182 protein-coding genes, 2 tRNA genes and 1 riboswitch are annotated in these 195,883 nt (G+C 61.8%); of the genes, 108 read left to right on the top strand and 76 right to left on the bottom strand.

Going from position 1 to position 195,883, the window contains the following annotated elements; genetic code table 11:
- The first annotated feature begins 528 nt into the window (after positions 1-528).
- Positions 529-1,092 (top strand): YceI family protein, encoded by a 564-nt coding sequence (locus RA19_RS13455; RefSeq protein WP_241479067.1) that lies wholly within the window; start codon positions 529-531, stop codon positions 1,090-1,092.
- Positions 1,093-1,207: 115 nt separating this feature from the next.
- Complete coding sequence (locus RA19_RS13460; protein WP_039163445.1) at positions 1,208-2,431, top strand: MFS transporter; 1,224 nt, start codon at positions 1,208-1,210, stop codon at positions 2,429-2,431.
- 26 nt (positions 2,432-2,457) lie between these two features.
- On the opposite strand, the gene RA19_RS13465 is transcribed toward RA19_RS13460, so the two are convergent.
- On the bottom strand, positions 2,458-2,898 hold the full coding sequence (locus RA19_RS13465; protein ID WP_039163446.1) for a MarR family winged helix-turn-helix transcriptional regulator: 441 nt from the start codon (positions 2,896-2,898) through the stop codon (positions 2,458-2,460).
- Between the two features lie 104 nt (positions 2,899-3,002).
- Between RA19_RS13465 and RA19_RS13470 the strand changes: the two genes are divergently transcribed.
- Positions 3,003-3,224, top strand: a complete 222-nt coding sequence (locus RA19_RS13470; RefSeq protein ID WP_039163447.1) for a hexameric tyrosine-coordinated heme protein — start codon at positions 3,003-3,005, stop codon at positions 3,222-3,224.
- A 79-nt stretch (positions 3,225-3,303) separates the two neighbouring features.
- Here the strand turns inward: RA19_RS13470 and RA19_RS13475 are convergent, their stop codons facing one another.
- Both RA19_RS13475 and RA19_RS13480 read right to left on the bottom strand, forming a co-directional pair.
- Positions 3,304-5,055, bottom strand: a complete 1,752-nt coding sequence (locus RA19_RS13475; RefSeq protein ID WP_039163449.1) for a flotillin family protein — start codon at positions 5,053-5,055, stop codon at positions 3,304-3,306.
- A gap of 84 nt (positions 5,056-5,139) precedes the next feature.
- Positions 5,140-5,901, bottom strand: coding sequence for an OB-fold-containig protein (locus RA19_RS13480; protein WP_039163451.1), 762 nt, complete (start codon positions 5,899-5,901; stop codon positions 5,140-5,142).
- Between the two features lie 234 nt (positions 5,902-6,135).
- On the opposite strand from RA19_RS13480, the gene metG reads away from it, so the two are divergent.
- Positions 6,136-7,854 (top strand): methionine--tRNA ligase, encoded by a 1,719-nt coding sequence (gene metG / locus RA19_RS13485; RefSeq protein WP_193748273.1) that lies wholly within the window; start codon positions 6,136-6,138, stop codon positions 7,852-7,854.
- Between the two features lie 134 nt (positions 7,855-7,988).
- Here metG and RA19_RS27445 read toward each other — a convergent pair whose 3' ends face one another.
- Positions 7,989-8,300, bottom strand: coding sequence for a VOC family protein (locus RA19_RS27445; RefSeq protein WP_342586086.1), 312 nt, complete (start codon positions 8,298-8,300; stop codon positions 7,989-7,991).
- A 607-nt stretch (positions 8,301-8,907) separates the two neighbouring features.
- Between RA19_RS27445 and hemP the strand changes: the two genes are divergently transcribed.
- The 11 genes from hemP to glpD all read left to right on the top strand — a co-directional run bounded on the left by hemP (position 8,908) and on the right by glpD (position 19,017).
- The gene (hemP, locus tag RA19_RS26165; protein ID WP_008554566.1) at positions 8,908-9,078 is read left to right on the top strand and encodes a hemin uptake protein HemP; all 171 of its coding nucleotides are present in this window, start codon (positions 8,908-8,910) and stop codon (positions 9,076-9,078) included.
- A 10-nt stretch (positions 9,079-9,088) separates the two neighbouring features.
- Entirely contained in the window at positions 9,089-9,568 is a 480-nt protein-coding gene (locus RA19_RS13490) for a hypothetical protein (protein WP_039163456.1), read from the top strand.
- Between the two features lie 30 nt (positions 9,569-9,598).
- On the top strand, positions 9,599-10,867 hold the full coding sequence (locus RA19_RS13495) for an imelysin family protein (protein ID WP_039163460.1): 1,269 nt from the start codon (positions 9,599-9,601) through the stop codon (positions 10,865-10,867).
- Between the two features lie 85 nt (positions 10,868-10,952).
- The gene (locus tag RA19_RS13500) at positions 10,953-11,966 is read left to right on the top strand and encodes a porin (protein ID WP_039163461.1); all 1,014 of its coding nucleotides are present in this window, start codon (positions 10,953-10,955) and stop codon (positions 11,964-11,966) included.
- A 213-nt stretch (positions 11,967-12,179) separates the two neighbouring features.
- A complete protein-coding gene (locus RA19_RS26170) occupies positions 12,180-12,473 on the top strand; it encodes a (2Fe-2S)-binding protein (protein WP_082020538.1) in 294 nt (97 codons plus the stop codon).
- Positions 12,421-12,909, top strand: coding sequence for a bacterioferritin (gene bfr / locus RA19_RS13505; RefSeq protein WP_039163463.1), 489 nt, complete (start codon positions 12,421-12,423; stop codon positions 12,907-12,909). Before RA19_RS26170 ends, bfr begins: the two co-directional genes overlap by 53 nt.
- The gene (locus RA19_RS13510) at positions 12,866-14,428 is read left to right on the top strand and encodes a di-heme oxidoreductase family protein (protein WP_052261787.1); all 1,563 of its coding nucleotides are present in this window, start codon (positions 12,866-12,868) and stop codon (positions 14,426-14,428) included. Before bfr ends, RA19_RS13510 begins: the two co-directional genes overlap by 44 nt.
- A 4-nt stretch (positions 14,429-14,432) precedes the next feature.
- A complete protein-coding gene (locus RA19_RS13515; protein ID WP_039163466.1) occupies positions 14,433-15,428 on the top strand; it encodes an imelysin family protein in 996 nt (331 codons plus the stop codon).
- 15 nt (positions 15,429-15,443) lie between these two features.
- Positions 15,444-16,523, top strand: a complete 1,080-nt coding sequence (locus RA19_RS13520; protein WP_039163468.1) for a DUF1513 domain-containing protein — start codon at positions 15,444-15,446, stop codon at positions 16,521-16,523.
- Positions 16,524-16,661: 138 nt separating this feature from the next.
- Positions 16,662-17,447, top strand: coding sequence for a DeoR/GlpR family DNA-binding transcription regulator (locus RA19_RS13525; protein WP_039163470.1), 786 nt, complete (start codon positions 16,662-16,664; stop codon positions 17,445-17,447).
- Positions 17,440-19,017 (top strand): glycerol-3-phosphate dehydrogenase, encoded by a 1,578-nt coding sequence (gene glpD, locus RA19_RS13530; RefSeq protein ID WP_039163472.1) that lies wholly within the window; start codon positions 17,440-17,442, stop codon positions 19,015-19,017. Before RA19_RS13525 ends, glpD begins: the two co-directional genes overlap by 8 nt.
- 189 nt (positions 19,018-19,206) lie before the next feature.
- Here the strand turns inward: glpD and cobO are convergent, their stop codons facing one another.
- A complete protein-coding gene (cobO, locus tag RA19_RS13535) occupies positions 19,207-19,842 on the bottom strand; it encodes a cob(I)yrinic acid a,c-diamide adenosyltransferase (protein WP_039163474.1) in 636 nt (211 codons plus the stop codon).
- Positions 19,843-19,892: 50 nt separating this feature from the next.
- Positions 19,893-20,099, top strand: a riboswitch (cobalamin riboswitch).
- Between the two features lie 98 nt (positions 20,100-20,197).
- On the opposite strand from cobO, the gene RA19_RS13540 reads away from it, so the two are divergent.
- The 7 genes from RA19_RS13540 (at position 20,198) to cobJ (ending at position 28,314) form a co-directional block, all read left to right on the top strand.
- Positions 20,198-20,608, top strand: a complete 411-nt coding sequence (locus RA19_RS13540) for a DUF1636 family protein (protein ID WP_039163476.1) — start codon at positions 20,198-20,200, stop codon at positions 20,606-20,608.
- Between the two features lie 2 nt (positions 20,609-20,610).
- On the top strand, positions 20,611-21,645 hold the full coding sequence (gene cobW, locus RA19_RS13545; RefSeq protein ID WP_039163478.1) for a cobalamin biosynthesis protein CobW: 1,035 nt from the start codon (positions 20,611-20,613) through the stop codon (positions 21,643-21,645).
- 142 nt (positions 21,646-21,787) lie between these two features.
- Positions 21,788-25,033 carry a cobaltochelatase subunit CobN gene (gene cobN, locus RA19_RS13550; protein ID WP_039163480.1) on the top strand — a complete coding sequence of 1,082 codons (3,246 nt, stop codon included), beginning with the start codon at positions 21,788-21,790 and terminating at the stop codon, positions 25,031-25,033.
- Positions 25,030-26,202 carry a precorrin-3B synthase gene (gene cobG / locus RA19_RS13555; RefSeq protein WP_039163482.1) on the top strand — a complete coding sequence of 391 codons (1,173 nt, stop codon included), beginning with the start codon at positions 25,030-25,032 and terminating at the stop codon, positions 26,200-26,202. The genes cobN and cobG overlap by 4 nt, the downstream gene beginning before the upstream one ends.
- 1 nt (position 26,203) lies before the next feature.
- The gene (locus RA19_RS13560) at positions 26,204-26,833 is read left to right on the top strand and encodes a precorrin-8X methylmutase (RefSeq protein WP_039163484.1); all 630 of its coding nucleotides are present in this window, start codon (positions 26,204-26,206) and stop codon (positions 26,831-26,833) included.
- 3 nt (positions 26,834-26,836) lie between these two features.
- On the top strand, positions 26,837-27,553 hold the full coding sequence (locus RA19_RS13565; RefSeq protein WP_039163485.1) for a precorrin-2 C(20)-methyltransferase: 717 nt from the start codon (positions 26,837-26,839) through the stop codon (positions 27,551-27,553).
- Positions 27,550-28,314, top strand: a complete 765-nt coding sequence (cobJ, locus tag RA19_RS13570; RefSeq protein WP_039163486.1) for a precorrin-3B C(17)-methyltransferase — start codon at positions 27,550-27,552, stop codon at positions 28,312-28,314. Before RA19_RS13565 ends, cobJ begins: the two co-directional genes overlap by 4 nt.
- A 3-nt stretch (positions 28,315-28,317) precedes the next feature.
- Here the strand turns inward: cobJ and RA19_RS13575 are convergent, their stop codons facing one another.
- The gene (locus RA19_RS13575) at positions 28,318-29,058 is read right to left on the bottom strand and encodes a cobalt-precorrin-6A reductase (RefSeq protein WP_039163488.1); all 741 of its coding nucleotides are present in this window, start codon (positions 29,056-29,058) and stop codon (positions 28,318-28,320) included.
- Between RA19_RS13575 and RA19_RS13580 the strand changes: the two genes are divergently transcribed.
- The 6 genes from RA19_RS13580 to cobF are packed head-to-tail and all read left to right on the top strand — an operon-like array spanning position 29,057 to position 34,249.
- Positions 29,057-30,253, top strand: coding sequence for a bifunctional cobalt-precorrin-7 (C(5))-methyltransferase/cobalt-precorrin-6B (C(15))-methyltransferase (locus RA19_RS13580; RefSeq protein WP_039163490.1), 1,197 nt, complete (start codon positions 29,057-29,059; stop codon positions 30,251-30,253). The genes RA19_RS13575 and RA19_RS13580 overlap by 2 nt on opposite strands.
- Positions 30,250-30,627 (top strand): cobalamin biosynthesis protein, encoded by a 378-nt coding sequence (locus RA19_RS13585; protein ID WP_039163492.1) that lies wholly within the window; start codon positions 30,250-30,252, stop codon positions 30,625-30,627. Before RA19_RS13580 ends, RA19_RS13585 begins: the two co-directional genes overlap by 4 nt.
- Positions 30,624-31,418, top strand: a complete 795-nt coding sequence (gene cobM, locus RA19_RS13590; protein WP_039128700.1) for a precorrin-4 C(11)-methyltransferase — start codon at positions 30,624-30,626, stop codon at positions 31,416-31,418. The genes RA19_RS13585 and cobM overlap by 4 nt, the downstream gene beginning before the upstream one ends.
- A 13-nt stretch (positions 31,419-31,431) precedes the next feature.
- On the top strand, positions 31,432-32,751 hold the full coding sequence (locus RA19_RS13595; RefSeq protein ID WP_039163494.1) for a cobyrinate a,c-diamide synthase: 1,320 nt from the start codon (positions 31,432-31,434) through the stop codon (positions 32,749-32,751).
- Positions 32,748-33,470: a uroporphyrinogen-III C-methyltransferase gene (gene cobA / locus RA19_RS13600; RefSeq protein ID WP_039163495.1), complete on the top strand. Its 723-nt coding sequence runs from the start codon at positions 32,748-32,750 to the stop codon at positions 33,468-33,470. The genes RA19_RS13595 and cobA overlap by 4 nt, the downstream gene beginning before the upstream one ends.
- A gap of 26 nt (positions 33,471-33,496) precedes the next feature.
- Entirely contained in the window at positions 33,497-34,249 is a 753-nt protein-coding gene (gene cobF / locus RA19_RS13605; RefSeq protein ID WP_039163731.1) for a precorrin-6A synthase (deacetylating), read from the top strand.
- Positions 34,250-34,592: 343 nt separating this feature from the next.
- Here cobF and RA19_RS13610 read toward each other — a convergent pair whose 3' ends face one another.
- Positions 34,593-35,300 (bottom strand): IS6 family transposase, encoded by a 708-nt coding sequence (locus tag RA19_RS13610; RefSeq protein ID WP_039163497.1) that lies wholly within the window; start codon positions 35,298-35,300, stop codon positions 34,593-34,595.
- Between the two features lie 258 nt (positions 35,301-35,558).
- On the opposite strand from RA19_RS13610, the gene RA19_RS13615 reads away from it, so the two are divergent.
- Genes RA19_RS13615 through RA19_RS13635 form a run of 5 tightly spaced genes read left to right on the top strand, consistent with a single transcriptional unit; the run spans position 35,559 to position 46,858 of the window.
- Positions 35,559-38,195 carry a hypothetical protein gene (locus RA19_RS13615; RefSeq protein WP_152615765.1) on the top strand — a complete coding sequence of 879 codons (2,637 nt, stop codon included), beginning with the start codon at positions 35,559-35,561 and terminating at the stop codon, positions 38,193-38,195.
- 3 nt (positions 38,196-38,198) lie between these two features.
- Positions 38,199-38,828 (top strand): hypothetical protein, encoded by a 630-nt coding sequence (locus RA19_RS13620; RefSeq protein ID WP_152615766.1) that lies wholly within the window; start codon positions 38,199-38,201, stop codon positions 38,826-38,828.
- The gene (locus tag RA19_RS13625; RefSeq protein ID WP_039163503.1) at positions 38,825-40,660 is read left to right on the top strand and encodes a hypothetical protein; all 1,836 of its coding nucleotides are present in this window, start codon (positions 38,825-38,827) and stop codon (positions 40,658-40,660) included. The genes RA19_RS13620 and RA19_RS13625 overlap by 4 nt, the downstream gene beginning before the upstream one ends.
- Entirely contained in the window at positions 40,651-42,090 is a 1,440-nt protein-coding gene (locus RA19_RS13630; RefSeq protein WP_152615767.1) for a hypothetical protein, read from the top strand. The genes RA19_RS13625 and RA19_RS13630 overlap by 10 nt, the downstream gene beginning before the upstream one ends.
- Positions 42,074-46,858, top strand: coding sequence for a hypothetical protein (locus RA19_RS13635; protein WP_039163507.1), 4,785 nt, complete (start codon positions 42,074-42,076; stop codon positions 46,856-46,858). The genes RA19_RS13630 and RA19_RS13635 overlap by 17 nt, the downstream gene beginning before the upstream one ends.
- A 1-nt stretch (position 46,859) precedes the next feature.
- Here the strand turns inward: RA19_RS13635 and RA19_RS13640 are convergent, their stop codons facing one another.
- Positions 46,860-47,978: a hypothetical protein gene (locus RA19_RS13640; RefSeq protein ID WP_039163509.1), complete on the bottom strand. Its 1,119-nt coding sequence runs from the start codon at positions 47,976-47,978 to the stop codon at positions 46,860-46,862.
- 142 nt (positions 47,979-48,120) lie between these two features.
- Positions 48,121-48,885, bottom strand: coding sequence for a hypothetical protein (locus RA19_RS13645; RefSeq protein ID WP_152615768.1), 765 nt, complete (start codon positions 48,883-48,885; stop codon positions 48,121-48,123).
- A gap of 293 nt (positions 48,886-49,178) precedes the next feature.
- On the opposite strand from RA19_RS13645, the gene RA19_RS13650 reads away from it, so the two are divergent.
- From RA19_RS13650 to RA19_RS13670, 6 genes are all read left to right on the top strand, one after another.
- On the top strand, positions 49,179-49,808 hold the full coding sequence (locus tag RA19_RS13650) for a hypothetical protein (protein ID WP_039163513.1): 630 nt from the start codon (positions 49,179-49,181) through the stop codon (positions 49,806-49,808).
- Positions 49,809-50,030: 222 nt separating this feature from the next.
- Positions 50,031-50,522: a hypothetical protein gene (locus RA19_RS13655; RefSeq protein WP_039163515.1), complete on the top strand. Its 492-nt coding sequence runs from the start codon at positions 50,031-50,033 to the stop codon at positions 50,520-50,522.
- A 3-nt stretch (positions 50,523-50,525) separates the two neighbouring features.
- Positions 50,526-51,080, top strand: coding sequence for a hypothetical protein (locus tag RA19_RS26175; RefSeq protein WP_082020532.1), 555 nt, complete (start codon positions 50,526-50,528; stop codon positions 51,078-51,080).
- Positions 51,077-51,589 carry an H-type lectin domain-containing protein gene (locus RA19_RS13660; RefSeq protein ID WP_039163517.1) on the top strand — a complete coding sequence of 171 codons (513 nt, stop codon included), beginning with the start codon at positions 51,077-51,079 and terminating at the stop codon, positions 51,587-51,589. The genes RA19_RS26175 and RA19_RS13660 overlap by 4 nt, the downstream gene beginning before the upstream one ends.
- Entirely contained in the window at positions 51,586-52,233 is a 648-nt protein-coding gene (locus RA19_RS26600; protein ID WP_152615769.1) for a DUF5675 family protein, read from the top strand. The genes RA19_RS13660 and RA19_RS26600 overlap by 4 nt, the downstream gene beginning before the upstream one ends.
- A 33-nt stretch (positions 52,234-52,266) precedes the next feature.
- Complete coding sequence (locus tag RA19_RS13670; protein ID WP_152615770.1) at positions 52,267-52,683, top strand: hypothetical protein; 417 nt, start codon at positions 52,267-52,269, stop codon at positions 52,681-52,683.
- 265 nt (positions 52,684-52,948) lie between these two features.
- Here RA19_RS13670 and terL read toward each other — a convergent pair whose 3' ends face one another.
- From terL to RA19_RS13695, 3 genes are read right to left on the bottom strand one after another with little or no spacing between them, the layout of a single operon-like run.
- Entirely contained in the window at positions 52,949-54,427 is a 1,479-nt protein-coding gene (terL, locus tag RA19_RS26180; protein WP_082020533.1) for a phage terminase large subunit, read from the bottom strand.
- Positions 54,424-54,873 (bottom strand): DUF5681 domain-containing protein, encoded by a 450-nt coding sequence (locus RA19_RS25815; protein WP_052261788.1) that lies wholly within the window; start codon positions 54,871-54,873, stop codon positions 54,424-54,426. Before RA19_RS25815 ends, terL begins: the two co-directional genes overlap by 4 nt.
- On the bottom strand, positions 54,866-56,299 hold the full coding sequence (locus RA19_RS13695) for a site-specific DNA-methyltransferase (protein WP_241479068.1): 1,434 nt from the start codon (positions 56,297-56,299) through the stop codon (positions 54,866-54,868). The genes RA19_RS25815 and RA19_RS13695 overlap by 8 nt, the downstream gene beginning before the upstream one ends.
- Positions 56,300-56,709: 410 nt before the next feature.
- Between RA19_RS13695 and RA19_RS13700 the strand changes: the two genes are divergently transcribed.
- From RA19_RS13700 to RA19_RS13710, 3 genes are read left to right on the top strand one after another with little or no spacing between them, the layout of a single operon-like run.
- A complete protein-coding gene (locus RA19_RS13700; protein ID WP_052261789.1) occupies positions 56,710-56,940 on the top strand; it encodes a DUF3489 domain-containing protein in 231 nt (76 codons plus the stop codon).
- Positions 56,937-57,344 (top strand): DUF2924 domain-containing protein, encoded by a 408-nt coding sequence (locus tag RA19_RS13705; protein ID WP_039163528.1) that lies wholly within the window; start codon positions 56,937-56,939, stop codon positions 57,342-57,344. The genes RA19_RS13700 and RA19_RS13705 overlap by 4 nt, the downstream gene beginning before the upstream one ends.
- The gene (locus RA19_RS13710) at positions 57,341-59,011 is read left to right on the top strand and encodes a recombinase family protein (RefSeq protein ID WP_039163530.1); all 1,671 of its coding nucleotides are present in this window, start codon (positions 57,341-57,343) and stop codon (positions 59,009-59,011) included. Before RA19_RS13705 ends, RA19_RS13710 begins: the two co-directional genes overlap by 4 nt.
- 734 nt (positions 59,012-59,745) lie before the next feature.
- Here the strand turns inward: RA19_RS13710 and RA19_RS26605 are convergent.
- Positions 59,746-59,973, bottom strand: a complete 228-nt coding sequence (locus RA19_RS26605; RefSeq protein ID WP_152615771.1) for a hypothetical protein — start codon at positions 59,971-59,973, stop codon at positions 59,746-59,748.
- Positions 59,974-60,391: 418 nt separating this feature from the next.
- On the opposite strand from RA19_RS26605, the gene RA19_RS26610 reads away from it, so the two are divergent.
- Positions 60,392-62,596, top strand: coding sequence for a hypothetical protein (locus RA19_RS26610; protein WP_193748275.1), 2,205 nt, complete (start codon positions 60,392-60,394; stop codon positions 62,594-62,596).
- Between the two features lie 1,305 nt (positions 62,597-63,901).
- Here the strand turns inward: RA19_RS26610 and RA19_RS13720 are convergent.
- The 4 genes from RA19_RS13720 to RA19_RS26190 form a co-directional block, all read right to left on the bottom strand.
- A complete protein-coding gene (locus tag RA19_RS13720; RefSeq protein ID WP_039163533.1) occupies positions 63,902-64,909 on the bottom strand; it encodes a phage late control D family protein in 1,008 nt (335 codons plus the stop codon).
- On the bottom strand, positions 64,900-65,121 hold the full coding sequence (locus tag RA19_RS13725; protein WP_039163534.1) for a tail protein X: 222 nt from the start codon (positions 65,119-65,121) through the stop codon (positions 64,900-64,902). The genes RA19_RS13720 and RA19_RS13725 overlap by 10 nt, the downstream gene beginning before the upstream one ends.
- Positions 65,090-65,284 carry a phage tail protein gene (locus RA19_RS26185; protein ID WP_342586085.1) on the bottom strand — a complete coding sequence of 65 codons (195 nt, stop codon included), beginning with the start codon at positions 65,282-65,284 and terminating at the stop codon, positions 65,090-65,092. Before RA19_RS26185 ends, RA19_RS13725 begins: the two co-directional genes overlap by 32 nt.
- A gap of 27 nt (positions 65,285-65,311) precedes the next feature.
- Positions 65,312-66,069 (bottom strand): IS5 family transposase gene (locus tag RA19_RS26190; RefSeq protein ID WP_152615773.1). Its coding sequence is split into 2 segments (ribosomal slippage): positions 65,312-65,751 and positions 65,751-66,069, totalling 759 coding nucleotides; the frame shifts between segments, so codons are not numbered across the junction.
- A 329-nt stretch (positions 66,070-66,398) separates the two neighbouring features.
- Here RA19_RS26190 and RA19_RS13745 point away from each other — a divergent pair.
- From RA19_RS13745 to RA19_RS13755, 3 genes are all read left to right on the top strand, one after another.
- Positions 66,399-68,429, top strand: a complete 2,031-nt coding sequence (locus RA19_RS13745) for a PHP domain-containing protein (protein WP_039163539.1) — start codon at positions 66,399-66,401, stop codon at positions 68,427-68,429.
- Complete coding sequence (locus tag RA19_RS13750) at positions 68,410-68,706, top strand: hypothetical protein (protein ID WP_039163541.1); 297 nt, start codon at positions 68,410-68,412, stop codon at positions 68,704-68,706. The genes RA19_RS13745 and RA19_RS13750 overlap by 20 nt, the downstream gene beginning before the upstream one ends.
- A gap of 280 nt (positions 68,707-68,986) precedes the next feature.
- Positions 68,987-70,180, top strand: coding sequence for a hypothetical protein (locus tag RA19_RS13755; RefSeq protein ID WP_152615774.1), 1,194 nt, complete (start codon positions 68,987-68,989; stop codon positions 70,178-70,180).
- Positions 70,181-70,492: 312 nt separating this feature from the next.
- On the opposite strand, the gene RA19_RS13760 is transcribed toward RA19_RS13755, so the two are convergent.
- The 10 genes from RA19_RS13760 to RA19_RS13810 form a co-directional block, all read right to left on the bottom strand.
- The gene (locus tag RA19_RS13760) at positions 70,493-71,200 is read right to left on the bottom strand and encodes a hypothetical protein (protein ID WP_039163545.1); all 708 of its coding nucleotides are present in this window, start codon (positions 71,198-71,200) and stop codon (positions 70,493-70,495) included.
- Positions 71,201-71,761: 561 nt separating this feature from the next.
- Positions 71,762-72,424 (bottom strand): hypothetical protein, encoded by a 663-nt coding sequence (locus RA19_RS13765; protein WP_039163547.1) that lies wholly within the window; start codon positions 72,422-72,424, stop codon positions 71,762-71,764.
- A 46-nt stretch (positions 72,425-72,470) separates the two neighbouring features.
- On the bottom strand, positions 72,471-74,837 hold the full coding sequence (locus RA19_RS13770; protein WP_152615775.1) for a helix-turn-helix domain-containing protein: 2,367 nt from the start codon (positions 74,835-74,837) through the stop codon (positions 72,471-72,473).
- Positions 74,838-75,193: 356 nt separating this feature from the next.
- A complete protein-coding gene (locus tag RA19_RS13775) occupies positions 75,194-75,763 on the bottom strand; it encodes a hypothetical protein (RefSeq protein ID WP_241479069.1) in 570 nt (189 codons plus the stop codon).
- Between the two features lie 9 nt (positions 75,764-75,772).
- Entirely contained in the window at positions 75,773-76,186 is a 414-nt protein-coding gene (locus RA19_RS13780) for a DUF1064 domain-containing protein (protein WP_039163553.1), read from the bottom strand.
- A 7-nt stretch (positions 76,187-76,193) separates the two neighbouring features.
- Positions 76,194-76,463: a DUF2312 domain-containing protein gene (locus RA19_RS13785; RefSeq protein WP_446720282.1), complete on the bottom strand. Its 270-nt coding sequence runs from the start codon at positions 76,461-76,463 to the stop codon at positions 76,194-76,196.
- Positions 76,463-76,753 (bottom strand): hypothetical protein, encoded by a 291-nt coding sequence (locus RA19_RS13790; RefSeq protein ID WP_039163555.1) that lies wholly within the window; start codon positions 76,751-76,753, stop codon positions 76,463-76,465. The genes RA19_RS13785 and RA19_RS13790 overlap by 1 nt, the downstream gene beginning before the upstream one ends.
- Entirely contained in the window at positions 76,750-77,646 is an 897-nt protein-coding gene (locus tag RA19_RS25820) for a helix-turn-helix domain-containing protein (RefSeq protein WP_052261790.1), read from the bottom strand. Before RA19_RS25820 ends, RA19_RS13790 begins: the two co-directional genes overlap by 4 nt.
- A gap of 72 nt (positions 77,647-77,718) precedes the next feature.
- Positions 77,719-77,850 (bottom strand): hypothetical protein, encoded by a 132-nt coding sequence (locus tag RA19_RS27675; RefSeq protein WP_275041734.1) that lies wholly within the window; start codon positions 77,848-77,850, stop codon positions 77,719-77,721.
- Between the two features lie 188 nt (positions 77,851-78,038).
- On the bottom strand, positions 78,039-78,272 hold the full coding sequence (locus RA19_RS13810; protein WP_039163559.1) for a hypothetical protein: 234 nt from the start codon (positions 78,270-78,272) through the stop codon (positions 78,039-78,041).
- 87 nt (positions 78,273-78,359) lie between these two features.
- Here RA19_RS13810 and RA19_RS13815 point away from each other — a divergent pair, with 87 nt between their 5' ends.
- The 5 genes from RA19_RS13815 (at position 78,360) to RA19_RS13835 (ending at position 80,848) form a co-directional block, all read left to right on the top strand.
- Positions 78,360-78,662: a hypothetical protein gene (locus RA19_RS13815; RefSeq protein WP_082018068.1), complete on the top strand. Its 303-nt coding sequence runs from the start codon at positions 78,360-78,362 to the stop codon at positions 78,660-78,662.
- Between the two features lie 227 nt (positions 78,663-78,889).
- On the top strand, positions 78,890-79,153 hold the full coding sequence (locus tag RA19_RS13820) for a hypothetical protein (protein ID WP_039163561.1): 264 nt from the start codon (positions 78,890-78,892) through the stop codon (positions 79,151-79,153).
- Between the two features lie 137 nt (positions 79,154-79,290).
- Positions 79,291-79,623, top strand: a complete 333-nt coding sequence (locus RA19_RS13825) for a hypothetical protein (RefSeq protein ID WP_039163563.1) — start codon at positions 79,291-79,293, stop codon at positions 79,621-79,623.
- A gap of 26 nt (positions 79,624-79,649) precedes the next feature.
- Positions 79,650-79,856: a hypothetical protein gene (locus RA19_RS13830; RefSeq protein WP_039163565.1), complete on the top strand. Its 207-nt coding sequence runs from the start codon at positions 79,650-79,652 to the stop codon at positions 79,854-79,856.
- Positions 79,850-80,848 (top strand): tyrosine-type recombinase/integrase, encoded by a 999-nt coding sequence (locus RA19_RS13835; protein ID WP_039163566.1) that lies wholly within the window; start codon positions 79,850-79,852, stop codon positions 80,846-80,848. Before RA19_RS13830 ends, RA19_RS13835 begins: the two co-directional genes overlap by 7 nt.
- Positions 80,849-80,927: 79 nt before the next feature.
- Here the strand turns inward: RA19_RS13835 and RA19_RS13840 are convergent.
- Positions 80,928-81,017 (bottom strand) — tRNA-Ser (locus RA19_RS13840).
- Positions 81,018-81,258: 241 nt separating this feature from the next.
- Here RA19_RS13840 and RA19_RS13845 point away from each other — a divergent pair.
- The 7 genes from RA19_RS13845 to RA19_RS13875 are packed head-to-tail and all read left to right on the top strand — an operon-like array spanning position 81,259 to position 87,758.
- Positions 81,259-82,188 carry an SPOR domain-containing protein gene (locus RA19_RS13845; protein ID WP_039163567.1) on the top strand — a complete coding sequence of 310 codons (930 nt, stop codon included), beginning with the start codon at positions 81,259-81,261 and terminating at the stop codon, positions 82,186-82,188.
- A complete protein-coding gene (locus RA19_RS13850) occupies positions 82,172-83,368 on the top strand; it encodes a D-alanyl-D-alanine carboxypeptidase family protein (protein ID WP_039163568.1) in 1,197 nt (398 codons plus the stop codon). Before RA19_RS13845 ends, RA19_RS13850 begins: the two co-directional genes overlap by 17 nt.
- On the top strand, positions 83,365-84,012 hold the full coding sequence (gene tmk, locus RA19_RS13855) for a dTMP kinase (RefSeq protein WP_039163570.1): 648 nt from the start codon (positions 83,365-83,367) through the stop codon (positions 84,010-84,012). Before RA19_RS13850 ends, tmk begins: the two co-directional genes overlap by 4 nt.
- Entirely contained in the window at positions 84,009-85,127 is a 1,119-nt protein-coding gene (locus RA19_RS13860; RefSeq protein ID WP_039163571.1) for a DNA polymerase III subunit delta', read from the top strand. The genes tmk and RA19_RS13860 overlap by 4 nt, the downstream gene beginning before the upstream one ends.
- Positions 85,128-85,168: 41 nt before the next feature.
- A complete protein-coding gene (locus RA19_RS13865) occupies positions 85,169-85,978 on the top strand; it encodes a TatD family hydrolase (RefSeq protein ID WP_039163572.1) in 810 nt (269 codons plus the stop codon).
- A complete protein-coding gene (locus tag RA19_RS13870; RefSeq protein ID WP_039163573.1) occupies positions 85,978-86,775 on the top strand; it encodes an MBL fold metallo-hydrolase in 798 nt (265 codons plus the stop codon). The genes RA19_RS13865 and RA19_RS13870 overlap by 1 nt, the downstream gene beginning before the upstream one ends.
- Positions 86,776-86,825: 50 nt before the next feature.
- Positions 86,826-87,758, top strand: a complete 933-nt coding sequence (locus RA19_RS13875) for an AEC family transporter (RefSeq protein ID WP_039163575.1) — start codon at positions 86,826-86,828, stop codon at positions 87,756-87,758.
- 81 nt (positions 87,759-87,839) lie between these two features.
- On the opposite strand, the gene RA19_RS13880 is transcribed toward RA19_RS13875, so the two are convergent.
- The 3 genes from RA19_RS13880 to RA19_RS13890 form a co-directional block, all read right to left on the bottom strand.
- Complete coding sequence (locus RA19_RS13880) at positions 87,840-88,574, bottom strand: aspartate/glutamate racemase family protein (RefSeq protein ID WP_039163577.1); 735 nt, start codon at positions 88,572-88,574, stop codon at positions 87,840-87,842.
- Between the two features lie 24 nt (positions 88,575-88,598).
- The gene (locus RA19_RS13885) at positions 88,599-89,291 is read right to left on the bottom strand and encodes a GntR family transcriptional regulator (RefSeq protein WP_039163579.1); all 693 of its coding nucleotides are present in this window, start codon (positions 89,289-89,291) and stop codon (positions 88,599-88,601) included.
- A gap of 194 nt (positions 89,292-89,485) precedes the next feature.
- Positions 89,486-90,388, bottom strand: a complete 903-nt coding sequence (locus tag RA19_RS13890) for a LysR family transcriptional regulator (protein WP_039163581.1) — start codon at positions 90,386-90,388, stop codon at positions 89,486-89,488.
- Positions 90,389-90,490: 102 nt separating this feature from the next.
- Here RA19_RS13890 and RA19_RS13895 point away from each other — a divergent pair, with 102 nt between their 5' ends.
- The 6 genes from RA19_RS13895 to RA19_RS13920 all read left to right on the top strand — a co-directional run bounded on the left by RA19_RS13895 (position 90,491) and on the right by RA19_RS13920 (position 96,768).
- The gene (locus tag RA19_RS13895) at positions 90,491-91,618 is read left to right on the top strand and encodes an enolase C-terminal domain-like protein (RefSeq protein ID WP_446720283.1); all 1,128 of its coding nucleotides are present in this window, start codon (positions 90,491-90,493) and stop codon (positions 91,616-91,618) included.
- The gene (locus RA19_RS13900; protein WP_039163582.1) at positions 91,615-92,868 is read left to right on the top strand and encodes an NAD(P)/FAD-dependent oxidoreductase; all 1,254 of its coding nucleotides are present in this window, start codon (positions 91,615-91,617) and stop codon (positions 92,866-92,868) included. Before RA19_RS13895 ends, RA19_RS13900 begins: the two co-directional genes overlap by 4 nt.
- A gap of 50 nt (positions 92,869-92,918) precedes the next feature.
- Positions 92,919-93,893: a TRAP transporter substrate-binding protein gene (locus RA19_RS13905; protein WP_039163583.1), complete on the top strand. Its 975-nt coding sequence runs from the start codon at positions 92,919-92,921 to the stop codon at positions 93,891-93,893.
- 73 nt (positions 93,894-93,966) lie between these two features.
- A complete protein-coding gene (locus RA19_RS13910; protein ID WP_039163585.1) occupies positions 93,967-94,500 on the top strand; it encodes a TRAP transporter small permease in 534 nt (177 codons plus the stop codon).
- A 5-nt stretch (positions 94,501-94,505) separates the two neighbouring features.
- Positions 94,506-95,816, top strand: coding sequence for a TRAP transporter large permease (locus tag RA19_RS13915; RefSeq protein WP_039163587.1), 1,311 nt, complete (start codon positions 94,506-94,508; stop codon positions 95,814-95,816).
- Positions 95,817-95,820: 4 nt separating this feature from the next.
- The gene (locus tag RA19_RS13920; RefSeq protein ID WP_039163589.1) at positions 95,821-96,768 is read left to right on the top strand and encodes a hypothetical protein; all 948 of its coding nucleotides are present in this window, start codon (positions 95,821-95,823) and stop codon (positions 96,766-96,768) included.
- Here RA19_RS13920 and RA19_RS13925 read toward each other — a convergent pair.
- The 7 genes from RA19_RS13925 to RA19_RS13955 all read right to left on the bottom strand — a co-directional run bounded on the left by RA19_RS13925 (position 96,765) and on the right by RA19_RS13955 (position 108,149).
- Complete coding sequence (locus RA19_RS13925) at positions 96,765-97,667, bottom strand: hypothetical protein (protein WP_039163590.1); 903 nt, start codon at positions 97,665-97,667, stop codon at positions 96,765-96,767. The genes RA19_RS13920 and RA19_RS13925 overlap by 4 nt on opposite strands.
- A 64-nt stretch (positions 97,668-97,731) precedes the next feature.
- Positions 97,732-99,105, bottom strand: a complete 1,374-nt coding sequence (locus tag RA19_RS13930) for a hypothetical protein (RefSeq protein ID WP_039163592.1) — start codon at positions 99,103-99,105, stop codon at positions 97,732-97,734.
- Between the two features lie 136 nt (positions 99,106-99,241).
- The gene (locus tag RA19_RS13935) at positions 99,242-100,807 is read right to left on the bottom strand and encodes a class I SAM-dependent methyltransferase (RefSeq protein WP_039163594.1); all 1,566 of its coding nucleotides are present in this window, start codon (positions 100,805-100,807) and stop codon (positions 99,242-99,244) included.
- Between the two features lie 107 nt (positions 100,808-100,914).
- Entirely contained in the window at positions 100,915-103,179 is a 2,265-nt protein-coding gene (locus tag RA19_RS13940; protein ID WP_039163595.1) for a glycosyltransferase family 2 protein, read from the bottom strand.
- A gap of 291 nt (positions 103,180-103,470) precedes the next feature.
- Positions 103,471-104,922, bottom strand: coding sequence for a TIGR02594 family protein (locus RA19_RS25825; protein WP_052261791.1), 1,452 nt, complete (start codon positions 104,920-104,922; stop codon positions 103,471-103,473).
- Positions 104,923-105,146: 224 nt separating this feature from the next.
- Entirely contained in the window at positions 105,147-106,148 is a 1,002-nt protein-coding gene (locus RA19_RS13950) for a hypothetical protein (RefSeq protein WP_039163597.1), read from the bottom strand.
- A 15-nt stretch (positions 106,149-106,163) separates the two neighbouring features.
- Complete coding sequence (locus tag RA19_RS13955; protein WP_152615776.1) at positions 106,164-108,149, bottom strand: acetyltransferase; 1,986 nt, start codon at positions 108,147-108,149, stop codon at positions 106,164-106,166.
- Between the two features lie 169 nt (positions 108,150-108,318).
- On the opposite strand from RA19_RS13955, the gene RA19_RS13960 reads away from it, so the two are divergent.
- The gene (locus RA19_RS13960; RefSeq protein ID WP_039163598.1) at positions 108,319-110,049 is read left to right on the top strand and encodes a hypothetical protein; all 1,731 of its coding nucleotides are present in this window, start codon (positions 108,319-108,321) and stop codon (positions 110,047-110,049) included.
- Between the two features lie 266 nt (positions 110,050-110,315).
- Here the strand turns inward: RA19_RS13960 and RA19_RS13965 are convergent.
- The 3 genes from RA19_RS13965 to RA19_RS13975 form a co-directional block, all read right to left on the bottom strand.
- Positions 110,316-110,402: transfer RNA gene (locus RA19_RS13965), tRNA-Leu, on the bottom strand.
- 173 nt (positions 110,403-110,575) lie between these two features.
- Positions 110,576-112,195 carry a caspase family protein gene (locus RA19_RS25830; protein WP_052261793.1) on the bottom strand — a complete coding sequence of 540 codons (1,620 nt, stop codon included), beginning with the start codon at positions 112,193-112,195 and terminating at the stop codon, positions 110,576-110,578.
- A gap of 219 nt (positions 112,196-112,414) precedes the next feature.
- Entirely contained in the window at positions 112,415-114,025 is a 1,611-nt protein-coding gene (locus RA19_RS13975) for a peptidoglycan-binding domain-containing protein (protein ID WP_039163600.1), read from the bottom strand.
- Positions 114,026-114,148: 123 nt separating this feature from the next.
- On the opposite strand from RA19_RS13975, the gene lipB reads away from it, so the two are divergent.
- Positions 114,149-114,805 carry a lipoyl(octanoyl) transferase LipB gene (gene lipB, locus RA19_RS13980; protein ID WP_082020534.1) on the top strand — a complete coding sequence of 219 codons (657 nt, stop codon included), beginning with the start codon at positions 114,149-114,151 and terminating at the stop codon, positions 114,803-114,805.
- Position 114,806: 1 nt separating this feature from the next.
- Here the strand turns inward: lipB and RA19_RS13985 are convergent, their stop codons facing one another.
- Both RA19_RS13985 and RA19_RS13990 read right to left on the bottom strand, forming a co-directional pair.
- Positions 114,807-116,495 carry an alpha/beta fold hydrolase gene (locus RA19_RS13985; RefSeq protein WP_039163602.1) on the bottom strand — a complete coding sequence of 563 codons (1,689 nt, stop codon included), beginning with the start codon at positions 116,493-116,495 and terminating at the stop codon, positions 114,807-114,809.
- A 372-nt stretch (positions 116,496-116,867) separates the two neighbouring features.
- Positions 116,868-117,293: an HIT family protein gene (locus tag RA19_RS13990; RefSeq protein WP_039163604.1), complete on the bottom strand. Its 426-nt coding sequence runs from the start codon at positions 117,291-117,293 to the stop codon at positions 116,868-116,870.
- Between the two features lie 234 nt (positions 117,294-117,527).
- Between RA19_RS13990 and ctaD the strand changes: the two genes are divergently transcribed.
- Complete coding sequence (gene ctaD, locus RA19_RS13995; protein WP_039163606.1) at positions 117,528-119,201, top strand: cytochrome c oxidase subunit I; 1,674 nt, start codon at positions 117,528-117,530, stop codon at positions 119,199-119,201.
- Positions 119,202-119,347: 146 nt separating this feature from the next.
- Positions 119,348-119,830: a DUF2244 domain-containing protein gene (locus RA19_RS14000; RefSeq protein WP_039163754.1), complete on the top strand. Its 483-nt coding sequence runs from the start codon at positions 119,348-119,350 to the stop codon at positions 119,828-119,830.
- A gap of 110 nt (positions 119,831-119,940) precedes the next feature.
- Here the strand turns inward: RA19_RS14000 and RA19_RS14005 are convergent, their stop codons facing one another.
- Entirely contained in the window at positions 119,941-120,414 is a 474-nt protein-coding gene (locus RA19_RS14005; RefSeq protein WP_039163756.1) for a GatB/YqeY domain-containing protein, read from the bottom strand.
- Positions 120,415-120,596: 182 nt separating this feature from the next.
- Between RA19_RS14005 and carA the strand changes: the two genes are divergently transcribed.
- On the top strand, positions 120,597-121,757 hold the full coding sequence (gene carA, locus RA19_RS14010; protein ID WP_039163607.1) for a glutamine-hydrolyzing carbamoyl-phosphate synthase small subunit: 1,161 nt from the start codon (positions 120,597-120,599) through the stop codon (positions 121,755-121,757).
- 205 nt (positions 121,758-121,962) lie between these two features.
- Positions 121,963-123,789, top strand: coding sequence for a glycosyltransferase (locus RA19_RS14015; RefSeq protein WP_152615777.1), 1,827 nt, complete (start codon positions 121,963-121,965; stop codon positions 123,787-123,789).
- On the opposite strand, the gene RA19_RS14020 is transcribed toward RA19_RS14015, so the two are convergent.
- Complete coding sequence (locus tag RA19_RS14020; protein ID WP_039163609.1) at positions 123,749-124,387, bottom strand: GntR family transcriptional regulator; 639 nt, start codon at positions 124,385-124,387, stop codon at positions 123,749-123,751. The two genes, RA19_RS14015 and RA19_RS14020, sit on opposite strands and share 41 nt — an antisense overlap.
- A gap of 142 nt (positions 124,388-124,529) precedes the next feature.
- Between RA19_RS14020 and RA19_RS14025 the strand changes: the two genes are divergently transcribed.
- From RA19_RS14025 to RA19_RS14040, 4 genes are all read left to right on the top strand, one after another.
- Positions 124,530-125,174 carry a pyrimidine 5'-nucleotidase gene (locus tag RA19_RS14025; RefSeq protein WP_039131962.1) on the top strand — a complete coding sequence of 215 codons (645 nt, stop codon included), beginning with the start codon at positions 124,530-124,532 and terminating at the stop codon, positions 125,172-125,174.
- Positions 125,175-125,336: 162 nt separating this feature from the next.
- The gene (locus tag RA19_RS14030; protein ID WP_039163610.1) at positions 125,337-125,585 is read left to right on the top strand and encodes a hypothetical protein; all 249 of its coding nucleotides are present in this window, start codon (positions 125,337-125,339) and stop codon (positions 125,583-125,585) included.
- A gap of 79 nt (positions 125,586-125,664) precedes the next feature.
- Positions 125,665-126,861, top strand: a complete 1,197-nt coding sequence (locus tag RA19_RS14035; RefSeq protein ID WP_039163611.1) for a UbiH/UbiF family hydroxylase — start codon at positions 125,665-125,667, stop codon at positions 126,859-126,861.
- A gap of 1 nt (position 126,862) precedes the next feature.
- The gene (locus tag RA19_RS14040; RefSeq protein WP_039163612.1) at positions 126,863-127,567 is read left to right on the top strand and encodes a M50 family metallopeptidase; all 705 of its coding nucleotides are present in this window, start codon (positions 126,863-126,865) and stop codon (positions 127,565-127,567) included.
- Here the strand turns inward: RA19_RS14040 and RA19_RS14045 are convergent.
- From RA19_RS14045 to RA19_RS14060, 4 genes are all read right to left on the bottom strand, one after another.
- Positions 127,564-128,688 carry an aminotransferase class V-fold PLP-dependent enzyme gene (locus tag RA19_RS14045; protein ID WP_039163614.1) on the bottom strand — a complete coding sequence of 375 codons (1,125 nt, stop codon included), beginning with the start codon at positions 128,686-128,688 and terminating at the stop codon, positions 127,564-127,566. The genes RA19_RS14040 and RA19_RS14045 overlap by 4 nt on opposite strands.
- A 190-nt stretch (positions 128,689-128,878) precedes the next feature.
- Positions 128,879-129,337 carry an Lrp/AsnC family transcriptional regulator gene (locus tag RA19_RS14050; RefSeq protein WP_039163616.1) on the bottom strand — a complete coding sequence of 153 codons (459 nt, stop codon included), beginning with the start codon at positions 129,335-129,337 and terminating at the stop codon, positions 128,879-128,881.
- A complete protein-coding gene (locus RA19_RS14055) occupies positions 129,334-129,909 on the bottom strand; it encodes a DUF3885 domain-containing protein (protein ID WP_039163618.1) in 576 nt (191 codons plus the stop codon). Before RA19_RS14055 ends, RA19_RS14050 begins: the two co-directional genes overlap by 4 nt.
- A complete protein-coding gene (locus RA19_RS14060) occupies positions 129,906-130,361 on the bottom strand; it encodes an Lrp/AsnC family transcriptional regulator (protein ID WP_039163620.1) in 456 nt (151 codons plus the stop codon). Before RA19_RS14060 ends, RA19_RS14055 begins: the two co-directional genes overlap by 4 nt.
- 132 nt (positions 130,362-130,493) lie before the next feature.
- Between RA19_RS14060 and ilvC the strand changes: the two genes are divergently transcribed.
- From ilvC to RA19_RS14075, 3 genes are all read left to right on the top strand, one after another.
- The gene (ilvC, locus tag RA19_RS14065) at positions 130,494-131,516 is read left to right on the top strand and encodes a ketol-acid reductoisomerase (RefSeq protein ID WP_019298383.1); all 1,023 of its coding nucleotides are present in this window, start codon (positions 130,494-130,496) and stop codon (positions 131,514-131,516) included.
- A 243-nt stretch (positions 131,517-131,759) separates the two neighbouring features.
- Positions 131,760-132,668: a DMT family transporter gene (locus RA19_RS14070; RefSeq protein WP_039163622.1), complete on the top strand. Its 909-nt coding sequence runs from the start codon at positions 131,760-131,762 to the stop codon at positions 132,666-132,668.
- A gap of 92 nt (positions 132,669-132,760) precedes the next feature.
- On the top strand, positions 132,761-133,666 hold the full coding sequence (locus tag RA19_RS14075; protein ID WP_039163625.1) for a DMT family transporter: 906 nt from the start codon (positions 132,761-132,763) through the stop codon (positions 133,664-133,666).
- An 11-nt stretch (positions 133,667-133,677) separates the two neighbouring features.
- Here RA19_RS14075 and glmM read toward each other — a convergent pair whose 3' ends face one another.
- The 8 genes from glmM to RA19_RS14115 form a co-directional block, all read right to left on the bottom strand.
- Complete coding sequence (gene glmM, locus RA19_RS14080) at positions 133,678-135,024, bottom strand: phosphoglucosamine mutase (RefSeq protein ID WP_039163627.1); 1,347 nt, start codon at positions 135,022-135,024, stop codon at positions 133,678-133,680.
- Between the two features lie 22 nt (positions 135,025-135,046).
- Entirely contained in the window at positions 135,047-136,042 is a 996-nt protein-coding gene (gene folP / locus RA19_RS14085) for a dihydropteroate synthase (protein WP_039163629.1), read from the bottom strand.
- Positions 136,039-136,959, bottom strand: a complete 921-nt coding sequence (locus tag RA19_RS14090) for a dihydroneopterin aldolase (protein WP_039163632.1) — start codon at positions 136,957-136,959, stop codon at positions 136,039-136,041. The genes folP and RA19_RS14090 overlap by 4 nt, the downstream gene beginning before the upstream one ends.
- A 129-nt stretch (positions 136,960-137,088) precedes the next feature.
- Positions 137,089-137,742 carry a cell wall hydrolase gene (locus RA19_RS14095; RefSeq protein WP_039163634.1) on the bottom strand — a complete coding sequence of 218 codons (654 nt, stop codon included), beginning with the start codon at positions 137,740-137,742 and terminating at the stop codon, positions 137,089-137,091.
- A gap of 171 nt (positions 137,743-137,913) precedes the next feature.
- Positions 137,914-140,490 carry a putative PEP-binding protein gene (locus RA19_RS14100; RefSeq protein ID WP_039163636.1) on the bottom strand — a complete coding sequence of 859 codons (2,577 nt, stop codon included), beginning with the start codon at positions 140,488-140,490 and terminating at the stop codon, positions 137,914-137,916.
- 178 nt (positions 140,491-140,668) lie between these two features.
- On the bottom strand, positions 140,669-142,873 hold the full coding sequence (glyS, locus tag RA19_RS14105) for a glycine--tRNA ligase subunit beta (protein ID WP_039163638.1): 2,205 nt from the start codon (positions 142,871-142,873) through the stop codon (positions 140,669-140,671).
- Between the two features lie 76 nt (positions 142,874-142,949).
- Complete coding sequence (locus RA19_RS14110; RefSeq protein WP_039163640.1) at positions 142,950-143,483, bottom strand: DUF6446 family protein; 534 nt, start codon at positions 143,481-143,483, stop codon at positions 142,950-142,952.
- 17 nt (positions 143,484-143,500) lie between these two features.
- Entirely contained in the window at positions 143,501-144,442 is a 942-nt protein-coding gene (locus RA19_RS14115; protein WP_039163642.1) for a glycine--tRNA ligase subunit alpha, read from the bottom strand.
- Between the two features lie 272 nt (positions 144,443-144,714).
- Between RA19_RS14115 and RA19_RS14120 the strand changes: the two genes are divergently transcribed.
- The gene (locus tag RA19_RS14120; protein ID WP_039163643.1) at positions 144,715-146,475 is read left to right on the top strand and encodes a trypsin-like peptidase domain-containing protein; all 1,761 of its coding nucleotides are present in this window, start codon (positions 144,715-144,717) and stop codon (positions 146,473-146,475) included.
- Between the two features lie 282 nt (positions 146,476-146,757).
- On the opposite strand, the gene RA19_RS14130 is transcribed toward RA19_RS14120, so the two are convergent.
- The 4 genes from RA19_RS14130 to RA19_RS14145 form a co-directional block, all read right to left on the bottom strand.
- Positions 146,758-147,399, bottom strand: coding sequence for an SDR family NAD(P)-dependent oxidoreductase (locus RA19_RS14130; protein WP_039163646.1), 642 nt, complete (start codon positions 147,397-147,399; stop codon positions 146,758-146,760).
- Positions 147,400-147,426: 27 nt separating this feature from the next.
- Positions 147,427-147,945 (bottom strand): DUF1178 family protein, encoded by a 519-nt coding sequence (locus tag RA19_RS14135; RefSeq protein WP_039163648.1) that lies wholly within the window; start codon positions 147,943-147,945, stop codon positions 147,427-147,429.
- A gap of 67 nt (positions 147,946-148,012) precedes the next feature.
- Positions 148,013-148,786 (bottom strand): EcsC family protein, encoded by a 774-nt coding sequence (locus RA19_RS14140; RefSeq protein ID WP_039163760.1) that lies wholly within the window; start codon positions 148,784-148,786, stop codon positions 148,013-148,015.
- Between the two features lie 47 nt (positions 148,787-148,833).
- Complete coding sequence (locus tag RA19_RS14145) at positions 148,834-149,322, bottom strand: GNAT family N-acetyltransferase (protein WP_039163650.1); 489 nt, start codon at positions 149,320-149,322, stop codon at positions 148,834-148,836.
- 110 nt (positions 149,323-149,432) lie between these two features.
- On the opposite strand from RA19_RS14145, the gene RA19_RS14150 reads away from it, so the two are divergent.
- A complete protein-coding gene (locus RA19_RS14150) occupies positions 149,433-150,038 on the top strand; it encodes a flavin reductase family protein (RefSeq protein WP_039163652.1) in 606 nt (201 codons plus the stop codon).
- A 9-nt stretch (positions 150,039-150,047) separates the two neighbouring features.
- Positions 150,048-150,689, top strand: a complete 642-nt coding sequence (locus RA19_RS14155) for a CatB-related O-acetyltransferase (RefSeq protein ID WP_039163654.1) — start codon at positions 150,048-150,050, stop codon at positions 150,687-150,689.
- Positions 150,690-150,970: 281 nt separating this feature from the next.
- Here RA19_RS14155 and RA19_RS14160 read toward each other — a convergent pair whose 3' ends face one another.
- On the bottom strand, positions 150,971-152,614 hold the full coding sequence (locus RA19_RS14160; protein WP_039163656.1) for a SulP family inorganic anion transporter: 1,644 nt from the start codon (positions 152,612-152,614) through the stop codon (positions 150,971-150,973).
- A 271-nt stretch (positions 152,615-152,885) separates the two neighbouring features.
- On the opposite strand from RA19_RS14160, the gene RA19_RS14165 reads away from it, so the two are divergent.
- The 6 genes from RA19_RS14165 to RA19_RS14185 all read left to right on the top strand — a co-directional run bounded on the left by RA19_RS14165 (position 152,886) and on the right by RA19_RS14185 (position 158,152).
- Positions 152,886-154,358 (top strand): hypothetical protein, encoded by a 1,473-nt coding sequence (locus RA19_RS14165; RefSeq protein WP_039163658.1) that lies wholly within the window; start codon positions 152,886-152,888, stop codon positions 154,356-154,358.
- Positions 154,359-154,558: 200 nt separating this feature from the next.
- Positions 154,559-155,422 (top strand): S-methyl-5'-thioadenosine phosphorylase, encoded by an 864-nt coding sequence (locus RA19_RS14170; RefSeq protein WP_039163762.1) that lies wholly within the window; start codon positions 154,559-154,561, stop codon positions 155,420-155,422.
- 122 nt (positions 155,423-155,544) lie between these two features.
- Positions 155,545-156,555, top strand: coding sequence for a DUF418 domain-containing protein (locus tag RA19_RS14175; protein WP_039163660.1), 1,011 nt, complete (start codon positions 155,545-155,547; stop codon positions 156,553-156,555).
- A 54-nt stretch (positions 156,556-156,609) separates the two neighbouring features.
- On the top strand, positions 156,610-157,239 hold the full coding sequence (locus tag RA19_RS14180) for a LysE family translocator (RefSeq protein ID WP_039163662.1): 630 nt from the start codon (positions 156,610-156,612) through the stop codon (positions 157,237-157,239).
- Between the two features lie 117 nt (positions 157,240-157,356).
- Positions 157,357-157,494: a hypothetical protein gene (locus RA19_RS27015; protein WP_193748277.1), complete on the top strand. Its 138-nt coding sequence runs from the start codon at positions 157,357-157,359 to the stop codon at positions 157,492-157,494.
- 118 nt (positions 157,495-157,612) lie between these two features.
- Entirely contained in the window at positions 157,613-158,152 is a 540-nt protein-coding gene (locus RA19_RS14185; protein ID WP_039163664.1) for an adenine phosphoribosyltransferase, read from the top strand.
- 212 nt (positions 158,153-158,364) lie between these two features.
- Here RA19_RS14185 and RA19_RS14190 read toward each other — a convergent pair whose 3' ends face one another.
- From RA19_RS14190 to coxB, 11 genes are all read right to left on the bottom strand, one after another.
- The gene (locus tag RA19_RS14190) at positions 158,365-159,783 is read right to left on the bottom strand and encodes an FAD-binding oxidoreductase (RefSeq protein WP_039163666.1); all 1,419 of its coding nucleotides are present in this window, start codon (positions 159,781-159,783) and stop codon (positions 158,365-158,367) included.
- A 41-nt stretch (positions 159,784-159,824) separates the two neighbouring features.
- Complete coding sequence (locus RA19_RS14195; RefSeq protein ID WP_039163668.1) at positions 159,825-160,649, bottom strand: MBL fold metallo-hydrolase; 825 nt, start codon at positions 160,647-160,649, stop codon at positions 159,825-159,827.
- A 291-nt stretch (positions 160,650-160,940) separates the two neighbouring features.
- Positions 160,941-161,531 carry a GNAT family N-acetyltransferase gene (locus RA19_RS14200; protein WP_039163669.1) on the bottom strand — a complete coding sequence of 197 codons (591 nt, stop codon included), beginning with the start codon at positions 161,529-161,531 and terminating at the stop codon, positions 160,941-160,943.
- Complete coding sequence (locus tag RA19_RS14205) at positions 161,531-162,793, bottom strand: M16 family metallopeptidase (protein WP_039163671.1); 1,263 nt, start codon at positions 162,791-162,793, stop codon at positions 161,531-161,533. Before RA19_RS14205 ends, RA19_RS14200 begins: the two co-directional genes overlap by 1 nt.
- Positions 162,790-164,178 (bottom strand): threonine synthase, encoded by a 1,389-nt coding sequence (thrC, locus tag RA19_RS14210; RefSeq protein WP_039163673.1) that lies wholly within the window; start codon positions 164,176-164,178, stop codon positions 162,790-162,792. Before thrC ends, RA19_RS14205 begins: the two co-directional genes overlap by 4 nt.
- A gap of 20 nt (positions 164,179-164,198) precedes the next feature.
- Complete coding sequence (locus RA19_RS14215) at positions 164,199-164,861, bottom strand: SURF1 family protein (protein ID WP_039163675.1); 663 nt, start codon at positions 164,859-164,861, stop codon at positions 164,199-164,201.
- Between the two features lie 116 nt (positions 164,862-164,977).
- Positions 164,978-165,787, bottom strand: coding sequence for a cytochrome c oxidase subunit 3 (locus RA19_RS14220; RefSeq protein WP_039163677.1), 810 nt, complete (start codon positions 165,785-165,787; stop codon positions 164,978-164,980).
- A gap of 23 nt (positions 165,788-165,810) precedes the next feature.
- Complete coding sequence (locus RA19_RS14225; RefSeq protein WP_039163679.1) at positions 165,811-166,398, bottom strand: cytochrome c oxidase assembly protein; 588 nt, start codon at positions 166,396-166,398, stop codon at positions 165,811-165,813.
- Complete coding sequence (locus RA19_RS14230) at positions 166,398-166,562, bottom strand: hypothetical protein (RefSeq protein ID WP_039163681.1); 165 nt, start codon at positions 166,560-166,562, stop codon at positions 166,398-166,400. The genes RA19_RS14225 and RA19_RS14230 overlap by 1 nt, the downstream gene beginning before the upstream one ends.
- Before the next feature lies 1 nt (position 166,563).
- Positions 166,564-167,505, bottom strand: coding sequence for a heme o synthase (cyoE, locus tag RA19_RS14235; RefSeq protein ID WP_039163764.1), 942 nt, complete (start codon positions 167,503-167,505; stop codon positions 166,564-166,566).
- A 96-nt stretch (positions 167,506-167,601) separates the two neighbouring features.
- On the bottom strand, positions 167,602-168,447 hold the full coding sequence (gene coxB / locus RA19_RS14240) for a cytochrome c oxidase subunit II (protein ID WP_039163683.1): 846 nt from the start codon (positions 168,445-168,447) through the stop codon (positions 167,602-167,604).
- Positions 168,448-168,640: 193 nt separating this feature from the next.
- Between coxB and tldD the strand changes: the two genes are divergently transcribed.
- The 5 genes from tldD to RA19_RS14265 all read left to right on the top strand — a co-directional run bounded on the left by tldD (position 168,641) and on the right by RA19_RS14265 (position 176,098).
- Positions 168,641-170,062 carry a metalloprotease TldD gene (gene tldD / locus RA19_RS14245; protein ID WP_039163685.1) on the top strand — a complete coding sequence of 474 codons (1,422 nt, stop codon included), beginning with the start codon at positions 168,641-168,643 and terminating at the stop codon, positions 170,060-170,062.
- A gap of 240 nt (positions 170,063-170,302) precedes the next feature.
- Positions 170,303-171,487, top strand: coding sequence for a DNA-processing protein DprA (gene dprA, locus RA19_RS14250; protein WP_039163687.1), 1,185 nt, complete (start codon positions 170,303-170,305; stop codon positions 171,485-171,487).
- 201 nt (positions 171,488-171,688) lie between these two features.
- A complete protein-coding gene (gene topA / locus RA19_RS14255; protein ID WP_039163689.1) occupies positions 171,689-174,310 on the top strand; it encodes a type I DNA topoisomerase in 2,622 nt (873 codons plus the stop codon).
- A gap of 436 nt (positions 174,311-174,746) precedes the next feature.
- On the top strand, positions 174,747-175,469 hold the full coding sequence (locus RA19_RS14260; protein WP_039163691.1) for a CoA transferase subunit A: 723 nt from the start codon (positions 174,747-174,749) through the stop codon (positions 175,467-175,469).
- Positions 175,469-176,098, top strand: coding sequence for a 3-oxoacid CoA-transferase subunit B (locus RA19_RS14265; protein WP_039163693.1), 630 nt, complete (start codon positions 175,469-175,471; stop codon positions 176,096-176,098). The genes RA19_RS14260 and RA19_RS14265 overlap by 1 nt, the downstream gene beginning before the upstream one ends.
- A 198-nt stretch (positions 176,099-176,296) precedes the next feature.
- Here RA19_RS14265 and RA19_RS14270 read toward each other — a convergent pair whose 3' ends face one another.
- Positions 176,297-176,725, bottom strand: a complete 429-nt coding sequence (locus RA19_RS14270) for a hypothetical protein (RefSeq protein WP_241479071.1) — start codon at positions 176,723-176,725, stop codon at positions 176,297-176,299.
- 186 nt (positions 176,726-176,911) lie between these two features.
- Positions 176,912-177,730, bottom strand: coding sequence for a lytic transglycosylase domain-containing protein (locus tag RA19_RS14275; protein WP_082020536.1), 819 nt, complete (start codon positions 177,728-177,730; stop codon positions 176,912-176,914).
- Positions 177,731-178,087: 357 nt separating this feature from the next.
- On the opposite strand from RA19_RS14275, the gene RA19_RS14280 reads away from it, so the two are divergent.
- The 17 genes from RA19_RS14280 (at position 178,088) to RA19_RS14360 (ending at position 194,745) form a co-directional block, all read left to right on the top strand.
- The gene (locus RA19_RS14280) at positions 178,088-178,282 is read left to right on the top strand and encodes a Flp family type IVb pilin (protein ID WP_039163697.1); all 195 of its coding nucleotides are present in this window, start codon (positions 178,088-178,090) and stop codon (positions 178,280-178,282) included.
- A 306-nt stretch (positions 178,283-178,588) separates the two neighbouring features.
- Positions 178,589-178,783: a Flp family type IVb pilin gene (locus RA19_RS14285; RefSeq protein WP_039163697.1), complete on the top strand. Its 195-nt coding sequence runs from the start codon at positions 178,589-178,591 to the stop codon at positions 178,781-178,783.
- A gap of 82 nt (positions 178,784-178,865) precedes the next feature.
- Positions 178,866-179,042, top strand: coding sequence for a hypothetical protein (locus RA19_RS27020; protein ID WP_193748278.1), 177 nt, complete (start codon positions 178,866-178,868; stop codon positions 179,040-179,042).
- 141 nt (positions 179,043-179,183) lie between these two features.
- The gene (gene cpaB, locus RA19_RS14290) at positions 179,184-180,041 is read left to right on the top strand and encodes a Flp pilus assembly protein CpaB (protein ID WP_039163699.1); all 858 of its coding nucleotides are present in this window, start codon (positions 179,184-179,186) and stop codon (positions 180,039-180,041) included.
- Between the two features lie 214 nt (positions 180,042-180,255).
- Positions 180,256-181,662, top strand: coding sequence for a type II and III secretion system protein family protein (locus RA19_RS14295; RefSeq protein WP_039163701.1), 1,407 nt, complete (start codon positions 180,256-180,258; stop codon positions 181,660-181,662).
- 16 nt (positions 181,663-181,678) lie between these two features.
- The gene (locus tag RA19_RS14300; protein WP_039163703.1) at positions 181,679-182,308 is read left to right on the top strand and encodes an OmpA family protein; all 630 of its coding nucleotides are present in this window, start codon (positions 181,679-181,681) and stop codon (positions 182,306-182,308) included.
- A gap of 154 nt (positions 182,309-182,462) precedes the next feature.
- Complete coding sequence (locus RA19_RS14305) at positions 182,463-183,692, top strand: AAA family ATPase (protein WP_039163768.1); 1,230 nt, start codon at positions 182,463-182,465, stop codon at positions 183,690-183,692.
- 24 nt (positions 183,693-183,716) lie between these two features.
- Positions 183,717-185,153, top strand: a complete 1,437-nt coding sequence (locus RA19_RS14310; RefSeq protein ID WP_039163705.1) for a CpaF family protein — start codon at positions 183,717-183,719, stop codon at positions 185,151-185,153.
- Entirely contained in the window at positions 185,153-186,121 is a 969-nt protein-coding gene (locus tag RA19_RS14315) for a type II secretion system F family protein (RefSeq protein ID WP_039163707.1), read from the top strand. The genes RA19_RS14310 and RA19_RS14315 overlap by 1 nt, the downstream gene beginning before the upstream one ends.
- Positions 186,122-186,131: 10 nt before the next feature.
- Entirely contained in the window at positions 186,132-187,115 is a 984-nt protein-coding gene (locus tag RA19_RS14320) for a type II secretion system F family protein (protein WP_039163709.1), read from the top strand.
- Positions 187,115-187,705: a tetratricopeptide repeat protein gene (locus RA19_RS14325; protein ID WP_039163711.1), complete on the top strand. Its 591-nt coding sequence runs from the start codon at positions 187,115-187,117 to the stop codon at positions 187,703-187,705. Before RA19_RS14320 ends, RA19_RS14325 begins: the two co-directional genes overlap by 1 nt.
- Before the next feature lie 30 nt (positions 187,706-187,735).
- On the top strand, positions 187,736-188,584 hold the full coding sequence (locus RA19_RS14330; protein ID WP_039163713.1) for a tetratricopeptide repeat protein: 849 nt from the start codon (positions 187,736-187,738) through the stop codon (positions 188,582-188,584).
- 3 nt (positions 188,585-188,587) lie between these two features.
- Positions 188,588-189,085 carry a prepilin peptidase gene (locus RA19_RS14335; RefSeq protein ID WP_039163715.1) on the top strand — a complete coding sequence of 166 codons (498 nt, stop codon included), beginning with the start codon at positions 188,588-188,590 and terminating at the stop codon, positions 189,083-189,085.
- A gap of 168 nt (positions 189,086-189,253) precedes the next feature.
- On the top strand, positions 189,254-190,561 hold the full coding sequence (locus tag RA19_RS14340; RefSeq protein ID WP_039163717.1) for an ATPase: 1,308 nt from the start codon (positions 189,254-189,256) through the stop codon (positions 190,559-190,561).
- A gap of 253 nt (positions 190,562-190,814) precedes the next feature.
- A complete protein-coding gene (locus RA19_RS14345; protein ID WP_039163719.1) occupies positions 190,815-193,229 on the top strand; it encodes a ligase-associated DNA damage response DEXH box helicase in 2,415 nt (804 codons plus the stop codon).
- 371 nt (positions 193,230-193,600) lie between these two features.
- Complete coding sequence (gene pdeM / locus RA19_RS14355) at positions 193,601-194,251, top strand: ligase-associated DNA damage response endonuclease PdeM (RefSeq protein WP_039163723.1); 651 nt, start codon at positions 193,601-193,603, stop codon at positions 194,249-194,251.
- A 71-nt stretch (positions 194,252-194,322) separates the two neighbouring features.
- Positions 194,323-194,745 carry a PaaI family thioesterase gene (locus RA19_RS14360; RefSeq protein ID WP_039163725.1) on the top strand — a complete coding sequence of 141 codons (423 nt, stop codon included), beginning with the start codon at positions 194,323-194,325 and terminating at the stop codon, positions 194,743-194,745.
- 342 nt (positions 194,746-195,087) lie between these two features.
- Here the strand turns inward: RA19_RS14360 and RA19_RS14365 are convergent.
- A partial coding sequence (locus RA19_RS14365; protein ID WP_039163727.1) for a bifunctional methylenetetrahydrofolate dehydrogenase/methenyltetrahydrofolate cyclohydrolase occupies positions 195,088-195,883 on the bottom strand: 796 nt, incomplete at its 5' end.

The following is a 195,883-nucleotide window of genomic DNA, read 5'->3' on the forward strand; positions in this document are numbered from 1 at the left end:
ACTCCCGGGAACGGCGGCGCCCAGGGCATCGAGAGCCGCTGGCACCTGGCCCCCGCCCCTTACGCTCCGGCGCAAGAACGCAGCACCGCAAGCACAGGGCCGTCCTGGACCCTGCAACGCCTGCGCGCCCGCACCCTGCCGCCGTGCACCTGGCAGGTCGCCCGGACCGCAGGCGGCACGGTGCTGGCCGCCCAGCCTGCCCGGTCCGCAGCATCCGGCACGCCCCCTCCCCCCGGGCCGCCCAGTCCGCCCAGGCCCCTCCCGCGCCCGCAGACCGCCCTGGCTGCGCCAGCGCTGCCTTAGCGGCCTTGGGCCCGGCACCGGGCTTGGCCCGGTGCCGGGCCCAACAAGCGGAGGCTTTCCAAAAAGCCGGCGCTTGGCGGGAGCCCGCGGCTTCACAAACCCACGCAGAATTGTGAACCGGCCATCCCGGAAAATGCGGCTAAACTCTGGATAGGTCAGGAAAAACAAACAGAAAGGCGCCGAATGCGCGCATCCCGGATACACCGGCGGGCATTGCTCGCCAGCTTGGCTGCAGCACTGCTGGCCCCGCAGCAGCCGGCAGCAGCGCCAACCCCCTACCGGCTCGATCCGGAGGCCACCCAGGTGCGTTTCACCTTCCTCCTCAGCGGCCAGCCGCAGCACGGCCGGATCCCGGTGCGGGACGCCCGCATCCGGATCGACCCCGGCAACCTCATCCGCAGCGAGGCCAACATCATCCTCAGCGCCAGCCGCGCCAGAACCGGGCTGATCTTTGCCACCGAAGCGCTGAAAAGCCCCAGCGTGCTCAACACCGCCCGCTTCCCTGAAATCCGCTTCCGTTCCACCCGGGTGCACCTTGGGCCGGACGGCAGGCTCTCCGGCGGCGCCCGGATAGACGGGGACCTCACCCTGCGCGGCATCACCCGGCCGCTCACCCTGCAGGCCGCGCTCTACCGCCGCCCCGGCACCGCCCCCGATGACCTTCGCGAGCTGGAGGTGCATCTCTCCGGCCGCCTCAGCCGCGCAGCATTCGGCGCCGCAGGTTATCCGGATCTGGTGGCCGACCAGGTCACCCTCGCCATCAAGGCGCGGCTGCATCAATCCGGCTGACTAAAACCCGCCGACACAGGGCAGTGAGACAAAAATACCGCCCCGCAGAAATACGACACGGCAATGGCGGAAACCGGCTGGCAATGGTGCCCCAGCCTGTCATGGTCGCACCGTTATGCGCCTGATCATCTCATTTGCCGCCCTGTTCCTTTCCGTCATCCTGCTGCAGCTGTCCTCCGGAGGCGTGGGCCCGCTGGATGCCATCTCCGGATCGGTTCTGAATTTCACCACCACCCAGATCGGCCTTTTGGGCACAGGCCATTTCGTCGGCTTCTTCATCGGCTGCTGGTGGGCGCCGCGGCTGATGGGCAATGTCGGCCACTCCCGCGCTTTTGCGGTCTGCACAGCACTTGGCGCTATGGGCCTTCTGGGCCACACGCTGACCGAAAACCCCTATGCCTGGGCCGGCATGCGGATTGCCTCCGGCGTCTGTATCGCCGGCGCCTACACGGTGATCGAAGCCTGGCTCAACGCCAAGGTCACCAATGAAAACCGCGGCCGGGCCATGGGCACCTACCGCATTGTCGACATGGGGTCTTCACTGGCAGCGCAGCTGATCATCGCAGTGCTGCCGCCGGCGGTCTATGTGTCCTACAACCTGCTGGCGGTGCTCTGCTGCGCGGCGCTGTTGCCGCTCACGCTGACCAAGGCCAGCCAGCCGGAAACCCCCAACGCACCGCGGCTCAAGCCCAAGCTGGCCTGGCGCTGCTCACCGCTGGCGGTGGCAGGCGTGATCGTGGCCGCGCTCAGCTCCGCCTCCTTCCGGATGGTCGGCCCGGTCTATGGCCAAGAGGTCGGCCTGGCGGTGGATCAGATCGCCTTCTTCCTCGCCGCCTTTGTGGCAGGCGGCGCGCTGGCGCAATACCCGATGGGCTGGCTGGCCGACAAATACGACCGCCGCTGGGTGCTGATCTGGCTGTCGGGCGTTGCCATTCTCAGCTGCGCCATCACCATGGCGGCCAGCGGCACCGGCACCCTGGGCGTGATGCTGGCCGCCGGTTTCTTCGGCTTCACCACCTTCCCGATCTTCTCGGTTTCCGCCGCCCACGCCAATGACTTCGCCACTTCGGCCGAGCGGGTCGAACTGTCCGCCGCGCTGATGTTCTGGTACGCGCTCGGCGCCATCGCCTCGCCCTATGTCTCCTCGGCCCTGATCGAGGCCTACGGCCCGCCTGCGCTCTTTGCCTATGTCGCCTGCGGCCATGTGCTGCTGATCGTGTTCGGACTCAGCCGGATGAAAGTCCGCGCAACCCCGGAAGAACGCACCAGCTACGTCTATGCGCCGCGCACCTCCTTCACCATCGGCCGCCTGCTGAAGCGGTCCCGCGAGAAACGGTAGCCAGGCGCTGCGTCTGTCTTTGGCCCCTACCGAGGCTGAAGACCGTCCCGCAGCTTGAAAAGCAGCGCCTGTAGTTCCTCCAGCTCAGCCACGGACAATCCGGAGTGACCGATCATGCAGGCCGTCACAGCCGGCGCCTGTTGTGACAGCGCCTTGCCTGCATCCGTCAGCCGGACTTCTACCGCCCGGCCGTCCAAGGCGCTTTTGCTGCGGGTCACATGGCCCATGGCCTCCAGCCGCTTAACCAAAGGCGTCAGCGTGCTGGTCTCCATCCCCAGCTTCTGCGCCAGCGTATTCACCTGCCGGCCATCCTCCTCCCACAACAGCGTCAGCGTGATGTACTGCGGATAGGTCAGACCCAGCGCCTTCAGATGCGGCGCATAGGCCCGGTTCACTGCGTGGGACGCGGTGTACAGCCCATAACAGAACAGGTCATCCGCCCTTGTCGGAATGTCAGCATGTTTCATGGCCGGGCCTCCATTTATATCGCCCACGATTCATTTCTTGACTCCAGCCGCAGCTGCAGTCAACGTCTCAATATAGGTCGCGCACGATATAAATTGGAGAATACATGTCCTGGCTACCCAACCTGCAAACCGAGACGCCGGAGGAAGGCTACCAGCTGGCGATCAAGCTGTCCCGCATGGCGGTGAAACTGACCCAGCCCGATGATGAGGCCCGCAACAAGATGCGGCCGGGCTATGCCAGCAACTACGACAGCCTGATCGCCGTCTCCCATGTCGTGGCGGTGAATTTCCAAACCGTCTCGCAGGCCAACAACTACTGGCGCTGACCAGCCTGCAGCAGCCACCACTCACGCAAACAAAAAGAGGGCCGGTCTCCCGGCCCTCTCTCAATCAGGTCAACGGCACTCAGTCCTTGGCGGCTTCCGAAGCCTCCGGCGCACCGCCATCTCCGGCCGCGCCATTCAGCAAAGGCACCTCGACCGCGTCGCTGTCCTCCGCTTCAACGCCCAGCGCCTGGCTGGCAACGCCGCTGACACCGTTTTCCATCGACAGGCCCAGCTCCTCGCCCAGCTTCTTCAACGCGGGCATCTGCACTGCCATGCCCATGATCGAGTCGAGCGCCTGGTTCACCACCGGCTTCTCGCCACCATTGCCGGCCCCTGCCGAGGAATAAGGCGCACCGGCACCGATACCACTGACCTGGTGGATCTTGATCGAGTCGATCTTCTCTGCCGGCTTCACCATCTCGGTGATGATCGCAGGCATCGCCTCGATCCGGGCCAGGTCGACCTTCATACGGATCAGCTCACCCGACAGCGCGTTTTCGGCGTCGACAATCGCCCGCTTGCCCTCCGCCTCGGCCAACATATCGTTCTTCTTGGCCTCGGCGCGGATGTTCAGCGCGTCGGCCTCGGCCTGCGCCTCCTCGCGGCGGGCTTCGGCGCGGTCAGCGGCAGCTTCCTTCTCCGCCTGCGCGGCGAGACGGATACCGGTTGCCTGGCGCTCGGCCTCGCGGGTGGCTTCGATCAGGGTGATCTGCTTCAGACGCTCGGCCTCGGCCACTTCGCGGGCGGTTGCCACCGCTTCGGTCGCCTTGGTTGCCTCCGCCCGAGCCAGATCGGCGGACGCCCGCGCCCGGCTCTCTTCCTCGGACTTCTGCGCGATGATGATCTGGCGCTCCTGCTCGGCCACTTCCAGCTCGCGCTCCTTGGTGATCTCCGCCTCGCGGACCGAGCGCTCCTTGGCAATCTCGGCATCCCGGATCTTTGCTTCACGGGCAATGTCGGCCGAGCGGATGGCTTCCTCGCGGGCAATCCGGGCGCGTTCGGTTTCGCGCATCGAGTCCTCGCGCCGCTGGGCGATCTCGGCCTCCTGTGCTGCCTTCATGGTCTCAACCTGCTTGGCCTGCTCAATCTTGGCCTGCTCCTCGTCCTGTTCAATCGACAGGCGCTGACGTTCGGCTTCCATGGCGGCGCGGCGCACGGCGACCTCAGCCTCGGCATCGATCTGCGCACGTTCTTTCTTGGAGGTGGCAATCACCTCCGCCAGCTTGCGCATACCCACCGCGTTAAAGGCGTTGTTTTCATCGAGCGCCTCAAACGGAGTCTGGTCCAATGCAGTCAGCGACACCGATTCCAATGACAGACCGTTTTTCAGCAAGTCCTCGGACACCGCATTCTGCACCTCCTGCACAAAGTCGGCACGGTTTTCGTGCAGCCCGTCCATGGTCATCTGCGCCGCCACGGCGCGCAGACCGTCGACGAGTTTGCCTTCGATCATCTCGCGCAGCTGCTCGACATCAAAAGTCCGGTCGCCCAGCGTCTGCGCGGCGCGGGCGATGCCCTCGACCGTCGCCATGACCGAGACATAGAACTCGACTCCGACGTCGACCCGCATCCGGTCCTTGGTGATCAGCGCGCCGTCATTGTTGCGCTGCACTTCCAGGCGCAGGGTCTTCATGTTGACCGGGCTCACCTCATGCAGCAGCGGCACCACCAGCACACCGCCATCCATGATGACCTTTTTTCCCCTCGCACCAGTGCGAACAAGACTGATCTCACGGGAGGACCGTTTATAGATACGGTTCAGAACGAGACCAATCAGAAAAAGCAGTACAAGAGCGCTCACGACGACAATGAGCATGAATTGAAATTCCATGCGGAATACCTCCTTGGATAATAGGATTTTTTGGGTTTGTTGGGTTTGTTGGTTTCAGTCAGCCGGGCTGTTCAGCCCAGCGGGTCACTCGGACAGAGGGATCAGCACAAACCGGTCCTTGCGGCGGTCGCGCATCACCAGCACCTCGGTGCCCTGGGCCAGTTCCTCGCCGGCGGCAAAGGGCTCAGCGCGCAGGTAGTGGGCATTGCCGTAGCCATCCATGACGCGCACCTCGGCCGGGCGGCCTTGGGCGGCGGTGCCTTGGGTGATCACTCCGCGGCGGCGGCCCAGGCTGCGCTCCGACAGCGCCTCGGTCTCGGTTTGCGGCAAGAGCCGGGCAAAGACCCCGCCAAAGCCGCGCGCAAACCACAGGCCAAAGGCACCGGCCGGCAGCCCCGCCATCCAGGCAGGCGCGGTGAACCCCAGATAGGATTTCAGCACCATCTGCAGGCCAATGCCGCTGAGGCCAAAGCCCATCAGCAAGGCGGCCAGCCAGATCAGCGCCGGCATCCGCCCCAGACCCAGCCAGGACGCCAGACTGCCCGAAGCCTCTGCCGCCCCGGCTCCGTCCGGCGCGTCCACACCATCCAGATCTGCAAGATCGATGTCTCCCAGATCGCCCAATGCATCCGCAGCGGCATCGGCGCCCAGGTCCCCCAGGTCGCCAGCATCCGGGAACTCGCCGAGGTCAGCACCATCTGCCGCGTCCAGCCCCGCATCGCCATCACCGCCGATCAGGCTGCCGCCCAGCAAGAGCGCCGCCAGCTCCAGCACCGCCAGACCGCCCAACAGCGCCAAAGCAAGGGAAAACGGCGCAAAAGCACCATCAAGCAGAAAGTCGAACACCGATGGAAAGCCCCCTATTGGTATACATTGGTATGCAATGCATGTGGTAACGCCCCTGTGAACTTTCAAGGGTTTAAAATAGATTTTCGCAACCAATGAGTGCGCCAGCCGCAATTCAGGATCAAGCGTGAACTGATCCGCCGCCTCTTAATTCCTGCGATTTCCGCACACGGGGTTCCCGCTGCCCGCCGCATAGGTTAGACGGGCCTTTGACGCATTACCTGGATGGATGGCATGGCACGCATTCTGATCACCTCGGCAATCCCCTACATCAACGGGATCAAGCATCTGGGCAACCTGGTAGGCTCGCAGCTGCCCGCCGACCTTTACGCCCGGTTCCAGCGCGGACGCGGCAATGAGGTGATGTTCCTCTGCGCCACCGACGAGCACGGCACACCCGCAGAACTGGCCGCCGCCAAGGCAGAGAAGCCGGTGGCGGAATACTGCGCCGAAATGCATGGCATCCAGTCGGAGATCGCCAAGGGCTTTGCGCTGAGCTTCGACCATTTCGGCCGCTCTTCCAGCCCGCAGAACCACGCGCTGACACAGCATTTCGCTGGCAAGCTGGCCGAGGCGGGCCTGATCCGCGAAGTGACCGAGAAGCAGGTCTATTCCAACGCCGACGGCCGTTTCCTGCCCGACCGCTATATCGAGGGCACCTGCCCCAACTGCGGCTATGAAAAGGCCCGCGGCGACCAGTGCGAGGAATGCACCAAGCAGCTGGACCCGACCGACCTGATCAACCCGCGCTCGGCTGTCTCCGGCTCCACCGATCTGGAAGTGCGCGAGACCAAGCACCTCTACCTGTGCCAGTCGCAGCTGAAGGACCAGCTGGACGCCTGGATCGACTCCAAGAACGACTGGCCGGTGCTGACCACCTCGATTGCCAAGAAATGGCTGCACGACGGTGACGGCCTGCAGGACCGCGGCATCACCCGCGACCTGGACTGGGGCGTGCCGGTCAAGAAGGGCGATGAGGATTGGCCCGGCATGGAAGGCAAGGTCTTCTACGTCTGGTTCGACGCACCGATCGAATATATCGCCGCCTCGCGCGAATGGGCAGATTCCAACGGCAAGTCCGACGCCAACTGGCAGCGCTGGTGGCGCACCGACAAAGGCGCCGAGGACGTCAAATACGTTCAGTTCATGGGCAAAGACAACGTCCCCTTCCACACCCTGTCGTTCCCGGCCACCATTTTGGGCTCTGGCGAGCCGTGGAAGATGGTCGACCACCTGAAGTCCTTCAACTACCTGAACTATGACGGCGGCCAGTTCTCCACCAGCCAAGGGCGCGGCGTCTTCATGGACCAGGCGCTGGAAATCCTGCCGGCCGACTACTGGCGCTGGTGGCTGCTGAGCCATGCGCCGGAAAGCTCGGATTCCGAATTCACCTGGGAGAACTTCCAGCAATCGGTGAACAAGGATCTGGCGGACGTTCTGGGCAACTTCGTCTCCCGCATCACCAAGTTCTGCCGCTCCAAGTTCGGTGAGGAAGTCCCCTCCGGCGGCGCATACGGCGAGCAGGAGCAAGCGCTGATCGCTGAACTCACTACCCGCATCCGCGCATATGAAGGCCATATGGAGGCGATGGAGGTCCGCAAATCGGCGCAGGAGCTGCGCGCGATCTGGGTTGCGGGCAACGAGTACCTGCAGTCCGCCGCGCCCTGGTCGGTGTTCAAGGAAAACCCCGAGCGCGCCGCCGCACAGGTGCGCCTGGGCCTGAACCTGATCCGCCTCTACGCGGTGCTGTCTGCGCCCTTCATCCCGCAGGCCTCGGACAAGCTGATGGCAGCGCTGAATTCGGACGACCGCAGCTGGCCCGAAGACGTGGCAGCAGCCCTGTCCGCCCTGCCCGCCGGCCACGGCTTCACCGTGCCGGAGGTCCTGTTTGCCAAGATCACCGACGAGCAGCGCGAAGAATGGCAGGAACGCTTCTCCGGCACCCGCACCTAAGCCGTCTGCTCCGCGCAGCCCGCCCAAACAGCAGCCTAAGATTGCTGGCAAACCCCGCCATTTCGGCGGGGTTTTCATTTGCTTGTCTGCGCCACTCAAGTCTCAGAGCCGTGCGGCCAGGGAAAACACGCCAACTACGCCCCGGAACTGTGGCAAACGGCCTCAATGTTGTGCCCGTCCGGATCAAGAACAAACGCAGCGTAATAGTCAGGGTGGTAATGCGGTCTGACGCCTGGCGCCCCATTGTCTGTTCCGCCCGCCAATAGGGCTGCAGCATGAAACGCATCGACCTGCGCGCGGCTGCGGGCCGTCAAAGCAGTATGCAGCTTTCCCGTTGTCGCATCCTCTTCCGCAAGCCAAAACCAGGGGCGGTCATCCCCATACCCGGTAACCCGCACTCCACCGGTTTGTTCCAAAGGCACCGTAAACAGGCGCGTGACCCCCAGGGGTTCAAAAGCGCGGTCGTAAAATTCAACAGATTGGGAAAACCGGTCACTCCAAAGGTAATGTGGTCAATCACTGTCTCCTCCATCACATAGAACGGTAAAGCCGTCTCAGGCAGACCGGTGCATTTCGGCGCTACAACACCTGAACGTCCAGCAGTAAATTCAGAAACAGGCCTTTCCAACAATGCCGGAAGCCAAGACTGATCCTGCCGCCATCTTCCGAACAAGGCGCACCGCACTCCAGCACCGGCACCCTGTCGCCGCTGTTCCCTCCTGCCGGCAGCCTCTCTTATTGGCATCTCTTTGCCCCGGCACAAAAATTAAATCCTACTAAAAAACTCAGATTGACATACCTGAGCAATTAATTCAGGAATACAGCATTCCAGCCAGCCTGACTCGGTTCAGGCGAGCCCGAGTGACCTTATTCAATCGAGATCGCCACCATGCCGAACGGAGACAGCCGCAGCCGCGGCCCCCAAATCAAGGACCCGGAAGCAGACGACATGCGCCAGCTGTGGCCGCAGGTCTTTGCCCCCTCCGGCGCTCTGTCCGGCTTCTGTCTGGAATGGATCCTGGACAGGGCGGAATTCAGCAATGGGCGGAAGTCATGAACCAGATCGCATCCAAGCCGGTGCCCACCACCGCAACCACCGAAGTTTTCCCCACCTACCACGCCGAGGACCTGACCCGCGGCGGCGTGCAGGCCCGCATCCTGCTCAATGGCCAGATCTATTCGCTGCGCATCACCCGCGCAGGCAAACTGATCCTCACCAAGTAAGGCGCCGCACATGAGCCCTGCGCAAAACCCGCCCCGCGGCGGCGTCACTGTCGGCACCCTGTCCGATCTGCCGCCGCTGGAAGCCGGCGCCGTGATCTATCTGCGCCACTGGTTCTCCGGCTCCGAGACCCGCGCGCAGATGCGCCGCGACTTTGAGGTGAACTTCGGCCCCGAAATGGCCGAAGCCGCCTTTGAGGCCTTCGGTTTCCTCTGCAATTTCTGCGCCACCCACGGCCGCCGCCCGCTGGTGCGCCACGGCATGACCTGCAAATGCCTGGGCGCGGATGAGAACTGCTTTGCCAACCTTTTGGCTTCCGCGGCCGAGGGGCAGGACGACGACGCCCATATTCTTGCCGCGCTGATCGTCACCCCGCGCAAGGCGCAGGAGCTGACCCGGCTGGCCTCCGACTGCGGCCTGCTGCTGCAGCAGATCATGAACCCGCACCTGCCGCAGCAGCCCGCGCGGCCTGCAACGGCGACCCTTCACTGAATTCCATCAAAAATCTTAAGGACTTAGCTGATGAAATCCCTGTTTCTCACGGGCACTGCCCTCGCTGGTCTCGCCTTTGGCGCCACCACCGCATTTGCCGCCGACAAGGCCGCGGTGCTGACCAACTACGCCAATATCGCCGAGGCGAAATACCAGGACAGCCTGGCCACCGCGCAGGTAATGAAGGCTGCCGTTGACGCCCTGGTCGCGCACCCCTCGGCCGAAAACCTGGAAGCCGCCCGCGCCGCTTGGATTGCCGCCCGCGTCCCCTATCAGCAGTCCGAAGTCTTCCGCTTCGGCAACGCCATCGTCGACGACTGGGAAGGCAAGGTGAACGCCTGGCCGCTGGACGAGGGCCTGATCGACTATGTCGATGCCTCCTATGGCGGGCCGAGCGACGAAAACACCCTGGCCGCGCTCAATGTGATCGCCAACCCCAGCTTTGAGCTGTCGGGCAAGGTGATCGACGCCGCCAAGATCACCCCGGAACTGCTGGAAGGCGCCCTGCATGAGGCCGACGGGGTTGAGGCCAACGTTGCCACCGGCTACCACGCCATCGAATTCCTGCTCTGGGGCCAGGACCTGAAAGGCACCGAGCACGGCGCCGGCGACCGCCCCTGGACCGACTACGCGGCAGGCGATGCCTGCACCAACGGCAACTGCGACCGCCGCGGCGAATACCTGCAAGCCGCAACCGACCTGCTGATCTCCGACCTGGAGTGGATCACCGCCCAGTGGAGCGAGAGCGGCGACGCCCGTACCGCGCTGCTGGCCGATGAGAACGCCGGCATCACCGCCATGCTGACCGGCATGGGCTCGCTGTCTTATGGCGAACAGGCCGGTGAGCGGATGCGGCTGGGCCTGATGCTGAACGATCCGGAAGAAGAGCACGACTGCTTCTCCGACAACACCCACAACAGCCACTACTACGACGGCCTGGGCGTGCAGAACGTCTATCTGGGCGAATACGTCCGGGTGAACGGCGAGCTGGTCTCCGGCGCATCGCTGTCGGATCTGGTTGCCGCCAAAGACGCAGACCTTGACGCCGAAATGCGCGGCAAGCTGTCGACCACCATGCAGGCGCTTGGCCGCATCAAAACCGCGGCTGAGGCAGGCCTCTCCTATGACCAGATGCTGGCTCAGGGCAACGCCGCAGGCGAAGCTTTGGTGATGGGCGGCGTCAACGGCCTCATCGACCAGACCCGCTCGATCGAACGCGTGGTCTCCATTTTGAAACTGGACGGAGTCGCGATTGAAGGCTCTGACAGCCTCGACAACCCTTCGGCTGTCTTCGAATAAGACCGCCCAAGATTAGCTGACCTAAAGAAAACCGGGGGAGCCAGCCAGCGTCAGCCAGGCTCTCCCGCACTAAGAAGAATTCCCCATGAAAATCAAAACTTCCGCGGCGCTGGCTCTCAGCGCCCCCGTCTTCCTGTGCGCAAACGCAGCCCTGGCCCAGGGCTTCAGCTGGGAAGGCGAGATCGAGATCGCCAATGAAAGCGTCGTCTCTTCCGATGACGCCACTGCCGAGATCCGCGACACATTTGCCGTGATCACCGCCTCCGGCGCCTACAGCTTCGGCAACGGCGTCGAACTGTTCACCACCGTCACCGCCGAGTCGCTGACCGACGCCGCTGATGACCGCAATTTCGACGATATGGGCGTCTATATCGAAGAACTCGGCGTCTCCTTCGGCATCGGCGAATACACTACGGTGTCAGTGGGTAAACTGCACCCGGTGTTCGGCACCGCCTGGGATGACGCAGCCGGATATTTCGGCAGCACCATTGCCGAGGACTACGAGCTCATTGAACAGATCGGCATCCTGGCAGACGTCGAACTGCAGGGCGCCGGCACCCTGTCCTTTGGCGTGTTCTACGCAGACGATTCCGGCCTCAGCCGCTCCATCGGCTATGACCGCGGCCGCACCACTACGGCGGACGGCGGCGCAGGCAACACCGGCGAACTCGACAACTTTGCCATCCAGTGGAGCCAGGAGGCCGGCGAGACCAGCTATCACATCGGCGCCCGCCACCTGAGCGCAGGCGCAGGCGACGTGGATGACGAACAGGGCTTCGTGGCCGGTGTGGCCCATTCCTTTGACGCCGGTTTCGACGTCTATGCCGAGGTGGCCTCTTTCTCGAACGCGGGCGGCTCCGCCGATGACGCGCTTTATGCCACCCTTACCGGCGCCTACACCATCGGCAGCGTCACCCTGTCGGGCGGCTATGTGCACCGCGACCTGGACACCTCGGGTGAAACGGACCTCTACACCATCGGCGCCGACTACGAGTTCAGAAACGGCGCCACCGTGGGCGGCGGCATTGCCCGCATCGACGAAGACGGAACCAAAAGCACCGTTCTGGGCGTGAACCTGATCATCCCGCTGGGTTCCTGAGCTTTCCCTCGGTGACGTTTGGCATCCCCTGAACTCCACCGCACTCGGGGCGGCGTTCGGCGCTGCCCCTTTTTCCCACGTGGTTTGCGGCAGCGCCATGCAAACCCAAGTATTTTACTCTGATTACCTCTTGAAACCCCAGTGTTTCTGTCAGATATATTTTCCAACGGAATCACTTGGCCTTTAAGGCCAGCGGGCAAGGACGCGAGCAGCATGATCATCTGCCACTGCACGCATATATCGGACCACGATATTCACGCAGCCATCGAATGGATGCGAAGTGCCGATCCTGAAACGATAATTACCCCCGGCAAGATCTACCACGCCCTCGGCAAAACCGCCGACTGCGGCGGCTGCATGCCGCTTTTTCTCGACACCATGAGGTCCAACGCTAAGCTGAGCGTACCTGCGCAATTACAAAATTTACGAGCAGGGAAAACTCAGGAGAGCGTATATGAAGGGCGACCCCAAGGTCATAGATTACCTCAACAAAGCACTGCGCCATGAGCTGACAGCGGTCAGCCAGTACTGGCTGCATTACCGGCTGCAGGACGATTGGGGTCTCGGCAGCATGGCCAAGAAAAGCCGCGAGGAAAGCATCGAGGAGATGCAGCACGCGGATAAACTGATTGAAAGGATTCTGCTGCTCGAGGGCCACCCGAACCTTCAGAAACTGGATCCGCTGCGGATCGGCCAGACGCCCAAGGAAACCCTGGAAGCGGATCTCGCCGCCGAAGTGGACGCCCGCGCGCTCTACAAGGAAGCCCGCGAGGTGTGCCAGGCCGCCGGCGACTATGTCACCATGAAGCTCTTCGAAGAGCTGATGGCGGATGAAGAAGGCCATATCGACTTCCTTGAGACGCAGCTTGATTTGCATGACCGGATCGGCGCCGAAAACTATGCCCAGCTCAACGCCACCAAGATGGCGGACGTGGAAGACTAACCTGACGCTGGCTGCCGCGCTTGCGGCGGCCGCCCCGCTTGCAGCGCTGGATCTGGCCAGCAAATACCAGGCAGAGCCGCATCTCTCCCCCCTGCCCCGCAGCGATGCCGAGCGCGCCCGCATTGCCGGCGTCACGGCGCCCACCGCGGATTTCTCCAAACCGGAAGCTTTCGAGGACCTGCCCGCCGGCGCCGCCACCGTACGCGCCCGGACCGATGACGAGGCGTTCTCCCAGCATTCCGCCAACCTCTCCTTTGAGCAGGAGCTGGAGTTCAAGCTCGGCAACGGGCTGTTCAAGAAGATCTGGGTGTTTTCACCGGCCTCGACCAAGGCCTCGGACGGTCTGGGCCCCCTCTACAACGCCCGCTCCTGCCAGCGCTGCCACCTGAAGGACGGCCGCGGCCATGTGCCGGACCAGCCCGATTACGCCTCTACCACCATGTTCCTGCGCGTTTCCACCCCGGGGCCGGTGCCGCCGGAACTGCAAGAGATCACCGACTACATCGGCACTGCGCCTGACCCGAACTACGGCACCCAGCTGCAGGATTTCTCGGCCCCCGGCATCGCGCCCGAATACAAGCTGCAGGTCAGCTACGAAGAATTCGAGGTCGCGTTGAACGGCGGCGACACCGCCACCCTGCGCCGCCCCAGCTACAAAGCCGCCAGCCTCGGCTACGGCCCGTTGGCCAACGGCGCCATGCTCAGCCCCCGCATCGCGCCGCCGATGATCGGCCTCGGCCTTTTGGAAGCCATCCCCGCCGCCAGCATCCTGGCCCATGCCGATGAGGAGGACGCCGACGGCGACGGCATCTCCGGCCGCGCCAACCTGGTCTGGTCGCGGGAATTCAACCAGATCATGCTGGGCCGTTTCGGGCTGAAGGCCGGGTCGCCGACAGTGCATGAACAATCGGCCGGCGCCTTCGCCGGCGACATCGGCATCTCCACCCCGCTGTTCCCGGCCCATGTCGGCGAATGCACCGGTCTGCAGACCGCCTGCCAGGCCGCGCCTCACGGCGGCGGTGATTCCCGTGAAACCGAGATTGACCAGCCCAACATGGACCTGGTCACTTTCTACAGCCGCAACCTTGGCGTTCCTGCCCGCCGCAACACTGCAGACCCGCAGGTGCTGCGCGGCAAACAGGTCTTCTACAACTCCGGCTGCGCCGCCTGCCATGTGCCGAAATACGTGACCCACCGGCTGGCAGACCGCCCCGAGCAAAGTTTTCAGCTGATCTGGCCCTACTCCGACCTCTTGCTGCACGACATGGGCGACGGCCTCGCCGACAACCGCCCCGAGGCCCGCGCGACGGGCCGCGAATGGCGCACCGCGCCGCTCTGGGGCATCGGTCTCACCCAGCAGGTTTCGCCCCGTGCCACCTTCCTGCACGACGGCCGCGCCCGCACCCTGCTCGAAGCCGTTCTCTGGCACGGCGGCGAGGCGGAAGCCGCCAAGACCCGCGTCATTGACCTGGCACCGGATGACCGGGCCGCCCTGATCATCTTCCTGCAAAGCCTTTGATTTCATGCGCAAAATCTCCCTGCCCCTCACTCTTGCCGCGACCCCGCTTGCGGCCGCTGAACCCGCAGACCAAATCGTCGACCAGCAAATCCTGCCCGCCTTCCAGGAGCTAGCCGCGGATTCAGCTGCCCTGGCCCAAGCGGCCCAGGCAGATTGCACCTCAGGTTCCGAACCGCTGCGCGTGGCTTATGGCGTAGCCTTTGATGCCTGGATCGCCGCCAGCCACTTCCGCTTTGGCCCGACCGAAACAGACAACCGTGCCTTTGCGCTGGCCTTCTGGCCCGACAGCCGCAGCAAGACGCCCAAGGCGCTTGGCACCCTGATCCGCAACGAAGACAGCGGCATTAGCGACCCCGCCAATTTCGCCACCTATTCCATCGCCGCCCGCGGCTTCTACGCGCTGGAATACCTGCTCTATGATCCGCAGCTTTCGGCGGCAGGCAGCGATGCTTACCGCTGTGCCATGACCCGCGCCATCAGCACCGACATCGCTGCCACGGCACAATCCATCAGAGCCGACTGGCAACAGAACTACGCAGCTGAAATGCGCAGCCCTGGCAACCGCTACCAGAACGGGGCCGAAGTCACCCAAGAGCTGTTCAAGGCCCTGAACACCGGACTGCAGGTGCTGGACGACATGCGCCTCGGCCGCCCGCTGGGCACATTTGAGAAACCGCGCCCCGCCCGCGCCGAGGCCCGCCGCTCGGGCCGCAGCCTGCACCATGTTCTGGTCTCGCTGAACGCGCTGGAGCCCCTGGCGCTGGCCCTTGCGGACGGCAACGCTGACCTGCAGGCCAAGATCACCGCGGGCGTTACCAAGGCGCGCAAAAAGGCCGAGAATCTCGGCGATCCAGTCTTTGCCGGCGTTACCGACCCCGCCAGCCGCTTCCGCATCGAGTCGCTGCAGCAGGAGATCAAGGACCTGCGTGCGCTGATGGCTGATGAGCTGGGGCCTGCACTTGGCGTGAGCGCCGGCTTCAATTCGCTGGACGGCGACTAAGGGAAAGGGCTGCCCATGACCTCGCGCCGCGGATTTCTGACCGGCCTTCTCGCCGCCGGCCTTGCCCCGCACACCACCTGGGCCAGCGCCGGCAGCCCCTCCTTCCTGTCGGCAGGCAAAAGCCCCACCGGGGAATTCCTGCTCGCGGGCCTGACGCGCAGCGGAGAGATCCTGTTCCGCCACCCGCTGCCCGCCCGCGGCCACGCCGCCGCCGCCCATCCCGTCCGCCCCGAGGCAGTTGCCTTTGCCCGCCGCCCCGGCAGCTTTGCCGATGTGATCGACTGCCGCACCGGCGCGGCCATCGCCCGGCTGCATCCTCCAAAAGGCCATCATTTCTACGGCCACGGCACCTTCTCTCCCGACGGCAGCCGCCTGTTCACCACCGAGAACGACTATGAAAACGCCCGCGGCGTGATCGGCGTGTGGGACGCGGCAAAGGGCTACCGCCGCCTGAGCTCTTTCAGCTCCGGCGGCATCGGCCCGCACGACATGCTCTTGCGCCGCGACGTGCCCGGGCTGGTGGTGGCCAATGGCGGCATCGAAACCCACCCCGACAGCGGCCGCGCCAAGCTGAACCTGGCAGTCATGCGCCCGAACCTCAGCTACCTGAGCCTCGACGGCACCCTTCAGGAACAGATGGAGCTGCCGCAAGAGCTGAACCTGAACTCGATCCGCCACCTGGCCATACGCGCCGATGGCACCGTGGGATTTGCCATGCAGTGGCAAGGCGATGCAGGCGAGCTGGTGCCGATGGTTGGCCTGCACAGGCCGGGCACCCCACCCCGCCTGATGGCTGACGGCGACCCGCGGGTGCTGAACCTCAACGGCTACGGCGGCTCCGTCGCCTTTTCCCCGGATGGCACGCAGGTTGGCGTCACCTCCCCGCGCGGCGGGGTGCTGCAACTGATGGACACGGAAACCGGAGACCTTCTGCAGGAGCACCGGATGACCGACGTCTGCGGCCTTGCGCCCTCCGCCAACGGTTTCACCGCCAGCACCGGAACCGGCCAGGTCTTCGAGGTCACCGCCACTGGCAAACACCTGCTGAACCGGGCCGGGCTGGCCTGGGACAACCACCTGATCCCGATCGGCTGAACCTTTTCAAAACAGCTTAAGAAAGGCGCGCCTTCCCCGGCGCGTTTTTTCGTTTCCGGGCAAATGGAAGCGAAAACGAAAACGATAGGTGACTCTCCCTGCGCGATAGGGTAAGAAATCGCAGCGAAAGGAAAGCAAATGGATGCTCTCAGCCGTCAGAACGAAATCATCACCCTGCTGAACCAGCAGGACCGGGTCGAGGTCGAGGATCTGTCCCGGCGCTTTGGCGTCTCCTTGCAGACGGTGCGCGCCGACCTGCGCGACCTCTCGGCGCGCGGCGCCCTGTCCCGTGTGCATGGCGGCGCCGTCCGGGTCAGCACCGCTGCCAGCCAGGGCTACGAGGACCGCCGCAAGCTGAATGCCGGCAACAAGCTCGCCATGGCGGCACTCGCGGCCGAGCTGATCCCCGACAATTGCTCGCTCACCCTCAACATCGGCACCTCGACCGAACAGGTCGCACGGGCCCTTTCAGCGCATAGCGGCCTCACAGTGATTTCCAACAACATTAATATTATCAATATGATGATGGGCGATCAGGCCAAGGAGCTGATCCTGGCAGGCGGCACCGTCCGGCAAAGCGACGGTGCCATCGTCGGCGAGGACGCTGTAGAATTCATCTCCCGCTACAAAGTGGACTTCGCCGTCATCGGCGCCTCGGCGCTGGATGCCGATGGAGCAGTAATGGACCACGATGCCCGCGAGGTTTCGGTCGCCCGCGCCATCCTGAAGAACGCCCGTCAAAAAGTGCTGGTCTGCGACGGCAGCAAGTTTGAGCGCTCCGCGCCGGTGCGGATCTGCGACGTGGCAGACCTGGACGTGGTGATCACCGACCGCCCCGTACCGGATGAATTCGCACAGGCCGCACAGGCGGCGGGCACCCGAATCCTCACCGCAGGACAAAACGAAAGCAGCGAAAATGACTGACACACCTGTCACGGACCTCTTCATCATCGGCGGCGGCATCAATGGCTGCGGCATCGCCCGCGACGCCGCCGGCCGCGGCCTCTCGGTGACGCTGGCGGAAATGAAGGACCTCGGCTGGGCAACCTCATCGGCCTCGACCAAGCTGTTCCACGGCGGGTTGCGCTATCTCGAGTACTTCGAATTCCGCCTGGTCCGCGAAGCGCTGATCGAGCGCGAGGTGCTGCTGAAGGCGATGCCGCATATCTCCTGGCCGATGCGCTTTGTGCTGCCGTTTCACAAGGATATGCGGTTTGACAGCGAGACCCCTACGTCCAAGCTGCTGACAACCGTCATGCCCTGGATGAAGGGCCGCCGCCCGGCCTGGCTGATCCGGCTGGGGCTGTTCCTGTACGACTCGCTTGGCAAACGCGGCATCCTGCCCGGCACGGCCAAGCTGGACCTCACCCGCGACCCGGCCGGAAAGCCTCTGAAAGACAAGTTCAAAACCGCTTTTGAGTACTCCGACTGCTGGATCGAGGACGCCCGCCTGGTGGTGCTGAACGCCCGCGATGCTCAAGCCCGCGGCGCCGAGATCCTGACCCGGACCGAAGTGCTCTCGGCCCAGCGCCACGCCAACCACTGGGTGGTCCGCACCAAGGACCACGCCACGGGCGAAGAGCAGGAACACCGCGCCAGGATGCTGGTCAACGCGGGCGGCCCCTGGGTGGCCGACGTGCTGCGCCAGAAACTGGGCCAGAACAGCCGCGAGAACGTCCGCCTGGTGCGCGGCAGCCATATCGTGGTGCCGAAACTGTTCGACCATGGCCGCTGCTATTTCTTCCAAGGCACCGACGGGCGGATCATCTTCGCCATTCCCTACGAAGGCGATTTCACCCTGATCGGCACAACCGACGCCGACCATCCCGACCCGGACACCTCACCGCAATGCACCGAAACCGAACAGGACTACCTTGTTGATTTTGCGTCGCAATACTTCGAACAGCCGCTAAGCCGGGAGGACATCGTCTGGACCTACTCCGGCGTCCGCCCGCTCTATGACGACGGTGCCAGCTCGGCCACCGCGGCGACCCGCGAATACGTGCTGACGCTGGACCAGACACAGGCTCCACTCTTGAATGTCTTCGGCGGCAAGATCACCACCTACCGTAAGCTGGCCGAGGCCGCGCTGGCGAAAATCGGCGAGGTCTTCCCGCAGTTGCCCGCTGATTGGACCGCAGGCGTCTCCCTGCCCGGCGGTGCCTTTGGAGTCGCCGAGGTGGAGACCCTGAAAGCCCGGCTCGCCACGGAATACCCCTTCCTGGCGCCCCACTGGGCCGCCCGGCTGATCCGTGCCTACGGGCTGGAAGCCTGGGAAGTGCTGGGCGATGCCAAATCCGCCGCCGATCTGGGCCAGGACTTTGGCGCCACCATCACCGCCCGCGAACTCGACTGGGCCATTGCCCGGGAATGGGTACGCGCAGGCGACGACTACCTGTGGCGCCGCACCAAACTGGGGCTGCGGTTGGATGAAGACCAGCGCGCGGCGGTGGATGCCTATATCAGCGAGAAAGCCGTCCGGCTGGCAGCTTAAATCTGCATGTGCGATACCAAAGGGCGCTCAAAGACAGGGGCACTCCCGCCCCTTTTCAATGAACCAGAGGTTCCCTGAAAAGCGTTGGGCCGGGCGGGGGCGCTGCCGAAGGCAGCGCCCCCGCCCCCTGGCGATTTGCGAAGCAAAGCGCAAAACCTCCAGCAGGCTCAAAGAGCAGCCTGAAAGGGATTAGAATTCCACACCCTTCTGCGCCTTCACGCCAGCCCGGAACGGGTGCTTGATCTGGCCCATCTCGGTCACCAGATCGGCGATCTCGATCAGCTCTTCCTTGGCGTTGCGGCCGGTCAGTACCACATGAGTCATCGGCGGCTTCTGCTCCACCAGGAACTCCAGCACCTCTTCCAGGTCCAGGTACTCATAGCGCAGCGCGATATTGATCTCGTCGAGCAAAACCATGGTGTTACGCTCGTCCAGGATCATCTCCTTGGCCTTCTCCCACCCTTTCTGCGCGGCGGCAATGTCGCGGGCCTTGTCCTGGGTCTCCCAGGTGAAGCCCTCGCCCATCGCATAGAACTGGCAAAGATCGGAAAAGTTCTCCTCGATCAGGGTGCGCTCGCCGGTCTGCCAGGCGCCCTTGATGAATTGCACCACCGCCGACGGCATCCCATGCGCAATGCAGCGCATGATCATGCCAAAGCCCGAGGACGACTTGCCCTTGCCCGGCCCGGTGTGGACGATGATCAGGCCCTTCTCGCCCTCCTTCGTCTTCATCATCCGGTCGCGCGCGGCCTTCTTCTTGGCCATCTTCGAGGCGTGGCGGGCGGCTTCTTCCTCTGAAATGACGGTTTCAGACTTTTCGCTCATGGTGTGCTCCAGCTGTTTGACCCCATGTCTTGACAAAGAAGCCTGCCATAGCGCAAGGGGGTTCCGCTGGTTCCTGTGAAAACAGGCGAAGAGGGAATGTGAAGGTCTGCTCAGACCGAAGCACAGCCGCCCCCGCGACCGTGACCGGATGAGGCCGCCATGCCACTGGGTGAAACCCCGGGAAGGCAGGATGGCCGGCAGGGCCCCGTGCCCTGGCATCCGCAAGCCGGGAGACCTGCCAGCAGGAGGAGAGATCAACGGGCGGGCGGGGTGTTCCGCGACCGGGTGAGGAGCTGGCACGAAACAGCTCCTTTTCGGCCATCCCGCATGCCCTGCCGCGACAGGAGACGCGCCGATGGCTGACGATATGGCGGACACGACTGCCAGAAAACCGGAACCGGTCACCCTGACCGTGTGCCTCACATGCCGCAACGAAGGCGCCGACCCCGAGGCGACCCGCCCCGGCACCCTGCTGCATGATGCCCTGAAGGAGGCCGGCATGCCTGAGGGCGTGACGCTCCGCGGCGTCAAATGCCTCTCGGCCTGCTCGCGCAGCTGCACCGTGCTGCTGACCGGCGGCGAGGAACGCTGGAGCTATGTCTACGGCGACATGGACCCGGAAGAGCATATCCCTGAGATCCTGGCAGGCACTGCCGCCTATGCCGCCACCGCCGACGGCCTTGTGCCTTGGCGCGAGCGTCCCACCGCATTCCGCAAACAATCCGTTGCCCGCATCCCGCCGGCCGCCTTCCCTTCCGAGGAGTAATCATGAGCGATCTCAACAAGATCCCCGTCACCGTCATCACCGGCTTCCTCGGTGCGGGCAAAACCACCCTGATCCGCCACCTGATGCAGAACCCGCAAGGCAAGCGCCTGGCAGTTGTGGTGAACGAGTTCGGCACCGCCGGCGTCGACGGCGACATCCTGAAATCCTGCGCCGACGAGAACTGCCCGGCCGAAAACATCATGGAGCTGGCCAACGGCTGCATCTGCTGCACCGTGGCCGATGATTTCATCCCCACTATCGAACAGCTGATGGACCTGCCGGAAAAGCCCGATCACATCGTGATCGAAACCTCCGGCCTGGCCCTGCCCAAGCCGCTGCTGAAGGCTTTTGACTGGCCCGCGATCCGCTCCCGCATCACCGTCGACGGTGTGATTGCGCTGGCCGATGCCGAAGCCGTTGCCAAAGGCCAGTTCGCCCCCGATCTGGACGCGGTTGCCGCCCAGCGCGAAGCGGATGAGAGCCTGGATCACGAAACCCCCCTCAGCGAAGTTTTCGAAGACCAGGTTTCCTGCGCCGACATCGTGCTTTTGTCCAAGGCCGATCTGGCCGGCGATGAAGGCGTCGAGAAAGCCCGCGCCGTGATCGAGGCCGAAGCCCCGCGCAAGCTGCCGATCCTGCCGATGAGCGAAGGCGTGATCGACCCGCGCATCATCCTGGGTCTGGAAGCGGCTGCCGAAGACGATCTCGACTCCCGCCCCAGCCACCACGACGGCCACCATGACCACGAGCATGACGATTTTGAAAGCATCGTTGTCGAAATGGGCGAAGTTTCCGACCCGGAAGCGCTGCAAAATGCCATCGTGAAACTCGCCCGCGAGCGCAATATCCTGCGCGTCAAAGGCTATGTCGCGGTGGAGGGAAAACCGATGCGGATGCTTGTGCAGGCCGTGGGCGAACGCCTGCGCGCCCAGTATGACCAGCCCTGGGGCGCACAGCCGCGCAAAACCGCCCTGGTGGTCATCGCCGAGCATGACGACATCGACGAACAGGCCATTCGCGCCGAGCTGGGAGCGTAACCTGATGCTCTACGGCGAAACTTCAATGGTTTCGCCCGGCGGACACGCCGGGCAGCGCCCGACCTCCCCCACGGGAGGGCGCTTCGCTTCCTCCCGAGGCCGGGCGCTGCCCTCTGCTCTTCTTTCGAAAAGGGCCTGACCCATGCACGTTGTTTTCCGTGAAAGCCACGGCCTTGACGAAACCGATACCCCGCAGGATCTGGGACAGACCCCTGCGGACCTGGTGGTGCTGTCCTTCTCCGACAGCGACCTCGGCGCATTTGCCGCGGGCTGGCACCGGGCGGACGGCAAGCTGCCAAGCCTTCGGGTCGCCAACCTCGTCGCGTTGAAGCACCCGCTCTCGGTCGACGTTTACACGGAACAAACACTTGAGGGCGCCAAGGGCGTCCTTGTCCGTCTGATCGGCGGAGAAAGCTACTGGTCCTACGGCCTTGCCACCCTGCAGGACCTCGCCCGCCGCAAGGGCATCGCGCTCGCAATCCTGCCCGCCGACGGCCGCGAAGATGCGCGCCTGGATGAGCTTTCCACCCTGCCCGTCTCCACCCTGCGCCGCCTGCAATCCCTGTGCGACGCCGGCGGCGCCGTTGCCGCCCAGGCAGCACTTGCCCAGCTGTCGCTCGCCGCAGGCCTCTATGCAGGCCCCGTCCTTGGCCTGAAGACCACACCGGAACACGGCTTCTACGACCCGGCCAAAGGCGTGCTGGCGGACCTGCCGCCGCAAGACAAACCGCTGGTTCTGGTGAGCTTCTACCGCGCCTACCTCACTGCCGCCGACACCGCCCCGGTGGACGCCCTCATCGAAGAGCTCCGCACCCGCGGCTACGCCGCCTACGGCGCCTTTGCCGCCAGCCTCAAGGCGCCCTCCGCCGCAGAGTGGCTGCGCGGAAAACTCCCCGGGCTGGCCCCCGCGGCCATCATCAACGCCACCGCCTTCTCGGCCCAAGGAACAGACGGCAGCACCTCGCCGCTCTCCGCCACCGGCTGCCCGGTGTTCCAGGTCGCCCTCTCCACCGCCCGCCGCAAGGACTGGGCCGAGGCCGACCGCGGCCTCTCCCCCGCAGACCTCGCCATGCACGTGGTGCTGCCCGAGGTCGACGGCCGCATCTTTGCAGGCGTCGTCAGCTTCAAATCGCCGGGCAAGAAAGACCCGGAGCTGCAGTATTCCCGCTTCGCCCACCGCGCCGACACGGACCGGATCAAGGCCGCCATCGACCGCGTCGAGGGCTGGCTGCACCTTGCCAAACTGCCGAACGCAGACAAACGCCTCGCCCTGATCCTCTCCACCTACCCGGGCCGCGACCACAACCTCGCCCATGCGGTGGGTCTCGACGCACTCGCCTCCTGCGACGAAATCCTGCGAGAGCTGTGGGATCAGGGCTATACCGTCGAGCCGCAAGAAAACACCGGCCTGCGGCTGATGGAAGAGACCCTCAGCGTCCCGCTGGAGGACTACCGCACCGCCCTCGCCTCTCTGCCGAAGGACCTGCAGGACACACTGGCCGAGGCCTGGGGAAATCCCGAAGAAGACACCGACTGCCGCGGCGGCGCCTTTCATTTCAAGGCTTTGCGCGCGGGCAATGCCCTGATCGCCCTGCAGCCCGAACGCGGCGAAGTCAAAACCCGCGTCGACGACTACCACGACCTCGACCGCACCCCGCGCCACGCCTATGTGGCGTTTTACCTGTGGCTGCGGGCGCAAACCGACGCGCTGGTTCACATCGGCGCCCATGGCACGCTGGAATGGCTGCCCGGCAAGGCCGTCGCCCTCTCCGGCGCCTGCTGGCCTGAGGTTCTGACCGGCCCGCTGCCCGTCGCCTATCCCTTCATCGTCAACGACCCCGGCGAGGCCGCCCAGGCCAAACGCCGCATCGGTGCCGTCACCCTCGGCCACCTGCCGCCGCCCTTGGCACAGACCAACCTGCCCGAGGGCATGTCCCGACTTGAAAGCCTGCTGGATGAATACTCCACCGCCGACGGCCTCGACCCGGCCCGCCGCGACCGGCTGATCGGCGACATCCGCGCCGAGGCGCAGGGCACCGGCGTCGAGGCCGACCTGGGCCTGACCCCGGACACCTCAGCGGCAGAGGCCATCACCCGCATCGACGCCTTTGTCTGCGACATCAAGGAAAGCCAGTACGGCGAAGGCCTGCATATCTTCGGCACCGGCCAATGCGGGCCCGAGGAACGCGCCGGCCTGATCGCTTCTCTGAATGGTGAAATCGTCACACCCGGCCCCTCCGGCTCTCCCTTCCGCGGCCGCGCCGATGTGATCCCGACCGGCCGCAACCTCTTCACCACCGACCCGCGGGCGGTGCCGTCGCGGGCGGCGCATGCGCAAGGAGTCAAACTGGCGGAAGAGCTGCTGCGCCGCCACCTTCAGGACCACGGCGACTGGCCCAAAGGGCTGGTGATCGACCTCTGGGGCTCCGCCACTATGCGCACCGCGGGCGAAGAATTTGCCATGGCGCTGCACCTCGCAGGCCTTTCGCCCAAGTGGGACGAGGGTTCTGAGCGCGTTTCTGGCTTCGATGTGCTGCCGCTCTCGATGCTGAACCGCCCGCGCATCGACGTGACCCTGCGGGTCTCCGGTCTGTTCCGCGACGTCTTCCCGGGCCTTGCGCAGATGTTCGAAAGCGCAGCCGCCGCTTTGGCACAGCGGGAAGAGACGCAAACAGACAACCCCTATCTCACCGAGACCCCGCGCGTTTTCGGCCCCAAACCGGGCCAGTACGGCCTGTCGATGAACCCGCATCTGGATGACTACACAGACGCCGCCCGCCAAGCGGCTGGCGAGGCCTGGCTAAACGCCTCCTCCCACGCCATCGACGCCAAGGGCACGATCAGCGATGCCCGCGAAGCGCTGGAAACCCGCCTGCAAACCGCCGACAGCTTTGTGCACCTGCAGGACCTGCCGGAAACCGACCTGCTGGTCGCCTCGGACTATGCCGCACATGAGGCCGGCTTTGCCGCCGCCATGGCCCGCATCGGCCAAAGCACGCCTGCGCTCTATCACATGGACGCCACCCGCCCTGACAAGCCGCAGGCGCGCTCCCTGGGCGAGGAAATCGCCCGCGTCACCCGCGCCCGCGCCGCCAACCCGGACTGGGCGACCTCGATGATGAACCACGGTTTCCGCGGCGCCGCCGAGATTGCCGCCACGCTGGACCACATGGCCGCCTTCGCCCATCTGGCCCAGGTGGTGCAGCCGCATCTCTTTGACCTCTACTTCGAGGCCACCCTGGGCCGCGATGATCTGGTGGAGTTCATGGAGCGTCAAAACCCTGAAGCGCTGCAGGCCATGCGCGACCGCTTCCGCGCGCTGTTCGACGCAGGCCTCTGGAGCACCCGGCGCAACTCGATCATGGCCGACTTGGAGGGCGCCGCATGAATGGCGGGGCCACCTCCCAAACGCCGAAAGTCTACGGCTGGTGCCCCGGCGCTTTGCGCCCGATGATGTCCGGTGACGGGCTGGTAGTACGTGTCCGTGCACCGCTGGGTAAATTTTCCGTTGCTCAGGCGCGCGGTGTGGCAAGGCTTTCTCAAGACTTCGGCAACGGCCTCCTCGACATCTCCGCACGCGCCAACCTGCAGATGCGCGGCATCCGCGAAGACGCACATGAAGAGCTGATCGAAGGTTTGCGCGGCCTCGGCCTGATTGACCCGGACCCAGAGGCCGAAGCCCGCCGCAACGTCCTCCTCACCCCCTTCTGGAGCGCAGGTGACGACACCCACTCCATTGCAATGGAATTGAGCACGGCTCTGACCGCCTCAGCAGACCTCGCCCTGCCGGGAAAATTCGGCTTTGCCGCCGACTGCGACTCAGCGCCCGTCCTGCAAGACACCGCCGCCGACATCCGTATCGAACGTAACGGCGAAGCCCTGCTCCTGCGCGCTGACGGCGCAGACACCGGCATGCCCGTCACACGTGAATCCGCCGTTCCCGAAGCCCTGGCCCTTGCCCGCTGGTTCCTGGAACAAGGCGGCGCGCCCGAAGGGCGTGGCAGGATGCACCGCCTCATCGCGCGCCGCGGGCCGCCGCCGGCGCATACCGCCCCGATGACAAAGGCCGGCTTCCGAGCAAAACCGGGAGCTGTCCCCGCGGGGACACTCGCCGCTTTGGAGTTCGGCCAGATGCCCGCCGCCACTCTCGCACAGCTCGCGGACCACGGCGATATCCGCCTCACCCCCTGGCGCGCGCTGCTGGTGGAAGGTGCCGCCGGCCTGCCGCCCCTGCCCGGCCTGATCCTGGATGCCACGGATCCGCGCCTGCAGGTGGTCGCTTGCACCGGAGCCCCCGGCTGCCTGCAGGCGCTTTCCACCACCCGTGATCTGGCACGGGACTTAGCACCCCATGTCCCCGCGGGGACAAAGCTGCATATCTCCGGCTGCACCAAGGGCTGCGCTTGCCCTGGCACGGCACCGCTGACCCTGACGGCAACAGCCAAAGACGAATTCTCCCTGATCCGCCATGGCACTGCCGCGGATCTCCCGCTAAAGACCCGCCTGAGCGCCGACGCGTTGCGCGCCGCTCCCGAACTTCTGAAAGAGGGCAGCTGACATGCTCCACACCTATGAAACCAATGGCGCTGCGATCTACGCCGAAAGCTTTGCCACCATCCGCCGCGAAGCCGATCTGGCGCGCTTCAACAAGGACGAGGAAAGCGTTGTCGTCCGCATGATTCACGCCGCCGGCATGGTGGGGCTGGAAGAGCATGTGCGCTTCTCCGAAGGCATGGCCGAGACCGCCCGTGCAGCGCTGGCCAAGGGCGCGCCGATCCTCTGCGACGCCTATATGGTTTCCGAAGGCATCACCCGCCCGCGCCTGCCCGCCGACAACGAAGTGATCTGCACCCTGCGCGACCCGAAGGTGCCCGAGATGGCCAAGGAAATGTCCAACACCCGTTCCGCCGCCGCGCTGGAACTGTGGCGTCCGAAACTGGAAGGCTCGGTCGTCGCCATCGGCAACGCTCCAACCGCCCTGTTCCACCTGCTGAACATGCTGAAGGACCCGTCCTGCCCCCGCCCTGCCGCCATCATCGGCTGCCCGGTGGGCTTTGTCGGCGCGATGGAATCCAAGGACGCTCTGATGGAAGACCTGCCGGTGCCTTCGATGATCGTCAAAGGCCGCCTTGGCGGCTCCGCAATCACCGTCGCGGCCGTCAACGCGCTGGCGAGCTGGAAAGAGTAACCCATGGGTACAGTTTTCTGCGCAGGGCTCGGGCCCGGTGATCCAGACCTGATGAGTGTCCGCTCGCACCGGCTGATTTCAAACGCGCGCCACATCGCTTACTTCCGCAAGGCAGGCCGCCAAGGCCAGGCCCGCGCAATCGTCGAGGGCATGCTCTCCGAGGGCGTCACCGAGCACGCGATGGAATACCCGGTCACCACCGAAATCCATTTCTCCGACCCCGAATACAATCGGGTGCTGGGCGCGTTTTACGACCAGTGGGCTGATACCCTGGCCGAGATCGCAGAAGGCGAAGACGTGGTGGTGCTCTGCGAGGGCGACCCGTTCCTCTATGGCTCCTACATGCATCTTTACACCCGGCTGCAGGGCCGCGCAGCGCAGGAGATCGTGCCTGGCATCACCGGCATGTCCGGCTGCTGGACCGCGTCGGGCCAGCCGATCACCTGGGGCGACGATGTGCTGACCGTGGCCATGGCCACCCTCAGCGAGGACGAACTGGCCAAGCGCGCCGCGGAGACGGACGCCCTGGTGGTGATGAAGATCGGCCGCAACCTGCCCAAGCTGCGCCGCGCACTGGAGCGTGCTGGCCGCGCAGATGATGCCTGGCTGGTCGAGCGCGGCACCATGCCCGGGCAGACCGTGCAGAAGCTCTCGGAGATCACCGGCGAAGTGCCTTATTTCTCCATCGTATTGGTTCACGGACAGGGGCGCCGGCCATGAAATTATCGCAAAACGGCTGGGTGGTGATTGCGGGCCTCGGCCCCGGCAACGAGTCACTGGTGACACAGGAAGTGCGTGACGCCATTGACGAAGCCACTGATATCGTTGGCTATATCCCCTACGTCAAGCGTGTCGAGCCGCGCGAGGGGCTGACCCTGCATGCCACCGACAACCGGGTCGAGGTTGACCGCGCCACCCATGCGCTGGAGATGGCCGCCGAAGGCAAGCGCGTGGTTGTGGTCTCCTCCGGTGATCCGGGCGTGTTTGCCATGGCCTCTGCGGTGTTTGAGGCACTGGAAAATAATGCCGGCGCCCACCCCAAGTGGCTGGATCTGGAAATCAAGGTGCTGCCCGGCATCACCGCCATGCTGGCCGCGGCCGCCGCAATTGGCGCGCCTCTGGGGCATGACTTCGCGGCCATCAACCTCAGCGACAACCTGAAACCCTGGAGCCTGATCGAAAAGCGCCTGCAGCTGGTCGGCGAGGCCGGGCTGGCGATGGCGTTTTACAACCCGCGCTCCAAGTCGCGGCCGCATCAGTTTGCCCGGGCGCTGGAAATCCTGCGCGAGGCCTGCGGTCAGGACACGCTCATTACCTTTGCGCGTGACGTGACCAAGCCGGGACAGGAGCTGCTGACGGTGCCGTTGAAGGACGCGACGCCCGAGATGGCCGACATGCGCACTGTGGTGATTGTCGGCAACCGCGACACCCGCCGGGTTGGCAACTACGTCTACACCCCCCGCTACGCGGCCGAAGGTTAAAGGTCAGCCCGCGGGATGCGACAGCCAGGCCATAACCTCTGCCACGCTGCCCTTTACCGGGCGCTCGGGCACCTTGGGTCTGCCGATCATGACGACCGGCAGGCCAAGGCCCCGCGCGGCAGTGAGCTTGGCCGCGGCACCGGTGCCGCCTGCGTTCTTGGCCACCACATGGGTGATGCCATGGTGCTGCATCAGCGCCGTGTCGTCCGCTGCATCAAACGGCCCGCGGGCGATCTCAACCATGGTGTGCGGCAAAGGCAGAGGCGCCTCGGGTTCGTCCACCAGCCGCAGCAGGTAGTGATGCTGGGGCTTGGCGGCGAACTGGCTCAGGTTCTGCTTGCCGATCGCCAGGAACACCCGCGCGGGCGTTTCAGGCAGGGCCTCTACCGCAGCTTCGATGCTGTCCGCATGAACCCAAGTGTCGCTTTCTCCCGCCTGCCAGGCCGGGCGTTCGAAGGCGCAGAGCGGCACGCCGGCCATCTCACAGGCCTGCACCGCGTTGGTGCTCATCTGCGCCGCGAAGGGATGGGTGGCGTCGACCACATGGGTGATGGCTTCAGCCTGCATATAGGCCGCCAGCCCTTCGGCGCCGCCAAAGCCGCCGACACGGGTCGGCAGCGGCTGGCTGACCGGCTTGGCGGTGCGGCCCGCATAGGAGAACACCGCGTCCGTCCCTGCCCCGGCCAGAGTTTTGGCCAAGGCCGAGGCCTCGGTGGTGCCGCCAAGAAGAAGGATGCGTGTCATGTCTGATGGCCTCTCGAACCCTTGGCTTACAATCATTGGTCTGGGCGAAAATGGACTGGAAGGCTTGGCGGATGCAAGCCGGAAGGCGCTTGTTGAAGCAGAGACGATTTTCGGCGGCCCGCGGCATCTGGAGCTGGCGGACGCGGGCAGCAAGGGCCAGCCCTGGCCGGTGCCGTTTTCGACTGAACCAGTGCTGGCAATGCGCGGGCGCAAGGTGGCTGTTCTGGCTTCGGGCGACCCCTTTTGGCACGGGGCTGGCGGCTCGCTGATGCGGGATCTCGGAGCGGAGGAATGGGTCTCGCACCCGGTGCCCTCGTGTTTTGCGCTGGCCGCCAACCGGCTGGGCTGGAAGCTGGAAGAGGTGCTGTGCCTCGGCTTGCATGCGGCGCCTTTTGCGCGGCTGCGGCCGCTGCTGGGCCGTGGCGTGCGGGTGATCTGCACCCTGCGGGATGGCGAGGCACCGGCAGAGCTGGCGGCCTGGCTGGTTAAGAACGGCCAGCCGGATGCGCAGCTTTGCGTGATGGAGCGGCTTGGCGGCCCCAAGGAACGCCTGCACCGCACCACCGCGGAGGGCTGGGATTTGGCACCAGGCGGGGCTCCGGTCCTTATGGCCATCGAGACCCTGCGGCCCGGGCTGCCGCAGGCTTCGGGGCTGGCGGATGCGCATTTCGCCAGCGACGGGCAGATCACCAAGCGGCCAGTGCGGGCGCTGACGCTGTCGGCACTGGCACCGCGGGCGGGTGAGCTGCTGTGGGATATCGGCGGCGGCTCCGGATCGGTCTCGGTCGAGTGGTGTTTGGCAGCACGCGGGGCGCAGGCGGTCACATTTGAGCTGCGCGAGAGCCGCTTGGAAAACATCCGCGCTAATGCCTCCCGCTTTGGCCTGGATCACCGGATGAAGGCAGTGCTGGGCAAGGCGCCGGATGTACTGGAAGGCCAGCCTTTGCCCGATTGCGTGTTCATTGGCGGCGGCGGCTCACAGGCCTTGCTGGACCACCTGTGGGAGATCCTGCCCGAAGGCACGCGGCTGGTTGCCAATGGCGTGACGCTGGAGACCGAGACGCTTCTGATGCAGGCCCATGCGGCGCGCGGCGGGCACCTGTTGAAGGCTGAGATCGCCGAAGCTGGACCGCTGGGGTCGATGCGCGACTGGCGGCGGGCGCGGCCTGTCATTCAGTGGAGCGTCACGCGATGAAAGTGGCAGGGATCGGGTTTCGCAGCACGGCAACAGCGGCGGATTTGCAAGCGGCACTGGCGCTGGCCGGTACGCAGGTCGATGCTGTCGCGTCGGTCGCGGAGAAGGCTGCAGCACCTGCGATGCAGGAGTTTGCGCGCAGCGTAGGCCTGCCAGTGATTTCGTTGCAGGAACAGGATATTGCCGGGGAGCAGACATTGACCTGCTCGCCCAGGATCAAGGCGCGGTTCGGCACCGGTTCGCTGGCGGAAGCCGCGGCGCTGGCGGGCGCGCGCCATGGGGCAGCGGGGGCGCGGGCGCGTCTCTTGGCCCCCAGAGTTGTCACCGCGGATGGGCTTGCCACCGCGGCCATAGCAGAAAGACTTGAGCCATGACCGTTCACTTCATTGGCGCCGGACCGGGCGCTGCCGACCTTCTGACCTTGCGCGGGCGCGACATCATCGCGTCCTGCCCGGTGTGCCTTTATGCGGGCTCGCTGGTGCCGGAGGAAATCCTGAGCCACTGCCCGGCCGACGCAAAGATCGTGAACACCGCGGCGATGGATCTGGATGCCATCGTGGCTGAGATCAAAGCAGCGCATGAAGCAGGCCAGGATGTCGCCCGGCTGCACTCCGGCGACCTGTCGGTCTGGTCGGCAATGGGCGAGCAGCTGCGCCGCCTGAAGGCCGAAGGCATCCCAGTGAGCGTTACCCCCGGCGTGCCTTCCTTTGCCGCTGCTGCTGCCGCGCTTGGCACCGAGCTGACCCTGCCCGGCCTCGGCCAGTCGGTGGTGCTGACCCGCACCCCGGGCCGCGCGTCCTCGATGCCCGAGGGCGAGTCGCTGGAAAACTTCGCGCGTACCGGCACTACGCTGGCGATCCACCTGTCGATTGGCAACCTGGACCATGTGGTGGACAGCCTGACGCCGCATTACGGCGGTGATTGCCCGGTGGCGGTGGTCTACCGCGCCAGCTGGCCGGATCAGCAGATCCACCGCGCCACGCTGGACACGCTGAAAGAGACGCTGGACGAGAAAATCTCCCGTACCGCGCTGATCCTGGTGGGGCCAGTGCTGAAGGGCGAAGGTTTTGACGAAAGCTGCCTCTACTCCACCGACTACGACCGCCGCTACCGGCCGCAAACAGCTGACAGCCCGTGGTCGAGCTGGAGCCACGGCGACGACTGAGGGAACCACGACAATGACCAATATGAACCCTCCCGGGCTGATGATCTCGGCGCCCTCCTCGGGCACCGGCAAGACCACCGTAATGCTGGGCCTGTTGCGGGCGCTGGCCGAAGACGGCCTGACCGTGCAGCCTTATAAAAGCGGCCCGGATTACATCGACCCGGCCTTTCACCTGGCAGCCGCCAAGCGGCCAAGCTTCAACCTGGACACCTGGGCCATGGACGGCGGGCTGCTGGATGCGGTGACCGGCCAGTCGGCAGGCGCAGAGATCTGCGTCGGCGAAGGGTCCATGGGCCTTTATGACGGCGTGGCAACGCGCGGGCAGTCGGGCTTTGGCTCCTCGGCGGAGACCGCCAAACGCATGGGCTGGCCGGTGGTGCTGGTTGTTGATGTGGGCGGCCAGGCGCAGTCGGCGGCAGCCACGGCGCTGGGATTCAAGAATTACGACCCCGAGCTGCCCTTTGCCGGCGTCATCCTGAACCGGGTTGCCAGCCCGCGCCATGAACGGCTGACCCGGCTGGGGATGGAAAAAGCCGGCATCAAGGTGCTAGGCTCCCTGCCCCGGCGCGGCGACCTGGCCCTGCCGGAGCGCCACCTGGGCCTGATCCAAGCCGTCGAGCACCCGGACCTGGAGGCTGCCATTGCCGGCTATGCCGCGTTTTTGCGCGAGCATGTGGATCTGGAGGCGATCAAATCCGCCGCCATGGCGGGTGCTGCACCTGCCCCGGCCGGCCTGCCCACGCCGCCTGCCCAGCGGATCGCGCTGGCGCGCGATGCGGCTTTTTCCTTTACCTATCCGCACCTGCTGAGCGGCTGGCGCGCGGCCGGCGCAGAAATCCTGCCCTTTTCGCCGCTGGCAGATGAAGCTCCGGCAGCGGACGCCGATCTGGTCTGGCTGCCCGGAGGCTACCCGGAGCTGCATGGCGGCACCCTGGCGGCAGCGGAAACCTTCCGTGCAGGTGTCCGCAAACACGCAGAAACCAAGCCCGTGCATGGTGAATGCGGCGGCTATATGGCCCTGGGCGAGGCGCTTATCGACAAGGAAGGCAACAGGCACCGGATGCTGGGGCTGCTGGGCCTGGTGACCTCATATGAGAAGCGCAAGTTCCACCTCGGCTACCGCCGCGCCATTCTGGAAGCCGGGATGCCGGGCTTTGGCGCGGGCATGGCGCTGCGCGGGCATGAGTTCCACTATTCCACCATCCTGGAAGAACCCGACGCACCCCTGGCCAATGTCATGGACGCCGACGGCAATCCGGTGCCGGAAACCGGCTCGATCAAGGGCCATGTGACCGGCACCTTCTTCCACTTGATCACCGGAGAAAGCGCATGAGCGGTTTTGTCTCCTTTGTCTCCTCCGGCCCCGGCGACCCGGAACTGCTGACCGTCAAGGCGGTGAAGCGGCTGGAAGCAGCCGATGCGGTGCTGTTTGACGACCTGTCCTCCGGCCCGATCCTGAGCCACGCCCGCGATGACGCCGATCTGGTGGGCGTAGGCAAGCGCGCGGGGCGTCCCTCGCCAAAGCAGGATCATGTGAGCCGGTTGCTGGTGGATTACGCCTCATCAGGCCTCAATGTCGTACGCCTGAAATCCGGGGACTCGGGTGTTTTCGGGCGGCTTGAGGAGGAAATGACCGCGCTGCGCGAAGCGGGTATCGGTTTCGAGATCGTGCCCGGCGTCACCGCGGCCTCGGCAGCGGCAGCAGCAGCAAACATTCCACTCACCCGGCGTATGACGGCACGGCGGCTGCAGTATATCACCGGTCATGACGTGACCGGCGGCCTGCCTGACAACCTCAACATGGCGGCGCTGGCCGATGCGGAGGCCACGACCGTGGTCTATATGGGCAAGCGCACCTTCGCAGGCCTGTCGGAAAAGCTGATGGAAGCCGGGCTGCCTAGAAGCACGCCTGCACTGGTCGCGCTGGGAGTTTCGACTCCGGAGCAGTCGCTGCACCGCCATACGGTGGGCGAGCTGCCCGCACTGCTGCGTGAGATGGAGACCACCGCTCCGGTGCTCATCCTTTATGGCCCGCTGGCCGATCCGGAATGAACCCGGAAACTGAGAAAGACCCCGCCATGATTGAGCTTTCCCTGATCGGCATCGGCACCGGCAACCCGCAGCACATGACGCTGCAGGCGATTGAGGCGCTGAATGCACAGGATCTGATCCTGATCCCCAACAAAGGGGCGGGCAAGGACGATCTGGCGGGCCTGCGCCGAGAGATCTGCAGCCGGGCAATCCGCGGCGACGGGCCGAAGATCGTCGAGTTTGCCCTGCCGGTGCGCGATGAGGCCACCAGGAGCTACCGCAAACGCGTGGATGACTGGCACGATGCCATTGCAGAGATCTGGTGGCAGAACATCACCGCTCATTTGCACGGGGGCGGCAAGGCGGGCTTCCTGGTTTGGGGCGACCCGTCGCTTTATGACAGCACCATGCGGATCGCCGAGCGGCTGCAGAGACTGGCGGAAATCAAGCTGGCAGTGATCCCCGGTATCACCTCGGTACAGGCGCTGACTGCAGCCCATGCCATCCCGATCAACGAGATCGGCGCCCCCTTCACCATCACCACCGGCCGCCAGCTGCGCGAAAACGGCTGGCCGGACAGTGCCGACACGCTGGTGATCATGCTGGACGGCGAATGCTCGTTTCAGTCCATCGACCCGCAGGGCGTGCAGATTTACTGGACGGCTTATGCAGGCATGGAGAACCAGATTTGCATCTCGGGTGCTTTGTCCGAGGTCACCGGCCGGATCATCGAAACCCGGGCCCAGGCGCGGGCCGAGCATGGCTGGCTGATGGACATCTACCTGCTGCGCCGGGGCTAAGCGGCGCGATCTGAAACAGAGCCAAAAAGCGCAGCTGCGTTTTCTGGCGGCCTGCAACGCGGAGCCTCTACCCGGCCCCTCCCGCGCGGCCAGTTGTTCTGCCACGGCCGCGCAGGCAGCCCTTTCCATGCGCCAGGGCAAGATGCGGAGCTCTCTCCGGTCCTGGATTGACGGCATAGAAGCCGGCGAAGACATAATACGAATGCGGGTGCGCTGAGCTCGCATTGGAAAGACTGAAATCGCTTACACCGTCGAACGCTCAGCACTTCCAGCAATTGTTTGAGAGTGGCGGTGCTGTCAGACGGATTCGAACTCGTCTCAGCTTGGACAGTGATACTGCCCCTTATTCCGCGCAGAGACCGCGCCACTCTGCGAGAGCGGCAGCACGATTCACCCTGAAATTTGATCTAGAGTAAAAGCTGCGTTCCGAATTGAAGAGGTTAAAAACAGAGGCGTGGACGGATGCAAATTTCTGCAGGCTTCGCAATCGCCGAAAGCGCTGCATCGCCCTCTCCCTTCGTCGAAACGGCAAGTGCGAATTCTCGGCACGATTGTTCAGCCAGCGACCTGTTTTCTGTCGGTCTGCGTTACCGATTTCCTTCATTGCAGCGCCGTAGGACCGAAGTCTATCCGTAACGATAACTTCGGGTCGTCCGAACCTACGCATTGATTTCTTGAGGAATTTCGATGCTGCTTTCTTATCCCGCGTCTTCGTCACGTAGCTTTCTAGCACTTCGCCTTCGTGGTCAACGGCCCGCCACAGATAGTGCCGTTCACCGTTGATCTTCACGAACATCTCATCCAAGTGCCAGCGCCAATTCGAGTGGGACCGCATATGCTGGACCCGCTTCCTGCGGATTTCCGAAGCAAACTTCGGCCCGAACCGCTGCCACCAGAAACGAACGGATTCATAGCTCACATCGATGCCGCGTTCGTGCAAAAGGTCTTCGACATTCCTGAGCGACAGAGGAAACCGGATGTACATCATCACCGCCAAGCGGATGACTTCAGGTGACGTTCGAAAGTAGCGAAATGGGCTGCGTTTGGTCATGAGGCAACGCTACGAAACCGCCCTGCCCTCCTCAAGGTCATCCCTCTGACAAGTCCTGAATCGTCATTCGTTTCAGTCGCGGCTAGTAGCGAAACAGATGAACCTCCACTTTGATAGCTTCTTGCGGAACAGCAGACATCAGTTATCTCGGCGCCAATCGTGCAGTTACCATGTCTTGCCTAACAATTGCTTCTTATCCTAGGCTGCAGCCCTAAGTGTTTTGCTTGGGGATGGACGTTGCCACAAATACGCAAGTTTTTGACGACAACCTTTGCTTTGTGTTTTTTGAGTTCAATCGCGCAGGCACAGGACGGGCATGACAATCCCGCTCAGATGTTGTTGTTCAGGACCTCGTCCGCGCCTGTCTATTTGCCTGTCGTCAAGGCGCGGAGCTACACCACCCTATGCGACGCGCTTTTGTTCCGCGACACCGGCGTTCCCGCCTTTGCCCAGATCGACGACGCCAGCGTGACCGGTTGCAACGCAGGCGGCCGTGCGGCCCAGCGGGTGCAGATGTTCGGCGGCTTTGGACAGGGCTGCCGTCATGAACCCGCGCGTCGGGACAACAAATTCCTGTCCAGCATGCCCCTTACCGGGGACGGCACAGACGCCGAAACCAGAACGTTGCGCTGGGCGGATCTGTTCGAGCCTCCTAGACAAGACAGCGCGCTGGCCGACCCGCGGTTCAGGGCACCTTATCGGATGTATGACCACCGGCAGCAGAACGTGCAAACCAGCTACCTGCTGATGCGCTTGCCGTTTGCCAGCGTCGGCACCAATCTCGAGGCACGCAGGGCGGTTTTGCGCACCGCCCGGATCTGCGAAGGCCGCCCGAACGCCGAACTGGATCCGCGTCTGGCGGCTCTGGCGCATGACAAGTTCCTAGTCTTCGATCCTCAGGCCCCCGCGCGAGGCAGTTTCCTGTTCGACGACCTGAATACGCCGGTTCAGCTGTTCTTTCGCGAAAGCAGCGCTCCGGAGACGGCGGCACCCCTGCTGCAACTGAACAGGAAAACCCGCGAGACAGGCCCCGTGACCTGGTCGAACCGGCTGTACAAATACCAGTGGTCGCCGCAGGGCGACAGTCTAAGCGGCATTCTGGTGCCCGAGCAACCCTTTTGGCTCCGCACTCTGGACACGGCAGGCGCGACGCCGATGGCCGTCACAACGCGAACACCCGACGACGTCGGGCGGGTCGTTTTGCAGTATCCGCAGGTCCTGGCCCGCAACCGCGCGCCGCGGAGCGACTCGGATTTCGCGCATCGCCGTATCGTGTTGCCTTTCAACAACGTCTCGGCCCGCCGCGATCTTGTGACAGAACGGGTGGCGCAAACGCTTGCCGGGCTGACACCGCAACAGGGCCCATCCCTCAGGGTCGAAACGACAGATCCCGTGACTTTTGCCGCTATGGCCAACACCGCGTTGGATGCGAGCGCCGCGGATCCGTCGGCCACCGAACAGCGGTGCATCGACGACCTGAGCCGCATGGTTGTCCGCGCGACCTCCCCGTTTGTGCCGTTTGGCGATGATGTGCTGTACCGGTTGCGCATGGACGGCAAAAAGGCCAACATGGTCACCTACGTAAACGGTCATTGCCACCGGCTGGACCATCTAGCCGCCGATGGCGCGCAGCCGGTCAATGGCCCGCTCGGCGCGCCGGGCTGGACCACAAAGGCGACGCGCCCCGGCATGCGACATGTGGCGTTTTCGACTGACGCGCTGCGCGATGTACGCCTGACCTCGGGCGAAACGGTCACCCTGCCTGAAGTGATCTGGTCCAGCCTCGAGCAAACTCAGGTGTCGCATCCGGGCTTTGACGACGGCACGGCTACGCGTCACCCGGCACGTTTTGTATTGGTGGACGACGAGGCGGGCAAACCATTTTACATTCAGGATTTTTCCGTCTCGACCCTCACCGCGCTGGCCTATTTCCGGAACGGGCGCCAAGACTTTAACCGTCTGGTGCGCGAGCTTCTGGGGGGCAATTCCTTCAGCGGCAAATGTTACCTTCAGTTCTTTGACCTCGCGCTTTTTGCGCCTGGCATCGACGTCTCTGAGGAGCGCGAAAAACAGCTGTTATGGATCCTGACTATGCACAACTTGGCCGAGGAACTGGCCAACCACGCGGCCAGCGATGCCTGGGACTTTATGGCTCAAGAAGACGACGTCGCATGCCACAAGCAAAAAACACTCAGTTTTCTGGAGTTCACCGGCGGCGATGTCACCGGTCTAGACGAGTCGGTCAGGATCGCTTTCGACGCCAAACCCAGCGATGCGCTGCAGAGGTGGAACGAAATCCGCGACAGAACAAACACCGCAACGGCGCAAGAAAGGCAACAGCTCGACATCCGCCAAAGGTTCATGCGGAACATCCGGAACTTTGCCCGGCAACTGGCGGACGAGCATGAATACCCCTTGATGCTGGTCAACCACGGCCAGGCGGAAAAACTGGTTCAGGGTGTCATGGGGTTTCCCAACGATGCCTTGGGCCGCAGCCTTGGCGAGGTCGTCTTTCAGGACATTACCTGGACCCTGCAACCGGTGTCCGAGGACGCCATGACGCTTCTGATCCGGGACAATTGGACCATTTTCGATGCCTACGGCAATGACACGGGCCGCACCACGCAGTCGGACTCGGACCCGGCCGTGGCGCGCTTTGGCGACCCTGGCCTCAACTACGTACTGGCCCACCGCCCCCATATGGGACGCGCCGCGTCCGAGAGAGTGGTCTTTGGTATCCACAACCTCTTTGCCGGCCCGTTTCTGAACGTGACCGACGCCGACGGCAATTCCGACCCCTTCGGCAAACAAAGCCTGATCGACAAGGCAAGAACAGACGGCACCCTGGACAGGTTTTCTGCCCGCATGATGCTGGTGCCCACCCTAGAGGACTGATCGATGACGCAATTTACCAGACACGGCGTCCGGGTTGTGAATTGGGTTGGCCTGACCCTCCTCGCCCTGTGCCTCGACGCCGTGGCAGCGCACGCGCAGTCTTGGCCAAGTGAAAACGGCTTTACCCGCCAGGTGGTCTACGCAACCTGCGGCAAGCCCCAGACGCCCGTGGTCGACACCTGTTTTTGCGGCGGACTTTTGGCCTACGACAATGACAAGGACGCCGGTCTGCTGGTCACGTGCGGGCTTAGGGACGTCCCCAACCTGATCCACCCGGACATGAGCACCAACCAGATGCTGCAATTCCTGCTAAGGACCTATTACGGCGCGCTTGATGATTTTTGCGAGGATGCGCGTCCGGAGGGCGAGTGCGGGTTGGACCGTGCGGTCTCGGGTATTGGCGGCAACAGCCTTGATGAGCCTTATTACGTGGGCCATTTCACCGCGATTCTGCTGGGCGAAGAGCGCTGCCTTCTCGCCAGCCTGCGGGCGGAGCCCAACGAATGGTCCCAAGGCCCTGCCATCGGCGCTCTGGATCTGACCCTTCTGTCAACCCCGAGTTGGCAAGAGCGCTTTCAGGCTGGCTGCCGCAACGACTATCGCAATGTTCTGGCATGGCTGGAACAGCGATGACGCGACAAGGGTCCTTCTCGGCCAAGGCGCTTTTGCTGGTGGCCTGGGGATTGGTTGCAGCTCCTGCGCAGGCCCAAGACGTGATAGTTATCGACGCGCTGGATCGGATGCTGGAGGCCGACTGGACCGAAACGACTTGGGTGAAGCCTTTGCTCGAACATGTGGAGCAGAACCTGGATCCCGCCGTGCCCCTCATTGCGCCCGACGGCTGGCGTGCAAGCCTGCGCCAGGCGGTCTACGACTGCTGGGACCGTGCGTTTTCACCGCAAGACGGTCCCGGTGAACGCACCTACACCTGTTTCGATGCCGGTGCCAAATTGCCCACCCGCATGCATGACATCGCCTGGGTTCTGGTGCGCCACGAATGGGCAGATTTTCAGGGCAGCGCCGATCCGGCGCACAAACGGGCGGCGGCCTGGCGGCTAGACCAGGCGATCATGGAGTACAAGACCCTTGTCTCAGGCGCAGAACAGCGCAGCGTCGAGGCGCAGTCGACCTCGCTCAAACGGTTGCGCGTCATCCGCGGTTACGAGGCCGAGATCACCGCCAGTCTGGGCGGGCCGGAGGCGTCGGGCACCGCGCGGCGGCTGCAGGTCCGGGACGAGATCAACCGGCAGCTGGCGCTGGACGGGTCCGGCAGCCTCGGGCTGGACCACAACGTCCTGCAAGACATCGTCGGACCGATCCAGGCCCTGACCCGGGACGCCATGGCGACCTATCTCGAGGCGGTCGAGGCAGAACTTGACGCCAAGGCGCTTGCCGTGCTGGTTTACGGGCAGGGCCGCGCCGAAACCGGCATCAATCCAAGGAACTATCTGCAATGCGGAGACGCCGACGGCACAGGCCTCTGTGCGCCCGGATCGGAACGGGCGGTGCTCAGCCTGTCGGAATTGGCCAAGGACCGGGATCTTCGCCAGCTCTACAGTTTTGTCCGCGACGCGGTTCTCGATCGCCCCAACGCCGTTGGTCTTGCCGAACGTTACGGGCGAATGAAAGCCGAGCTTTATTTCGGCGCACCCGGTGACGCCGCCAAGGCCTATGCCGGACGGCTCGCAGTGCGCTGGGATGGGGTACCGTTGTCGCTGGAAGCGCTGAGGCGCGAGGCTGAGGTGATCAACCTGCCGCCGGGCACAAGCGCCACGCTTGCCGGCGCCTGCGCGGCCTGGGCAGAGCAGATCGAAGACGCGGGCGCCCCCTGTCCGTTCCGCGCCTTGATCGCGCGGGCGCTGCCCACCGACGCTGCGGTCGATGTCTTCGGGCTGAAAGCGCGGGAGGCTGCGCTGCTTGGCCTTCTAGAGCGGGTCCACGCGAACAGCGGTGACAAGGCCTTGCGGTCGCTAATCGAGGATCTGATGGCCGAAACAGGCGCGGTGTTCGACGGGAACGGTCTGGTGTCGGGCCCGGATTTCGTCTTGCCGTATCTCTTGGCGCCTCAGCCGCCCTATCTGGCCGGCTACTCAGACGCGCTATGCACCAGCAACCCGGGTGCCGTTTTTCAGGCCAATTTTTGCCCCGGTGCCGGGACGGAAATCCGGTCCGGCCCGCTCAGCGACCAATTGCGCCGGCTGATCAACGAGACCACGCCGCCTTCGCGTTTTGCCGCCAAACGGCTGGGGCTGGACAAATTGCTGGCTGAAATGGCCGGCGAAGCCCTGATCGCGGACGGGACATTGCGGTTGTCCGAGGGAGGCGCCCCCGGAGCGGGCAGTTTTGTCGGCTACCTTTGCCAAGAATCCTCGGCGATCTTTGCCGCAATGAAAGCCGCAGGCCTTCGGGACGTGCGTCTTGTGCCGTCGCCTCGTTCTAAAGGAGGAGCCCGCCTATGTCAGTGATCCACCTCGCCAGACGATTGTGCGCGGCGCTGGCGCTGGGCCTTTGCGCAGTGCAGGCTCTGGCTGAGGTCTGCACACCCTGGACGCCGCCGACACCAGCGGTCTGTGCGACGCTCCAAGGTCAGCCTCTGACCCCCGAAGACCGCTACGACAGGGATTACTTTCTGGCCTGGGTGTTCGAAGAATGGCACGTCGGCAATATTCAGGCGATCGACGACATGCTGTTCGGCACGACAACCGCCGCGGATCTGGCGGCAAGTTTTCCCTGGCTGGAGGGCAAGACCGACATGCCCCTCGAAAGCGTGCTGTGGTGCAGTCTGGCCTCGGTCGAGACGCTCCCCATCGGGCTGAGCGATTTTGTACTGCCGGACCTGGCCGTGGCGGATGCGCCCGATCCGGCGGCGCTGCGGGCCACGCGTTTCTGGCTGGGCTACGATCTGGCGCGCAAGACCACGCGCGATCTGGTCGGTCTGATGGACGCACAGATGACCGCAACCGGGACGCTGGGACCGATCCCCGAGACCGCCGCCGATTTTCTAGGCGCCCGCAAGGCCAACAGTTGCCGCGGTCTGCCCTTCATGCAGGCGGCCTGGGCCACGATCGACGACCGGGATGGCCCGCAGGCGGCGCTCATGCGGGATGCGGCGGACGCGGTTGACCATCTGGCCCGGGCACTCGAGGCCGAGGTTGCGGCCGTGACCAGGCCTGAGACCAAAGCGCCTCCGGGCGACTCGGAGAACTGGCAGCAACTAGTCAACACACAACTGAACAAAGAGGTCGCCACGTCCAAGGGGCTGATCGAGCAACGCATCCTGTCGCAGGTTCGCATGTTGGTTCAGGCCTTCAGCGCCGAGGCCTCGAAGATCGAGGTGCAACACGACCGCATCAACCGGCTGAACGCGGAGTTGATGGCGGCAGACCGCAACTTGCGCAGCTATACGCAGGTCTTTGCAGACCGCGGTCAAGACGCTTTTGACGACCGTTTTGACCGGGCCATGGGCGCCTTGGAAAGCGTTTTGGCCCAGCGCAAGCTTTTGGGCGCAACCGACGACCTCTGGATTCCCGATGGCGACATGCTCCGCCTGAACCCAGACAATATTACCGTCCAGGCCTGCCTGCAGGACGAGGCCTGCAGCTATTGTCAGCTGACCGATCCGCTGTCCGCGGAAAACCTAGAAGACCACCTGGTCTGCTTTCAAGCCATCGGCCTGCCCCAGGCCCAGGCAGCCCGCAATGCTGCCCTGAACCCGGCCCGGATCACCGTGACGGGCACGGGATTTGTCTGGCAAGACTGCCTGCGCGCGATACCCGCCGCGGCCTCCCCCGCCGTGCGCGAGGCCGAGGCAAAGACCTGTTTTCTGGACTGGATGTGGGAGATCGATCCCGTGACCGCCGCGCAGATGGAGGTTGTCTTTGACCCAACGGATTGACGGCAATTATCTGCGCCACGGCTCCGTGACCCGAGCGCTAGCGAGCCTTGCTTTGTGCTACGCCATGACGGGCGGCGTCTGGGCACAAACGCCCGATCCCGCAGCCCCCGCCGCACAGGTCGAGGGTTCCTTGACCGATGTGTCCACCACCATCGACCCCACCGACCTCGAACCGCGCAGCCCCATCGAACGGCTCGCCTTTGAGATCGTGCGCAACACCCTGGCCGGGCAGTCCCCCACACCGCAATCGCGCGCCGATGCCGAACGCATCGCCGCAGAAGCCGGCCAGGCCTTGCTGGACAGCGGAAATGTCGCCGGGTTGGAGGAGTTCGTCGCAGCGTTCTATGGCGCGCTTTATCCCGATCCCGTAGAAGGTGCCGAAACCGAAGGCGCTTTGGTCTGGTCCCGTATGGGTGAAGCGGACAAGTTTCTGACCACCAGCAACAGCCTGCAATACCTCAGCATTCGCGCGGATCTGCTCAGCTACACCTACGCGCTGATTACACCAAAGGGCGATCTGACCTCGCCCGCGGAGCTTTTGAAGGAGCGCCGCGACCAGCTGACCGGGATACTCGACAAGATCGCCCTGGCCAGGGACAGTCTGTTCGACCGCCGTCGCAGCGTCGGTGCGGACCGCTATCGCCAAATCAGCGCCGCGCTTTTAATCTCGGCGGCCGAAGTGCACATGAACATCGCCGACGCGGGCTTTCGCCTGCGGGCAGCGGCGATCCTGACGGATCTGACCGAAGGCACCGCGCAGACCAACAGCTCGGCCAGCTATGGCGCCGCCCGTCAGGCGGTCTTTGAGGCGCTGCTTCTGGACCCCGACAATGTGCGCGCCAAATACCTGGCCGCCGAGATTGAGGACCGTCTGGATTGGCTGCGCACGGGCCGGGCCTTTGGCGGCGCGCGGTTCTTTGAGGTCGAGCCGGTCATGGGCCAGTTCGACCAGGAGGAATGGACCCCTCTGGCCCGCATGCGGGCGGTCGTCGGACGCCTGGACGCCTTGGACGCGGGCGCAGGCGCGCCGGACCCCGAAGCTCTTGAAACTGCGGTCAAGGCTTTCACCGACCGGTTGCGCCAAAGCCGCCAAAGGCGCCAGGATCAGATCACTCAGCTGTCTCGCGAGATTGCGGACCTGCAATTCCGCATTCAGCAGTCGAACCTTGCCGCCACTTCGGCGCTGGAAGCCAATGCGCAGGTGATCCGCGACCGTCTGGTGCAATCCGAGACGACGCGCGCGGATTTCGAGGCCCGTAGCGCCACGCTGGACAAGGACATCGGCGAAAAGGCCGACGAATTGCGCGCGGCTCTGGACGCTTTGGCGCAACTGACCAGCCAGGGCGATTTGTACGACCCAGGCAAGTTCAATGCCTTTGCTACCACCGCCAAACAGGTGATGCAGGACACCGAAGCTCTGGTAGACGCGGTTGGACAGTTCGACGTCAAAAGCTTGCAGGATCGCGCCCGGGCACTGAAGACGAGCTTTGACAGCTCGATGGCGGCCGGGGACCGCAGCGTCGACATTCTACGCTTTGAGATCGAGCGATTGCAAAACGTTCGCGCCAGCGTCGAGGCCGCCATCGACAGCGTCGAGTCGGCGATCGAACTGGCGCGCTCGGACTATCTTGAAGAGCAGTTCCGCCTCAATGTCGCCGGCCTGGAAAGCGAGGTCGACACTCTGCAGACCGAAATCAGCCAAGTGGATCTGAATATTGCCGAGGACGTGGAGGTCTTTGCCACCAGAATCTCGAAACTTACCTTCGAAGCCTTCGAGCGTGAAAAGGAGCGGATCCAGGGGCGGATTGACGCGACCAAGGCCAAGATCCAGTCGGCCGGAGAGCTGATCGAACTCTACAAGACCAACAAAGCTAGAATGGAAGAAGCCGTGGCAGCGGCGCAGTTGGCCGTCGAGGCCGCGGCGGCCATTCCGTCGGGGATCATCGCGGGGACCGCCTCCGGGACGTTCAACCAGAAACCTCAGGCCCTGATGACGGTGCAAGAGCTGGGGCTCAAGATCGTCGACACCGCCCAGAAGGTCGAGATGGACATCCGCAACGCCCAAGACATCATCGACGACCTGCGCGGTCTGGTCGACGACTTCCGTTATGCCCTGGACGGCGTGGAGCTAGGCGAGATGCAGGCGCGTCTTGAACAAGACATCCGGGACGCGCAGGCTGCGGGCAAGCAGCTGGAGGCGGATCTGCAAAGCAGGATCAAGACCGCCGAGACCCAGATAACCCAGGCGTTGAAAGCCTCGGAAAGCCGGATCGTCGCGCGCTTTGAGCAAAGCACGGCCAAGCTTTCCGCGGAAAAGGCCGAGTTCCAAGCCCAGATCCAGTCCATCGAGGCCGAGATAAAGGGTTTTGAGGCGCGCATCGCTGCCGATCAGCGCCGGGCCCGTGCGCTGGTCGAAGAGATTGCGGTCCTGCGGGGCGACCTGGGCCGACTGACCTTGGAGAAACAGGGCATCGAGACCGCCATGACCCGCGCCGCTGAACGGACCGACGCGGATGTTGCCGCGCTGCAAGCGGCCGCCGATCTGGAGGCTGAGCAGTTTGACCAGTTGACCCAGCCGCTTGTGCGTCGGATCACCCTGCTGCGCGAGATGGCCGACACTCTGGCCGCCGGCGGCGAAGCGCGGCCGCTGGATCTGTCGATCAGCCGCATGACCCAGCGCAGCCTCGGCCCCACCGCCGACGCCTTGGCACGCGAACGTCTGGCGCTGATGGACGAGGCCAACGAGTTGCTCTTTCAGTACGCCAACTGGCTGTATCTGATGACCCGAGATCCTGTTGCTCTGGAATGGGCGATCTCGGCCCAAAGCCCGTTTGAGCTGAAACTGGCAATGTCCCGCTTGCAAGAGCTTTACGACACGTTGAAGCGCACCACTGGTCTGGCCACTCCGCGCTACTTCGTCGTGCGGCTCGAACAGGAGGTTCTGAACAGCGTTTATCGCCGGGAAGACGGCACACTGCCCGAAACTCTGCGGTTCTCTGTAAACCCGGCGCTTGCGCCGTTGGCGCGGAAGTCTCCGCAGTTCAGCAACCCCGCCGGGCGCGAGGGCGTCGGAACTCATCCGATTTCGGTCTACAGCCCGCTGGCGACCTTTCTCGAAAGCGACAGCTTTGGCCCGGCCCCCGGTCAGGCCGAAGTGGTCTTTGCGCCCTTCGTCGAAAGTGAGAACGGCGCCCATCATCTGCTGTGGGACGCCTGGGTGGTGCCCAGGTGGCGGGACGGCGCACCCGCGGAACTCAGCATGGTGGGACTGCGCCCCGTCGGCCCGACCTTCTATCGCATCGGCAATCAGGTTCAGGGTCACCCGGTCTTGCGCAGCCGCGTTGCCAACTACACCGCCACCAGCTTTTCCTACGACCGTTTGCGCGCACAGCATAATCTGGCGTTGCGCTTTATCACTGCGGGCCCCGAACGCAGCCTCATCGACGGCAAACTGCCCGGCATGAATTACCGCAGCCTGCTTGGGCGTGGCCTCGGCAACAGTTGGGAACTCACGGCCCCTGCGCAATGGTCCGACCTGACCACGCAGTCGCCTGGGTTCGACGCACTTGAGAGCATCGACATCGTCTTTGGCTATCTGATTGCGCCGGAACGCCGCGATGGGCCGACGACGGGCCCCAGGGCGGTGATCGCCCAGTTGCAACAGCCCGCCCCCGCGCCACGGGCTACGCGCCGTTGCGCGCCGCTGGAGACGCGTTGGCTGTGCGATCTGCGGGACCTTCAACGCTCGAACGTGCGGGCCATCGCGCAGAACAGGCGGTTCACGTCCGCCAACACCGAAACCGGAGGCGCCCAACGTGGTGATTTCCGCGGCGGCTCCCATTTTGCCCAAAGCCCGGCGGCGGTGCACCTGCGGGTTTCGGCACTGTCGGAAATGTCCCGCAGCCTGCCTGCGGGATCGGGTTTGATCGACGCCGCGCCAGCGGAGCGGCCACAGATGCCGGTCCTGGCGCATTGGACGGTGCAGCCGGACGGCTCACATCCCGTGCAGAACGCCTTTGCGCAGAGCTTTTGCCTCGACGGTGCCCAGGCCAGCGGGCGGTCCTGCGACGCGCGCGGGGCGATCGGCCCGCCCAGCTATGCCGACCTGACCACCCAGATCGTCCGGGACGAAATGCTGGCTTGGCCCGAGACCCAGGCCGCCCCGGTCGGCCCGCTTGAGTTGGTGCGCGTCTGGCGCAGCGTCGAACGGCTGTTTGGATCGGTCGATCCTGACGGCCAGTCCGACCCGCGCTCCGGACGCGCCGGTCAAACCCTGCTCGGCGAAACCCGCTCCGCCGCGCAGAACCTGGCCCTGGTCGGGGCGCAGATGGACAGGCTGCACGATCACATTGCCGGCCCCCTGCAAATGGCACGGTACTGGGTCGGCGCCTACGAGATCGCCCGCACACAGATCGATTTTGTCGAACAATTCACGCGTGCCCTGTCGGACACCAGCGACGTGAACACAGCCGTCCACGAAGAGGCCGAGGCCGAGGTCGAACGCCTGCGTGCGGATCTGGAGACGCGTCTGCGGGCCTTTCACTGCGCTGAGGCCTGGTTTCTGGCAGCCCATGCGGCAGGTGCGGACAATGGCGACCCGAAGGACCTGGCCCTGGGTGCCGCGGCACGGATGATCGACGCGATGGAACCCAGGCTCGAGGATTTTCTAGCTGAAGACGGCCCGCCCGCGGTGGATCTGACGTCCTTTCCCTTTGCCGAGTGTCAGGGGATCTTTGTGGACGCCGCCGCGCTATTATCCCGGCAATAACCTACCAGACGAAGGTGAACAATCCTCCGCACCGGGTCAGAGGGGTCGCGGTCTCGGCCACCTGCCCGGTGCCCATCTGGATCGGCTTCCAATGCCAACACTGCTCTTCGACGTAGCCATTGACGACGCGCAGGGTATAGGTCCAGGGCTCGTAGTGCGGCTGATCAAGCCGATCGGTGTCGAGGATGATCAAGTCGCAGGATACGGCAAAGTCTGCCGGCCCGTCGCTGTCCAGCACTACCCGGGCGCAGACCCGGCGGCTGCGCATCCGGTGCAGAACATCCAGACCGCCTCCGGCTTCCAGGTAGCGATGCAGGCGCGACAGGCAATTCCGTTCCAGCTGCTCGTCGGCATCGATCGCGCCGTCGTTATCCAAAGTCGACAAGGTCATACTCAAGACCCAACCGTCGCAAGTCCATAAGGCGTCAAAGTCTTCTCGATATATCTCTAGAAGGGTATTCCAAAAGATATCCCGCGCGCGCAAATCCTCAAAACGGTTCAACCGACCCAAAAGGCCCTGATCAAACCCGTCGTCCTGTCCCGTAACCGGCGTAATGTCTCGCGCGCCTGCGAGGTCCGCGACGGTCCTAATCTGCGCGTCCAACGCCTCGACCCGCGCGATCAATGCATCGCTTTCGGCGCGGGCAACTCTATTGGCTACGCGCCACCTGATCTTTTGGTCGCCAGCGCAGGTGTTTTCGATCCAGCCCCTGCGCCCGAGCCGTGCGACCCGTTTGCAGACTACATGATCAAACGCCGGCGCATCGGGGTTAGGCCCCCCCTGAATGCCGAACCAGTAAAACGTAAACAGCTCGGCATCCTGCGGGTCGCGAACCACAATCCAACAGGACAGTCTGTTCGAATTCCAAAAGCGCAGTTCCAGACGGTCACAAGTGCGGACCTCCTCGCGTTGCTCGGAGAACCGATGGGACACGCCAAGCCGCAGGGCCCTCTTGTGGACCAACCACGGCATTCTGGGGTTCGCCGGGTCTAGGTCAGTCCCTGACCAGCCGGTCTCAAGCTCGATCAGCCGGTCGATCAGCGGAGCGCTCTCCTCCGCCCGCGCCATCCCGGCCTGAACCAGCAACCCGATCAGTATCACAATCAACGTCTGTTTCATCGCTTGTTTTCAACTCCTAAAAAGAACGCCCATCCTGGCGGACCGACCGCATTGGGACAGCGTCCGCGACTGTCCCACGGTGCTTTTAAAGGTTTGGCGGCAAGCCCGTGGCAAAACGGCGCAGAGTAGATGTGTAAACGTGTCAATTCCATGGGTCTGCCCCGCAGGCCTCGACTGGCCATACAGGCGTTCTGGGGACTGCGACAAACAAATGAACGTTTTGCCAATCCGACCCCACCAGATCGTTTTCAACGGTCAAAGGCATCCTTGTCCGGTAGTTGAGAGATATTTCGATGGGTCCATCGCCGTCGGGCGCTTTTAGCATAAGAAACCCGCTAGGCGATAGTCCCTGCCACCTGCCGCCTTGAATACCCCGGAACTGCCGGATCTCTTCGCCGTTCATCAAAAGTTGCGTGACGAAATACGATTGGTCAAAGCTGCTTATGGTTACTGAACCGTTTCCGTTGACCGTTCGCGTTTCAGTACCGTGGTGCAATATGACCGGGCCCGCGATCATACCACCGCCAGATGCTGTCGCATGTCTGGTAAATTTGTCCGCTACATTGGCGTTGAGATTTACGGAGTACTTTTTTTGCGTGCTCGCCACTTGTAGCGTCAGACTGTAGCCGATGATCACCTGAGTGCGCGCCAGGGTGCGGTCCAGAGTAACGACCGCTCCGGGCAGCGGTCTGGTCGCTGTTCCTTCTTCCAAAACCGGCAACCTATCCAAAGTCGTTTCGACTATGTCGTATGGCTGCCTCGAGACGTCACGATATCCCTGCAATTGCGCTTCCAGACACTCGAGGCGTTCGATGATGGATCGCTCTTGCTGCGCAAAAGAAGCCTTCGGCAAGGCAAAGACGCCCAGCCCTGCCAATAGACACACAATGTTTCCGCGAACTCCCATGTCGCCACCCCTGTTTTTCGCTCGGCTTTGACCGGACATATCGCACGTGGAGCATCCTGCACCCTTGATCGATGCTCGGCAACAGCGCTTTGCGCCCGCTTGACCGAACACTCCCGAACCCATGGAGAAAGGCTCGAACCCCAAGCCTTTACCCCACGCGCCGGCACAGCGCACCCGCGCCAGACGGGGGCTGCACCGTTTGTGCATTGACTTGCGCGGCTGCGACAAAGATCCTGTCGCAGCCCCTATAATTGATCCTTTTTATTCAGTCTGACGTCCAAGGAGCCCTGATCATGTTTTCCCCAAAAACCCTTTTTTCGGGCCTCGTGGCGGCCTTGATTGCAACCAGCGCACAGGCGAATTGCAACAAATCTATCAACATCGACCCCGGCAAGACCTTTCAGCAATTTGGCTGGGTGCCCGGAGAAGGTTTTGAAATCAGCTCCATGAGTTGCACCGCTGCTGACGAAATGATGCGGCGGTTTGTCTTTGAAAACGACCACTTTCTGTCTCTTGAGGACCTGGAGACGTTTTCCGTCTATCAAGAAAAGATCCAAAAGATGGACACGGACTATCAAGCCGCGATTGCAAGATTGCAGGGCGAGCTTGATGCCGATGTGCGTGCGCTTTGGGTCGAGGCGGGCTTTACCCTCATCGGGGGCATCGCAACGGCCATCGGCTGCGTGGGCTCGGTGGGCACGCTGTGTGCCGCGGGCGTCGTTTCCGCTGCAGGGCCGACCGTTTACAGCTGGACGGAGGCGGACGACTCCGTGTCCTTTGATCTTGCTCTTAGCGAACTCGACAGACGCCAGGACGACCGCAAGGCGCTGGCCACCGAAGCCGGGTATACCTCGATGCGCAGCGCCTACTTCGATTTCGTGAACGGGTTTTGCCTCGCGGTCGAGCAACAATGCGCCAAATGACTTTCGTTGCGGCCCAGGTGGCGCGATGATGTCATTGTGACTTGACGGACAGGGCTGGGTCGCAGACCTGCGGGGAAGGTGGGGAGCATGAGAGGGTCAAGACATGTGCCCTGCGCGACTATTTCTGGCACTTGCCCAGCAATTGGCCGCCCAATCTACGCCGGACGGCGGGCTGGCCACAAAGTTGCAGGGCCGGCACGTCCCATCGATCGGAGGTAACAGATGAAGTTGATTATTGCACTGATGGTGATCTGTCATCCGGCACCACTCTTGGCAGACGGCGTTATCGAGTGCTTGGAACAGCTGGAGAGCCGCCTGGCCCTTCTTGAGCGTCAGATCATCGCGAGCCCGGCCGCCTGTGACACACTTGGCCCTGGCTGGACCCGGTTCGAGGGAGCAACGGGTCGCTTCCTGATGGGCGACGATAGTGACGAAGAAGTTAGAGAGACTGGAGGAAGGCCGAGTGTGAAACTGGAGGTTCCCAATTTACCGCCGCACAATCATCATCTGCCCACGATGCGGCGAGTTATCGACGAGCATCAGCCGGCGGATGGTTTCCAACCAGGTTGGGCCTTTCAGAACAGTGGGCGCAACTGGGTCGGTGGATCTCCAGTAAACGGGAACAGACTCGAGACAAACTTCGTCGGTGAAGCTAAAGAGTTTTCGATTATCCCGCCCTTTGTTGAAGTCAGTTTCTGCACGAAGTCGGATTGATTTATGCTGAACACATATCGCCGCCCGCCAAGTTTTAAGACTAAAGCCCTTGCAGTCGTCCTCGCAACTGCACTCGCCACGCCCGCATCCAGCGATTCCAAAAGTGGGCTCGTGGAGCGCGTGGAGACACTCGAGACGCAGCTTGATCGAATGGAACGATTACTAGAACTCTCCGTCCAGCCTTGGGAGCCGGTCGCCACAACAGTTCGTGAATTCGACAACTGGATGCGATCCGATGAACGCCTCCGCCGGTATGAATTCGCCATCATGCGAAATAGCGGGTTTCGCATTTTGCATGTATCAGATTGGAATGGAGGGCATCGCTTTATGACAGAGCCTTACTGGCGCGGGGACACACCTCCAGACTTTTCTTTGGGGGGTAGCTTTTGGGTTATCGGGACTCAAGATCCCGGCGACGCTGACTGTAAAGGAAACACCGCCAGACACTACTACTATCGATTTTTCGACGGAACAGTAAAAATTTCGAGTGGCAATGGGTGTACGACCGAAGGACCGGTCTACGCACGAATGCGCCTGTTCAAAGGAGAGATGGAATGAGTGGTTTTGATCGCAACGCTTTCCGATTTGCTTTCGCTACATCGCTATTGTTGCTGCTCACATCGCCCGTCTGGGCCGAGTCATCTGACGCCGAGGGACTTGTTCAAATTCTTAAAAAGCTAGAGAGACGCATAGAAGAGTTAGACCAGCAGATCAAGGACGTGAGGAGCACGGCGATCACTGTGCAAAGTGGTGAAATCGCGATCAGAGCCGATGGCACAAGACCGTTGACCGATAACAGCCGCTGTAACCCGGGCGCTGACAATTTGCGTGGTATCAAAAATGGTCGGGTGGATTTCCCAAAGCACTTTGCAGAGCAACCGCAAGTGGTCCTTGCCATACATGAATTCGATATCCAAGTAGGGGCTCCAAACGACACGCATCGTCTTGCTGCACGAGTGCAATCGAAGGACGAAACGGGTTTTAATTTTCAATTCTACACTTGGTGCAATACTGTCGTGCATTCAGGGCGAGCCGTCTGGGTAGCACACGGGAGGGCATCGCAATGAGCCGGATTTCCAAGCGCGCATTCCTCGCAATTGGCACAAGTGCAATGTGTGTGCCTGCAGTTCTCCAAGGACAGGCTCTGCCGCAGGTCCGCCTTTTGGTTCTGCGCCGTCCAGCCGTACTCGGATCCGATAACTGCAACGCTCCGTGTATTCGAGGATCGATTTACGATGTCAGCAATGAGGGTCTCTTCTCTCTTGACACATGGGCCAATCCACTCGGACAGGAACCCATTTGCGACGTGATCGAACGCCCTTGGGCTGGCAATGCGCCGAACGTCAGCGCCGTTCCCGCCGGAGAGTACCGCGCCTTTGTCCGCGACGATGCCAGCAAGTCTTGGATGGACACACTTGACAAGCGCTGGCGGCTTGAGCTCGAAGCGGTGCCCGGTGGCCGCACCCACATCCAGTTCCATTACGGCAAGGACGAGAAATGGTCGGAGGGCTGCTTCATCGTTGGCGACCACCTTGTCGATGTTCCGACGCTTAATGATCTGTCCGGCCCGTATTGCAAAGTTGAAAACGGCGAGTCCGCGATTGCCCGGCTGCGCGCGGCCGTCACTTCGCCGATGGTCGACAGCAGCCAGATCAAAATTGCTGTGTCAAATCGCGACGGCCTGTTCGCAGATTTCGTCGACGGGTGTTGAGACTGCGCATTGCCCCATATGAAGGATCGAGACATGTACAACAACAAATGGTACCTGGCCGTGTGGTTTATGATTGCGCTCGCCTTTGCGGCACAAGCCGAGGAGGGCCTTGTCCAGTCGGAACAAAGATTGACGAACGACCTTGATGCCTTGCGCGAGAGGGTGGATGACCTTGATGCCTTGCGAACGAGGGTGCAAGCGCTGGAGTCCCGACCCGCGTGGCCCAAAGGAAAGTATTGCGTCTTTCGCTCCGGGGCCTGTCCCGCAGGCTTTTCCCAGATCGACGGCCGTATGGCGGCAATCTGGATGTATCGAAAAGATGGCGGTTACTACACTCCGAAAGACTTTGGAAACTCCAATTTCACTTGGCACAACAATGGTGGAGGCAATGCTTCGGCACCTTACTGGCACGGCGAGATCAACCTGTCGGTCTGTTGCAAACAGCAATGAGAGCGTGAAGGCCTGTCCAAAGGTCAATGACCGTGAGGGAAACTGACAACTGCCCTTCTGTGTCAGCTGCAGCTCCGGCGCTGTGGCCGCTTCGCCACAGCCAGACTTGTCACCAGATGCTTCCACGGTGCTTCCGGCAGTTATGAGGTGCAAAAGCGAGAAGCGCCCCACGGGGCGCTATCGTGTTGTTTTAACTGAGAGATTTTGGTTGTGGGAACAGGATTTGAACCTGCGACCTTCAGGTTATGAGACTGATGCATGCCCCCTACCTCCTCCTCACGCGTTCCCGGCTGCGTTCCCGGCGTTCCTGGTTGATCGGGTGCTCCCGTCCCAAAGTTCGATAGAAGCCATTGCCCGTCGACCAGTTCAGGAACTGGCTGAAGCTGTCGACCTGGTCGTCGTTGCGGCCACGGGGAAATCCCTGCAACTCGCGCTTGAAGGCCGAGAGCCAGGTGGCCTCGCGAGGCAGAAGAACCTTGCCGGCCTCGACCGGAGAGCAGGCGGCGTTAAAGCGGATTTCCTTGTCCTTGTCCGGCTTGATGGACCGATAGCGGCCGCGGTCATCATTGTTCAGTGTCTGCAGGAGGGGTTTGCCACTTGCGGCATCTTCGATCAGGACAACTTCCGGATCCCACTTCTGGACAAGGCCCTTGGCCTTTGCTTCGAGATCAGGAAAGTCGAGCTGGCCGCGGTAGACGTCCAGCAAGTGCCATTTGTTGCCGTAAAAACCCCAGGTGGTGCACACCGAGAAGTCAGACCGCGGATCGGCCGACATACCGGTGTCCCAGCTCTGAACGATCATCTGGTAGGAGGTGCGCGGCAATACCTCATCATAGGTACCGAACCATTCCCAACGCAAAACTGACCCATCCGGGGCAATCGGGTTCTGCTGGTACTGGCAGTTGAACGTGGCCGCACCCATCTCCTTGCGCATCCGGTCCAGGGTTTCCCGGTCAACATTCTCTGGAAACAGGACATCGCCTGGCCGGCGGTTATGAACCCGTCCCTGGCCGATCGGGATCCGGGCTTCCTCCTCGGCGATGGCAGGCAGGTTCAGATGGCGGTAGGTGCCCTTGTCGAGCAGGTAGCCTGCAGGATCCACCTCATGCAAACGCTGGGCAATCATCACCACCCGGCCCTCGGACGGGTTGTCAAACCGGGACAGGAGGGAGCCTTCGATGAACTCCTGCGCCCGTGTCAACTCGGCCTCGGAGTTGGCGTCCGCCGCCTTCATCAGGTCATCGATGATGATGTAGTCAGCCCCATGCCCGGTCACGGCACCGCCGATGGAAACGGCCTTGCGGCCGCCCCCTTCGGTGGTCTTAATCTCGTCCTGGGTGTTGCCTTTCTTTGCCAGGCGCGTTCGGGGAAACAGTTTCTGGTACCAGGCGGAGGTCATCACCTTGCGGGTTGCCTCGGAATGCAAGCGGGCGAGGTCCAGGCCATAGCTGGCCACGATGATCTTGGCGTTCGGGTAATGACCCAACAGATAGGCCACAAACGCCACCGCCACCGTGACCGACTTGAGATGGCGGGGCGGCACGTTGATGATCAGGCGCGTGTTCTCTCCGGACTGGATATTGTCCAGCTCGTGACACATCGCTTCGACATGCCAGGCGGGCACAAATGAACACTCCTTACCCGGATGCAGGGTGGCAAAGGTTTTCCAGACAAACGCAAAGAAGTTGGTGCGATAGAGGGCAGAAGTCGTCCGCAGCGCCAGTTGAGGATCGTGCAGGGTCATGGATCTACCTCCTTGTCACCGGCGTGGCCCGGTTCGCTCCCGCCACCAGGATCAAAACCGCCTTCGCGGACTTGCATGGCAAAATGCGCCAGCACGTCCTCATCGGTCTGGTCAGGGGCAGTGACCTGCGCGACCTGGCCCGCCTCCTTCTCCACCTTTGCCTGCAGGTCCGCATCGAACTGCATCAGTGTTTTCAACGCTCCCATGTCGCCATGCAGCGCTTTGGCGAGAAAGCGCTTGGCCGCCGCTTCCGCCTTGGAGACCTTCACTTCGCGACCGCCCTCCCGGATGATCACCTCACTTTCCATTTCCCGTTTCAAGCTGGCGTTGAAGCCCTTGGCTCCCTTGGGGCGCCCTTTCGGATTACCCGACTGGCCCTTTTTGAACTGCGTGCGTTTCGGTGGTTTGGCGTAGCCGACCTCGTATTCGCTCTCCAAATCAGACATGCTCCGCCTCCTTCTCCTCGGCAGCGGCCAGGGCCGCCGCTCGCTGGCCGAAGGCCTCTTCGGAAGCCGCATGCACCGCCTTCAGGCCGGTCATCTCTTGCCAGCGGCGAATGGCGACATCGACATAAAGGGGATCCAATTCGATCAGACGCGCCTTGCGGCCGGTTTTCTCGGCGGCCAGCAAGGTGGCACCGGAGCCGCCAAAGGCATCAAGCACCACATCGCCGCGGTGGCTCACATCCATGATTGCATCGGCCACCAGCGCGGTCGGCTTGACTGTGGGATGATCGGCCAGATTGGCCTCCCGTCCCTTGCCGAAGCTGTTCACCCCGGCATAGTCCCAGACATTGGTGCGGTTGCGGCCATGCTTGCCGAGTTCAACATTGTTGATGTGAGGTGCCCCCGGCTTCTTGAAGATGCAGACCATCTCGTGCTTGGAGCGGTAGAGGCTGCCCATCCCGCCATTGGTCTTATTCCAGACGCAGAGGTTGTTAAGCTCGAGCCCGCAGGCCTTACCAACCTCGATCAACACATCGATGTGGCGCCAGTCCATGCAGATCATGGCCATGCCGCCCATGGGCAGGTTTGTCACAAGATGCGTCAGGGTCTTATCCAGAAAGGCCCGGAATTCAGCATCCGACATCTCGCCCGAGGCCATGGCGAACTCGCGGTGATCACCGCCGTTGCCGGAACGCACGTGGCCCTGCACCCGGACATTATAGGGCGGATCGGTGAACACCATGCGCGCGGCCTCGCCGCCCAGCACTCGGGTGTAGCTGTCTGCGTCGAGGGAATTGCCACAAAGAATGCGGTGGTCTCCGAGGATCCAGAGATCACCGGACTGCGCCACGGGCAGCTTCGCGGGATCGGGGGACACGACGGTTTCCGGCGGGGCGGTCTCGGACGCCCCTGCCCCGTCAATAATGATGTCGATCTCCGGCACCTCGAAACCAGTGATATCGAGATCGAAGTCGAGCTCCCCGTCCAGGCCGATATCCATCAGCTCGGCAAACTCGATCTGCAGCGTTTCCTGGTTCCAGTCGGAGAGTTCCGCCAGCCTGTTGTCAGCAATGCGCAGGGCCCGTACTTCGGCCTCGGACAGGTGATCGGCCACCACGACCGGAACCGATTTGAGCCCCAAGGCCATGGCGGCCTCATAGCGGCCGTGGCCGGCGATGATGGCGCACTTCCCATCCACGAGGATAGGGGTGACGAACCCGAACTTCTCGACTGAAGCCTTCAGCTTGGCGATGTTCTTGGCGGTATGTGTCCGGTTGTTGTTGGCGTAGGGCTTCAGGTCAGCAATGGGCGTCTGGACCACCTTGTGAGCCATCCAGAGCGGTTTGTGCGGCGCAGGCGCATCGGGTTTCAGCGCGCCGCCATCAGGCACCCTGGTTTTCACGATGGATTTGGATTGTTCACCCATCTCGGTCTCCTAACTTTAAAGGCGTTTCAGCCTGCTGTGTTAAAGATCGGGAGAGTGGCGGAGCATCCAGCAACCACCGGATCTCCTGATCCAGCTCGTTGCCCTAGATGCTCGACTTGTTTAACGCCCAATGGCGCGAGACTTCAGGGTTTATCGTGACCGCCGTCGCCAGCGATCACACCTTAGATACGTGAGCCACCGCGAAGTATCAAGAGATGATGTGGAAAAACACATTTATAACAGATCGTTAGCGACGAAGAATCGGCAACTTGGTACGCGATGAGACGCTGCAGAAAGGACTGGACTGCCGTCCCGAACAGAGCGTCACTGGACCTGTGCCCGCGATCGCCGGGCTCTCCTCGGTACCGGGGCTGGCATCCCGCCGGCCCTTAGGATCGAGGAGAAGATCAATGCCCAAACCGAAACAGACCAAGACAGAGAAAGTGCGTGTGATGCTTGCCCGCCCGCAAGGTGCGAGCGTCGAGGCGATCTGCAAGGCCATCGGCTGGCAACCGCATTCCACCCGGGCAATCCTAAGCGGATTGCGGAAAGCCGGTTATACGGTCGAGCGGCAGGCGGCCGCCGGGAACGGCGGGGAATCTTTGTATCGGATCACTGCCGAACCCGAGACGGCCGAATGATCCGGGTCGCAGATCTCGAGACCATGGACCGGGCCGCGTTGATCGCGGCCTGGACCGGGATATTCTGCACGCCGGTTCCGAAAGGGCTGAGCCAGTCCTTCCTGCGCCGGTTCCTGGCCACCGAGATCCAGACCCGCAGTTCAGGTGGCTTGTCTGCCCGGGTCCGGAAGGTGTTGACGCAGGATGACGGCCGAAGGCAACGGTCCAGGACAGCCGCCCTTGAGCCGGGCAGCCGCCTGCTGCGCGAGTGGAACGGCGTCACTCACGTGGTCGAAGTCAGAAAGAACGGGTTCCTCTGGAACGGCCGGACCTGGCGCTCTCTTTCGGCGATCGCGCGGGAGATCACCGGTGCCCATTGGTCGGGGCCGCGGTTCTTCGGCCTGACCGGAAAGGCAGGATCATGAGCAAGCCCCGGATCCGCTGCGCGATCTACACCCGCAAGTCCTCCGAAGAAGGGCTTGACCAGGACTTCAACTCGCTCGACGCTCAGCACGAGGCCTGTGCCGCCTATATCGCCAGCCAGCGCCACGAAGGCTGGAAGATGTTGCCCGCCCGCTACGATGATGGCGGCATCTCCGGCGGAACCCTCGATCGCCCCGGCTTGCAGCAACTGCTTGCCGATATTGATGCCAGCCGGGTCAATATGGTCGTGGTCTACAAGATCGACCGTCTGACCCGCTCGCTCGCCGACTTCGCCAAACTCGTCGAGCGGCTTGAAGCGAAAGACTGCTCCTTCGTCTCGGTCACCCAGGCGTTCAACACATCCTCATCGATGGGCAGGCTTACCCTGAACGTGCTTCTGTCTTTTGCCCAGTTCGAGCGCGAGGTCACTGCAGAACGGATCCGTGACAAGATCGCCGCGTCGAAGAAGAAGGGGCTATGGATGGGCGGTGTCACGCCACTCGGCTATGATCCGCATCCCGACCCGGTGCGGCGGGAACTCGTCATGAACACGACAGAGGCCGGCGTCGTCCGCCAGTTGTTCGGCCTTTATGCCGCCCATCGTTGCCTCAATGCCGTCACCCGCGAGGCCGAGACCCTCGGCCTGCGCTCGAAATTCCATGTCTTCTCGACCGGCAGGGAGCAGGGTGGCAACAGGCTTAGCCGGGGCCAGATCCACAAGATCCTCACCAACCCAGTCTATCTCGGGCTGATCCGGCACAAAGAGAAGAGCTTTCCCGGCAAGCATCCAGCCATCATTGACCAGGCCCTGTGGGACAAAGTTCAGGATATGCTGCAGGCCGCCAGCGCGCGGCGGCGGGGCGCGGCGGCCGGCGCACCGGTCACCGATGCTGCACCGCTGAAGGGCAGGTTCCGGGATGACACCGGGGGTCTGCTCACTCCGACTCATACCCGGAAGAACGGCAAACGGCTGCGCTACTACATCTCCAACCGCCTGATCTCCGGCGGTGCCGATCCGACCGGCTGGCGCCTGCCGGCACCGGCCTTCGAGGCCGCCGTCGCGTCCCTCGTGGCCGATCACTTCGCGGAACATGCCGGCCGCCACACCGTTCTCAGCAGCAATGACGCTCTCCAGTCCGCCGGTGCATCGGAGACCGTGAACAAACTTGCGAGCCAGATACGGGCTGGCGGTGTTCGCAGTGCTGCACCACTGATCACCGGCGGAGTTCTTGGAAACGGCCGCATTGCGATCGACCTCGACGCCGGTGCCCTTGCCCTTGCCACAAACCTGCCTGCAGACGAACTGAACCCCTGCATTCTGAAGATCGACCAGCCGTTCACCTGCCGCCGCCGCGGTGCCGGGATGAAGATCGTTGCCGGCAGCTTTGCCCCGGCGCCGGACGCCGCGATGATCCGGGCGCTGCGCAACGCCCACCGCTGGTCGGACGCCCTGAGATCCGGCACGCCTCTGAAACGACTCGCCACCGACGTGAACGTTTCAGAACGCTACGCCGCCCGCATCATTGCACTCGCAGGCCTCTCGCCGAAAATCCAGACCGCAATCATCGACGGCTCCCAGCCTGTGGATCTGACCTTGAAGCGTCTCCTGCGCAGCGCCTTGCCATTGGAATGGCACGCTCAGGAACGGGCCCTCGGGTTCCGCTCCTGATCTGTTCCCTGCTCGCTCGGATGGCTTCCCTGTTTCGCACAAGGGCATTCCCTGTTCTCCTCTGAAAATTCCCTGTTCCGCCACCCAGGGAAATCGGCCCCAACTCACTGTTATTGCTCGCATAAACAGCCGGTGCGACGGACGAAATCTCTGCAAATTAAAAAAATACGCTGTAAATCGAGCCGGAACAGGGAAACGCACCTGAAAGCGGACCCGCGTTTCTGGCGAACTGAGACACCTGTGTTTTAGGTTGGGAAACCGTGGAGAACGGTGCGTCTCCGCCGTCGGATACGCCGCATAACCGGCGGGAAACACGCCGTAATTCGACGAAATAAGGACATAAGAAATAGAGACGATTGTGGGTGGCGGGGAGACAGGGATTCGAACCCTGGGAACGCTCTCACGTTCAACGGTTTTCAAGGCTGGCGGAAGTCAGGCCTTTTCAGTCACTTGGCCTAAAAATTTCCCAAGACAAAGCGTAAACATATGAAGAACATGGGAAACTCCTATTCTTCAACTTTGGACGAATCTCACACTATGCGTGGAAGCTTTGTGAATACTCACCAGTTCGCTGCAGCTCCCAAAAAGTTGCACTTCGAGCCCATTGCTGTCCTTGGCTGTCCGGCAGCTCTTCACATGTGCAGTACGGCGCAGATCACGCCAAGCCGACATTCAGCACTCGGCAGGAGGAGATGAGCGTTAAGCGAGAGGTTGCCTTCCCTTGCTTGCTGCCTTTACTTTGGGTTACCCGATTTCCCGTAAATCGATGAGGTTTCTTGGCTACTTTCGTACCAATTACTTCCCCAAACAGCCAAGGATGCAAACATCCACATCAGCGCTGCGATTAAGACAAAGAAAATAATCAACTGGATGAGCGGCCGTTCGAAGTTTGACGCACCAAGGAATAAAGTTGCTGAAACAGCGGCAGCAACAAGTGCCCATCTAAATCTCGTCTTGCTCATTTGATCAATCAATCATCCGATCTAAGTTCCGTCTGCTAGACTAGAAACCTAAGATGCACTGCCAGCGAAGGCTAGAGCGATTGGTGGACCTACAGGCCAGCGAGAGACGAAGAGCCCAAAGTGTGAACTTGCCTTCGTGCTGCGAGCGCTTGAGGCATGGAAATTGCCGCACTTGAAAAACAATGTGGTGCAACGCAGGGGTAGAACCGTGCTTCCATTCCGGGCGGTATGGGAAGGTTTTGCAGTGGATGGCTGCGGATTTTCCTCTTTTGGCAATAGTGGAAAATCACCATTGTGCTCAAAGGGTAACCCGTAGATCGATGAACGCTTGCCTCCGCCAAGGTAAAAAAATTCTTGCAAACAACATATGCTTCAACACATGCTGCGTGGATGTTACTTTAGAAAAAGGTTTGCCATTATGTCAATTCAACCACGGGCCGCAAAACTTGCTGCGCTCGCCCTTCTAACTATTTCTCCAGAAACATCATACGCTCAAAATGTTCACCAAATCGATTCGCTTGCATTAAACGACAAAGGCGAGAAGATATTTCCAGGCGCTCGCGAAGTTGACTATCCACAAGGCGGGGTGGTTTTAGGGTCAGGTTGGAATAGCATCACAGATCGACCAATGGACAGTGTTTGCCTGAATTTTTCAAAGGTCTCGAGTAACGGGCAAGAATCCGAAGTCTCAATCGTTCGCATTGATGAGAAAGATTCTCTTATGAGGGAGGTGGGGATATCATATGGGGCAAGCGCTTCTGCATCCTTTGGAGCAGGCTCCGCATCTTTCAGTACAAAGCGAGATTTTATCGAAAAAAGCTCGATAGAAAATCATGTCCTGAATATTCTCGTGAAGTCGAAAGTAGTTAATGGCGTTTCTTTTGTCGCTCCACATGAGGATGATACGGGAGCTGGCGTTTCTGGAGCCGTGACGCTTAACGAATATGGGTCTTCAATTCTACACCCTGAAGAAGGCTTGAAGACCCGCCGAGAGGAGTTTTTTGAAAAGTGTGGTGATAGTTTTGTTGCAGGCATCATTCGTGGTGCAGAATTATATGCTCTTTATAATATGTCTGCAGAAAACAGAGATGCTTCGACCGAAGCAGGAATTCAGCTACAAGGGAAGGGGTCATATATTGGCTTTTCGGCGGGTGGTGATTACTCATCCAGGCAAATAAATAAGCAAATAAGCAATTATCACACAGATTCGATTACTTATTACCACTCGGCGCATCGTGGTCTTCCGTTGCCGTACAGGGAGGAGCAAATTTCAGATGCTCTACAGTACTTAGGCAATGCGCAGGACCCGGATGAAGCGTACCCATTGCGAATTTTGCTTCGACGCTATGATAGTCTACCTGAGTTCGGCACCGAGATTCCCTTTGGTGTTTCGATTGATGAACAGAGGGAATCTTACCGTCAACGATTATTAGGGATGGCAGGTTACCTCAATCAGGTAATTGATATAACGCGGTCCTCCGGCACCACTGACCCGTATAATCTTAACCTGAGAGGCAAGAGCATTGATTACTACAAAAAATTGCAGGACAGAATTTATGAAGAGATACACACTGTTTCCAATGAGCTGCGCGCCTGTTTCCAAAGTGAATCTTTTGGATCTTCCAAACTGTCGAAGGAGTGCCTAGCAGATCCAACACCATTATACAGCGACTGGCTTTTCCGCTTGGAAATGCCCGTACATAAGGATCTTCATCGTGAACTATACACTGATGAAATTTCCGAGGTATCGAAGATTTCCAACGAAATTGCGACACTAAAATCAAGCTATAACAACCATACTATCAGAGCGTTTTGGAACTATTCAGATTGCAATATATTTGGAAGATCCTGCACCAAGAGATATATAGTAGTGAGGTGCTCGGATGAACCAGGCAATCCAACATGTAGGGATTTCGTTGCGAAGCGAAGAAATGCTGAAAGCCGACTTTCCATCCTTAAAGACCAACTAAATCATATTAAGGACATCGACACGAGGTTTGGCCGTTGGATTGTGGATGCATCGCGAGCGCGCACGGCAAACGGTGATATAAACGGGTATCTTTCCAATGAGCAGTTGGATCTACTCAAGAGTTGTTTGTTGGAACAATATACGCCAGTGGATGCAGCAGACGACGAGGGTGGTGAGGATCCGACTTGTTCCGAGAGAATAATGAGCGGGGAAAGGTTGGCGATAGTCGATGTTTTTGTGCCTGCTAATCGCTTAGAGCGTGACCGCGCTTACTTAGCTAAACTGGAAGCTGAAGTGGTCAAGATAGGTTCTCGAGTAAGCCTCCTTGAGAATGGCACTTTGGAACGCAAGGCAGGCGATAATGAGTACAATTTCATGAGAGAGTTTAGAGATCTAGCTCGCCAGCGTAAGGATGCGGGTGAAGAGTTCATAGCCCTACTTCGAGGCAATGACGCTAAACTGAGGAGCTTAGTAGGTATCAGACTTTCCCCACAGATGTTGAACGATGCGTACGAAAAGTGGCTCAATGACGGTGAAACAAGAGAGTTCTACTATAAAATGCCTGAGGTTGATGACGATCCAAATAAATGGCGTTTCAACATGAATGGTTTCGATAGCAGAGCCGACTTTGAACCGTCACTGATTGAGTACTAGGTGAGTACCGTGGCTAAAGGACGAAACAGCGGCGCAAGTCAAGTCATTTGGATTGCATTCGCACTCGGCGTGTCTGTGACGGGCACTACTATAGCACAAGAGGAAGATGGTTTCCGCCATCTTCCCCGTCAAATGAACGACTCTTCCTGTCAATCATACGCGCTTGGTCTCGCTGTGCACTATGAGGACCGTGGCGGTTTTTTTTCCTTCGACCAGACGTCTGAAGAACAGTTTTTTGACGATATAAGAGGAGCAGAGGCAAAGATACGAACTCTTGTCGCGTTTGCCAAAGGGGAAGAGCATGTATCGCATCGCGGTCATTGGAAGCAGGCGATCAGAGAGTATTCCGGGGTCAATGGGCAGCCGAAGTACCAAGTTAGAGAGAACATATCATCAGCAGCTCAAACGCTCCCACAATTTCAGAATGCCCTTCTGAAGCATTTTGCCAGCAAATGCACGAGGGATGACGAATGCCCAATTACGAGACGTGGCAATACAGAGGGTGCGCCTCCCCGGCCATTGATCGCGAGCATAACTGGGGTTAATGGTCTACCGTACAAATCTTCACATGTCGTGTTAATCAAAGATGTTAGACCCAAAGGTGGGTTCGACGGAAGGTCGTCTCATTTGCCTTCTAGGATGGAGTACCTTTTGGAGAATAGTGCTTCGAGGCGCACAGGTATGACTTGCGGCAAATCTGGCTCGACGGAATGGGTAAGCAATATAGATTTTAACACTTTTGGTGGTTTAGGGTACGTTCTGACTTGGATTGAACCAAGAGAATAAATTCAACACATACCGAACACTGCCTCGTTTCACCGGACACCAATGCGGTTTCCGTATTGATTCTGATGAATTCGCTGGGAAATTTTCCACTTTCGCCCATAATAAAAATGACTGGTTACTGCAGTCGAGATATTGTTCGCGTTACGCGACAACATGATATTGAAGATTTCCACCTTCTCGCAACCAAATTGCCTGCTTTCGGATAGTTATTTCAATGACTGGTTTGGAGGAAGGATAGCATTGCCGAGCAACTATCGCTGCGGCTGCAGGTGTTTTCTGCGTCTGCAATAGCTGCGTGAGCAAACGACGGCTTAGTCCCGTCTTCGCCTACAAGCGCGTCTGAATAGCACCAGTTCTATGTAGTGATTGACCGTTCCAAACAACCGAACGTTTCTGAAAAACCTACGGGTTTGGAGGACGTCGGGAATTGCATGTTTTCAGTCACTTAGGGAAAAAATTTTCCAAAACAAAGCGAAAACAGCCATAGAACGTGGGAAACGGCACTTTTCTGCCCCGATCTCATTCTAGCGGCTCCAATTCGACCGACGTGCGGTAACCCCCGCTGTCTAGCGAATGCGTGGCCCTGGTTATCAGCCAGGGCCCGTCAATGAATGACCGGAAGCCCGCGGCCTGCAGCACCGCCTCTGCCTTGGCATCCGGGTCGCCCTTCATATCGATCGACAAAGAGCGGCCAGCGCGGTGCAACCGGCGCAGCTCGGTTTCGGCTGCCCGCTGTGCCGACGCCTGGTCTGGAAAGCGACGCTTTACGCGATGGATCGGCGCCCCATCACCGGCCTTGCACTCCTGCTGGCTGCCCCGCCCCAAGTCCTGATAGGACGCCACAACAGACCCCACTTTTTCGCGCAATGTATTGCGATAGCTCCACCGGCTGACGCCCCGCTCTGTGACAGGCAGCACCGGCATCGGCTTGCCCGAAGCTGTGAGGCTTTCCCCGCGCTTGGCCATGATCAGGCGGCCGTTTCCGGGTTTGGCGATGGCATCGAGGTCGCGGGCCACCCGGGACAGGAGGTTAATGTCGCTCTCGTCGATCTGGTCGATATGCGGCAGCGCGATCTCTTTGAGGCTGTCCGCGACAGCGTGCTGCAAGCCGTGCTCTCCGGCGATCTTACCGACCATTGCGGCAACCGTGGTTCCCTGCGGCCAGCTGCGTTTTTTCTGGTCCGTAAGGGCGGTCTTGCCGCTGATTGTCTCCCCGTTCACCGACGCGCTGCCGGTGATCACTGCCTGGTCAGGCGGCCCCTGCAATTCGAAGCTGTCCGCAATAAACAGCCCCATGTACTTCATCTCGAAGGGGTGGCCCATCCAGACTTTGATTTCTGCCCCCTGGCGCGGTTCTTGGATCTTTCCAAGCAGCGCGGTATCCGCCAAGACAATCTGGACCTGATCCGACTGCACCCCGGCCGCATCGGTTACAGTCAGGCTGGAAAGGCGCGGAGCAAGGATGCCGCTGATATCCTGGCCATCCACCTCGACGCGCATCATGGGAAGGAAATCAATCAATCCCATAGGCTCACGGTCTCCGCTTCTTTCGGCACTTCGATCTCAGGCAGCTGAACAAGCGTACCCAGCGGCAGGAACGGACCATGATCCGCCAGCCCCGGGTTTGCCTCGAGCACGGTTTCCAATGCTCCGGCCACGTGGCTGCCATAGTGGCGCCAGACGATCTCGTCGACCGTGTCGCCTTCCTTAGAACGGTAAGAGACTGCGGAGCCCGCCATCATACCTCCTGATGCTGATCGTAAAATCCTGCCGCAGCGGGGCGCCATTCCCGGCAAAGGTGCGCTGCCCCTCCCCCACGCGCTCGATCACCCAAAGGCCCATTACCTTGCCTGTGCCGGCCATCAGCGGCAGAGGGAACCCAAGGGAGGCAGAACGGCGCATCTTGTCGACCTGCCCTAGGCTCAGGACTCATAACCAGTAGATGACGATAGCGGCGATTGCGATTGCTGACAGGAAAGCCTTCGGGCATCTGTCGTATCGCGTTGCAACTCGTCGCCAATCCTTGAGCCTGCCGAACATGATCTCAATGCGGTTGCGGCGTTTGTAGCGTCGCTTGTCGTATCGGATGGGCTTCTTTCGCTGCCTTCGGCCAGGGATGCAGGCCTTTATCCCTTTGTCTTGCAACGCTTCTCTGAACCAATCTGCATCGTATCCACGATCTCCAAGCAGCCAATCCACGTCCGGCAGGCTGTTCAGCAGGGCCTTCGCACCGATATAATCACTGACCTGACCGGCAGTCACAAAGAAGTTCAACGGGCGCCCCTGGCTATCACAGATTGCATGTAGCTTCGTGTTCATGCCGCCCTTGGTCCGGCCAATCAGGCGTCCTCGCCCCCCTTTTTGACCCCAAGGCTAGACGCCGTGCGGTGCGCCTTCAGATAGGTCGCGTCGATCATAATGGTCTTTACCTCGCCGTGATCGGCGGACAGTCCGATCATCATTTCAGCGAAGATGCCCTTATCACTCCATCGCTTCCAACGGTTGTACAAGGTCTTGTGCGGCCCGTACTCTTTGGGCGCATCACGCCACCGTAACCCGTTACGATTGATGAATATTATGCCGCTAAGGACACGCCTGTCATCAACGCGAGGCTTGCCATGGGACTTCGGAAAATAGGGCGCTAGACGGGCCATTTGCTCGTCGCTCAACCAGAAAAGATCAGACATCGTCACCGCTTGTTTTGGGCGTGCTGAATCACGCCATAAAACGGAAATCAATGGGTCCTGAGCCTAGGGGGCAAAGGACCAGACCGGGACCAACCGGACTTTCGCTACAGGCGCAGCATGGCCAGTTCCACGCGTCTGCTTTGCGCATAAACCAAACTTCGCAAAGTCTGGAGGACAGCTCATTGTGGACATTGACAAAGAAGTTTGTGGCAGCACTGCAGCCCGCAGAACGCCGACGTTCACTGTAAGCAAGTACTCGGCAGGGGTTACGGAAACACACTTAAACGGGTATATGCTGAAGTAGAATCGTCTAATGCAGGTTATTACCCTTGATCAAGATAGATTTTCACATCCATACAAAAAAGAGCATCCTAGATGCAGAATTCGACTTCTCCCTCGCGAAACTAAACGAATACATTGCGAGCGCAAACCTAAATTGTATTGCGATTACTAATCACAACCTGTTCGACAGAGAGCAGTTTATTATGATTAGAGACTCTGTATCGGTGCCAGTATTTCCGGGCATTGAAGTTGATCTTTGCAAGGCTCAAATTCTTGTGTTTAGCGACGGGCAAGACCTCGATGGATTTGAATCCCAGTGCAGCCAAATCTCGTCTATTTGTGCAGAGGTAGGAGCATCGGTCTCCATTGAAGATTTCAAAGAAATTTTTGGAGATTTGGGCAAGTATATATTGATTCCTCACTATGACAAAAAGCCTGCCATAGATGAGGCTACGCTTGCCCAACTTGCTCCCCATGTGACGTCAGGAGAAGTAAGCAGCGCAAAGAAGTTCATGTACTGCATGAATAGTGCTGAGAGATTAGTCCCAGTGTACTTTAGTGATTGTCGTATTCGGGACGAACTTGATCCGTTGCCCACGCGTCAAACCTATCTAGATTGCAGCGAACCGACCTTTAGCGCGATCAAAGAGTGCCTTCGAGACAAAACCAAGGTTGCGCTTTCAAAAGCAGATGGCAACCGACTGTTTCAAGTGTTTGAGAACGGGCAACAACTTTCCACAGGTCTGAACGTGGTCTTAGGAGAAAGGTCATCTGGAAAGTCATATACGCTTGAGGCGCTAAAGAAACGCTTTCCCGCAGCGCATCATATCCGACAGTTTGCTTTGGTTGCTAGAGATCCTGACGAAGATGAGAAGAAGTTCAACTCATACCTGACCCGCAAGCAAGGTCTCTTTTCGAAGGAATATCTCACTGCCCTGCAACAGGTCATTGAGGACGTGCTTGAAATTGACCTGGAAGAAGATGAGCGTCAGGTCGATGGATATCTCTCTTCGCTGATGAGCTTTGCCCGCGAGCGGGAAAGACACGATTCATTTTCGAAGGCCAGAATCTACAGTGAAGATCCATTTCCAGATCGGAACCTAAAGGGTCTCCAAGACCTGATCGCTTCAACCAAGAACCTTATCAGCAATGTCGAGTTCAAGGAGACCATTACCAAGCATCTCGCTCGCGACGCCCTAATCGCTCTCTACGTTGATCTAATGCAACAATACGCGCGCCAAGAGGAGCTGCGACTGAAAAGGGTTTGGGTCAACGACCTTGTCCAAAACATAAAGTCTAAGCTTCAACTACGATCAGCAGCACCGAGGATATCTGACGTCGACTTGTATGATGTCGCGTTGAACAAAAAGAAAATCGCCCGGTTCGAAGAAATCTCGAAGCTGGCTCGATTGCCAAAGACACCTCTGCGCAAGAGCATGCGTGGTTTCTCTGTTGTTGCCGAAGTTGGCCCTTACAACGGCACACAGGAGATGTGGAACGTATTGAGGCGGCGCTCGGCGTCATTCGCAAATGCTTTCAAGGTATATGATGAGCCATATAAGTTCTTGAAGGAATTGAAAGCAATTGGTGGTGATGTGAAGCCTCCAGATTTCTCGAAATATTTCGTGAAAATCGACTATCGCATCCTGAATAAGGATGGGTTTGATGCTTCGGGCGGCGAAAGGTCCGAGTTTTTCCTGCTCGACGAGATCGAAGGTGCTTCGGAACACGAAATGCTATTGATCGATGAACCGGAATCATCATTTGACAACTCATTCCTAAAAGATGACGTAAACGCGCTTATCAAGGAGATGGCAAAGAAGATGCCGGTCGTCGTTGTCACTCATAACAATACAGTCGGCATGACTATTAAACCAGACTATATGCTGTTTACTCAGAAAGCTATTGAGGATGGAGAAATCGTATGGCGTACATACTCTGGTTATCCTACCAGTAAGAAGCTTACATCTCCGGACGGCGCGGAAGTAGATACTCTGGGTGTAGTGCTTGGAAGCCTCGAAGCTGGTTCAGAAGCATATGAAGAAAGAAGGCAGAGCTATGAAAATCTTAAAGATTGAAAACGAAAACGGATACTTCTGTCTTGAACAAGGCGGCGAGTGGCAGCCTATTGATGCAATTGACAAAACTGCATTGATTAAGCTCTTGGATCTGTATCTTGAAAGCGATGTTGAGATGGATTGCCCAGACGGGCATAGCGTCAGCAATCAGGCACACGCCATTATTTACCGGGGGATTTTCGATAAGTTGTCACAGCTCGCAGGCGAAAAGAGCAGATTTAAGGACGAGAGCGAAACGGTTTATCTTGATGAGATGCAGAAATACACAGGCCAGTGAATAACCCGTCGTTGCGTCATTGCTCTCTGTCTTCTCCGCTATTTCGACGAATGTCAGCTTTGGCATTCCGTCCAACTTTCCATGCCACAGCAGTGAGATTCCGCTTTTCGGTTTCAGGTGCAGGAGATCAATGTCTGTTTGGGGCACAGACCAGTGCGTTTGTCGGCTACTCGCAAAGTAGACCTGTTCTGACGCTCGTTATCTAAGTCATATCGACATAGGTTGTCTGAAGCGATTGAAAGAGCTTGGGTAATGTATAGCTCAGAGATTTAGGATTTTGATGTCATCAGCAACTTTTTCTCCACCTGCCAGTTTCAATCCTCCGAAGGAGAGCTGCCTCTACCCTGAACTGTTCGTGCTTCATCGTGAGATTCATGGGTTGTCTCGAAGTTTGGACGATTTCCCACGCCTCCTGAATATCCAGAGGCGATTGATTAAAGCGATTTCAGAGGCCGAGAGAGAGATTAGAGCGGCAAAATTGTCCAACGATGATCCCCGAGGTTGGCAATACGTGCGGTACAACTTCCTGTGTCTTGGGGACTCCATAGCATTTCTTTACATGGACAGGTTTGCGCTGAAACTAACCTACTTCGATGTCGATACGGAAAATCCAAAGCAAAGTGGTGGTTTTATCACAGATAAGGTTGGGCACGCCAACGAGGTATCATTTCTGGAAGATGCGCTATCGCACAACGTACCCGCTGTGCTGTGCGACATTACTAATGTACTGCGCTACGGCGATATTTGCCTTCTGGGAGATAGCGATCCTGTTCCTATCGAAATTAAGTCGTCCAAGACGACAGACCGTCGAGGAAAGCGCCAAAAATCGAAACTGAAGACCCTCAATAGCTTTCTTACGTCGGACCGCGGTGATGGATTTCGGGGACTTCCGGGCACAACGTTCAGGACCGCATTTTCTGTTCCTCCAAGATCGTACTCGGACCAACTGCAAGAGGCTATTGCGCGAGCTAACTCAATCGGCTCTTCGAGTTTTGAGGTCGATGGCTGCCTGAAGGTCGCAGTCATAATGGAAGAAGATCCAGACTATGATGCGCTCTTCGGTGGATTTGGCTCATCCAGGGTTTTGGTGAATGCTGTTAATCAGATCAAAACCAACAAGTTATGGGGATGCTACTACCCGTTCCCCTTAACGCTTTCAGAACCAATGCATTTTGAAAGATTTGTTCGGGGTGAGATTCATATATTTACGCTTCTCGACTTGGATGCGTTTGAGGACAACTTGGCGCCAGAGGGGACGAGGCTATCCCTTGACGCTGATGAAAACCATATCCAGTGCAGTATCCATTTCTCGAATTTATTCGCAGACGACCAAGAAGCCTACTTCATTATTGGAGATCACATGATGTGCCGCATATGGACGGATTTCTTGTGTCCGAGTTGGATCGTTCAGAACTCGGTAAATTCAGTAACAAACAATGCGGAAACGATTTGGGAGGCAGCCGATCCGCCGTAAAACAGGATAAACTATGGTCATCAAGTAAGCTTGTCCGCAGGATATGCCACTTTCGCAAAGCGGCTGTTGGGGTGCTAGAGCGAGCGCCTGCTTCGTCCAGTCAGCCGTCTTTCTTGGCGCTGCTTAGCACCGGTAACGACGTACTGCGCATGCGAGAGGCAACCAGGGGCCGATGGCAGCTGTGGGCTCTGAGCCGCCCAATGAGGAAACCAGACTGTTTCGCGCTTTCAGCCATTTGCGGCCCTATTCCATCGGTTCCCCCCCCCAACACGCATTGAAAATTGGTAGGGTAGTCCGAGCCGTCCGCTTTTATTAAGGACTTGGGTCTTCGTTGTTGGCAGCAGGCTCAAGTTTGAGGTCTTGCGCACGCATGGTGATCGCCTCATAGGCTTCACTAATCTGGCGAGCATTAATCTGCAGATCCCGAGCTACTTCTTCGTATGGCCGCTCATCACCATAACCATTTTCGCGGCGGCGAATCAGCATAAAATCGCTTCCAGGTTCGATAGCTCGCATTTCGAGACGGATTATTGAAACCAGGCGCTGCGCGGCGCTGACCAAGGATTTAAGCGCAAACTGCAAGTCAGGATCATGAAAGCGCGTTTCCGCGCTCCGCCATTCATCCGCCAACTCAATCGCTCCACTGATTCGCTCGAGACGGAAGCCATTTGCAAATTGATGATCTCGAATGAAGTCGACCGTGTCTCGTGGAAGTCTTTGACGAAGTCGATTGAACATGAGCTGATCGGGAGATGGCGACCTTTTTGGCCAGATGTACTGACCGATGATCAGGCTGGTGCCGAACACAACCAAAAAAAGCCCAGTATAGATTTCGAGGGGGCCCAAAGCAGGATCGGAGATGCCAAGCCATTGAAACAGTGCCAGAAGCCAAGCGGGGACCGCCAGTATGCCCAACCCAGCGCTCAAGATCCAGAAGCCCGCTTTCCGAATTGGATTTCCGAACAGAAGGCGCTTCACCACGTCTGTCAAAAATTCAAACCATTTTCCTTCATTGAGCATTTCGATAACGCTGCCCCTTCCAGTGTCCTGTTGCGAGACAAGAAATATCCATTAATTCTAAATCTGCCTTTGCATTCGCGTCCATAGCTCGGGGCAAAAGGGAGCGCAACTTCTGGGAACGTGGTGAGGCACCATCCTGCCCTGGAGAACGTTCGAAAAGGCGCATCCAGCACAACCCCGTGCGCAAAGTAGGCCGACCTTTTCAAGATCGCTATCTGAGCATTTTTTCCACTCGAACGAACAGGCTGCCCCGAGCTTCATAAAAGTGTTGCAAAGGTTCGTATCCGCCTTGAGGTGTCATGGCCGATCAGCACATCGGTCGGTGAGCTGCCTTGTGCGCCCGCATCATTCTACGATGACGGTTGTGGCCGCTAAGGGCTCAGACGGCCGCTCGAGGTGCAAAAACAGATGAAATGTTTTTGTCAAATGCTTCTTGCCTCTAACATCCGCAAGGCTCATGAGTGAGAGCTTTGTCAAGTACAGCTCTCAATTCTTGTGAAGAAAGCAAAGCAAACTCCAGTATTTACGACTAGCCTCATCTGCAGTGGAATTGGATTATCTTCACCTCACGATCGGCGGCTCATCCAAAAGAATCCGCCCTGAGTTGAGATAATCCGGAATTTCGTAGTACGCACTTAATGCAATACCCAGAATTATCGAAAAAATGCCACCAAGTGCGAAAATAGCAAAAGTAATAGCCAATCCAACAATCGTGCCTCTCAACAACTCCACTTTAATGTTGTGAAGCTTCTCACCCGACTTCTCTTCTGGAATTTTATCGAGCACCACCCCAATAAACCGATAGACGCAAAGCTTCTTTTCGACCAATGAAACAAAAGTATATGCTATCGCCTTGAAAGCCAAGAGAACCCAAAACAGAGACAAAAAACCCGAAAAAACCAACAACACTCCGCCATAGAAGGAGCCGTTGGAATACTCTTGACTACGCGAGTATATGAATGCTGCAAGTGTCGCCAGGAGACCCAATCTAACCAAGGCGCCTACAAAATCAGAAGTACGCTTCATACTATCGTATGTTTTTTTCTTCGCCTCGGCAAGCTCTTCATCATCTATATCAAAGCTAGCAGCATCGACAACACTTGGCTCCTTAGCACCGTGGTCAGTTTTCGGCCTTGCAACCTTAGATCTCTCTGTCACTTCATCCCTCCCTCCGCTTAACCGCGAATTAAGCGGATACTCTTCATCTGTCAAAAGTTTCTTCACACTTGCCTCCTCATTTACAATGAGCACAAATCAGTGAAGGGGCTGGCTACACAAATTGAGTCAAGGCGATTTTTTCCATTACAACACCATCATCGATCATTTTTCGCCTCGAAATTACAGTTGCCATTTCATGATCCAAGAAAGACTGTAAATTCGCCTCTTCCGAAACGACCTTACTGTAAGCCACGCGAGCCTCTTCCAGTTTCCCCATACCCAGATAAGCGTCACCTAGAGTGCGGTAAGTGCTACTATATCCTTCCGCTGTTGTAGTTGAAGCGCCCAACGCTATGGCCTTGTGGGCGAACTCCAAGGCAGCAGAATAGTCCGTATCAAGTATGGCGGCTCTTGCCAGGTAACAATTGATGTCAGTACTGATACCAAGGTCTCTGCAAAGAGCCTCATATTCTCCAGCCAACTTTCTCGCCTCGCTGGGTAGTTTTTTCGCCATCGCGATTTCGAATTTTGCATGGATGAAGCTTGCAAAAAATCTGTTAAGGCGAGTTTTGTTAACAGATGGATCAGATTTTAACCTATCAAATACGCTTTCAATTTCCTTAAGCGTTGTCTGCGCTGTTTGCAGGTCGTTCAAATAAACGTGAGTTATGCTTTCAACTACCGCTGACATAGCCCCAAACAGTTCGCGTCCCTTTGTAGAAAGGTCGACAATCTTGCTCTGCTTCAAGTATGAGGTAGCTGCCGGGATATCTCCCGACAACATTTCAAGGTACCCAACTTCATATAAAACTCTCCCCCCAAGTTCCGTAATTTCATTCGTGTCTAAGCGCGACTTTTCTAGTTTCACCACCTCGTCCAACATAATTTGACATTGTTGGAGCAAATCCTGTCGTTGTTCATGGTCATCATTCTGCGCGCGACGAATACTTGTAGCAATTTCCAGCATTAATTCTGAACGGTTTTCAATCGGCCCTTTGTAGGAAACTCCGCCTTCAATGAAGAAGCGCCCAGCGAGTGCAAATTCTTCGTGCATGTGTCGACCGGTAGCCATGAACGAAAGGCGCTCAGTTGTTGAAATTTCGTGATACAGAAGACTATAAAAAAATGTTGTGAGCACGTCTTTGCGGATCTCGGCCTCAATATCCTCGACTGGTGCATTTGCGGCCTTAAGGCTTGAAATGGAACGTCGAACAATTCGATTTCGTATATTTTCGAAATATCGAATATCATAGTTTTGCAGTGCAGCCATTACCAGCTGGCCCCAAGCTGGATGGCGGAGGCAGCGGTACCTGTCTGTTGCCGTCTGCGCGACTTCTTGCAGCGCAACCAGTTTAGGGAGGGTCGTTTTGGCGTCGATTTCGTCTAGAAGTATGGCAAGCTCCGCCGCGCTGAACTCTACTTCCATCCCCCCCAGCATCCAGACTAACAACAAGGAAACTTTGTCAGTGTCTTTAGTGTCATGGGAGGAGTTTGCGCCTCTTTGATCGAAGATACGGTCGATCTCAGCGCTTACTGCTTGATATGCTAAGTCAATATTGATCACGTTGGAGCTTTCCTTGATTGCGGTCGCTAAAGCTGCGGCCAACGCAACTAAGCTTTTGCCGCACTGATGGAAGAGATGTTCAAATTCCGAGAGCTGTTCGATGCTTGTTGTATTTTGCGCTATCAGGCGCGTTGCAATCTCGTTGCCGTGAACTTGGACTTCTGTAAATTTAGCACCTCTCCATCCAGATATAAGGGTTCGCACCTCTTCTAGTTGATCTGGGCGTGTGGTAACGATGATAGCGGAATTCTCCAGATCAATGCTCCGCAGAGCCTCAAAGGTGAACATCGCTCGATTTTCGAACACATACTCATGAATGTCTTCGATGATGAAAAGGTTGTTTCTCTTTAGTTGTTGTGAGCGTATCTCGACTTTGTCGAGAAACTCTCTATATGCCTCAGATCTAATCCAGTCTTCACCAGTAGAAAATTCGCCGGAGAGAGGGAGAAGTGTTACCTCCCACGTCCCAGGGTTTTCATGTTTCCAATCTGCAATGAGAAGCTCTACTGTCGAGCTCTTTCCACTCGCGATAGGTCCTGTCAAAAGAACATGTCGGTGTGACTTAGAAAACAGTGCTTCCTTGGCACTCTCATAGCCAGGATGCTCCACCAAAGGTTGCAGCTTTTCGCTGTCAATTGCGTGGGGATGCAAGTGCTGTCGCCTTTGCTCTCGATACTCCTGCCAGCGCTCAGGGGTTAGGTCATAAACTTCCGGCCGTATGCCGCGAACCCTATCCATTTCCAGCTTTGAAATGCCTAAGGCACGATTAATCTTGGAGAGATTGTTTGGACTAACCGACTGTTTTAGTTTGGAAAATTTTGAAATTACACTCTTTCCACCACCGATACCGGCTTCCTCGGCTAGTTTCTCCTGAGACCAACCGCGAGCCTTGCGCCGCTCGGCGACAAGCTCCATGTAGAGCTCTTGCCATTCTTCTATTTTTACCACCAATTTGCTACCTCGCCTCGATGATCTCCTTCAGGCGGAGCCCCATAGTTGTAGGCACGATCGAATTGCTCTTCTGGCCAGTGAGCTTCAAAAAAGGACATGCCTAATGTTGAAGTTCGCACAAATCCACGGTTACGCGCTTATCGCGATGATCTATGTCTCTGCACTGTATGGAGTCGACAAGATCCTTGTTAACTCATGCGCTGCAATAATCTATTCACTTATGTCCCGCTCACATTAAACAACTTAAGCGTGGAGCTTCAAGTCACTATGGGGAGGGGCTCAGTCTGGTGGTACCGTACGCCCTCCCCACGCGCCAAACGCTACTTAGGAGTAATCAAGCGAGAGAGCCAATAATCCGCAGCCTCTAGCAGGGTGGTCACGGTCTTTTTCTCCACGCAGATCTCCCTAGCGATCTCTGCCTCGTTGGCGCCCTGAAAGTGCAATCGCAGCACATGATCAGCCAGATAAGCTTTTTTCAGCGCATGACAGGATGGAAGCTCAAGGATGCAGTTCGCGTGACTGAAACTCAGTCTGCGGGCTGCCTTGATGCCGATTAGGGCGACGATACGGTGCTCTTCGGTCATCTCCGCTGGCACATAGAGCTGGCGCCGCCAGCGGCGGCGCCCGCTAGGACGTGTCCCCTCAACCAGCCGCACTGCCTTTTCTCGACCGACCACCTCGGCGATTTCCTCGACACTCTCCGGCAGTGGCACCCGTTGCCCCCTGCCAACTGCAAATTCCGCCAAGGGGTATCGCACCACCTCAGGCATTTCGAGCTGCCTGGCTATCGCTGCTGGCGCTGGACGTGACGGCGCTGAACGCCCAGCGCGTTTTGCCTGATCCAGAAGACTGCGCAGCTGCCGGTTCTCTTCCTTTAGATCCTCGAGCACCCCCACAGATCAGCCCTTCGCCTTTGTGACAAGGATCTCCATGCCCTGGGCGAGCAGGATGGCGCGCTTGAGCTTGAACACATCGGTTTCATGCCCCTTTCGGTCCTCGATCACCGCGCAACCGAGGCGCTTGTCGACGTAGGTGAAGTCCGCACGGTAAACGCGCTGTTGGTTCCCTCCGTCGGTCATTATGGGACCATCCCTACCATGCAGCGGGATTTCCACCTGGCGACGCAAACCACAAATTTCACCCGCTTCCTGCAGGAGAAGCAATTCCGCCCAGCGCTGGGCCTCTGTCTTGCTGTCATGGGTGATACCGTCTGGGGTAGTAGTGCGCTTGGTTCCCCGCACACGACGCTTATCCTGCCCCTGTGTGCCTTCCAGTTCATTGCGGTACTGCTTTGCCGTCAATCGTTCTGTCATGGCGCCCTCACATGCCCAGCGCTTCTTTGTACATCTCGAGGACAGCCTCTTCCTCGGAGATATCGTCCTGATCGCGTTTCCGCAGGGCGATGATCTTGCGCATCACCTTTGTGTCGTATCCGCGTGCCTTTGCCTCTGCCTTCACCTCTTTCTGCTGTTCGGCGATGGTCTTCTTTTCCTCGTCCAGGCGTTCGAAGCGCTCAATGAACTGACGCAGTTCGCCAGCAGTAACACGGTAATTTTCACTCTTCTCGCTGTCTGTCATTTCCACTGTCATCACACTGCCTCCTGATTTTGCTTCAATTGTTGGCCTGCAAACTTGAGCGCGTTAGCCATGTCCCGGGCATTCGGGTGTTTGCCCGAACAGGCTGCAAGCTGGCACTGTGTGCGGTATGCGCCGACGATCTCGTCGAGGCTGTTGAACCGCTTCCGGCTGGGTATCTCCTGGCCGACCAGACCTTTGCCCGGGGCGATGATGATGCAATCGCCGCGCTCCAGATCGACGGTTACGATGACCTTTCCGAAGTTGGTGCCGTGTGTATCCGGGTCGAGGTGAGGGCTGCTCATACGTGGATCCCCGCAGCTTCGCATTCTGCCGCAGTGATCAGCCCGGCCGCGATGCACTCGCCCGCCTGGCTGGGCTTGATGGTCCGCGCCCAGGGCTTGCGAGCCCGGATATCTTGGGCCCGCGTTTCGAGCACCTTACGCGGATCAGCACTTGCCAGAGGCGCGGTCACATGCTGGCGCCAGCGTTTCTCGTCGACCCAGTTCTCGGAATACTTGATGTACCGCGGACTGTTGCCGACCTGCTCGACTGCATAGGCACGGGCTCCTGCCAGGATCTCCCGCGGATCCGCACCGGCGCCCAGCGCTTCTCTCAGCGATTCCTCAGTTGCCTCAAGGTCGCCTATCCGGGGATAGGCAGAGACAAATTCACCAAAGAACCCTCCAAAATCAAAACCTGTCTGTTGCGGGGCGTCAGCCGCGCAATAGGTTCTATTTGGTTTATTTTGGTTTGGGTGACACTCTGTCGGGGGTTCCCCTGACACTGTGTCGGGGGTTGGGTGACACTCTGTCAGGGGTGACACTGTGTCGGGGGCTAGATGTTGTGTCCCCTGCCCTACATCCTGTGCCGAGTGGTGACGCTGTGTCGGGGGTACAGGCCGCAGATCTTCGCACAATTCGATACGCTCAACGATGATCCGGTATTCATAGGTGTAGCCGTTGCGGTGCTTCCGCTTGCCTACTTCGGACACAAATCCTGCGTCGATCAGATCTTTGATTGTCCGCTGAACTGTACGCTCTGACGTCTCCAGCTCGCTCGCCATCGTGGGCTTGGACGCCCAGATGCCCGAGCCGTCATCGCTTGCGAGATCGCCCATAAGCAGGATCAGAGCTTTGCCGGTTAGGCCAACGCCCAACCGCCTGCGGCGCAGTAGTGACGTCACATGGTTACTCATGCTGTGTTCCCTCTGCTCGATATTCCCGCCCAGCGCTGGGCGGCTCTTTCCGGGGCTGTGGCGCCTTTCCGGTCATGCCGCCTGCCCCAACGCCTGGCCGAAGAATTCCGGCGCTTCTGGATCGGTCAGCATGACCAGCAAGGCGATATGGCTGGCCGGGGCGGTTACTGCGCCCCACCAGTTCAACGCGGTCTGGAAGCTCACATCACAGAAAAGAGCCACCTCCCGCGGGCTATGAAACCGCGCACGGAAATAGCTAGACCAAAGGTCAGGCGCCCCAGCCTTAAGTGCGTATGGGTCAAACTTATTTGACCAAGACTTTTGGCTGGCAGAGACGCCATGCTCAGGGCATGGCGCATCATTGTTCACTATCAGAGTCAGGCTGGGCCGGTTCATTCAGCCCCTCCAGTGTCGCTGTCTTCCCGCTCGACCGAGAGGAAGGAGAAAAGGGTCCGGGATGGTTCAGCCATCCCCTTCTCACGCGCCAGGGTACAAATCGCGTCATACCAAGCTGCGGGCAAAGCCCCGGCCTGCATATGCGTGTGTACCGTTGTTGGCTTCTTACCCAGGCGCTTCGCTACGGATCGGTAGCCGCCCAGAGCTAGGATCAAATCACGTATGGTCATGCCTTAGCGTTAGTCCGAAAAATTTGAACCCGCAAGATCCGACAGTCAGAAAGTTCACTTTATTCGGATTTGAGTTAGGCAGAAATTATGGACATCGATGCAAAAGAACGCCTGGCACAGACGGGCGACATTAGCCCGGACGCAATTCGAACTCGCCTTCTGGCAGCTCGAAAATCGATAGGCATGCAGCAACTCGATGTAGCCAAGGAACTCGGGCTGAAGAAAACAACCTTCCACTCACAAGAGAGTAGAGGTGCTCCGGGACTGAAGACTATGCGCTATTATTATCGACAACACCGCATAGACTTTAACTTCATCTTACACGGCGATTTCGCGCAACTCCCTCAAGACGTTCAGGATCGCCTCTTCGCTGCCTTGCAAAGCGAATAGCTCCAACCGGATCGAACACCCAGTTTAAGTCCAGTCCAGCTCGCCTCAAGCGAGCTGCAATCCATACGATCATTCTCTCTCGATTCTCAAATGTTCCCCTTCTGTTCTCATTTTTTCGTACGCACTTGCAAGAGGCCGGAACTGTCAGTCCGATATTTTTGAACTTCAGGATTGACTGGTACGCTTTTTTCGGACTACAACTCCCCCATCAACCGATGGAGGATTGAATGAAAGATATTGCTAAAGCCGCCCAGCGCATCGCCGGATCCCCTGAAGATTACCTGGAAGATCCCGCCGCCTTTACCGCCGCCTGGGCACTACTGAAGGCCGCGCGCGGTCAGCGGTTTGACCCCGCACGCTTGCACCCACAGCATTTGATCGACCGCCCGGCACCCGCGCCGGAACCGACAGCACAAACGCTAGACCGCATTTCACAGAAGACCCGGGAAATCATGACGGCCAAGGGCTATCAGCCCCACCAGGCAGCCTGACCTGAAAAGCGGCGCGCGGCGGAGGATTGGCGCGCCCTTTGATTTCCAGTTTCGCGCCTTTGACCTTTGGCGTGAACCAGCGCGGGCGGTGCAATCCTCCAAATTCCTTCCGCCCGCGCCCCTTCCCGGAGATAACCATGGCAAATGCCCAAACGACGGCAACGAAACAGGAAATCTACGCCGTCGCCCAGCGCCTGAAGCATGCCAGCCCTGTTTGGCGCGCCGCGCTGCTTCGTATCAACGGCGCAAAGATCACCAAGGGCAGCAATCTGGACGGTGACAAGCTCGACTTAGACGCTCAGCGTTGGCACATCACCATGCTCGGCATCACCGGTGACGGTTGGAGCTTGAAAGAAATGCTCGACAACTGGATCTGGTGGGCGGAGCTGCATCACAAGTTCGACGCAGCCCGGCGGGCGACAGACGGACGGACCGACTGTCCCTACAATGGCCAGCCCCCTGCCCCTTGAAGCACCCCGCCCTAAGGAGACCAATCATGGGCCGCATGACACCTATTGCTGTGGCGGAGAAAGGCGCGGCGCAGCTTCTTGATATGAAGCCAGCGGAGTTCCGCGAGCTGGTCGCTCAAGGCGTGCTCCCGCGGCCGCGTAAGGTTGGCCCCTTCGAACGCTGGGACGCGGAAGAACTGCGGGCAGTGATGCGCGGCGATTTTGTCGATGGCTTCGAGGACGTGAAATGGTGAAGAAGAAATTCACAACGACAAAGAAGGTCAAAGGGCGGCTTTATCAGTACTTCCGCAAGGACGGCCGCTATGTGCGACTGCCCGACGACCCAAACAGCGAAGAGTATGATCGGGAATATTGGCGGCTGATGCGCGGCGGCGGTGCGCTGTCTCAGCGCTTCACCTTCGAGAAGCTGATCAAGAGCTACAAGCAGTCGCCCAAGTGGGACCGCTTGGCCCCGCGGACCAAGGCCGACTATTCGAAGGTTCTGGAATACATTTCCGACAAGCTGGGCAGTAAAGATCCGACCAAGATGCGCCGCTCCACAATCATCGAGGCGCAAATGGCAAACCGCCACCGGGCGCGCTTTGCCAACTACCTCCCCCACATGCTGTCCATCCTGTTCGAGCACGCAATTGACTTGGACTGGCAAAGGGACAACCCGGCCAAGGGGATCCCTAAGATCAAAACAGGTGAGGGCCACAAGCCTTGGCCCGCCTCTGCAGTCACCGTGTTTCGCAAGCATGCGGACGGGCTGGCCCTGCTGATTTTCGAGCTGGCCCTCGGAACGGGACAGCGCGCCTCAGACCTGACCCGGATGGAATGGGAACACATCGAGGACGGCGGCATCTGGGTCACCCAGGGCAAAACAAAAGCCCGCCTCTGGATACCCTTCACTGCTCGCCTCGCCGCAGTCCTGGCAGCGACCAAACGGACCAGCCTGCGCTATATCCTGGCCGATGAGTTCGGCCGGGCGCTGAACTATGACCAGCTTCAAAAGAAAGTGATGGCAGTGCGTAAGACTGCCGGGCTCACAGCATATTCGCTGCACGGCCTGCGCTACAGCGCTGCCGGTGAGCTGGCAGAGGCAGGCTGCACTGATCAGCAAATCGCAGCTATCACCGGCCACAAGAGCCTTTCTATGGTCCAGAAATATTCGAAAGGCGCGAGTCAAAAACGCCTGGCGAAGGAGGCTCAAAGCCTCAGGGAACAGAACAAAAACGGATCATGAACCTGGGAAAAATTTTGGGAAACCAAAAATCACCCCTTCGGGGCGGCTTCATCAGGTGGCAGCTAAGTATTTGATTTAGTGGCGGGGAGACAGGGATTCGAACCCTGGGAACGCTCTCACGTTCAACGGTTTTCAAGACCGCCGCATTCGACCACTCTGCCACCTCCCCGGTCCGTTTTGCGGTTTAGGACGCAAAACCGGGCGAGGCAAGAGGAAATCAGTGGTGCAAGAGAAAACCGCGGCCAGCAGCCCGCCGCGCGGAATTCTGCCGTCCCTGCCGCATTCCGGAATGCCGCGGCGTGTCAGGGTTTTCATGTTCGGAAGTGCAGGCTATCATGCCGCCAAATCAAGAAGACCGGGCACTCCGGCGGGGGCGCACAAGCGCTGCGGGCACAGGCAAGGATGAGAGCATGAAGAACACCATGTCGAGAGCAATAACGGCCCCGCGGATCGCCGCGGCGGCCGCAGCGCTGCTGGTTCTGGCCGGCTGTGCGGAAGGCCCCAAACTGGCCTTTCTGCAACCCAAGGCCAAGGCTGAAGGCGAAGTGCAAACCTCCAGCAGAACCAAGCTGGTCGAACGCGACGTGGAAGCGCCCGAAGTGTTCCAGGTGACCGAAGCGGGCCTGTGGGACGGCCGCCCTTCGATCGGCGGCGTTTGGGTGGCGCATCCTGACACCAACGAACCGGAGCGGGTGATCATCCGCAACAATGCCAACGGCCAGTTCGTGATCGGTGCCCTGTTCCGGCGCGAGCGCGAGATTCCGGGACCGCGGCTGCAGGTCTCTTCGGACGCATCAGCAGCCCTTGGCATGCTGGCCGGCGCGCCGGTGGAGCTGAATGTCACTGCGCTGCGCCGCGAGGAAGTGCAAAACGAACTGCCGGCGGCAGAAGAGCAGACGGCTGAGCCCGCCGCGGATGAGGCTGATACGGATGCAGCCCAGCTGCTGGCCTCCGCAGTCGGCCCGGAGATCTCCGAAACCGCGCTGGACCCGATTGTCGGCGCCGCCGCTGCCATTGATGCCTCGGCCCCGTCCGGCACCGCGGCCGAAGCTCCAGCCAAGCCTGAGCCAGCCGCTGCCCCTGCTCCGAAACCGCAGAAATCCGCATTGTCCAAACCCTTTATTCAGATCGGCATTTTCAGCGTCGAAGCCAATGCCAAGCGCACTGCAGGCATGATGCGCAGTGCAGGCATGGTGCCGACGGTGCGGGAGCAATCCTCCAGCGGCAAAACATTCTGGCGGGTGCTGGTCGGGCCGGCGCAGAACAAGACCGAACGCGGTGAACTGTTGAAAAGCGTGAAGGAAACCGGATTTGCGGATGCCTATGCTGTCACCAATTGATCCTGCCGCCCTGAAAGCTTCGCTGCGGCTGGCATTGGCTGCAGGCCTGATGGTCAGCCTTTCGGCTCTGTCGGCCGCCGCGTTTGATACCAAGGCGCGCGCGGCCTATGTGCTGGACGCGGGCACTGACACGGTTCTGCTGTCGAAGAACGCCGACGTGCCTCTGCCGCCCGCCTCGATGTCCAAGCTGATGACGCTCTATGTGGCGTTTGAGGCGCTGCGCGACGGGCGGCTGACCCTGGACGAGCGGCTGCCGGTGAGCGAACATGCGATGAGTTACAAGGGCTCCACCATGTTCCTGGACACTCAGGACCGGGTGAGGGTCGAGGATTTGCTGCGCGGCATCATCGTGCTGTCCGGCAATGACGCCTGCGCAGTGATCGCCGAGGCGCTAAGCCCGGACGGCACCGAGGCAGGCTTTGCCCGCTACATGACCAAGCGCGGCCAGGAACTGGGCATGACTGCCTCGACCTTCGCCAATTCCAACGGCTGGCCTGCCGCCGGCCACCGGATGTCGGTGCATGACCTGGCGATCCTGGCAGAACGGCTGATCGAGGACTTCCCCGAATACTATCCGCTGTTTGCGGAAACCGAATTCGCATTCGATGGCCGTGCGCCCTCGAATACCCGCAACCGCAACCCGCTCTTGAAGCTGGGGATTGGCGCAGACGGTCTGAAAACCGGCCATACCGAGGAAGCGGGTTACGGCCTTGTCGGCTCGGCCCAACAGGGCGACCGGCGGGTGATTTTTGTGGTTTCCGGCCTGGCCAGCGAGCGCAGCCGCGCAGAGGAGGCAGAAGCCCTCGTTAACTGGTCGTTTCGCCAATTTACCAAGAAAACCGTTGCCAAAGAAGGCGTCGCCATCGCGCAAGCGGAGATCTGGCGGGGGGCCGAGCGATCGGTAGGGCTGGTGCCTGCCAAGGATCTGGAGATCCTGCTGCCTTCGCTGTCGGCCAAGACCATCCAGGGCGAGGTTGTCTATAGCGGCCCGATCGAGGCGCCGGTGAAAAAAGGCCAGCGCCTTGCGGAACTGGTGCTGCAGCCCGAGGAACTGCCCGAGGTGCGGCTGCCTCTGGTGGCTGAGAGCGACGTTCCCGCGGGCGGTTTTGTGGTGCGGGTGCAGACCGCGGCGCAGGTGCTGATCAAGCAATTTCTGCAAGGGCCCGAGGGGGCGCTGTGACGACAGACGAAAAGCGCGGCCTGTTCATCACCTTTGAAGGTATCGACGGCTCCGGAAAATCAACGCAATGCCGCCTGCTGGCGGAAGCCTTGCGCGATGCGGGCCGCGACGTGGTCCTGACGCGCGAGCCCGGCGGCTCGCCCGGCGCCGAGGAAATCCGCCGCCTGGTGCTGGAGGGCGACCCGGACCGCTGGTCGGCAGAGACTGAGCTTTTGCTGTTCATGGCGGCGCGGCGCGATCACCTGGAGCGCACCATTGAGCCCTCCTTGGCGGCGGGCAAGGTGGTGATCTGCGACCGCTTTGCCGACAGCACCCGGATGTATCAGGGCCTGTCGCGCGGCGACCTGCGTGCCGCCGTTGACCAGATGCACAAGCTGATGATCGGGCGTGAGCCGGATCTGACCCTGCTCATCGACATGGACCCGGCCGAGGGGCTGGCCCGTGCGAAGGGGCGCCAGGGCAAGGAAGAACGGTTCGAGGATTTCGGTGTCGGTCTGCAAGAGAAGATGCGCGCAGGCTTTCTGGCGCTGGCACAGGAGTTTTCCTTCCGTTTCCGCGTGGTCGACGGCGCCAGGCCGCTGGAGGACGTGGCCGCCGACGTGCGCAAGCTGGCAGATGAAGCCCTGAAAGGACCGGGGGCATGAGCGCTGACGACGAGTTGCCGCGCGCCGACCAGGCCGAGGGTGCCCCGCACCCGCGCGAGACCCTGCGGCTGATCGGCCAGGAGGCGGCAGAACAGGACTTCCTGACCGCCTTTAACTCCGACCGGCTGCACCATGGCTGGCTGCTGACCGGCCCGCAAGGGGTCGGCAAGGCAACGCTTGCCTGGCGGATCGCGCGGTTTCTGCTGGCCACGCCGCCGGCTGAGGACGGGCTGTTCGGCGCCCCGCCGCCGCCGCAGTCGCTGGACATTGATCCGGAGCACCCCGTTTCCCATCGCATTCAGGCGCTGGCAGAGCCAGGGCTTGCGCCGATCACCCGGTCTTATGACGACAAGGGCAAGCTGCGCAGCCAGATCGTGGTTGACGACGTCCGCAAGCTGAACCGTTTCTTTGGGCTGTCGGCCACTGACGGCGGCCGCCGGGTGGTGATTGTGGATGCTGCCGACGACATGAATGTGAGTGCGGCCAATGCGCTCCTGAAGATGCTGGAGGAGCCGCCCGCGCGCACCACGATCTTTTTGATCTCGCATCAGCCCTCGCGGCTTTTGCCGACCATCCGCTCCCGCTGCCGTACTCTGCGGCTGGGGCCGCTGTCCGCACCGGACATGGAGGCGGCTCTGGCGCAGTCCGGGGTGGAGCTGCCTTCGAACATGGAGAACCTCGCAGCCCTCGCAGGCGGCTCGGTCGGCGCGGCGCTGCGGCTGATCAATCTGGGCGGGCTCAAAATCTATGCTGAACTGGTGCAGATCCTCGATTCGATGCCGCGGCTGGACCGGCAGCGTGCCATGGCCTTGGCCGAAGCCGCCGCCCAGCGCGGTGCCGCGGAACGGTTTGAACTGCTCCTGTCGCTGACCGAGATGGCGCTGGCCCGGCTGGCCCGCACAGGCGCCACCGGCGCGCCGCCAGCGCGGGAAGCGGCACCGCAGGAGGCTGCGATGCTCCAGCGCCTGTCGCCCGATCCCCGCAAGGCCCGGGCCTGGGCGGACCTGGCGGCGGAAGTGACGGCGCGTGCGCGCCACGGCCAGGCGGTGAACCTTGACCCCGCCGCGCTTGTCCTAGATACGGTTTTCAAGATGCAGGAAACCGCGTCGCGCTGAGGCCCCTTTGGCCCCGCGGCACATGTGGCGCCAGAGGATATATGACCGAGACGACTCCCCAAATCACGGACAGCCATTGCCACCTGGACTTCCCCGATTTCGAGGGGCGGCTGGACGAAGTGATGGCCAGTGCAGCCGAGGCCGGCGTTACCCGGATGGTGACCATCTGCACCAAGATGAAGAACGAGCCCGCCGTGCGCACCATTGCCGAAGCCCATGCTCCGGTGTTCTACGCTGCAGGCACCCACCCAATGAGCGCGGCAGACGAGCCCATGATTTCAGCCGACGAGCTGATTGCTTTGGCCAAGCACCCCAAGTTTGTCGGCATTGGTGAGACCGGGCTGGACTATCACTACACCGCGGACAGCGCCGCCGTGCAGCAGGAGAGCCTGCGCATCCATATCGCTGCCGCCCGCGAAACCGGCCTGCCGCTGATCATCCACTCCCGTGCCGCGGACGACGACATGGCGCGTATTCTGGGCGAGGAGATGAAGAACGGCGCGTACTCCTGCGTCATGCACTGCTTCTCCTCCTCAGCGGAACTTGCCAAGGCTGCGCTGGATCTGGGCTTTTACCTGTCGATGTCCGGCATTGCCGCCTTCCCCAAGAGCCAGGAGCTGCGCGACATCTTTGCCGCCGCTCCGGTGGAACGCATTTTGGTCGAGACCGACGCCCCCTACCTGGCACCGCCGCCCTACCGCGGCAAGCGCAACGAGCCCGCTTATACTGCCTTCACCGCCAAAGTGGGCGCAGAGGTGTTTGGCATGGATTACGCAGCCTTTGCCGCCCGGACCCAGGCCAATTTCGACCGGCTGTTCTGGAAGGCCGCAGCATATGAGGCCGCCGCCTGATGGGAGAAATGCGCTTTACCATTCTCGGCTCGGGGTCCTCCGGCGGGGTGCCGCGGATCGGCGGCCATTGGGGCGATTGCGACCCCAAGAACCCTAAGAACCGCCGCCGCCGCTGCTCGATGCTGGTGGAGCGCGACGGGCCGGACGGCACCACCTCGGTGCTGATCGATACCACGCCGGACATGCGCAGCCAGCTCTTGGATGCGGAGGTCAGCCGCCTGGACGCGGTGGTCTACACCCATTCCCATGCCGATCACCTGCACGGCATCGACGACCTGCGCATGGTCTATTTCAACATGCGCCAGCGGATCCCGGTTTATGCCGACGGGGCGACCCAGAATGACCTGCTGAACCGCTTCGGCTATGCCTTTGCCCAGCCTGAGGGCTCGCCCTACCCGCCAATCCTGGAGCTGAAAACCATCGAAGGCCCCTTCAGCATTGATGGCCCCGGTGGCGGGATCACCTTCCGCCCGTTCCAGGTCAACCACGGCGCCATCGACGCGCTTGGCTTCCGCATTGACGGGCTGGCTTACCTGCCGGATGTCGCCAGGATCCCCGACAGCGCCTTGCCGGAACTGCAGGATCTCGACATCTGGATCCTGGACGGGTTGCGCCGCACTCCGCACCCGACCCACTTCAGCTATCAGGAAGCGCTGGAATGGTTTGAAAAACTTGCGCCCAAACGCGGCATCATCACCAACATGCATATCGACATGGACTATGCGACGGTCGAGGCTGAGACGCCGGAGCACATCACTCCAGCCTATGACGGCATGGTTATTCGGGTGGAAATCTGAAGGGGCGCGGTTCAGCGCCCTTTTTCAATTGCGCAATTTGAGGCGGCACAGTGTTTCAGAGCCTGATTGACGTCATCCTGCCAGTCTTCCTTGTTGTGGGTGCAGGCTATGCCGCGACCGCGAGAGGCGTGCTAAGCCAGGCGCATATCGAAGGGGTGATGAAGTTCGCGCAAGGCTTTGCCATCCCCTGCCTGCTTTTCAAGGCGATGGCGGAGCTGGACCTTTCCGCCAGCTTTGACCCTCGGCTGCTGGCAAGTTTCTATACCGGTGCATTCACCTGTTTCCTGATCGGCGTCTTTGGCGCCCGTATCCTGTTCAAACGGGAGTGGGAGGATTGCGTTGCAATCGGCTTTTGCTGCCTGTTTTCCAACTCGGTGCTGCTGGGCCTGCCGATCACCGAACGCGCCTTTGGGCCGGAGAACCTGACCGGCAACTATGCGATCATCGCCTTCCATTCGCCGTTTTGCTACGGCGTCGGCATCACCGTGATGGAATTTGTGCGCAACCGTGGCGCCGGCCGGGTCAAGACCGCGGTCTCGGTGCTGAACGCGATGTTCCGAAATGTGCTGATCCTGGGGATTGCGCTGGGATTTGCCGTCAACCTTTCCGGTGTACCGATCCCACTGGTGGTGGATGAGGCGCTGTCGCTGATCATCCGCGCTGCCCTGCCCGGCGCACTGTTTGCGCTTGGCGGCGTGCTGGTGAAGTACCGGCCCGAAGGCGACCTGCGCGCCATCCTGTTTGTCTGCTTCACCTCGCTGATGATCCACCCCGCGATCGTCTGGGTGCTGGGGTCTTCGCTGTCGCTGCCGCAGGACCTGTTCCGGTCGGGTGTACTGAACGCGGCAATGGCGACCGGGTTCAATGGCTACATTTTCGCAAACATGTACGGACGGGCCAAGCGAGTGGCGGCCTCTTCGGTACTGATCGCCACCGGAGCCAGTATCTTCACCGTCTGGTTCTGGCTGCTGCTGCTGAGTTAACGATACCGGCGTCAACTGCCCGGCTGAAAGCCGGGCAGCGCCCGACCGCCCCTATGGGCGGGCACAGCCCTCAGCTCTTTCTCACCACAGGGGATCGTCCAGTTCCAGCGGGAAGCCCTTGGGCAGCAGGCCGGCCTGGAACCAGTTCACAAAGGAATGTATCGAAAACACCGGCAGGCCCGTGGCTTTGCGCACGTCGCGGGCGTAGGGCACCATATTGGTGCATTCCAGCACAATGGCGCCGAGGTCCGGGATATCCGCGACCATCGCCCTAGCAGCGTCGATCATGTCGAGACGGCAGGCTTCGAAATCGATCTCTACCGCATCGCCCAGGATGTCCCGGGTAAAGGCCCGGCCGCCGTCAGTGCCGGCGATGGGCGTGTCTGGCGCAACACCTGCGGCCTCCAGATGCGCAGGCGTCAGCGTCTCCTTTGAGATCGTCAGGATGCCGCAGCGCTTGCCCGCGGGCAGCAGGTTCTGCACCATCGGCACCTGCATTAGCGACGAAGTCGCCACCGGCACCCCCAGCGCCTGTTTCACATCCTCCTGGATCAGCGCAAGGAAACCGCAGTTGGTTGTGATGCCATCAGCCCCCATGGCCACCAGATCGCGGCCCGCCTCGACGAAGAGATCAATCAGTTCCTTGGGATTGCCGCGCACCACATTCTCGGGGTTGGCGCCGCGCACCACTTTGTAATGCACCGGGAAGTCCCAGGTCATCGCATTGCCCATATCGCCATAAATGCGAGGGAAGCGCGTTTCCAGCATCAGGATGCCAACTGCGGCCCCAAAGACCGTTTTTCCGCCTCTTTCCATCGGCTTGTCCTTCCAATTATCGGGCTATTCGTCTGGCACGTAGAGCTGGGAAAAGGCGATGCGGACGGCTTCCGTCGCCTCCTCCCGGCGTTTTTCGATATGGCTGCGCATGGCTGCGGTCGCGGCCTCCGCGTTGCGGGCGGCGATGCCCTCGACGATCTGGCGGTGGGCCGAGATATCGCCCGGCGCCTTGCCCCCTGCCCGGTCGCGCATACGCTTGAGGTCAATCAGCCGGATATAGCGGATTCGGCCGTTGAGGTTGTTCAGGATCCGCTGCAGCTCGCTGTTGCCGGAGAGCTGGGCGAGACGGGCGTGGAAGCTCTCGTCCATCGCCAGCAGTGCTTCCGGGTCGGTGGCGCTTTGATATTCCGGCTCCATCCGGTTGAGGTAATCCGCTAGTGCGGCGATATCCTCGTCCGAGGCGCGGGTGCAGGCCAGCCGTGTGGCTTCGCATTCCACCGCCACCCGGGCCTCGTAAAGGTCCATGATGTAGCTGGGCGTCAGCGGGCGGCAGAAGAAGCCGCGGTTGTTCTGGAAGGTCAGGAAGCCCTCGGCCACCAGCCGGTTCAATGCCTCTCGCAACGGCGTGCGGCTGGCCCCCAGCACCTCGGACAAAGCGCTTTCGTTGATCCGCTGGTCGGGCTTGAAGGCAAAATCCGCCGCCATCCGGCGCAGCGCCTCATAGACCCTATCCACATTGCTTTCGCGTTTGGCCATGGTTCCGCCATTTGTTCATTCCGTGGTGCAGACTAGGGGAGCCGCCGGGCTTGCGCAATGTTGAATTCTAAACTGAATACAATTTTGACAAGCACTAAAGGCTGCGCCCGAGCCTGGGTGGGCGCATGAGCGCCCTCCCGTGGGGAGGGTCGGGCGCTGCCCGGTCTCTCGGCCGGGCGTGACCTGTCCGCAGGTCAAACGTCTCCCGCCGAGTACGGCGCCAATTCGTGCTTCAGCAGCGCCAGGAACTCCTGCCCTACCGCCGACAGCGGCCGCGACTTAGAGGTGATCACCGCCATCTCCATCATAATCCGCGGCTGGAACGGGCGGGAGACAAAGCCGCCTCCGGCCTCAAAATCCAGCACAAAGGGATCAAGGATCGAGACCCCCATCCCCTCCTGCACAAAGCTGAGGAGGTTCTTGAACAGATGCGAATGCACCCGGGTTTTCAGCGGAATGCCCGCCTGCTGAAACACCTCGCGGGTGCGGCGGTGGGTCATGTGCTCCGGGCCCATGACGATGAAGGGCACACCTTCCAGCAATTCGGGAGTCAGCACCGCATGTTCGGCCAAGGGGCTGTCAGCCGGGATTGCCAGGCGGGTTTCGACGTTGATCGGATGCACTTCCAGCCCGTCATGAATCAGGGGCATCTCGCAGATACCGATCTCGAACAGGCCGGAGATCACCCACTCCTGGATCTTCAGCGAATACTGCGCCTGAAAGGAGATCGACAGATCCGGCCGGGTGCGGGCAAAGCGGGCGATCAGCGCGGGCATGAAGCCGAAGGACATGGAGTGCTGCGAGGCCACCTGCAGCTGTCCTGCCTGCTTGTTCTGCAGGTCTGTCACCGCCTGCGCAACATGGTCAAGGCCGCGCACCACGGTATCGACCTCCTGGAACAGCACGCCTGCCTCAGGCGTCGGGATCAGGCGGCCCTTGCTGCGTTCGAACAGCTTGAGGCGGGTCTGGCGCTCCAGCTGGTAGAGTAGATTGGATATGCCGGGCTGGGAGATGCCCAGCTGTTCCGCCGCGCCGGTGACGGTGCCGGTTTCGACAATCGCATGGAACGCCTGCAGCTGGCGGAAGCGGAGGGACATCGGCAGGACATCACTTTTTATGATACTCTATCGAATTCTTTGTATTTGTAATGATAACTAAGTCAAGGCACCCTTCAGCTCGCACCTGGGAGGACGTTGAAAGTGCTGGAAGAAAAGATTGCCGGGATGGATTTGTGGCATCTCGCGCTGCCCGTGATGTCGCGCCGCGACCATGGGATCGGGTCTGTTGAGGGCTCCTGTGAGGTCATCATTGTGCGCCTGCGCAGCGAAAGCGGGGCGGAAGGATACGGCGAGGCCTCGACCTGGTCGGTGTTCACCGGCACGCCGGAAGCAAGCCTGGCCGCGCTCGACCGCTACATCCGCCCACTGGTGGAAGGCCGCCGGGTGGCGGACCGCGCCGCGATCATGGAAGATGCCGCCAAGGCCGTCGCCCATTGCACCGAGGCCAAGGCGGCGCTGGAAAGCGCCCTGCTGGACCTGACCGGGCAGATCACCGGGGCGCCGGTCTGGGCTCTGCTTGGCGGCAAGTGCCGCGATACCATCCCGCTCAGCTGCTCGATTGCCGATCCAGATTTTGAGAAGGACATCGACCTGCTGCACCGGCTGCGCGCCGACAAGGTGGGGCTGATCAAGCTGAAGACCGGCTTCAAGGATCACGCCTTTGACGTCATGCGGCTGGAGCGGATTGCCAAGGATTTCCCCGAGTTCCGGGTGCGGGTGGACTATAATCAGGGTCTCAGCATTGAAGACGCGCCTGCGCAGGTGCGCGATGTGGCTGAGTTCAAGCCGGATTTCATCGAGCAGCCGGTGCGGTTCCATCACTTTGCCATGATGGCCAAACTGCGGGAGATGATTGATGTGCCGCTGTTGGCGGACGAAAGCGTCTTTGGCCCTGAGGACATGGTGCGGGCGGCGCGTGAGGGCATCTGCGACGGTGTCTCGGTGAAGATCATGAAGTCGGGCGGCCTTACCCGCGGTCAGACGGTGGCGCGGATTGCCGCGGCAAACGGGCTGTCGGCCTATGGCGGCGACATGTTCGAAGCGGGGCTGGCGCATCTGGCGGGCACCCACATGATTGCCGCCACGCCAGAGATCAAGCTGGGCTGCGAGTTCTACCAGGCGAGCTATTTCCTGAAAGAAGACATTCTGGAGACGCCTTTCCAGGTGGTGGACGGCCAGGTTGTGGTGCCGGATGGGCCCGGCCTGGGCGTCAAGCCGGATGTTGAAAAGCTGGACCGCTATGCGGTGTCCAAGAAGGTTGCGGCATGAGCGAAGCCAAGAAAACCGTTGCCATTATCGGCGCCGGCATTGTCGGCGTCTCGGCGGCGATTGAGCTGCAGCGCGACGGGCATCAGGTGATCCTGATCGACGGCAAGGGGCCGGGTGAAGGCACCAGCCATGGCAACGGCGGCATTCTGGCTTCCTGCTCCATCGTGCCGGTCACCGGGCCGGGGCTGTGGAAGAAGGCGCCGAAGATGCTGCTGGACCCGAGCCAGCCGCTGTTCATGCGCTGGGGCTACCTGCCCAAGCTGGCACCCTGGCTGATGAAGTACATGAGCCACGCCAATGCCGAGGATACCACGCGTATAGCCTCGGCCCTGGCGCCGGTTGTCGGGGATTCGCTGGCCGATCACCAGGCGCTGGCGGCGGGCACCGCAGCAGAGCGGCATCTGAAGCCCTCGGACTATCTCTTCATCTACAACGACCGGGCGCATTTCGGCGAGGACGCCTTTGGCTGGGGGCTGCGCAAGAAACACGGCTTCCGCTGGGATGAGCTGGAGGGCGCGGATTTCCGCGCCTATGACGGTATCTATTCCGAAGAGTTTGGCTTTGCCGCCAGGCTGAAGGATCACGGGATCATCTCCGATCCCGGCCAATACGTGAAAGACTTGGCCGCGCATGTCACTGCGAACGGCGGCCAGCTGATCCAGGCCTTTGTCGAGGATGTGGCCCGAGAGAACGGCAAGGTGACAGGCGTCCGCGCGGGCGGCGAGACCATCGCTTGCGACGCCGTCGTGGTGGCCACCGGCGTCTGGTCCAAACCGCTGGCAGAGAAACTTGGAATTTCCGTACCACTGGAAGCAGAACGCGGCTATCATCTTGAATTGTGGGAGCCTTCGGCGATGCCCAAGGCCCCCGTCATGGTGGCAGCAGCCAAATGCGTGGTGACCCCGATGGAGGGACGGATCCGGATTGCGGGCGTTGTGGAATTCGGCGGGCTGGAGGCCGGGCCCTCCAAAGGCCCGCTGGAGCTGTTGCGCAAGAACGCGCGGCGCATCCTGCCGGGTGTCACCTGGAAGCACGAAGAGGAATGGCTGGGGTTCCGGCCCGCGCCTGCGGATTCCATTCCGGTGATCGGCGAGGTGCCGGGGCTTTCAGGTGCCTTTGTCGGCTTTGGCCACCATCACATCGGCCTCACTGGCGGGCCGAAGACCGGGCGCCTGCTGGCGCAGATGATTTCGGGCCGCACCCCGAACATGGATATGAGCGCCTACGACCCGGCGCGCTATGCGATTTGAACTTGAACCAGTGCCCCATAAGGGGCCGTGAATAACACAGGGAGAAGACCATGAAGAAACTGACCAAACTGCTGGCCGCCACCGCGCTGACCGCGGCTGCCGCCCTGCCCGCTGCGGCCGAGGTCTGGGACATGCCGATGGCCTATTCGGCGTCCAACTTCCACTCGGCCACCGGCGCCGAGTTTGCCGAATGCGTGACCACCGGCACCGGCGGCGAGATCGAGATCAAGACCCACCCGTCAGGCTCGCTGTTCAAGGGCGCTGACATCAAGCGCGCAATCCAGACCGGCCAGGCCCCCATCGGCGAGCGGCTGCTGTCCGGCCACCAGAACGAAAACGCTCTGTTCGGCTTTGACTCAATCCCGTTCCTGGCGACCTCGTTCGATGACAGTGACAAGCTGTGGAAAGCCGCCAAACCGGCGCTGGAAAAACTGCTGGCCGAGCAGAACCTGACCCTGCTTTATGCTGTGCCGTGGCCGCCGCAGGGCCTCTACTTCAAGAACGAGGTGAACTCGGTCGCCGAGATGAAGGGCATCAAGTTCCGCTCTTACAACAACGCCACCTCGCGCCTGGCCGAGCTGACCGGCATGCTGCCGGTGACCATTGAAGCAGCTGAAATCAGCCAGGCCTTTGCCACCGGCGTGGCGGACTCGATGGTGTCGTCGGGCTCCACCGGCTATGATCGCAAGGTCTGGGAAAGCCTGAACTACTTCTACGAAGTGGACGCCTGGCTGCCGCGCAACTATGTGATGGTGAACTCGGACGTCTGGAACGGCACCTCGGACGCCAATAAGAACGTGATCCAGGGCTGCGCCAAGCTGGCCGAATACGCGGGCAACTGGCGCGCCAAGGAATACACCGGCTTCACCCTGCAGGGGCTGCGCGACGGCGGCATGACTGTGGGCCCGGCATCGGATCAGATGACGGCCGAGCTGAAGGAAATCGGCGTCACCATGACCAACGAATGGCTGGAAGCCGCAGGTGACGAAGGCAAGGCCATCGTCGACGCGTTCCACGCCGAATAATCACCTTGAATGATACGGGCGGCACGGCAGGTGCCGCCCGTATTCTCATAAAAAATATGCCGATGGGGATGATATGACTGTGCTCAGGGGACTGCGCTCCGGACTGGATTTTCTCTACCTTGCGGCGGGGGTGCTGGCCGCCCTCTGCCTGATTGCAATTCTGGGACTGATCGTGGTCCAGATGCTGGCCCGCTGGACCGGTGAGGTCTTCCCCGGCGCACCGGATTACGCAGGCTACGCGATGGCCGCGGCCTCCTTCCTGGCCTTTGCCAATGCGCTGAACCGCGGCAGCCATATCCGGGTGTCGATCCTGCTGAATGCGGTGCCCGAAAGCTTCCGCCGGGTGCTGGAAATCTGGTGTTTCGGCATCGGCACCGCAGTGATGTGGTACTTCTGCTATTACGCCTACCGCTTTGTCTACTGGAGCTGGAAGTTCCACGATGTGAGCCAGGGCCAGGACCGCACACCGCTGTGGATGCCGCAAAGTGCGATGCTGATCGGCGCCGTCATCCTCGCCATCGCCCTCACCGACCATCTGATCCATGTGATTTTCCGCGGCGATCACCGCATCACCCAGGATCTGGCTGACCAGAGCCACGCGGAGTAAACCACATGGAAAATATCTCTGTCATCATTCTGTTTCTCTTCGTGCTGTTCACCCTGCTGGGCACCGGCGTCTGGGTCGGCCTTGCGCTGATGGGCGTGGCCTGGGTCGGCATGGAGCTGTTCACCACAAGGCCGGTGGGAGACGTCATGCTGACCACCATCTGGTCAGCGTCGTCGAGCTGGACGCTGACGGCGCTGCCGATGTTCATCTGGATGGGCGAAATCCTCTACCGGACGCGATTATCGGAGGACATGTTCAAGGGGCTCTCCCCCTGGATGGCGCCCCTGCCGGGAGGGCTGGTGCATACCAATATCGTCGGCTGCACGGTGTTTGCTGCGGTATCCGGCTCCTCCGCCGCGACGCTGACCACCGTGGGCAAGATGTCGATCCCGGAACTCCGCAAGCGCAACTACCCGGAGCGCATGGTGATCGGCACCCTGACCGGCGCGGCAACCCTGGGCCTGATGATCCCGCCGTCGCTGACGCTGATCGTCTATGGTGTCACCATCAATGAATCGATCACCAAGCTGTTCTTTGCCGGCATCCTGCCCGGCCTGGTGCTGGCGGCGATGTTCATGGGCTACGTGGCGATCTATTCCAAGGTCGGCAAGGACTGGAACCCGGATCAGGAAAGCAAGCTGACCTTCGCCCAGAAGATTCACAACTCCCGTTTCTTGGCGCCGGTGATTGCGCTGATCGTGGTGGTGATTGGGTCGATGTACCTGGGCTTTGCCACCGCAACCGAGGCGGCGGCGTTCGGCGTCATCGGCTCGCTGCTGCTGGCGCTGGGTCAGGGCTCGCTGAACTGGAAGACCTTCACCGAGAGCCTGATGGGCGCCACCCGCACCAGCGCGATGATTGCGCTGATCCTGGCAGGTGCAGCCTTCCTGTCGCTGTCGATGGGCTTTACCGGACTGCCTCGCGGGCTGGCCGACCTGATTGCCGGCTGGGAGCTTACCCGCCTGGAACTCCTGATGGTGCTTCTGGTCTTCTACATCATCCTGGGTTGCTTCCTCGATGGCATTTCATCTGTGGTGCTGACTATGGCCGTGGTGGAGCCGATGATCCGCCAGGCGGGCATTGACCTCATTTGGTTCGGCATCTTCATCGTGGTGGTTGTGGAAATGGCGCAGATCACTCCGCCGATCGGCTTCAACCTGTTTGTGATGCAGGGCATGACCCACCACGAGATGAGCTATATCGCCCGTGCTGCGATCCCGATGTTCCTGATCATGGTGCTGATGGTTTTTGTGCTGATCGCCTTCCCGGAGCTGGCGACCTACCTGCCCAACAACCTCAGGCCGGGACCAGTCTAGACAGATGATGCGCGCGCTCGCCTTTGCCGCCCGGCACGGGCGGGCCGCTTTGGTCCTGGGGCTGCTGGCCGGGCTGTTGCTGCCCGGCCTCGCCGCCTCCCTTCAGCCCTGGCTGCCGGAAATGGTGGCCGGGCTTTTGTTTTTGAATGCCTACCGGATCGGTTTCCGCAAGGCGGCAGGCGGGCTGGCCGATGGTATCAGCACCCTCAAGGCCATTGCCCTGTTGCAGGTCGCACTGCCGCTGCTGGCGCTGGGGTTGGCCGCGCTGTTCGGCGTCGCGCAGACGCCAGCCGCCGTGGCGCTGATCCTGATGCTGAGCGCCCCGTCCGTGACCGGCAGCCCCAATATCACCGCGCTGATGGGCCACGCGCCGGAGTCGGCGTTCCGCTTGCTGATCCTCGGCACCGCCCTGATGCCATTGACGGTGATACCGGTGTTCCTGCTGGCGCCCAGCCTTGGCGATCTTGCGGAAGTACTGCGTGCTGCAGGGCGGCTGATCGGAGTGATCGGCCTCACCGTTGCAGCGGCTTTCTTGCTGCGGCGGCTCACCCTGTTCCGCCTGAGCGATGCTCAGGGCAAGGCGATCGACGGGCTGACCGTGATCGCCCTGGCAGTGATCGTGGTGGGATTGATGGCCGCCCTTGGCCCTGCGCTGCACGCAGATCCGCTGCTGGTGCTGCGATGGCTCGGCTTTGCCCTGGCTGCCAATCTGGGCCTGCAAGTGCTGACCTTTGCAGTGATGCGCCGCCGCGCGAGCAGCGGCGCCGTGCCAGTCTCCGTTGTGGCCGGCAACCGGAACTTCGCTCTCTTTCTGATCGCCCTGCCCGCAGCCACCACCGATCCGCTCCTGATCTTTCTCGGCTGCTACCAGATCCCGATGTATCTGACCGCCATCCTGATGCAGCGGTTTTACGGCAGGCCCGCAGGCCCCGGTCCCGCAGCTGCGCCCTAGGACAGGAACGTCACCCCGGGCATGTGCCGGATCAGGTTGGTGTCCTGCTGGTAGACCTCAGTCATCTCATCCACCAGATCCTGCGACCAGCCTGGCAGGTCGATCTCTTCTTCCACCGCCTCTTCCGAATGAAAGTAGCTCAGGAAAAGCGAGCGCACCCGCTCCCGTTGATCTTCCGACAGCCCCGACCGCCCTTCCAGATAAGCCTCCAGCCGCTCATATCCCGATTCCGAAATGATGCCGCGGGTGATGTCCAGCTCGCCGCTGAACCGGAAACCGCTCCCAAGCCCGGTTACCTGGCCCAGGATATTGGGCCAGATCACCGGTGTTTCCTCATTGCACCACACCGTCACAGGACAGCCTGGGTTGCGGTACAGGATATCCTCCACCACATGCGACCAGCGCAGGCTGAGAAAATCCGCGCCCGCGGAGAATTGCCCCCAGCTCCTGCTGGACTGGGAGTTGTACACCGGTCCGATCAAGGTTGCCGGATTGCGCAGGCCCAGAAAAAACGCGCAGGGGTTGCCCGGGAACACGCTGCGCAGCGCAGCCGCGTTCTTGCCGGCATTGCGGTAGAGCTGCCCCTGGCTCAGCATCCAGCCGGGCACCCCAAGAAAACCGGAGCTGGTCAGGATAACCCGCGACACCTCTTGATCCTTGACGATGCCCGCCAGCAGCGCCTCGCGCTCCTGGCTGGTCACGAAGTCCTGGTCCTGCTTGCGCAGCATCTGGCCGATCGCCTTCATATAGGTGCCGGGCCGGCGGACCATGACTCCGCGTTCGAGCAGCCGCTGCGCGTCCTTGCGCAGCGACCAGGTCAACTGGCCATTGTCGGTATTGGGCGCCCCAAGGTGCAGGGCCAGGGTTATCTCCTGCATGCTGGTGTCTGCTTCGCTCATCGTCTTGCCCGGCCTCTCCCCCGGCTGCGCGCTGCGTTGCTGATGCGGATGGTGCCTGCCCGTCTCACAGCCGGTCCCTCATACGGCGGAAAAACCGGTCGTCGCGCTGCCGCAGAATATAGCTGCAGACTTGTTTCGCAAGGCGCGGATGGCCTCGGTCGAGCGCCAGGTTGGCGAGCTCCCGCTGAAACCGGGGAAAGCTATGCCGCTTGCGCAGCAACTGATGGAACTGATGCGGTGTCAGCCCGCCCGAAATGGCGCCGCGGGCAATCTCCTGCAGCACTCCCATCTGCTGCAGGGACGAGCCCAGCCTGTGCCCCAGCAGCGGGCAGCGCCACAGGGTCACGTTCGGCCCGGTGAACCGGGCGGCATGCGCCGCATCCGGCGCCACATAGGGGTCATACATGATATGCACATCGCCTGCCCCCTGGCTGGCCAGTGCGGCATCGCCGAAGGAGCCGGAGAAATCGCGGCCCCAGACTTTCTTGTACCGCATCTCCCAGGGCACCAGGGTTTTGTCGAGCGTTGACTGCGGGCTGATTGCAAACACCGTCGAGCCCGGCGCCGCTGCGGCAAAGGCCGCCGCCGCATAGCCGCCCATCGATGCGCCGTAGAACACCACCCGCTTGAACTGCGCAAAAAAGCCGCTGTCGCGCAGCGCTTCGAACTTGGCGGCCACCTCGGCATGGCGGAACCAGGTCCAGCCGTTGGCCATCACCCCCAGCATCGACCAGCCCTGCGCCTCGATAAAGCTGAACCCCCAGGGACGGCGGTCATCCCGCTTGGTCATCGCGATGTCGAGATTGTCGAAGGTCACCACCAGCGTATCGCCGCGCGGCATGAACAGGAAGGAATGCTCTTCCAACTCGTCGAAGAACCCTTCCTTTCCGGCCAGCTGGCGGGCGACCTTGGACCACTCACCGGACGGCTGAGGCTCTTCCTGGGGCTCTACCGAGAGCACAGCAAGGCCATTGCTGTCCGCCCCCGGCTGCACCAGCGTATTGCAGCTGCCGTAGGATTTAAGGAACGGATAGCTGCCCGATCCCTTGCGGATCTCGATCACCACCCGGCTCAGCGGATGCAGGGACTGGTCCAGCACCGGTTTGAAATTCTGAATCTTGTGGCGGACGCCAAAGCTGTTGAGCGCCAGGATCACGTCGTAGCTGCTGCCGGCAGCGCCGCTGTCCACAACCCGGATTGCGTCCCGGTCTACGCCGCTGCGGTCCAGCATAGCCAGCCAGTCCCGCAGCTGTTGGGCATCGGCTGGCACCAGCTGCCCCTTGCGGTTCACACTGACAAAATCAATGCTGCAGCCAAAACGCTGGTGCAGCAGAACCGACAGTTCCGGAGCCTGGCCGTTGATGTCCGCGGCCCTGGCAACGTCGTCCACGTCCAGCGCCGGAAGCACCATTGCGGCAAAAAAAGCTTCACTCAGCATAGGTCTTCAACACCCCCTGGGGATGCGCCAGAGCCCGGCCAGCCCCATTCAGGCTGTCCGCTGGCGCCCCGCCCTTTCCTCTGTACTATCCGAAAAGGGTTAAGGATCTGATTACCCCCAATTGTTCCGGCGCCGGTCACGCCTGCTGGCCGGCGCGGGTCAGGACCGTGGAGTATTTTCCGTGCTTGGCCAGCACCTCGACAGCCCCGAAGCTTTTCATGGCGCCGATCCCGCCTGACCCTTTGCGGATATCCAGAACAATGCCGCCGCCGGTGCTGATCTGGTTGCGGAACAGATGCTCGTATGTGCCGACAGGATAGTGGAAACCGCAGGAGGCCAAGCTGATGACAAGGTCGAAATCGCCCAGCGCCGCGGTGTCTTCCGTCTTGGGGTTCACGGTGGTGATCTTCTCCGGCGGCACGCCGTTTTTCTCCAGGAAGGCCCGGGCGGTTTCGAGACTGGTGTAGCCCGCCCCCTCCCCTTGAAAGCCAAAGTGGCGCCCGTTGCCCTCTTCGATATCGATCAGCACGATACCGCAGCCATAGCGGCGGTGCAGCAGCAGGCTGGCAAACGCATAGCCACAGCCGATATCGGCGGCCCGCTTCGGAGCAATGGTGTCGGTGGACTGCAGGAAGAAATCGCACTCCCGCCCGGCAATCCGGATCGACTCGTGCAAAATGCGGTCCCGCTGTGCCCGGGCGTCTTCCATCAAAGGTTCCGCATCGCCATCGGTCCAGGCCTTGATAACCTGGCCGGAGCTGGCCAGCTCGGACCGCTGCAGCAGGATATTGGCGACATCCTCGTCACTGAACATGGAGAAATCCAGCGTGGCTGGGTCAATTTGCACCGGTGTATCCTCTTCCGTTACGGGCGCTGGCAGCAGGTGGCGGGTCTGATCCGGGTTGATCCCGTGCTTGGCCAACAGATCATGCACATAGCAGCCCTTGGCCGGAACACCGCCGTATTTTCCCGCGATATTGCGGAAGCGGCGGCCCCAGAAGTGGATCGAAAGCGTATCGCTGCGGATATAGCTTCGAGCCTGATCGGGGCGGTTCGGGTTAAGCACGACCCCTGCCCGCTTGAACGGCACCGGATAGATCACATGGCCGGGGCGGGAATTGGAGACCTCGCCGGTTTCCTGCAGGAACCAGGTCAGCGCGTCGGGCCCCCAGACGCCCCAAGGCAGCAGCGAGACATGCACGCCTTCGCCGCGGTCCTTGAGCGCCTGCAGCTCGGCCTGTTTCTCAGCGCTGTACCAGGGCGGAATGGGGTATTCGTCGCTGGTGAAGCGCAGCATTTCCTTCAGCGTCTTGGAAGTCTTGGGCAGACGCAGCACGCCATTGTTGACCATCGGCTTGTCGTCCGAGATCCAGCCGTGGAAATGCTTGCCCTTGATATCCCAGGGCTGGCAGCAATAGGCATCGGTATCGGCCCAGATGTAATCGGTCTGGCGCAGCAGATGCAGCCGGAAGACGTCGGCATGATAGGCCGGACTGCCGGTGCGGGCATGGCGGATGATGTGCTCTGCGGGCAGGATCTCATTGGCATCGGCCAAGCGCACCCCATCGGGCACCCCCTTGACCTCATCATAGGTGAACAGGACTGTTTCGTGCCCGTTGTCCACAAAGGACTGCAGGCAAAGCTGCTCAAGCCAGCTGAGCTCCGGGCCTACCCAAAGTGACGCAATGGCTGGAAGTGCCATGATTTCTGCCCCTCAAATACCCAATCAATGCAGCTGTTTATCTGCGTTATTATTAACCAAATTTAACCCGCAGCCCGGATTCCTGTCAATGTGCCGGGCGGCCTGGGTCAGTGCGTGGTCTCGCCGCGCTCCACCGTGAACCAGAAGTCGCTGCCCGGCTCGTTTTCCGCGATCTCGTCCGGGATCACGCCGGGGCCGCTCAGGAAGACGTTGGCGCCGAAATGCGCGTGCATCCGCGACAGCTTGCACAGCTTGCCGCCGGTCAGTTCGCGGAACAGCTCGATCATGTCGTGCCGCAGCTTCAGCTCCTCGATCTTCTCCCGGTGCTTGCGGCAGGAATACTCATGCGCAGCAGCAATATCCGGATCCGCCAGCAGCCGTGCCATCTCTGCCTCCAGCGCCGGGATCATCCGCTGGATCGAGCGCTCCTCCTCGGCGTTGTTGTTCATCCGGAACCAGTAGGACAGGCCCTGATCGCGGTCGACATGGTTCACCCGGCCGCGGTCGCGCTTTACCAGGAAACTTTCGGCGCTGCGCACGGCGTAGTGGTTCAGCTGCACCAGGTCATAGCCATAGGTGCTCATCGACGACCGCCAGCCGTTGCGGAACATCTCGCGCGGCATGTCCTGGCCTGAGCCGTTGACCCAGCGGATATCCTCCCACAGCTGCGGCTTCAGCCCCTTGGGCCGGTGCACGCCCAGCTTCTTGAAGATGCCGGTGTTGCGGAACAGGGTCTTGAAGCCCCAGGCCTGATGCGGCTTGCGGGTAACCTCAAAGGCGCAGCGGGTGAATTCGCGAGTGATCAGATCACCGGTGAAGTCGCGCACGTCATTGTTGCCGAACAGCCGCCAGGTGATGGAGATCATATTGGCCTCCCCCACTGCCTCGAACAGATCCGGCAGCCGCCCCCCACCGCATTTGATGTTGATGAACTCGTCCACATCCATGCAGATCAGCCAGTCGGCCCCGGTGATCACCGGCTCCTCTTCGGCGGCCTGAAGCGCCGCGTGCTGCGGCTTCAGATCGGTGCCGCGGAACGGGTTTTCACGGTGCTGCACGATGCCCTTCTCCTGCAGCATCTGCAGCATAGTGTCGGTGCCGTCGGAGCAGTCATTGGTGTAGACCAGAAAGTCATCCACCCCGATTGCCCGGTGATAGGCCAGCCATTCAAGGATAAAGGGGCCTTCGTTCTTCATCGTGGTGACGATGGTGGTCTTGGGCTTGCCGCTGCCTTTGCGAATGGCGTCTTCGGGCGGGATGCGCACCGGCTTGGCTGCAAAACAGCGGGTGGCTAGGTCCAGCAGCTCCGGGGTTTCGACCAGGCTGGTTTTCGGCACGATCTTGGACACTGTATCAGTCGGATGCCGCAGCGCCATGCAGCGGTAGAAGCGGCCATCGGCATCCGGCGCAGGCTCTGCCCCCACAACCCGGATCAGCCGCCAGATGCAGGCCTCCCCAGACACAGCCGGGGCCAGGCACCAGCGCGGCCGCACCCCGGCGGCGTCGAATTGGGTGCAGATGTGATCGCCAAAGGAAGCGTCGTCCCCCTTGCGCACCCGCCAGGGGTAGGCTTGCACCCCGCCCAGCCGGACACACCCCGACGGCGCTGCCGCGGCCTGGTCAAAAACAATCGGGCCGCCGGAAGGAGCCAGCAGATCGAACAAATCAATATTGGCAACCGCGCGGGCGCGGGCCAGAAACCGGGCGCGCAGGATTTCGTAGATCAGAAACTCGCCCAGCGGTGCCCGCCAAGGATCGACGGGCGGTATCTCCATCCGGTCCTTTCCGGGTGCGCCCGGAACGTTAAAGGGATGCGCTTCCTCCGGCAGCCCTTCCTTGCCCAGCGGCAGTTTGGAATGCACCACCACCAGCCGCTCAAGCCCTTCAATGCCCTCGGCCAGGCTGCGGAGTTCAGCGGTAAAACGGCGGCTGTCCTGCGGCTGCGCCCGGTCAAGGATGACAGCGCCCTGCAGGCCGTGCTGCGAGACATGATAGCGCAGCCATGCCACCGCCGTTTCTGCGGTTTCGCCGTTGCGGACGGCAGCCAACACATTGAGCCCGGCAAACAGATCCGTTTCCTCGGGATGCAGGGGCACATTGTAATGTTCGCCATGGACAGAAACTGCAGCCTCTCCAGCAGCAGACGGCGTCTCCAACACAGGCGCGCCGCCGAAATTGTGCAGGGTTGCCAAGTCCGAAGCGGACGGAACCGCCACGGCATCGCGCGGCGTCTGTGTTTTGAAGAACAAGCGGGCTGTGCGGCCGCCGTGCATCGCGACCGCATCCAGCAGAGTTTCCCCGGCCAGGGAGAGTGCGCTTAGCTCGCGTTCAAGAATCTTGCCGGCGCTGGCTCCGGTGGCTGGATTGGACATACTGCTGCATCATTTGGTGGCGTTGTTGGCCCCGGATGCCGCGCACCAGAAGCAGGTGCTTTTATAGCCGAACCCCATAGACGCTGGAACGGTGAAAGCAAACGCAGGGCGGGAAAGCCGGGCGCCGCTGATATTCCCGCAACAGCACATAAAAAAAAACCCCCGCCCCCTGCCCGCCATACCAGCGGCGGGAGAACAGAACACAAGGGGCGGGATATGCAAGCGCGTGTGGAGTGCTCTTGCATTAAGGGCCGCAGGCGGGCGGAAGGCACACCTGCGGGCAGAGACTGATCAGGCGCGCCGTATGGCGCGCAGTTTGTATTCGGTGCCGCCCATCCGGCCGTCTTTCGGATAGGAAGAAATTCGCACCCGGTTGTTCTGGTTGCCGCCCAGAACCGAGATATAGTCACCCTGGTCTTCGATCAGGAACCCGACATGGCCGCCTTTGCCAACCCGTTCGAACACCACAATGTCGCCCTCGCGCGGGGCATCAAAGGCGTCAATCCCCCAATCTGCCCAGTTCAAAGCGCGCTGGCTTCCGGTGCCGGAATAACCGCCCTGCTCCACGCAGTAGTTCACGAAGGAGGAACACCAGGCCACGGAATCGTCGGTGCCGGACCAGGCATTGGTGGTGGAGTGGTACATGACGATCCGCGGATTGCTGCCCGGCCCGGGCACTTCGCGCACGTCCAGCGCCAGTTCCGCCCGGGCGATGTCATAAGGCGACTGCGGATCCCAATTGGCCGCATCCATGCTGTACATGGCAGAGGCCGGCTGCGCCGCAGCCCGATGTTCTGCCAGCGCCTCCGGTTTGGGCGGCACGCCTGCCGCGATATGGGCAACCGAGGCCGGGAAACCGCCGGAAACCGTCTGCAGATAGGCGCCATGCATGAAGCCGTCTGAATAGCCGTCACCATCCAAATCGACATTCACCCAATCGCCGTGGCGGCCCAGCGCCTGAACGATTGCGCCCTGCACCAGCGCTTTTTCCACTGCATAGCCAGATCCCGGCCCGCGCCGCAGGTTCAATCCGTTGCGGGCGATCACCTGCATCATCGCAAACGGCTGCCCCCACGGGCCGAAACCAGCGGCCTCTGCAGGTCCGGCCTCCCCGCCGGGAGTGAACTGTCCGAAGTTCTGCCAGGCTGGCGACAGGATGTTGCCGTCGTGCGGCAGCGGTGCGGATTTAGCCGGCCAGATCTGCCGCAACGCCCAGCCACCGGTCTGCAGCATGGCCCGGGTGCCGGCCCAGCCGGTTGCCGCTGCGAGCCAGATCAGATCGGCATAGCCGGCATCCCGCACGGTTTTTCCAACCAGGCCGGAGCCATAGACTCCGATGCGGTATGCCCCGCCTGTCTGTGCCGCTACGGCCGCAAAGTAATCGCGGATCGAAGCCAAGTGCGAGGATTTGTAAAAATCGTGATCCACGGCGAAGTAAATCGCGGAGCCCTCGGGTTGGCCAATGCGCTCTGCCAGTTCCAAAGCCCGCATCGCATCCGCCCGGCCGCTGGCGGCATCCAGATCGGCAATGTTGCCCTTGGCGCCGCCGCGCTGCTGAAACACAACAGCCAGGGAGAGGCCCGCCTCTGCGATGGCTTTAGCTTCACTTTTCTCCACCCGTTTCTCATTCAGCGATGAGGAGTTCTGATGGTTGTAGTAGCGGATAATTGTCTCCACACCGCCGCGGCGCAGCGCCTTCAGGTGCCGTGTGGTGTTCCAAGGGGTGTCGATGACTCTGTGCATGGCCTTTAACTCCAGGCTCTCCCGGGGGCGGCGTGCAGGGCTGACGCCCTGCGGAACGGTCCGGGCTCTTAGTTTGTCGTGTGCGGCGGACAGCCAGGCCGCGGCCAGTTGCAGGCCTCTCCGCGGCCTTTGCCGCCGGGCCGGAGCAGGCAGGCGCGACGCAGAAGCACTCTTAAACCTGCCTCTCCCGCCTGCCCCGGCGGCCCGGCACCGCAGTCTCAGCTTCAGCCTTCCGTCGGGGCCGGCCTGCCCTCTGCCGCCAGAGCCAGCTGAGCGTCCAGGTAGCTCTTGGCGGTCTGCAGGGCCTCATACTTGCCGAACTCGTCGCAGATGACCTTGTACAGCGTGCTCTTGGAGGTGATCGCATCAATGATCAGCGGCTGGACGATCTCCGGGCGCTTGAACAGTTTGCCGCCCAGATGCACCGCGTTGACCCAGGAAGCGATGTTGTCAGTCGGGTAGTGGACCCCGCCAAACACCCGCCGGTCGCCGAAATCCACCGCATATTGCATCAGCGCATCCATATCGATCTGACCGGGATCGCAGGTATCCAGCAGGTCGTCGATGATGCCGCCGCAAATCAGCAGCCCCTGCACGCAATGCCCGCTTGGGAAGGCCGGATGCATGCCGGTGTGGGTATAGCGCGTGGCGGTGTGGTGTTTGAAATCCTTCATGCCGAACAGAGTGGCATCGGCATAAGGGCGGGGCCGCAGGAACTGCAGCTTGAACCGGAAGGTGCCGTCAGCCTTGCGCTTGGACAGGTCGACAAAGCGGGTCCAGATCGTTTCGTTGTTCTGCGCCGGGTCGTAGTAGACGATGTTGCTGAACGGGAACCGCGAGGCGGCTTTCTCAAACGCATTGTCGCCGTGGCTCTCGCCGGCAAAGTCTTCGACCCGGTAGTGCCACATATGGGTGCGGCGCATGGAGACCATCGCATCGAACCGGGGCGTGTCGGGATACTGGTCCAGAATGTTACCGCGCTGGAACCGCTCGAGGCAGATCTGCAATTCGGCCTTGGTGGCCTCATCCGCAAATGCAGCCGTCTTGCCGGCCCAGTTGCCGGTCTCCCAGTCGAAACGGGGCCAGAGGTTGTCGGCAAACTCCTGCACTTTGGTATCGAAATAGTCTGACCAGGCTGCCAGGCCGTCCGGCCAGTCTGTCATCACCTCCGGTCCGGCCGAAGCTTCGCGTTCAACGGAAATATTTCCCCATGGCTGAAGACGCATTTTCTTTCTCCTCCCTCAGGTCCTGTCCGCAAAAGCGGTATTTTTGAAATTCAGGGTTTTCTGGCGCGTGACACTGTCCAGGCAACGCAGCGCAGTCTCATCCAAGTGTTTGAAATGCTCTGCTGCACGCTCGCGGTCCGCTTCCCGGCGGCGGAAGCCGCCATCTCGGAAGCGCAGGAACGGGCGGTTGGCGTTGAAGCCCATGCTGCGGTGGATATGTGCGGCAACAGGGTCAAGGACATCGCCGCCGCTGATCCCGCTGCGCTCTTCCGCGATCTTGAGCAGCACCGGCTCGAAATCTTCCAGCCGGTCGGTACCGCCCAGCGCCAGGTACTGCCCGGCCCGGGGATCGAACAGATCGTAGGCATGCCGCTCTTCGGCACGGCTATGCGGGGCTGAGACGCGGATGCGGACATCGTTTGAGAAGGTGACCCGCTGGAAATCCGTTTCACCGCTTTCGCCGCCAAGCGACAGCACCGCCCGGATGCGGTAGTTGCCCGGTTCGGCAAAGGGGAAGCCGCTGGAGCCGAATACCAGGCTGGCATTGTCTACCATGGCCTCGCCATGCAGCAGCTGCATCAGCGTGCTCTCCTGCGCCAGGTCGCAGCACCGGTGCACCAAGGGGTGGAAATGCTGCGGTTTGCCGCCTTCCCGTTCGATGGTGATCTCAAGGAAACCCGACTTCTGATCCAGCAGGAACTTGGGAACGATGAACTTCCGGCCCGTCAGGTTGGTCAGCTTCACCCCTACCACAACGGGCTGGCCGAACAGGTAGACCGGGTCGTCCGGCAGCAGCAGCTCAAGCTTCCAGCCCGGAAGCGGGAATTGCGGCACATAGGGCGCATAGCCACCGTCGCCATCCGCCCAATAGCGGACCGAATGAAAGGCCGAACCGCCCGGCGCCACATCGCCAAAGGCGCCGTGCCGCAGGAAGTGCAGCTCGTCCGGGTCGAACTTGAAACGGAAATCGCGCCAGAAACTTTCGGCATGGCCGCCGCCCTTGTATTTCCAGTCATAGGACATCGGAGACAGGCTGTCGGCCCGCCCGACCTCTCTTTCGAAGCGGTGCGCCAGATTGAGCGCATGCCCGGCCTCATGAACCGCGGTCTGCAGGGATTTTGCGGGGCGGCGCGCATCCGGGATGTCCTCGCGGTTGCGCAGAACGGTATCGCAAACCGCAAAGCCCTGGCGCTGCATTTCTCCCTTGATGTCAAACATCACCCCCAGAACCCCTGCGCGGTTGGTCCGGGAGATCCACAGCATCCGCAGATCAAAACCAGGCTGGCCGGTGTCGCTTTGCGCAAAATGGTGCATGGCCGCCTCGAGCTCTTTTTCGCTCCAGCCATTGTCCAGGGCGGGCGGCAGCACCGACAGGCTGCCGGTCTGACGGACCTCGAAGCCGGCGTCGGTCATGACGCTGGCAAAAGTGTATTCTACACCGTCAATGGTGGCGGGCTGCGGCGGCTCCACCCCGTATTCGATCTCAAACTCGATGCCCAGCCGGCGCATCTGCGCGCCTTCGAAATCAACAAAGAAGCCAAATTCGCGATTGAACGGCAGCCCGTCCAGCGGACTCTCGAACTGCAAGGCCGCCGTCAGGCTGCCGGCGCCGGCAGACAGTGACAGCCGTCCCAGTGCTGCCTTGCCATGCCGGTCCTCGCCCATGATTTTCAACGGGCGCCCGGTTGCGGGCGCATCCCCCTTAACAGTCCGGAACGAGGCCACCCAGGTGCGCTGGCCCTGATCCCTGCGGAACAGATCGCCGCTGACCACGCTAAGTTCGAGGTCAGCCCGCAGATCAAGGTCAGCGAACCGGTCGCCGCCGGAGTAACGCCCGTGGCGCAGAGCCCCTTCGCCGCTGACCGCGTCAATGTGAGCTGCAGGCTCTCTGTGCCCGCCTTCAGCCCCGCCGGTCAGGCTGTATCCCAGAACACCGGCTTCCTCCCCGCAGCGCATTTCCGCGTCTGCTTCATAAGCCTGCGGCAGTCTCTCCATATTCATTTGCACCCCGCCTCCCCGGTAAGAGTTATGCCCACAATGGGAGTAAAAAGCCGGGCACGGCACAACTGGAGCCCCATTACTCTTCCATTAACTGTTCGTTAATCGGCCTGCGCCAGTTAATGTTTGCTGCGTAATTGCCGCCGAATCGCTGGAAACGCAGGATGTTCCAATGACCCGCTCCGACATTGCGCCGACTTTGCAAGTCCGGATGACCGGCGGCTTTTGCACGTGGGACGGCAGCGGCGCCCGCATTCAAATTAAAAGCCAGAAATCCCAGGCCATTCTGGCCATCCTCCTTCTGTCCCCGGACGGGATTACCACGCGCCGAAAACTGGAGACCCTGCTGTGGACGTCGCGCTCCAAACAGCAGGCGCAAAACAGCCTCCGCCGCGAGCTGCATGGCCTGAAAGCTGCGCTGGGCGATGCCGGCAGCGGCCTTTTCACCATCGACCGGATCAACGTTGAACTTGACCTGACGCGCATCAAAGTGGTCGGGACCGAGGCCGCAAGCGATGCCAATGGCCAGCTGCTGGACGGGATGACCCTGTTCGACGCAGCAGGATTTGACGCTTGGCTGTCTGAGCTTAGAGCCGCCACCGCCCAGCCTGCTTCCGCAACAACTCTGCCGGTGCAAGCGCCCGAAGCTGCCAGCCAGCCTCCGGCTGCAGAGCCGGAGCTGCTGCCGCCGCTGGAACAGCCCGGCTTGCCAGGCAGCCGCGGGCTGGCAGCTGACAGGATACCGGTCAGCATTCTCGCGCCGCAGCTTGCCGCACAGGATCCCTCTGCAATCAGCTGCGACTTTGCGTCCTTCAGCCTCAGCTATCTGGCCGACCAGCTTATCAAGACAATCTACCCGAACCGCCGGTATGAGGTCGTCGACCTGCGGGAATTGCGCGCAGATATTCCAAACACGGAACAGGTGCAAAACCACGCGGTCGCGATCAGAGGGTTCCTGATCGGTGAAACGATCGACATTACCGCCGACTTCAAAAGCCCGGATGGAACCATTCTTTGGTCATCGCGGGCAACAGCCGAAACTGTGACCTCGCGGGAAATCTTTTCGGGAATTGAAAGAATATGCACCCGGCTGTTCGAATTTCTGATCACCTATGCCGATGGGCCGCACAACCACCATCCCCGCAAGGATCCGCTGGATGTCGGCAAGGTGCTGGACGGGCTTTACATCCCGGGATCGCTCAGCATTTCGGAAATGAGCAGCAGCATCGGCCGCGCCATAGAATACGACAGCTCCGGCGCGCATATAGCGATCCGGAACTGTGTCCGCATGCTGCAATTCGGGGAGCGGCTGAACGGCTATGACTGCGTCACCGAGGAACTGGTGCGCCATGACCTCAGGAAGTCGCTGGAGCGGGCACCGCACAGCGGCCTTGCGCATTGCGTGGCATCGCATGCCTTCAGCCTGTTCCTGGGCGATGACAACCGCGCCATCGAGCACGCTGCCTGGTCAGTTGCCCGTTTCCCGTCCAACGAGATCTACCACGCCTTCCTGGCCCTTGCCCTGCTGCGGGCCGGCCAGACCTCCAATGCCGTCCGCAGCGCCGAGCAGGCGCGCTCCCTGGGCGGCCGGGGCAAATATGCCGCCTTCCTGGATGCTGTTTCCTGCGCCTGCCAAGTGATAGCCGGGAATTTCGCCCATGCGATTGAAACGGGCAACCGGGCCCTAGCCCGCAACCCGAACTTCAATGCCGCACGGAAATACCTGTTTGCGGCTTATGCGCATCTCGGCCAGTTTTCCAGCGCGTATCAGATCGTGGAAAAGGTCAAATCGTTTGATCGCGCCTTTGGCTATGAAGGCCTGACCACCGGTGAATCGGCAGTGAACATCCGGCAAGCCCTGCCAATCATGCAGAGTGCAACCCGAATCCTGGGCGTCAGATAACCGCCTTTGATGGCCCTCTCTCAGCGCCTTTTCCCCGCTGCGCAGGAGCGCAAGCAGCGGTAAAAGATTCTCAATGCGCTGAAGGATGGCGAATAGTTTGTTTGGACCGAACGCCCTGACGGAACCGGAAGCGGATTACTGCCTTCTTGCTGAACAAAGTGCTTTCAGCACGCAAACACATTACATGCGAAAGAGTGTACCCATCGGGGTAATATCCGCACCGCACTTCCAGCAAGCGCTGAAAATCATATGATATTCGGGAAAGTTGGTGCGGTCGAGAAGACTCGAACTTCCACTCCGGTTAAGGAACAGCGACCTCAACGCTGCGCGTCTACCAATTCCGCCACGACCGCACTGTCTTAGGCTTGGTGTAGGGGCGTATAGACCAGCCCGGATGTGATGTGAAGCCGAAAATCACCTTTTTTGAACAGAATGTTTGCAGCCTTGGCACGGGCCGCCGAAGCGTAAAAAAACAGCCGGATAGTCCAGCTGTTTTCCAATACGTACTCTACTGCAGCCGTGCCGCTCAGTTGCCTTGAGCTGCGACCTGGCGGCGCAAGACCATGTCACCCGACATCTGGTCGTAATAGGCAGGGAACTGATCGTGGTTCACCGAGGCCGCCAGGTCCTGGACGTCGCGGCGCACTTGCTTGGCCAGCTGATGCAAGGTCATGCCCGGCTCCTGCAGCCGCGACAGCAGCGCCCGGGTGAAAACCGAGTTCGGATTGGCGTCCACATCCGACAACCGGTCCAGCGCCGTCTGGCCGGCACCCGCCGAATAGAGGATGAAAGCGCCTTCTGGCGGCTCCATCCGCACCAGGCCGCGGGTGCCGCCGACCGAGCGCTGGCCGTCCTGCGGGAAGGGGTTGTTGCGGCAGGCGTCCAGGATCATGATGGTGGAGCGCGCGCCCTTGCGCTGGAAGGTGTCCAGCACCCGCGCTGCCGGTATGCTCTCGCCGGTCAGATAGCTCTCGTCGCCGAAGTTCACCATCGGCACATCCGAGGGCAGCAGGTAATTGCGTCCGTCAACCTCGACCCCGTGGCCGGCGAAGTAAAACAGCACCTCATCGCCCGGCTTGATCTGGTTGGCAAAGGTTGAAACCGCGCCGTTGATGTCGCGGCGGCTGGCGTCATAGAGAGTGGTCACCTCGAAACCCAGCCCCGCCAGGGTATTGCTGACGGCCTGTGCATCATTGCGGGCCTTTTGCAGCGCTGCAAGGTTCTGGTAGCCGTCCACCCCGATCACCAGCGCCCGGCGGCTGATCAGCGGCGCAGCGGCATCATTCTGCTGCAGCAGTACCGGTGTGGCGGCCGCGGCCGTGCCGTTTTGCAAGATAACCGCCCCGTTTTGCATTTGCCCCTGCCCCTGCACGGACGCCATCACCTGGCCTTGCGGAACGAATTGCCCTTGCTGCGGCACCTGAACCTGCTGCCCATACTGGCCTTGCGGCAGGTACTGCCCTTGCTGGCCCTGCTGCACATACTGGCCCTGATACTGCGGCTGCTGCGGAATGCCATAGGTCTGGGTAGTCGCGGCAAAACCCAGCTGCTGCTGGCCGTACTGCGGCTGCTGAACGTTTTGCCCGTATTGCTGCGGCACGCCGTAGGTGCCGGCGTTGGCACCGGCCATCGTTGTATTGGGCAGCGGATACTGCGGCTGCTGCGGCTGGGGCGCCAGCCGTTCGGCCAGGTAGATCTTCAACAGCCCCCGCGGTCCGTCGGGATGCGCCATCGCCTGCTGGGTAGCCAGATAGCCGCTGGCCTGGGCCCGCTGGAAAGAACCGATCAGCAGATCCCGTTCGAAGTCATTGAGCTGGCCGGTCACCGGATACCCCAAATAGGCCTGATAGCCGGAAATCGCCTGGCGCGATTTGCGGCCCAACTGGCCATCCACCGTTCCTGCCGGGAACCCGAAATAATTCAGGGACTGCTGGATCTGGCGGCCTTCCTGAGTGGAGGGCAGCCGGGACCGGCGGGTCGATTTTTTTCCTGAGCGACGCTGCTGGTTCTTGCCGATGGCCCCGCCGATAATCCCGCCAATGATAGCGCCCGCAGCGAAATCGCCCGCATCCGCTGCAACGCGGGAAGCCGGCGTCAGCGCCACAGATAGGCTGATGGCGAATGTTGAAAGCAGCTTGAACCGCATATGAACCCCCTAAAAATGCACTTCTTGATTGCATTGAGTGTAGCCAGGAAAACATCCCGTCAAATACCGGAATCCAGCACCAAAACGTAAAAAATCAGCCAAAGCTGCCAGCCTGCATCACAATTTTAACGACTTCTCCGGGCTAGGGACGAAGGCGGACAAAGAAATGGCCGGCAACGCTGCCGGCCATACCCCTTGGTTCAAGTTAAAGATCAAGCCTCAGTCTGACCCGAAGGAAGGCAGCGCAAAGCCGCCGCCGGAAGCTTGCACCGGCTGCACCCGGCCGCCCGCCAGTTTGGCAGAAGCGGCCTTGATCAGCTGTGCACGCCCGGGCTGACCGGGAGCAAAGACGGGCGGCGTGCCGCTGTCTAGCGAGATCATCGCCATGCCGTACCAGTCCTGCGCCTTTTCAGCCGTAACCGGCACCCCGTAGCCGAGCGCCAGGTGATGGCCGATCAGCTCGGCATAGGGGCGCTTGCCGGTGCCGGTCAGGATCAACGCCGCGCCCAGCGCCACATCCATGTCATCGCGGCGGTAGCCGGAGAACAGGCAGATCCCGGCAGTGTTGGAGAGCTGCTCCAGCGACATGCCGGATTGCAGCACGAACTTCTGCACATCGCCCATGACTTCGCCGCTGCCCGCAGTGCTGAGCTTGGCCAGGAAGGGCTGCACGGCCGGTCCGAAGGCATCGCACTGGCTGTCGATCTGCGCCTGGGAGACTCCTTGGATCCTGCCGGCCCGGGTCTCGCCTGAATTGATTGCATAGCTGCGCGCCAGGCAGAACTGTTCACCCAGGGCCAGTTCGGGATCGGTCATGTTCTCGGCAGTCATATAGCCGCCGTTAGAGCTGGTTAGCAGGCTCACCTTGCTGCAGTAACTGGTGAGCGACGCGTTCTGCGCGGGCTGGTCGAACAGGGTGATACCGCCAAGCCCGGCGCTTTCCTGCCCGGCAAAGGCCGTCACCGTGCTGCGGTTCTGCTGCGCGGCCTGCACCGGCGCAGTGCCAGTGTCCACCATCCGGCAGGTGCCCTGATGGCAGGCAAAGCTGGCAGGTGTCACGCCGTGCGCCAGAAAATCATTGCGCTGATAGCCCTGCGGGGTGGAGGCAAAAACCATTACCGAGCAGTTCGACGCCCCGCACCAGAACGAGCTGCCGGAAACCGAGGTATCCAGCACATAATCGTTGCGGCCGTCACCGTTCAGATCCGCCAGCTGCATGAAACCGGTGCGCTGCAGCAGCTGCTCGCCGGTGGGTTCGGAACTGGCGGCGATTTCGTCCACCGCGTGGCTGACCTCGGGCGGCAGCCCGCCATAGCCTCCGCCAAGATAGCCGCCGCCGGCCGTCCGGACACCCGCGGCCTCATCCCGCCAGGTGTGCAGCAGGCCGCGCACCCCGTGCGGGCCCTGCATCGCCTTGATCACTTGCGGACCGCCGATCTGCGCCCTGTTGTAGGACGAGACCAGAAAATTGCGCTCGTAAGGCGCCAGATGGCCGGTGGCCGGGTAACCCATGTGGATCTGATACTGGGTGATCGCGGCGCGCGACCGCCGCCCCAGAACCCCGTCCGGCGAGCCGGCATTGAACCCGAAATAATTCAGCGCCACCTGAGTCTCGCGGTTTTCCGCCCGGGTGGCGGAATAGACCGGCGCGCGGCGGTAGGTGGTGCCTGCGCGCTGGCGCTGCTTGTTCTTGTGGACTTCGTTGACAATGACGCCGCCGATCACGGCGCCTGCGATTGCTGCTCCCAGTTCATCCGCGATGGCTGGACCGGTGGCCGAGGTGGCCAGGAATACAGCCGTGAAGGCTGGTTTGAGCGGCTTAGTAAACATGATACTCGCCCCCTATGGATACTCGCTACGGAATCAGGATACTCCACAGGCAGCGCTGGCACCTAGGGAATTTGCGGAAGTTTTCCCCGCAAAGACCCCGCAAAAGGATTGAAAAGGACAACAATGGCCATGGTTGAGTGGATCACATCGGACGGTCTTGTTGAGTATGATCAAGCGGTTGCTTTCATGGAAGAGCGCGCGGCGGCAATTGCAGCGGGCACCGCAGAGGAGTGTATCTGGCTGTGCGAACATCCGCCGCTGTACACCGCCGGAACCTCCGCCAAGCGCGAAGACCTGACGGATCCGGACCGGTTTCCGGTTTACGAGAGCAAGCGCGGCGGCCAGTACACCTATCACGGTCCGGGCCAGCGGGTGGTCTATGTGATGCTGAATGTGGGCCAGCGCGGCCATGATGTACGCCGGTTCGTGCAGCAGCTGGAAGCCTGGGTGATCGCAGCCCTGGAGGAGTTCAACGTGCAGGGCCATATCCGCGACGGCCGCGTCGGTGTCTGGGTCGAACGCCCGGACAAGCCGCGCACCGTCTCAGGCGGGACTGCCGAGGATAAGATTGCCGCCATCGGCATCCGCCTGCGCAAATGGGTGAGCTTCCACGGCATTTCGATCAACGTCGAGCCGGAGCTGGATCATTTCACCGGCATTGTTCCCTGCGGCATCACTGAGCACGGGGTCACCAGCCTTGTAGATCTGGGCTTGCCGGTGGCCATGCCGGATGTGGATGTGGCCTTGAAGCGCAGCTTTGAACAGGTGTTCGAGGGCTAGCTCAGCGCTGCGAAGCGGCTGCGCAATCCTGCAGCGCCGTCAGCACCAGTTCCGGGAAAGTGTAAAACAACAGCGCGCCGGCCTCCTGGCTGACGCAAAGCTGGGCGTTGCGGATGCCGTTCAGTGCCTCGCGCACCACCGCCAGCGGCGCCACATGGTCTTCTCCGCCATGCACGAACACCGCCCGCGTTTCCCGGGCCAAAGCGATCTTCTGAAAACCCTGGCGCAGCATCTGCACATCCGCGACAAAGCCGGCCCCGCCCTGCTGCAGAAACACGCTCTGGCTGTGCTTCAAAAGCGGCAGCAGATCCAGCCCCTGCAGCATTTCCCGCTCTCTGCCGCCGCGTGCTGACTGGATTTTAAGCAGTTTCTCGTGACCGTACCACCGCAGCGCTGCCGACCAGCCTTTCATCAGTGCGGGCAGCATCCACCTGGCATGGGAAGCGCAAAAAGCAACCAGCCAAGCATAGCCGCTGAGGCTGGAAAACTGCCTGGTCGAAGTGATCGCGCAGTTCGACGCCACCGCCACCAGCCCTGCCACCCGGCTGTGCAGCCGGTTCGCAGCCAGACAGCCATAAAGCGCACCGCCGCGATGGCTGAGCAGCACCGGCCGCAGCAGATTTTCCCGGGTGATCAGCGCGTCCAGCTGCTGCACAAAGGCATCCGCCGGATCCTGGCCGCGCCGCAGCGGTGAAGTGCCGCCATACCCCGCCCGCATCGGCGCATATATCCGGAACCCCAAAGTCCTGAGCTGCGGCTGCAAGCGCTGCAGCGGTGCGATCCCGTCCAACAGGCCATGCAGATAGATCACCGGCTGGCCAGTGTCGGCCCCGAGCCGGAAGAACTGGATCCGCTGGCCGCTGCTGTCCTGAAACTCCTCCGAAGGCGGCAGCATCGCGCCTTGCGCAATCTTCAAGTCCCTGGTCCGTTCCTCCATCAAAAAGGCTGCAAGCCGGATCAGCTCTGCTGCACCTGGCGCACCAGCCCTGGCCGCAATCGGCCCCAGCGCAGCCGCCGCACCGCGGCCGGTTCCGGTCAGGATGGCCTTCAGCGGTTCCATATCCGCAGTTTGCAGCCCCAGGGCCGCAGCCAGCGGCCTGGCGGCGGCGCAGCTCCACTCCACCTCCAGCCGTTCCGCCATCACCGCCGCTGCCGCCCCCTCTGCCCGGCCCGTCCAAACCGGACGGCAGAGGATTTTTTCGCCCGGCCAGCATGTGTCCAGCACCAAGACATCCTGCCGAGAAACAAGGCCCTGGCGCACCTGCTCCAGGAAATTGCGCCAGCGCCCGGCTGCGGCAGCCGTCAGCCCCATACCTGCAGCCAGGTCTGCGCCCGCGCTCAGCTGCCGCGCGGCCCGCTGCGACGCATTCAGCAGGCCTTCCTCTGGCACAGCTGCGGCCAGCAGCCAGAACCGCGGGCAATCTCCGGAATAACCGCAGGGATGCGGGCGCCCCGCCCGCTGCCACTCCTGCTCATGAATCTCCGCCGCCCGGGCAAAATGCGCCTTCAGCACCGGCGCAGCCCTGACCTGCCCCATCGGCCAGCGGCTGTCCGGCGCTTCCGCGAACCCTTGCCCCGGCTCCTCCCCGGCGGAAAACCGGTCGAACTGCTCCGCCCGGATCATCGTCTCGTATATTGCAGCAACGACCTGGTCTTGCGACAAGGCCTGCGCACGGCACAAGAGCGTCACTCCTGCCCCCCCAATATTGCTTCCGACATCAGGAAGACCGCACGCCTTGCAAGCATAGGTACAGGAGCGGGCCCTTAAGCCCGCCCGTTTCAGGCAATCAGCCCGTCAACTGAAAAAACCCGGCTGGTTCAGCCCCCGTCAGAGCTGCTGTTCCATCCCGGACCAGCCCACTTCTTGGGCTCCCATACGCTTGGGCGCGCACGCCCTCTCCGAACTACAACCAATTTGAGAACCAGCTATTCTCAAATTCAACTAAAATTCAACATCTAATTCAAAGGCGCAATTTTACAGTAAAAATGCGCCGCCTTTCCAGGCGGCACCATGTCTTCGGGCCAGACGGCGCCAGATCAGCCCCGGCGCAGCCCCGGCAGGTCAGCCGTCGCCCAGTGCGGCGCGGATCTGTGCGGCCTGCTCCTGAATCAGCTCCTGGTCCCCCATTTGGCCGGGCGGGCGCAGCCGGTCCCCCTCGCGTCGCGGCAGCACGTGGAAATGCAAATGGAACACCTCCTGGCCGCCTGCAGCCTCGTTGAACTGCTGCACAGTGACGCCATCGGCGCCAAACGCTTTGATTGCAGCCTGCGACAGCCTCTGCACGGTCTGCATCACCACAGCCAGCTGCGCCGGGGTGGCATCCAGCAGATTGCGGCAGGGGGTCTTGGGAATCACCAGCAGATGCCCGTCGGCGCGCGGCATGATGTCCATGAAGGCCAGGGTGTCATCATCTTCATAGACCCGGGTTGAGGGAATCTCGCCACGCAACAGTTTGGCAAAGATATTGTCTGGATCGTAAGCGGGCATGCTTCTGGCCTCCTCTCAAGGTGTTTTCCCGGTTTTGCGCCTGCCATTTAGCCAGGTCAAGCGCCCTCGGCCGGCGCCGGCGGATGGCATTCAAGCCCCTGCGGCAATAAATCTTGATTCAGATCAAACTCCGCCATTGAAGGCCCCGGCGGGCCACTCTAATACTCCGAAGGAATCCAGGCCGCCCGGAGTCCGTCTCCGGGGGCCTTTCGTTATGCAGCAGGAGGCACCTAAATGGCAGACGCAGCCATTCATGGTCACGGCCACGAGGACGAGCGGAGCTTTTTCACCCGCTGGTTCATGAGCACGAACCATAAGGATATCGGCATTCTTTACCTGATCGTTTCGGCGATTGCAGGTCTCATCTCCGTCATCTTCACCGTCTATATGCGGCTGGAGCTGATGGATCCGGGCGTTCAGTACATGTGCCTGGAAGGCGCGCGCCTGTTCGCAGACGCCGCTGCGGAATGTACTCCGAACGGCCACCTGTGGAACGTGATGATCACCGCCCACGGCATCCTGATGATGTTCTTCGTGGTGATTCCGGCGCTGTTCGGCGGTTTCGGCAACTACTTCATGCCGCTGCAGATCGGTGCGCCGGACATGGCGTTCCCGCGGATGAACAACCTGTCGTTCTGGATGTATGTCGCAGGCACCTCGCTGGCAGTTCTCTCGGTTGTCTCCCCGGGCGGCAATGACCAGCTGGGCTCCGGCGTTGGCTGGGTTCTGTACCCGCCGCTGTCTGTGAACGAAGGCGGCTACTCGATGGACCTGGCAATCTTTGCCGTGCACGTCTCGGGCGCGTCGTCGATCCTGGGTGCGATCAACATGATCACCACCTTCCTGAACATGCGCGCCCCGGGCATGACCCTGTTCAAGGTGCCGCTGTTCTCCTGGTCGATCTTCGTCACCTCCTGGCTGATCCTGCTGTCCCTGCCGGTTCTGGCCGGCGCCATCACCATGCTGCTGATGGACCGCAACTTCGGCTTCACTTTCTTTGATGCAGCCGGCGGCGGCGACCCGATCCTGTACCAGCACATCCTGTGGTTCTTCGGCCACCCGGAAGTCTACATCGTGATCCTTCCCGGCTTCGGCATCATCTCGCACGTCATCGCGACTTTCGCGCGCAAGCCGGTCTTCGGCTACCTGCCGATGGTCTGGGCGATCATCGCGATTGGTGTTCTGGGCTTCGTCGTGTGGGCGCACCACATGTACACTGTCGGCATGTCGCTGAACCAGCAGGCCTACTTCATGCTGGCCACCATGGTGATCGCGGTTCCGACCGGGGTTAAGGTGTTCTCCTGGATCGCCACCATGTGGGGCGGCTCCATCGAGTTCAAAGCTCCGATGATGTTTGCCTTCGGCTTCCTGTTCCTGTTCACCGTCGGCGGTGTGACCGGCGTGGTTCTGTCGCAGGCCTCCGTGGACCGTGCCTATCACGACACTTACTATGTGGTTGCCCACTTCCACTACGTGATGTCGCTGGGCGCCGTCTTCGCGATCTTCGCAGGCATCTACTTCTACTTCGGCAAGATGACCGGCCGCCAGTACAACGAGCTGGGCGCACAGATCCACTTCTGGCTGTTCTTCATCGGCGCCAACCTCACCTTCTTCCCGCAGCACTTCCTGGGCCGCCAGGGCATGCCGCGCCGTTACATCGACTATCCGGAAGGCTTCGCCTACTGGAACAAGATCTCCTCCTACGGCGCGTTCATCTCCTTTGCCTCGTTCCTGCTGTTCTTCGGCGTAGTGATCTATTCGCTGCTGCGCGGCGCCCGCGTCACCCAGAACAACTACTGGAACGAATACGCAGACACCCTGGAGTGGACCCTGCCCTCTCCGCCGCCCGAGCACACCTTCGAAATCCTGCCCAAGCAGGAAGAGTGGGATCGCTCGCACTCGCACTAAGCGGCTGAGTTCCTGAACAAGAAAAGGCCCCGGCGCAGATGCTCCGGGGCCTTTTTCATGCTCCTGCGATAATCCCCCGCAGTGGAAATTCTGCCGTTCCGGCACATCTTTTAATGTATACTCTTGACCGCAACAGGCCCCACGCCATGCCCTACAACTGGATCCGTCCGCACAATGGCGCCGAGCGCGAACTGCACCTCTGGCCGCATCAATCGCTGCCGGCCAAAGGCTATGCGCGTTTCCTCGGACTGACCGCGGCTTTGATCTGCGTGCCGCTAGTGCCGCTGCTGGGTTCGTTCCTGCTCTGGGGGCTGCTGCCCTTCCTGCTGCTCGCCCTGTTCGGCATGAAATGGGCACTGGACCGAAGCCGCCGCGACCACCAGATCCTGGAGGTCCTGACCATCGGGCCCGAAGACGCCAGGCTGGAGCGGATCAATCCCGACGGCCACCGCCAAAGCTGGCGCTGCAACCGTTACTGGACCCGCGTCGAGATGCACGACCAGGACGGTCCAGTCCCCCATTACGTCACCCTGCAGGGCGGCGGCCGCGAAGTGGAAATCGGCGCCTTCCTGTCCGAGGATGAACGGGTGGCGCTCTACGGCGACCTCAAAACCGCTTTCGCCCGCTGAACGGCAAAGAAAAAGGCCCGCAGTGCGGACCTCCAAGCTTCTTTCTGGTCACAAATACCCGCGCCGCAGGCATCGTCCTTCAGCGCGGTATCAGCCGCGGCAGCGGCAGATCAGCAATCGCCTTTGTTGCAGAGCTGATCCTTTACCATCGGCCCGGCTTTGCCGAAATCCATCTGGCCGGTGTATTTCGCCTTCAGCGCGCCCATCACCTTGCCCATGTCGCGAATCGATTCGGCGCCGGTTTCCGCCACCGCTGCCTTGATCGCCTCGGCCACCTCTTCACTGCTCAGCTGCTGCGGCAGGAATTCCTCGATGACGGCGATCTCGCCCAGTTCCCGCTCCGCCAGATCCAGCCGCCCGCCTTCCTCATAGGCGCGGGCGCTTTCGTTGCGCTGCTTGGTCATCTTGCCAAGAATGGCGAGGATTTCACCGTCCCCGATGCTGCTTTCCTCGCCATCGGCGCGGGCTGCAATCTCGCGGTCCTTGATGGCGGCATTGATCAGCCGCAATGTGGCCAGCCGATCGGCCGCCTTGTCTTTCATCGCTTGCTTCAGGGCCTGGTTGACCCGGGTGCGCGTATCCATGTGCAAAAGCATCCTCGTGGTTGCCGGACACCGATGGTTATCCAATCCGGGGCCCTAGCGCAAGTTTACTGTAATTTTCCGGAACCCGGCCCGGCAGCGCTCCGCCGCACCCTTGCAGGCTTGACCCGCATGGGCGAGCCCCTTACAAGCCCATGAATTTATCCCGCATGGAGACTCGCGCAATGGCCGCTTCCGCCCCGACCAAGCCCACAGCCTGCCTGGCGCTCGCCGATGGCACCGTCTTTTACGGCACCGGTTTCGGCGCCACCGGCGACACCGTGGCCGAGCTCTGCTTCAATACCGCGATGACCGGCTATCAGGAGATCATGACCGACCCCTCCTATGCCGGCCAAATCGTCACCTTCACCTTCCCCCATATCGGCAACACCGGCGTCACCCCTGAGGATGACGAGACCGGCGACCCCGTCGCCGCCGGCATGGTGGTGAAATGGGATCCAACCCTTGCCTCCAACTGGCGCGCCACCGAAGAGCTGAAAGACTGGCTCACCCGCACCGGCCGTATCGCCATCGGCGGCATCGACACCCGCCGACTGACCCGTGCGATCCGCCAGCAAGGCGCGCCGCATGTTGCGCTGGCCCATGACCCTGAAGGCAACTTCGACGTTGAGGCACTGGTTGCCAAGGCGCGTGAGTGGCAGGGTCTGGTTGGCCTGGATCTCGCGAAGGACGTGACCTGCGCCCAAAGCTACCGCTGGGACGAGATGCGCTGGGCCTGGCCGGATGGCTATTCCCGCCAGGAGGCACCCAAGCACAAGGTTGTCGCCGTCGACTATGGCGCCAAGCGCAACATCCTGCGCTGCCTGGCTTCGGCCGGCTGCGACGTCACCGTGCTGCCCGCCACCGCCACCGCAGAGGAAGTGCTGGCCCATAACCCCGATGGCGTGTTCCTGTCCAACGGCCCCGGCGACCCGGCCGCCACCGGTGAATACGCGGTGCCGATGATCCAGGAAGTGCTGAAGGCAGATCTGCCGGTCTTTGGCATCTGCCTGGGCCATCAAATGCTGGCGCTGGCGCTTGGCGCCAACACCGTCAAAATGAACCACGGCCACCACGGCGCCAACCACCCGGTCAAGGAGCACTCCACCGGCAAGGTTGAGATCACTTCGATGAACCACGGCTTTGCCGTCGACGCACAGACCCTGCCCGAAGGTGTCGAAGAGTCGCATGTGTCGCTGTTTGACGGCTCCAACTGCGGCATCCGCATTGCCGGCAAACCGGTGTTCTCGGTACAGCACCACCCCGAAGCCAGCCCCGGCCCGCAGGACAGCTTCTATCTGTTCGAACGTTTCGCCGATGCGATGGCTGAGCGCAAATCTGCGTAAAAAAGCTGTTAACCATGCCGCCCGGCGGCATGGTTAACGCGACGTTTACCTATTCTTAAGCCGCCTCCGCCAGCCTGAGATCCTCATAGCTCAATCTGGCGGGACGGCGATGCTTCCTGCGTTTCAAAATCTGCACGGCCTCAGGCGGAGGCCGCCCCGAGGCAGCTCACCTCTGACGCCACCGCCAGTGGACGGCAGCGGCATGATGAAGGCGCTTGTCCTGCGTCAGCACCAGAAAGCCGCGCTGGGACGGATTCTGGTGGCCGAGGGATTGGCCAGCGAAGACCAAGTGCAGGACACGCTTGCCCAGCAATACCAGATGCCGCGGGCCGATTTGACCGGCCAGGTTGCAGCCCCCCGGCTGCTGGCGCGTAAGCCAGCACAGTTCTGGCTCCGCCATTGCGCGCTGCCGTGGATGCAGCTGGGCCAGACAGTCACGGTTGCCATCGCCCACCCCGACCGCTTCAGCGAGCTGCAGCAGGAACTGGAGGGCACGTTTCCCGGCATCACCCCGGTGCTGGCCAGCGAAGAGCAGATCACGTCTTTGCTCACCGCGCATTTCAGCCCGGCCCTGGTCCGCCAGGCCAGCAGCAGCGTTATCCCGCGGCTGAGCTGCCGCACGCTGCAGCCGGCAAGGGCCCGGGCCTTGCTAACGGCCTGCGCCCTGCCCGCGCTTTGGCTCACGTGGAGCGCTCCGGCTGCTATCTTCACGGGCCTGTGCCTGCTGGCGCTGCTTTCTGTGCTGCTCTTCACAATGCTGAAGCTCTGCGGCCTGGCGGCGTATTGGTCTGTCCGCGCCAGGCGCCGTCCCGCTCCGCCGCCATGCGCGCCCGCACTGCTTAAACGGCCCGTCATCTCTGTGCTGGTGCCGCTTTACAAGGAAGCCGAAATCAGCCGGGCGCTGCTGGCGCGCATCCGCAAACTCAGCTACCCGCGCGCGCTGACCGACGTGATCCTTGTGCTGGAAGAACATGACAGCGTCACCCGTACCGCATTGGCCGCCGCCAAACTGCCAGCCTGGATCCGCGTGGTGGAAGTGCCGGCCTTTGGCGGGCTGACCACCAAGCCACGGGCAATGAACTATGCGCTGAACTTCTGCCGCGGCGAGATCATCGGGGTCTGGGACGCTGAGGACGCGCCGCAGGAAGACCAGCTGGACAGGGTTGCGCAAGCCTTTGCACGCGCCGGACCCAAGACCGCCTGTTTCCAAGGCGTGCTCGACTATTACAACCCGCGCACCAACTGGATTTCCCGCTGTTTCACCCTGGAATACGGCAGCTGGTTCCGCATCGTGCTGCAGGGCATTGCCCGGCTGGGCCTGGTGGTGCCACTAGGCGGCACCACGATGTTCATCCGGCGCCAGGTACTGGAGGAACTGGGCGGCTGGGACGCCCACAACGTGACCGAAGACGCCGATCTAGGTGTCCGCCTTTACCGCGCGGGCTACCGCACCACGATGCTGCCCAGCACCACCTTCGAGGAGGCCAATTGCCGCCCTTGGCCCTGGGTCAAGCAGCGTTCGCGCTGGCTCAAGGGCTTCATGGTGACCTATCTGGTGCATATGCGTCAGCCGCTGCGGCTGCTGGGGGATCTTGGCTGGAAGCGCTTTCTGGGCTACCAGGCCTTCTTTCTAGGCACGATCGGACAGTTTCTGTTCGCCCCGCTCTTGTGGAGCTTCTGGCTCGTCGCCCTTGGGCTGCCGCATCCCAGCACCGGAATGGTGACGCCGCAGCTGCTGAACCTGGCGGCTGCGGCGCTGGTGTTTTTTGAAGGCCTGGGCCTGGTGATAAGCGCCACCGCGGCCTTTGCCATGGGCCGTCCCTGGCTGGCCGCCTGGGCGCCTGCAATGATCCTTTATTTCCCGATGGGAGCGCTGGCGGTTGCCAAGGCCGCGCATGAGCTGCTTGCCCGCCCGTTTTTCTGGGACAAGACCGCGCATGGCGTCAAAACCGCCGCCAAGAGCACCCGCACAGGCCGCAAGTGCCGGCGGCTTATCCCCGGCCGCTGGCGTCCTCTTTCAGGCGGGTCATGAACGCCACCGAGATATGCTCTTTCAGGGCTGCACCCGCTGCATCCTCGTCGCGGCGGCTGATCGCATCGACAATGCCCTTATGCTCGGACTGGGCGATTTCGCTGCGCCCCTCGGCCGCCAGCGAGGTAGTGGCCATCAGCGCCATGGTCCGGTGCACCAGGTCCAGCTGCTGCACCAGGTAGCGGTTGTGCGAGGCCAGATGGATCTGCTCGTGAAAGCGGCGGTTGGCCTTGGACAGTTCTGTCGGATTATCGATGAGCGCGTCATCCGCCTCAACCATATCTTTCAGCACCTTGATCTCTTCCTCGGTGGCATGGCGCGCCGCCAGCCGTGCCGCCAGCCCCTCCAGCTCGCGCCGCACCACATAGAGTTCAGCCATCTGGTTGTGGTCCAGCGAGGCCACAATCAAGGAACGTCCGTCCCGCTCCAATAGCGATTGCGTCTCCAGCCGCTGCAGCGCCTCGCGGATCGGCGTACGCGAGACGCCAAAGCGCTCCGCCAGATCGCTTTCCACCAGCCTGTCGCCGGGCTTGTACACGCCGACGTCAATCGCCTCGAGGATCAGCGCATAGGCATCTTTCTGGTTGCTGCGGCTCATGGTCTTTCCTGTCTTGCTGGATCAGACCATCTCTACAGCCCGCGCGGCGGCATTCAACCCTGATGGCGCCAACGTGCTGAAAACCCGCAGGCAAAATGCGCTTTTGATTGCGAATCCGCCGCCTGCGCCCTACTGCGGGCACATGCCCAAGCAATCCTTCTCCCATGTCACCCAATGGGTGTTCGACCTCGACAACACGCTGTACCACCCGTCGGCGCGGCTGTTCGACCAGATAGAGGTCAAGATGACGGCCTACGTGATGGACGCCCTGGGGGTGGAAAAGGCCGAAGCCGACCGCCTGCGCGGCCATTACTGGCGCGAGCACGGCACCACTCTCGCAGGGCTGATGCGAGAGCATGATCTGGATCCCGATCCCTATCTGGTCGCAGTGCACGACATCTCGATGGACCACCTGGAAAAGGATGCGCCCCTGGCCGATGCTATCCGCAACCTGCCGGGCAAGAAGATCGTCTACACCAACGGCTCCGCGCCTTATGCCGAGCGGGTGCTGGCCGCCCGCGGGCTGTCCGGCCTGTTTGACGGCGTCTTTGGTGTCGAAAACGCGGACTACCACCCCAAGCCGGAGCGCCGCGCCTTTGACAAGGTGTTTGCCCTGGCCGGTGTGGTGCCAAGCCAGGCGGCGATGTTCGAGGACGACCCCCGCAACCTGGCCGCGCCCCATGAAATGGGCATGCGCACAGTGCATGTGGCGCCTGAGCCTGTGGCCGCGGAGCACATCCACCATCACTCAGATGATCTGGCCGGTTTCCTGGCAAAACTGATCTGATCAATCCGCCTTCCCGGGCCGCATTCCGATGCCGGTTGCCGCATTCCGGATTGTGCACAAAGGCATGCCGGCATTTCTTCGCACCTGCGGCGAAATGCACCTGTTTGCTGCATCTTTTCCTCCCTATATGCGCCGCGGAAACCGACGAATTGGAGCCTCGACATGGCCGCATATGCCCTCCCCGCACAGCTGACGATCTGGCAGCGCATCCTCTTTGCCATCCCCGTCCTGGGCCGGGTCATGAAAGAGGTCGCCTACGGCCCCGAGGAGAACCTCTATTACGCGCTGGCCACCTTGGTCAGCGCCTGGGGTTGTTCGATCCTGCTGTTCGGCATTCCCGGCCTTTACATCCCGGCGCTCTGCCTGGTGCCGGTGATGTTCATCCTGCTGATCACCATCACCCGCGGCTAAAGGCCGTATCTGCCGGTATCGGCTTGTCTTCCCCCCGCTCGCAGGCCTATCTCTGGGCCAAGAGACGGAGGGCTGAGATATGGCCGAAACCTGCGACATCCTGATTTCCGGCGGCGGCATTGCGGGACTGACCGCAGCCGCCGCTTTTGCGTCCCAAGGCTTCAGCGTAATCTGCGCTGACCCGGCCCCGCCGGTGACCGAGCGCGACGCCGAAGGCTCCGACCTGCGCACGACTGCCTTTCTGCAGCCTGCACAGGCCCTGCTGGAGCGCTGCGGCATCTGGGCCCGGCTGGCGGACCACGCCGCCCCCTTGCAGATCATGCGCATTGTCGACGCCGGCGGCGTCCGCCCCGAGCCGCGCGTGGTCAAGGACTTCAACGCCGCCGATATCTCGGACCAGCCCTTTGGCTGGAACCTGCCCAACTGGCTTTTGCGGCGCGAGATGATTGCCCGGCTGGCAGAGCTGCCCAATGTCGACCTGCGCTTTGGCACCGGCACCGCGGCCCTGTTCACCCGCACCGATGAGGCACGCGTCTCTCTCAGCGACGGCAGCCAGGTGACGGCAAAACTGGTAGTGGCCTGCGACGGCCGCAACTCGCCAATGCGCGAGGCTGCGGGGATCCCGGTCAAGACCACCCGTTACGGCCAGAAGGCGCTGGCCTTTGCCGTCACCCATCCGGTACCGCATGAAAACGTCTCGACCGAGATCCACCGCTCCGGCGGCCCCTTCACCCTCGTGCCGCTGCCGGACTACCAGGGCCAGCCGTCCTCGGCGATTGTCTGGATGGAGCGCGGCCCTAAGGCACAGGAGCTGCTGAACCTTGCACCTGAGGCCTTTGAGGCCGCCATGACCCGGCGCAGCTGCGGGCTGTTCGGCGATCTGAAACTGGCCTCGCGCCGCACCATCTGGCCGATCATCAGCCAGTCTGCCCAGCGCCTGAATGGCGAACGCCTGGCGCTGATGGCAGAAGCCGCCCATGTGGTGCCGCCGATCGGCGCCCAAGGCCTCAACATGTCATTGGGTGATCTGCGCAGCCTGCTGGAACTGGCCGAAGCCCACCCCGAAGGCCTGGGCGACAGGCAGATGCTGGCGGCCTATCACAAGGCCCGCCACAACGAGATCATGCTGCGGGTGAAGGGCATCGACCTGCTAAACCGCACCTCCATGCTGGCCCCGCGTCCCCTGCGCGACCTGCGCGCCTTTGGCCTCAACGCGCTTTACTCGCTGGCCCCGGTGCGCAAGACGCTGATGCAAATGGGCCTGGGCGTGAAATAACATGCAGGCAGCCGGACGCTTCGTCAAAGGCCACTGGCAGCTCCTCTGCCTGACACTGGCGATTGCCGCCCTCTGGCAAACCCAGGCGCTCCTGCCGCTGCGCATTCTGACCGTGTTCCTGCACGAGCTGTCCCACGCAGCTGCCACCCTGCTCACTGGCGGCGAAGTCGTCAGCCTCACCATCGACCCGCGCGAAGGCGGCATGGTGGTGTCCCGCGGCGGCAGCCGATTTCTGGGACTCACCGCAGGCTACACCGGGTCACTGCTGATTGGCGCCGCGCTCTTTGTCATTGCCCTGCGCACTGATTGGGACCGAAAGGTGCTAGCCTTGTTCGGCGCCCTTACCCTGGCAGTCGCCGCCTTTTACATCCGGGACCTTTTCGCACTTGGCTTCACGCTCGCGGCGGGCGCCCTGATGCTGGCCGCATCACGCTACCTCAGCCTCAACATCAACGACATGATCCTGCGGGTGATCGGCATCAGCAGCATGATATACGCGCCGCTCGACATCTGGGACGATACCATTGCGCGCTCCCACCTGCGCTCGGACGCACGGATGATGGCCGAAGAGTTCGGCGGTGCAACAATGCTGTGGGGAGGTATCTGGCTGGCGGTCAGCCTCGGGGTGATCTGGCTCACCCTGCGCCATGGGCTGGGCCGCACAAGCAATATCCCCTTGCGCAGCCCAATCCGGTTTTTGCGTTAAAGCACCTGATCCACAACGCCCTTCAGACGCGCGATGGTGGCATCCACGTCGTAGAGCTTGTCGAGGCCAAAGAGGCCCAGGCGGAAGGTGCGGAAATCCGCAGGCTCGTCGCACTGCAGCGGCACGCCCGCTGCAATCTGGGTGCCCAGCGCCAGGAACTTCTTGCCGTTCTGCACGTCCGGATCAGAAGTGTAGCTGACCACCACGCCCGGCGCGCCAAAACCGTCCGCCGCAACCGAAGTGATGCCTTTCTCTTTCAGCATCGCCCGCACGCCGTTGCCCAGCGCCCATTGCGCATCGCGCAGCTTATCGAACCCGTATTCCTTGGTTTCCAGCATGGTGTCGCGGAAGGCCTTCAGCGCATCGGTCGGCATGGTGGCGTGATAGGCATGGCCGCCGTCCTCATAGGCCTTCATAATGGTGCGCCACTGTTTCAGGTTGATGGCAAAGCTGTCGGAAGTGGTCTCTTCCAACTGCGCCAGCGCACGCTCCGAGAACATAACCAGGCCCGCGGACGGCGAGGCGCTCCAGCCCTTCTGCGGGGCGGAGATCAGCACGTCGACGCCGGTGGCCTTCATGTCGATCCAGGCGCAGCCCGAGGCAATGCAGTCCAGCACCATCAGTGCGCCGACTTCATGTGCCGCTGCGGCCATCGCGGTCACATAATCGTCCGGCAGGAACACGCCGGCCGCGGTTTCCACATGCGGGGCAAAGACGATGTCCGGCTTCTGCTCCTTGATCGCGGCAACCACGTCGGCAATCGGCGCAGGCTCAAACGGCGAGGCGCTTTCGTTGCCGGTGCGGCGCGCCTTCATCACGGTCGAGGAGGCCGTGAAGCCGCCGGCCTCGAAAATCTGGCTCCAGCGGTAGGAGAACCAGCCGTTGCGCACCACCAGCGCATTGGCGCCGCGCGCAAACTGGCGCGCCACGGCTTCCATCGCATAGGTCCCGCCACCGGGCACCAACGCCACGGCCTCAGCATTGTAGACCTCTTTCAGCATCCCATTGATGTCCAGCATCACCTGCTGGAAGGTCTTGGACATGTGGTTCAGCGAGCGGTCGGTGAAAACCACCGAAAATTCATCCAGACCCTGCGGGTCGACGGTCTCGAGCAGTGCCATCTTGGCCTCCCTTAAATTCCTCATCAAACGGCTAGCCGGTGCCGCGCGGTTTGGCAAAGCCTACCGTGGCATACATTCGGCAGCTGCCTTCCGAAGGGCGATACTGGCGAAGGCACGGATAAAAGACAGCCCATGGGCGACAGAAAGCAGGTGATTTTGCGCCAAGGGTGTTTCGCATCGGAAACAAGCGTCAGCCCAATGGCCCCGGCCGGCGCTCCTCGCTCAGCAGCACATTCGCCTCAACGTTCCCTACCCCAGGCAGAGTCATCACCCGGCGGCGCAGCACACGTTCGAAATCGGAAATGTCCCGTGCGGTCACCCGCAGGCGGTAGTCATACATGCCCAGCACATGCTCCACCGTCTGTACTTCGGGGATAGCCGACACCGCGCGTTCGAAATCCTCCAGCGAGACCCGCCCCTTGGTGGCCAGTTTCACCCCCAGAAAGACGGTCACGCCAAAGCCCAGCTTTTCCTTGTCGAGATCCAGCCTGCGGCCCGCGATGATGCCCGCCTCCTGCAACCGCTTTATCCGCCGCCAGGTGGCGGGCTGGCTCAGCCCCAGCTGCCGCCCCAAAGCGCCTGCCGACAGAGCCGCATCCTCGGACAGGGCGCGAAGAATGGCAAAATCCAGATCATCCAGCGCGCTCATAACTTACTGTCCGATGCCGACATCCATTGCCTGAACTCTGTTTCGACTTCAGGCACCATACGGCTGTCTTCCAAAACAATGTCAAAGCCGCCGTCGTAGGGCGCAAATACGCGCCCGGAAACGGGGTCGAACCAAACCGCCCTTTCCCTGTCTTCTGCAATTTCGCTCAGGAGCTCATCAAAGCGGCCAGGCCCCCATACTGTTTTAGCAGCGAATACTTCGACTCGTGTTTGCTCTTCGAAGTATTCGCTTTCGTCACTGGAGAACTCAAAACGCAATGGGGAGGACACTCCCGGCAGAGCTTTCGAGGCGCGCCTTAGCTCATCCACATAGTGTATGTCGCAATCCGCCAACCAAACTTCCTGTCCCGGTTCAAACAGAAACCCGGCGATTGCATTTGCTCGGTCCAGGATGGTCTGGCCTTCGGCTTGCGTCTCGGCATAGCGCTTGGACTCAGGAAGCGCGTGAAACCGTGTCCACAACTCCGAGCGAAAGGCGCGAAGCATATGGCCAAGCGGAGGGACTTCTGGATATATCATCTTCCAATCGCCGCGAAAGCTTTCCCCAATCATACCGGCAGCACCTCGTCCGACTTGATCCGCGCCACATGCATCAGCGCTTCGATGTCAGTGATATGCGGCAGGTTCAGAATGGCGGCGCGGTAGATCTGCTGGTAATGCGGCATATCCCTCGCAATGACTGAGAGCCGCACATCGACCTGCCCCAGAAAGGTCTGGATCTCGATCACTTCGGCAATGGTGCGGGCAGCCTCGATGAACTCGTCAAAGGCGCGCGGGTTGGTCTTGTCCAGCGTCACCCGCAAGGAGACCTCGACCTCATACCCCAAGGCGCGCCAGTCGATCACCGCGCGCTGGCCCAGGATCACGCCGCCCTCGCGCAGCTTCTCCAGCCGCCGCGACAGGCGCGAGGCCGTCATGCCCAGCCGTTCAGCCAGATCCGGAATCGATTGCTCCGGATCACTTTGCAGGTGGCGCAGAATGCGCCGGTCGAGGTCATCAAGCATGATTTAATCACTATCACGCAAATTCACGAATGACCATCGCAAAGAAATCGCCTCAATTATGCAAAACGGCAATCGCTTTCCTGCCCCGCATCCCTATGATGCCTTCAAACACCAAACGAAAGGACGTGGATCATGCGCGTTTATTACGACCGCGATTGCGATGTGAACCTGATCAAGGACAAGAAAGTGGCCATCCTGGGCTATGGCTCCCAGGGCCACGCCCACGCGCTGAACCTGCGCGACTCCGGTGCCAAGAACCTTGTCGTTGCTCTGCGCGAAGGCTCCCCCTCCGCCAAGAAAGCCGAAGGCGAAGGCCTGCAGGTCATGGGCATCGCAGAAGCGGCAGCCTGGTGCGACGTGATCATGTTCACCATGCCCGACGAACTGCAGGCAGAGACCTACAAGAAATACGTCCACGACAACATCCGTCCGGGCGCAGCCATCGCATTCGCCCACGGCCTGAACGTGCACTTCGGCCTGATCGAGCCGAAAGAAGGCGTCGACGTCATCATGATGGCGCCCAAGGGCCCGGGCCACACCGTGCGCGGCGAATACACCAAAGGCGGCGGCGTGCCCTGCCTGGTTGCGGTTCACACCGACGCCACCGGCAAAGCGCTGGAAACCGGCCTGTCCTACTGCTCCGCCATCGGCGGCGGCCGCTCGGGCATCATCGAAACCAACTTCCGCGAAGAATGCGAAACCGACCTGTTCGGCGAGCAGGCAGTTCTCTGCGGAGGCCTGGTTGAGCTGATCCGCTGCGGGTTCGAGACCCTGGTCGAAGCCGGCTACGCACCGGAAATGGCCTACTTCGAGTGCCTGCACGAAGTGAAGCTGATCGTTGACCTGATCTATGAAGGCGGCATCGCCAACATGGACTACTCGATCTCCAACACTGCCGAGTACGGCCAGTACGTCACCGGCCCGCGCATCCTGAAGTACGACGAAACCAAAGCCCGCATGAAGGCGGTTCTGGAAGACATCCAGCAGGGCAAATTCGTGCGCGACTTCATGCTGGAGAACCAGGTTGGCCAGCCGACCCTGAAAGCCTCCCGCCGCGCCAACGACGAGCACCTGATCGAAGAGACCGGCGCCAAGCTGCGCGGCATGATGCCCTGGATCTCGGCCGGCAAGATGGTCGACAAAGAGAAGAACTAAGGCGCCCGTGGAGTTTTCCGCAGCCTTTTCCTCTGCAGGGCGCTCCATATTGGAGCGCCCTTTTTCTTCAGAAAGCCATTCAATGACCCTGCCGCCCGGCCGACAGGCCGGGCCGCGCCCGACCCTCCCCACGGGAGGGCGCTTCACCCCCTGCCAGGGTCAGGCGCCGCCCTCCGCATTTGACAGAAACGATGCAGTTAACCCAGCCAAGCATGGAGTGCTGCCAGAGAATGAGGTGACCCCATGCCAGACACCCCCGGCGCCGCCAATTGGGCCAAGCTTCTGTTCCTCGGTGTGATCTGGGGCGCTTCCTTCATGGCGGTATCGCTGGCACTGCGGGGCTTTCCTCCGATGACCATCGCCGCGCTGCGGATTTCCATCGGTGCGCTGTGCCTCCTGGGTGTGGTCAAGACCATGGGCATCGCCCTGCCTTCCCTGGGTTCCCGCGAGGGCCGGATCATCTGGGCTTGCGCGGCCGGAATGGGGTTATTCTCCAACGCCCTGCCCTTCACTCTGCTCAGCTGGGGCCAGACTTACGTGGCCAGCGGCTTTGCCGGGGTCTGCATGGCCGTCGTGCCGCTGTTTGTGCTGCCGCTGGCGCATGTGCTGGTGCCGGGTGAGAACATGACCCTGCGCCGCTCCATCAGTTTCCTGATCGGCTTTGCCGGCGTTATGGTGCTGATCGGGCTGGATGCCTTCCGCTCGGCCGGAACCGACTTTGAATCGCTGGCCCGCCTCGCCTGCCTTGGCGCCTCGCTCTGCTACGCCATCGGCTCGATCATCACCCGGCTCTGCCCGCAGGTGAACATGCTATCGCTTTCCGCCGCAGCCCTCCTGTGCGGAGCTGCCATGATGACGCCCGTTGCACTCTGGGCCGAAGGCGTGCCGGAACTGCCCGCCGTCCTGCCGCTGGGCGCCGTGATTTACCTCGGCCTGCTGCCAACAGCTCTCGCCCAAGTGCTGCTGGTCCAAGTCGCCCGCAGCGCCGGCCCTGCATTCCTGTCTACCGTGAACTACCAGGTGCCGGTCTGGTCGGTGGTGTTCGGCGCAGCCCTGCTCGGAGAAACCCTGCCGCCGCAGCTGTTTGCCGCCCTGGCGCTGATCCTCGGCGGCCTCCTCCTCAGCCGCAGCCGCCGCCCGCGCACTGCCTGAGAGCAAACACTTCGGTCGGTAACAAAGCAATTGCCATTGACCCCGCCCGCCCAGCGGGGTCTTGTCGCGCGGTGAACCGGCACGAGGGACCCATGCCTGATATCGCTCCGCGCTACTGGCTGATGATTGCCACCCTGGGCTTTGTCTGGGGCGCCACCTTTCTGCTGATCAAGCTGGCACTGGACGGCTTCACCCCGTTCTGGCTGGCGGCCGGGCGGATCGGCTTCGCCGCGCTGCTCTTGTACGCGGTCTGGGGCTGGCGCGGATTCAAGCTGTTCAAGGGTGAGGCCAGCTGGACGCCGCTGATCCTGGTAGGCATCATGAGCACCGCCCTGCCCTTCATGCTGATCTCCTGGGGCCAGCAGCATGTCTCCTCGGGCTTTACCGGTGTCAGCATGGCGGCGATCCCGCTGATGGTACTGCCCTTAGCGCATTTTTTCGTGCCTGGCGAGCAGATAACCCTGCGCCGCTTGATTGGCTTTTGCATCGGCTTTGCAGGCGTTGCGCTGCTGATCGGCGGCAAGGCGTTTGAGAGCAGCGGCGCGGAGCTGGAAGCCTACGGCCGCGCCGCCTGCCTATCGGCAGCGGCCTGCTATTCCATCAGCTCAATCCTGACCCGGCGCCTGCCGCCGGCGGACCCGGTGGGGCTGGCGGCCACCTTCCTAGTGATCGGCTGCTTCATCATCTTCCCGGCCGCCTGGCTCACCGAAGGCCCGCCGGTGATGCCGGATACTAAAACATTGCTGATAGCTGCCATCCTCGGGCTGATCCCGACCGCCGCCGCCAACCTGTTGCGCGTCATCGTGGTGCGCGAGGCCGGCCCCACTTTTATGACCCTCACCAATTACCAGGTGCCGGTCTGGGCGGTGGTGCTGGGCGCCGTCTTCCTCGGCGAAGAGCTGCCGCCTTCGATGCTGCTGGCGATGGTGATGATCCTGGGCGGCCTCGGCCTCAGCCAGTTCGGCAAGCTGAGGCGCCTGTTTGGCAAAGGGGGCTGAGCCCCCGGTTTTTATTCCGCGACGGCAGCCTCAACCGCGGCCACAACGCTGTCGACTGCCAGGGTCATCAGCCCGGCGTCTTCGCATTCCGCCATCACCCGCACCAAAGGCTCGGTTCCGGATTTGCGGATCAAAAGCCGCCCCTGGCCGTCCAGCATCTTTTCAGCCGCGGCAATCGCCTCCTGCACGCCGGCATCTTCCAGCGGCACCTGGCCCGCTTGAAAGCGCACATTGCGCAGCCGCTGCGGCACGGTTTCGAACTGATGCGCCAGGTCCGAGGCCTTTTTGCCGGTCTGCACCATCTCAGCCAGGAAATGCAGCCCCGCCATCAGCCCGTCGCCGGTGGTGGCGTAGTCGCTCATCACGATATGGCCGGATTGTTCGCCGCCCAGGTTGAAACCGCCCTCGCGCATCCGCTCGACCACATAACGGTCGCCGACCGAAGTGCGCTCCAGCCCCAGCCCCTTGCTCTCCAGAAAACGCTCCAGCCCCAGGTTCGACATCACCGTCGCCACCAGTGCGCCACCGGCCAGCTGGCCCTGCTCGGCCCAGCGGCTCGCCAGCAGCGCCATCAGCTGGTCGCCATCGGCCACGGTGCCGGTCTCGTCGATCAGGATCACACGATCAGCATCGCCATCCAGGCAGATGCCCACATGGGCGCCATGCGCCACTACGGCCTCTGCTGCCGTCTGCGGCTGGGTGGAGCCGCAGCCGCGGTTGATATTCAAACCGTCCGGCGCTACCCCGATCGGGATCACATCGGCGCCCAGCTCCCACAGGATCTCCGGAGCGGTCCGGTGTGCCGCACCGTTGGCGCAGTCGATCACCACTTTCAGCCCGTTGAGGCGCAGGTTGCGCGGCAGCGAGCTTTTGACCCGCTCGCCATAACGGAAGCGGGCATCGTCGATCCGCTTGGCGCGGCCGATGTTGGCAGATTGCGCGGGCTCCACGCCCGCGTCGATCAGCGCCTCGATCTCCATCTCGGCGCTGTCCGACAGTTTAAAACCATCGGGACCGAAGAACTTGATGCCGTTGTCCTCGGAGGGGTTGTGGCTGGCCGAGATCATCACACCGAGATCCGCCCGCATCGAGCGGGTCATCAGTCCCACCGCCGGAGTCGGCACCGGTCCCATCAGCAGCACGTTCATGCCGGTCGAGGTCAGCCCCGCCGTCAGGGCGTTTTCAAACATATAGCCGGACAGCCGGGTATCCTTGCCGATCACCACTCGGTGCACACCGGTGGCATCACGCCGGAAATAGCGGCCCACAGCCGCGCCGATGCGCAACGCCATCTCCGCGGTCATAGGATGAATATTGGCGGTGCCGCGCACGCCATCGGTACCAAAAAGTTTACGCATTATAGTTTTCCTGCCAAAAGCCTCAGCGGACAGCCTGCCAAAGGCGCAGCGCCTGAACCGTCTCGGCGACGTCATGCACCCGCAGGAATTGCACGCCTTGCGCCAGCGCCGCAAGCCCTACTGCAATCGAACCCGGCGCCCTTGCATCAGCGCGCGGCTCATTGCCGATCTTGCCGATGAACCCCTTGCGGGACACCCCCAGCAAGATAGGGCAGCCCAGCCCATGGAACAGGCTGAGATTGCGCAGAAGCGTCAGGTTGTGCTCCTGGGTCTTGCCAAAGCCGATGCCGGGGTCGATCACGATCTGCTCGCGGATCACGCCGATGGCCTCCAGCCGGTCGATCTGCTCGCTCAGGAAGTCAAAAACGTCCAGCAGCACATTGGCGTAGTGCGGGTCATCCTGCATGGTCGCGGGATCGCCCTGTGCATGCATGATGCAGACCGGCACGCTGGCCTGCGCCGCCAGCGGTGCCAGTGCCGGATCAAAGGTAAAGCCCGATACGTCGTTGAGCAGGTTTGCCCCGGCCTCCAGCGCCTCCATCCCGACATTGGCCTTACGGGTGTCGATGGAGACCGGAACCGGGCTGGCTGCGCGGATCGCTGCAATCACCGGAGCCGTGCGGGTGATTTCCTCGGCTTCGTCCACTTCCTCGGCACCGGGACGGGTGGATTCACCGCCCACATCAATGATCGTGGCGCCCTCAGATACCATCTGCAGCGCCGCGGCCTTGCCGGCCTCGGCGCCCGCATACTTGCCGCCATCCGAGAAGCTGTCCGGCGTCACGTTCAGAATGCCCATGATCTGCGGCTGGGTCATGTCCAGCCCGGCAATCGAAGCGCGGCGTGCGCTCAGGCGGCGGCGTTCGGCCTCGGGCACAAAGCCGACCGGAGCCACCCGCGGCGGCGCCTCGCGGCTTAAAATCTCGACTTCAGTGAACCACAGGGCACTGCCCGCCAGAGAGACGGCGCCTTCGGGGCGCGCCTCGCCATGTCGAACCAACGGCCGGTAATATGTCACAGTTGTGCTTGCTCCACGCTGACGGCCCGCAAGGGGACACCGGGATTATCAGGCAAATCCCCGCCAAGCACAATCATTTCACCTGCTTCAAAGGTCGCCGCAAACCAGGCCGCGAGGGCAACCGTATCCGACGGCGGCGCCGAGGGCCCGTCGACCGCGTCCAGCACGATCTTGGAGGGCGCCCAGACGCAAATCTGGCCGTTCTTCATCGCCCAGTCCAGCTCGGTCCGGGTCGAGACCACCACACAGCGGTCGTCCTTGGCAGCCAGGCGCCAGGCGTTCTGTTCGATCGCCAACAGATCAATGCGGCGCTGAGTCCATTTGTGCCCGGTTTGCGGCACCTGCAGCGGATGCGCCTCGGTGCACAGGATCAAGGGCCGCTGACGGCACTGCATCTGGTCGATCCAGCCCGCCAGGTTGCCGCTGTCGATCGCCGCGTTGGACAGATACATCAGCCGCGGATGCGGGCGCTCTTCCTCGTCCACCGAATGAGTCAGCTGATCCTTGGAGCGCACCACTTCGACGCCCAGCGCGCCGGGGCCGCGGTCCAGCTTCTCGATCCGAACAAAGGCGCGTACTGCCTGATGCTCCAGCAGAATCCGCTCAGCCACGCGTTCGGCCAGGGTCTCCAAGAGGTTCAGCCTCTCGGCGGCCAGCTCATGAGCAATCGCCTCGGTCAGCTTGTCGTAGGACAGAATCCGGTCAACGTCGTCGTCCAGGTCCTTGGGCAGAGGTGCGATTTCAACCACCACATTGAAACTGATCCGCTGGGTGGAGCCGCGCTCAGCCTGGAAGGCGCCGATCTCAACCTCGACCGTGTGGTCACGCAGGGAGATACGGTCCAGCGGGCCCGGTGCAGCAGTGGCCATCGAACGCTCGGAGGGATGCGCAAAGGCAAGGCGGATTTCAGAGGGCATGGGAAAACGGGCCTTTGGCTGGCTGGTCGGGTGATGGGACCCAACGATAGACTTTCGGCGCCTTCATAACAGGGCCGCAAACGCCACGCCAGTATCCGAAAGCGGCACCCGGGTGCCGCCTTCAGGCAATCAGTTGCTGAGCGCCGTCTGGTAGCGATCGTCCCGGTAGAACAGATGCACACCGATGCGCGTGGTGTTTGTGAAGGTCCGGCTCCAGCGCGGCTTCACCGCCGTGGTGTGGTAGTAGGTTGCACCTTCTGTCAGCTCGGTCTTGAGCCCGTCCAGCGCCGCCCGGGCCACCTTTGCCACGCGCTGATACGCCTTTTTCTCGTGCACCACTTCCTTGTGGCCGTCACAGGTGTAGGTGAACTGGCACTGGTACTTGCGACCGGTCCCCTGCTTGATCACGCCGCACAGCGTGTTCGGGAACTGCGCGCTCCTGACCCGGTTCAGGATCACTTCCGCCACCGCGAACTGGCCCTTCACCGTCTCACCGCGCGCCTCGAAATACAGCGCCTCGGCCAGGCAAGCGAATTGCTCGTCGCCTTTGGCTTCCGGCTGGGCATCCAGCCAGGCGTTGCTGTATTCCACTTGCGCCTGTGTCTTGCGGTTTTTGAAAGGATTGGAGCGGAACCCGAAGAATCCGCTGAATTTCCGCGCTGGCACTGCACTCAAACTGGCCTGCTCGCGCTCGATCAGCGCATCCAGACCGGTTTCGGCAGCAACACTCTTACCCATCGTGATGGTGGCAGCCATCACGGCAATCATAGTCAACAATTTCATTCAGGGTTCCCCCGTCCTAGCAGCTTGCGCCTAGTTCCCCTGGCACATGCGATCGCACCCCATAATGGAAATGGTACGAAACGTCCAGCTTTCCAGCCGGATCCGCAAATCAGGCGACACCACCTAGGCGGCCGGTGTTACCCCGGCCGCGGCTGGATGCTCCGAATTTTCTTAATATTTAGTATAGGTTGGAGCGATCTGCCCCGTTTTGCCAGCGATTGCAAGCTGTGCGGCAGCAAGCCGCGCCACCGGAACCCGGAAAGGCGAGCAAGAGACGTAATCAAACCCTGCATCCCGGCAGAAAGCAATCGATTCGGGGTTGCCGCCGTGCTCGCCGCAGATCGACAGGGTGATGTCGCTGTTCTCTGCCCGGCCGCGCTGCACACCCAGCTTCAATAACTCGCCAACCCCGTCGGTATCCAGCACATGAAACGGATCCTCGGGGAAAACCCCCTGGTTCACGTACTGCGACATGAACCGGCCGGCATCGTCGCGCGACAACCCATAAGCCATCTGGGTGAGGTCGTTGGTACCAAAGCTGAGGAAGGCCGTATGCGGGGAAATCTCTCCCGCCCGCAGTGCCGCCCGCGGTGTTTCCACCATGACGCCCAGCCGGTAGGTGAACTCCTCGCCGCGTTCCGACTTTACCGCCGCGGCCACTGCATCGATGCGGGCCTTCACCAGTTCCACTTCGCGTTTGGCCGAGACGAGCGGAATCATGATCTCGGGCACCACTGGCTCGCCCTCCTGCGAGGCCTCCAGCGTCGCCTCGAAAATCGCCCGAGCCTGCATGTCGTAGATTTCCGGCACCGTGACTCCCAGCCGCACGCCGCGCAGGCCCAGCATCGGGTTGTACTCGCCCATCTCCTCGACCCGGCGGGTCACATCGCTGACCGGAATGCCCAGCGCCTCTGACAGCTCACGCTGGCCGGTCTTGGTGGCGGGCAGGAATTCGTGCAATGGCGGGTCAAACAGGCGGATGCAGACCGGCATGCCTTCCATAATCCGGAACAGCTCCCGGAAATCGTCGCGCTGCATCGGCAGCAGGCGTTCCAGCACCGCTTCCCGCCCTGACGGCGTCTCGGCAAAGATCATCTCCCGCATCACCGTCAGACGGCCGGGTTCAAAGAACATATGCTCGGTGCGGCACAAGCCGATGCCCTTGGCGTTGAATTTCCGCGCGGTTTCAGCATCTTCCGGAGTGTCGGCATTGGCGCGGATATCAATGTCGCGCACTTCGTCCGCCCAGGTCAGAATGGTCTGCAAGGCGCCATCCTGCGCCGCCTCCAGCATCTCCGGCTGGCCCGCCAGCACCTCGCCGCTGCTGCCATCAATGGTGATGGTATCGCCTGCCTTGAATATCCGGCCGTCCTCGGCGCCCAGCATCTTGCGCTTGCTGTGGAATTTCAGGTTCGAGGCGCCAACAATGCAGGGAAGACCCAGCCCGCGGCCGATCACCGCCGCGTGGCTGGTCATGCCGCCCTTCTCGGTCAGCACACCTGCCGCCGCGTGCATGCCGCGCACATCTTCCGGCGAGGTCTCCCGGCGCACCAGGATGCAAGCCTCGCCGCGCGCGGCACTGGCCTGCGCTTCGGCGGCAGTGAAGACCAGTTTGCCGGTGGCCGCACCGGGGCTTGCGGCAATGCCGCAGCCGATGACATCGCGATCCGCATCCGGCGCCACCTGCCGGTGCAAAAGCTCGTTCAGCATATGCGCATCAAGCCGCATCAGCGCTTCTTCCTGCGGGATGATGCCATCCTCGGCCAGCGCCACCGCAATCCGCACCGCTGCCCGCGCCGACCGCGCCACCCGCACCCCGTCCAGGATATGAACCCGGCCGTTTTCGATGACAAACTCGACCTGCATCTCCTCGCGCAGCCGCTGCCGCATCAGCGCCGCGTGGGTTTTCAGATCGGCAAAAGCCTCCGGCGCCACATCCTCCAGCGACGGTCCCCGGTCGTCCTTCCCCAGGTAGAGCGCCTTAGTGCCCGCCCCCAGCGCATCGCGGCCCTGGCTCTGGCTCAGATAGCGCCCGGTCAGCTGCGGGCTGCCGGTGGCGGAGTTCACCAGCTGCAGCACGCCGGACCCGCATTCGCCCTGGCCGACACCGGGGATCATCTCCTGCACCACCAGCCCGAGGCCGGCATCTGCCGGCGCGCCCTTGGCCTGGCGCAACAACCGTGCCGAGGTCCCCTCCCAGGCCCGCGCCATCGAGCGCAGCACCGCCGCCAGCTGCTCGCCCGGGTCCTGCGGGAAATGCTCATCCGTTTCCGCCTCGTAGGCGTGCAGGATCTCGGTCAGCGCATCCGGCCCGCCATCCTCGACATCGTCGAACACATCCGGATCCAGCCGCGCCACATGCACCGCATAAGATTGCACAAACCGCAGGTACAGCGCCGCTGCCGCATCACGCCCCAGGCTGTCGCACAGGTCCACATACCGGGCGTCGTTCATACCGATGTTCAGGATTGCCCCCGGCCCGCCCCAATCAGGATCTTCCGAAGACGGCCGCACGCACAGCAGCGCATCCGTGTCGAATTCGCCCAGCACCGCGGACAGGTCCGGCATCTGCCCTTCGGCAATCGCATGCACCGCATCAAAGGACAGCGCCACCGTGCGCGGTACCGGCAGGTCCAGCCGCACCAGCCGCTGCAGGCATTTCGCCCGGCCGCCATGAGAGGCTGTGGCAATCGGCGCGGTCGAAGTGATCAGCGAGGCCGGCGGGGTCTGTACGAAATCTTTCTGCACTGCAGCACGTCTCCTTTGCCTGTCACCATAAGGGGATGGGGAGTTCGCGCAAGGGTCTTGTAACAAGTTGCTGACGCTTGTTCGCGGGCCGGCAAAAGAATACCGGCCTTTCCTGGCGGAAAGGCCGGTGCCTCCGGCGGGAGTATTTAAGACCAGAAAGAAGCAGCAGGGTCTCTGCTTACCCTTCCACCTTGGTGAGATCCGCGACCTGGCCGCAGACCTGGCGGATCTGGCTCAGCAGGTTCAGGCGGTTGCGGCGGACAATCTCGTTCTCCGCATTCACCTGCACCGCCTCAAAAAACGCATCGATGGGCGCACGCAGGGCGGCCATGCCCCGCATGGCTGCCGCGAAATCTTCGGCCTCGATGGCCGGAGAGATCGCATCCCCGCCCGCTGCAAGCGCATCGAACAGGGCCTTTTCGCTGTCGTCCTCGGCAAATTTGCGGTCGGCACCAAAGGAGTATTCGACCCCGTCCTTCTCCTCGGCCTGGCTGAGGATGTTGCTGGCGCGCTTGAAGCCCTGCAGCAGGTTTTCGCCATCACCGGTCTTCAGGAAATCCTCCAGCGCACGGGCGCGTTTGACCAGCAGGGTCAGATCGTCGCTGCCGTCCATCGCGATGCAGGCGTCGATCACGTCGTGACGGATGCCCTGATCGCGCAGGAAGACCTTCAGGCGGTCGTGGAAGAACGACAGAAGATCAGAAGAGGCAGACGCAGTCACTGCGATGGCGGCCTCCACTTGATGCGCCATGTCATGCACACGTTTCTTGGCGGCCTCCAGCTCCTCGCCTGTTGCGCCTTTCTCCGCAGCCTTGGCTTCCAGCAGTGCGCCCTGCCATTCAGCAAGTTTCAGCAGGGTCTGCAGTGCCGCCTCGAAACTTTCCTTCAGGTTCAGCCGCAGATCATTCTCCAATACCAGCCGGATCACCCCCAGCGCGGCGCGGCGGAGCGCATAAGGATCCTTGGAGCCCGTCGGCTTTTCATCAATCGCCCAGAAACCCGTCAGTTTATCCAGCTTCTCGGCCAGCGCCACCGCAACCGAAACCGGTTCTGACGGCACATCATCCGACGGGCCCAGCGGCGAGTAATGCTCCTCGCTCGCCTTGCCGATTTCAGCCGGCAGCTCTGCCGCATCCGCATAATAGCGGCCCATCAGCCCTTGCAGTTCCGGGAACTCGAACACCATCTCGGAGCAGAGGTCGCCCTTGCAGGCTTGCGCCGCCATCAGTGCCAGCGCAGGATCGGCGTCCACCTTGGACGCCAGTGCCTGCGCCAGAGCCGCGATGCGGTTGACCTGACCGCCGACAGAGCCCAGTTGCGCGTGGAAGGTCACACTCTCCAGTTTTTCCACCCACGGTTCAAAACCCTGCTCCCTCACCGTGCGCAGGTCGTTCTCCCAGAAGAATTTTGCGTCGGCCAGACGCGCCGAAAGCACCTTCTGATTGCCCGCCAAGATGGTCGCACCGTTGTCCGCAGTCTCGCGGTTGGCGACAGTGATGAAGCGCTCGATGCGCCCTGTCTTGGGGTTCCTCACCGAGAAGAACTTCTGGTGCTCCTTCATCGACGTCTGCAGCACCTCCGGCGGCAGCTCCAGGAACTCCTCGCCGATGGCGCCCATCAGCACCACCGGCCATTCGACCAGCCCTGCGACCTCGGCCAAGAGGCCCTTGTCCTCGACCACATCCAAGCCATTGGCAAAAGCCTGGTTGGTGGCTTCCTGCCAGATCGCCTCGGCCCGTTCGCGGGCGTCCAGCACCACATAGGCGCGCTTCAGCTTAGCAGAGTAGTCGTCAAAGCCAGTAACCGTAATCTCATCCGGCGCCATGAAACGGTGGCCGCGGGTAGTGTTGCCCGACTTGATGCCCTCGATGTCCATATCGACAATTGAAGCGCCTGCCTCATCCGACAGAATGCAAAGGATCGAGTGCAGCGGCCGTACCCAGCGCAAGGAACCCGCGCCCCAGCGCATGGACTTGGGCCAGGGGAAGTTGCGGATGGTGGCTTCCAGCACTTCGGCGATGATCTCCGCCGCCGGTCGGCCCGGCCTTTCGATCATCGCGAAATAAACCGCGCCCTTTGGGGTGTCGCGCTCTTCCAGCTGATCGCGGGTCAGGCCTGCACCGCGCAGAAAGCCCTCGATCGCCTTATCCGGCGCGCCGACCTTTGGGCCTTTGCGCTCTTCGCGGATGGTGGGGCTTTCTGCCAGCAGGCCGTCGACTGCCAGTGTCAGGCGGCGCGGAGTCGACAGCGCCGCTGCACCGGCATAAGTGAGGCCCGCCTCAACCAGACCGTCTGTCACGCGCTTTTTAAGGTCCTCTGCCGCACGCGCCTGCATGCGGGCAGGGATTTCCTCGGAAAACAGTTCAATCAGCAGATCAGGCATCAGATATCCTCACGGATGGCCGCGCAAAGGAGCGCAGCAGAATAATTGGAAAGATCGGGCGCGGCGAACAGGGTCATCAATTCCCTCCGCCTGCCTCAGGCCGGGGCGGGCATTCCTCGCCCACCACGGTGCCGTCGTAGGCTTTCTGGCCGCATTTGTTCAGCTCATGCCAGACATAGCCGCGGCCGTCGTCGGTGACCGCGACAATCCGGTCGACGCCGTAAGAGATATTCTTGACCGACAGGAACGACTTGGCCGAGCCGTCGGCCAGCCTGGCACCAATGGCGGCGGCATCAAAACAGTCGAACCAGGGCGGCGCATTGCGCGGCTCGACCTTGTCCGACAGGGTGAAGACCTGCGCCAGTTCATCCGGCGATACCTTGGTGGAGAAGCAGGCGCGGTAACGGATCGGCGAACTGCCGGCGTCAATCGCCTCAAAGTCCGCATAGGCCACCGGCTGCGCTTCGCCGCCGCCCAAAGGCACCAGCATCACGTCGCGGCCCGGCTGCAATTCAACCTCGTCGTAGAAGCCATAGACCTGCAGATAATACATCGCCCCGCCGGCCGCGAGGCCGGAGACGATCAGGATCAGAGCGAGGAACTTCCCCATAACGTGCTGTCCCTTGCTCAGGCTGCGCTGTCAGCTGCGTGGCCGCCGGCCTCGGTCAGCACAAAGGCGTCGGCGCACTGCTTGGCCAGGGCGCGGACGCGGCCGATGTAGGCCTGGCGCTCAGTGACCGAAATCACCCCGCGCGCGTCCAACAGGTTGAAGATGTGGGACGCCTTGATGCACTGGTCGTAAGCCGGATGCGCCATGATGATGCGCTTGCCGGTCTTCGGGTCCTGATGCTCCTGCGCCAGGATAGCGGCGCATTCGGCCTCGGCCTCCTCGAAATGGCGCAGCAGCACCTCGGTGTTGGCCACGTCAAAGTTCCAGCGGGCGTATTCTTCTTCGGTCTGCTTGAACACGTCGCCGTAGGTCAGCGGGATCAGCGCATCCGGGTCGTTGAAGGGCATGTCCATCACGTGGTCGACACCCAGCACATACATTGCCAGACGCTCCAGACCATAGGTCAGCTCGCCCGAAACAGGATGGCAGTCATGGCCGCCCACCTGCTGGAAATAGGTGAACTGGCTGACTTCCATACCGTCGCACCACACTTCCCAGCCCAAGCCCCAGGCGCCCAGGGTCGGGCTCTCCCAGTCATCCTCGACAAAACGGATGTCATGCAGCGCCATGTCGACGCCGATCGCCTCCAGCGAGCCCAGATACAGTTCCTGCAAATTGGGCGGCGAAGGTTTGATCAGCACCTGGTACTGGTAGTAATGCTGCAGCCGGTTCGGGTTCTCGCCATAGCGCCCGTCGGTCGGACGGCGCGAGGGCTGCACATAGGCTGCGGCCCAGGCCTTGGATCCCAGCGAGCGCAGCGTGGTCGCCGGGTGGAAGGTACCGGCGCCGACTTCCATGTCATAGGGCTGCATCACCGCGCAGCCTTTAGCGGCCCAGTAGTTCTGAAGCCTCAAAATAATCTCTTGGAAGGAGCGCGGCGCGCCGTTGGTCTGGGTCATCTCATATCCCTTTTGGGGTGCCGGCCTTTGCAGGCAGCCGGCGCAGCAATTGCGGGGATCTTCCTATGCAAGGCTATGGGCAGGGTCAACGCCCTGTCCGGCCCTGCACCCGGCGATCCTGCCCGCGCGCTGCTCACTATGGGCAACAAAATTGCACAAATGCGGCAACAGGTCGGGAATTCCCCCTGCGATCAGGAGTTCCATTTGCCGCCGCAAAATGCTTAATCTCCGCAGCAAAGAATAAGAGTTCGCTGGGATACGAGGCCCTGAAAATGAAAAAACTGTTTGCCGCTCTGGCCCTGCCGCTGATTGCGCTGGCCATTGCGTTCGCTGCGCCGGTTTCCGCGCAAAGCAGCCGCGATGCGGTCTGGATCCAGATCGCCGCCCGGCCGTCGCTGCGCGAGGCCGAAAATGAAGCCCGCGCCTTCGCCGCCCAGCTGCCCGATGTCTCGGGCTATGCGCTTGGCGGCGGCTGGTACGGGGTGGTGATCGGCCCCTACGCCCGCGAAGACGCTGAACGGGTGCTGCAGGTCTATCGGGCTGAGGGCCAGATCCCGCGCGACAGCTTCATCGCCTTCCGCCGCAATCTGCGCAGCCAGTTCTACCCGGTGGCAGCAGATGCCAGCCAGCCCGTGGAGCCGGCCCCTGCGCCGGCAGCCCCCGCAGCCTCGGGGCCGGAGCAGCAGGCCGCCATTCAAACCACCCTGCCCGATGAAACCCCGGCCCAGGCCCGGCGCAGCGAGCGCTCGCTGACGCGCGAACAGCGGATGGAACTGCAAGTGGCCCTGCAGGCGGCCGGTTTCTACAATTCCTCGATCGACGGCGCCTTCGGCCGCGGCACCCGCCGCTCGATGAGCGACTGGCAGACCGCCCGCGGCTTTGAGCCGACCGGCGTGCTGACAACCGCCCAGCGCCAGGTGCTGATGGATGAGTACAACGCACCGCTGATCTCGGCTGGCATGGCCCGGGTTGAAGACGTCAAGGCCGGCATCGCCCTGCAGATCCCCGCGGGCGAGGTGGGTTTTGACCGTTATGAATCGCCCTTTGCCCATTACGCCAGCACAGGCGATCTGGGCGCGCAGCTGCTGCTGATCAGCCAGCCCGGCGACAAGCGCACCCTGTTTGGCCTCTACGACATCCTGCAGACGCTGGAAATCGTGCCGCTGGAGGGCCCGCGCCAGCGCGGCACCGACAGCTTCACCATTGAAGGCCGCAACAGCAAGATCGTCTCCTTCACCCAGGCCAGCCTGAAGAACGGCGAAGTCAAAGGCTTCACCTTGATCTGGCCCGCAGGCGATGAAGACCGCCGCGCCCGTATCCTGGCCGCAATGCAGGCAAGCTTCACCCGCCTGGACGGTGTGCTGGACCCGGCCGAGGGCGGCGATGCGGTGCAAAGCATCGACCTGGTCTCCGGTCTTGATATCCGCAAGCCGAAACTGTCGCGTTCGGGGTTCTTCGTGGACGGCGAAGGCAGCGTGCTGACCACCTCTGACGTGGTGGCAGGCTGCACCAGGATCACCCTGGATCACGGCTACCAGGCCGAGGTTGCAGCCAATAACACCGCTGACGGCATCGCCATCCTGAAACCCGCACAGGCACTGGCGCCTGCCGCAGTGGCCGGCCTCAGCACCGCCTCGCCGCGGCTGCAGTCCGAAGTCGCCGTTTCCGGTTTCTCCTATGAGGGCGTGCTCGGCGCGCCCAGCCTCACCTGGGGCAAGATCGCCGATTTGAAGAGCCTGGACGGCAACACCGGCGTCGCCCGCCTCGAGCTGGCGGCACAGCCCGGCGATGCCGGCGGCCCGGTTCTGGACAGCACCGGCGCGGTGCTGGGCATGCTGCTGCCGCGTCAGATTGAGGGCAAGCAACTGCCCGAAGGCGTCAGCTTTGCAGTCAACGCCGAAGCCATCCGCGGCGCCCTGAGCGCAGCGGGCCTCAGCGCCGCTGAACAGAACACCTCCGCAGGCAGCCTGCCCAATGCGGCGATCACCCGGCTTGCCTCCGGCATGACGGTGCTGGTCAGCTGCTGGGAATAAGGCCAGGGCCCTACGGGGCCATCTGCTTCAAAAAATCAGCCGGTGCGCGCTCCGCACCGGCTTTTTTAGTACCGGCCAGAGCGATTTCAAACAGATCGGCGGAGTGCTCCCGCCCGGCTCCGGGCCTGGGCAGGCCCTCATCCCGTTGGGCATGGCACCGCACGCTTGTGCGGTGCTGCGCCGCGCATTCGCGCGGCGCCCGGCCCAAGGCCGCCAAGGGGGCTGGCGCAGCCAGGCACCTGCGGGCGCGGGAGCCTCCTGCCCTAGGTCGGCCAGTTCGGTTCAATAGGGGTGAATACGGCCGTCCCAGGTGTGGAAGCAGCCGGTGGTTTCCACAGCCAGGACGTCGAATTCATTGATCAGACCGGCCACCGACTCTTCGACCGTGATGTCGCCTTCATCGCCGCCCATATCGGTGCGCACCCAGCCCGGGTGGTAGATCCCAACAGCGATTCCCTCAGGCTGCAGATCCGTGGCCAGGTTCCGCCCGATATTCAGCGCTGCCGCTTTTGACGCGCGGTAGGCATAGCTGCCGCCCGGCGCCCGCGCTTGGCTGGCCATTTGCGATGACAGAATGGCGATCTTTGGCTCTTCCGCCAGCCGCAAGTTCGGCAGCATCGCCTGCACTGTCAGGAACACACCGGTCACATTGGCCGCCAGTGTCTTGGCCCAGACCTCGGCCGAGTAATCCTCCAGCGCCATCGCCTTGTCGATATAAACACCCGCGTTGCAAACCAGCAGGTCCACCGGCCGGTTCTTGATCTGGGCTGCAAACCGCGCCTGCTGGCCGGGGTCCGAGACATCCAGCCGCACGCCCGAGGAATGGTCGCGCGAGGTGCCGGTCACCTCATAGCCCGCCTCCTGCAGCCGCTGCACCAGCGCCTTGCCAATCCCGCGGCTGGTTCCCGTCACAACTGCATGCATGCCTCAGGCCCTTCAGTTCGAGTTACGTCAGTTTGATTTGCGGCCCGGGCGGAACGGCAGCGGCATCACCGGCACGCCTTCCTCGATCAGCTCGCGCGCGTCTTCCAGCCTGGCCTCGCCATGGATGGCCCGTTCCGGCGCCTCGCCCAGATGCATGGCGCGGGCTTCCTGCACAAAGCCGTCCCCGACATAGTCGGAGTTTTCCTCAACTTTTTTACGCAGATCGGCAATTGCCTGCTCGACCTCGCCGGACGGACGGCTGAGCATGCCGGGACCTGCCGACGCTGGAGCGGGCACGGGAACTTGAGCGGGCACATTGGCCGGTGCTACGGCAGGGGCCGTCTGCCGCTCAGGCTCGCCCACGCCAGAGACTGCCTTGCGCCCGGGACGCACCCGCGGCGCCATGATGGCTTTTTCAACGCTGGTGCCGCCGCAGACTGCGCAAGTCACCATCCCGGCCGCAGCCAGCTTGTCAAAAGCCGCCGCCGACTGGAACCAGCTGTCGAACGCATGGCCGTCCGCACATTTGAGGCTGTATTGAATCATGCTTTCCCTCTTAGCAGGAAAGGCTGATTAAATCTCCATTTCCAGCGAGCGCAAGACCTCTTACCACTCAACGCTTTGCGCCATCGCTTTGCAGCCGCATCCGCAGCCGGGCGGCAAGCGCGTCATGCGGCACATCGGCCTCCACCGCGAGCCGCCGCAGTCCGAAATGCACATGCGCCATTTCCCGGTAATAGCCTGCAAAGACATAGTTGATGGTCGCCCCGGCCACAGCGCCTGCAACCGGCACAGCCTGAGCGGCCAGCTTCTGCCCCAGCACTGCACCCAGCTTCGGCGCCACCTGGGCAATCAGCTTGTGCAATCCTCCCGGCAGGCCCAGCCGAACCGAGACGAACCCAAAGTCTGCCCCGTCATCCTCGGCAAGAGGGCCAGCCGACGCAAACACCTGAATGCAATCGAAGGTTACGCTCTCGGCCTCGGGGTCAAACCCTTCGGCAGCAGCGGCGCCCTGAATGCTCCGCAGCAGAAAGGCCGTGGTCGCAGGCAGCTCCACCAGCGCTCCCGGCAGCCCCGCAGCACCGCCTGCCGCGCCCATGGCAGCGCTCACCACCCGGTCGACACCCGGCTTCTGGTCCGGCACCAGGCGGCGCGATTGGCTGGCGCCCTTCATAGCAAACCGCAATGCGGATTCCGTGGCTCCTGTTAGCCCCTCCCGCACAGGTGCGGGCAAACGTTCCAGCAGGCTCTCGCCGCTGCCGCCCAGCCGGTTCAGCAGATCCACGCCAAAGCCTCCGGCCGCGCGGTACCGCTTGGCCAAGGCGTCCAGCTCGGCTTCCACATCCTGCGGGCTTACCTCCCGCGCTTTCGTCACAATATCTGCCACACGCGCCTCCTCTGCCCTTTCAAAGATCGGCAGCATGAGGCCCGATTTCAACCCTGCCAGCGGGCAACCTGGCCTTGAATGCCTTCCCAGGCGCCATCTTGCAGCGCCAGCCCCAGCACCCGCTCCGGGTTGGTCGGCGGCGGCATTTCCACGCCGGAAAGCTTGGTAAAACCAAAACGCTGGTAATAGGGCGCATCCCCCACCAGCATCACCCGCGCCCAGCCGGTTTCTTCACCCTTGGCCAGGCTGTCGCGAATCAAGGAACCGCCCAAACCTTCCCCCTGGCGGGTCGGGTGCACCGCCACCGGCCCCAGCAGCAAAGCAGGCGCATCCCCGATCAGCACCGGCCAGAAGCGGATTGCCGCGGCCAGAATGCCGTCGCTGTCGCGGGCCACCTGGCTGAGACCCGGAACTGGCGGCACCCCGTCGCGCAGGCGGTAGGACGACAACGCCTCGCGGCCCGGTGCAAAGCACAGGTCATACAGCGCCTCGACCTCCCACCGGTCGTCCGCAGTTTCCGCTGTCAACTCGATCACGCCGCCCAGTCTCCGCCCTGTCTCCGCCAATTTCCCCTGCAGGCTGGCGTTTGGCCTAGCACGGGCGTAAGCCTTGGGCAAACACCTATAGACCAGAGCAGGACCCCCGCATGTTCTACCGCCCCGAAGACGGCCATGGCCTCCCCCACAATCCGTTCAACGCCATTGTCACGCCCCGCCCCATCGGCTGGATTTCCTCGCGCTCCGCAGACGGGGTGAACAATCTGGCGCCCTATTCCTTTTTCAATGCAGTGGCCTACACCCCGCCGCAAGTGATGTTTGCCTCCACCAGCGCCAAGCCGGACCAGGAAGGCACCAAGGACTCGGTCGCCAATATCGAGGCGACCGGCGTGTTCTGCGTCAACGTTGTTTCCTACGCGCTGCGGGACGCGATGAACGCCAGCTCCGGCGCCCTGCCCAAGGAGACTGATGAGTTCGCCCACGCAGGCCTCGGCGCCACCGAATGCGAGACCATAAACTGCGCCCGCGTCGCAGCGGCTCCGGCTGCACTGGAATGCAAGCTTACCCGCATCGTCACCCTGCCGGGTGAGGCTAACAAAGTTGTGTTCGGCGAAGTCACCGGCGTGCACCTGCGCGACGACTGCCTGCGCGACGGCGCCTTTGATGTCACAACTTTCCAGCCGCTGGCCCGCCTCGGCTACCGCGACTACTCGGTGGTGCGCGACCTGTTTTCCCTGTCCCGCCCCGGCGAGTGAGGCCCTAGGATGCCGCTGCCTGATCCGTCTCTCAAGAACCCGGTCACCCTGCCCGATGGCAGCCAGCATGAAGGCACCGTCATGCTGTCCCAAGTGCTGGATCATCCCAACATCCAGGCCGGTGACTACTCCTATGCCTCAGATTTCGGCCCGCCGGAGAACTGGGCCCAGCACCTGGCCCCCTATTTGTTCCCTGGTGCGCGGGAACGCTTGATCATAGGCCGTTTCTGCCAGATCGCTCACGGGGTGCGCTTCATCACCTCCTCGGCCAACCATGCCCAGGACGGGCTCAGCTGCTATCCCTTCCCGGTGTTCGATCCGGGCCAGATGGCAGGCTACCAGCCCGACACCCGCGACACGGTGATCGGTAATGACGTCTGGATCGGCTACGGTGTCCTGATCCTGCCCGGCGCCCGGGTTGGCGACGGCGCCATTATCGGCGCAGGCGCAGTGGTGCGCGGCACCATCCCGCCTTATGCTATCGTCACCGGCAACCCGGGCGCGGTGCAAAGCTTCCGCTTCCCCAAACCGCAGATCGCCCGGCTCCTCAGCCTCAAATGGTGGGACTGGCCAGCCGAGCTGCTGACCCGCGCCGAACCCGCCCTCCTCGCGGGCGACCTCGACATGCTGGAAACCCTCGCGCCCGACTGACCCCAGAGCCTGGCATCTGCTGGTCCGGAGCCGCCGTCGCCTGAGACAGGACAGGCACCGCCCGCAGGGACGGGCCAGCAGAATTGCCGAGGCTCCGCGCCGCCAGGCGTGGATGCGGCCATTGTGCTGGCGCGGCCCGAGGCGCTGTGGCAGGCACGGATCAGGGGACGGAGGATCCGGACCAGCGTTTGCTGGTATGGTGAGCCTGAAGCCCCTTCCCAAAACAAAAAAAGCCCGCGGTTCGCCAGAACCGCGGACAATTTTCTAACACCAGCCAGGCTTCAGTGGCCGCCCAGAATCCCGGTCTTGACCGAGTAATCGACCGCGACCTCATATTCGGGGTCATCGTCGCTATCGACCATCAGGTGTCCTGCCTTGGTCAGCAGCTGGTGGCAATCCCGGCTCAAGTGCCGCAGCACCAGCTTCTTGCCCTCGGCTTCATACTTGCCTGCCACTGCCTCAACTGCCTGCAGCGCAGACTGGTCCACCACCCGGCTGCGAGCGAAGTCGACGATCACATGCTCCGGGTCGCCTGCCACGTCGAACAGCTCGATGAACCCGTCAGTGGAGCCAAAGAACAGCGGCCCTTCAATCTCATAGACCTTCGCGCCCTTATCGCTTTCCGACTCGCGGGTATAGGCGTGGATGCGGCGCGCATTGTTCCAGGCATAGGCCAGCGCCGAGACGATCACGCCCACAACCACCGCAACTGCCAGATCCGACATTACCGTCACAACCGTCACCAGAACGATCACAAAGGCGTCCATCATCGGCACCTTCCGCATGATCTTGAGGCTGTTCCAGGCAAAGGTGCCGATCACCACCATGAACATCACACCCACCAGGGCCGCCAGCGGGATCTGCTCGATCAGCGGCGAGGCCACCACGATGAACAGAAGCAGGAACAGCGCCGCGGCAATGCCCGCAATCCGCGTCCGGCCGCCCGATTTCACATTAATCATCGACTGGCCGATCATCGCACAGCCGCCCATGCCGCCAAAGAAACCGGTCACCACGTTGGAGGCACCCTGCGCAATGCACTCCTGGCTCGCGCCGCCGCGCTTGCCGGTGATCTCGCCCACCAGGTTCAGCGTCAGGAGGCTCTCAATCAGGCCAATCGCCGCCAGGATCACCGCATAGGGCAGGATGATCCACAGTGCCTCCAGCGTGAACGGCGCCAGGGCTGTGCCATAAAGACCTTCACCGGTGCCAAACGGATTGTGGAAGCTCGGGAACCCGCCTTTGATCGAGGCCATGTCGCCCACGGTCGGCACATCGATATTCAGCGCAATGACCAGAACCGCAACAACGCCGATCCCTGCCAGCGGCGCCGGGATAACGGATGTGATCTTCGGCATCCCCCAGATGATCAGCATTGTAAGGCCAACCAGCCCCAGCATCATGTACAGCTGCATCCCGCTCAGCCATTCCGCACCGCCCGAACCCGGCACCTTGAACTGCGTCAGCTGCGCCAGGAAGATCACGATGGCCAGCCCGTTCACAAAGCCCAGCATCACCGGATGCGGCACCAGGCGGATGAACTTGCCCCAATGCATGACGCCCGCGATGATCTGCAAAATCCCCATCAGCACCACGGTGGCAAAGAGGTACTCAACCCCGTGCTGCGCCACCAGCGCCACCATCACCACCGCCAGCGCGCCGGTCGCACCCGAGATCATCCCGGGCCGGCCGCCGAACACCGCGGTGATCAGCCCCACCATGAAAGCCGCATAGAGGCCGACCAGCGGATGCACCCCAGCAACGAATGCAAAGGCGACGGCTTCAGGCACCAGCGCCAGCGCCACGGTCAGGCCGGACAGCAATTCAGTGCGCACGCGGCCCACGGTAAAGCCCTCGTCCTGCATGATCGAAAGATTGGGCGGGGAAATCTGCTTGGCCAGCAAAGCCATGGCTGCGCGTCTCATAAGGTCTACCTGTGCTCGGGAGGAAAGCTGTTGCGCCCGCCCCTAGCGGAAATGCGCCTTTGGGGCAAGGGCGCGGGCCTTCCGCAGGGAATACCGCATCTGCGGGACGCAACGAGGCCACCCTCCCTGCCGCTACCTTCCGCACGCGAGGTATCTGCTCAGATGGACAGGGATAAAACTTTAGCGCTTGTTGCACCTACACCGCTCGCCCCGCCTTGAAAACGCGCCCCAAGCCGCTGATGATCCCCCTATTCGGTTTGAAGGATTTGAGATGCAGCGATTCAAAAGCTGGGCAGAGATTGACCCCACCGAGGCCGAGGAAAAGCTGATGCAGATGGCAATGGCCGGTGAATTCTGCAACTGCGGTCCCGAGAGTCAAACCCCGCCCGAGCCAGCGGACTGGTCGTCGCTGCCCGCTGACCGCCACATCCGCGCCGATGTGCTGCGTTTCTTCCTGCGCGGCGGCTGCGAAAGCAGTCAAGTCACCGAAGTCGGCGTTATGCTGACAGGAGCGCTGATCAGTGGTGAATTGGATCTGGCGGATTGCGAAATCCTCGGCAACATGCTGCTGCATAACTGCTGTTTCCAGCATGGCATTGATGCCTCCCGCTGCAACGCCTTGAAAGACTTTCGGCTGCACGCCTGCAAACTGCCATTTCTTGACGCTGCCGGACTTAAGGTCGGCGGGCAGCTAGGTTGCGACGGCGCAGAGTTCCAGAACAAGGGCGGGACGGCGCTGAACCTCCAGGACGCTGAGATTGGCCAGACCCTTTTCCTCCGCTCCGTAAAAATCTTCGGCGCGGCGGATCTGAACGGCCTCAAAACCGGCGGGGCGCTGGAATGCAATGGCGCAGAGTTCCAGAACCGGGGCAGAACGGCACTAAACCTCCAGGACGCTGAGATTGGCCAAGGCTTTTTCTTTCGCGATCAGGTCACTGTACAGGGGTCCATTGACCTGACCACTGCACACTGCGGTGACTTGGTGGATGATCCTGACTGCTGGCCGGACAGCGGGCACCTCATCCTTGACGGATTCACCTATCGCCGCATTGCTGGATCAACCGATGCCCGCACCCGGCTCAACTGGCTGGCGCGGGGGGATCACTGGGAGGGAGAGTTCTACCCCCAACCGTACAAACAGCTCGCCAAGGTGCTGCATGAAATGGGGCATGAGGCGGATGCTAAAGAGGTCCGCATTTCCTTGGCACAAAAACTTGCTCGAAACGCCCGTGCGGAACGTATTTGGTTTACTGGAACTGAGTTTGAGTTTCTCAGAGTCCTGCTGCCCCTCCCAATAATCTGGTTCTGGCACATGGCCCTGAACTTTCTCACGGATTATGGCTATCGCCCGGGCAAAAGCTTAGCCGCTCTCGTCTTTCTTTGGGCGGTAGCCATCTATCCTGCACACAAAGCCTGGAAAGAAGGCAGTTTCGCTCCAAACTCCGGGCCAATGCTCACTTCACCAGAATGGCAACACCTTGCGAGGGATTCGGACAACCCGTCCAAGGAATGGAGCAGCACCGTGCCCGGCAAAGATTGGGAGACCTTCAATCGTTACGCCTATGCAGCGGATCTTGTAGTTCCCATCATCGACCTCGGCCAGACTGACGCCTGGGCGCCCTCGACCGAGCGCGGCTGGTGGGGGTATCACCTTTGGTGGCTGCGCTGGGTCTTCACCACCATGGGCTGGATCGTCACCGCCCTCGGCGCGGCGGCGCTGACCGGGATCATCCGGCGCGAATAGGCCCCGCCCCTTCATCTTTCCCCAAATACTCTTGCCGAAGGCAAAATCCGAACTCGCAGCATCCGCCCGGTGCACAGGGGGTGCACAGATGCTGCACGCCTGTCACCCCCAGTTTATCACCTTGCTCTTGCCAAAACCGCCCTCCCTTGCGCATATCCCGAACAGCAGCATCAGGAGGGCAGAGCTTGACCAAGGAAACCATGATCGCCGTGATTGGCGGCTCCGGCATTTATGAGATCGACGGGCTGGAAGGCGCCGAGTGGGCCACTGTAGACACCCCTTGGGGGGCGCCGTCGGATCAGATCCTGACCGGCTCGCTGGACGGCGTCAGAATGGCCTTCCTGCCCCGCCACGGCCGCGGCCATGTGCATTCCCCCACTGAGGTCCCCTACCGCGCCAATATCGACGCGCTGAAGCGGCTGGGGGTGACGGATGTGTTTTCCGTCTCCGCCTGCGGCTCGTTCCGCGAGGAGATGGCACCGGGCGATTTTGTGGTTGTGGATCAGTTCATTGACCGCACTTTCGCGCGTGAAAAAAGCTTCTTCGGCACCGGCTGCGTTGCTCATGTGAGCGTCGCGCACCCGACCTGCGAGCGGCTGTCGGACGCGGCAGAGGCGGCAGCGCGGGATGCGGGCGTCAATGTTCATCGCGGCGGCACTTACCTGTGCATGGAGGGGCCGCAGTTCTCCTCGATGGCGGAAAGCAGGATGTACCGCGAGCAATGGGGCTGCGACGTCATTGGCATGACCAACATGCCCGAAGCCAAGCTCGCCCGCGAGGCAGAGCTGTGCTATGCCTCGGTGGCCATGGTCACCGACTACGACAGCTGGCACCCCGAGCATGGTGCAGTGGACATCACTGACATCATTGCGACTTTGCAAGGAAACTCCGCCAACGCCCGCGAACTGGTGCGCCGCCTGCCCGGCCTGCTGGGCAAGACCCGCGCCGACTGCCCGCATGGCTGCGACAAGGCGCTGGAATACGCGATCATGACCGCGCCGGAGAAGCGCGACCCGGCACTGCTGGCCAAGCTGGACGCAGTGGCGGGCCGGGTGCTGGGCTGATCCCAATCTGCAACATCCGGTAGATTTCGGGGCGGGCTGCCAGGCACCGCCCCTTTTCTTTGCCTGGCATCGCTCCTTTATCAAGCCGCAGTAGTCAGCCCGCTGTTTTCAGGACCGTTCCCATGCGCCTTCACGGATTGGACATTGCCCGTTTCCTCGCTTTCTGCGGCATGGTCCTTGTCAATTTCCGTATCGCTGCACAGGTGGCGCCCGGCGCAGACGCCATTTCGCTGTTCACCAACGCCCTGGAGGGCCGGGCTGCAGCCCTGTTTGTGGTGCTGGCAGGGATCGGGCTCTCTCTGGGCAGGCCGGACCGGGCGGCGATTGCCCGCCGCGCACTGTTCCTCTTTCTGGCCGGGCTGCTGAACCTGACCATATTCGAAGCTGACATCCTGCATTTCTATGCGCTCTACTTCCTGGCCGCCCTGCCGTTCCTGACCGCCTCTGGCCGGGTTCTTCTATGGGCGGCCTGCGGCACTCTCCTGGCCGGGCTGACCGGGCTCCTGGTGCTGGACTACGAAGCGCATTGGAACTGGGAGACCCTGACCTATGCGGACTTCTGGACAATCGAAGGCTTCCTGCGCCATTCCTTCTTCAACGGCTGGCATCCGGTGTTCCCCTGGGCGGCCTTCCTGTTTCTGGGCATGCGGGTGGGCCGTCTGGATCTGGCCAGCCGCAGGGTGCAAGTCCATCTGGTCATCTGGGGCATAGCGGCTGCGGTGCTGGGTGCACTGCCGCAGCTGTTTGTGCAGGACCCGGAATTGATTGATCTGGCGGCCACTTCCGCCATCCCGCCGGGACCGTTTTATATCATCGCCGCAGCCGGCAGTGCGCTGGCGGTGACCGGGCTGGTGCTGGCGATCGCTCCGGCACTGGACAAGGCCGGGCTTGCGGAATGGCTGGCGGCGCCGGGACGGCAGGCGCTCAGCCTTTATGCGGCGCATATCCTGCTTGGCATGGGAACGCTGGAAGCCATGGGGCTGCTCGACGGTTCGCTTACCACCAGCCGGATCTTCGGGTTTTCTTTGGGGTTCTGCGCCCTGTCGATGCTGCTGACCTGGATCTGGAGCATATTTTTCAAACGCGGCCCGCTTGAAGCCCTGATGCACTGGAGTACAAGTTTTCCCCGTTGACGCGCCGGCGTTTCCGAGGCTTGCTGCAGGCAACCCTTTGCCTGGAGACCCATCATGGACCTGAACCTTTGGCTGGCCTTCAGCGCCGCTTCCATCGCTTTGCTAATGATCCCGGGGCCAACGGTGCTGCTGGTACTGAGCTACGCGCTCTCCAAAGGGCGGCAGGTGGCAGTGGCTTCGGCGCTTGGCGTAGCACTGGGGGATTTCATCGCCATGAGCGCTTCTCTGGCCGGGCTGGGTGCGCTGGTGCTGGCCTCGGCAACGCTGTTTTCGGTGCTGAAATGGCTGGGCGCAGCTTATCTGGTCTGGCTGGGTGTGAAGTTGTGGCGCAGTGCACCCGATGCGGCAGTGGACCGGTTCCGGCCGGACAGCAGCGCTGAGGCACGGGGCGTTTTCAGCCATGCGGCGGCGGTAACAGCGCTGAATCCCAAGTCGATTGCATTCTTCATCGCCTTCGTGCCGCAGTTCATCCGGCCGGAGAACAGCCTCGCTCCTCAATTTGCCATCCTTATTGCAACCTTTGTCGGCCTCGGCGCGCTGAACGCTTTGGCTTACGCCTTGTTGGCAGACAAACTGCGGCGCTGGATTGCCAAACCTGCAGCCGCAGCGGCAGTGACACGCACCGGCGGGCTGGCGCTGATCGGCATGGGAGCCGCCACCGCGCTGCTGCGCCGCCCCGCCTGAGCAAAGGGCTGCACCACGCCGCAGAAATTTGATTTCGCTGCCTGCAAAGGCTAGTGTTTTGGGATCATCCGCCAGCCGGCTCCGGGTGATCCCTTGTAATGTAATCAGTGCCGTCCCATGACCATGAACCTCCATACCGCCTGCAACCTGCTGATCCGCCGCCGCCGCGACTGGCGCGGAGCGCATCTGGCCTGGCTGCCGCCCAGCCTCTACCGCAGTTACCTGACGCGCCGTAAAATCCGGCACGGCCGGTAGCATCGGCAGGCTCCAACCGCCGTTGCCTCTTGCATGAAGCGGCCGCTTCGGCCAAACCCCCGCTGACCCGGGCGCAGGCGCCGGGCGACCGTTCCATTTGCCCAGGGGGAGACAGCCCATGCCCAAAAAGCCCGACGTCAAGGACTACATCCGCACCATCGTCGATTTCCCCCACGAGGGGATCATGTTCCGCGACGTGACCACCCTGTTTGCCGACCCCCGCGGCTTCCGCATGGCGATCGACCAGATGCTTCATCCCTATGCGGGAGAGCAGATCGACAAGGTGGTCGGGCTCGAAGCCCGCGGCTTCATCCTGGGCGGGGCGATAGCCCATCAACTGAGCGTGGGATTTGTGCCCATCCGCAAGAAAGGCAAGCTGCCCGGCACCACCATCAGCGAGGAATACAAGCTGGAATATGGCGAGGCGATTGTCGAAATCCACGACGATGCCATCAAGCCCGGCGAGAAGATCCTGGTGGTGGACGATCTGCTGGCCACCGGCGGCACCGCAGGTGCCGGCATCAAGCTGATCGAACGGCTGGGCGGCGAGATTGTGTCCTGCTCCTTCATTGTCGATTTACCGGAACTGGGCGGCCGCAAGCTGCTGGAAAGCATGGGCATGGATGTGCATGTCCTTTGCGAGTTCGACGGGCTGTAACCTAGCTTGGCTCAAGACTGCGGCAGGGAGACTCTCCCGCCCGTCTCCGCCTATTCAAAGAACAGGCGTCCCCAGTTGGGCATGGCCTTTCAGGCTCCTCAAGGAGCCTGAAAGGCGCGCCGCGCGGATGCGCGGCGCCGGGCCCAAGACCGCCAGACCGTCCGGCGCAGCCGGGCTGCTGCGGGCGCGGGAGCCTTCCCGGCTGGGAAGGATCAGTTGAGTTTCAGCACGGCACCTGGATTCATGATCCCGTTGGGGTCCAGCGCGTTTTTGACAGCGCTCATCGCCGCGAGGCGAACGGGGTCGCCATAGCGCTCCAGATCGCCGGTTTTCATCCGCCCGACCCCGTGCTCAGCGCTGAATGAGCCGCCAAAGGCATGGACCAGGCCGTGCACAGTTTCCTGTACCGCGTCACGCACAGCTTTATACGCATCACGGGTCCGGCCGCGGGGCGGGAAGACATTATAGTGCAGGTTGCCATCCCCCAAATGGCCGAAGCAGTTGATCCGGAAATCCCCGAGGGCGGCCACAGCCTTCCGGCCCTGCTCTATAAAGGCTGGAATTTCCGATACCGGCACCGAAACATCATGGCTGGACACAGCGCCAATCGCCTTGTTGGCAACCGGGATATGCTCTCGCACTGACCAGAGCATCTGCCGCTGGGCGTCCGATTGCGCGATCACCCCATCCGCCGACAGCCCGGCATCCTGCGCAGCCGCAAAGAGCCCGGTCAGCGTGTCCGCCGGATCCAGGCCCCGCGGCAGGCCCAGCTCAATCAGAACCGACCACTCCGGCGCCTCGGCAAAGGGCTGGCGGACTTGCGGCAGGGCTTCCGCAAGGAACTCCAGCCCTTGCCGGTGGATCAGCTCAAAAGCGCTTACCGACTCGCCGGTCCGGTCCCGCGCCAGTGCCAGCAGTGCGATCGCCGCTTCCGGATCCCTGACCGAGAAAACAGCCGTCCCGGCCCCGGCCGGTACCGGAGACAGCTTCAGCGAAGCCGCGGTGATGACGCCCAGCGTGCCTTCTGCGCCGATCAGAAGGTTCTTCAGGTCATAGCCGGTGTTGTCTTTGCGCAGCCGCGACAGCCCGTGCCAGATCTCTCCCGACGGCAGGACCGCTTCCAGACCGAGGCAGAGGTCGCGTGCATTGCCGTAGCGCAGCACGTTGACGCCGCCGGCATTGGTCGAAAGATTGCCGCCGATCCGGGCCGAGCCTTCGGCGGCCAGCGACAGAGGGAACAGACGGCCTGCGTCTTGCGCCGCAGCCTGAATATCGGCCAGGATGGCGCCGGCCTCGGCGATGATGACATTTTCCTGCGGGTAGACCGCGCGGATAGCCGGCATTCTCTCAAGCGACAGAACCATTGGCGCAGGCCCTTCGGGCATCACTTGGCCGCCAACCAAACCAGTGCCGCCGCCGTATGGCACCACAGGCACACGGGCGCCATTTGCCTCGCGCACCAGGATGGAGACCTGCTCCACCGTCCGCGGCAGCGCCAGAATCCCGGCCTGCCCCTGATAGCGGCCGCGCGGCTCTTCCAGGTAGCGCGGTTCAGGCGCGCGGAGAACACCTTGCGGCAACAGTACGGACAGGCGGGCGGCAAAGGCGGGATCGGCAGGATTCAGGGTCATGGCTTATCCATGGCGCAAGCCCTGCGGCCTGGCAAGCCAGGTCATTCACCGCTTTGCAGGTACCTGGGCTGCAGAACGTGAATTGTCGGGCGGCTGGGCAGGGTGCGCAAAGAGACGGTGATCTCGCTGCTTCCGTCGTTCATAACTTCGAACTCCGGGCCAATGCGGGCCAGGAAGCGCTCGAGCGAATACTCGGTGAACCAGTGCATTGGGATGATAACGGAGGAACGCAGCCGTCCGAGCACCTCCAGCATCTGATCCAGCGGCAGGGTGATCCCCCCATCCACCGCCGCCATCACCACATCCAGCCGCCCAAGCGCTGCATATTGCTCCGGCGTTGGCACATGATGCAAATGGCCGAGATGGCCGATACAAAGGCCCGCGGCTTCGAACACGAAGATGGAGTTGCCGTGCGGCTCTACCCCGCCGAACATGTTGCGGATGTCGGTCGGAACGTTACGGATCAGCATTTCTCCAAGGTCCAGGTGGTGCTGAGCCCCCGTTCCGGCAGGCCCCCACCCCTGCAGCACATGCGGGATCGCCGGGTCCGGATGTGCGGTCCAATGGGTTTCATGGGCGTGGTTCATGGTGACGACATCCGGGATCAGCGGCGCGGAGCCAGTGAAGCCGGTGAAATCAGTCACCACATTGAGCCCCCCTTCAGTCCTGAGCAGGAAGGAGGCATGGGCAATATAGCGGATATGGACGCTGTCCCGGGAAACAGGATCCTGCCAGCTGGCCTTCTGCAGATACTCCAGCCCGTCTGTGCTTTCGGCCAGGGCGATGCAATGGCTCGCCCGCCGCTCCTGAGCTTGCAGAGCACCGGCACAGAGGGTCAGGCAGAGAAACCAAAGAAGAGCGCGCATGACGCAGGTTCTAGGGCGTATTTTCCCGCTGTCAGCCCTTTGGGCGGAAATTCCTCCCAGAGGCCCTCCCGCCCGCTCCTGCAGAATTTGAAATTCTGCCTCGCAGTTGGGCATAGCGCCGGGCCGGCGGCCCGGCGCAGACGGTTCGCTTGCGCAGCCGGTTCTTCCGGCCGCCAGGCCGGACAGCGCCGCGCCTCAGGCGCGGCGCTATGCCCAACGGGAGCGGCGCATTTTCAATGCGGCTGCGACGGACGGGAGCTCTCCGGCTGCGGCTGGACGGTGTGTTTGCGGTCAGGCCTGCCCTGCAAGGGTCTTACCGCGGCGGTCATGGCGCAACGAGGCATAAAGCACATGGGTGCGCCAGCGGCCGTTGATCTGCAGATAGGACTGGGCGACGCCTTCGTATTTGAAACCGGATTTCTCCAGCAGCCCGCGGGAGGCCTGGTTTTCCGGCAAACAGGCGGCCTCGATCCTGGAGAGATCCAGCTTACTGAATGCATAATGCACCACGGCGCCGATGGCCTCGCGCATGTAGCCTTGGCGGGCAAAGGATTGGCCGGTCCAGTACCCCAGCGTCCCCGCCTGGGCCGGGCCGCGGCGGATGTTATCGAGCGTGATCGCCCCAACCAGCTGATTGTCCGACCGGCGCACCAGGAACAACGGCAGCGCAGTGCCACCGGAGACTGAACGGCGGGCCCAGTAAACCCGGTTGGTAAAGCTCTTGCGGCTGAGGTGGTCGGCCGCCCAGCTTGGCTCCCAAGGCGTGAGATACGCCTGGCTCTGAAGGCGCAGCGCCGCCCAGCCGTGAAAATCCGCATGCACCGGCGGCCTGAGAGTCAGGCGCTCGGTTTCAATACGGACCTTGCGGCGGTTGAGCAGCATCAGGCGGCGCGCCTCTCCTGCAGCCTCTCCAATGCGGGGGCGCCGTCCACCGGGCCATAAAGCGCGAGTGCTGCAGGTGCTGTTACAGCCATAGTCTCGGCCAGCTCACGCACGTCCTTTGTTTTGACCGCATTGATGCGCTCCACCGTGCGCTCCAGCGACGGCACCTTGCCCCAGATCTGCACCAGCCTCGCCAGACGCTCGGCCCGGTTCGAGGGGCTTTCCAGCCCCATCAGCATGCCTGCCTTCATCTGGGCGCGGGCGCGCTCAACCTCGGCATCGTTCATATCATCCGCAGCGCGTTTCATCTCGTCGATGGTGATGCCTGCCAGCTCCGCCAGCTGCTCGCCCGAGGTGCCCGCGTAGACGGTCATCGAGCCGGTATCTGCATAAGACCCGGCCTGCGAGAAGATCGTGTAGCAAAGGCCGCGTTTTTCGCGCACCTCCTGGAACAGCCGCGAAGACATGCCCCCGCCAAGGGCGCTGGCATAGATCTGCGCGGTGTACATGGACTGGTCGCGGTAGCTGGGCGCCTCAAAGGCCAGCGCAAAATGCGCCTGCTCCAGATCTTTCACTTGCCGTGCTTCACCACCGGTAAATGTGGCACCTTCGGCGGTGAAATCGGCTTTCGGCTCCATGTGGCCGAACAGGCGCTCTGCTAGTTTCACCAGCTCTTCGTGATCCACACCGCCAGCGGCTGCGAGGATCATCTGGCCGGGGCCGTAGTGCTCGCCGACAAAGCCTTGCAGATCCTCGCGGGAGAAGCTGCTGACACGCTCGGCCGGGCCCAGGATAGTGCGGCCCAAGGGCTGGCCGCGGTAGCTTTCCTCCTGCAGCCAGTCAAAGATCACATCATCGGGCGTATCCAGCGACTGGCCGATTTCCTGCAGGATCACCCCGCGCTCGACCTCGATCTCGCGCTGGTCGAACACCGGGTTCAGCAGGATATCCCCGATCACGTCCACCGCCAACGGCACGTCGTCCTTCAGCACACGAGCGTAGTAGGCCGTTACCTCGCGCGAGGTGTAAGCGTTGATATAGCCGCCTACGTCCTCGATCTCCTCGGCGATCTGCAAGGCCGAGCGGGTCTTGGTGCCCTTGAAGGCCATGTGCTCCAGGAAATGGGCAATACCGTTCTGTTCAATCCGCTCGTGGCGGCCGCCGGCGCTTACCCAAATCCCGATCGCCGCGGATTCCAGACCCGGCATGTGCTCGGAGACGATGCGGAACCCGTTGGCGAGTGTGTGTTGCTGTACGGTCAATGCGCGATGTTCTTTCTGATGTGATCCTCAAGGGCAGCCAGATCATTGGCGATCCGGGTCACCCGTTCCGATCTCTCATACAGGTCGGACATGCGCTGCGGCAAGGGCGGATGGATACCGCTTGCATCTTCCACGGCTGCCGGGAACTTCGCCGGATGCGCGGTGGCCAGGGTGATCATCGGCACGTCTGCGTTACGGTGCTCGTTCGCCACCTTCACGCCAACCGCACCATGCGGGCACAGCAGCTCGCCTGAGGCAGCCAGTTCGGATTTGATGGTGGCCAGGGTCTCCTCCTCGGAGGTGCGGCCCGAGGCATAGGTTTCAGACAGCGCCTGCATCGCACCTTGGGAGACGTCAAAGCCGCCGTTCTTCAGCTCATCCATCAGCTGGGCGATGGCCTTGCTGTCCTTGCCATAGGCGTAGAACAGGGCGCGTTCGAAGTTGGAGGACACCTGAATGTCCATCGAAGGCGAGATCGAGGGCTGGGTGTCGCCCTTGTAGTAGCCCTGCCCGGACAAGCAGCGGTGCAGGATGTCGTTCTGGTTGGTGGCAACCACCAGCTGGTCGATCGGCAGGCCCATCTGCTTGGCAATGAAGCCCGCAAAAATATCGCCGAAGTTGCCGGTGGGCACGGTGAAGCTCACCTTGCGCTGCGGTGCCCCCACCGAGACAGCGGCGGAGAAGTAATAGACCACCTGCGCCAGCACGCGGGCGATGTTGATCGAATTGACGCCCGCCAGTTTCACACCGTCACGGAAGTCGAAGTCGTTGAACATGTCCTTCACGCGCGCCTGGCAGTCGTCGAAGTCGCCATCGACGGCCAAGGCGTGGACATTGGCGTCCTGCGGGGTGGTCATCTGGCGGCGCTGCACCTCAGACACACGGCCGTGCGGATAGAGGATAAAGACATCCACATTGTTCAGGCCCCGGAAGGCTTCCATGGCTGCAGAGCCGGTATCGCCGGAGGTGGCGCCTGCGATGGTCACCCGGTCGCCGCGGCGCTCAAGTGCGGCCTGGAACAGCTGGCCGATCAGCTGCATGGCGAAGTCCTTGAAGGCCAGCGTCGGCCCGTGGAACAGCTCCAGCAGGAAGTGGTTGGGGGCCAGCTGTTTCAGCGGTGCGCGGGCGGCATGGCCGAAGCCCTCGTAAGCGCGGGCGATGATGCCGCGGAATTCCTCGTCGGTGAAGCAGTCGCCGATGAAAGGACGCATGACGCGGAAGGCGGTTTCTTCGTACGACAGACCAGCCAGCGCAGCGATCTCATCCTGGGACATCTGCGGGATTTCGGCCGGCACATAGAGGCCGCCGTCGCGGGCCAGGCCGGTCAGCATTGCGTCTTCAAAGGTCAGCTCGGGCGCTTGGCCCCGGGTCGAGATATATTTCATCGCCTTCAGCTCTTTTCAGTTCAGGGGCGGCTGCGCCGCAGGAAGTAGAGGGTCATCGCCGCCCAGATAACGGCCAGCGAAAACCAGGTGATCGCATATTGCAAGTGGTTGTTGGGGATGCCCGCCGTTGTCACGGCATGCGGAGTGACCGCGGCCTCAGGCGTTGCGCTGCGGGCGACAATCAAAACGGGTTCGGTGTTCAGGCGCTCTGCCATATAGGCCACGTCCCGGGCATAGAGGATATTGGTGTCCACTGCCGGCGCAGGCGTGGTCCAGTCGCCCTCATCCGGCCAGAGAAGATTGCCTGTTACCGAAGCCGCTCCGTAGTTCAGTGGCATATTCTTTTTGGCTGCGGAAATGAAACCGCGGTCTACGAGGACACGCCGGCCATCGGAGGTAACAAAGGGCGCTATGACCCGGTAGCCCGTCTCGGCGTCCTTAGTGACCCAGAACACGTGCAGTTCGTTGCCCTCGATCTCACCTTCAGCGGTGACGGCCAGGTAACGGTCGCGCTTTTCGACCGGGGATTGGGGCAAACCTGCAGGAACAGCTGCAATATTGCTCTCAATCGTGTGCAGCAGGTCTTCTTTCCAGGCCTTGCGCTGCAGCTGCCAGGTGCCAAGGCCGATCAGTATCGCCAGGCCGGCGCCGCTGATGATCAACAGGAAGATGACACGCCGCATCGACGCTGCTCCGCTTCAAAGTTCAGGGCGCGCAAGGTGTCCCCTTGCGCGCCCCGTGTGTGACTTCATGCCTGCGGATAATCAACCGCAAACATGTAACCATTACAAACCGCCCGTTACAGGCCGGAAGTGCCCCAGATGTAGACAGCCACAAACAGGAACAGCCAGACGACGTCCACGAAGTGCCAGTACCAAGCTGCAGCTTCAAAGCCGACGTGCTGTTCGGGGGTGAAGTCGCCCTTCATTGCGCGGATCAGGCAAACGGTCAGGAAGATGGTGCCGATCACAACGTGGAAGCCGTGGAAACCGGTTGCCATGAAGAAGTTCGAGTAGAACTCGTCTTCGCCGAACTTCCAGCCTTCGTGCAGCAGGTGGGCGTACTCGTAGCCCTGCAGGAAGGTGAAGGCGATGCCGAAGGCGATACCGATGGCCAGGCCCTGGATCAGCGCCTTGCGGTCGTTGTTGTGGACTAGAGCATGGTGCGCCCAGGTCACGGCACAGCCGGACAGCAGCAGGATCAGGGTGTTGATCAGCGGCAGGTGGAACGGATCAACTGCATAGATTTCCGGCGCCACATATTCGGTGCCGACATAAGTCTCCATCGGGTACATGGCGTGTTTGAAGAACGACCAGAACCAGGCGAAGAAGAACATCACCTCGGACATCACAAACAGGATGAAGCCGTAGCGCAGGCCGATGCGCACGACCGGGGTGTGATCGCCGATCTTGCTTTCAGCAACAACTTCGGACCACCAGGCGAAGGCGGTGTAGAGAACTGCCACAAAGCCGATCCAGAACGGCCAGGCAGTGATGCCCTTCATCCAGAGAACCGCGCCAACCAGCATGACGAAGGTGCCGACCGAAGCAGCCAGCGGCCAGATCGACGGCGGCAGAATATGAAAATCGTGATTTTTAGCGTGCGCCATTTAAGTGTCCCTCACCTAGCGGCCTAGTTCGTGGTTGTGCCTGCCCCGGTGTTTTCCCCGGTGTCGAGGGCTGCGTATCCCTCGGGCAGATCGATTTCATGGAACGTGTACGACAGTGTGATCGTATGCACGTATTTCGCGTCCCGGTCCTCGATGATTTCCGGGTCAACATAGAAGGTCACGGGCATCTGCACCCGCTCCCCTGGCTGAAGCACCTGCTCGGTAAAGCAGAAGCAGTCGATTTTTTCGAAGAAATAGCCGGCTTGATACGGCGCCACATTATAGGACGCCTGGCCCGCAACCGGGCGGTCGGTCGGGTTATAGGCCTCGTAGAAGGCAAGCCCAGTTTCACCCAGCTTGATCTCCATCTCGCGCACGACCGGCTTGAACTCCCACGGCATGCCGCGCTGTTTGGAACCGTCGAAACGCACCTTGATGGTCTGATCCAGAACCGTGTCGGAGCCGCCATTGGCCACCTGGGTGACGCCGCCAAAGCCGGTGACCCGGCAGAACCAGTCATAGAACGGCACCGAAGCCCAGGAGAGGCCGCCCATCAGGACAACCACGCCGACCAGCTGGACCACGGTTTTCTGGGGACCCTTCAGTGCCATCAGTTCTGTTCCTCCTGTGCACCTGGGAACTTGAAGCTCGCCGAGGTCACCTTGACCATAGTCAGCGCCATGATCAGGACCACAAAGGCAGCCAGCAGGATGCCGACGCCCAGGTTCAAGCCCGAGCGGCGCTTGTGGAGTTCATGGTCCTTGCGCAATGCCATGTTACCAGCCTCCCAGCCCGTAGGGCTTCAGCAGGGCCTCGGCCAGAATCGCGCCGAAGTGCAGGAAGAGATAGAGCAGCGACAGTTTGAAGAAGCTGCGCTCCACCTTGAAGTTGTCCGCCTCGGAGTCGTCCTCATCCCGGCGGGTGATCTTCCAAGCACCGTGCAGAAACAGCGCGTTCAGCACCAGGGCCACGGCCAGATACAGCGGGCCGCCGATGCCGGAGAAAGCGGTGCCAACGGCCAGCAGAGCCAGCAGCACGGTGTAGGCGAGGATGTGGATGCGGGTGGAGCGGCGGCCGTGGGTCACGGTCAGCATCGGCACGCCTGCATCGTCGTAGTCCGAGCGCATGAACAGCGCCAGCGCCCAGAAATGCGGCGGCGTCCACATGAAGGTCAGAAGGAACATCAGCCAGGGCTCAACCGACATGGTGCCGGTGGCGGCGATCCAGCCGATCACCGGCGGGAAGGCACCCGCGGCGCCGCCGATCACAATGTTCTGCGGCGTCGCCCGCTTGAGCCACATGGTGTAGATCACTACGTAGAAGAAGATGGTAAAGGCCAGGAAAGCGCCTGCAAAAACGTTGGCGGCCAGGGCCAGCATGATCACCGACAGGCCGGACAGCGCCAGGCCCAGTGCCAGCGCCTCGCCCGGCTCGACCTTGCCAGCCGGGATCGGGCGGCCCTTGGTGCGCTTCATCACCTTATCGATATCGGCATCCCACCACATATTGAGCGCGCCGGAGGCGCCGCCGCCGATGGCGATGAACAGGATGGCGCAGAAGCCGACAACGGGGTGCACGCCAACCGGAGCCGCCAGCAGGCCGACCAGCGCGGTGAACACGACCAGCGACATGACGCGCGGCTTCAGCAGGGCGAAATAATCGCCGAAGCTGGCCTCGTCTTCATATGCACGGCTGGCGTTGATGCTTGCGTCGGTCATCTTGCGTCCTTTGGCGGCAACAGGTGCGCATCGCTGCGCACCCTGGTCTTTTTGCTGTGTCATATGGAGCTCCCTAGAGCTCCATATAGCCGGCTATCAGTTCGAGGCGACCTGATAGGCCTGCGGGGTGCCCGCGTATTCGTCGATCGCGCCTTTCAGCCAGGCGTCATACTCTTCCTGGGTCACGACCTTGACGGTGATCGGCATGTAGGCGTGGTCCTTGCCGCACAGCTCGGAGCACTGGCCGAAGTAGATGCCTTCTTTGCCTTCGTCGACTTTGAACCACAGCTGTGCCAGGCGGCCCGGAACGCCGTCCTGCTTCACGCCGAAGGCCGGAATGGTCCAGGAGTGGATCACGTCAGCCGCAGTCACATTCATCACGATGGTCTTGCCCGAGGGCACAACAACCGCGGTGTCGGTGGCCAGCAGGTACTCGTCCTCGGCATAGCCGTTTTCGGCCAGCTGGTCTTTCGGCAGCAGGAAGCTTTCAAAGCCGAACTCGTGGTCCTCGTATTCATAGCCCCAGTACCACTGGTAGCCGGTCACCTTGATGTTGATGTCGCCTTCCGGGATTTCCTGCTGGGCAAACAGCTGCGGCAGCGAGAAGGAGCCGATGAACACCAGTACCAGGATCGGGATGATGGTCCAGGCGATCTCGATCGGGGTGTGGTGGGTGAACTTGGCCGGGGTCGGGTTGGCGCGGCGGTTGAAACGCAGGATCGCCCACAGCAGCAGTCCGGCCACGAAAACGCAGATCACGGTAATGATCACCAGGATCATCCAGTCCAGCCGAACGATCCCGTCCATCAGCGAGGTTGCCGCCGGCTGGAAGTTCAGGCCGCCGTCAACCGGCTTACCAATGGTTTTCAGGCCTTCTTGCGCCATTGCTGGAAGGCTCGAAAGGCCGGCGAAAAGGCCCGAAAGCATCAAAGCGTTTTTCATGTTCTGTCCTGATCGTTTGATCGCATGTTCTGGCAGCAGCACGAAATCGGGGAATCAATGATTCCACAAAACGCACCTGCCCCGTTGTCTTTGACGCCGCTTAAAATCATATTCGGGGACACAGATAAAGAGGCAGCCAAGCGTCAAACCGTCGCTTTCTTGATTTAGATCAAAAAAATCTGAGGACCGTGCCATGGAAAACCCAGCCTTCCGCCCTTTTGAAACTGCGCTTCCCGAAGATGAGGCCCTGGCCACGCTGCGTGATGCGCTGAACGGGGCGGAGGACGGAGAGATCTTTGCCGAGCGCCGCAAATCCGAGGCCTTGTCCTTTGACGACGGGCGGCTGCGCAGCGCCAGCTATGATGCGTCCGAAGGTTTTGGCCTGCGGGCGGTAAACGGCGATGTTGCGGGATATGCCCATTCCACCGATGTCTCGATTGCGTCGCTGAAGCGGGCGGCAGAAACCGCCAAGCTGGCAGTGGGGACCGGCGGCGGCACCTATTCGGATGCGCCGCAGGCCACTAACACCAAGCTCTACACCGATGCCGACCCGATCAGCGCCATGCCGTTCCCGGTCAAGGTGGAGACCCTGCGCGAGATCGATTCCTATGCGCGCGGCGTGGACAAACGAGTGGTGCAGGTCTCCGCGTCCCTGGCCGCCTCGCTGCAGGAGGTGGAGATCCTGCGCGCCGACGGAGCCCGCGTCAGCGACATCCGCCCGATGGCGCGGCTGAACGTGTCGGTGATCGTCGAGAAGGACGGCCGCCGCGAGAGCGGCTCGGCGGGCGGCGGCGGACGGCTGGGCCTGGATGGCCTGGTCGATCCCAAGCACTGGCAGGCGCAGGTGCAGGAAGCGCTGCGGATCGCATTGGTAAACCTGGATGCGGTTCCGGCACCCGCCGGCGAAATGGACGTGGTGCTTGGCCCAGGCTGGCCGGGCATCCTGCTGCACGAGGCGATCGGCCACGGGCTGGAGGGCGACTTCAACCGCAAGGGCTCGTCTGCTTTTGCCGGGTTGATGGGGCAGCAGATTGCCGCCAAAGGCGTCACAGTGCTGGACGACGGCACCATCCCGGACCGGCGCGGGTCAATCACCGTGGATGACGAAGGCACGCCGAGCCAGAAGACCACGCTGATCGAGGACGGCGTGCTGGTCGGCTTCATGCAGGACCGCCAGAACGCGCGGCTGATGGGTGTCTCGCCCACCGGCAACGGGCGGCGGCAAAGCTATGCCCACGCGCCGATGCCGCGGATGACCAACACCTATATGCTGGGCGGCGAGGCCGATCCCGGCGACCTGGTTGCGGGCATCAAGGACGGGATCTGGGCAGTCGGCTTTGGAGGCGGCCAGGTGGACATTACCAACGGCAAGTTCGTGTTTTCCTGCACCGAAGCCTACCGTGTGAAAGACGGCAAGGTCGGTGCCCCGGTCAAAGGCGCGACGCTGATCGGTGACGGCGCCACCGCGCTGAAACAGATTCGCGGCCTCGGCAATGATATGGCCTTGGACCCAGGCATGGGCAATTGCGGCAAGGCCGGCCAATGGGTGCCGGTGGGCGTTGGCCAGCCCTCGGTGCTGATGGGCGGGCTGACGGTGGGCGGCTCGGCAGCATAGCCGCGCACGGCAAGATGCAACCGAGTTAAAAATCTAAGCCTCCGGCCCGGATTCTTACTGTTTCCGGGCCAGAATGCCCTTTGCAGACGGGTAGGTGCGGCCCGCAGAGGAAGCATAATTTCCCATTCATCTTGGTTACTTAGAAAAATTTTCGGCGTATTTCTAAAAAACCGCCCCGCGTTCACCACCTGTTAACCAGCCTAGGGTTAATTCTTGTTCTGCAAACAGGCGGAGCTGCGGATGACTGAAGAAGCATTTTCTTCCACTCACCCCCCACTCCCACCCACCACGGAAGATACGCAGTATTCCTGGCTTCGTCTGTTGCGCTCCAAGCGGGTCGGCCCGGTGATGTTCCACCGGCTGCTCGCCGAACATGGTTCAGCGCAGAACGCGCTGGATGCGCTGCCTGAAATGGCACGCTCCGCAGGTATCAAGGGGTATGAAACATGCCCTGCCAGTGCGGTGGACGCCGAAATTAAGGCCGCAAAAGCCGCCAAAGCGCGGCTTTTGTGCTTTTCGGACCCTGAATACCCCCGGCTTCTTCGCGGTCTCAAAGACGCACCACCCTTGCTTTGGGCCATTGGCACCCTTTCAGTGCTGGATAAGCCGATGATCTCCCTCGTCGGGGCACGCAATGCCTCATCGCTGGGACTGCGCATGGCCCGCGCACTGGCGCAGAACCTGGGAGAGGCCGGCTACACCGTGGTTTCGGGCATGGCCCGCGGCGTCGATACCGCAGCCCATCAGGCCGCGCTTGAGACCGGCACCATTGCAGTCCTCGCCGGGGGCGCTGACGTGATCTACCCGGCGGAAAACACTGCTCTTGCGGCGCAGATCAGTGAAACCGGCCTGCGCCTGTCCGAGCAGCCAATGGGCAAAACACCCCAGGCCCGCGACTTCCCCAAGCGCAACCGGATAATCGCCGGCATGGCCCGCGCTGTTGTGGTGGTGGAGGCCGCGGCAAAATCCGGCAGTTTGATCACCGCCAGGGATGCCTTGGACTATGGCCGCGAAGTGCTGGCGGTGCCAGGCCATCCGTTTGACGCCCGCTCGTCCGGCTGTAACCGGCTGATCCGCGACGGCGCTGTTCTGATCCGCGATGCTGCGGACGTGCTGGAAGCGCTGCCGCCAATGGAACCGGCCGCCGACGCGGCCCCGGCGCCGCAAGACAGCCTGCAGGACGTGCTGGCGGCGCTGCCTGCGCCGCCGCCCGAAAAACGCAGCCTGGCCGATACCCACGCCTTGCACCAGCAGATCCTCGGCCGTCTGGGCCCCTCCCCCACCCCGGAGGCAGAGCTGCTGCGCGATCTGGCGCTGCCGCCGCAGGAGCTGGCGCCCGCGCTGACGGATCTGGAACTGGAAGGCGCAATTACCCGTCAGCCCGGCGGCCTCCTGTCCAGGGCTCTGCCGGAGGAGAAGGACTGACGCCGATTGCCCTGCTTCAGCTGTACCGGCAAAGCTCTGGACCGGATCCGGAATGCCCCTCCCCGCAGCCGCCGCAACACCAGCGCAAACAGCGATTTTACCACCGCGTCCATTACGCCCGGATTGACAATCTCCCCTTGCGCCCCACATCTTGCCCCGCCATAGAACCCGCAGAAGCGGTCCGAAGAGGTATCAGAATTAATGCCAGTTGTTGTTGTCGAATCCCCGGCCAAAGCGAAAACAATCAATAAATACCTGGGCTCCGGCTATACGGTTCTGGCGTCTTACGGGCATGTGCGCGACCTGCCGGCCAAGGATGGCTCGGTCGACACCGACAACGATTTCGGCATGACCTGGGAGGTCGGCAATGATTCCCGCAAGCATGTGAAGGCCATTGCCGACGCGCTGAAAGAGGACAATGCGCTGATTCTCGCCACCGACCCCGACCGCGAAGGCGAAGCGATCAGCTGGCACCTGCAAGAGGCGCTGACCAAGCGCCGCTCGATCAAGAAGGACACGCCGGTCAGCCGGGTCACCTTCAATGCGATCACCAAGGAAGCCGTGACCGAGGCGATGCAGAATCCGCGTCAGGTCGACATGCCGCTGGTCGAGGCCTATCTGGCGCGCCGGGCGCTGGACTACTTGGTGGGCTTCAACCTGTCGCCGGTGCTGTGGCGCAAGCTGCCTGGCGCACGCTCAGCGGGCCGGGTGCAGTCGGTCTGCCTGCGCCTGATCGTCGAACGCGAGATGGAGATCGAAGCCTTCAACCCGCTGGAGTACTGGTCAGTGCGCGCCCAGCTGGGGACCCCGCGCGGCCAGGAATTCGAGGCACGCCTGACGGTGCTGGGCGGCGAAAAGCTCGACAAGTATTCGCTGAAAAATTCTACTGCTGCCGAGCTGGCAGTGCAGGCGGTTGCCTCGCGCAGCCTGTCGGTGCTGTCGGTCGAGGCCAAACCGGCCGCGCGCAACCCCTCTGCGCCTTTCATGACCTCGACCCTGCAGCAGGAAGCCAGCCGCAAGTTCGGCATGGGTGCGCGCCAGACAATGAACGCGGCGCAGCGGCTATATGAAGCTGGCCTGATCACCTATATGCGGACTGACGGCATCGACATGGCGCCGGAGGCCGTGCAGGAGGCCCGCGCCGAGATCGAGAAGCGCTACGGCGCCGAATACGTGCCGTCCTCTCCGCGGATCTACAAAAACAAGGCAAAGAACGCCCAGGAAGCGCACGAGTGTATCCGCCCGACGGATATGAGCCGTGATGCCGCAAGCCTGAAAGTTAGCGACGACGATCAGCGCAAGCTTTATGACCTGATCTGGAAGCGAACCCTGTCGTGCCAGATGGAAGGCGCCCGGCTGGAGCGCACCACCGTCGACATCGGCTCGGACGACCGCCAGGTGGTGCTGCGCGCGACCGGCCAGGTGGTGCTGTTCGACGGCTTCATGCGTGTCTACGAGGAAGGCCGCGACGATGTCTCGGATGAGGACGACAAGCGTCTTCCCCAGATCATGCAGGGCGAGGCGCTGAAATTCGCTTCCTCTTTGGCGGCGCAGGCTGACAAGGCTGGCAAGGACGCTTCGGTGATCTCCGAAGACGGCGCCGTGCTGGCGCTGCAGCACCACACCCAGCCGCCGCCGCGCTACACCGAAGCCACATTGGTCAAACGGATGGAAGAGCTGGGCATCGGCCGCCCCTCGACCTATGCATCCGTCATCACCACCATCCAGGACCGCGAATACGTCCGCAAGGAGAAAAACCGCCTGTTCCCCGAGGACAAGGGCCGGATCGTCACCATCTTCCTGCTGAACTTCTTCCGCAAATACGTCGGTTACGAGTTCACCGCAAACCTGGAGGAAGAGCTGGATGACGTGAGCGCGGGTGACCGCAACTACAAGGATCTCCTGGGCCGGTTCTGGCGTGATTTCTCGGCGGCAATTTCGGAGACTTCCGACCTGCGCATCACCGAAGTGCTGGATGTGCTGGACGACGCGCTGGCGCCGCAGCTGTACCCTCCGCGCGAGGATGGCACCGACCCCCGCAGCTGCCCGAAATGCGGCGCGGGCCAGCTGCACCTGAAGACTTCGCGCACCGGCGGCTTTGTCGGCTGCGGCAATTATCCGGAATGCAATTACACCCGCCCGATTTCAGGCGAAGGGGCCGAAGGCTATGAACGCATCCTCGGCGAAGACAACGGCGACGAGATCCACCTGAAATCCGGGCGGTTCGGACCCTATGTGCAGCGCGGCGAAGCCACGCCGGAGAATAAGAAGCCGCCGCGTTCCTCGCTGCCCAAACAAGGCAAGGACTTCCTGCCCGGCTGGGGGCCCAATGACGTCACGCTGGAGCAGGCGCTGACGCTGCTGACTCTGCCGCGCGAGATCGGCCAGCACCCGGACGGCGGCGCCATCCAGTCCAACCTGGGCCGGTTCGGACCTTATATCGCGCACCAGCTTCCGGACGAGGAGAAACCCGTCTACGTCAACCTCAAAGAGACATTGGACGTCTTCGAGATCGGCATGAACCGGGCAGTGGAGATGCTGGCAGAGAAGCGCGCCAACCCCGGGCGCCGCGGCAGCCGGGCAGCGGCAAAACCGCTGAAGGAACTGGGCGAGCATCCGGAAAGCGGCGGCGCAGTCAACATCATGGACGGGCGTTACGGGCCTTATGTCAAATGGGAGAAGGTGAACGCCACCCTGCCCAAGGACGTGGAACCTAAGGATGTGACCATGGAGATGGCCGTGCAGCTGATTGCGGAGAAGTCCGGCAAGAAGGGCACCAAGAAGAAAGCCGCTCCGAAGAAAAAGGCTGCGGCTAAAAGCTGACCTTCCGCCCAGCCGCAACAGATGCACTCCCGCCGGCTCCAGGCGCATTTCATGCGCCCTCGCCGTTGGGCCCGGCGCCGCTGACGCGGCGCGGCCGCAGACCGCAACTGTTTCACAGCGGGTCAAGGGCGGCGCAGCCGCCGCGCAAGCGGCTTGCCCTTGACGCGTTGAGAAACAAAGACACACTTGTACTTGCTCTCTAAGGGCGCATTTGCCCTTAGAGAGCTTCTCAGCTGAAGCTCTTGCGCCGCGCAGCGGCGCCACGCCCAAGCCTGATGGCTGAATTGCCGGAGGCAAGTCCGCCAGGAAGGCGCGGGAGCCCTCCCTCCCCTGCGCCGCAAGCCTCTCCGTAGAAATACCTGCCCGTCTCCGTATTCATTGACTCTCCCACGGGCCAGGGCCAGAAATCCTGCAACCGGCATATTGGGAGAACTCCATGAAAAAGGTATATTCCAGCGCCGCTGAAGCACTCGACGGGCTGCTTCACGACGGCATGTTCATCGCCGCAGGCGGCTTTGGCCTCTGCGGCATTCCTGAGCTTCTGCTGCAGGCGATCAAGGACGCGGGCACCAAGGACCTGACCTTTGCCTCCAACAACGCGGGCGTCGATGACTTCGGCATCGGCATCCTGCTGCAAACCCGCCAGGTGAAAAAGATGATCTCCTCCTACGTGGGCGAGAACGCGGAATTCATGCGCCAGTACCTGAGCGGCGAACTGGAACTGGAGTTCAATCCTCAAGGCACATTGGCCGAGCGCATGCGCGCCGGCGGCGCAGGCATCCCCGGCTTCTTCACCAAAACCGGCGTTGGCACCGTGATTGCCGAGGGCAAGCTTGAAAAACAGTTCCCCACCGGGCCGGAGGGCGCCATGGAGGACTACATCATGGAGGAAGGCATTTTTGCCGACCTCGCGATCGTCAAGGCCTGGAAGGCGGATGAGACCGGCAACCTGGTGTTCCGCAAGACCGCCCGCAACTTCAACGCACCGGCCGCCACCTGCGGCAGGATCTGCGTTGCCGAAGTGGAAGAGATCGTGCCGACCGGCTCGCTGGACCCCGACTCGATCCACCTGCCCGGAATCTATGTGAACCGCCTGATTCAGGGTGATCACGAGAAACGCATCGAACAGCGCACCGTCCGTCAGAAGGAGCAAGCATAATGCCTTGGGACCGCAATCAGATGGCGGCACGCGCCGCGCAGGAGCTGCAGGACGGCTGGTATGTGAACCTCGGCATCGGCATTCCGACCCTGGTCTCCAATTACATCCCCGAAGGCGTCGAAGTGACCCTGCAGTCGGAAAACGGCATGCTTGGCATGGGCCCTTTCCCCTATGAGGGCGAAGAGGACCCGGACCTGATCAACGCCGGCAAGCAGACCATCACCGAACTGCCGCAGACCGCCTATTTCGACTCGTCGCAATCCTTCGCCATGATCCGCGGCGGCAAGATCGCCATGGCGATCCTGGGCGCGATGGAAGTGGCCGAAAATGGCGACCTGGCCAACTGGATGATCCCCGGCAAGCTCGTCAAGGGCATGGGCGGCGCCATGGACCTGGTGGCCGGCGTTGGCCGCGTGGTGGTGGTGATGGACCACACCAACAAGCACGGCGACAGCAAGGTGCTGAAGGAATGCACCCTGCCGCTGACCGGCAAAGGCGTTGTCGACCGCATCATTACCAACCTGGGGGTTCTGGACGTCGTCGAAGGCGGGCTGAAGATCGTCGAGCTGGCCGAGGGTGTCAGCGAGGACGAACTGCGGAACGCCACGCAGGCAGCCATCGTCGGCTGACCCGCCATTCATTGCTGACAGCATTGGCCCGGCTGCACCAGCAGCCGGGCTTTCTTTTGGCGTCCGATGCGGCTTTCACCGCGGCCCGCGGGCATAGGCGCCGATCGCTAGGGCTGCAAGCCGGCCATCAAGAACTGCCTGCCTGACAGCCGCTCACGTGGAAAGGCCCGCCGGGTTTCCGGCGGGCCTTTGTCCGTTTCAAGCTTCGGCTGCTCCGCCCGGCCGGGGCCGGGGCCGTAATGTGTGCCAAACAGCACCCTCGGCAGGATTTACAATTTCCCACATATAGACCCGCTTGTCGTACCAGTTCACGATCTTTTCCTGACCTTTTTCAAACACCACGACGCAATAGCTGCCGTCACCAGGGTCGCAGCTGTCCCGGCCCAGCCAGCTGACCAGAACCGGATCGACCAGATGCCGCTTGAGCAGAACCTCGGCCTTGACTGCCTTGCCAGAGACATAAAGCCCGCCGCCAAACAGCACCGCGGCCAGCAGAATAAAGCCAGCGGCCGAAAAATTCCGGAACGGGTTTGCCTTTGCAATCCCAGGAGCGAAAGCCACAAACACCAGCCGCCCGAAGAACCCGACAAAAGCGATGACCGCAATCAGTGTGAATGTGCTGCTCAATTCCTTGGAACCGGCAGCAATAGCCGCCGGATCAATGCCTAGTTCCAAATTTGGCCTCCAATGACTCGGTTTCAAACAACCGCACTGAAAGCAGGCGATTCAGGCAGAAAAATGATCGCCAAGCTTCAACACCGGAAAATTTCCGAAAAACCTGCCTCCATTGAGCTGCAGGCAGCCAGCAGCCGGCTACTGCATGACACGGAAGACGCAACCGTCAGAGATCAGTTCCGGCGGTGTCAGGCACAACCCGCGGGCCACCTGATAGGCCACCAGGACCTTGGGCACATAATCCCTCGTTTCGGCAAAGGGCGGCACTCCCTGATGGCTGCGCACCGCGCCTTCGCCTGCGTTATAACCTGCCAGCACCAGAATCGGGTCGCCGCCGAACTCGTCCATCAGCCAATCCAGGTAGCGGATGCCGCCAGCAATGTTCTGCTGCGCCTCCAGGGCATCGCCGACTCCGAAGCGGACGGCCGTATCCGGCATCAGCTGCATCAGGCCCTGTGCCCCCGCGGAACTGACGGCATCTGCCTTGCCGGCGGATTCGACTGCGATCACTGCCAGCACCAGCGCCGGCGACACCTTTGTGCCGGCGCTTTCCATTAGAATCTGCACGCCGCGTTCCTGCGCGATCTCCTGCATCAGTTGCAGACGCGGAGCCGCCAGGTCCTTGGCGCCGCTCAGCGTATGCAAGGCCTGATCCAGGCGGCCAGGTCCCGAAGCCTCGATCCCCGGTGCAATCTTGTCCCAGAACCAACCGTAGCGCCCGGCAGGCGCGGATGGATCCCCCGCGGAGGCCTCTGCCGGCTGGGCTGCCTCCGAAGACTGCTGATGGCCGGGCCCCGGTTCAATCTGGATCGTGATGCGCTTGCCCGTTCCGGGCCCCGGCGGCTTGATCCGTTTCGCCTCGAATTCAGGAAAGGGTTTGGGCTGCTGCTCCTGCCCTTTGGCTGCAAAGGGCATGGCACAGGCTGCCAGCGCCAAAACTGCGTTGCGATAGCACATTGCTTTGCCTGCCAATGGTTTCTCTTTGCGCCAGACTCGGAGACTTGACCTGCAAATGCCAGAAAATCCGCGCCGGAATCTGGCGTATTCGCCATATTTGCCCCGGCCTGGCACGAAAATATCACGGGGCGGCAGGCGGTAACGAAAAATTAATTTAGCAAAATCAATACGCTACCCAAGTTCTTTCCGAAAAGTAAAAATTGGGCGGCATTTTCCGGCTTTCAGCCCAAATCCTGCCACGCTGCACTGGCTATATGTACTCATCCAAGCCGGACAGTGGTCGAGCAGGTGAGAGAGCAGACCCTGGCGAGATGGCGGGATAACGTAAATTCTGAGATCCTTTGGAGGGACCAAGACATGATCAAATTCTTCAAAAACTTCCGCAAAGAAGAATCCGGCGCCGTGACCGTGGACTGGGTTGTTCTGACCGCAGCTGTCGCCGCTCTGGGCGGCGTGGTCTACACCGCCATCGAAGACGGTGCTGACGACCTGACCGACAAAACCAGCACCTTCCTGGGCAAGCAGGACCCGAACACCGCGACCACCAGCTAATCCGGATTACGGAATTCTATCGAAAATCAGGCCGCCCTGCTCGCAGGGCGGCCCTTCTTGTTCTTGAGGTGTCCGGTCAATACCGGAACGGGTTTCTGGCAGCAGCCGGTCACGCCACAGGCCTGACAATTTTATTTTCGCAATTTCCGGCTATGGGGCGAAATGTCCAGGATTACGCCAAATTAACGCCCCATTCATAAAGCTTAATGACTTCATCACCTGACGGGGCGCCCAATGAGAGAGAGCGGGCAAACTTCCCTGGCAGGGCTGATCTCAGAACCAATTTTCCTTTGGAGGGACTAAGGCATGATCAAATTTTTCAAAAACTTCCGCAAAGAAGAATCCGGCGCCGTGACCGTGGACTGGGTTGTTCTGACCGCAGCTGTCGCCGCTCTGGGCGGTGTGGTCTACACCGCCATCGAAGACGGTGCTGACGACCTGACCGACAAAACCAGCACCTTCTTGGGCAAGCAGGACCCGAACACCGCGACCACCAGCTAATCAAAGCTGCCTAGGCTGTGCCTTGACTGGTTCAAGGCACAGCTTCCTTTAACCTTTCGGTTTACACAGTGAGGCCCAGATCATGAAAACGCTATGGTCCTACCTGGCAAGCGATGACGGCGCGGTAACTGTCGATTGGGTCATTCTATGCGCTGCAGCGGTCGGGCTGGCTGCCTTGATTGCAGCCTCGATGGAAGACGGCGCCCTTGGGCTGGCCAATTTGATTGCGTCTTATATGACCAACTGGGATTTCGGCTGACGGCGCGCGAATCGCGCCTCCGCCTCCCCGCCCGCCGTCGTTGCGGCCCGGCAGAAGCCGGCAGTTTTCGCCGAAGTTAAAATTTCCACACAGCCGGTTCTGCTTGCGGAACTCCGGCTCATGTTGATGAGAGGTAACACAATGCGTGCAGTTTTCGGGCTTGTACTGATTGTCGGTGTCGCCCTCGCCGGCGGCGCCGTCATGATGGCCAAGAAGTACATTTCGGCATACCAGAACGAGCTGGCACGGGAACGCGCCGCCAGAGCGGAAACCGTGCCGACCGTGGATGTGTTCGTCGCCACCAAGCCGCTGAAATACGGCGAACGCCTGTCCAAGGAAGCGGTCCGTGCGGTGCGCTGGCCCGAGGATGCAATTCCTGAGGGCGCCTTTACCAGCATCGAAGCTCTGTTTCCGCCGGAAAGCGGAGACAAACAGCGGGTGGTGTTGCGGGCGATGGAGAAAGATGAGGCGGTTATGGCCGTCAAGGTCACCCGTCCCGGCGAGGATGCCGGCATCACCTCGCGGCTGGCTCGCGGCATGCGCGCCTTCGCAATCAAAGTGGACGTATCCTCCGGCGTTTCGGGCTTTTTGCGCCCGGGCGACAAAGTGGACGTCTACTGGACCGGCATGATGCCGGACGCCTCCATCAGCCGCGGTGAAGTAACCCGTCTGATCCAGACCAACGTGGAGCTGGTCGCAGTCGACCAAAGCGCAGGCGGCGACATCAACGAGGCGATTATTGCACGGACGGTCACTGTAGCGGCCCTCCCCGAGCAGGTCGCCACGCTGACCCACGCCCAATCCACCGGGCGGCTGTCGCTGGCCCTGGTCGGCGCGGGGGATGACACCATCGCCGCAGTTGTGGAAGTGGATCAGCGCAAACTGCTTGGTCTGGGTGCATTGGAAGCGCCGCAGCAGGTAGAAAAGGAAAGGGTCTGCACCATCCGCAACCGCCGCGGCGCCGAAGTTGTGGAAATCCCGATCCGCTGTGCCGACTAAGAAATCTATTTCAGCGCAAGCTGTTAGCAAGATCAGCCGCACTTCTACCGGAAGCGCGGCTGATTTGCCTGTTGCCCTTGCCCCACAATGGATTCCGCTTAGGAAAGGCTGCGAAGCCATTGATTCTTGCAAAAATTCGGGATCTGAACCACAGTGGCCGAAAGAGCGGGCAAAAAGACCCGGATTTTGAGGCGTGATCGGAAAGGCAGGTCACATGGCAATTCGACGGTTCGTGGCGGCGGCCCTGATGGGGCTATCGCTTATTGGCATGCCGCAGGCGGATGGGGCATCGGCGCAATCCTTGCGGGTAGTGAAAAAAGGCACGTCGGCGACGCTGGACGTGCCGATGAACCGCGCGGTTGTAGTGGAAAGCGAAACCCCCTTTGCTGAGCTCAGCATCGCCAACCCCGGGATCGCAGATATTTCTTCGCTGTCCGACCGTACCATCTACGTGCTGGGCAAATCCCCGGGCCTGACCACGCTGACGCTGCTTGACGGCTCCGGCCGGCTGATCACCAATGTGGACGTGCGGGTGGCAGCAGATGTCACCGAGTTCAAGCAGCGCCTGCGCCAGATCCTGCCCAACGAGAAGATCGAAGTGCGCACCGCCAATGACGGCATCGTACTTTCCGGCACCGTCTCGAGCGCGGCACGGCTGCAGCGGGCGCTGGACCTGGCCGAGCGCTATGCGCCGGAACGGGTCAGCAACCTGATGGCTGTAGGCGGTGTTCAGCAGGTGATGCTGAAGGTCCGGTTTGCCGAAATGCAGCGCTCGGTCTCGAAATCGCTGAGCGCCTCTCTGGGCTTCAACGGCGGCACAGGCAACGGCCGCACCGGCGGCGTCAACACACTGAACAACTCCGGTGCGCTGGCCAACTCTCTGGCCGGCAATCTTCCGGCCGCCAACGAAAACACCGGCGCCTTCCTGTTCGGCTTTAACGCGGGCTCCGTCCAGGTCAGCCTGCTGCTGGAAGCGCTGGAGCAAAAGGGCGTTGTCCGCACTCTGGCTGAGCCCAACCTCTCGGCCCTGTCAGGGCAGGAGGCGAAATTCCTGGCCGGCGGCGAATACCCGGTGCCGGTTGCGCAGGTTGACGGGTTGATCACGATTGAATTCAAGCCTTTCGGTATTGAGCTGAATTTCATTCCCCGGGTGGTCGACGGTGACCTGATCAATCTGGAACTGAATGCTGCAGTCTCGGCCATTGATCCGGCCAACTCTCTGACATTGAACAACTTTACCATCGATGCGTTCTCGCGCCGCGAGACCTCGACCACGGTTGAGCTGCGCGATGGCGAAAGCTTTGCCATTGCCGGGCTGATCAGCGACGAATTCCTCGACAATTCCGCGCAGCTGCCTTGGCTGGGCGACGTCCCGGTACTGGGTGCCTTGTTCCGCAGCGCCGATTACCAGCGTGAGCAGACCGAACTGGTCATTATTGTCAGCGCTCATCTGGTAACCCCGACCCGCGGCGAGGCGCTGACCCTGCCAACCGACCGGGTGGCACCGCCAAGCGAGCGCGACCTGTTCCTGTTCGGGCGCACCGCCCGCACCAAGAACGGCCCCGCCGCCGAAGTGGCCAAGCAGGACTTCAACGGCTCTTACGGCTACGTGCTGGACTGATAGAGGAGAGGCACCGATGATCAGAACCGCTGCAATTCTCGGCCTTGTCCTGACCGCTGCCGCCTGCGAGCGGGAAGCCGGGCGCGAACTGAACCGGAAAGGGGAGTTCGGCGAGGCAACCCTCAATAATGCAGCGGTGATGAGCGGTGAGCGCAACTATGCCATCCAGCTGGCAAGCCGGTTCGCCAAGGAAGTGCCGACAACCATCAACTTCGACTTCGACAGCTCCCGTTTGGATGCGGAGGCGCGCGCGGTGCTGGACCGTCAGGCCCTGTGGATCAAACAGTTCCCGGAAGTCCGCTTCCGTGTCTTTGGCCACACCGACGCAGTGGGCAGCAACGCCTACAACAAGGCGCTTGGCCTGCGCCGGGCCCGGTCGGCGGTGAACTACCTGGTTTCGCGCGGCATCAGCCGCCGCCGCCTCGAAGCCGTTGTTTCGCATGGCGAGACCCAGCCGCTGATCCCGACTCAGGACCGGGAGCGCCGCAACCGGCGCACCGTCACCGAGGTGAGCGGCTTCCTCAAGCGCCACCCTTCGGTGCTGGATGGCAAATACGCCCAGATCATCTATCGTGAGTATCTGGAAAGCGCAGTGCCGGAAACCACCCTCACCGAGCAGAAGTCGCTGCGCCGCGAGCTGGAGTAACTGGTTCTGCGGCCCTAGCGCGGCCAAGGTATTAACAATTCCCTATATTTGGGGCTTTTTGGCCCCAATGTCGCCCAGATTGCCATCGACATTGTTTCCAAGAGGCGGACTGTGCCCAAAGCGCTGTCCGTCCATGTGAACAAGGATGATGGCGATGAGCAGCGGAATGCCGCAAACAGAGACACCTGCGATTGTTGCCTGCACGATCAGCCGTGACGTGCAGAACTTCGACCTCCTGATCGAGGACATGGAAACCGCATTGGGCGAAGCCTGGGGAGATCTGGGCTTTACCGAAGCACTGGCCTTCTTCGGCCAGCCCGAGGCGGAACCGCTGCAGTTTGTTGCTCTGGCCATCGACAGCTCGGACGAAGGCGACCTGCCGCTGATGGGCGAGATCATCACCCAGGCCAAGGCGCGCGGCATCAAGGTGATCCTGATTGCCGAAGACGTGACCCCGGCCGCGCTGCACACGCTGCTGCGCCAGGGCGCGGATGAATTTGTCCCCTACCCGTTGCCGGAGCAGGAGCTGCAGGCGGCCATCGACCGACTTCAGGCACCTGAGCCTGAAACCGTCCCGAACCCGCATCAGCTGCAATCCGGAAGTCAGCGCGAAGGCGCTGTCATCGTCTGCCACGGCCTGGCTGGCGGCACCGGTGCCAGCACAATGGCAGTTAACCTGGCCTGGGAGCTCGCCGCGCTCAGCGAGCACGAAGAGCCCAGCGTCTGCCTGCTGGACCTGGATCTGCAGTATGGCTCGGTCTCGACCTACCTGGACCTGCCCCGCCGCGAGGTGGTGATGGAGATGCTCAGCGAAACGGACAGCATGGACGAAGACCTGTTCGGGCAGTCGCTGCTGCCGTTCCAGGAAAAGCTGCAAGTTCTGACTGCGCCTGCGGAAATGGTGCCGCTGGATCTGGTCTCGCCCGAAGACATCACCCGTGTGGTGGAAATGGCACGCAGCCACTTTGACTTTGTTGTCATCGACATGCCGCACACGCTGGTGCAATGGTCCGAAACCGTGCTGAACATGGCGCATGTGTATTTTGCGATGATCGAGCTGGACATGCGTTCAGCCCAGAACGCGCTGCGCATGAAACGGGCGCTGCAATCCGAGGATCTTCCCTTCGAAAAGCTACGCTTTGCCCTGAACCGGGCCCCGAAATTTACAGATCTCACCGGCAAAAGCCGGGTCAAGCGGATGGCGGAAAGCCTCAGCATCTCGATCGACCTGCAACTGCCCGACGGCGGCAAGCAGGTACTGCAGAGCTGCGACCATGGGCTGCCGCTGGCTGTTTCGGCCGCAAAGAATCCCTTGCGCAAGGAAATTGCCAAGCTGGCAGCCTCGCTGCATGAGCTGGGCCGGACTGAAGCCGAAGCCGCCTGAGCGGCTTAATCTGGGGGTGAGTTGATGTTTTCAAAGTTCAAGAAGCAAGGGGCCAAACCGGTCACGCCCGCACCTCAAGCGGCGGCGGAGCCGGCTGCAGCGGCCAAACCGGCCGCATCCCTGCGCCGCCCGGTCCAGCCCAAGGCTGCCGAAGCGCAGCCGATGGACAAGGAGCGCAAGCGCAAGGAACGTCTGGGCGAGATCAAGATCCAGCTGCACCGCGAGTTGCTGGAGAACTTGAACCTGGCCGCGCTGGAAAACGCCAGCGAGGCTGAACTGCGCACCGAGATCGCCTCGATCGCTACTGAGATCCTAGCCGAGAAAAGCATCGTGCTGAACCGGGAGGACCGGCAGCAGCTGAACAAAGAACTGTATGACGAGGTCACAGGCCTTGGCCCTCTGGAGACGCTGCTGCAGGACGATACGGTCAGCGATATCCTGGTGAACGGGCCGCAGCAGATCTTTGTTGAGCGCAGCGGCAAGCTGCAGCTCTCCGACATCACCTTTAAGGATGAGAAGCACCTGATGCGGATCATCGACAAAATCGTCTCCGCCGTGGGACGCCGTGTCGATGAAAGCAACCCTTACGTTGACGCCCGCTTGGCTGACGGCTCGCGCTTCAATGCGATGGTGCCGCCAATCGCGGTGGACGGATCGCTGGTTTCCATCCGGAAGTTCAAAAAAGACAAGCTAGGCATTGATGACCTGGTGCAATTCGGCGCCTTCACCGAAGAAATGGCTGCATATCTGCAAGCCGCGGTGTCGACGCGTCTCAACGTGATCGTCTCCGGCGGCACCGGTTCAGGTAAAACCACCACGCTGAACGCGCTGTCCTCATTCATCGACAACGCCGAACGGATCCTGACGATCGAGGACACCGCGGAACTGCAGCTGCAGCAGACTCATGTGGGCCGGATGGAAAGCCGCCCGCCCAACGTCGAAGGCAAGGGCGAGGTTTCCCCGCGCGACTGTCTGAAAAACGCTCTGCGGATGCGCCCCGACCGCATCATCGTCGGCGAGACCCGCGGCGAGGAAGTGATCGACATGCTGCAGGCGATGAACACCGGCCATGACGGCTCGATGACCACGATTCACGCCAACTCGGCCCGCGACGGCATTTCGCGTCTGGAAAACATGATCGCAATGGCCGGCATCGAAATGCCGATCAAAGCGGTGCGCAGCCAAATCTCCTCGGCGGTGAACCTGATCGTGCAGGCCTCGCGCTTGCAGGACGGTTCGCGCCGGATGACCTCGATTACCGAAATCACCGGCATGGAAGGCGACGTGATCTCAATGCAGGAAATCTTCCGCTTCCAGCGCGTCGGGCTGACGCCGGACAACAAGATCATCGGCCATTTCACCGCCACGGGCGTGCGCAGCCATTACTCCGAACGCTTCCGCCTCTGGGGTTTTGACCTGCCGCCATCGATCTATGAGCCCACCGTGATGGAGGCGCGCTGATGCAACTGAGTGCAGAACCGCTTATTTACGGCCTGATCTTCTTTGGCGTCCTGGCGCTGGTCGAAGGCCTCTATCTGTTCACTTTCGGCAAGTCGATCAGCCTGAACAGCCGGGTCAACCGCCGGCTGGAAATGATGGAGAAGGGCAGCAACCGCGAGCAGGTGCTGGAACAGCTGCGCAAGGAGCTGGGGCAGCACGCCAAATCGCAGTCGATCCCGCTTTACTCGCTGCTGTCGGAGCGGGCCCAGAAAGCAGCCATCGCCTTTTCGCCCCGGCAGCTGATTCTGATCATGGCCGGGCTGGCCGGTGTCGCCTTTGTCGGCCTCAGCATCGGCACATCTGCCCCCCTGCCCGTCCGGGTCCTTGGATCCGTCATCATCGGTGTCGGCGCGGTGTTCTTCTGGGTCAACAAAAAGGCCACCAAGCGGATGGCGCTGATCGAAGAACAGCTGCCTGATGCGGTGGAGCTTATGGTGCGCAGCCTGCGCGTCGGCCACCCGTTCTCCTCGGCAGTCCAGATTGTCGCCAATGAGGTCGAAGATCCGCTGGCCACCGAATTCGGCATCATCGCCGATGAGTGCGCCTATGGCCGCGATGTCGGCGAGGCGCTGAAAGAGATGGCGCAAAGGCTGGACATGCAGGACATGCGCTTCCTGGCAGTGGCGGTGACCATCCAGCAGCAGTCGGGCGGCAACCTCGCCGAGGTGCTGGCAGGCCTGGCCAAGGTGATCCGCGCACGTTTCCGCCTGTTCCGCCGCGTCAAGGCGATCACTGCCGAGGCGCAATGGTCTGGCAAGTTCTTGTCGGGTTTCCCGCTGTTCTGCCTGGTCGGCATTCTGGTCAAGGACCCGAATTACTATGACAACGTGCTGGACCACCCCTGGTTCATCCCCGCCTGTTTCGCTGTGGGCGTGATGCTGACCGCAAACCTCTTTGTCATGCGCATGCTGACCAACATCAAAGTCTAAGGAGGGGACCGTGGATTTTCTGACCGGAATAAACGACATGCTCACGTCGCAGCTTGGTGAATTCGGCCCGCTTCTGGTGCTGGGTATCGCCGGGCTGTTCATGATCCTGCTCGCGGTCCCGCTGCTGCTGAACCAGCCCGAGGACCCGCTGAAAAAGCTGCAAAAGAACATGGCGCCGGAAACCCGGGCCAAGCCGCAAAAGGAGCGGCTGCGCCAGTCCGACCGTAACGAGCAGCTGCAGAAATTCGCCGGCTTCCTGGAACCGCAGGATGCAGAAGAGCTGTCCGCAATGGAGCTCAAGCTGCGCCAGGCCGGCTACCATTCCAAGGATTCGGTCCGGCTGTTTCACTTTGCCCAGTTTGCCCTTGGCCTGATCGGCCTCGGCTGCGGGCTGTTCTTCGTTTACGTGCTGAATGCCGACATGGACTATGACAGCCAGCAGATGGCGCTTCGCATCGTCGGCCCCGGCGTGGCCGGCTATATGCTGCCCAAATACTGGGTCACCCGCCGGATCGAGGAGCGGAAGCAGAAGATCACCGAAGGTTTCCCGGACGCGCTTGATATGATGCTGGTCTGCGTCGAAGCCGGCCAGTCGCTGGATCAGGCAATTGTCCGCGTTGCCAAGGAACTGCATGCCTCCTTCCCGGAACTGGCCGAAGAATTCGAAGTCGTTGCCCACGAAATGAAAGCGGGCAAGGAAAAGGACAAGGTGCTGCGCGATATGGGCACCCGCTGCGGGGTGCAGGATATCTCCTCCTTTGTCACCGTGATGATCCAATCCGCCAGCTTCGGCACCTCAATTGCCGATGCCCTGCGGGTCTATGCGGGGGAAATGCGTGACAAGCGTGTGATGCGTGCGGAAGAGGCCGCAAACAAGTTGCCCGTGAAGATGACCCTTGCCACAATGGGGCTGACTGTTCCGCCCTTGCTGATCATTCTGGTCGGCCCGTCGGTTCAGGGCATTATGAACATGGGCAACGCAGGACCCCAGTAATGAGAAACACGCCACGGGCACTGGCTGCCCGTTTGCTGCCAGCGGCCGCCACCGCCAGCGCGCTTGCGCTGGCGGTGGCTTGCGCACCGGGCGGCCTTAAGCAGGACAAGGGCAGCCCTTGGGCGCCGGGCGCGGATCACCGCAAATCAGCTGAGGACGGGCTGCTGGTGGGCAACCGCCTGATGGCTGCAGGCGAGCATGAGCTGGCGCTCGAGGCCTTTACCCGGGCTGCGCTGGACCAGGGGCTGACGCCGGAGGTTCTGTCCGGCATGGGCTCTGCCAAACTGGGGTTGCGGCGGCTCGGACAGGCCGAAGAGCTGCTGCGTCAGGCGGTGGAGACGGATCCCTCCTGGCCCGAACCGATGAACAACCTCGGCGTGGTGCTGATGGAACGCGGCAAGACCGCGGAAGCGGTGCAGGTGTTCCAGCGCGCCTACGCGCTTGACAATGGCGAAAGTGACGCAATCCGCGATAATTTGCGGCTGGCACTCGCAAAACTGGAAAATCCTGCGCATACTGCCCCTCAAAACCAAGAATACAAATTGGTGCGGCAAGGCGGCGGCAGCTACCTGATTCGCAACGCACCATGACAGAGGCAGAGCAGTAAAAAGGACGCACCAATGCGCCAGCAGTTTTTCCTATCCGCTTCTCTGGCAGGGGCGCTGGTCCTGTCGGCCTGTGCGGAAAAAGCCGATGAAACCGTGGAACGGGCCTTTCAGGAGGTGAATGTCGTCGATGAGGCCAACCTCAACGACGTCATGCTGACCGTCGCAGACCCCAATGAAGCGGTGACCCATTTCCAGCGCACCCTCAAGAACAATCCGGACCGGATCGAACTGCAGCGCGGCCTGGCGCATTCGCTGATCCGTGCCAAACGCACCACCGAAGGCACCGCGGCCTGGAAAAAGGCCGTGTCGATGAAGGGCTCCACCAGCGCCGACCGGGTGCAGCTGGCCGGTGCCCTGGTGCGCAGCGGCCAATGGGATGAAGCCAAAGCAGAACTGGACCAAGTGCCGCCGACCCATGAGACGTACGAACGCTACCGCCTTGAAGCCGTTGTGGCTGACGCCAGCAAGGACTGGAAGCGCGCCGACAGCTTCTATGAAATCGCGGCCGGTCTGACCACGACACCCGCCAAGGTGATGAACAACTGGGGCTACTCCAAGCTCACCCGGGGCGACTTTTCCGGCGCCGAGCGGCTGTTCGGCGAGTCGATCCGCCAGGACCAGACGCTGTTCACCGCCAAAAATAACCTGGTGCTGGCCCGCGGAGCGCAGCGCAACTACACCCTGCCTGTGATTCCGATGGATCAGACCGAACGCGCCCTGCTGCTGCACACACTGGCGCTGTCCGCGGTGAAGCAGGGCGATGTGAAAACCGGCGAAGGCCTGCTGCGGGAAGCCATCGACACCCATCCTCAGCACTTCGAGGAAGCCTCCCGCGCGCTGGCGGCCCTGGAGAACGGCTGATCCATGCAATTCCCGGCCCATGCTGCCTTGTGGTTTCTGCCGTTTGTGCTGCCGCTCTGCTACACGGTTGCGCTGACGGATCTGCGCGGCATGCGTATCCCCAACTGGGCGGTTGATGTGCTGGCGGTGGTTTATGTGGTGATCGGCGCTCTGGTGATGCCCAGCTGGTCCGACTACGGCTGGCATCTGCTGCATCTGCCTGTGGGCATCGGCCTTGGCTTCCTGTTTTACTCCGCCGGTGCCGTGGGCGCCGGAGATGCCAAATTTGCCGGTGCCGCAGCGCCTTTTTTTGCGCTTGGCGACCTGCGTCTCCTGATGATCATTTTTGCCGCCACTCTGCTGGCCGGCTTCACTGCCCACCGGATCGCGAAATACACACCGCTGCGCCGCCTCGCCCCGCAATGGCAGAGCTGGGAAACCGGCAAGAGCTTCCCCATGGGCCTGTGCCTGGGCGCCACGCTGGCGCTCTACCTGGTGCTGGCGGCAAATTTTGGCACCTGACTGCCCGGCACTGGCAAGGGGCCTGTAAAACTGTCCCGGAATTGCCGTTGCCACCGCGGAAATGCTGCAGCTCTGCCCCGCTGTTGCCACAGTCCTGAATAGTCTGTTTCCAAGCAGCGCCCCGCATCAGACGGGGCACAGATCCGGACTTCAGGAGCAGGCACCGCCATGAACATGCAGAACCTCACCGTGATGGCCCCTCCCGCCCCCCGAGGGCTGGCGCAGATGCAGCTGCCGCTGGTGATGATGCGGGACATCCTGCTCAAGACCATTTTCCGCAAGAACGTGGAGAACGTGACCGAGATTGCCGAGGCGATCTGCTTGCCCGCTTCCGTGACCCAGGAGCTGGTGGATATTGCCCGCGAGCAGAAACTGCTGGAGGCCACCGGCACGCTCAACGCCAACAGCGGCAACGAGATGGGCTATCAGCTGACCGATGCCGGCAAGGCGCGGGCCTTGGATGCCCTCAGCCAGTCCGAGTATTTCGGCGCCATGCCTGTGCCGCTCGATATCTACCGCGAGCAGGTCAAGCGCCAGTCGATCCGCAACATTCAGGTGACCCGCGACCAGCTGACCAATGCGATGGGGCACCTGATCCTGCCCGACAGCCTGCTGGACCACCTTGGGCCCGCCGTCAGCGCCGGCCGCTCGATCCTGATGTACGGCCCGCCCGGCAATGGTAAGTCCTCGATCTCCAACGGCATCCGCGATGCGCTGGGGGATCATGTCTATGTGCCGCGCGCCATCGAATACTCAGGCCAGGTGATCACCGTTTATGACCCGATCGTGCACACCGAGGTCGAGCAGGAACCGGAAGATCCTAATGCGCTGCGCCGCCGCAAGCGGTTCGACACACGCTATGTGATGTGCCAGCGCCCCACCGTTATCACCGGCGGCGAGCTGTCGCTGGATATGCTGGACCTGGTCTATAACCCGACCGCGCGCACCTACCAGGCGCCGCTGCAGCTGAAGTCAACCGGCGGCATCTTCATCGTCGACGACCTTGGCCGCCAGGCAGAACCGCCCCAGGCACTGGTCAACCGCTGGATCGTGCCGCTGGAGGAAAGCAAGGACATCCTGGCGCTGCAGTCGGGCGAGAAGTTCGAGGTGCCTTTTGACACGCTGGTGATCTTTTCCACCAACTTCCACCCGAACGAAATCTTCGACAACGCGGCGCTGCGGCGGATTTTCTTCAAGATCAAGATCGACGGGCCGGACCAGGAAAACTACCTCAAAATCTTTGCCATGGTCGCGCGCAAGAAGGGCATGCCGCTGGATGAAGGCGCCCTTGTGCACCTCCTGAAGCGGAAATACCCGACGATCGGCAATGTCTACGCGAACTACCAGCCGGTGTTCCTGATCGACCAGATGATTGCGATCTGCGAGTTCGAAGGCATTCCCTACCAGATGTCTCCGGAACTGATCGACCGCGCCTGGGCCAACATGTTCGTGAAGAACGAGAAGATCGTTAAATGAGTTGAATCCTGGAGCTGCCGGCCGGCAGTTTCCAAAGCCTGTAAAACCGGTTTTCTTTGCGAGCCGGAGATTCTCCCGCCCGTCGTCAGCCTGTTCTGCGAACAGGTTTCCTCCCGTTGGGCGTGGCACCGCGCTTTGCGCGGTGCCACGCCCAACGCCGCCTGCAAGCTCCGGCGCTGCCGGGGCTTGTGCGGGGGCGGGAGCAACCCGGCCCGCGATTGGCAGAACGGCGCGGCTGCACTAGACAGTAGGCATGTCTTTTCTGCCCCGCATCATTCCAGACTGGTTTGCATCAAAAGGCTGGTCCATCCACCCGCATCAGCAAGCCATGCTGGAGCAGGCAGAGGATCCCGCCACCCTGCTGATCGCTCCGACCGGCGGCGGCAAGACCATGGCCGGCTTTCTGCCGACCCTGGCGGAGCTGGCAGACAGCAATCACGAAGGGCTTCACACACTCTATGTCTCGCCGCTCAAGGCGCTGGCCTCAGACATCAAACGCAACCTGCGCACGCCTGTCGAAGAGATGGGCCTGCCTATCCGTATCGACGACCGAACCGGCGACACGCCTGCCAGCCGCAAAAGACGCCAGCGCGCTGACCCGCCGCATATTCTGCTGACCACACCGGAAAGCCTCGCGCTTCTCACCTCCTACGAGGATGCCAGCCGTACCTTCAGAGGCCTGAAGCGTATCGTGGTCGATGAAATCCACGCCTTGGCCGAAAGCAAGCGCGGCGACCAATTGATGCTGGCCCTGGCCAGGTTGCAAACCCTTTGCCCCGAGCTGCGCCGGGTCGGGCTGTCGGCCACTGTCGACGACCCGCAGGCCATCGCCAGCTATCTCGCCCGCCATCCGGATCCCTGTGCAATCATATTGGCCGACCCCGGCCCTGCTCCGGACATCCACATGCTGGAAACAGCAGAAGCGCCGCCCTGGGCAGGCGGCAGTGCTGCTTATGCAATCCCCGCTGTGATGGCGCAGATCAAGGCCCACAAGACCACTCTGATCTTCCACAATACCCGCGCCCAGGCCGAGATCTTCTTCCGCAACCTCTGGCTCGCCAACGAGGACGCGCTGCCCATCGGCATCCACCACGGCTCGCTCGACCGGACGCAGCGCGAAAGGGTCGAAGCGGCAATGGTCCGCGGCGAACTGCGCGCCATCGTCTGTACTGGCTCGCTGGATCTTGGGATCGACTGGGGCGATGTGGATCTGGTGATCCAGATCGGCGCCCCAAAGAACGTGAAACGCCTGGTGCAGCGTATCGGCCGTGCCAACCACCGTTACAACGCGCCCTCCAAGGCGCTGCTGGTGCCGGCCAACCGCTTTGAAGTGGTCGAATGCCGCGCCGCACTGGAAGCCGTGCGTGCTGGCGATCTGGACGGTGACGCGCGCGGTCCGGGCCCCCGTGACGTTTTGTGCCAGCACATTCTGATCACCGCCTGCTCAGGCCCTTTCAGCCCTGATGAACTTTATGCCGAGATGACCCAGGCCGGCGCCTATGCAGGCCTGCCCCGCGATGAATTTGACGCTTGCCTGGAGTTCTGCGCCACCGGCGGCTATGCGCTGAAAGCCTATGACCAGTGGCAGCGCCTGCTGCAGCGCCCCGACGGCCGATGGCAGCTGCGCGACCCGCGCGCCGCACAGCGCATCCGTATGAACCTGGGAACGATCCAGGACGCCGACCTGATGAAGGTCCGCCTGAAGCGCAGCCGCGGCGGCAAGCCGCTGGGTGAGATCGAAGAGGCCTTTGCCGCCACCCTCACCCCTGGCGACACCTTCCTGATCGGCGGCCAGACCGTACGTTATGAAGGCCTGCGCGAAATGACTGTGGAAGTTACCCGAAACTCCGGCAGGAAACCCAAGATCGCGGTCTTCTCCGGCACCAAATTCGCCACTTCCACTCAGCTCAGCGCCCGTATCCTGGAGATGTTCAAACAGGAGAGCTGGCCCTCCCTGCCCCGCCACACGGCCGATTGGCTGGAGCTGCAGCGCCAGGTATCGGAACTTCCCCGTGCCGGATCCCTGCTGATCGAAAGCTTCCCGCATGAAGGCCGCGAGCACGCCTGTATCTACGGTTTTGCCGGCCGCAACGCTCAGCAGACGCTGGGTCTCCTGCTCACCAAGCGGATGGAAGAGCTCGGCCTCGACCCCTTGGGCTTTGTCTCCACCGATTACGCCACGCTGATCTGGGGACTGGAAGAGCTGACCGACCCCGCCTCGCTGTTCGAAATCGACGCCCTGCGCAACGGGCTGGAGGGCTGGCTGGCGGGCAATGCGGTGATGAAGCGCGCCTTCCGCGGCGCCGCCACCATTGCCGGGCTGATCGAACGCAATACACCAGGCACCCGCAAGAACGGCCGCCAGGCAACCTTCTCCTCCGACATCCTCTATGACACGCTGAGGAAATACGACCCCGGCCACCTGCTGCTGGATATCACCCGCGAGGAGGCCCTGCGCGGGCTGGTCGACTTCGGCCGCATCGAAGAGATGATAGCGCGAATCAACGGCCGCATCACCTTGAAGCGGCTGGAACAGATTTCTCCGCTCGCCGCGCCGTTGCTTTTGGAGGTTGGCAAGGTACCGGTAAAAGGCGCCGCCGAGGAGAAGCTTCTGCAGCGCGAGGCAGAGGCGCTGATGCGGCAATCCGGCCTGGACCGGCTGCAGTGACGCCCTCGCAGGTTCAGATCCACGCCCGCAGCGATTCAAGCATTCAGAAAGATGACCGTAGCGGCAGCGGCAATTGCAGCAGCCCCCAGGATCAAACCCGTAAGGCCTAAGCGCATCTGCAGCGGTTTCAGGGGGTCAGACTTGTCTCGGAAAACAGCCTGAAACAAATGAAACCCGGTCCGCTTCCAAATCAGCCCTTCCTCGTGCAGTGGGCCATAAACAGGGTTTTGCAAATGGCGGCGGTACAGCAGAAATGAAACCGCAAAAATCAGGACAATAGCACCTCCAACCAATTTTCCCTGCTGCCTTGTTTCGAAACACTGTGCCTTGCCCTGCTTGCATAGACCGTGCCACCCGCTAAAGACAGCGGTATGAACGGATTTGATTTCACTCTGGCCGGCGCGAGCCTCACTGCCCTTGGCTCCGGCGCGCTCTGGTGGGCTGAACACCAAACCCTCTGCGTCTCGGACCTGCATCTGGGCAAATCCGAACGCCACGCCCGGCGCGGCGGCAGTGCTCTGCCGCCTTATGAAACGCGGGACACTCTCCAGCGGCTCGAAGCTGCGCTCAAGGAGACCGGCGCTCAAACCTTGGTGTGCCTTGGCGACAGTTTTGACGATGACGCCGCCTCCCGTTCATTGCCAGCGGCAGAAATGGCGCAACTGTCCAGCCTCATGCGACACCGCCGCTGGATCTGGGTGGAGGGCAACCATGACCCGGCCCCGGCCCTGTTTGGTGGCGAACATGCTCAGGAAATTGCCATCGGACCGCTGACTTTCCGCCACATAGCAGCCTCTCAAGCCGCCGCAGAGGTCTCTGGCCACTACCACCCCAAGGCTCGGGTGCGCGGCACGTCCCGCCCAGCCTTTCTGCTGGACTCGCAGCGCCTGATCATGCCCGCCTTCGGCACGTATACTGGCGGGTTGCGCAGTACAGATCCCGTTTTTGCGGACCTGATGGGCTCAGAGGCATTGGCCATCCTGACCGGCCCCCGCCCGACACCGGTTCCGATGCCCCGCTAGATAGCGCAGCGTCATTCACCCCAAGCGCATTTGCCAGTCTATGCTGCCAGCAAACGCTGGGAGAGACAGAGATGAGCGCTATCGACGACAAAATCCGCCAAAGCTTCGCAAAGCAAAGCATGATGCAAACGCTAGGCGCCGGGATCGAAAGCGTGTCCGGCGGCGAAGTTGTCATCATCGCACCCATCCTGCCCGGCAGCCGCCAGCAGCACAATGTGGCCCATGCTGCTCTCAGCTTTGCGATCGGCGACACCGCAGCAGGCTATGCAGCGCTGACTGTAATGCCCGAGGGCAGCGAAGTGATGACGGCAGAGATGAAGATCAACCTGCTCGCTCCCGGCGACGGAGATCTCCTGCGCGCCACCGGAAAAGTGATCAAGCCCGGCCGCCGCCTGGTGATTGTGACGGCCGAAGTTCATGCAGTGAAAGACGGCCAGGAAAAACTGACGGCAATCCTGCAAGGCACAATGGTTCCGGTTCGTCTCCCGGTTTGAGCCCTCAGTCCCCCGCCTGTTTTATGGTGCCCGTCAAAGCTGTGGAGCCCCTTTAAGCCTGAGGCTAGAAAGCGCCGCTATGAACACCGCGCGTGTATGCACCAAGTGCAAACACCCCAAACCAATCCCGCACCCATCATCAGGAAACTCCCCATTCCAAAACTCCTTTAGACAAAATTTACCCTGCATCAGTGGAGCGCGTTCCGGGCTGCCTTTTGGACAAAGCTTGTTAAAAGGATGGCATCTTTCGCCCCTTCCCAAGGGGCATTTGTTCCATGCGGTCAGACTGAAAAAGGCGCCCCGAAGGGGCGCCTTTAGTAAACTACCATTCTGCGGCGCAGCTTACGCGGTGAGGCCTTCTGGCTCTGCGAGGTTGTTTGCGCGGCAGCAGGCGGTGACGGTGTTCGCGAGCAGGCAGGCGATGGTCATCGGGCCGACGCCGCCGGGGACCGGGGTGATGGCGCCGGCGCGCTCGGCCGCCGAGTTGAAGTCGACGTCGCCCACCAGCACGTTCTTGCCGTCGCGCTCGATCCGGTTGATGCCCACGTCAATCACGGTGGCGCCTTCCTTGATCCAGTCGCCCGGCACCATTTCCGGACGGCCCACGGCCGCCACCACGATGTCGGCGCGGCGGACCACGTCGGGCAGGTCCTTGGTGCGCGAATGCGCGATGGTCACGGTGCAGCTGTCGCCCAAGAGGAGCTGCGCCATCGGCTTGCCGACGATGTTGGAGCGGCCGATCACAACCGCGTCCATGCCCGAGATCGAGCCATGGTGGTCGCGCAGCATCATCAGGCAGCCCAGCGGGGTGCAGGGCACCATTGACTTCTGGCCGGTGCCCAGCAGGCCAACGTTGGAGATGTGGAAGCCGTCCACGTCCTTTTCCGGCGCGATCGAGTTGATCACCAGATCCTCGTCCAGGTGCCCCGGCAGCGGCAGCTGCACCAGGATGCCATGCACCGATGCGTCGTTGTTCAGCTGATCAATCAGCGCCAGCAGATCCGCTTCCGAGGTGTCCGCGTCCAGCTTGTGCTCATAGGAGTTCATGCCGACCTCGACGGTCTGCTTGCCCTTGGAGCGCACATAGACCTGGGAGGCCGGATCCTCGCCCACCAGAACCACCGCCAGGCCGGGGGTG

Source organism: Leisingera sp. ANG-M1, assembly GCF_000813745.1.
In the GTDB taxonomy this organism is placed as follows: domain Bacteria; phylum Pseudomonadota; class Alphaproteobacteria; order Rhodobacterales; family Rhodobacteraceae; genus Leisingera.

Coding starts and splice junctions, on each gene's coding strand:
- RA19_RS14095 (WP_039163634.1), bottom strand. CDS start 137,742: ATGAAATTGTTGACTATGATTGCCGTGATGGCTGCCACCATCACGATG.
- RA19_RS14260 (WP_039163691.1), top strand. CDS start 174,747: ATGAAAAAGGTATATTCCAGCGCCGCTGAAGCACTCGACGGGCTGCTT.
- RA19_RS13515 (WP_039163466.1), top strand. CDS start 14,433: ATGCGCAAAATCTCCCTGCCCCTCACTCTTGCCGCGACCCCGCTTGCG.
- RA19_RS14185 (WP_039163664.1), top strand. CDS start 157,613: ATGCCCAAAAAGCCCGACGTCAAGGACTACATCCGCACCATCGTCGAT.
- RA19_RS14230 (WP_039163681.1), bottom strand. CDS start 166,562: ATGGCATTGCGCAAGGACCATGAACTCCACAAGCGCCGCTCGGGCTTG.
- RA19_RS13955 (WP_152615776.1), bottom strand. CDS start 108,149: ATGAATATGGAGAGACTGCCGCAGGCTTATGAAGCAGACGCGGAAATG.
- RA19_RS14025 (WP_039131962.1), top strand. CDS start 124,530: ATGCCCAAGCAATCCTTCTCCCATGTCACCCAATGGGTGTTCGACCTC.
- RA19_RS14175 (WP_039163660.1), top strand. CDS start 155,545: ATGCGCCTTCACGGATTGGACATTGCCCGTTTCCTCGCTTTCTGCGGC.
- RA19_RS13835 (WP_039163566.1), top strand. CDS start 79,850: ATGGTGAAGAAGAAATTCACAACGACAAAGAAGGTCAAAGGGCGGCTT.
- RA19_RS26185 (WP_342586085.1), bottom strand. CDS start 65,284: ATGCGCCGTTCTGCCTCCCTTGGGTTCCCTCTGCCGCTGATGGCCGGC.
- metG (WP_193748273.1), top strand. CDS start 6,136: ATGGCACGCATTCTGATCACCTCGGCAATCCCCTACATCAACGGGATC.
- RA19_RS14325 (WP_039163711.1), top strand. CDS start 187,115: ATGAGAAACACGCCACGGGCACTGGCTGCCCGTTTGCTGCCAGCGGCC.
- RA19_RS14040 (WP_039163612.1), top strand. CDS start 126,863: ATGCAGGCAGCCGGACGCTTCGTCAAAGGCCACTGGCAGCTCCTCTGC.
- RA19_RS14090 (WP_039163632.1), bottom strand. CDS start 136,959: ATGCCCTCTGAAATCCGCCTTGCCTTTGCGCATCCCTCCGAGCGTTCG.
- RA19_RS13630 (WP_152615767.1), top strand. CDS start 40,651: ATGTCAGTGATCCACCTCGCCAGACGATTGTGCGCGGCGCTGGCGCTG.
- RA19_RS14285 (WP_039163697.1), top strand. CDS start 178,589: ATGATCAAATTTTTCAAAAACTTCCGCAAAGAAGAATCCGGCGCCGTG.
- RA19_RS14045 (WP_039163614.1), bottom strand. CDS start 128,688: ATGGCACTGCTCGAGACCGTCGACCCGCAGGGTCTGGATGAATTTTCG.
- RA19_RS13935 (WP_039163594.1), bottom strand. CDS start 100,807: ATGGCACTTCCAGCCATTGCGTCACTTTGGGTAGGCCCGGAGCTCAGC.
- RA19_RS26170 (WP_082020538.1), top strand. CDS start 12,180: ATGATCATCTGCCACTGCACGCATATATCGGACCACGATATTCACGCA.
- RA19_RS13460 (WP_039163445.1), top strand. CDS start 1,208: ATGCGCCTGATCATCTCATTTGCCGCCCTGTTCCTTTCCGTCATCCTG.
- RA19_RS13750 (WP_039163541.1), top strand. CDS start 68,410: ATGAAAATCTTAAAGATTGAAAACGAAAACGGATACTTCTGTCTTGAA.
- RA19_RS14345 (WP_039163719.1), top strand. CDS start 190,815: ATGTCTTTTCTGCCCCGCATCATTCCAGACTGGTTTGCATCAAAAGGC.
- RA19_RS27020 (WP_193748278.1), top strand. CDS start 178,866: ATGAAAACGCTATGGTCCTACCTGGCAAGCGATGACGGCGCGGTAACT.
- RA19_RS13705 (WP_039163528.1), top strand. CDS start 56,937: ATGATCCGGGTCGCAGATCTCGAGACCATGGACCGGGCCGCGTTGATC.
- RA19_RS13565 (WP_039163485.1), top strand. CDS start 26,837: ATGGGTACAGTTTTCTGCGCAGGGCTCGGGCCCGGTGATCCAGACCTG.
- RA19_RS13890 (WP_039163581.1), bottom strand. CDS start 90,388: ATGTCCCTCCGCTTCCGCCAGCTGCAGGCGTTCCATGCGATTGTCGAA.
- RA19_RS14115 (WP_039163642.1), bottom strand. CDS start 144,442: ATGACCCAGACCAACGGCGCGCCGCGCTCCTTCCAAGAGATTATTTTG.
- RA19_RS14060 (WP_039163620.1), bottom strand. CDS start 130,361: ATGCTTGATGACCTCGACCGGCGCATTCTGCGCCACCTGCAAAGTGAT.
- RA19_RS14135 (WP_039163648.1), bottom strand. CDS start 147,945: ATGATTCAATACAGCCTCAAATGTGCGGACGGCCATGCGTTCGACAGC.
- carA (WP_039163607.1), top strand. CDS start 120,597: ATGGCCGCTTCCGCCCCGACCAAGCCCACAGCCTGCCTGGCGCTCGCC.
- RA19_RS25820 (WP_052261790.1), bottom strand. CDS start 77,646: ATGAGTAACCATGTGACGTCACTACTGCGCCGCAGGCGGTTGGGCGTT.
- bfr (WP_039163463.1), top strand. CDS start 12,421: ATGAAGGGCGACCCCAAGGTCATAGATTACCTCAACAAAGCACTGCGC.
- RA19_RS13930 (WP_039163592.1), bottom strand. CDS start 99,105: ATGCTGAGTGAAGCTTTTTTTGCCGCAATGGTGCTTCCGGCGCTGGAC.
- RA19_RS13760 (WP_039163545.1), bottom strand. CDS start 71,200: ATGCTCAATGAAGGAAAATGGTTTGAATTTTTGACAGACGTGGTGAAG.
- RA19_RS13865 (WP_039163572.1), top strand. CDS start 85,169: ATGACCGAGACGACTCCCCAAATCACGGACAGCCATTGCCACCTGGAC.
- RA19_RS14295 (WP_039163701.1), top strand. CDS start 180,256: ATGGCAATTCGACGGTTCGTGGCGGCGGCCCTGATGGGGCTATCGCTT.
- RA19_RS14335 (WP_039163715.1), top strand. CDS start 188,588: ATGCAATTCCCGGCCCATGCTGCCTTGTGGTTTCTGCCGTTTGTGCTG.
- RA19_RS26605 (WP_152615771.1), bottom strand. CDS start 59,973: ATGAGCAAGACGAGATTTAGATGGGCACTTGTTGCTGCCGCTGTTTCA.
- RA19_RS14180 (WP_039163662.1), top strand. CDS start 156,610: ATGGACCTGAACCTTTGGCTGGCCTTCAGCGCCGCTTCCATCGCTTTG.
- RA19_RS26600 (WP_152615769.1), top strand. CDS start 51,586: ATGAGCCGGATTTCCAAGCGCGCATTCCTCGCAATTGGCACAAGTGCA.
- topA (WP_039163689.1), top strand. CDS start 171,689: ATGCCAGTTGTTGTTGTCGAATCCCCGGCCAAAGCGAAAACAATCAAT.
- RA19_RS13660 (WP_039163517.1), top strand. CDS start 51,077: ATGAGTGGTTTTGATCGCAACGCTTTCCGATTTGCTTTCGCTACATCG.
- RA19_RS14305 (WP_039163768.1), top strand. CDS start 182,463: ATGAGCAGCGGAATGCCGCAAACAGAGACACCTGCGATTGTTGCCTGC.
- RA19_RS13710 (WP_039163530.1), top strand. CDS start 57,341: ATGAGCAAGCCCCGGATCCGCTGCGCGATCTACACCCGCAAGTCCTCC.
- cobW (WP_039163478.1), top strand. CDS start 20,611: ATGAGCGATCTCAACAAGATCCCCGTCACCGTCATCACCGGCTTCCTC.
- cobJ (WP_039163486.1), top strand. CDS start 27,550: ATGAAATTATCGCAAAACGGCTGGGTGGTGATTGCGGGCCTCGGCCCC.
- RA19_RS13830 (WP_039163565.1), top strand. CDS start 79,650: ATGGGCCGCATGACACCTATTGCTGTGGCGGAGAAAGGCGCGGCGCAG.
- RA19_RS13880 (WP_039163577.1), bottom strand. CDS start 88,574: ATGGAAAGAGGCGGAAAAACGGTCTTTGGGGCCGCAGTTGGCATCCTG.
- RA19_RS13990 (WP_039163604.1), bottom strand. CDS start 117,293: ATGCCCGCTTACGATCCAGACAATATCTTTGCCAAACTGTTGCGTGGC.
- RA19_RS14005 (WP_039163756.1), bottom strand. CDS start 120,414: ATGGATACGCGCACCCGGGTCAACCAGGCCCTGAAGCAAGCGATGAAA.
- RA19_RS14300 (WP_039163703.1), top strand. CDS start 181,679: ATGATCAGAACCGCTGCAATTCTCGGCCTTGTCCTGACCGCTGCCGCC.
- RA19_RS14075 (WP_039163625.1), top strand. CDS start 132,761: ATGCCTGATATCGCTCCGCGCTACTGGCTGATGATTGCCACCCTGGGC.
- RA19_RS13905 (WP_039163583.1), top strand. CDS start 92,919: ATGAAGAAACTGACCAAACTGCTGGCCGCCACCGCGCTGACCGCGGCT.
- cobG (WP_039163482.1), top strand. CDS start 25,030: ATGAATGGCGGGGCCACCTCCCAAACGCCGAAAGTCTACGGCTGGTGC.
- RA19_RS13475 (WP_039163449.1), bottom strand. CDS start 5,055: ATGGAATTTCAATTCATGCTCATTGTCGTCGTGAGCGCTCTTGTACTG.
- RA19_RS13640 (WP_039163509.1), bottom strand. CDS start 47,978: ATGAAACAGACGTTGATTGTGATACTGATCGGGTTGCTGGTTCAGGCC.
- RA19_RS13925 (WP_039163590.1), bottom strand. CDS start 97,667: ATGAGCGAAGCAGACACCAGCATGCAGGAGATAACCCTGGCCCTGCAC.
- RA19_RS13585 (WP_039163492.1), top strand. CDS start 30,250: ATGAAAGTGGCAGGGATCGGGTTTCGCAGCACGGCAACAGCGGCGGAT.
- cobN (WP_039163480.1), top strand. CDS start 21,788: ATGCACGTTGTTTTCCGTGAAAGCCACGGCCTTGACGAAACCGATACC.
- RA19_RS13770 (WP_152615775.1), bottom strand. CDS start 74,837: ATGGAGCTTGTCGCCGAGCGGCGCAAGGCTCGCGGTTGGTCTCAGGAG.
- RA19_RS14280 (WP_039163697.1), top strand. CDS start 178,088: ATGATCAAATTCTTCAAAAACTTCCGCAAAGAAGAATCCGGCGCCGTG.
- RA19_RS13490 (WP_039163456.1), top strand. CDS start 9,089: ATGAGCCCTGCGCAAAACCCGCCCCGCGGCGGCGTCACTGTCGGCACC.
- RA19_RS13700 (WP_052261789.1), top strand. CDS start 56,710: ATGCCCAAACCGAAACAGACCAAGACAGAGAAAGTGCGTGTGATGCTT.
- cobA (WP_039163495.1), top strand. CDS start 32,748: ATGAGCGGTTTTGTCTCCTTTGTCTCCTCCGGCCCCGGCGACCCGGAA.
- ctaD (WP_039163606.1), top strand. CDS start 117,528: ATGGCAGACGCAGCCATTCATGGTCACGGCCACGAGGACGAGCGGAGC.
- RA19_RS14000 (WP_039163754.1), top strand. CDS start 119,348: ATGCCCTACAACTGGATCCGTCCGCACAATGGCGCCGAGCGCGAACTG.
- RA19_RS14265 (WP_039163693.1), top strand. CDS start 175,469: ATGCCTTGGGACCGCAATCAGATGGCGGCACGCGCCGCGCAGGAGCTG.
- RA19_RS13910 (WP_039163585.1), top strand. CDS start 93,967: ATGACTGTGCTCAGGGGACTGCGCTCCGGACTGGATTTTCTCTACCTT.
- RA19_RS13815 (WP_082018068.1), top strand. CDS start 78,360: ATGGACATCGATGCAAAAGAACGCCTGGCACAGACGGGCGACATTAGC.
- RA19_RS25825 (WP_052261791.1), bottom strand. CDS start 104,922: ATGCACAGAGTCATCGACACCCCTTGGAACACCACACGGCACCTGAAG.
- RA19_RS25815 (WP_052261788.1), bottom strand. CDS start 54,873: ATGTCTGATTTGGAGAGCGAATACGAGGTCGGCTACGCCAAACCACCG.
- terL (WP_082020533.1), bottom strand. CDS start 54,427: ATGACCCTGCACGATCCTCAACTGGCGCTGCGGACGACTTCTGCCCTC.
- RA19_RS13915 (WP_039163587.1), top strand. CDS start 94,506: ATGGAAAATATCTCTGTCATCATTCTGTTTCTCTTCGTGCTGTTCACC.
- tldD (WP_039163685.1), top strand. CDS start 168,641: ATGGAAAACCCAGCCTTCCGCCCTTTTGAAACTGCGCTTCCCGAAGAT.
- RA19_RS13900 (WP_039163582.1), top strand. CDS start 91,615: ATGAGCGAAGCCAAGAAAACCGTTGCCATTATCGGCGCCGGCATTGTC.
- RA19_RS13720 (WP_039163533.1), bottom strand. CDS start 64,909: ATGGGATTGATTGATTTCCTTCCCATGATGCGCGTCGAGGTGGATGGC.
- RA19_RS13785 (WP_446720282.1), bottom strand. CDS start 76,463: ATGACAGTGGAAATGACAGACAGCGAGAAGAGTGAAAATTACCGTGTT.
- RA19_RS13655 (WP_039163515.1), top strand. CDS start 50,031: ATGAAGTTGATTATTGCACTGATGGTGATCTGTCATCCGGCACCACTC.
- RA19_RS13520 (WP_039163468.1), top strand. CDS start 15,444: ATGACCTCGCGCCGCGGATTTCTGACCGGCCTTCTCGCCGCCGGCCTT.
- RA19_RS14160 (WP_039163656.1), bottom strand. CDS start 152,614: ATGAGACGCGCAGCCATGGCTTTGCTGGCCAAGCAGATTTCCCCGCCC.
- RA19_RS13825 (WP_039163563.1), top strand. CDS start 79,291: ATGGCAAATGCCCAAACGACGGCAACGAAACAGGAAATCTACGCCGTC.
- RA19_RS14020 (WP_039163609.1), bottom strand. CDS start 124,387: ATGAGCCGCAGCAACCAGAAAGATGCCTATGCGCTGATCCTCGAGGCG.
- RA19_RS13500 (WP_039163461.1), top strand. CDS start 10,953: ATGAAAATCAAAACTTCCGCGGCGCTGGCTCTCAGCGCCCCCGTCTTC.
- cobF (WP_039163731.1), top strand. CDS start 33,497: ATGATTGAGCTTTCCCTGATCGGCATCGGCACCGGCAACCCGCAGCAC.
- RA19_RS13510 (WP_052261787.1), top strand. CDS start 12,866: ATGCCCAGCTCAACGCCACCAAGATGGCGGACGTGGAAGACTAACCTG.
- RA19_RS13495 (WP_039163460.1), top strand. CDS start 9,599: ATGAAATCCCTGTTTCTCACGGGCACTGCCCTCGCTGGTCTCGCCTTT.
- glmM (WP_039163627.1), bottom strand. CDS start 135,024: ATGCGTAAACTTTTTGGTACCGATGGCGTGCGCGGCACCGCCAATATT.
- coxB (WP_039163683.1), bottom strand. CDS start 168,447: ATGAAAAACGCTTTGATGCTTTCGGGCCTTTTCGCCGGCCTTTCGAGC.
- hemP (WP_008554566.1), top strand. CDS start 8,908: ATGAACCAGATCGCATCCAAGCCGGTGCCCACCACCGCAACCACCGAA.
- RA19_RS13960 (WP_039163598.1), top strand. CDS start 108,319: ATGACCCGCTCCGACATTGCGCCGACTTTGCAAGTCCGGATGACCGGC.
- ilvC (WP_019298383.1), top strand. CDS start 130,494: ATGCGCGTTTATTACGACCGCGATTGCGATGTGAACCTGATCAAGGAC.
- RA19_RS14200 (WP_039163669.1), bottom strand. CDS start 161,531: ATGCTGCTCAACCGCCGCAAGGTCCGTATTGAAACCGAGCGCCTGACT.
- RA19_RS13560 (WP_039163484.1), top strand. CDS start 26,204: ATGCTCCACACCTATGAAACCAATGGCGCTGCGATCTACGCCGAAAGC.
- RA19_RS13575 (WP_039163488.1), bottom strand. CDS start 29,058: ATGACACGCATCCTTCTTCTTGGCGGCACCACCGAGGCCTCGGCCTTG.
- RA19_RS14215 (WP_039163675.1), bottom strand. CDS start 164,861: ATGCGGCGTGTCATCTTCCTGTTGATCATCAGCGGCGCCGGCCTGGCG.
- RA19_RS14170 (WP_039163762.1), top strand. CDS start 154,559: ATGATCGCCGTGATTGGCGGCTCCGGCATTTATGAGATCGACGGGCTG.
- RA19_RS14050 (WP_039163616.1), bottom strand. CDS start 129,337: ATGAGCGCGCTGGATGATCTGGATTTTGCCATTCTTCGCGCCCTGTCC.
- RA19_RS14030 (WP_039163610.1), top strand. CDS start 125,337: ATGGCCGCATATGCCCTCCCCGCACAGCTGACGATCTGGCAGCGCATC.
- RA19_RS13950 (WP_039163597.1), bottom strand. CDS start 106,148: ATGCGTCTTCAGCCATGGGGAAATATTTCCGTTGAACGCGAAGCTTCG.
- RA19_RS13755 (WP_152615774.1), top strand. CDS start 68,987: ATGTCATCAGCAACTTTTTCTCCACCTGCCAGTTTCAATCCTCCGAAG.
- cobO (WP_039163474.1), bottom strand. CDS start 19,842: ATGAGCGAAAAGTCTGAAACCGTCATTTCAGAGGAAGAAGCCGCCCGC.
- RA19_RS13620 (WP_152615766.1), top strand. CDS start 38,199: ATGACGCAATTTACCAGACACGGCGTCCGGGTTGTGAATTGGGTTGGC.
- RA19_RS14360 (WP_039163725.1), top strand. CDS start 194,323: ATGAGCGCTATCGACGACAAAATCCGCCAAAGCTTCGCAAAGCAAAGC.
- dprA (WP_039163687.1), top strand. CDS start 170,303: ATGACTGAAGAAGCATTTTCTTCCACTCACCCCCCACTCCCACCCACC.
- cpaB (WP_039163699.1), top strand. CDS start 179,184: ATGCGTGCAGTTTTCGGGCTTGTACTGATTGTCGGTGTCGCCCTCGCC.
- RA19_RS13670 (WP_152615770.1), top strand. CDS start 52,267: ATGTACAACAACAAATGGTACCTGGCCGTGTGGTTTATGATTGCGCTC.
- RA19_RS14330 (WP_039163713.1), top strand. CDS start 187,736: ATGCGCCAGCAGTTTTTCCTATCCGCTTCTCTGGCAGGGGCGCTGGTC.
- RA19_RS13625 (WP_039163503.1), top strand. CDS start 38,825: ATGACGCGACAAGGGTCCTTCTCGGCCAAGGCGCTTTTGCTGGTGGCC.
- RA19_RS14220 (WP_039163677.1), bottom strand. CDS start 165,787: ATGGCGCACGCTAAAAATCACGATTTTCATATTCTGCCGCCGTCGATC.
- RA19_RS14130 (WP_039163646.1), bottom strand. CDS start 147,399: ATGCATGCAGTTGTGACGGGAACCAGCCGCGGGATTGGCAAGGCGCTG.
- RA19_RS13650 (WP_039163513.1), top strand. CDS start 49,179: ATGTTTTCCCCAAAAACCCTTTTTTCGGGCCTCGTGGCGGCCTTGATT.
- RA19_RS13580 (WP_039163490.1), top strand. CDS start 29,057: ATGTCTGATGGCCTCTCGAACCCTTGGCTTACAATCATTGGTCTGGGC.
- RA19_RS13780 (WP_039163553.1), bottom strand. CDS start 76,186: ATGACAGAACGATTGACGGCAAAGCAGTACCGCAATGAACTGGAAGGC.
- RA19_RS13790 (WP_039163555.1), bottom strand. CDS start 76,753: ATGAGCAGCCCTCACCTCGACCCGGATACACACGGCACCAACTTCGGA.
- RA19_RS14150 (WP_039163652.1), top strand. CDS start 149,433: ATGTTCTACCGCCCCGAAGACGGCCATGGCCTCCCCCACAATCCGTTC.
- RA19_RS14110 (WP_039163640.1), bottom strand. CDS start 143,483: ATGGGGAAGTTCCTCGCTCTGATCCTGATCGTCTCCGGCCTCGCGGCC.
- RA19_RS14070 (WP_039163622.1), top strand. CDS start 131,760: ATGCCAGACACCCCCGGCGCCGCCAATTGGGCCAAGCTTCTGTTCCTC.
- RA19_RS26610 (WP_193748275.1), top strand. CDS start 60,392: ATGTCAATTCAACCACGGGCCGCAAAACTTGCTGCGCTCGCCCTTCTA.
- RA19_RS25830 (WP_052261793.1), bottom strand. CDS start 112,195: ATGCGGTTCAAGCTGCTTTCAACATTCGCCATCAGCCTATCTGTGGCG.
- RA19_RS14120 (WP_039163643.1), top strand. CDS start 144,715: ATGAAAAAACTGTTTGCCGCTCTGGCCCTGCCGCTGATTGCGCTGGCC.
- RA19_RS13525 (WP_039163470.1), top strand. CDS start 16,662: ATGGATGCTCTCAGCCGTCAGAACGAAATCATCACCCTGCTGAACCAG.
- glyS (WP_039163638.1), bottom strand. CDS start 142,873: ATGCCTGATCTGCTGATTGAACTGTTTTCCGAGGAAATCCCTGCCCGC.
- RA19_RS13540 (WP_039163476.1), top strand. CDS start 20,198: ATGGCTGACGATATGGCGGACACGACTGCCAGAAAACCGGAACCGGTC.
- RA19_RS13975 (WP_039163600.1), bottom strand. CDS start 114,025: ATGTTTACTAAGCCGCTCAAACCAGCCTTCACGGCTGTATTCCTGGCC.
- RA19_RS13870 (WP_039163573.1), top strand. CDS start 85,978: ATGGGAGAAATGCGCTTTACCATTCTCGGCTCGGGGTCCTCCGGCGGG.
- RA19_RS14055 (WP_039163618.1), bottom strand. CDS start 129,909: ATGATTGGGGAAAGCTTTCGCGGCGATTGGAAGATGATATATCCAGAA.
- RA19_RS26175 (WP_082020532.1), top strand. CDS start 50,526: ATGCTGAACACATATCGCCGCCCGCCAAGTTTTAAGACTAAAGCCCTT.
- RA19_RS13725 (WP_039163534.1), bottom strand. CDS start 65,121: ATGGCGGGCTCCGCAGTCTCTTACCGTTCTAAGGAAGGCGACACGGTC.
- RA19_RS13845 (WP_039163567.1), top strand. CDS start 81,259: ATGAAGAACACCATGTCGAGAGCAATAACGGCCCCGCGGATCGCCGCG.
- RA19_RS27015 (WP_193748277.1), top strand. CDS start 157,357: ATGACCATGAACCTCCATACCGCCTGCAACCTGCTGATCCGCCGCCGC.
- RA19_RS13470 (WP_039163447.1), top strand. CDS start 3,003: ATGTCCTGGCTACCCAACCTGCAAACCGAGACGCCGGAGGAAGGCTAC.
- pdeM (WP_039163723.1), top strand. CDS start 193,601: ATGAACGGATTTGATTTCACTCTGGCCGGCGCGAGCCTCACTGCCCTT.
- RA19_RS14190 (WP_039163666.1), bottom strand. CDS start 159,783: ATGACCCTGAATCCTGCCGATCCCGCCTTTGCCGCCCGCCTGTCCGTA.
- RA19_RS13810 (WP_039163559.1), bottom strand. CDS start 78,272: ATGACCATACGTGATTTGATCCTAGCTCTGGGCGGCTACCGATCCGTA.
- glpD (WP_039163472.1), top strand. CDS start 17,440: ATGACTGACACACCTGTCACGGACCTCTTCATCATCGGCGGCGGCATC.
- RA19_RS14315 (WP_039163707.1), top strand. CDS start 185,153: ATGCAACTGAGTGCAGAACCGCTTATTTACGGCCTGATCTTCTTTGGC.
- RA19_RS14310 (WP_039163705.1), top strand. CDS start 183,717: ATGTTTTCAAAGTTCAAGAAGCAAGGGGCCAAACCGGTCACGCCCGCA.
- RA19_RS13850 (WP_039163568.1), top strand. CDS start 82,172: ATGCTGTCACCAATTGATCCTGCCGCCCTGAAAGCTTCGCTGCGGCTG.
- RA19_RS13645 (WP_152615768.1), bottom strand. CDS start 48,885: ATGGGAGTTCGCGGAAACATTGTGTGTCTATTGGCAGGGCTGGGCGTC.
- RA19_RS14225 (WP_039163679.1), bottom strand. CDS start 166,398: ATGGCACTGAAGGGTCCCCAGAAAACCGTGGTCCAGCTGGTCGGCGTG.
- thrC (WP_039163673.1), bottom strand. CDS start 164,178: ATGAAATATATCTCGACCCGGGGCCAAGCGCCCGAGCTGACCTTTGAA.
- RA19_RS13885 (WP_039163579.1), bottom strand. CDS start 89,291: ATGGCCAAACGCGAAAGCAATGTGGATAGGGTCTATGAGGCGCTGCGC.
- RA19_RS13595 (WP_039163494.1), top strand. CDS start 31,432: ATGACCAATATGAACCCTCCCGGGCTGATGATCTCGGCGCCCTCCTCG.
- RA19_RS13860 (WP_039163571.1), top strand. CDS start 84,009: ATGAGCGCTGACGACGAGTTGCCGCGCGCCGACCAGGCCGAGGGTGCC.
- RA19_RS13695 (WP_241479068.1), bottom strand. CDS start 56,299: ATGGGTGAACAATCCAAATCCATCGTGAAAACCAGGGTGCCTGATGGC.
- cyoE (WP_039163764.1), bottom strand. CDS start 167,505: ATGACCGACGCAAGCATCAACGCCAGCCGTGCATATGAAGACGAGGCC.
- RA19_RS14035 (WP_039163611.1), top strand. CDS start 125,665: ATGGCCGAAACCTGCGACATCCTGATTTCCGGCGGCGGCATTGCGGGA.
- RA19_RS14340 (WP_039163717.1), top strand. CDS start 189,254: ATGAACATGCAGAACCTCACCGTGATGGCCCCTCCCGCCCCCCGAGGG.
- RA19_RS13610 (WP_039163497.1), bottom strand. CDS start 35,300: ATGACCAAACGCAGCCCATTTCGCTACTTTCGAACGTCACCTGAAGTC.
- RA19_RS13920 (WP_039163589.1), top strand. CDS start 95,821: ATGATGCGCGCGCTCGCCTTTGCCGCCCGGCACGGGCGGGCCGCTTTG.
- RA19_RS14195 (WP_039163668.1), bottom strand. CDS start 160,649: ATGCGCGCTCTTCTTTGGTTTCTCTGCCTGACCCTCTGTGCCGGTGCT.
- lipB (WP_082020534.1), top strand. CDS start 114,149: ATGGCCATGGTTGAGTGGATCACATCGGACGGTCTTGTTGAGTATGAT.
- RA19_RS13465 (WP_039163446.1), bottom strand. CDS start 2,898: ATGAAACATGCTGACATTCCGACAAGGGCGGATGACCTGTTCTGTTAT.
- RA19_RS14275 (WP_082020536.1), bottom strand. CDS start 177,730: ATGTGCTATCGCAACGCAGTTTTGGCGCTGGCAGCCTGTGCCATGCCC.
- RA19_RS14155 (WP_039163654.1), top strand. CDS start 150,048: ATGCCGCTGCCTGATCCGTCTCTCAAGAACCCGGTCACCCTGCCCGAT.
- cobM (WP_039128700.1), top strand. CDS start 30,624: ATGACCGTTCACTTCATTGGCGCCGGACCGGGCGCTGCCGACCTTCTG.
- RA19_RS13820 (WP_039163561.1), top strand. CDS start 78,890: ATGAAAGATATTGCTAAAGCCGCCCAGCGCATCGCCGGATCCCCTGAA.
- RA19_RS14015 (WP_152615777.1), top strand. CDS start 121,963: ATGAAGGCGCTTGTCCTGCGTCAGCACCAGAAAGCCGCGCTGGGACGG.
- RA19_RS14165 (WP_039163658.1), top strand. CDS start 152,886: ATGCAGCGATTCAAAAGCTGGGCAGAGATTGACCCCACCGAGGCCGAG.
- RA19_RS13940 (WP_039163595.1), bottom strand. CDS start 103,179: ATGTCCAATCCAGCCACCGGAGCCAGCGCCGGCAAGATTCTTGAACGC.